We start from the raw sequence: 230686 nt of genomic DNA on the forward strand, positions 1-230686 counted from the left end.
TGGTTATAGACGGTGTAGCCGATAGCTTGAAAGATCCAGTTACCACACTAGAGCTCGCCGAGAAACCCGGCCTGGACTGGATAGCTAGTCGAGGCGTGTGCGGCTTAATGTACACTGTAGAGCGCGGAGTTTCGCCGGAAAGCGATGAAGCGGTAATATCGATTCTCGGCTACAACCCTCACGAGGTCCACACGGGTAGAGGCTTTCTTGAAGCGCTAGGAGCCGGTCTTAGTATAAAAGAGGGTTTCGAGGTTGCGTTCAGGGCTAACTTCGCCACGATAGATCCTACTACGAGGAAGATAATCGATAGAAGGGTTGGCAGAAACCTCTCAACAGAAGAAGCTAAGAAGCTCGCAGAGGCGCTCGACGAGATGAACCTCGGTACGCATGGTGGTTACGTTAGGGTCGTAGCAACTATAGGGCACAGAGCAGTAGTCGTTATTGGCAGCGTGAATAAGAGGCTTTCACCCATGGTAAGTAATAACGACCCTGCTTACGTGAGAAAGGGGCTTGTCAGCTTGGCAGTTGACAAGCCAAAGCTCTTCGTAGAAAGCATAGTACCGCTTGATGATAGTGAGGAAGCCCGGATAACGGCCGAATTAGCGAACTTGTTTTTCGACAACGCCGTTAAGATTCTCGAAAACCATCCAGTCAACGAGGAGAGGGCTCGAAGAGGTCTTCCACCAGCTAATGCAATACTACTTAGAGATGCGGGCGGGAGAGCCCCTAGAGCCACGCCATTGAACACTAAGTATGGTTGCAAGTTCGCGGTTCTGGCTGAAATGCCCGTCGAAATAGGCATCGGTAAAGCTTTCGGGGCAAACATCGTACCACTAGAACCCCCCACCGGTAACTTGAAACTCGATTACGAGAAAAGACTTGACGTGACGCTGAACGCGCTCGAGAAAAACGATATCGTATACGTACACTTGAAAGGCCCCGATGAGCCGGGCCATGACGGGGACCTCGAGTTGAAGAAACGTAGAGTAGAGGAAATCGACAAGTACTTCGTACGGTCGCTCCTAGATTACGCTGATAAGTATGCTGTTCTAGTTACAGCGGACCACGCTACCCCGCCTAGCAAGAGAGCTCATACTGATGATCCTGTACCCGTAGCATTCTACGTGCCGGGTATACAACCCGATGGCGTAATGCGGTTCACAGAGCGGGATTGCTCTAAGGGGCTACTCGGATTAATTGAGCACGGATGGCAGCTCCTACCGCTGGTACTAAACAACTACTTAAGGAAATAGCCTCCATGAGCTCTCCTAAGCCTTTAATCGTGGTACCTCTTCACGTCTCCGGTATATGGGTACCCTACTACGCTGAAAATCCACTGGAAGCTGGAAGTATTGGTGCTGGACTGAACTTATCGCTTTACCTCAATGCCACGTTTCAGCTGGGTCCTTGTAGTATCGTGCTAAATGGAGAAAGCTTGTTTAGTGAGCAGGCGGAGAAAATCTGCAAGAGCGCGGGCGTGAACATCAAAACCACGGCTACTGCACCGCTGACACTGGGACGGGGTTTCGGGGTTTCAGCTGCCATACTCATAGCGCATTCCATTGCAACGCACATCGCTACTAGTAGGCCGCTACTTAGAGCCCTACAAGCAGCGCATGTCCTTGAGGTGGAGTACGGTACGGGTTTGGGTGATGTTATAGCTGAATATACAGGTGGGTTCGCAATACGCTTGAAGCCGGGAGCTCCAGGAATAGGTTTTGCTTACAGGATTATTCTCCGCGAACGGGTGGACCTCGTGGTCATAGAGCTCGGGGAATTGGAGCCGACAAAGGCGATGCTCTCCCGCATGAAGCCGGAAGATTACGGGCTAGGCAAGGTTTTATTGGAAAAAGTAATTGAAAATGAGGATTTAAAAACGTTTTTCGAGTGCTCCAAGAGGTTCACGAGCAAGCTGTTTAATTATACCAGAGTGGGGAGCATAGTTGATGGATTGCCGGGAATCGTTGATTACTACTTGAAGAAGTCAGCCTTAGTAGTGTGGATTGAGAGGGAATACGCATGGGACATCCTAGAAGAGCTGAGGAGACGGGGTATTAAAGCTCTTCACGCAACTATATCGAGTATTGGTGTTACAATTGCACATTCCACCAAATCACCCTAGAAGGGCCAGCTTACTCATCAGAGAAAGACTCGTTGAGTGCTTTAGAAGAAGAATAGTAGTAGAAGAGGGCCTAATAGCACATGGGCGCGGTGAGTGCTTCGACTACCTAATCGGGGAAAAAACACAACCATTCGCTGTAAAGGCGGTAGAAGCCGCTATCGCGTCGCTCATACTGGCGAAGTACCCCGTGATCTCAGTTAACGGCAACACGGCCGCACTTATACCCCGTGAAATCGTTGAACTTGCAAGAGAAGTAAACGCTAAAATAGAGATAAACCTCTTTTACAGGTCGCGTGAAAGGGAAGAAGCAATAGCTATGTGGCTTAGAGAGCACGGCGCCGAAGAAGTGCTCGGCGTAGGCGAAGACGCCTCCGCAACGATACCCGAGTTGTTTAGCGAGAGGAGGCGAGTTAGTCCAAGAGGAATACTAATAGCCGACGTCGTGCTCGTACCGCTAGAAGACGGCGATAGGACTGAAGCATTACGTAAAATGGGTAAAACCGTCATAGCCATAGACTTAAACCCGCTTTCTAGAACTGCCCGTGCCGCCAGCATAACGATAGTTGATAACGTAGTTAGGGCTGTCCCCCTGATGATTGAGAAGGCTAGGGAATTTAAGAGGAAAAAGCGCGAAGAGCTCGAAGAAATAGTTAGTAAATACGATAACAACGCTACACTGCAGGACGCGTTAAAGCACATACTGAATAGGCTCAAGGAGCTCTCGGAATCCAAAATTACATTGAGCTTCCCCCAACTTAACCCCCCACCTCACATAGATTAGATGGGGAATCCCGCGCAATTTCCTATAAACCCGCTACGCGAATCAACGGCTAATACTGTTTTGCACCCCCACCGTACACACTCCATAATACCACATTACTGCACGCTACTCACCAGCTACCATCTCGCCTACCGGCATTTATATTCCCGGACATCGCATTATCCTGTACAAGGGCCCTAATGCTAAGGCTTGGCATCGCGAACGTGTGCATAGAGGTCGAAGCTGGTAACCCGGCAGAACTTTTAAGGGCCTTGGAGTCGAGCTTTACTAGGAGGTATCTGCCTACGGTTAACTTGAATGTGTGTTCTAGTATTGCGGCGAAGGTATACTGGCTCCCTGGAAAGGGTTTTCAGGTTTTATCTGCTACGTTTTCGAGCATGGAACCTGATACGTACGTAGTTCAAGGTGAATACCCGGAGGCTTATGTGAACGAACCACCCGTCTTCTTCCTGGTACAGGTTTTCGCACGTAGCCTCGCAAAGGAGGGCTATATCATGTTAACAGACTCCGTTGCATTAAGACTGAACAACAAGAACGTGCTACTACTAGGCTTTCCCCACACCGGTAAAAGCACGATGTCTTCCATAGCCCTTAGCCTAGGCTATGAGGTGTACTCGACCGAGAACACAGTCGTCAAGGCAAATGATGCAATTTATATAATAACCGGCACACGGGTACTGGTTTTTGATCCCAGAGTGAGAGAGCTCTACGGCGTTACTGTAAAGTCCACTAGTAAGACAAAACACGGCTATGAAGTGGTAGATTTAGATGCATTAATAGGCCATACTCCTCATGACTTACAGGTACCTGTAGACGAGCTGTACGTCATCTACACGTCTTTCAATTCGAGCGGTGTTTCCACGGTACCCGTTAAAGGTAGAAAGATCGACAAACTTCTATGGTATTTCGCTACGAGCCTTATCAAAGGCATGGACTATTACTATCCACAGCCACTAGACATGCCGATGGACAGCGTCGTTGCCAAGACTATTAACGATTTCATGAACACCGCGAGGAGGAGTTATGCTGGTAAATTCTACGAGGTGTTCGGATCGCCACTCGAGGTCTTGAAGGCTATAGCATCCTAGTGTTTACCTAGATTCTCCACGACATAGTCCAAGATAAGTCTTGAAGCTTCGTATTTCAGTAATATACCTTTCTTGACGATGCCCTTCGAATCGATAATCACAGCATCCAAGAACTCCTTACCGAAGCCTCCCAAGTCGGATAAGACGTTGTTCGCTACTAGCAAATCCGCTCCGTATTCTGCTAGTTTTTCACGCGCTTTCTCGGCGAGCTCCTCGCCACTAGCCGTTTCAGCGGCAAATGCGATCAGTAGGCGCGGTCTCCGCACTACCTGCTTAATGACCTTGGGCGTGGTTTCCAGCTCTAACGTTAGTCGCGGCATCATTCTCGAAGAGACCTTTACACTACTGGAGACGGTAGGCCTATAGTCTGCCGGCGCAGCTGCGAACACCCCTACATCAAACTCTAAGTCGCTGGTTAAGCTCTTCACCGTGCTGGCCATTTCTTCGGTAGACTCCGCGTAGATCTTCTTTACGAGGTAAGGCGCCTCCACGGATAGCTGCCCCTGAACAAGCGTTACCTCTGCCCCTCTGCATGCAGCTTCCCTTGCTACGAGCACTCCCATTAACCCGGAACTCGGATTTGTTATTACCCTAACAGGGTCTATACGCTCCCGTGTCGGGCCAGCTGTGACCAGAACTCTCAGCCCTGCTAGGTCTTTGCCCCTGTTCACGAGTGCATCTATGCAGTGCGATAGATCGGCTAGCGGTGGATATTTCGCCTTATCCTCCTCTATGAGAGGTGGGACTATGAATACACCCTGATCTTGGAGCACTTCTACTGCCTTCTTGTACTGAGGTGAGTTCATTAGCCTAATATTCATCGCCGGAACTACGATTACTCTTTTTCCATCTCCAAGCATCGTTACAGCCGTTAGTGGTAAGAGCTCGTCGAGTACGCCATGGGCTATCTTGCTCATTGTATTTAGAGTTGCTGGGGCTATTACCATCGCATCCCCCCACTTGGCTAGGTCGATGTGCTCTGTCTCGCCAGTCATCTCCGTGTAGGGTTTGTTACCTGTCGCCCAGTAGAAGAGATCAGGGCTCATTAGCTTAGTGGAGAACCTGGTCATAACTACCTTCACAGAAGCTCCCATCCTAATGAGCTTTCTTGCCAAGTCAACTGACCTGTATATAGCAGATGACCCCGTCACTCCTAAAACCAACTTCTTACCTTGAAGCGGCTGGTATACTAGGGCACTGATTTCCTCGCTTAGCGAGGCTTTACTGGGGCTCATATTATATCCCTTACTTGAGTTAATTATATAAGGGTTATTTATGAAGGAGACAGACATTTATACGATATTTGGAGAAGCCTTGAAAAGGCTTTCCTCGAAAGCACCTGGTTACAGGGTTCGCAACGCGACTAGGGATGACCTGGATAAGGTAATAGAGGTAAACTTGACCTCGCTTCCCGAGCACTACCCCAGGCAGTTTTTCGAAGAGCTTCTTGAAAGCTGGGGTAAGGCGTTTTATGTAGCAGAGTCACCCGAGGGCGAAGTGGTAGGGTACATTATGACCCGCGTAGAGCTGAAACCGGGTTTCTTCAAGCACTTCTTAGTAAGAAGCGGCCATGTAGTAAGTATAGCTGTGCTGGAAGATTACAGACGCCACGGACTAGGCTACGCTTTAATGGCATATGCCATGAAAAGTATGCACGATGACTACAGGTGCGGTGAAACCTACTTAGAGGTCAGGGTATCGAATACGCCAGCCATAAGCCTCTACGAGAAGCTCGGCTACAAAAAGGTCAAGGTGGAAAAGGGCTATTACCTAGATGGTGAAGATGCGTACGTTATGGCCAGGAGGCTCCCCTGAGAAAAAGAGGTTTTAAAGAACCATAATCTTGTTAAGCATAGTAGGGACGCGTATGCTCATAGAGCTTAAACACGTTGAAGACGTGATGAGCAAGGCTAATGTTGGCCAGAGAGTATGCATACGTGGCTGGATTTACAGGAGAAGCGTTGTCGGTAAAAAAGCGTTTGTAAGAGTACGTGATTCCACGGGAACCATCCAAGTAGTCGCTGATGCCTCTAGACTTGGAGAGCACCTCATAGACGAGTTGAAGGACATCGGGCTGGAAGCCAGTGTGATAACCTGCGGTGTCGTTAAAGAGTCTGAAAGGGCTCCAGGAGGTTATGAGATAGAAGCAGATTACTTCGTGATTACGGGTTACAGTAGGGACTTTCCAATAAAAGGTGGTGAAGGCGTAGACTACCTACTTGATAACAGGCACCTCTGGATAAGGAGCCCGAAGTACGCGAAGATCTTCAAGATAAAACACACTGTTCTCAAAGCTGGCAGAGAGTACTTTATTGGTAACGGGTGGTGGGAGGTCACTCCACCAATCATAACGGCATCAGCTTGTGAAGGGGGTGCAACCCTCTTTCCAGTAGACTATTTCGGCACGCGCGCTTACCTGAGCCAGAGTGCTCAGCTATACCTTGAGGCATTAATATATGTTCTCGAAAAAGTATTTAGTCTCACTCCGAGTTTTAGAGCCGAGAAGTCGAGGACTCGAAGACACCTCGCAGAGTACTGGCACCTCGAGCCTGAGGCTGCCTGGTACCACATGGACGATATGATGCGAGTCGCGGAAGAGCTTGTAGCGTACATTGTGGAAAAGGTACTCGAGGAGAGGAGAAGTGAGCTTGTCGACTTGAGAAGAGATGTTGAAGCCTTAAAGAAGGCTACTCGAATACCCTATCCGAGAATGAAGTACGACGAAGCAATAGAAATCCTTCAGAAGAAGGGCGTAAACATTAGGTGGGGGGATGATCTGGGCGCCGACGAGGAAAAGGTCCTTACCATGGACTTCGATACACCTTTCTTCATAACTCACTTCCCAAAGGAGATTAAGAGCTTTTACATGAAGGTTGATAGGTCGCAGCCCGATGTCGTTTTAGGCTTTGACCTCCTCGCGCCGGAGGGCTATGGGGAGATCATTGGTGGTGGTGAACGCGAAGACGACTACAATACATTGTATAGGAAAATAGTGGAGCAGGGCATGAACCCGGACGACTACAAGTGGTATCTAGATCTCCGTAAATACGGTAGCGTACCTCATAGTGGATTCGGTCTAGGCATTGAGCGGGTAGTGATGTGGATTGCCAGGCTGGACCACATAAGGGAGACCGTGCCGTTCCCCAGGTTCCGCGAAAGGGCTTATCCTTAAGGGTCACCAGCTTGATTGGAGATGAAATATATAAGGAGCTTTTGAAGGCACACCTTCTCGGCACAGAGGATTTCGTGGCGCCGAGGCTTAGGAATACCTCGCTGTTTGAGTTCATTGTAGCGGTAATGTTAAGCCAGAACACCAGCGACAGGAACGCATTGAAGGCCTATACCAACTTAAAGTCCAAGCTAGGCTCAGTGACACCGAGCAGGGTTCTAGAAGTAGGCGTCGAAGAACTAGCTGATCTTATAAGAATTGCGGGCATGCACTATGAAAGGGCCCGTAGAATAAGGGAGTTGGCAGAGGTCTTCCTGAGAAGAGATGTGGATAATGCTATTAGGCTGTACATTGAGCAAGGAGATGTGAATAGCGCGCGGAAGGAGCTCATGGGTCTTTCAGGCGTAGGATACAAAACAGCTGACGTTGTTTTGTTAATGTACTACGGTGTACCGGTATTCCCTGTGGATACGCACATAGCTCGTATAACCAGGAGGCTCGGTTATGCAAAGTCAGGTAACTATGAAGAAATAAGGAAGTTCTGGATGGAAAATACTAGTCCAAACAATTATCTGAAGCTGCACTTGCTACTAATAGCGCATGGACGTAAAACATGTAAAGCCCGTAAACCCAAGTGCTGGGAGTGCCCTATTAATGGCCTCTGCGGCTTCAACAAAGGCATGGGAATTTGACACGCGGAACGCTGTTGAAGAGGATCGCGAGAGAGGTTCTCGGGGAGGAGTATGCGAAGAAGTTATGGAAAAGAGTGGAATTCGTAGGCGACCTGGCCCTTATTAGAGTCCCCATTGGGCTGGACCCAGCGGAACTGAGGCCGATCGCAGAAGAACTCTTGAATAGGTTCTCTTACGTTAAAAGCGTGTGGGCTGCAATACCCGGTATTGAAGGAGAATACAGGCTGAGGAAGTATGTGTGGCTTGCTGGCGAAGCACGTAGTGAAACAGTATACAAAGAGCATGGTTGCTTGTTTAAGGTTGACGTAACTAAGGTCTATGTATCGCCAAGTTTAAACTACGAGCACATGAGGGTGGCTAGACTAGTAAAACCCGGCGAAGTCGTGGTGAACATGTTCGCTGGCGCAGGGCTTTTCAGCATAATCATAGCAAAACACGCTAAGCCCTTTAAGGTATACAGCATCGATATAAATCCCCACGCGTACAACTACATGGTTGAGAACGTAAAACTAAATAAAGTAGACGGGGTAGTCGTGCCGCTTTTAGGAGACGCCAAAGAACTCGTTGAAGGGCGCTTAAAAAACGCGGCGGATAGGGTTTTAATGCCTTACCCGGAATTGGCACTGGAGTATCTGCCTTATGCCCTCAAGGCGCTTAAGTGCAATAAGGGCTGGGTGCACGTATATCTTCACTCTAAGGTAACTAAAGGCGAGAACTGGAAGGATAGATCGTGGAAAACGGTTGAAGAGAGGTTCAAAGAGCTTGGTGTAGACGACTATGAAATAGCATTAGTCCGGAAGATAAGGAACGTGGGTCCAAGAATACACCAAGTAGTTTTAGATGTACTTATTAAGTGACATATTCAAAGTTGTAATGGGGATTACTGTGCTCAAGTCTAGTAGGTTGCTATCACTTGCACTAATAACGCTCTCACTCTCACTCGCACTCCTCATGAACGCGTTCTCAACAAGCTCGGATACGAGTCTTCCACTTACAGAATGTAGTACGATGTACTTCCTTAACGGCATCGTGGTGTATAATTCTACCATAAGCGAGGACTTGTTTCTTGAAACGCCTACAAACATCTCCCTAGTAGAAGGCTTCGAACAAGTGGTTGAGCACATAGCATACTACAACTTGGAGTTTAATGAATCACTAAAAGCATTCACGTTCAAGGTTGAAGCCGGTAGTCCCTTTGAAGGGTTTTTCATCAGCAAGGTACGATTGTGTAGTAAAGAATTCAGCATGATACGATCGTACTTAATGATGGCTATGTATAACCCTAAATATTCTTATCCCAGCTTCCAAGACTCGATCCCCTCAGAGGTGCGGAAAGACTACATAAGTCCCCCTCATCCCAAAGTAATTGAAGTGGTTGTCCCCGCATACGAGGAGTGGTTTCGCGACAAATTCGGCATGGACATTAAAAACGCCAGTTCGCTGGGACTCGCGGTCACGGCCGCGCGGTTCATATACTCCGAGTACATTAACTACACGGCGAGCGAGGTCCCTAGGAGCATAGAAGACGTGATTGAGGCGCGTAAAGGGGACTGCGATGACATGTCTAGAATACTGGTCGAACTGCTCAATTACTATAACATACCGGCCCTCATGGTCAGCGGATATACGTATATAGATGGCTTCGAATATCGTATGCCGGTGGAAAATGTTACATACATCTTTCTGAATAATGGACCTCACGCTTTTACAATGGCTTACATTCCTGGACTAGGGTGGGTCTCCCTAGACTTTCTGGCTGGATCCCTAATATACTATCCATTCATAGTAGAACAATACACTAGGGAAACAGCTACACCTGGTGAAGAGGTAGTCGAAGAGTTTTTCAACCTGCACAGAGCATTAAATGCTACGCAGGTTATTGCAATACTCTCCGAGAAAGCCGTGGAAGATAGAATTGGTTTTCCTGTAACGCCTGAAAACCTTCGTAGGTACTTTAACGGAGTAATTAGTAGCTTATACACCGTTACCACCCCAATCGAAACTACGCAGACACCCACGTATACCACTCCCATCACGTCCGTCAGCACGGTAACTCAGACAGCACACACAACCGATCAACCGCAACCAATAGTTAACAGTACCGCTCCCACAGGCTTCCAATACACAGAAACCGGGAATGTCAGAAATAACTTACTTAGCAAGGCATGGAGTATCGTAGTGATAATTATCATTACCGGGATTACCGTGGCGGTCTGTTACATGGTGATTAGAAGACGTACGTAGTGCTTTACTTCTTGCGCTTCTCTTTTCTCTCCTCTTTGGCGGGTTCTACTTCGTAGCACCTTACACCGATATCTACGAGTTTCCTGAAAAAGTGGTCTAAGAACCTCACATGTCCACCTTTTTGCCCGACGAACGCGCCATAAGCGTCGCTCTCTACCTTAACTGCCAGGTTCGGTCCAGCGAAGTCCACGTCTACTACGTGCTTGTAGATCCAACTTACGGGGTGTATTGCCCTAATGAAGGGCTTAAAGTCAAGTGTTAATTCTACCCCCCTCAGCTTCATTTCAACGTCTTTTTCAATCGCGCCTATTCTCTCACCACCCTTACCGATGAGTCTGCCAAGGTGCCCCTCCTTGACCACTATTAAAGCATCTGGCGAGTGTTCACCCGTAATATTGTATTTCTTCTTCAAGTCCGTTACGTTTACTACCGTTATCAAGTCGGCATCAGGTGCATGTACTCTAGCTGAAGCAAGAACCTGTTTCTCGACTTCATCGACTACGCGGCTCCTCATCTTAGATTCCAATAGTAGCTTTATACCTCTCCTCGCGCCCGGCCTCACGATGTCTTTTAAGCCTAAGTCTATTACCCTAGTGTTTTCCTCTCCTAGTAAAAGCTCTCTTAGCATCGATGCGACATCTTTACTACCAATACTTCGTTGAAAAATGGGATCTCCCGCGATTATCAGCCTGCTATTCCTACCAAGCCTCGTGATTACTTCAATAGCGCTTTCTACCGGTAGGCTTTGCACGTCATCGAGGAATACAATTGAATCATCAAAAGTTCTACCTTTGAGATAATGCGTGTCCGCAAATAATAGCTGTCCCTTATTTGCCAGTTCTTGGACCTTGCTCATATCTAGGAATCCTGACACTATGTCCTCCACGTACGAAGACACTATCCTGTAGTACATGTCACCGAGATCAGCGGCGGTGAGCTCCTTATTGGTGACGACGTCTATCAGCGGCCTCGTAATGATAAATCTCCTGTACTTACTCGAAAGCACCGCGTCTATGCCGTAAAGTATGCTCATTAAGCTCTTGCCGCATCCTGTAGGGCCGAAGAGCCCGATTATCTCATACTTCCTGTCCGCGAGTACCTTGATAACTTCCTCCTGGTTAGGTGACTGGGGTTGAAGTTTCGCGAACACACTTTCACTACTCATATGCCAATCACCTCTAACTCGCGTTACTCGGGTCAAGCGAAAGCCATAACCATGTGTGAAATATGAAGGGGTTTTTATAAAGGTTACCCAGAATCTGTTCACCTCTAATATCGGTTTATCCTGTAAGTTAATGCCGATTCCGAGGAGCACAGGGCTCTAAAGTAATTTCACTAAGACTAAGATACCTCGAAGGGTGCCAATAGGTATACTACCCTGCCGGGACCTATGGAAAACTCTGCCTTAATGGGCATTTTAGTGGCAAACCGAAGCGTCACAACGTCTGAGACCCTTGCAACGTTGAGGATGTTTATGAGCTTCGCCGTGTCGTATACGGCTTCAGCGGGTTCAGACACCTCTAGCGATATTAGTGCCATTGAACCGATAGTAAATTTTACTTCGAGCTTGCCTGTCCCCGTGGATTTAAACACTATCTCTTCTTGTGTGGCCTTTATCTGCGTGCTACCTCCAATGGTTTCAATATCTTCTATGACTTTTTTAAGTGATTGAGCTAGTATTTTGGCGGTAACGGTGAAATTCAATTCCAGCTCGGGGACCTCGGGTACAGCCACGTCTAAGTTTCTGAATTTAAAGATGCGGCTGACAACCCCGCTCGAACCCACAACGAACTTTATGAAATCCCCTTCAGGCTCTATTGCCAGGTTTTCTCCTTTCTTCAGGTGTCTGAGGACTTTCTTTAAACTGTTTATCGAGACGCCTATGCTAAGCGTCTCCGCGATATCGTAATCTGAAAACATATCTCGAGGCATAAGCACATCTACTAGGGATGACTGGTCCACGTCGAGGGCCCTAACTGTAAGCCCGTCCTGTGAGAACACCAGTGCGACTTCTTCGGCGACATTGCCGATCGTTTCGATAACCTCTTTGAAGAGCTTAGCTTCAGGCAAGACAACGCGCGCCATCGAATCACCTTTCTTAAATCTCTCCGTACTAGATTTAAAACCTATACCATAGCTGTCGGGGAACAGAAATGAGGCAATGAAATCACCTAATAATCTTATATAGGAGCTGAACCCCCACTACCACGGTGCTTCAGCTGTTGCTCTCGAAAACCCAGGCGTGATCGGCTACTTGAGGTACTACTGGGTTAGAAACGGTGAAAGAGGATGCAGAAGCTACAACTACAAGGTAGCCACGTTCAGAAGCTCGATCATTGAGAGAATAGCGTGGAAAACACCGCTCTACGGGTTGAAAGCAGTATACGTAGACCCCAGGGGAACAACCAGTTCACGAGAACACGCGGAAACAATGAAGAAACTGAGATTAGATAAGCACACTGCCAGCGCGTACCTAATCGCATCAAGAGCTCTAAGCACCCCAAAGAAACCTACAAAAACCTAAAGAAAAGAAACAGCTACCAAACCCTTCAAATTCACGCCTAGTAGTGTTTCACCCATTACGAGGTTTTAAGACTCTACATAGTTACATTCCATGCCCTTATTCGCGAACTCTGAGTCCCCTCTAGGGCTAAGTATTCCATTAATGCGCTCAGTAGCGTAGATGATGCATTCAGGGCGTTGAAGGCTCTAGCTTGCTATCTTAATAGGCTTTATTTCAAAGTACTCTATTATTTCGTATTTCTCGGCGAGAAAGTGGGGGAGCTCTCTGATGGACAGTAACAGTACTCCATCATGCGCTCTGACCGTGGGAGTTAGTAGAGTTATTACTAGCGGAACTACGTACTTAGCGTTCTTAGCCATCTTATATTTCGACCTAACGAGCAGGTAATGCTTGATCATCTTACTAACCCTCTCGGAGTGCCTTGTCGCCGCCTCCATCAACCTACTTGGAGATCTCGAGGACCAATGCTTGCAATCTACTGCAATGCTAAAACCTGTGGAGGGTTCTACGGCAAAGACATCTATTTCAAACCGTACAGGGCTAGTTATCCTTAATCCGTGAACTACATCATAGCCTGCCTCACTTAATAAGTTTGACGAAAATACCTCGAAGTCTCTCCAGTCAAGTAGCTCACTGACTTTTCTCAGCTCAACGTTCATACTAAGCAACTTTAAAGCTAGAAGGAGAGGATTTGACGCTACTACTTCCTCTCCTTGAATTCTTATGGCATCGGAGTACCTTTCTAGTATATGGGTTACTACTTCGCCGGAGTAACCGGTTAGACTTAGTAGTTCTCCTAAAAGCATTCTCCTGTACTTTAACATCGTGAGCAAGACTCTTGATTCGGCGTTCATTTAACCATTCGACCCATAAAAGTAATTAGTTAATTAGGTATTAAACTAGGAGTGCCTTTAAACACCGATGGTGTTATACGTGGGCAGTGACTTGGTCAACGCCGTTAGGAACGAGTTACTCCGGGAAGAAATCGTGGATTTTACTGTTAGAGAGGACATGAGCGTGTGTGAGCTTATCGAGGGATATGGTCAATCACACGGTTTCATGGCAGGACACGTTTACAGAGCTAGTAAAGTGCTAGCTGAAATGGCACTAGATCATAACACAATACGCATACTCTCGTTTACGGGAAACGTAGTTTCAACCGGGTTGAGAGGCCTGCTTGCGCAGTTAGTACGTGAAGGTTGGTTTCACGCCGTAATAACGACTTGCGGTGCGATAGACCACGACATTGCTAGAGGCACGGGGCACAAGTACTATAAAGGTGACTGGGTATACGATGACGCAATGCTACACTCTATCAGCATACACAGGCTTGGAAACGTGTTGATACCCGCCGAGAATTACGGGGTCGCCGTTGAAAAATTCGCGAGAAGACTCTTTGAGGAGTTGACCAGAGTTAAGAAGAAGTGGGCAGTCAGTGAAGTGCTCCGTGAGGCTGGGAGGAGAATTGCGGATGAAAAAAGCATCTTAAGGGCTGCCTACGAGCGAGGAATACCTATATACGTTCCCGGGATATATGATGGTGCATTCGGTTCCCAGGTTGTTTTCAACCAGGATGTAATGGGTCTAGAACTAGACCTCGTGGCAGACGAGAAGAACATAATTGAGCTGATCGTGACTTCGAAGAAGGCCGGAGCACTAATTGTAGGTGGAGGTATTAGTAAGCACCACACCATATGGTGGGCTCAACTAAAAGACGGTTTAGACTATGCTGTCTACATTACAACAGCCGTTGAATACGACGGTAGTCTGAGCGGCGCGCATCCAAGAGAGGCCATTAGCTGGAGCAAAATAAAGCCGGGCGCTAAGCACGTTGTAGTCTACGGTGATGCGACTGTAGTGCTACCTCTAGTAGTTGCTGGAGCTAAGTGCATGTCGAGGATGGCAAAGTGATCGAAGTACATGTTGGGATAGATGACGTAGACTCTCTTAAAGGTGGGTGCACAACCCACTTTGCCGTTGAAGTATCGTGGAAGCTGAAAAATAAAAACATAAAGTTCACAGATTACCCTAACCTTGTTAGGCTAAACCCCGCTGTACCCTGGAAAACGCGTGGTAATGGTGCGGTTGCCCTTAGATTACTACTAACCTCTGAAAGCGATATTGAAGACGTTTGGGGGTTCTTAACTAATGAGCTTGAAGAATACACTAGGTGCTTTCCCGATCCGAAGCACCAACCAAGCGCTGTACTACACGTAGGCGAGGTGCCGCGTGAATACGTGTGGCTGGCCCAAAAGGCCCTTCACGATATCGTCCCTCTAGACCTTGCTCTCAGGGCAATTAGTAAACACGAGAATACGAGGTACTACTCCATTACCGGTAAGAGAGGCATTATAGGGGCGCTCTCAGCCGTAGGATACACGATGAAAAACACCGATTATACGTTCGAAGTCGTAGCTTACAGGGAGCGCAGCTACTGGGGTAAACCCAGGCTTGTAGACGAGGAGAGCGTCCGCGATATGGATAGGCTGTACTGTAAAGACACCGTCCTGAATTATGACTACGAGTTTAATAGAGTACTGATAACACCGCGGGGGCCCGACCCCGTTCTTTTCGGTGTCCGCGGGGAATCGCCTGAAACTTTGCTGGAGGCTATAAAAGTACTTCGGGTACATGAACCGGTAGAATACGTGGCTATGTTTAGAACAAATCAGCATACTGACAGCCATATATTTCCGGTCAGTAGCATCTGCGATATTAGGCCATACACATGCATTTCCGCCCGTGGAATAGTGAAAAACAAACCTACGAGGGCTATTGGAGGACACGTGTTTTTTAGGCTCTGCGATCAACATTGCTGCGTAGACGTTGCGGTGTACGAGCCTACTAAGCACTTTAGGAACGTAGTAGAGAAGCTTGAAGCAGGTGACGAAGTGGAGGTACTGGGTTGTGTAAGACCCCCGGGACCAGCTCACGATATTACAGTTAACCTTGAGAAAATTAGAGTTATCAAGCTCGTAACGGTTACAATATACGAAAACCCGAGGTGTCCCCATTGCGGTTCTAGGATGGAGAGTGCAGGTAGAAATAAGGGGTTTAAGTGCCGTAAATGTGGGCACCGGGATCCGGGCGCTAAGAAATTCGCTCTTACGGCAAGAAGGGAGCTTGAAGCGGGCTGGTACCAGCCACCTAAGATAGCTTTTAAACACCTCATGAAACCAATTGAAAGGTTCGGCCGCGAGAAGAAGTCCTTTGCGGGGCCAGTTCTGGAAAACTTTATTGTGAAATCCCCGTGAAACCTATTTTACTTACCCGACTCTTAAATGTACCTGGGTGATTTACGTGTCCAGGGCGTCGAAGCGTGCAAGTGCATTACCTACGAATCCTCATAGAATCCTCATATCTAAGGCCCACGAATTAAGAAGACGGGGCGTTAAGGTCTATGATTACACGGCGGGTCAGCCAGGCCTTCCACCAAGTAAAGAAGCACTAGAATACTTCGTAGAAATGCTTAAAAAGGATCCCTTTAAGCATTTCCGATACATGCCTACGCAGGGGTTACAGGAACTTAGAGAGGCCGTTTCACAAGACTTAAAGCGGTACGGAAACGTGGACGTGCCTGCCGACCAGATACTGATAACCGCCGGTGGGGCAGAGGCCCTTATACTTTCAGTATACACGTTATTAGATGAGGGCGACGCCGTTCTCCTGCTAGATCCCTCTTACAGTGTTTACTGGGACCTCACGAAGTTCGCTGGCTTGAAAATAGAGAGTTGTAAGCAAAGGTACGAAACTGGGTTTAACCCTGACCCCGAGTGCATAAAAGAAAAACTAAGTAGTGGAGTGAAAGCCGTGATGTTCGCCAGCCCGGATAACCCCACATCAAGAATTATCGACCATGAAGTTGCAAAAACCCTTGTCGAAGTTGCACGCGAAAAGAAGGCATGGGTGATCTACGATGTTGCTTACAAGCACATAGTGTATGAGGGAGAGCACATATGGATTGAGAGGTTCGATCCAGCGCTTGAGAACACCGTAGTATGCGGCTCTTTCAGCAAAGACATAGCAATACCTGGAGGCAGACTAGGCTATATTTATGGGCCTAAAGACGTGATACCGGACCTCGTTAAGTTGAAGGGGGTCTTCGGTATCGTTGCACCGGTACCAATGCAATGGCTCGCATACTACTATCTTGTAGGAGGCTTCAAGGAAAAATACCTGAGCGAGGTCATTCCAGTATACAAGAGAAGGCGTGATGTAGCCTACGAGTCGTTCAAAAAGCTATTTCCCGAGGCGAGGCTACACAAGCCCGTTGCAAGCATGTACCTCTTCCCTGACGTAACACCGTACCTCGGCAAGCTTAAGTGGAACGATTTGGAGTTCGCCATGCAACTAGCAGAGTCTAAGGGTACCGTGATGTTACCGGGATCAATATTCGGAGAAGCTGGTTCAGGGCACCTTAGAATAACCTTCGTGACAATGAACGAGGAAGACCTGGTCGAGGGATTTGTATTAATGCGTGAGTTCCTCGAGGAAAGGGGGGTCATTTAGCTGGATAAGTTAGCTTTTTTGAACGTGTACCACCCGGCGACCACCGGTAGAAGTATCCACAGCGTAACTGACAGCGCTACTGCCCACGGTTGAACAACGCTTTCGATTACCCTCAAGGCGTCACCGTAAAGGTTTATGTTATAATACCTGGTCACGTAGAATTCTATAAAGTCTTGTACTCCGAATGGCGTGAAATACCTCGTTAGGTACTGTAATTTCATCATTTCCTTGTATACCTCGGGCCCGTACATGTCTTTACTCGTTAGAACCACGAGTACTGAGGCTATTACTGATAGTATAATTGTGAAAAGTATGAATAAGAATATGGCAAAGGCCAAGTACCCTGCACCTCTCGTGATAGTTGATACGAAGTAACACAGGCTGTAGAAAGCTACGAGCGACAGTACTATGCCGCTGTACATCAGTAAGTTCACGTAAGGTTCAATGAACACTTCTAGCAACAGCCATAACGTAGTAATTAGTACGGTGTAAAATATGGTAGATGCCACGACAGCTACTAGAACGCCTGCAACAAACCTCGTGACGTAGAGATCAAATCTGGTTATGGGCCTCGCAACTACGAACTCTAAGGCGCCTTGGCTTCTAGGTTTCGCGATGTAAATGTATACCAAGTATAGCATCACGATAGGGAAAAACCCGTTAAACAGGCTTAACCCCGCTCCGCCGAGCAGAACGTTTATCACTGCAATCGACCTCTGATTGACCCCGACAATTTCGGTCGGGTGGGCTGACACTACAGCGTAGTATTTTACGCCTTTACCCGTTTCACCTATGACGAGCAGATCCACGAATGTAACGTTCCTGTTCCTGAGGCTTGATCCGGCCGCAAACACGCCCTGATCTAAGGTGGCAATTTTCCTGTACCCGGCCCCTTCAATGTCTACCGGTAATACCTGGGAGGCAGGGCCCGAAGAGCCCTGCTCACGCATGTACAGGTCTAATTTTAACTCGGGTTCCGCAGGAACCAGTACCGAGCCCACTACCGTTATGTTAACGCCCTCTCTATATATGGCATTTATTAGTAGAATTCCGTGGCTATAGGGTTCGCGCCCCGGCTCAGGTTCAGTCTCTAGACCCGTTTCCGTTATTTTATGGATCGCGTACGGCATGTACTGGTCGCTTATTACCGCGAAGATGAGCGTTCTGTTTTCTATTCGGCCGATGAACGTGGGCGCAACATTACTAATATAACCGTAAGGTGTGCTTAGCGAGAAACGGCATACGCATTGGTAGCCTACCGGAAGCTCATGCGGTATTGATTCAACCCGCTTCTTCTCCTTGAACTCTCCCCTGAACGCTATTGTTTCTCGGAGGATCTGCCCCTTAGCCGCCTCAACCGGTTCAGTGGCATTGTAACAGTAGATATCAAAGGAGAGAGTGCCACTCATGTCTCTAAGTGCCATGTCGTAAACACGGCCCTCGCTACTTAGGGTCTTGGTGCCCGTATCCACGGTTATCAAGATCACGTACTTTCCCTCAACTAGAGGTGTTGCCCCGAGCGTGGAGGATACTAAGTACGCTAATCCAACACCGCTAACCGTAAACAATACTAGTACGAGTATTACCGAGCGTCTCAGAAGTCCTCGTTTAAAGTCGTATAGTACCGGGCTGAACTTCACTAGCATTTCCCCTCTACCTCTTTTATCAGGTTGAAGAAGAAGTCTTCAAGACTTCTCTCTTCGCGCTTAACCTCATATACCTTTACACCGTGTTTGACCAATTCCGTGGTTATGTCGCCTATATCGCTTGATATGTTTCTTAGAAGTACTTTTTGCCCTCCTATGACGTTTAACTCGCCATACTTCTTCAGCAGCTTCAGGACGCTCTCATCGGTACTACTGAGTACCAGCTCGAGAGCCGAGCCAGCTCTATATTTTATTTCGTCCATAGTATACTCGCCAACGATCCTACCCCTATGTACGAACACCACTCTATCGGCGATACCTTCCACCTCGCTGAGGATGTGTGAGGAGAATAGAACTGCTTTTCCCCTTCTTCTGAACTCCAAAGTTAATTCCCTAAAGAAGGCTATGCCTTTGGGGTCTAGCCCGTTTAAAACCTCGTCGAATACGAAGTTGGGTGGATCGTTGATCATCGATACTGCCAGCGCGAATCTCTTCTTCATGCCCTGCGAATAGGCTGAAAGCTTCATGTTGAGGGATTCCCCGAGCCCGAATTTCTCCAGTAGCTCCTTTCCTAGTTTTAGTGCTTCAGGACGTGATAATCCGTAATAACCGGCAAGGTAAACAAAGTAATCCAGCGCTCTGAACTCCGTTTCAAAAATTGGTAATTCGGGGACCCAGCCTATTCGCCAAGAGGCTTTTTTCTTTTCCCTGGTTATAGATAGCCCGTCTATTAAGACATCGCCACTACTTGGCGGTAACACGCCAACAACTATTCTAATAGTCGTCGTCTTACCGGCACCATTTAACCCGACATAACCAACAACCTCGCTATTGCGCACGGAGAATGACACATCATCTATTGCTTTAAACCTACCGAAAAACCTTGAGACGCCTTGAATTTCAATTGTCAAGTTATAGCACCTTGAGCATATTTTACACCCGCATGCACTTATATATGAATTAAGTAGTGTGACAAGCGGTGTTTCCCATGGTCGAGATAGTGGACTTGACGCTGAGAGATGCTCACCAATCTCTAATAGCAACTAGGCTTAGAACCGAAGACATGATCCCAATATTAGATAAGATCGATCAATCTGGCTTCTACGCCATTGAGATGTGGGGCGGGGCGACGTTCGATGTCATGGTGAGGTTCTTGAAGGAGGACCCGTGGGAAAGGCTGAAGATAGTACGTGAAAGAGTCAGGAGAACTAAGCTATTGATGCTCCTGCGTGGACAGAACCTTGTGGGTTATAGGCACTATCCCGACGACTTGGTGGAGAAGTTCGTGGAACTTTCCTACAATAATGGTATAGACATTTTCAGAATCTTCGACGCGCTAAACGATGTAAGAAACATGAAGACGTCCATTAAAAAGGCGAAATCCCTTGGTGCAGTAGTGCAAGGAACAATAACGTACACCGTGAGCCCTATACACACCATTGAGCACTACTTAAAGGTCGCCGAGGAGTTGGTAGCTCTCGAGGTGGATCACTTGGTCATAAAAGACATGGCGGGCATCTTGGACCCCTATACGTGTTATAACCTAGTAAAGGCCCTCAAAGAGGCCTTTAAGGTGACAGTTGACGTTCATTCACACTTCACTGGAGGATTGGCTGTTGCGAACTACGTCAAGGCCGTTGAAGCCGGCGTAGACATAATCGACACTGCTATTAGCCCACTGGCGTTTGGAACCGGTCACCCGAGTATTCAAACAATGTACTATGCTCTACCCGAAGAGAAAAAACCAAGAGTTAACATGAAGGTTATACGCGAAATAAGCGAATACCTGAATAAAGTGCTATTTACGAAGTACAAGGACTTGCTCGACGTGAAGGTCTTCATGCCCGACCCCAACGTATTAGAGCACCAAATACCTGGCGGAATGATTTCAAACTTCCTCACGCAATTAAAGCAACTAGGTGCTGAGGACAAGTTACCCGAGGTTCTAGAAGAAGTTAAGCGCATACGCGAGGACCTCGGATGGCCTCCGCTAGTAACGCCTACATCGCAAATAGTTGGCGCGCAGGCGGTACTAAATGTTCTTCACGGAAGATACCAAGTCGTAGCGAAGGAGACCTACAACTACGTGAAGGGGTTCTATGGCCGGCCACCAGCCCCTGTAAATGAGGAGGTCGTAAAGCTTGTATTAAAAGGCGAGAAGCCCATTGAAGCTAGACCGGCTGACCTCCTCGAGCCGCTTTATGAAAAATGTAAACGAGAAGTCGTAGAGAAAGGTTTCTACATGAAGGAGGAGGACGTGCTAACGTACTGCTTATTTCCAGACGTGTCGTTAGAGTTCTTCAAGTCACGCGTGCAAATAGCAGTGCCGAGCAGTAAACGTGAAAGGGATCTATGGGATGAGGTGCTGGGCTACTAATAATACCAGCTACTAGTCGCAACAGCTATTTTTAATTGCCTATTACCAGTAAACGGCATCCAGAGATTCTAGGATGCTAGGTGGGGATTTCGGATTAAAAGTACAAAGCGTAATGAATTCGCACCTTACCCTACCTAAGTCCCGACTTCAAACAGTCCACCGCGTAGGCCACTAGTGCCGAGATCTCTATAACATCGAATAGCCTTCTTGCAGAGTCTACTACAAACTTCACAGTATACGCGTCTAGCCGTTCAGCTATGTCACAGTCCTCGAGGAGGTCGGCTACGAGAGAGTCCCTCAGCACTAGTTCTACCCTATACGGCTTATTCAGCGTGAAGGTCTGGACCCTTCCGCTTTTAATTCTTTCACAGGCTTCTTTAATGCCGCCTCGTAGTAGCTGTTCTATTTTCTCGAGGCTGGGGTATACCGCTGCGTATCTCGAAATGCCCCTCTTTAACGGTACGAAAACAACCCAGGGGGTATAGGCTTCTACGTCCCTATTTAAGTGCTCATCACCTGCCAGCAGGGCCACAGGGACCCCCACTTCACCGGCGTAAAGGGAATTTACGAGAAACTCGCTGACCTTAACACCGTTCACCCTTACCTCGGAAAACGCCTTGCCACTAAATGTATGTTCTAGCACTCCGCGCGGTGTTCCGGCCGCTGCGTGATAGCCGATAAAGAACACTGCTGTAAAGTCCTTTGAGAGCCCAGAGATCATGCTGAATGGTCTTGGATACCCCTGCACGATCTGGGCTCTACCATCTAGTTCGAGGTAGTCTATGTTTGTCATCAGGCCATGGCTATCTGCAACGTGTATTTCTTCAAACCCCTGCTTGTAAAGCTCATCCACTACGATGTTCGTTAACTTCGTTGCGATCTTCGATGCCCTCGAAAACTGGCTACTCCAAGGGCTCAGCATAGTTCCGGAGACCACTCCGGGCAGACCTTCCAGGTCCACCGAAACATATGCTCTCATGCAAATCACCACTAAGATATACTGTGTCACGGTAAAATAAGCAAGCGAGTGACTAAAGCTAAAAGCTACTGCTAATTACTATTACCCACGCTTTTCATATCTTACCAGGGTAATACGTATGAGTGAGCTTGAAATAGAGCACGGTAAGATTCTCGCCGCGCGCGAGGCGTGTAAGCTTGTGGAAGGACTTGGAGTGGTTAAGGTGTTAGGGCTGGGGACGGGCTCTACCGTTAGAAAATTCATAGATACGTGTTTACACCTGTTAAGGAACACGAAGCTAGTTGCGTCCTCCTCCGATACAGTGCTTTACGCGAAATCGCTCGGCTTGAACGTGCTAGACCTCTTATCAGTGAATAGTGTTGACGTGTACATAGATGGAGCTGATGAAGTGAGCGGTAAGCTCGATCTAGTTAAAGGTAGAGGGGCTGCCTTGTTCAGGGAGAAGACGATAGCGTATCTTTCCCAAACAAGGATATACGTTGTCGACTACACCAAATACACGGGGCTAGATTACCTCTACGTAAAGCCCATACCCATAGAAGTCGTTCCTGCCGCGCTCAACTACGTATTAAAGACCGTGAGCAGGATGGGGCTCTTCGAGCCCTTAGTTAGGAAATGCGCTGGCAAGGAAGGGCCCGTTATTACTGACAATAACAACTACTTAGTCGACTTAAAGCCATTACAGCCTATAGTAGACCCTAGCAGAGTGCACTACGAACTTAAGAGAGTTCATGGCGTAGTGGAATCAGGAATTTTCCCATCGGAAGAATTAGTAGATGTGGTCGTAGTTGGTTATGCAGATAGAGCGTGCATCCTTAGAAAGGACGCTGGTGATGTTAAAAGCGCTTAAGTGCAGTCACTACCTATTATTAGGTTATTTAGGTATTATAGGTCCGAGGGCCTATGCCGTGAGACGGGTAACGCATGTGCTCTTCGCCACGGCACTGGTATCTGTAAGCGGGCTCTGGGAGGCAGACCTATTTGCTTTTTATACCCTCATAGCTATGCTCTCGTCCATAGTACCAGACGTAGACTTGAAGTATATGCATCGCAAGCTCCTGCACAATCTCTTCGTGCCGACACTGGTAGCGGTATCAATCTACTACTCCTTTATGTGGCTAGGTGTCAACGCATACCACCTAATATTATCATTCACGTCCGGGTGGCTTAGTCACATACTTTTAGACATGATTACCGTTAAAGGAGTTCACCCGTTTTACCCGTTGGTAAACAAGAGGGTCGCTTTAAAAATCTGTAAAAGCGATGGCTTGCTCTGCAACGCGCTATTGTCTGGGGCGTCCTTAATCGTGATCATCTATAGCATCAAGACCCTCGTTACCGGCTAGCTCTTTTCTTCGCTGAAGCTCTAAATGCTAAGAATCCCAGTAACGCCGAGATCGCTATTACTGATACTAGCCCGCTGGCTAAGTACAGCTGTGCGGTGTTCATGAGGTTTTCTGCATTCTTATGTAGTGCCTCTACTTCGAGTAACTTCACCTGGAGAACTTCCCTATCCCCTTCGCAAGTTGCTAGCTTGTTTTGAGTATCGGTTAGAGTGGTGTTGAGCTCGCTGATCGTACTATTTAGAGATGCCACTTGGTTCTTTAAATCACTTACCTGTATACTTAGTTGAAGCATTTCATCGTGCCTTAGTGGTAGTGCGTTGCTGTATGAAAGCAGTATTCCAACGAACTGCGACATCGTTAAGTCTACGCCTGGAAGTTCTACGCTAATGGCCTTCTTGCTTGCGAAGACGACATTCGCTTCTTCCTCATTTACGGCTAAGAATACTGCAAGGTAATTTGGTTTTCTAGGATCCGCCATGGCCGTGAGCATCGAGACCATGAGGTCGTATACATGGGTTTCATAGCCTACGAGAGACTCCTTATTAAGTAACTCCCTCGCAATCGCGATGTGGGGTACATAGAGCATATACGTGGTGCTCCCAGTATCCATTATAGCCCTTGCTAAGTACATTTGCGAGGTTGTTGCCGTGATGTTAAGCCACCATTCAAGTGCTTCGCCTGTTACATCTTTAGCTACGTCCTTGTACCTGGCTATGAGGTACCAATGCGAGGTCACGCCTTCAATTTTACTTATTCCAGGCGAGGTGTAGTTCGCGGTCTTAAGCGCTCCCGGGAAGAACAGCTTAATAGTGTTCTCGCTAATGTTCACCAAGTAAAAAGAAATATAGTACTCCCCTGCCCTACTCTCGGGCTTTGTAACGTTGACTGCACGCGGACCCAAGTACTTACTTGTAGTTACGTTGAACGAGGTTAACGATATATTGAAGTCTTCCAGTGTGACTTCTAATCGCACATCTGTGAGGCTTGTCTTGATAGTCGTGCCCAGCTCCTCCCAGTAGCTGGTACCGTTAATTGGTACTTCTATTATGGCTGGAGCTAAGTGTGACTGCTGAATGCTAAAAACCGGGTTTATCGCCGATGCGTGGTTGTGTGGGTCGACCAGGGGTATGTCCACTAATGTCGCATTACTCCATAAGGCGCGTATTCTCTCCTGATCGGCTTCACTGGTATACAGCAGGATATTCTTTTCCTCGGGTCTCTTCCCGGTCAAAACCCAGTAGAAGTAGTAGTCGGGACTCGCATCTATGTCTAGGTGGAGCTTCACAGTGGTAGAGTTCAATTCATACCTGCTGGTAATGTTGGCTATTTTCTCGGGGTCGGCGTACGGCACGTAGAACACGAATAAGTAACTGTAGCTGCTTTCATGTGCCCCGAGAGCCGGGTTAGCGTGTAAGATCGAGGCCACCAATAGTGTGACCCACAATACAGCTATCGTTTTTTCCAGCAACTTCTTCACCACGCCACCTTCAACTTGGAGTATAAGCCTATGTATATTAATAAGGCGTGTTTAAATAATATGCTCTAAAATATGGGTGCCACTTGAAAATGGCATTTACGCGGCTCACGGGTTCAGAGCTTTTCTTTAGTGTTCTCGATAGATTGGCCAAAGCCGCTCTCACACATAGTAGGGATGCTTTTACCGGCGATCTTCTCGAAATACTTGAAAAAGTGCTGGCTGAACGGCCTGCCTCCATGGCCACGATTAATGCACTCAGAGAGATATCAACGTATTTTCTCGAGAACGGCGTGGACGGGTTGGCCGAGTACATAGGTAAAGTGAGGTCTAATTACGATGCCGCACTATGGAAGTCCGCTGAAGTCGCATCACGTAGAGTTGAGAGCGGCGATAGGATATTCACAAACAGCAATAGTCTAGCCGTTAGGAGGCTCCTCAAGGTGCTACGTGACCAGAACAAGGACATAGCAGTATACGTCTCGGAGTCGAGGCCCGGGAACGAAGGCGTCTTAATAGCAGAGTACGCTGAAAGCCTAGGTTTCAATGTTTATTTAATGGTGGATTCCGCTGTAAGGTTCTTCGTAAAAGACATAGATAAAGTGTTCGTGGGCGCGGAGGCTATTTCCGCTAATGGAGCTGTAGTATCTAAAGTTGGAACAAGCCTGGTAGCCCTAGTGGCCAAGGAGGCGCGGAAACGCGTTTTCGTAGTAGCACCTACTATGAAATTTAGCTACGAGACCATTCACGGCGAACTACTCAAGATCCCTGAAGGTGGGATAGAGCTCATCACCGATATCGAGAAGGATCGCGAGCTTCCTCGAGGCTTTACAGCCAGGGTACCCCTCTACGATGTAACTCCAGCCGAGTACGTGGATGCCGTGGCAACGGAGTACGGTCTCGTGGCCCCTCAGGCTATTCCAATGCTTTTAAGAACTCTATATGGCACCTACCCGCCTACCGTTGCTTCGTTAAATGATGTACTCGTAAGACTTAAAGGCGGATCGTGCTCGAGGTGATTGGAATTGGGAATTCCTTTGAGAACTCTACAAATAGCAGACGATATTAAGACGATGAAAATACGCGGTGCCGGTAAGATCGCCAGGGCCGCTGCCGAGGCCGTTAAGATAGCCGCCATGGAGTATAGCGGCGTTCAACGCCTAGATGAGTTTAAGAAGTACATGATAAACGTCGCGAAGATACTGTTATCCACGAGACCCTCTGCTGTAAGCTTACCTAATGCCTTAACGTACGTTCTTAAAGCGCTACGCGGTGCTGGAGGCTTTTCTGAGGCAAGGGACTCCGTAGTGCTGGCCGCTGATGAGTTCATAAAGAACTCCCTAGAGGCCATTGCAAGAATTAGTGAAATGGGTGCTAGAAGAATTAAAGAGGGCTCGATCATACTGACGCACTGCCACAGCACAGCCGCTGTGGAGGTCATAGCTGGTGCCTATAGGGAAGGTAGGGTTCTTAGAGTTTACAGTACTGAAACGAGGCCTTTTATGCAGGGTAGAATAACGGCTTTACACCTGCTCAAGTACGGGGTTCCGATAGTCCAAATACCGGATAGCGCCGTAAGGTACGTTATGCACGAAGTGGATTACGTCATCGTGGGGGCCGACACCATTACGAGCAACGGAGCGGTGGTGAACAAGATCGGCACTAGCCAGGTAGCACTCGCAGCTAAGGAGGCGAGGGTCAGAGTTTACGTTACGGCGGAGTCTTATAAGTTTTCACCCATGACGCTTGTAGGTGAACCCGTTAAAATAGAATTCAGAAGCCCCGAGGAAATAGTTCCTAAAGAGTGGCTTGAAAAGCACCCTCGGATCAAGGTATTGAATCCCGTATTTGACGTCACGCCACCAGAGTACGTTGATGTTATCGTAACGGAGTACGGAGTCATACCGCCACCAGTAGCTGTACTAATATTAACTGATAAGCTCGGCTGGAAACTTGATAGTATAAGATACTCTGAAGACATTCTTGAAAATGTAGAAAAGCTTGTTGAGTAGGGTACTATGACATCTATTTTTAGGAGGCGGAAAATCAGCCCGGAGGAGATGAGAAGCGAAATTATTAGGCTAATAGATGAAAGCAGGGAGGTTATTTACAAAATTGCGTTTTACTCTCAACCAGAAGTCCAAGAGGTCCTTGAACGGGTATCAAGGCGCTGGGAAGAGTCCGGTTACCAAGGTAGACCCATAGATTACGCCAACGTGGAGGAGTTGGAAATGCTGTACAAGATAGCGCGGAGAATAGTTAGCTATAGCCCAGAAGAGCTATGGAGCATATACGGGCGTGAATACCTACCAACCGCGTGAACTCTATATATATAACTTCGCGGCAGTGTATACTACCTGTGAGGAGTGGTGTATACATGACGTCTCACGAGGACGTGAAGAGAAAGGTTTTAGAGGTCCTTGAAACAGTCATAGACCCGGAAATCGGGATAGACGTGTACAACCTCGGCTTAATATATGATGTCCAAGTCGTGGACGAGAAGCACGTGAAGATCTCAATGGGCCTTACCACGATGTTCTGCCCTCTAGCACCAATAATTCCCTTAATGATAATTGATCAGCTCAAAGAGAGGCTCGGGATAGACGCAGACATAGACCTCGTATATGATCCCCCCTGGACGCCTTTACGCATGACCGATAAGGGTAGAGCAATGTTCAAGGAGAGATTCGGCTACGACATCGTGGAAATGTATTCCCACACCACTAAAACGGAGAGAGAATAGCAACGCGGCTGAACACATAAAGTTTTATTTGCTCCATTCACCGTCCCGTTTCTAGGTAGGGTGTGCGACGTGAGCTGGAGCATATTGACGTTGCTTAGGGAAAACCCCGAGTTACTCAAAGAACACGTCAAGAAGCGTTTCATGGACCCAAACATCGTTGATAGGGCTTATAAGCTGGACGTTGAATGGCGCCGTCTCTTAACAGTTGTACAAGAACTTAGGCATAGGCACAACGTTATTAGTCGAGAAATCCCTAAGCTACCGGAGCCGGAAAGGCAGAAGAGGGTTGAAGAAGCCAAAAAGCTTCTCGAAGAGCTTGGAAAGCTCGAAGAAAGGCTTAAGTACCTAGAAGCCGAGAGGGAAGAGGCGCTATTAAGCCTGCCTAATATAGTCCATGAAAGCGTCCCCATAGGGCCCGACGATTCCTACAACGTGCCGATAAGATTTCACGGCGTGCCCAAGGTTTGGATAGGCTACGTTGAAAACTTTAAACAGCAGACCGAGAAGTACGGATTCAAGGTAGACTACGAGATCATAGAGTGGAGACCTATTGGTCACGCCGATATGTTGGAGAGTGTGCTTAGACTAGGAGATACCCTTAAAGCAGGCGAAGTTTCCGGTAGCCGTTTCTACTACCTCTTCGACGACGTGGTCTTCTTGGACCTGGCCTTGCTGATGTATGCCATAGACTTCTTGACGAGTAAAGGTTACAGGCTGATACTGCCACCATACATGCTACGGCACAAAATAATGATGGGGGTAATAGACTTAAAGACATTTGAAGACGCCATCTACAAGATCGAGGGCGAAGACCTATACCTAATAGCGACCGCCGAGCACTCCCTTGCCGCTCTACACGCATTCGAAGACATTCCCGAAGAAAGACTCCCCTTGAGGTATGCAGGCATTTCACCGTGCTTCAGGAAAGAAGCGGGTGCCGGTTCTAGGGACCTCAAGGGCATATTCAGAGTTCACCAATTCCATAAAGTTGAGCAGTACGTGTACGCTAAGCCCGAAGAAAGCTGGGACCTGATGGAGGAGCTCATATCTAATGCGGAAGAGCTATTCAAGGGGCTTGAACTACCGTACAGAGTTGTGAACATCGCGAGTGGCGATCTCGGCGCTCCAGCTGCCAAGAAATACGACCTAGAAGTCTGGATGCCAGCTCAAGGTCTGTACAGGGAAATGGTTAGTTGCAGTAACACTACTGACTGGCAGAGCTACAGGCTAAGAATAAGGCTCATTAGGAGGAAGGGCATGGTGAAGGAGTACGTCCACACACTTAACAGTACGGCTATAGCAAGCACCAGGACAATAACTGCTTTACTTGAAAACCTTCAGAACGAGGACGGCACCATTAACGTACCCCGAGTCCTTAGGAAGTACCTCGAGGTATTCAGCAAGGCACCGAGAGACTACATACACCCTGTTCAGAAGGAGAAAATTTACAAATAATCCCCATAATATTCGAGCTTACTCGAGAGCCGCCCTTCCCGGCGTTTCTAAGCGACGAGCCACTTTTCGCTGCGACTTTGGAGAGGATGCTTAGGAGATTACTTTTCTAGGTGGAGGCCCAAGTCGTTAGGCTTGAACGTTGCTCTATGAGCCCGTGAAAATAAAAGCTTTAGGCCTTCGAAAAGCCTGACTTCTAAGACTTAGAGCCGGCTCCGCGGCTGGGGCTTAAAAAGATTAAGATCCTATTAGCGTTTTAGCGTTATGGGCCTCTAGAAGGCCCGAGAAGTTGTTTAAGACCCGGTAATTCTCGCGCCGCAGTTGGTAGGAAGGTGTATTAGAGCTGAAACCTCAAGCTTGCTTTACCGACTCAACTGTTCCGGGATACTGATCTCGGGGATGGCTTCCAGAGTAGGGGCTACTGAGGTCTCGTTCACAGGCGGCTTTACCTGTTCTCCCGCCCATGTCAAGCGGTTTTACATGAGCAAAACCTTGATCTCGAGGATTTATTAGGGTTTCCTTGGAATAGATATCCGAAGGTGACATATGTGGCTAGTAGACCATTAACAGCACTCCTGACACTATCACTCTTAGCTCTGGCCATCGTCCCATTAGTGGGGGTAGTAGACGCTGTAGATGAGGCGATACCGGTAAGTAAATGTATGGAGATAGTTGAGAGCGGCTACTACAAGCTTGTGGCAAATCTCTCAGGGCTTTCCGAGAATGAGTGGTTCTGCGTAAAGGTGTCCGCGGATAATGTGATACTCGATGGAGGTGAGTTCTCAATAACTGGAGGTCCAGGCCATGATATCTCAGGTACCGGCATCATGGTCACCGGTAGTAACGTTGTTGTCAAGAACTTCGGTTTGATCAGCGGTTACGCTCTAGGAATTCGCGTAGAGGAGTCAAGCGAAATCACCGTAGCTAGCAACACCGTTTCGGGCGGCAACACAGAGATCCTGATCAGCGTATCGACGAACGTAAGCGTAGTTGACAACACGCTCCTAGGCGCAGAGACCACGGCAATGGAAATAAATGTTGGATACTCAAGCGGGATCACCATAGCTGGTAACATGATCTCGGGTGGCGGAGCAGGAGTGTTCATTGATAAGTCAAGTGGAGTCGTAGTAACCGGTAACACGATCTCGAGGACCTTAGCTGCCGGGATTAGCATGTACGAATCCGTAAACAATATTCTGTCTGAAAACAGGATCTCGGGTGGCGGGATTCACGGCCTGAGGATCGAGTCATCCAACAACAACACAATAGCTAACAACGTAGTTTCAGACGCTGCTATAGGAATCTACATAGGCTCATCTGAGGGTAATCATATATACAACAACCTCTTCAACAACCTGATCAACGCCATGGTGTCTGCCTCATCAAACGCGTGGAACACTACCCTCAAGCGGGGTACAAATATCGTGGGAGGTAACTGGCTCGGAGGTAATGCATGGCTTAATCCGCAGGGAGAAGGGTATTCTCAGACCTGCAGAGACTTAACAGAACCCTATGGAGTATGCGATGAGCCCTACATGATCGGGGAGAACAACGTCGACTACTTACCACTTGCAGTAACATCAACAGCCACGCCCATACCCACATTAACCCCTACAGTAACCATGATAACGCCTACACCTATTACCCTGCCTACATCTATACCCACTTCTACCATCACACTAACGACATCTATTCCTCCGCAAACTCCCACCTCTATCACCATATCCACTCTCCCACCTACCCCCACACCTACTCCCACGCCAACGGCACCTACCGCGACCTTAGCCCCGGCTGAAAAGCCCTCTATACCCGTATTTGAGGTAGTTCTGGGGGTCATGGCGGTAGCCATATTGACGGCGGCGGCTTACATAGTGAAGAGAAGGAAGTGAAGAGGGCTCGGCCGGCTTAAACATTTTTATTAACGCCTTTGGGTCGATACCGAAGAGGAGGCGCTAAGCTACTATCCGGCAAGCCCTAACCACCCTGGAGCGGGTCCGAGCACCTTGAGGGCTGTTTTCTTCTTGATGGGGGCCATGTGCCGTTTGGCTCGACAGCCACTATGAATCCACGCGGGTACCTAGATCTGCGTGGACGAGGTAGAAGTCCCTGGACATAGAATGAACGAAAACGAATATCCAGGGACAAACAGTCTCGGGACCGCCACCAGCTTGATCATCTCAGGGCCCTGCGAACTGCTTTCTCGGAGGTACTGAGTTTAACTGAGCTTAGAGTTTTCTTTTAATCTTTGCATGTTCTTCTTATTACTACATCTATGGTCTCTGCGAAAACATCCCTGCATTGGAGGGGGTGACGACTCTCCTACCCGGCGAAGTAGGGTACACTTTGCCGGTGACTCGGTGGTATCCCTTATTCGGGTTGCTTTACACAAGTCCGTTTCGGTGGCTAGGAGGGCCACAAATGAGTATCCAGTGCTTCGAGGTATTGTAAGGACCGTGTCTTTTAAACTATCTTTACATGAATTTCCTAACGGGATTTCCGTTGAACGTCACCAAGGTAATCGTGGAGGTTCAGCTGGATTTCAGCGATGAAAGCGATAAAGCTCTTAGGGCGCTTTTCAGCATAGCCGAGGAGCTTCTGGACAACTACGGTTTGTGGGTTGAGATAATACCTATACACCTTTGGTTCACGGACCCCCTTGAAGCGGAGGTATCAGACCTCCCCAGGATCTTCATTAACGGAAAGCTTAGATTTATAGGAAGGGCCCCTCGCAGAGGGGAGCTTATCGATGCGATACTAGAGCATGCTGGGCTACCGCCTAAACCAGGTGAGAGCACCTACAGCACTATTCCCACCAAGATAAACTTCGACGGCGGGTTACCCGAGGTCGCCTTAGTTAACGACGATGGAGGTATTAAATAGTTAATAGTTATAAGGGTCTTAGCCATAGAATAATTGGCCGAGCACCCCCACTGCTCGCTAATCTGACATAACGTAGCGGTCCGGCGTACTTTTGATGACTCTAGTAAACGAGCGAGCTTACGAATTCCAGTAAACAGTTAAGCTGATGAGTGGAAAGGTATTGCGGTGTGGAAGGCTGAGCGGTGGTGGTGCAATGAGGCACGTCTCGTCTTAAGCCATGCTGTTGTATATTCGTGTGCTTTAAATACAGAGCCTTCCTCATCGTGCTTCTCGACGTAGGTGTACGTGTAAACGGAGAGGAAGTAGTCGCCTGCACCAGTCTTATCGCTGGCAGCGTAGTAATCCTCTAGTTCATATACTTTGGATCCGTGTTTTGTGACCACCATGACCTTCTTGGGCCTGATCGTCACTAATAGTACACCGCGCAGTTTTTTCGAAATCTTGTGGACGGCGTCGGGAATACTCAGGCCACCTGCCAGCGCAGTGAACTCTTCGAGGTCTGCGTGCACGATGTCGGCGAGCTGGATCGCCAACATGGCATTGTCCGTGTACTCTAAGACAACACTACCACCTGCTAGCTTTCTTAAAAATCCCTGCAAATCCACGGCTAGTAGTGGAGACTTCTGCCTAACAGTTTTGAGCAGGCTCGCATCAACCTCTCCCAGTACCGGGTTTACGATAGAGTAGCCTAGGCTCCCTTGAGAGTTCCAGGAACAGATAGGAGGTGCCTTATCGAGTACGCGTATTCTCCTCCCGGTTCCCGTATACTCTAGTTTAAAGATGTTCATTCTCGTAGAGTACTGCATTTTATTTACGTACTTCGATACCGGGTGTGCTGAGAGTCCTGGACTGTATACCGCGTAAACTTCTACGTCCAGGCCTTTCTCCAAGAGCGGTAAGGCTGAATAATAGGAGCCCCCTCCATAAGCCACGTATACTGTCCCATCGGCTTCTTCAATGTAATCTAATGTTGGATTTCCGTAGATGTAGAAATTCCTCAAGATTCCTCCTCGCTTAGACGATCTACTAGTTTCTCTAGTTTTTTCTTTAACTCACCTAAGTGGTAGTTTTTCAAATGCATGATCAGGTCCTCTACCGAGTAGAAGAAGGAGTTTTCGTACTTGTAGTCACGGGGTACCGGTTCTCCGAGACACTTCGATGCAGCATGTACACATATAGGGCATGCTATTAACCCCGTAATCCTATCTTTACACGTTTTGAACTTTACTCCTTCGCGGTTTACTTCGAACGGCTCCCACTTGGGCTCCCAAGTATAGGCCATCTCGCCTCAGCCGGTTGATCCTTCTTCACCGCTCAGAGGCCTAAAATCTCAGCACCAGCATACTATACTACCCAGGCCACTTAATATAGCTACCGGGACCTCGTGCCTTCACCACAGCCTGCATTCTAAGGCGCTTGAAGCACCCAGTCTCTTACGACCTCGCAGGAGATGAGAAACCACCGTGTGCACTAACCTGTCTTCGAGGTGATGCGGGCTGTTCCCAGTATAGGAGTCTATGAAGCCAGGTGGAATGCAGGAAGGTGAAAAACAAGCAGTAGCATTAACCACTGTGACCCTGCACCGGAGCTTAATATTCACTACTGCTTGCCGTAGCAAAGAACTAAGGAGGTTTCACCACGATGACGCTGTTCCTGAACTCTGCTAAGTTGAAGCTATTAGTGTCTAGTTTAACTACATTATAGCCTTTGACCAGCTTTAAGAACTCGTCTACGGGTTTAAGCGGCAACGTAAGGCCCGTAATCCAGTAGTGTATCGGCATAACATTAACTGGTTTAGTTTTCTCGACGAGGCTCCACGCCTCCTCCGGCTCGATGGTAAATGTTCCACCGACCGGCACCATCAGTAAGTCTACCCCTTTAAGCTTCTCGAGAACGAGCTCTTCCGGTATGTCCCCGATATCTCCCAGGTGCGCTAACCTGGCGCCCTTAACTTCAATGACATAAACGGCGTTTTCACCTCGTCTCCTGCCTTTGGACTTGTCGTGGTAAGACCTCAGGCCTACAACTCTTAGGCTATCTACGAATGTTTCGCCATAATGCATCTTTAATACACGTGTTTTGTCCTTGGAGACAGCGTTCACAGCGTTGTGATCGAAGTGATCATGAGTTACCAGCACCAGGTCCGCTCTGGTGGCCGGTTTTTTCAGACCTATGCTCAAACCATCATGAGGATCAATTACTATTGTGTACCCGTTTACCTGAACAGATACGCATGCATGCCCGTGCCAAGAGATTATCACGCAGGCTACACCTCTACATGTAAAATACCTCCTTGAAGAGTAAAATATGTTTTGTGAGGGTGAAAGGTGTCTACTTGAGCCTCGAAGGCGTCGGTTTACTCGCGGCCATGCTTATAGTGTCATCTCAGTTGGCGGTATACATAGCCCATTCCTTACTCCTATCCGGGTGTCGGAAGAAGCACGTTGAGCCGATAGGTCGTGCTGGTGAGTCGAGGAACGTTTCTTTCATTGTACCTGTCCGTAAGGAACCATTAGAATACGTTGAGAACGCTGTACGATATGTAGGTTCGCTCGGAATACCGGGTTACGAGGTTGTAATCGTGTCGGATGACGACGTGGATGTAAGAGATGAACTCTTCGAGCTCGTTAAGAGGCTTCGAGAAGAGGGCTTGAACGTGTGGATCATGTGGAGGAGTGTGCCCCGGGGATTTAGGACAGGCGCCCTTAACGACGGGTTGTACCTGTCCACAGGAGACTACGTCTATGTACTCGACGTTGACACTAGACCTGAGAGGTGCTTCTTCGACTACGCGATCAGCGTGCTGAAATCGAACCCCGATTGTGTAGCTGTTACGGGGCGCTGGGAACCGCTCAATGCCGATACCAGGGTTAGCGAGGCACTCGCGCTCGGCTTACGGTTTCTCACTAGGGTACTATATAGGGCGAGGAGCTGTGTGGGATTGTTTCCCTACCCGCTTGGGACGGGGACGCTTTACAATGCTAGGCTCTTAAAGGAGCTACTGGGTGGTTGGGATGAGAACAGGATACAAGATGACATGGAGCTGGGGGCCAGGATCATGTACAGCGGGCTCAAAATAAAATACTTAGATGAGTGCGCGATCCGCGTCGAGAACCCTGGAACCTACCGGGGTTTTAGAATACAGCAGTCGAGGTGGGCTTATGGGGCGCTAGATGCAGCTATTGCAAGGTTCAAGTATATTTTCAAGTCCAAGTACCCCCTGCACGTGAAGGTAGAGGCCTTACTCTACTTGCTGCAGTACATTCCGCAGTTTCTGGTGTTCGGAGGCACGCTCATTCTCTCACTAGTCCTCCTTGTAGCGCCAAGGGACTACATGGCCATGATAGTACCACTACTAGCTGTGTGGATCGCCAGTCTACCAGTGTACATCTATTTCATGTTCAAGGAGGGGTTCTGGGAGCGGTCCCTCTGGAAGTTCGCCGTTCTTTCGGGTAGGCTCTCAGCAATATCAACGGCCGTATCACCCTACGTGACTGTGAGCTCTCTCAAAGCCGTGTTTAGGGTTCGAGAAGTGTATAAAAGAACTCCTAAGGGTGTATATCAAAAAACATTCACTTCGCTACGAATACCCTGGGAACTCCTGCTTGGATTACTGTATTGCGGTATTGGTCTTTACGCGCTGATAGAAGGCCTTGTTATCTCGGCCGCTTGGTTGATAATTTCATCGGCAGGTTACCTCTACGTTGTTTATAGGTTTTCACGAGATGTCTTCTACAAGTAGCGTTACACTTTAAACCCATTTAGCAATGACATTATTGTTAAGGAATGCTATCGGCAACCATGCTTACCCAGGTGTATTCAATGAGCTTGCATTACGCTGTTAACGAGCCTGACGAGAAGAGCGTCTTTGGGCTGCTTCGGCCCTATGTTAGTATGTGGTTTAAAGAGAAGTATGCGGAAATGACGCCAGTTCAGCGAAGGACTCTCCCCTTAGTTAAGCAGGGTAAAAACGTACTGGTTTCGAGTCCCACCGGTACGGGTAAAACACTAGCCGTGTTCTTAGGGATCATTGATAACATGCTCGAATACTACGAAAGAAATGGTAACCTACCCGACGCTGTTCACGTAGTATACGTTAGCCCGCTAAGAGCACTTAACAACGATATGCGGAAAAACCTGTACGAGCCTGTTAAGGGCATTGTTAAAGCGGCCCGTGAAATGGGCGTTGACGTGCCGGAGATTAGGGTAGCTGTCAGAACTAGCGATACCAGTTCTTATGAGAAGCAGAAAATGCTGAAGAACCCGCCTCATATTCTGATCACCACACCCGAGAGCCTAGCACTAGCACTCAACGCCCCTAAGTTTAGAGAGCTTTTAAAAAACGTACGCGTAGTCGTCGTAGACGAGATACACGACCTCGCTTCCAGCAAGCGTGGTAGCCACCTAGCACTAAGCATTGAAAGATTAGAAAACCTTGTTGGCAAGCCGTTACAGAGAATAGGGCTCAGCGCCACCATAGCGCCCTTAGAAGAAGTTGCACTTTTCCTCGTAGGCTACGAGGATGGCAGCACTCATAGGAATTGCTATATCGTGGACGCGCGCTTTGATAAGAAAGTAGATATACGCGTAATAGCCCCCGTAGAGGACTTAATACGCACCCCAGCCGACGTAGTTAACGATGCAATATACCGCAAGATAGTAGAACTCGTGCACAAGTACAGAACTACATTAATATTTACAAATACCAGAAGCGCAACTGAAAGAGTGGTATTCAAGTTAAGAAAGCTCATGGAAAAAGAGCGCATACTCGACGTTGACGAGATCGAGGCTCATCACAGTAGTCTAAGTAGGGGTGCTCGGTTAGAGGTCGAAGAAAAGCTAAAGAAAGGCGAACTGAGGGTGGTTGTCAGCTCTACTTCCCTGGAGCTGGGCATCGATGTGGGCTACATAGACCTCGTAGTGTTGTTAAGTAGCCCTAAGAGTGCCACCAGGCTTCTGCAACGAGTTGGTAGATCGGGACACCACGTCTGGGGAGTAAGTAAAGGTAGGGTAATCGTAGTTGACAGAGATGACCTCGTAGAGTGTGCCGTCCTTGCGAGGCTCGCTTGCGAAAGGAAAATAGACAGGATCAGGATACCGAGAAACCCCCTCGATGTCCTTGCGCAACACATCGTGGGTTTAGCCCTCGAGAAGGATTGGAGACTTGAAGACGCGTACAGGCTCGTTAAGAGGGCGTACACTTTCCACGACCTAGATTACAGCGATTTCCTAAGCGTAGCTCGCTACCTTGCAGGGAAGCTCGGAGACTTCTACGAGTATCAGAGGGTTTACGCGAAAATATGGCTAGACGAAGAGAAAGGCGTTTTTGGGAGGAAGAAGACGACGAGGGCTATATACTACCTAAACCTCGGGGTAATACCGGATGAGAGCAAGGTTAGGGTCTTTACAACGGATGGTAGATACGTTGGTGACCTTGAAGAGGGCTTTGTGGAGTACTTGGCACCGGGGGACCTGTTCATCCTGGGTGGGAGGGTTTATGAATTCGTACAGAGCAGAGGGTTTACTGCCGTGGTTAGGAGGGCGGATGGCCAGCGGCCTACCGTACCTACCTGGTTCAGTGAAATGCTACCTTTATCTTTCGACTCCGCCGTAGAAGTCGGCAAGTTCAGAAGAATGGTATCAAAAATGCTCGACGAAGTCGGCGTCGATAATGTAGTGAAGTACCTCGTTAAGAAGTACAAGCTACAGAAACACGCTGCAAAGGCCATTTGCGAGTACATGCTCGAACAGAAACTGTATACCGGTAACATCGTCCCCTCGGATAGGTTAATTCTAGTTGAAGTATTTGACGAGCCGGACAGGAGGAACGTGATCGTGCACTCGCTTTTCGGTAGGAGAGCTAACGATGCGCTGGCAAGGCTTTACGCCTATGTAGTTGGGTCAAAGTTAGGCGTTAACGTAAGAATCACCGTTACAGATAACGGCTTTATGATAACAATGCGCGGTCACCCTGACTTAGACTACGTTGAATTATTCAAAAACATCCCTGTAGAGCGTGCGTGGGACGTGCTCGTAAAGGTTATTAGGCGAACAGACCTCTTAAAGCGTAGGTTCAGACATGTAGCTCTCAGAAGCTTCATGTTACTAAGACGCTATAAGGACGCCGAAAAACCAATGCACAAGCTACAACTTAACGCAGAGGAGTTGTTAAGAGCCGTGGAAGAGATAAGGGATTTCCCCGTGCTGAAGGAGGCTTACAGGGAGATCTTAATGGATTACATGCACGTAGACGAGGCAATAACCGTCCTCGAGGCCGTGCGCAGAGGTGAAATAGAGGTTAAGGGCATTGGGCCGCTGGAGGTGCCGACACCCTTTGCTCACAACATCATAGTACACGGATATACCGATATCGTATTAATGGAAGATATGAGAAGGCTTCTTGCGAGATTGCACGAACTCGTTATTCAAAGGCTAAAGCAGATGAACGCCGTGGAAGCGCCAGGCGCTCCATGGAAAGTGTGAAATAATGCACCGTTCTAGGAACCCGACACCCCCTCCCTTTCTTGCTTAACCTTTTCATCCGTTTTATCACCGGTACGGCTGTATAGGAGTTTTTCAAGAACCTTATCGCTTACGCTAAAAACGGATTTCGCGATAGCTTTTACGTACTCGTCGCTCGGCACAGACTTTGAAAAACCAATCCTGATCGCTAGTGCTTTTTTAAGCGCTTCCTTCTCCTCTCTGCTTCTAACTTCACCTTTAAATATTAGCTCTGCGAGTTTCAGCCCAACAAAAAACTTTGCATAGTTCATGACCGTTCTCTCCTCTTCTGGAAAGGCCTCTAAGACCTTGTACAATACGTTCTTGAATTCTTCTTCGCTTAGGAAACCCAGTGTAAGCTTCGTTAACGGCATTCTGAGCAACCTCGCTATGATATTACTGTCTATGGTTCCCGAGGGCGAGAGTTCTTTCAGCTTTTCACGTGCTTCCTTGAGCTTACCTTCGAGGACGCTGTTTAAGGTACATTCCAGTGCCTCCTCGACGTAGAACACTTTCTCGAAGAGTTCAGGGTACTCCTGATCCAGTTTAAGGCCGTATTTGCCTATTATGTACAGCGTCGCCATCTCCTTGTCGTATATGTCCGGTGGCTGGGCTTTGCCACGTATTGGCTGGAGTTTATGTGCTTGGTAGGCTTTTTTCAGCATCTCCACCGCAATAGACCTATCCACGTTATCGAACGACTTTACCAGCTCGCTTAGTAGAGCTACTGCCACCTGCACTCGTTTTTTGTGAGGCGACTTCATGTCTACCAGCCATTTTCGACAGTTCCAGCCTGATAAGCCGCTTAAGCCTCAGATCTAGGCTTGTTCTACCCGTAAACACCCTGTACTGAAACTTATTTTTGTTAAAAATAAGCTTTATGGCCGAGACATCTATCATGTTTTTCTCTATTTTTAAGTAAACTTCATATTTTAAGGCCTTTTCACGGATTTCACATGAAGACACATACATGCCCTCTTGCTTCAGAAGCTGCACTACTTTTTCAACTAGCAATATTACATCCTGCGGTTTCAGGGTCTCCAAGCATATTTCACCTTTACGTGACCAAGCGCTTCGAGTATTTCGATATACCACCCAGCCAGCTGCCTTATTAATATTTTCTTGGCGTCTTCGCATGTCGCTACAACTCCATAGACCTCTTTGAAGGCTTCCCTGCAGAGCTCGCAGTGCACTAGGCGCCCCACCCTCTCCTCGACGATGCTGATGATCGCCTCAAAGGATAGGGGTTCTAGCTCCACCCTTTTCTCTAGTTCACTTAGTAGTTGTGAAGAGGGTATTAGCTGTGCACAGTTTAGTGCCCTCTCTCTGCATTTCTTCATGTAGGCTAATAGAAGGTCATAGTTTTCGATAAGGCTTCTAGTTGATAAAAAAGGCGTTTCATTGAACATGCCGGTAAACAAGCTTAAAACCCTGTAAGGGATGAGAGCTTTTCTTTTAATTCCCGCCTATGTCGCTCATCAACCGAGTTATAAAGCTTTTTCAGCGCCTCTACAAGGTCGTCTATGATGATCGCTATCACGGTGTCCTTCTCGTAAGGTGCCGCCTGCTCGATCGCCCTCGTTAAGATCTCGTCACTCGGATGTGAGAGTCTCTTAACGTACTTTCTAACGGCTGTAGGGGATATTCCAAGTATTCTCGCGAGCTCCGTTATGCTCCTAGTCGACAACATGAACTCTACTATCTTGTACCTCGCGTCTTTACTGACCCAGTGTACGGGAAAGTCTGTCCCATGTCTGGGCTGTTCACTCATACGAAGCGCACCGGGTTGCTTCTCACTACATATAATTCTTGAGGTTAATAAAGAGTAGCGTAATACCTCCTAATAGTAGGGGTGTTTTATTTGAAACAGCAATTGTTGGTATACAGCGGTCAACTAGAAGTCATCGAGTACCCGGGTGTGGTCGTACATGAAGGAGTCCTCGTGAAGCCTTTATTCATATATGTAGGTGATTTTGAAAAGGCTGTTCTTAGTGGGCATATACCGGTTTCAAGGCCCACTACTCTAGGCGCCGTAGGCGTGGTCAGAATAATAGAGGCTACAGGACCCTTTACGGAGTACACTGGGAAGATATACACCGTGACGCCGTTCGGGGCACGGGGCGTACTCGGAGTCGAGGAAAATGGTCTATTAGCCACGTTTACATCACTACACACATCGTACCTCGACGAGCCGCTATTAAACCCTTCACCGCTAGATGCTATAAGGCCCTTGATTAAGCACTCAGTAGAGCTAGCCCGCTCTTGTGAGGAACCCGTACTCGTTGAAGGTTGCGGGCTCGTGGGCGTGGCCGTGGGCATGGCGCTTAGACGTAGAGAGATTGAACCAGTATTTTACTGCGAAGATGCGAGAAGAAACGCCCTTGGCTATGGATTTACAGTTGCTTCTCACATTAGTGAATTAAACCGTAAGTGGAATGACGTTGTCTTAACGAGCACGAATACGGCATCTAAATACAGGATTTCAAGGGACCTTGACTACAGGAGACTAGTGATATCCAGGCTCTCATTTACATCCTGGATACCAGTTAAAAAAGGTATCTCTAGCTTAGAAGTAAGAGTAGTCGATAAGAGTAACGACGTCCCCACATCTCTAGTAAAGAGTATAGTAGGGGACCTAAGTAGAGGGGTTAAAATATACAATCTAGCTGGCTTAGAGCACTCGATCGGGCTTTTCCCACCAAAGGGCCTAGGAAGCATTATTTCATTGGGAGCTTGAACAAAAAGAGTATTTAATGCGTCGGTCTGGGAAGCAACGCTATCTACGCCTCTTCTACGAGCCTAGCCAGCCGTTTCACGCCTTCGTAGATCTGCTCGTGAGACGGATAGCTGAAGTTTAGCCTCATGCTATTTTCACCGGTTCCATCCACGTGGAAGCTCCCACCCGGGACATAGGCTACTTTGTACTCATCTATTGCTTTTTGTAGCAGTAGTCCGGCATTGAAGCGTTTCTTATATATGTACGTGAACACAAACAACCCCCCTACGGGCTTAGAGTACCATACGTATTCAGGGAAGTACTCTTTAAGAGCATTTAGCATGGTGTCCCGTTTCGCTCGGTAGTGCGGTAAGGCCTTAGTTATTACCTTGTCTACTACTCCACGCTTAATCGCTTCCGCTACAATGAGCTGGGCAAGTGTGGCGCTGTGAAGGTCTACGTACTGCTTAACAAGCTCTATTTTCCTAACTATATCCGCACCCGCTACTACCCACCCTATTCTAAGACCAGGAGCCAGTATCTTACTAACAGTACTCATGTATACTACTCTACCCTCCTTATCCATGCTCTTCAAAGTCGAAGTATCGACCCCTTCTTCAAATACCAGGTAGCCGTAAGGGTCATCTTCTACTATTAGTAGATCGTACCTGGACGCTATTTCGAGTACGTGCTTTTTCCTCTCCTTACTCATCGTAACGCCCGCCGGGTTTTGCGCTATTGGAACCGTGTATATGAACTTCACTCTACTGAGCTCTTCTTTCGGCATTTCCTCCAGTTTTTTCTCCAAGATGTCGGTTTTAAGACCTTTATCATCTAGTGGTACTCCGATGAACCTTGCACCCGCGTTTCTAAAAGCTCCGATGGCCGCTAGGTATGTTGGGTTTTCTGTTATGACAACGTCTCCGGGGTCTACGAAGACCCTAGCTACTAGGTCTAGTGCCGACTGGCTACCGGTGGTGATCACGATGTCTTCCGGGTTGCACGCTATATTCCTCCTCGCCACGAAGCTACAAACCGTTTCTCTAACTTCCGGTACTCCTTTGGTTTCACTGTACTGCAATGCTACGTTACCGTACTTCACTATGACCTCTCTGGCTATCTCTGCAAGCTCTTCTTTGGGAAACAATGCGGGGTCAGGTATGCCGCCGGCAAAGCTTATTACATCCTTTCTCCTACTAATTATAGCCAGTAGTTCTCTTACCTCGGATGCTTTAATACTCGTTGCAAGCCTACTATAGTACTTGGAGTAGTTAACCATACACCTCAACCATTTTTAGTATCCGTATACACAATATATAAGCATTTATACGGGTTGAAGACGTCATGGAGATAAACGTATGTAGAAAGAACGTATCACGAGTTGTAGCCAGGGTAGCGTACATCTATCCAAGCACCTATAAAGCGATGATCTCGGGGCTTTCCGCAGACATCGTGTATGGATTGTTAAACAGGCTCGATGAAGTCTACGTCGAGAGATTCGCCTGTAGTCGCCTCCACGGACCCGAAGACGAACCACGTAGCTTCGAGACTGGTAGCAGACTTAGGGAGTTCTCGTTAATACTAACGAGCATACATTATGAGCCGGATATCGTGAACCTTGCTAGACTGCTACTCTCCGGGGGGATCAGCGTACTAGCGGGGCAGAGAGGAGAGCACGTAGTCATTGCCGGCGGCCCCGCCTGCATGGAAAACCCGATACCGTATAGCGATGTTGTCGACGCGTGTATTGTCGGCGAAGCGGAAGAGACCCTGGAGAAAGTAATCAATCTATGGCTTGAATATGGTGGCTCAAAGAAGAGGTTTCTCGAGGAGCTGGCTAGTTTAAGCTACGTCTACGTACCCGGCCTAAGCAACGGCATTGTCGTAAGGAAATACGCTAGAGACCTCAATACATCGTTTTATCCCATAAAGCAAGTTGAAAACACAGACATAGAGCCCGTGTACGGTCGTGGATTTAAGCTTGAAGTTTCACGGGGATGCATTTTTTGGTGTAGTTTCTGCGTTGAAACGCGCCTATTTCAGCCCTATAGAGAACGGGGCTTAAGCACGTTAAAGGGCATTTTGGAGAGAGGCCTAAACTACTCCCTGGCCGGTAAGAGAGTGGTGATATTTTCACTGGTATTTCCCGCTACACAAACCCATTACAAGCTACTCGAGTACCTGGAGAAAGAGGGCTACATCGCCTCAATACCATCTCTACGTGTATCGCCTTACCTGGAAAAGGCACTTGAATTGATAAGGAGTCTAGGTCAAAGAACGCTCACTCTTGCTCCCGAATCGTTCTCGCCCATAGTTCAATCAGTGTTATTCAAGTATACCGGTTTACTCGAGTACGTGAATAACATCCTGGAAGAAGCCATTAAAATGGGGTTCGACCTAAAGCTGTACTTGATCTACGGGTTCAAGGGCCTCGAAAACACCGACCTCGAAGTTAACTCCGAGCACTTAAACAGGCTTATAAAAACAGCTAAGCAGTTTAAGCGTAGAATGGTGGTTTCTTTCACCCCCCTAATACCCAAGCCACACACGCTCTTCCAGTGGGTTGGGATGCTACCAAGGGATAGGCTCGCCAGTATTCTAAGAGCATACAGAAATAGATTAAAAGGACCAGTTGAAACCAGGGTTTATGATATTGACTGGGCCATCATACAGGCGCAACTAGCCCTCTCTCCGAGGCCTCTTGGCTCGTTTATTGAGCAGTGGGCTAAGTGCGGTGGCGGCCTAGCAGGTTGGAGAAGAGCTATGAGGGATCTCGGAGTTAACTATGAATACGTCTTTACCGGCTACAGCCCAGAGTCCCAGCTACCGTGGGGTTTCATAGCGCTAGGCGATGAGCACGGCGAGGTAGCTAAGTCTCAGTACGTTGTTTACGAAAAATTAGCTAGGAGCCTTTAAGCACGGGTCTAAACGCTACTCCGTAATATATTAATCCGTGCTCGCATTCCTCCCCTACTCTCCTTAGTACGGGTTCCATTAGCATGCCGGCCTTGAGGTCTGTTGATAGCACGTCTGTTAGCGGGGCGAGAATCTTAACTTTCGTGGTGGTAGTTTCCAGGATGCCTAGTATGAGGGGCTTTTTGTCTTCAAACCCGTCCATTACGCTATATATTACCGTCCAGGTGATTAGTCTGGCTTTTTCATCTATTAATTCCACGTCCTCGATGTTCTTGGAGCCACAGTACCTGCACATAGAGGAGGGTGGATAGGCTGCTCTTCCGCAGTCCTTGCAGCGAGTCGCAATTAATCTGTACCTGTGAATCCTGGTTCTCCAGGTTGGGGGTATTGAAATTCTCATCGCGTACACCTATCCTACCCTGTTAATTAGTTTCCGGTATTTAGCGTAAAGAGAGTAACTTATCAATTGCTTTCTCTGCAGGTAGTCGTCTACTGTTGGCGCCCTGTCCCGCCTCTCAAGTACTTTATCCGTCACGATTATGCTGAAGGCGTCGGATCCGGCGCCACTTCCGAACGGTGCTAGTAATATCCTTTGACCCGGCTTAGCGTGCTCCAGCACCCTCGCGAAGCCTATTAGAGCGGATGAGTTGTAGCTATTGCCGATGTAGGGGGTAACAAGGCCGAGAAGTACCTTCTCTCTAGGGAATCCGAGCATCCTGGCCACTCTAAGCGGGAATGATCCATTAGGCTGATGAAATACGGCGTAGTCGAAATCTTCGGGCTTGAGCCCTGCCCTTTCGAAGAGGGCCTTAACTGCACTCACTATGTGTTTAAAGTATGAGGGCTCACCGGTGAAGGCTTCTCCGTGGAGAGGGTACTTCGAACTATCCCTTCTCCAAAAGTCCGGAGTATCGGTGACGTAGGTAGCGCTCGCTTCAAAGTAAGCTACGGACTCCTCGCGGTTACCAATGATCAACGCCGTTGCTGCAGATGATGCTGTAAACTCTAGCACATCTCCCGGATTAGCCTGTGCCGTGTCGCTTCCTACAACGAGTGTGTATTTGACCAGCCCAGATGCAACTACGCCAATGCTAGTTCTGATGGCTTCACTGGCTGCCCTGCACGCGAATTCCCAGTCCGTAGCCATGGTGTGGGGAGTTATGTTCAGTGCCTCGGCTATGATTGTTGCGGAGGGCTTGACGGCATATGGCTTACTCTCCGTCCCAAACCAAACCGCTCCTATTTCCTTGGGGTTTACACCTGCTCTTCTTAAAGCGTTCCTAGCCGCTTCCCATCCCATGGTTACGGCGTCTTCATCCACTCCGGCAACGCTTTTTTCTAGTACGCCCAGTTCTTCTGGCTGTTCAGGGTTAAAGCCCCAAACCTCGGCTATTTCTTTGAGGCTTAGCCTCCATTTTGGTATGTAAACGCCCCAGCCCACTATGCCGGCTTTTTCTTCGGGTAGCATGCGCTACACCTCTTTATTGAAAACAGGGGTAAAGGATAAAAAGCTCTTCTACGTGTGTAGAGTCTCCGGGTGGGTGCGTCCTGTAGTGGTCGAATTAAGGCGCTTGGGGGAGTTTCACGATGGTAGGTTAGTGTACTGGGTGCCTCGCGGAGTACCTGCTTTCGGCTACATGGCATTCGGTGTCGTTGATAGGGCCACAAACGTGCTACAAGCAAGGCCTACAACAATCTGCCCGCAAAACTGCATTTTCTGCAGCGTTGATGCGGGTCTAGCGCCTATCCGTAGGTGGGCTGAATACGTCGTTGACCCTGAGGTGATCGTGGAAGGCGTTAAGAAGGCGGTTGAGGAAAAAGGTTGCAACGTTGAGGTTCTCCTAGACACGGTTGGAGACGTGCTGACCTACCCCCACCTAGTTAACCTGGTTAGAGAGTTAAAGAAACTCAGTGGCGTAAGGTCAGTTGCCCTTGAAACGCATGGACTACTACTATCCAGGAAGCTCATAGACCGGTTAGCCGAAGCCGGGCTTGACAGGATAAATTTGAGCATTGACACGCTAAACCCCGAAAAAGCGAGATACCTCTACGGCACCCCAGTGTACGACGTGAAACGGGTGATCGAGGTTATCGAATACGCCGTGAAGGAGACACCAATAGACCTCCACGTAACGCCGTTATGGCTTCCGGGTATAAATGACGATGATATAGTCGACGTCGTGAACTGGGCTGTCAGGATCGGTGCTGGCAAGAGATGGCCACCCGTCACGGTGCAGAAGTTCGTTAAACACAAATATGGTCGTGGACACGAACTGCGGAGCGTGCCGTGGAGTGAATTCTGGAAATTCCTGGAAAAGCTCGAAGGCGAGCTTGGCTTTAGGCTTAGGTGGACAATGAATGAGTGGAAGATGCACTACGCCAAGAGCATCGGTAAGGTCCTCAAGGAAGGGGAGTTAGTAGAGGTGATGGTTCTTTCCCGAGGTTTATTCAAAGGAGAGTTTTTAGGCATGTACCGGGGAAAAGTGCTGGTTGCGATTACGCCAACTCGGGGGGTTAAACTGTCAACGGGTAAGTACTACTTGGCAGAGGTGGTAAGTAGTAAGTATGGCCTCTACATCGTAAAGGTATTAAACGCTCTATGAATAGAGCTCGCCGCGCATGGCAAGTCTGCGCTTCTTCCTTCTAATAATAAACATGGTAACGAGCCCGTGAGAGGTCAAGGCTAGTCCCGCTAACGATAGGGCGTAGCAGAGCAGGCTTATAGCTATTAACAGATCGGGGTTTTCGATGTGGAATACCCTGATTACTACTAGGAATATTATCAGCCACCCTGAAAAAAGCAGTGCGATCCCTACAAGTAGTTCCAGGTTTTCCTTGGCAACTTTAATGCTCATAAAGCCAACACTTCACTTGTCTACCTTTCACATCAAACATTGGCGGTTCAGTCGTTTTGCACTTCTCCGTCACATACGGACACCGAGGTGATAGCCTACACCCTGGTGGCGGTCTAAGTAGGTTAGGTGGCTCCCCCGGCAGCGTCTTCTTAATAATAAACCTGTTCTGGGGGTCGGGGTCAGGTAGCACGTTAATTAACGCTTCTGTGTAGGGGTGCATGGGTTTGTATATTATGTCCTTGGAGTTTCCGAGTTCTACTATTTGACCCGCATACATTACTGCAACCCTATCCGAGAAGTATTTTGCCGTTGCGAAATCGTGTGTGATGTAAAGTACTGCTGCCTTGTACCTTTCTCTAAGCTCACGGAATAGGGTTAGTATTTCTATTCTAACAGAAGCATCAAGCATCGAGACCGGTTCATCTGCTACTATTAACTTAGGCCTAAGTACTAGCGCCCTGGCTATGGCGACTCTTTGTAGCTGTCCACCGCTTAGCATGTGAGGATACTTGTTAACAAAATCCTCGGGAGGCGTTAATCCCACTTCCTCGAGTATTTCGATAACTCTTCTCCTCTTTTCTTCGGAGGGTACCTTGTGAATCGTCATCGGCTCTTCGATGATCCTCCTTATTGGCATGAACGGCGGCATTGCCCCGTAAGGATCCTGCTGGATGTAACCGACCTGCCTAGAATACCACGATCTAACCAGGCTTGGCTTGAACCCGGTTATGTCTATACCATTAAATATGACCCTGCCACCGGTGATTGGAAGTAACTTCATAACTGCGCGTGCAAAGGTAGACTTGCCGCAACCGCTCTCTCCTACCAAAGCTACAGCTTCGTTTACTTTGACCGTTAATGAAACGCCGTCAACCGCCCTTATATAGCCTACGACTGAAAACAACTTCCTTACTGGGTGGTATATCTTTAGATCATCTGTTTTAAGTAATTCATCCGTCTGGATTTCCTCGGGGAGTTTAGGCTTTTCCACCATATAGCCAGCACCTCACGTAAGAGTCTGTACCTATCTCAATAACGGGTGGTTCCCGTTCGCAAATAGGCATGACGTGTTTGCATCTCGGTCTAAATCTACAACCCTTAGGCGGGTTAATAAGGCTAGGCGGCGTCCCCGGAATAAATGCTACAGGCCTCTCCGTTCTTAGCCTTGGAACGCTTCCCAGTAGGCCTTGGGAATAGGGGTGTGCCGGGTCTACGTAGACTTTTTCGGCAGGGCCGAGTTCTACTATTTGACCCGCGTACATCACTGCGACCTTGTCCGCGAGCTCGCTTGAGGTCGATATGTCGTGGGTAATGAATATGTATGATATCTTCATGGAGTTTCTAATCTCCTTGAGCATGTTGAGTATGTTTGCCTGCGTCATTACGTCTAAAGCTGACGTCGGCTCATCTAGTATTACTATCCGGGGGTTGGTGATGAGGGACATTGCTATTACGACTCTCTGTTTCATGCCCCCACTTAGTTCGAACGGGTATCTCCATAGGAATTCCTCTACAATGCCGACTTTTTTCAGGATCTCCGCTGCCCTCTTCACCGCCTCTTCTTTACTGGTCTTGAAGTGTATTATTAGCGGCTCTATTAAGTGGTCTACAACCTTTATGACAGGGTTGAGGGAGTTCATTGCTGCCTGTGAGACGTAGGAAATCTTTTTCCAGCGTATTTTCTCATCGAATTCCCTGTCGGATAGAGCTATCGTTTCAACGCCTTCGATCTTAATGCTTCCATTATACTCCGCTACGTTTCGGGGCAGGAACCTCATTATAGCTCTTGCAAGTGTTGTTTTCCCGCAGCCGGATTCACCAATTAGTGCTATCGTCTCGCCTTCTTTTAGGGTGAAAGTGGCGTTTTCGACCGCTTTCACGACCCCTATCATTGTTTTATAGTACAACTTCACGTCTTTAACTTCGAGAACCGTGGACATTTCTTGCCACCTCTTCATGCTTTATACTATAGTTGTCTGAGCCTTGGATTAAATACCCTATCTAGCGTGAATCCTATTGAAGCGAAAGCTATTGATAGTAGAAACAGCGCTGCCGATGGTGCGAATATCCAGTGCCACATGCCGCCAATTAAGGCTGCCTTAGCATAGGCCTGGTCCAGTATCTTGCCCCACGTTATTGCCAGCGGATCGGATATTCCAAGTATTGCTAGTGCTGCTTCCAAGAACACGAACGATGGTACAGAGGTCACAATGCTGGGTATTAGCATTGGCAATACCCTTGGAACTAGGTACCTGAATATTATCCTAAAGTTGCCTGCACCATACGCTCTTGCCGCTTCTATGTAAGGCATTTCCCTGAGCTGTAGGAACAGCGCTCTCTGGGACTTTAGCCCGCCACCACCAAGCACCGAGAACAGTATCACCACCCCCAGCAGAGTCCATAGCGTAAACCCGTAGAACAGCATTATCATTATGATCGTTGGAAGGAAGGGCAGTATCATGAATATTTCGTTGACTCTGGAAATAGTCACGTCGATCACAGATCTATACCACGCTGCGAACGCCGCGATCACCATTGTTAGCATCGTTGAAAGGAGCGCTGCAAGTAGGCCAAAGCTCAGGGCGTAGGGTGTACCCCACGCTATTCCCATAAATAGGTCTCTGCCAATGGTGTCCGTTCCGGCGGGCCCAAAGACTGTTCCTTTAAATATAGCCTTTAATTCAACGCTTTCTATGCCGGGGGCTAGCGAGTAATCGTAAACTAGCTTGTAGTTGCCTTTCAGCACTCTGAATTCACCTCTTTCCACTAAGTAATCGTCATCCGCGAATAGGGCTTGTATGTACGTTAAGTTAATGCCTTCTATTGTCACGTTATATATTCTTCTAATAGCCCTTCGGTACTCCACTAAAACCCTGGACTCCTCCCCCGGTGACGGCCTTATGGGTAACGGGTATTCCTCACCTATTGAGATTGTTCCGCTAAATATGGTCATGTTAAACCCATTCGGCTTGACCCACACAACTTTTCTTATTCCAATAGACCTGGTAACATTTTCGACCTCTGCTATTACGGGGATCAGCGACATCACGACGCCGGTTGGTACAACGTCGTAGTCGAAGGGTATAACTACCTCGACCTGCTCTAGTGTTACCCCGCCACTCGTATACCTCGTCCTAGTAATAAACCTTGGGCTAATGCTTCTAGTATCGTAGATTAGGGAACCCTCGATTTCTTTCCTACCGGTGAGCAGCTGTATCCATGCGGGCGGCACGCCTTCGGGGTATTCTCTCCAGGCCTCGGGATTGTTCCACGCGCTAATCGCTTGCTGATACGGCCACGTAACAGCCGCGTATATTGTCAGCCCGATGAAGAAGGCCAGGATCACTAGGCCTATCACGAATGACCTGTAGTGAAGCAGTACTTTAAGCGTTTGAGTCCCCCTTCTTGCTCTCGAGCCGGCCATCTCACTCACCCACCCTTACTCTCGGGTCAACTATGCCGTAAACGATATCTAAGACTAGTACACTTATAGCTAGTAAGTAGGAGTATATCGTTACAATACCAACTATTACCGGCGCGTCAATGAATACCCCTCCACCTATGGCCAGAGCCATCACTGTTCCTAGGCCAGGCCACCTGAATATCCTTTCCGTAATAATAGCGCCCATCCAGGACCCTATGACCATCAATACAAATGTCGTTATTATCGGCGGCAAAGTTGGCCTCAATATGTAACGGCGGAGTAGCGTCGACTCTGGAACGCCCCTCGCCCTAGCGTACTCTACATACTCCTCCGTGGAGAATATTAGGAAGAACGTCCTGTACGAGTACGCACCTATCGGTAAGTTAGCTATTAACCATGCTAGTATTGGTAGTACCATGTGGTACATTACATCTAGTGCTCTTAGGAGCGGGTTTTCGGGCGGATTCTCGCTTATCATACCACCACTCGGAAATATCGGGTACCATATACCTAATAGTAATAGCAGTATCATTCCATAAAACCAACCGGGCATGGAGGATAACGGTGCTAGGCTTATGCCTATTTTGTCCGCTATCGTGCCATATCGCCTCGACAAGAACAGGCCTATGACTATCTGTAGGAGGAATATTATCAGGTTCGCTGTTGTGAATAATAGCACAGTCTGAGGAATCGCTTCGGCGATGATTATTTTAACCTCTTTGGACCTCGTATGGTAACTGTGAATTTGACTTGACGTCCCGAACTCGAACGCTAGTACCCTTCTATAGTGGGTGAACATCCTGACCCATGTAGGCTGATCCAGGTCTATGCCCATGGCTTTTAACTGTATTTTCGCCTCCTCAATGGTGTGCTCATCTATGCAATTGTTAATACATTTCTCCATTTCTAGCGTAGTGTATCCGGGAGGTAGTATTGCACTGCACTTGACCTCACAAGACCGTCTAACTAATTGCGCATACTGAGGATTTATTAGCTGGTTTCTAACCTGCGTTTTAACCTCCTCGAAGACTATTTCATCTAGTTTTCCACCTAGATGTGCGATAAAAACTAGTAGAAAGACCGCAATTAGCAGTGATATCGCAATAGATGCTGTTCTTATGCCTACATACCTGGCAAACCTAATCAGTCCACTCCTTCTGTGGAGGGACACTGGCTGAACACCTCATAATTGAAGGTGCCTTCACTCTTAGGTTATCTCAGGGGGGGTATTTATATAGCTATGACGCTATCATGAGTGCGCGATGGACGTGTTATCAGGCAAAAGGAATGTAATGAGCTAATTTAAAGAAATGGGAAAAATAAAAACTACTATGTAGTGTGCTACTTTGCTATTTCCTCCTAATGAGAGTTACTATGCTAACTACTAGGTTCACAACCACTAGCGCTATTACCGCGTACACTACTGTTGATAGGGCTGCCACATCCCTTCTCGTGATTTCATTCTCTTCGCGTAGCCTCGTTTCAACGCTTCTCAGATCAGATTTAACTCCTGAAATCTCCGCCTGTATTGATGATTTCGCCTCGTCAACGGATCTTTGCGTTGCATTGACTGCTGAGGATATAACGTTCATGGCTGTGCCGACCTGCCCGGTTATCGCGTTCATCGCGTCACTAATAGTCCTGCCTAAGTCTTCAATAGCAGATGCCACAGCTAATCCTAACGTTTTTGTTATCTCCTCCCTCATTCTCGCCATCTGCTCTTCTAACGACTTCTGAACGGTGCGCATTTGTTCTTCTAGGGATCTCTGGACCCTTGTAATCTCCTCGAAGATCTGCTCTGGCGGTATGGTTATGGTGACTGTTTTAGCCTCTATGCTCGGCAAACCTATGATCTTCGATACCGCTATGAACCTTATTTCGGCTACACCAACCGACAGCTTTCCTGTTAGTTCAGGCGTTAGTACAAGCTCCCACAACCCCTCGGCTAGAGGCGTCGCCTTACCACTTAGAATCCCCCCTTCGTGAATTACCACGTATGACACGAACTCCACGAACTCGTTGGGGTAGGGGTTGCCGGCCTTATCGGTCAACTCTAACGTGATCGCGTATTCCCTGCCACGGTATATCGTAGAGGGCACCTCGACGTGAATTACCGGTATTGGCGGTTCTCCTAAGAACTCCCACTTAGCGGCTGATAACGGGTGCTCTCTATTGGCTTTCAGAACTATTGTCTTGGGCGCAGTCGTGAACGACTCTAAGTAAAACGGTCCGTTGGCGACCCATACGTGTTTATACTTGTCATACCATGCTAGCAGGTTCTGCCACCTAGCCTTAGCTTCCGCGGGGGTTAAGTACTTACCCAGTACTTCGGGGTAGGGTACGTAGCTCTTGTCGATATTGCTTCTTAGCTGGTCTATTAGTTGTGATGGCGGAATTAGGAAGTCTGCGCGCGGGACTTTGAGAGCTGTTGCCTTGCTCGTGGTGAACGCGACGATCTTAGCTCTTTCACCCTGCGCGAATAGCTCTACTGTGTGCCATGCTCCGGGCCCTTGGGCGTAGTACGGCCATATCTCGTCAGCTGCATCTGAAGCTATCCATTCGGCGTCCATGTACCACTCCGTGGAATACCACTCTATTATTAGTGGGTTGGTGCTCACTATCTTGATGCCTTTGAATGTTGGGAACCAGGCAGTGAAGCCAGGTATTGCGGCGCTATCGTAGAGGTCACTACCAATGCATACTCTATCGAATGCTATTGTAAACACGTACACCATATCAGCTATACTGAAGGGTGATCCGTCATGCCACTTGAAGACGCCGGTGAATAACCTGTCGTCGTACTCGACGACCACTTTAACTAGTGGTGGCTCGGTGAAGTTGTATGGCACGTTGAATAGTTCTTGTGTTATGTTCGGGTTCTGCTTCGCTTCACCCCAGGTCCATATCTTCTTACCCTTACAGTCGTAGAACAACCATGCATCGTCAGGTACTGTTATTTCGGATACGCGCTGCAGGTCAACCCAATCAAGAGTCTTGGCTACTGGTAGATCCTCGTGCACGTAAACAGTGGCCCTCTTTATCCACTGAGGCCAGGTTAGACCCGAGTACGGGTCGTAGTAGTACGGTATGTCAGCTGTAGCTCTAATGACCGTCATGTCGAATATCCAGTTAGAGCCTCCGATCGGGTTCCAAGGCTCTACTAGTAGCTGAGGTATGGCTATTCTCACCGTTTTGTCCCTATTCTGCTCTTTGGGTATGTCAGTGAACCTTATTGTCCACCCCCACAGCCACGCGCCGGAATATCCACCCGCGAGGTCCGCTGCGAGTACTACGTTGGGTCTCCTAGCCCATGCGGCAATTCTGTGCAGTATGAATATTCTCTGATTTTCAACCGTTACAGAGAGCCATAACGCCTTCTCGAACAGCTCTCTTCTCTCTTCAAGTGTTTTGAACTTATTGTAGTATAGCTTCTCTGCCACCTCGTAGAATTCCGGAGTGTTGATGATCTTCTGCCATAGGGGTTCCGGCCTGCCCAACTTTGAGTAGAAGTACCCAAAAGTTGATCCCTGGTCTCTGCTCACGATCGTCGTGATCCAGCCACCGGTGTATAGGTGGAATGTCCCGTCGTCAGGATCCGCCCTTATCCAGTACGGTGCTAACATAGCGCTCGTACCGTATACTCTCAGAACAGTGAACCCTAACCTCTCTAACTGCGACGCCACGTAATCTCCTATATCTTTTCTAACGTCTTCTGTTCTAATTAGGAATATCAGTACTACCGGCTCACCCTTATAGTACCACCTACCCTCTCTAAGCTCTGCGCCCATTTTCGGCATCTCTTCGAACACTATGTCCCTCGCTTTTGCGAGGTTATATGCTAGTTCCCTTTCAATTGCTAGTATGATGTCTGCGTACCTACCGTAATCTGGGAATGCAGGCGTTATTGAGGTGTACCTGGGTACTGCCAGTCCTTCAGCTATCTTCTCGGCCATGAATTCCCTGCTCATTAAAAAGTGTACAGCGTACCTTATTCTCCGGTTACAGAATGGGTTGAACAGTATTTTTCCCTCTACTTCCGGCCTAGGTAGCTTGCTCGGGTTAGGAAATACAGGTTTGATTATTTCCCCAGTAGTTTCGTTTTGTACACACCTGTAGTTCAGCGTTATTTCGTAATATAGACCATAAGACACCGCGTAAGGTAGCTTAGCTTCTTGTACCCTCCTAAGTATTGTAGCTGAGTCTATATCATCGAAGTGTATGTCGTAGTGTCCTGCGATGAGCTTCTCGACCGCTATGGCTGTGTCCGGTTCTTCGTAGAATCTTACTTCACCAACCCAGGGGCCACTGTAGGGTACCTGTGCATGGACCTCTGAGAGGTTTAGGATCGAGATTAATCCAAGCCCTACTAATAGTAGTAGTACTAGGCTTAGAGCTACTTTCCAACGCATTGGATACACCTAACTGTTTAATATTTATCACGGAAGGGTTTAAAAACACCTCATAGTTTGTGATCAAAGTAAGGAACAGGAACTAACGGTGATTGAACAGAATGGGCACGTACTGGAGCAACTGGTTAGGTACGTTTATTGGATAATAGAGATCGGGAGTGCGGGGGGTGGGATTCGAACCCACGCAGGCCTACGCCACCGGGTCCTCAACCCAGCTCCCCATTGACCCAAGCCCCTGGTTCATCACGTGGAGTTATCGGTTACGTGGAGTCATGGATTACAGATAACCATGTTGTCCAGAAATTCGTAGACTGGTGTGTGGGGAAGGGGACTAGTCTTGAGACGTGCAAGCAGTATGGGGCATACCTTGCCAAGCCGCTTGACTTGAACAATAAGTGGAGTAGGTTGGCCTGGAAAGCGTATTTCAAGTTTATGAATAGAGAAGACCTCTGGAGAGAGATCAAGACGAAGCGGAGCGGCGTGGACCTCTACGTCCCGAGCGATGAAGAGGTCAAGAGAGCTCTTACAGAAGCGTGCTCTGCGAGCGAGGCCCTATGCTGGGTCTACAAACTGCTTATTTACTCTGGCTTGAGGCTCTCAGAGGTCTGCAAACTGCTGAGAGAGCAACAAGAGGATAGGTGGATAAAGGCGGACGGCTTCTACAAGTACCCGCTCTCCTGGCGCAGAGGCAGTAAGCAGGTCTTCTACTGCTACACTCTCGAGAAGCCCCCACTTATTTCAATATCTGACAAGTGGGTTAGCAACTGGGCTGCGAAGAACGGTGTTCTGAACCCGAAGTACATTAGGAAGTGGTTCAGCACGAAGATGCTGCAGCTCGGCGTGAGCGAGGAAATAGTCAACTTCGTCCAGGGCAGAATACCCCAGAGCATCCTGGCTAAGCATTATTTGAAGTTTTCTGTGCTGGCTGATGAAGCATATAAAAAATATTTAGAATATTATTCTAGTTAAGAGTGCGAGCAGTTGAGCCTTAGTGCAACCCATGTGACCACCATTTAGCAATAATCCTTAGATAAGGAGACCCAGGCGAAACTAATGCCGTCTTCGCAGCCTCTGAAGTGTTCTCGCTAAGTATAGACGCCTGAGAATCGTCTTCGACAAGCGTATCTTGCCAGCCTTGTAGAGCTTTATCAGGTCTCTTACTGCTTTATCGCGTATGTCCCCTTTCCTCGTGAATGGGTCGTAACCTAGGAGACGCTTCAGCTTCTTTCTATTCCTCTTAAACCATGTGGTGAGAGCCCCTGGACGCTTAATAGCCTCCCGTATCCAGCTTGACACCTCCACCACCAAGTATAAACTAGCATGAGAGATGTGGAAAGCAGGAAGAGCTTGAAAAGGCTTAGAAAAGCTTAGCTACAGTCCAGGGACAACGGTTAGTATTGCGATTAGCACCATGATTATGTAGAGCGTGGTCAGCACGGTAGCAGTGAGCACGCTGCTTACCGCAAACCACGCGAATGTACCCCACTCGTTTCTCTTCTTGGCGAGAGCTGCGCCTATAAGAATCCACGCTACGGTGTTTAGAGCTACGTGTACTACTGCGTTAACAATATGGGATGATGAGAGCTGGTATGCGTGAACAACAAAAAGCACTAGTGAAACAGGTACTCCATTAATTGACATCAACCCTGCAGCAATACCCGCTACTAACCCCAGGACGCGCTTCACAAGCTTGGACACTCTTCCACCTTAAACACGTTATGAAGGGGGAGAAAAAACTATATTGTTCCCCGCTGAACAGCCTTAACTGATTCAACGTGCACGTACCTTGTTGGAGAACCTATGTCTGCGTAGGCATATCCCACAGCTCTCGCTGCTACACCTACTTCAACGTAGATCGTCCTCGTCGGGGTAGTGACGTTTATCACGACGTATATGGGGGTCGCGTTCACGCGTTCTACGAGTCCCGAGTTGTTCGCGATTACGCTACCGACTGTGATCGCCGTTGAGCTGAGAATGTTCCAGTTACCATCGTAGAGTTTCACGTGTAGCTCGAAGTCTGCGCGGAGCCAGCTGGAAGCACCTAGATAGTATTGCGATGCCCCGCTTACTACTACCGTGTAGTTTCCAGTTGCAGGTAGAATCAGCCTATACCTTGCATACTGGTAGCGGTACGACGATGATGCACAGGATTCTGCCCACGCGCGAATAAACCTTCCATCTGCACTTGTGCTTCCGCCTGAGCGCCCATTCCCAGAACTGTTCCCTCCACCTTCAATGAAGACTCCCTGGGGGAATAGGTACACCGAGGAATCTGTTGCTGTTCTGTACAGCTGTCTGTACAACCTCAGAGCTTGAATAGCCAGAATAGTTGACTCACTGTTTACAATGGTTGGCCACTCACCAGGCATGGGGAGCGCTGGCTTTACGGCTACTTCCCAACTGAAGTCCGATGGAGGGTTGACACCGAACAGCTTCAAAGTCTCCTTTACTGGATACCCCAGAGCGAATAATACAAATGAGAGCTTATCGAACGCTGTTGTCACCATGTCTATAGTCCCCCAGGCGCTCGGCTTCACTATTATCTCCCCGTCGACTATGTCGTAAGCCGCTGGCCACCCACCTCTGTGCATCGCGAGGCCCAGTGCCCCCCATGGCGTGTTCTGCTGGTGTATCCACTGTACTCTCACCAATATGCCAGCGAGCTTGTCCGCTATATCTAGGACATTGTACGTTGCTCCAGCGTATGTTATGGTCTCCTGCCCAGCTACTATGTAGTATCTGACGAGTGCGGCCAGTAGAACGGCGTTCAAGTAAACTGGGTATCCCTCGTAGTTGTAAACGTAGACGCAGTCTCTTGAGAGCGGTGCAAAAATACCGTGGAGTTGAATCGCTAGCGGCAACAAGGGGATACTTTCACACAGGTTTCCGTTGTTGAAGAACACGTAGTCAAGCTCAAGCCTTGCCTTTGATAAGCCGTATCCGTCCCATCCACCTTCGTGAAGCGCTTGTCCAATGAGGCTTGCAGCATTGTCCGCTCTCTGCGTACCGTACTTGTTCAACAAGTGCAGCGCCATCAGGAGCTTTGCGAGAGGTGCTTCTTTCCATCCTCTAACAGCTAGAGAAGCTAATCCAGCACTGTCGAATATGTAGATCCTGCTCTTGTAGGGATATAGGCTTAACTGGCTCGTGAATACCCATGGATGATTGCTGTAACCTGCTCCAAGCCATGTATCAGTTAATCCGTCAAAGAAGTCGTCTGGGTAGTTGTTGCTCCTCCCGAAGACTGGAGCGTAGACGTCGTACGTGAAGTTCAGCGCGTTCATGAAGTTGTGCAGTGGCTGGGAGAACCCCGTGTACCCGAGGTCCTCGAGTAGCCAAGCAGCTATCCTCGTGCTGTGCCTTGCAACGTACCTGTTACTGTAGTGACTGGTGTAGGTGTACCGCTCTATCCATATCTTAGTGTAGCCAGTGTAGATCACATCACCATTAGTAACTCTACCATAATTACCCACGTAGAGTTTTGCACCCGTTACACTACATCTCTCGACAACTATAGTTACACTATCTCTATGCGCGTCAATGTTCGTCACCGTTACCAGTATTACTATATCGTAGGTTAGATCACCATTCACGTTGAAGTAGAGTCTGACTGATATCGAGTTTGATGATACGTTGACTATTTCGTGGTAGTAGTCCCTGTCTCCTGGGTCTAGGAGCCCCCCTGCCATGAAGACTCTTCCATTCCACTCTACTGTGATCGGGATACTTGGGTGGTCTCTTATTACGGCTTTTGACTGATCTATAAATGCGATGCTTCTGATCACGTACTGAACCCCTTCTTCGATAGCGTAGTCGATAAGTGATGATTGCGCAGAGACAGGGTAGACTGTCAGCGGTATCGTTGAGATAGCTACTAGTACTAAGAGAACTTGAGCTATGGATCTCATGCATCACCCTGGGATGATTAAGGAGATCGCAGGTGCTGCTCGTGCGAGGTTATGTTGGCTTAAATAAGCTTCTTAATGAAACGTACTGCGTGCTTCATAATGAATGCAGCAATTAATACGAGCATGATCATTACGACCAAGTTAACCACGGTATTTCTCCGCCTTAGGAGCGCTATGTACTCTTTCGCTGTATCGTATAGTAGCCAGGGATCTCTAGTTTCGTTCGAAAAGCTTGGCTCGATCTGAGTTCTCTCGTGGTATTCGTTCCAGCTTGTAATCATGACTATGCTCACCTTGTCCGCGTTTCTGAGTATCCACTCCCACTGCTTTCTGTAAAGCCCCTGCGAGAGGTCTGGATCCAAGCATACCCCTGGTGTTCTAAAATGAGTATCGCAGTACCGTGGGATTATCGAGACCACGTTATCTCTTCTCACCCTGAGCTCAACGCTGTCTGAGTGTAGTAGGTAGTCAGGCCAGTAGTCCCAGTCCTGATATTTAGCGTTGTCGATATCGTTCCCCACGATCCTTATAGTGAACTCTGGGAAGTCAACGTCTGGTCTATACAATAAACCAATGGGGTTGAACGCGAGAATAAGTGGTTTACCGTGTAGGTGAAAGTAGAGGTCTCCGTAGGGTTCTATGTAGTTCACTCTAATGTATCTGGTAGTGTTCTCCCAAAAACTCCTGTTGTAGAGGGCTGGCTCATTACCTAGGTATGGTTCAACGAAGATAGTGAACTTCAGTCCATAGTCTCTTAGATGCTTAATAACGATCTTTGCTGCTTCGTCCTCGAAGCTTCCTGGACCCCACCAGCTGATCACAATGAAGTCTACTCCTGCATTCTTTAACAGCTTCAGCTGCCATCCTACCACGTGTTCATCCCGCGAGTCGTAGAACCCTATTACAGGTGTCTCAGTAACAGGGGTTACTGGGCTATCGTTCCAGTGTCTACTATCAGACGAGTACCACACGTAGAAGTAAACACCAACCGTAACACTCCTATCTACAGATGTAAACCCCAAAGTGAGAGCGACGAGTGCAACCACGACTACTAGCACTACCAAGTATACGCGCTTCCATGGCACTAGACTACACCAGAAATCATCAATATCGAAATGAGGAGAAAAGGAAAAAGACTAGAAGATCTTACCTATCGACTTGAACACCAGTCTTAGAACCAATAGCGGTACAGCAAGTATGACTACTGTGAAGATCAGCGGTATTATTGAGTATGTTACGTTCGTTATCTCGGTTGGATCAATAACTGTTGCTTTCTCGATGAATATTGTACCAGCTGTGAACGCTGGGTTTGCATCGTCGTTGCTGTGGACTCTCACGTCGTGCACGCGCGTTATCTGCACGGGAAGCTCGGTCTTATGTTCAGCGCTCAACGTATAACCTATCGATAGCACTACTTTATCACTGAAGAGTCCAACGTAGATCTCCGTGCCGTTGCCCCACTTCCCGAGGTATTCTGGTGCCCGATACGAATACCAGATCTCGCCGCCCGTTTTAATGTATATGTGGAAGAGCTCGTAGAGCTGCGGGTCTCTGAATGTCAATGCAACATTGTCCATTGACGCGTTTGCAACGAGATCCTTTAGTGTAATCTTGATCCACACTGGTGGATCAAGATTCAGAACGTACGATCGGTCAGTAGTCGAAGCTGGTATCTCGAGATAGAGAGCATATGCTGGTACGGCGATGGCCACTGCGAGAAAAACAGCAATTGCCGCTAACACAGCTCTCCTCGCTGTCGTCACTGCGTTCACCTCGGCGATGTTTGCTGTTTAGCTGAATCCGCCAAGGATCTTCTCAAGTAGCTTCATGATGTACTTCAAGAAGACCAGTGGAATTGCTATCGAGATCAATGCAATAATGAGCGGTATCATCGATGTTATGAGATTCGTCATTTGCGACGCATCTATCGTTTGACCGAGAGTTGCAGCTGCTACTAGCGCAGCTAGTAGTGGCTCCTTTCTAGTTCTAAGACCCTTCAAACCGAGCATTCTTCTCACCCAAGCTGTAATAACATGTAAATCGACACACGGGATACAAGCTCATTGAAGCTTCAATACTCTTCGCGAGGCTTCAACATATTTATTATAATAGGTGAGCGGATGGGTAAGCCCGTAAACTCGTTAATCACTCTCAGGGCTTATCTTGTCGATAGATCCACGGGCGAAATAGTGGCGTCTAAAGCGTGGAGGAACAGGCTTCCGATCTTACTCCTTGTTAAGCTGTCAAGCTGGCTCTACGCGTTAAGCGATGAATACGATCCACGAACGCATAAACTATTAGTTCACGTTGAATGCGAGAGCGAAGACGATAGGGTGATGTTCTTGAAGTCGAAGTTTAAGCAGTTAAACATAGCTCTACTAGAGGAACCGTTGCAGGTGGTTAGTTAATGGCGTGGTATGAGGATCCAGGTACATTCGTCTTAGTAGTGTTATTTACAGTTGGACTCTGCTATCTTGTCTACAGAATACTCAAGGAGATCTGGGAGAGGTTCTAGATTATCATGTCTACGAGTTTGATCAGCCAGTCAACTAGAGTTCTCCCCGCCTCGTATATCTTCTCCGCGATTTTAATTATCAGCTGAGCGAGGTTCACGAGTATAACGTACTGACGGTAGAAGAAGTCGAAGAGCGGCAGAACACTCATCTGATGCATGCACTTGAAGACAACGCCGAGGAACGCGAGCATGTAGAAGAGCCCAGCGTACGGTATCAAGCTCACAACGACTGAGAACGCGAGATACATATACGAGAACAATGCGCGGAAGATCTGCATCGCAACGGATAGCCAATCGCCTGGCTTCAGTGTAACATTGAACCTTGTGCTCTGGACAATGACATAGTTGCTGTATAAGTCGTAGCCGCGCGCCTCGAGCCAATCCTCCTCTGAAACCTTATCCAGTAACACGTATCCGCTGTAATTTCCGTCTTCATTGACTTGAACCTTCGTAATGAAGTAGTACTCGACTAGTTGCATTCCTCCAGCTGTCATTCCGTAGAGATCAGCGTAGTATATTTCGACCTCACTGTTCGGCTTAAAATTCTCCAATGTGAATGAGACGTTCACCTTGTTATCAGCGATCCTCACGTCTCTTACGATAAACTCAGCCTTTGCTTGGCTCGGCGGAGGCTGCGGTTGTGATGAGTAGTATCCGCATATGGCTTGCCACGCGATATCGTATTCTCCCTGCACCCAGCCTTCTGCGAATATGTGATAGTAGTATGTTACGCTCGGATCGGTGTCGGCACCGTAGCCGAGTAGCTCTAGTCTACCGATGAAGCTATCAGCATCCCGTGGGAGAAGCTGAATGCCCAGTGTATATGTTCCAGGCGTCACGTTTACTGTAAATAGCTGACGTGTAGCAAAATACTCCATTCCGTAGATAGTGAATGTCCTTTCAGCCACGATTTCGTTATCTCTTTGAAGATAAAACTTCACAACTCCGTACGGAGGTGAAGAAGGAGATGGCATTGCTCCGTATCCACTGTAGAACGTGCATAGTGCTTGAAAATCTACGCTGAATTCTATGCGTATGTGATCAGTATGCCAGTACCCCGTTCCATCCTCCGCAACAGATATAAGAGTGCCGCTAGATAGATCGATGCCTGGACCAATGGCGTTCGCACAAACGCGTACAGTTTGCAACAACAAGAACAACAAGATCATTAGCGCAAGAGATACTGGAGCAACACGCTTCAACTCCTCCACCAATAGTATATTTCACTACTTAGTGCTCGAGTCGAGTTAGCTCATTGTAGCTTAAACGCGTCTATTGTAGCTTCATTGATAGTTCACCTTGGTGATATCCCTGGTTCTCAAAGAATTTCTCGAGAGGCTCAGGCAGAGAGAAAAAAACGCTGCGATAAGACCGCGCGTCGTTGCTCTAATACGCTCTGGAGACATAATCGAGCTGAAGAGTGAAGTCTTGGAGCAGAACGATGGTTCTCTCATAGTCGATAAGAAGATGCTCTATAAACTAGAGAAGCCCGAGCCGTATATCTTACGCATGGGTTCGAAGCTCTACAGGCTCTATATACTTGATTCAAATGTAAACGCTTTCTACAGGTTTGAAGATCCGAAACCACCGTCAAACGCAAAGATAAACCCAGTAGTGTTAGATCCTCGGGTGCTCTACGACTATATTGCATCTTCCAGCGTGAGAAAACTGCTAGGCAAGATAACCGTTGGTAAAGGAGAAGCACTATTGTACATGTTTACGGGCATGGTCATAGTGTTCATCATCATCTTCTTCATCCTACCGCTTCTCGGTCATGAAATAATCATAAAATAATCATGATGTGATACAATGAAGAAAAGAAAGGAGAGAGATGAAATAGACAGCGTGGAGAAACCGATAGACTTTGAGCTAGAGGAAGATGATGAGGAGTTCTGGGAGGGTATCGGAGACGATATAACAGCTGCACAGAAAAAAGCGATCGAGCTGTTAGCACGCCCGCGGGGCATAACAAAATACACGTTATCGGAGCTGAGCAGTGGAGAAGTCAAAGCTTTAAGCATGTTGAAAGCACTAGCTGAACTCATTCCAGACCCCGCTCTCATCAACTTCATAAGAAACTACGTCGTACTAAAGAGAAGTCAGAGTCGAAAAGGAGTCAAAGAGCTTATCGCAGTAGCTGGAGGAAGAGCGTGGAGAATACTTCAAAACGTATCCCTATCACGTCTAAGACGTATCCATGAAAGAGAAGACGAGCTCTAGGTGATGCATTATAGAGGGGGATCCCCACATATACATTCAACAACAAGCAGTAAAGCCTCATCGCAACCTCTCAAAGCTAATCATGAATGAAATAAGGAACAACGACTCTACGACGATTGTAGGAATCTACGGGAGACCAGGGGCGGGCAAGTCTACTTACGCTATGAAGGTAGCGTACGACTTCTACGGGTCATGGGATGATGTGTTAAAGCGAACCGTGTTTACACCGTTCGACTTTCACGAGGTTGTCGACAAGCTCGAGAGGAGCAATTCGTGGATACCTGTTCTAATATGGGATGATGCTGGTCCATGGCTTGAGCTCTTGAAGAGAAACAGCTGGCACCCACTTGCCCTAGGGATAAGGGGCTTATTTGAAACCATGCGTCTGCGTATAGGAGCAGTGATCTTGACGATGACAACGGAGAGGAGCCTCCCAAGGAGCATCCTGTACAATGGAAACATATACAAGATAAGGGCTAGAGTTATCAGGAACGGCTCACAGGTGAATGGCAATCCCAAGTCGATTGCTGAAATACAGGTTAGAAAAGAAAAGACGAGCGAGTGGGGTTCTTACTATTGGGATACAAGCGTATTATACGTGGATCACGTGACGCTAAGGCTTCCAGTCTACGATATCTATGAGAGGCTGAGGAGGAAATACATAGAGCTCTACATGAAGTTAGTTGAGAAATCACGTGAGCTGGGTCCAGGAGCACTGCTTGACTATGTGTATAAAGAATGGAAGAAGATGAGGAGAGAATGAAAGCGTTGATCTACATAATGCTTTTGCAGATAGTTGATATTTTAACAATGAAGATAGCTCTCGATCGCGGGGGTATTGAGCTCAACCCGTTATACCACGCCTTTGGCTTGGAGTTGTTTGCTCTTGTGAAGATTGTTGTTTCTTTTATCATCGCATTTATTTACTATTACTCGTCGTCCAGATCGATTAGAGCGAGTGTTCTTGCCGTGTATACCTTTATTATGCTTCACGGCATACTCAGTAATGTCTATACCGCGCTTTTCTAGCACTTTAACAGCTTTCATTTGCAAGTAAACATCATCTGAGCACAACGCGAGATACACGAGTTCATCGTTGCTAAGTATTTGTAAGAGTGCGTTTAAACATGCATTAAACACCGCATCGCTTATATTGTGAAATCTTCTAACAGCTTTCAGCACATCTCTGCGTGTAAGCACGCTAATCACCTTGTTTTGACTTTAAATGACGCATGTAGACATCGATGAATTCATCGCGGATGGATACGTGTCTGCGTGCTTCTGCTATTGTCTTGTCGATGAGCTTCACGAGTTTCCCACCTTCACAATCAATATCGAGGCATTTCTTCACGACAAGCAACGCGAGCAGCGTATCTCTAGTTATACTTGTATATCTCTCAAGCTTGCTCTGCAGGCTCTTTACTTCGTCTTTCAACCGCTTCGTCTCAGTGCTCGCCTCGTTGCTTATGCTCGTTCGCAACCGTTCGATTTCGTTCTTCAGGTCAATGTTTTCACTGACTGTCTTAGCGAGTTCTTCTCTGAGCTTCTCGATCTCCTTCTTCAGTCTAATAATGTTGTCTCTGCTTTTGTCAACACTAACTATTTGCTGATTGATGTTCACGTTTAGAACAATGTTCCTGTTTTCAACCCTGATCCTCGACTGCTTACTGTACTCGAGAACAAGCTGTTCAACAGCGTCCCTGATGAGCTTCTTCTCGTCAGCCCCGAGGCTATCCCAAATTAATTTCACGCGTGGGAGAACGCGGATGCAGAGAACAGCGTAGCGCCTTCTCTCAGCGAACACGCTTCTAATCTCTTCAAGAACATCGTCTTCTACACTAACGCTTGTATTATTAGAAACATTATTATAAAGAGGCCGTGTATACAAACGTTTGTATACATCACCGTTTTTATTAATACTTGTTATACTAGTATCCTCTCTTTTTTCGTTATTAGAATTTGTATAATTTGAATGAGAAGAGTGTTCGGAGGGGGTGCTCACGCGTGCTCACTCTTCTTCATCTTCTTCGTCAATTTCGGTGCAATAGGTTTTGGGGTTTCGTACCACAACGTAGTCGTTCTTCGAGAGAAGTAGCTCTATTCGCTTGTCGTTGCTGAAGTATATCACGACCATGTCGCATGTTACTATGATCTTCTCGAAGTTGCCGAGCAGGTACCTATCGTCGCGGTATATCTCAGTACATTTGACCTCGATGACGGTCATTGTCTCGCACCCTTGTTGAAGAAGTTGAAGAACACGTAGAATCGCTGTGTTGGAACGTATATGACGATTCTCTTTTTCGTCTGGTAGGATGGTACGTATCTTCGCTCGAAGAACCCGTAGATTGCTAGCCTTCGTAGGCTTCTCTGTATTGTTTCAGTCTTGTACGCGGTTTTCGCATGCTTCTTTGCGAACGCTATCAGTGAATCATATGTTATTGAACGCTTGTCGGTGGCGTTCATGTACTCATGCACTAGCGATAATACATTGTAATCTGACGTGGTTAAAGTCATACTAGTCACCGCAGTAGCAATCGTTCTTGTGCAAAGAGCCAATTCTGATGAACATCCCGTGATCGTTACTGTATACCTCCAGTACTAGTCCATCTTTTGATACAATTCTGTAAACTCTCCAACTTTGAGAATATGCGTAGTCGTTTGTTACCTCAGAGTAGATAGCGTTAGCAAGCCAGTAATGCCAATTCACGTCAATTTTCTCGTCGTTTGTGTTTCCGTTATTGTATTCATCTATGTATTTCTTCACTATCTCATGTATTTGAGACAACTTAATCATCACTGGGACCCGACTCAATTATTTCCTTACGTATAATGTCCCTGACGAGTTCAGAGACGGTGTAATACCCGTGACGTTTCATGTATTGTTGTATCTTCTCAAGCCATTTCCGTGGAACAATAGTTGAGACTCGAATGTATTTGGGTTGGGTTTGGGATTGGACCTGGGGCATGTGTCTCACTTATGTTTCATATATGTATCAAAAGTTTTTAAGCTTTTTTTACATGTATGTATCAAATATGTAGCATAAATAATATAATGACTTGTCGAATACTTGTAACTAGGTGTGGTTCATGACTAGATGGGCTTCTGTTAGAATACCAGAGGAGCTGTACAAGCTCATTCAACGAGTCGTAAATGAGGGCAAGCACGGCTACACTTCTGTATCTGATTTTGTTACTGATGCTGTGCGCCAGCGTCTCCGTGAGCTCGGCTATCTCAAATAGAGTAGTTTTCTCATTATAGTATTGGGGCTGGGATTGGAGGCTTTGACGTTTTACATTAAAAAAATCAAGAACAAGCTTTATGTCTACGAGTGGGTGAACGGGGAGGAGAAATACATCGGTCCTCTCGACGAGATCGTCTTAAACTATTTGGCGAGTAAGGCCCAGATAAAAGTTAGCGGTCGCGTGAGCAAACGCGTGCTACGTCAATTAGCTAAATACATCGCCGATAACCTACAGCGAAACCAAGAGTGCGGGGGGTGGGATTCGAACCCACGCAGGCCTACGCCACCGGGTCCTCAACCCGGCCCCTTTGACCTGGCTCGGGCACCCCCGCGTGCTTCACTTATGAGTAATTACCGTAAGTGGTTTTAAACCTGATAGAGGAAGCATTAGCTGTGCGTTTTAACACCTGTTAATCATCTAGCCGGCCTCCTATACAACCGTGAAGCCCCGTTCTTTGAGGCAAGGAAAGCTCAGGGGCCGATAAACGGGTTCCTGAGGTCTGGGTATTTAACCCGTATCACAAGTAATTAAAGGGGGTGATTCCAGCGGTGAGAACCACACCGTGCGGAGAAGGTCGGACCGTGGTGTTTGACCTCTACGGTACACTAGTTGACTGGAAGTACAGCATAAGGTCGTTCATAGAGCTCTATGTTTCCCCGGACGCCGTGGGGAGGTTTTTCACGTGCGATATCAGGGAGATCCTAAACTATAGGCCCTACAAGCAGATACTTAAAAAGTGCCTCCTCGAAGTAGCCGGTAATCACAGTACACTTATGTCGAGCGAGCTCGTTGAGGCCTTTATATTGACCTTTGCAAAATCCCCTCCATTCCCAGACACTGTATACGGGCTCAAGCTGCTAAGAAAGCGTGGATTTAAACTAGCCGTCCTCTCTAATACCGATAGAGACTTAGTTGAGATTACTTTAAACGGCTTCAGAGAACTACTTGACTACGTAATAACGGCAGAAGACGTGAGAGCGTATAAACCATCTCTCGAAGCCTTCTTAAACGCATACAGGCTTCTCGGGGTCTCCACCGACCGGGTGGTGCATGTATCGGCATACCCCCAATACGACTTGGAGCCGGCGAACAAGCTTGGAACAAAGACCGTCCTCGTGGATAGAGGATTAGGGTATAGTTGGCCTATTAAGGTCAAGAACCTACTCGAGCTTCCCCGCGTTCTCGAAGAGTTTACTTAGTCTCAAACACTAATGTGTTCAGCCTAGTGGAGCGCTCTTCGATGAAATGTTTTCTAGCCACTACTCACCTTGGGGGCTTTCAACTTTATCTCCCACTTGTCGAGGGACTGCCTTATGGTTGGTATAGTAGTCCTAGCTTTTTCCACTTCATCCAGGAATATGGAGTGCTCGGAGTACTTTTCGCTGATGCCCATGTCCAGCTCGCGGTAACCCCATGGACTGAACACACCGCTCCTGCCGGTGAACATTTCACTGGTTTGATTAGCTACAACCACGTAAGCCGTGTTCTCGTGAGCTCTGGCCGACGCTAACTTGTCCAGTATCTCTTCCTTTAGGGGTCCCTTAACCCAGCCGGCCTGAACTACGAACACGTTTACGCCGAGTACGGCGTATGACCTGAAGAGCTCCGGGAACCGTAGATCGTAGCACACGGCAAACGCTATTGGAAACCCGTTTAGAGAAACTATCTTACCTAGAGATGTACCGGGCTCGAAGAACTCGGACTCTCGGTATCCGTAAGCATCGAACAAGTGCATTTTACTGTACACCGGTAGTACCTCACCGCGACTGGTAACTAGTACTACGGTGCTCCTCGACTTGGGAGGCACATCCGTTCTCTCTATAAAGTGTACTACGATGCCGGCTCCTAGCTCGTTGGCGAGCCTTATAAAAGTCGCTAGGAACCTACTACTTGTCGCGTACTCCGATAACTCGTACACTTTGAACGGGTCTCTGAGTTGAAGGGGGTTTGTCATGCTGTATTCTGGTAGAACTATGAGGTCTGCTTCCCTGTAATTCCGCTTTACAAGTGAATATGCTTTTTCGGCGTTTTCAGGGGGGTACGCGGTAAACGATGCCTGAACTATACCGATGACTATTCTCGACACGCGGGTCACCCTTAACCATCTGTGAAATCTCTCGTGAATGATTTTTAACCAAAAGTACCGTCACTTAAAATGCTTCACTTCTCGGATAGCCAGCATTCCCAGGTACTCTGTAGTACTTGTGTAGCTTGAAGTCCCTCATTGCTGTCAAGTCAAGATTCCGTAAAGCTTCAATGAATTTCTTAACTTCACCTTTCTTCAATTTATTTCGTAGTACGAGGAAATCAAACTCTTCCCAGGTTACCGGTATGAAGTCAAGGTCGTGGATGTCGGCGACGTATCCTACAGCTACGCCTGCATCCGCTTTACCGTGCTTAATGGCAATCGCCACGGCTGTGTGCGTTTTCACTTCATACGTATAGCCCTTGACAAGCCTCGGCACGCTACTCCACTGGATGCCGTGCTTCTCGGCAATGCTCTTTAAGTTTATGTCCACCAGAGCGCGTATCCCGGATCCTCTAGGTCTATTAACGATTCTTACATCACTTCTTAGGAAGTCTTCAAAGCCCTTAATTTTCTTGGGGTTACCTCTAGCGACAATTATTCCCACTAACCTGTCATACCCTCTTATAATTGTAGCCTCGCGTGTTAAACCGTACTTCTCTAAGAAGGGTACATTATAGGTTCCGCTCTCTGGGTCGAGAAGGTGCGTGGGCGCGATATCGGCCTCACCCCTAGATGTAGCTATCCAGCCACCCACGCTACCCGTATTTAGGATTCTACTAGTGTAAATGAGGCCGCTTCTCACCAGTATGTGTTCAAGTAGTGGATCGTTACTGCCTATGATGGTGAGTCTTCGTAATGGTGCCTTTTCGCTGAATGGGTAGAATGGGACTAGCGTGCCGGCTTCAAAGTAATCCGTGTTTTCGTCTAGTTCGATGAAACCGTCACTATAAGTAATTGCGTATACACTGCCACTACTAAGCGATACTGGGTATGCTGTGTAGCCGTGACTGGATTCTACTAAAATAGATGGAATAAGCCATGTCTTACCAACGCCTTTTCTGATCTTTACCGGGATCCTAACATCGATCCTCGTCTCGACGTACCGTAACCCCGTTAACCTCGTAATGATGGGTTTCACAACGCGGACTAAGATCATGTAGCATGAGAGGGGAAAGCCGGGAAGCCCGAAAAGTAATTTACCCTTATCAGTGGTGGCTATTAGGGTCGGCTTCCCAGGTCTGGATTTAAGTCCGTGCACGATGACCTCTCCCACATCTTCGAAGACCCGGTATACCAGGTCCATCTCGCCTGCACTAGTACCACCACTCGTAAAGACGGCATCATAGTGTTCTAAGTCCTCCTCGATAACGCTTCTAATTACCTTATAGTCATCTGGTAGAATACCGCGGTATGTAGCATCTGCCCCCCATTCCCTTAGGAACGAGGATATGAGTAGGCCGTTCACGTCATATACCTTGCCCTGTTCAAGCGGCTTACCGGGCTCTACTACCTCGTTACCGGTCGAGTACACGGCTATTTTGGGCTTTACGTAAACGGGTACTTCCAGTAGGCCGAACCCCGCTAGTAAGGCTATGTGCTCGTGCCTGAGGAGAGTACCTCGCGGTAGCATAAAGTCTCCCGCAGACACATCACTGCCTGTTGTTGAAATGTTCTCTCCAGGCGCTACGGGTCGGTACACTTTGACTACATCGTCTAGAGCCTCTGTGTACTCTTCCATGACGACCGCGTCGCAGTCCCGCGGAATGACCGCTCCCGTGGAGACCTTAATTGCCCCTTCTTCACAGCTAAAATCCTCTCCTCGTTCACCTGTTTTCAGCTCACCTAGAACTCTAAGTATAACCGGGTTCACCTCGGTCGCATGCATTACCTTATCGCTCTTAACCGCGTAACCGTCAACCTCCGACCTGTCAAATGGGGGGTAATCCACCGATGCGTAGAGGTCTCTCGCGAGAACCCTGAAAAGGGCGTCTTCGAGTCTTACTAGTTCAAGACCTCGGGGCTGGGGGTTCGCCTTCTTGATCACCTTTTCAACGGCCTCGTTGAGTGAAGATAGTTCATGGAAGACTTTAACAGCCATAAATGCCCCTCTAAGCTACTTAATCTGTTTAAGTTGTAATTAAAATACCGGGTGACTGGTCATCCATGCTTATAGATGAATTAGTAAAGTGGGGGCTACCTCTAGAATACGTCAACTTGCTCGGTGAGCGGGGGATACGGGAGCTAAATCCCGTTCAAGTAGAAGCTGTTAAGCGCGGTTTACTGAACGGGGTGAACATGGTCATCTCTGCCCCTACAGCCAGCGGCAAGACTCTAATAGCTGAGATGGTATTGGTTAAGACCGCTGTGAACGGCCTCGTCGGGGTGTACTTAACTCCACTAAGGGCACTTGCAAGTGAAAAGTATGCTGAGTTCTCAGTACTGAACAAAATTGGCGTCAAAGTAGGAATCACCACTGGGGATTACGACCAACCAGCGGAGTATTTAGGAGAGTACGATATTATCGTAGCCACGTATGAGCGTTTCGATAGCTTAATGAGGCTGAAACCTACCTGGCTTAAACGTGTGGGATTAATAGTGATCGACGAAATGCACAATGTGAACGACCCTGAAAGAGGGCCAATAATTGAAATGATCGTGGCGAGGGCGCTTAAGCGGGGAACTAGGATTATAGGCCTATCCGCAACCATAGGTAACCCCGCGGAACTAGCCCGCTGGGTTAAGGGTGAACTAGTAACATCGGCGTGGAGGCCCGTTAAGCTCGTAGAAGGCGTCTTCAATAAGAAGAGGTCCGAAATAGTTTTTGCTGATGGGAGGAAAGAAAGCGTCGAGGAGGACCACGACGAGGCGGTAGTGAACCTTGTTCTCCATAACATTAAACGCAACTACCAAACACTTGTATTCGTTCATAACAGAAAACGTGTCGAGGAGTTAGCTGAAATAACAGCAACCTACATTACCCCGATGGACACACATGGCCTTGAAGCACTGTTAGACGAGCTCGAAAGCGCACCTACTAGGATCGAAAAGGAATTTCTCAGAGAGCTGGGATTTAGGGGCGTAGCATTTCATCATGCGGGTTTATCGCAAGTATCGAGAAGGGTTGTTGAAGAGGCCTTTAGGAAGAGGTTGCTTAAGGTCGTTTACGCCACTCCCACCCTCGCCGCCGGAGTTAACCTTCCCGCACGAAGGGTTTTGATATCAATTAAGAGGTATGATCCCGCTAAGGGCAGAAAAGTAAACATCAGTGTCTCCGAGTATAAGCAAATGGCTGGAAGAGCCGGTAGGCCACAGTTCGACGAAATGGGAGAATCCATCATCGTGGACGCCTCGAACATAGATGAGGGTTTCAAGTACATAACGTCGGAACCCGAACCGGTACAGGGTAGATTGCTAGGTGAAAGAAGTCTTAGAGTACACGTGCTCTCCGCCGTAGCTTCACTCGAGGTAAGTAGTATCGGAGATCTATCTGAGCTTTTCAAGCTAACTTTCTCCGCGTCTACTGGTAAACTCACAAACATAAGCGAGCAGATCGAGGACCTCGTGGACTTCTTAGAGGGCCTCGGCATGGTGGCCAGGAGAGAGCCGGGTGTTGTGCCTACGAGGCTTGGCAGGATTACGGCATACAGTTATCTAGACCCCCTTACTGTAAACATGTTCTTCAGGTATAAAGGCACTGAGTACAGGGACCTTTATATACTGCACTTAGTATCGCTTACACCAGACTTCCTCAAGAGTGGAGTTTACATTCCAGGTAAAGTAATGGCGGCTTACGAGGAGCTCGCGGAGGTGTATGCTAGTAGCGGGTTATTAATGCCCACTACCAGTGAATACTACGATTACGATGACTGGCTACACGGGTTCATATACGCACTCGCACTTCAAGACTGGATCAACGAAAGAAGTGAAGACGAGATCGTGGAGAAATATGCCTTAGGGCCAGGCGACATATACAACTTGAAAGATACCGCGAGCTGGATAACAGGAGCACTTGGAAAGGTAGCAGGTGTAATTGGCGACGTCGTGTATCACAGAAAGCTAACGGCCCTTTCCCAGAGGCTGGACAAAGGGGTTAAGCAGGATGCGCTAGAGCTTGCATCGTTAAAGTATATTGGACGCGTTAGAGCCAGGATACTAATAGAACACGGGATAAAGACCCTCGAAGACCTCGCCAAGACACCTAAGAAGAAGCTGATGAGCCTGCCATCATTTGGGCCTAAGGTAGCCGAAGAGGTGTATAAGCAATTACACGAACTAGGTTATAGTCCTCGATCATAAAGTGGTGAAGAACATGGTCTAACCGATGACTTGTTTTGTAAAAATATAAGCTACCTCCAGCTAAACAGTAACACGACGCATTACACGCCGCCGTAGCTCAGCCTGGTGGAGCGCCGCCCTGGTAAGGCGGAGGTCCCGGGTTCAAATCCCGGCGGCGGCTTGACGGCTTTCCCGGGGGCTGTCTTCCCCCCATTCAGGCTTCACACCATATGAGGTCTCATTACCGGGTTTCTCGGGTCCCGCTAAGCACCGGTAAACTACTTACTTCTGGGCACTCTACGAATTCTAATACCGTTCTCCTCGCAGTAGGATCTAGCTTCATTAGAGACCTCTACTCCGCCACCATAAAGCACTACTATGGGCTTAGCCTTTAAGAGCTTAGCTTTCTCGTGAAGTGCCTTGACCGCGTCCAGCGTAACTGTTCCCTTGTCGAAAACGTCGATCGCGAAAACCCCGCCTTTACGAGCCACTACTTGAATTAGCCCGTATCTCGTTGGGTAGAATACCTTGACGGAAAATCCCGCTTCTATGTATCTACCGGCAATTACCCCTACGGTCCCGTATCTTCTTGCAAGCATCTTACTCGTGTGTTTCTGCCTAGCCGTAGCCATACTCAACACCCCAATTTACGGGGATAACTCCTATGTAAACAATTCCCGTAACCCGGTGACTTATAAACGTAAAAACGTAACTGAAGTGCTCGACGATCCGACAGTACCCGTTGAGTGTGTTACATAAACGTGAAAGGGCCCGGGCCGGGATTTGAACCCGGGACCTCCGGGTACCTGCCCCTTCATCTCGGGGGTCCACAGCCCGGCGCTCTTCCAGGCTGAGCTACCCGGGCCATATTTCAGCTACATGGCCTGGGCTCTTCATAGTATCCGTTCGGGCCCAGACAACCATATTTTACAAGAGGGTATTTAATTATTTTAGTTAATAGTGTCTGCAGGGATAGACGTGGGCTCTTCAAAACCTAGAGAGGTGTATTTGCCAACACATATCATTCAGTGTAATGAAAGGAGCGCGTGTCCATACTACGAGGTAGTGCAGTTTGGCAAGGAGCCCGATGTGGTGTGTATAGCCTACTGTAAAGCCACTAGTAGATACCTAACAAGGTCGTTCGTGAAGAAGTGCATGATGTACTGGGAGGCCTGCCCCTTCAAACACGCTCTCGATTTTCAACCAGCTTAGCGGTCATCAAGCATCCATATACTCTCCCCCGTTGTAAAACATCCTGAAATCAGCGTTTCGAGGGCTTTTTGAGCGGTATAGGCTTTCACGAGATCCGGCCCTGTGCTGTTCTCAATGTAGTTAGGGTTGCATCCACCTCGTACCCCTTAAAGTGCTTGGAGCGTCCTCTCCGCAACTTTAGAAACCGAGCTCTTTCCTCTTTCTGATCAGCTCTACAACGTAGTTCTCAAGCGCGTCTAGTGGACCATAATGTATTGTTATCAGTGTTGTTCTACCCCTATACCCCCTGCCACTAGGATGGGCTGTTATCACCCCTGCTCTAGCTAGGTTTTGTACGTATTCGTACAGCTGGGTGTGCCTGCGTGGTATTTCTCCATAAGATTCACATATCAGCCTGTACTCGTCCTCGACCTCGCCCATTTTCACCTCGCGCCTACCGGTCCTATGAAGCAACCTAATAATGCCTAGTAACACCAAGAGCTCGTGTAGTGTACTGTACCTTACAGCTTCACTCACGTTTACTATGTCTCTTGAAAGGCTGAATATCGCCTTCCTTGCATGCTCGACTGTGACTTTACGCGATCTCTCCCCTTCCGCTATATCGCCAGCTAGTAGAAGTGTTTCAAGCGCGTGTCTAGCATTACCTCCACCGCCTTTTTCGACGCCCTCGTAATTGGCGATGAAGTGTAATACGTCGTCATCATAAGTACCGTCGTACAGCGCCAGTGAGGCCCTATACTTCAGTATGTCAAACAGCTGGTCAGAGGTGTACGGTCTAAGCCTTACGACGTGTCTCAGCAAATACCCTTCCGTAGCTGGGTCCAGGAAGGCGAGTTTGGATGCGTCTGAGGCTATGAATATGAAGTTTACGTGCTTTAAACCTTCGTGAGCGTCGTATATTCTAGCAATGAAGTACACGGCATCGTTTTTAGACATGCTTGCAAAGTAGTGAAACTCGTCAAGGGCCACTATTACGTGGAGGTCCATTTCCTCGAGGTGCAAGAGAAGGGCATCGTGCATTTCCTTCGCTGAAAGACCCCTTGGGGGTAGAGGAATGCTTAATTGCCTGGCAATATCGTGTATCACGTTGTAAAGTGTTCTGTTTCGATGGCAGTTCACGTGAACGTATGCCACGTTATATCCCTTATCTTGAGCCATGCGAACGAATATTCTACCGAAAAGCTTCGAGAGAGCGGTTTTACCCGTTCCCACACCGCCCATTATGAGGACTCTTTGTGAAATACTACCCGGACTTGTAACTAAGTGCCTGAAGTAGGATACAAGGCTCCTTAGTTCCTCTTCTCGATGAGGTAGCCGGTCTGGCAGGTGTTCTGGCATGAGGCTTTCTCTACTCTTGAATATAGTCTGTTTACCTAGCTCTTCTTCGACGATTCTCCACATATCCCTCATGGTGCTACCACCGTACCAAAACTTTCACTCACCTAAATCCTAATGCCCGCCTTAAAAACTGAGCGGCAATCACATGCCCCAATGTAAGTCTTGTTGTCGATGATCTCTACGTAGAGACACACCCTGGTAAGAGGATCGCGAGAGACCTTCATGGTATTCAAGTACTCGGTCACTTTTTTAAAGAGGTCTACGCTAGCTCTTCGAACACCCCTAGACCTCACTTTAAGCTTAATCCTACTGCTTTTCACGACTTTTTCAAGGCATTCCTTGAGCTTAACGGTTTCTGGCGGGTATTCGAGTACACAGTTTACTGGTATGATGTTTTCTACAAAACCGTATTCTCTGTGTGACGCGGCTGCATATGCCTTTTCGGGGGTTAGTGCAGTATATACGAGTAGTACTCCAGGATACTTGGTCCTCTCAACCCTGATATAGGGGTCGCGCGCGAAGATTACGTTGCCAATTTCCTGTTCGCAGAGTTCAACGCTACTGCTTCTACAAGTTACTATAAGTTTCGGTAAGTCGTTCACAACCATTCCCGTAAACTTTATATACTTACTGCACTTAAACACTAGCAGAGCCGTAAAATGTGATCACCGTGGTAATGGGTACAGAGCTGTGCGGCTTTTTTAGGAAAGTAGTTGAAGACTTAGCGTCATTTCTACGCCGCCACTTCGGTTCAGAGGAGTACAGCAGGGTCGTTGGAACAGGCGTTAGTGGAGACCAATCAAGGTACATTGACGTAATTACGGAAGAGCTCGTCGTTGAGAAGGTCAAGAGCGCAGGACTTTCAGCGTGGGTTGTTAGCGAGGAGAAGGGTCGATGGGCTTTGAGCGAAAAGCCTGAACTAGTTCTACTCGTAGACCCCCTTGACGGTAGCTTAAACTACTCCCTGAGAATACCTTTTGCATCAGTATCCCTGGCAGTTTACCCCGGTATTGCAAAGATCACCGAGCCCGTATATGGGGTTGTTTATAACATCTTCACGAGCGACTCTCTTGAGCTCTGTAACGGGAAGGTGTTTCACGACGGAATACAAATAACTGAGTACCTAGGTCGAGGTTTCGAGGTAGTATCCATATACACGGAAGACCCGAAACACCTTGAAATTATTTCGAAGGAGTTTAAAAGGAATAACGTATCCGTTAAGACTAGGACAATGGGTTCTGCATCCTTGGAGGCCGTTTACGCCGCCGTGGGCCTAATTGGGCACTTTGTACACCTAACTGGTAGAATAAGAAACACCGATTTGGCGGTAGCGCTGGCCGTTGCAGATAGGCTGAAAACGAGAGTGTATACTGCTCCACCACTAAGTGAGATTGCCGTGGACCGTGTTCAGGAAATTAAAAAGGTCATAATTGCGTCTAAAAAAAGCCTTATTTGGAAGCTAATAGACGAGCTATAATGATTGCAGGACTTTTTCGAGCCTTTTTGAGAGTACATGGGCACCTTTCTTAGTAACCAAAACAACTTCTTCAACTCTAATCCCATATTTCCCAGGAAAATAGACTCCGGGCTCTACTGTAAACACCATTCCGGGTTCTAAGACGGTATCGCTTTGCCGTCTTAGGTAAGGCGGTTCGTGCACTACGATCCCTATGCCATGTCCGAGGCCATGTATGAACTTCTCTCGTAAACCATAGTTTTCGAGGACCTTTACTGCTGTCTCGTACACTTCACCTGCCCTGATTCCAGGCTTAATGGCGTCTATGGCGGTTTCAAGGGCTTCAACGACCGCTTCTATGCCCCTCCTCTCCTCTCTGCTAGGTCTGCCCCAAAGGATCATCCTGGTAACATCGCTACACCTGCCACCTACCTTGACGCCTACGTCGACTAGGACAAGATCTCTACTGCTCAGGCCTCTATTCCCGGGCAGAGTGTGAGGATATGCGTTGTTCGGCTTAAATGCGATAATGGGGTCGAATGCCGCCCTCTCAACGCCGTGGTCTCTAACGGTCTTTTCAAATACACCTGTAAGTGCCGTCTCCGTCACGCCTTCACGAAGTTCGCTATAAATGGCTAGTATACCCTTTAACGTTACCTTGGTGGCTTCTTTTATGCTCTCTAGTTCCCTGTTAGACTTGATCATCCTAACTTTCCATATGTCGTTTGACACGTCTATGACCTTACCTTCAAGAGTGGCCTGTACGGTTCCCTGTAGGGGGCTCACGTGCGAGATGTCTGCACCGATTTTTTCGACATTCCTGTACCTGGCAATTATGTCTTTCCAATCAAGATCCGCGATAGGTATGTGCGGCGGTTTGAGAGTTCTTGAAACAGCGTACACGTCAACGTGGGGAGGCACCATATCCCTGTACCTCTGGTATTCTAGGAGAGGGACATATAGCGACGCTGTGCCTTGCCTTTTATCGTAGATCATGAGGAGCACGGCGTCCCCGATTGTGGGGACTCCCGTAAAGTACTCAATATTGTCGGGAGCACTTAGAACTAGTACGTCTAATCCTCTGCTTTCAGCGATATCCCGTAAAGCTTCGATCAACACGGTACACCAAGGTTTAATAACACGCTAAGAAATAAAAACAGGTAAACTGAGGTGGAATAGTGAGCGAGAAAAACAACATCAAGTGTCCTAAGGACGGCAACGCGCTCGTGTTGATGTACGAGGCCGAGAAGCTGGGTAACACGGCCAGGGTAATGGTGTACTACAAGTGTCCTGTATGCGGCTACAGAAAAGACGCGGAGAGATTAGAGTTACAGAAAACCGAGCAAGGCATCCTGGTTAAGAAGTTTCTTTACCCTCCTTAGAGCGCCCTTTCCTCCCGCTGACGATCTCGGAGAGAATCGATTCCACAATTTTGCCCTTTCCAGGGGGTACTTTAATTACATAGTGACCAACGTTTAGAGGTTCTGCTACGGCCACTGCATTGTCGTCCACGTCGAGCAGCCTTGAGATCACCTTGTTTATGATGCTGGCAGGTACTTTAACGAAGTCCCATTCGCTTAGCGAACCTGGAGGGCTGTTAACGGAGATCCCCGCTAAGATGTGCCTGGTCAGTCGTTTTTTACCGCCAGATGTCGTAGTTTGTTCTATTTTCTTGGTTATAAGCATCCAAGCTCCACTACGTAACTTCAAGTATATGCGCACCGTGCACACCGGGTGCTAAAGAATATTAGAAAGCAAGCTACTAATAACCCTGGGATGACCTAGCAGGAACGTGCTGACACATGATGTAAGGTGGAGCGACGGGGACCGTTACTAAAAGTGCTTAATAGCTTATCCAAATATTGATAGGCAGGGGGAGCCTCTATGCAGTTCCCCGAAGTAGTGAAAGAAATAGAGAAGATACTGTGGCCGAGGCCCCTCAAGCTGTTCACTGCCGGTCCCGTTGCCTGCTTTCCAGAGGTACTCGAGGTAATGAAGCTCCAAATGCTTAGTCATAGGTCAGCCGAATACCGGGAGCTACATAAGGACACCGTTAAAAGGCTTGCAGATTTCCTTGAAGCAGGGAAAGCAACTGTATTGCTAATACCTTCAAGCGGAACGGGCTTCATGGAGGCGAGTATAAGGAACGCTGTATCCCAGCGAGGAAAGGTACTGGTTACGGTGATTGGGGAGTTCGGTCATAGATACCGGGAAGCCGTCGAGAGAAACGGTAGAACACCAGTTGTACTAGAGAAGCCCCTTGGCAAGCCCGTCTTACCGGAAGAACTTGACGACGCACTCAAGAATAACAAGGAGGTAGAGGCAGTTACAATAACGTACAATGAAACGAGTACAGGCGTCTTAAATCCCCTAAAAGAACTGGCCAAGGTGGCCAAGGAGAGAGATAAGCTGGTATTTGTAGACGCCGTATCCGCGATGGGCGCGGCTGACATCAAAGTAGATAGCTGGAAACTCGACCTCGTCTTCGCTAGTAGCCAAAAGGCTTTTGGGGTACCTCCCGGTCTCGCAATGGCCGCTATAAGCGAAGAGGTATTTGAAAGAGCCAAGAGAATTCCTGAACGCGGCCTATACTTTGACCTACTTGAAATCAAGGAGTTCCTACTATCACAGTGGTCTACCCCGACTACCCCGCCTGTACCGCAAATAGCCGGGCTAAACGCTGCCCTCAGGATCGTTGAAAAGATGGGCGGTAAAGAGGCTTGGCTTAAAATGTATGCTGAAAGAGCCGAGAGAATTAGAAAAGGTGCAATGGAGCTCGGATTAAAGCTGTTCGCCGAGCCGGGCTACTATAGCCCGACAATAACGGTGATTTACAACCCGCCCGGGGTCAGAGGACCAGTAATATACGAGGAAATGAGGAAGAGGGGCATTGAAATAGCTAGGGGGTACGGAGCTGTCAAGGATATAACTTTTAGAATAGGTCACATGGGCTACATAACAGACGAAGATATAAGCATCCTCTTTGAAACACTCAGGGAAGTGTTAATTAGTATTGGCTATAAGCCTCCTAGCTAGGTGGGGCAGTTGGTCAAAGTACTCGTTGCAAGCAGAATTCACAAGAACGGTATAGAGGTCCTCAGAAATAGTGGTGTAGAAGTGATAGTGGCCGAGGAGCCCAGCGAAAGAGAGCTCGTAAACCTAATCAAGGGTGTTCATGGCATAGTCGTGAGGAGCAAGCCGATCGTTACAAGAAAGGTTATAGAAGAAGCTGATCGGCTTCTCGTAATAGCGAGGGCCGGCGTCGGAGTAGACAACATAGATGTGGAGGCTGCTAAGGCTCGTGGCATAGAGGTCATAACAGTGCCGGAGGCTACAACGCAGAGCGTTGCAGAGCTAACAATAGGTTTAATGCTAGCCGTGGCGAGAAAGATAACCCTGTGCGATAGAGAAATACGTAGAGGTGAATGGCCTAAAAAACACGCTATGGGGTTTGAACTAGGCGGCAAAGTACTCGGCATTATAGGTGCAGGTAGAATAGGGTCTACCGTGGCCAAGATCGCGAAGTACGGCTTCGGCATGAAAATACTTTACTATGACATAGTACGAAACCCTAAAATAGAGGAGGAGCTCGGAGCCGAGTTCGTATCATTAGAAGAGCTGCTGAGAACTGCCGACTTCATAAGTGTGCACGTTCCACTAACACCCGAAACAAAGCACCTGATCGGCGAAGATGAGTTGAAATTGATGAAGAAAACAGCAATACTTATTAACACTTCACGTGGCCCCATAGTGGACACGAGTGCGCTCATAAGGGCCCTCGAAGAAGGCTGGATAGCGGGTGCAGGGCTTGATGTATTTGAAGAAGAGCCGCTACCAAAAGACCATGCACTAACCAAACTAGATAACGTAGTATTAACAGCACATGTGGGTGCAAGCACTTGGGAGGCGCAGGAAAGGGCTGGTATAGAAGTCGCCAGAAAAGTGATAGAATTCTTCAAAGCCAAGGGTTTGCTAAACTAGAAGGAGACCCGTGAGCACTCGAAGGGGAAACTTTTTAAAGGGAGGTAGAATCATTGTTAAAGTGGCGGGGCTAAATAGCGGGGTAGGGCAGCCTGGTAGCCCGCGGGAGGCATGGTTACCACCTCTTCGAAGAGGTGGTAACTATCCCGCGAAGCTCATAGGAGGGTGCCGTACCGCTCTCGGGGATACGCGTAAGGGTCCAGCCCGAGGTCGGTGGTTCAAAGCGGGGTGCCCTGAAGGGCACCCCGAGAGAGTCCACCCCCCGCTATCCCGCTGCAAGGCGGGCCCCGCCACTTCCACTCGCTCTTCCTTACCCCTAGCAAATTTCTGGGCGTGTGCTGCCTGAACGCGCAATTGCTACGTTGCGTTGTAAGTTTAGAGCACAGGTTCACTGCACGTTGAACCTCTTTAATGTTTTCATGGACTATGAAATAGAGTTGCTTTAAAGTCGGGTAAGCTCTCTTAAGATAGTTAGGCTTGACTACGCAAAAAGGTGCGTGCCACGTGTCAAGGTTTTGCGGGTGGATAATACGTAAGGCCAAGGTTGGTAAAGTAACTATTTTGGAGATTTGTGGAAATAATACCAAGCCCATAGTGCTCGTGTTGAAAGAGGACCGTGATGGAGAGCTTTACACGCTGGCAGACAAGTTGGATGCGGGCTCGGCCGTGTGCTTTGAGGGTGAGATAGCGCCAGAGCAGAAGAGCAAGCGTGGGGTCGAGTACGTCGCCAGGAAAATCGAGGTCTATGGCAAGCCTGTAGAGCCTCTACCGGTGGACGTGTCAGGTAAGGTACCGACACTTCTCGATACGAGGATAAAGTACAGGTGGTTACTTGCTAGAAACCCAGCTGAAAAAGCCCTATTTAAAATCAGATCCGGCGTAATTAGCGCCGCTAGGGAATACTTCGAAAAGAACGGCTTCGTGGAAGTGCACACACCTAAAATAGTAGCGGCAGGGGCCGAAGGGGGTGCCACGCTGTTCAAGGTACAGTACTTCGAAAAAGAGGCGTTTCTGAGTCAAAGTCCACAGCTATATAAGCAAATGCTAATTGCAAGCTTCGAGAAGATATATGAAATAACACCCTACTTTAGAGCTGAGAAATTCAACACTACGAGACACCTTAACGAGTCCTGGGGCATCGACGCAGAGCAGGGGTTTATTAGTGGGGTGGAAGATGTGATGCAAACACTTGAAAACCTCATAGTCTACATCCTAGACTACATAGCGCGTCATTACGGAGAGGAGCTCGAAGTACTCGGTGCTGAATTACCAAGAGTCACTACGCCGTTTAGGAGGTTAAAGTTCACGGAAGCCGTTGACATTCTAAGAGGCGAGGGCGTAGAAGTAAGCGAGACTGAAGACTTAAGCGATGCCGCCGAGAAAAAGCTCGGCGAGGTAATGATGGAGAAGAAGCACTACCTGTACTTCATTGTGGGCTTTCCGTGGAAATCAACTGCATTTTACTACATGAGAGAAGAAGATGGAATTTACGCTAGAAAATTCGACCTGGATTTCAAGGGGTTAGAACTGGCTAGTGGAGGTCAGCGGGAACATAGGTACGAAAGACTTATCGAGGCGATGAGAGATAAGGGCCTAAACCCCGTGGACTTCGAGTTCTACTTAGAGTCCTTTAAGTATGCCGTACCCCCGCATGGAGGTTTTGGACTGGGGTTGGAAAGGCTACTGATGAAGATGCTCAACCTAGAGAACATAAGGGAGGCGATAATGTTTGTTCGTGACAGGACGAGGCTGGTACCTTAAGAGGTTAATTATTAAAGTGAGGAAACGAAGGAACTATACTGTTTCTTATACTCTAAAGTCCTTGATGCCAAGCCAGCTTATTAACGCCTCGAAGGCCTTAAACTTAGATATCACCTTCGAAGCCGGGGGTCCTGGTTTCTTCATGTAGAACGCGTTTACTTCGTATACCGTACCATAGGCCTCTCTGTCAATGGCTACTCTTCCTAATCTCACAAGGTCTACTAACAGCCCTGCAAGCGCGGGGCTGTCATTTATTCTCCACACGATGTAGAGTTCATCTTTAAACTCACCGAAACTATAATATTCGATTACCATGGATACGAACTTCTTGTCTCCCAGGGGCTCTAGGTAGCCTGTTGGCCTGATGTAGTTTGGCGCCTCGTAACCCAGTATGTCGGCTACAAGAGCACTTTTGGTTTTCTTCTTCATTATGTTTCTCTCCGGGTAATTCAACGCCAGGAAGTCCGTGTTCCCGCCAATGTTAAACTGCGCGATATCAATAACTTTCCTATTTCTCTCGTACATGTGTTCGAGTAGATCCGCCGTTAGCGGGGTAGCTCCCGTTGCCCCGTCGTCTCCAAATATAACGGCTTTACTGGACTTATAGAAGCTGATAAAGGCCATATCATTAGCTATAGGTGAAGGGATAGCGTTTATGAATGCTGCACTCTTGAACTTGGAGGAGTAAAGCGCAGTCATATAAGCATACGTCTGTGAAGCAGTAAGCCCGGCTGTCTTAAATCTTTCGTGTAGCTCATTAACGTCTTCAACGGGTTCAACGGGCTCAGTAGTCATTACGTTTACTATTACATCCACGCCGAGGCTCTTCCACTCATCAATAATCTCCCACGCCGCTACTCCAAGACCTACTAGCTCTTCGCGTCCACGAGCTTTAAATGGTAAGCCCTTGAGGCTGTTGAGGTGTATACCCCTCCTTACAACGAGGTCTTTTAAGGTACCTGGTATGGGTCCGGGACCTTCATAGTATTGCCTGGCGAGCTCGTATACAGTTTTACCTACTTTTGACTCGTCTACGTCGTACGCGACAACGATTTCTACATCATCGTACTTGTATGGAAGCCAGTGCCTTAACGGAATGCCGTAATCGGATATTTCATTGCGTTTTAGCTTCTCCAACCCGACCTCGAAGTGTAGTGCGACGAGGCCCTGACCGACTATTCCAACCCGGATCACGCCTTCCACCCTAAAGCTTAAGTTTAGCAACCAGTTCTTCGAGGAATAACAACGCGGTACGGAATGCTTCTACACCTCTTTCTGTCGGCTGGTACTTTAGGCCTTCACCATCTCTAATCCGTGCTAACAACCCGTCTAACCCCATCCTGTAGATCACGGTGTAAACCGTTACGGCAGGTGGGTCTATTTCAAACCTGTCACGTAGCCTTACTTTGATATCATACGCTCTTAGAGGCCTTTTTTCGTCTAATAGAGCCTTTATTACGTATAACCACAGGTTCTCTATGGTGAGCTTTCTCTGCAACCTAAGTAAAGCTCTTGGAGGCCTTTCCAAAGCTCTCACTACCTTTCTAAAATATTTGTGATCGTGAATATAAACCTTTCCTACTAGGAAGCATGCTCTGAATTTAATAAATGCTCGTTAGTACAATTAGGTAATAATAGAGAGGGAGGAGGCGATATTGCTTGCGGGCTGTTCTGATAGGAGCGCCAGGAGCTGGTAAAGGCGTGTACGCACAGTACTTTAAGGAGAAGTACTGTATTCCGCACATTAGTACAGGTGACATCTTTAGAGAGGAAATAGCGCAAGGTACTGAACTAGGCGCAAAAGTTAGATACTACGTTGAGCGAGGGCTACTTGTCCCGGATGAAATAGTAATAGAAGTCGTAAGGAAACGGCTTAATCAACCTGACGCCATGAGCGGGTTTATGCTGGATGGGTACCCGAGGACACTAAACCAAGCGAGGGCGCTCGACGGGTTTGCCACCATAGACGCAGCAATACACCTCGTGGTATCAGAAGACGTGGCCGTAAAGAGGCTTAGTGGTAGGGTGGTCTGCCCTATATGCGGTAGGATATACAACCTGTACTATGAACCAAAACCCAAGTTCAACGAGGTCTGCGATCACGACGGCGCTAAGCTCGTCAGAAGGAAAGACGACGAACCAGCGGTCGTAAGACAGCGCTATAGAGTGTTTTACGAGACTTTCAAGCCGATCATTGAGTACTACATGAGTGTTGGGAAGCTGATAGAAGTCAATGCTGATAAGCCGCTGGGAGAGGTGCTACCCGTCCTGGAGAGAGTACTTATTGAAACCAGGGTACTAAAATTAAAGCCTTGCAGAGAGACGAGTAGTTCCTTGTAGGGGCTTGTACTAGTGGCCCCGGGTTTCCGAGATCCACGGTTGTCTGTGAGGAGGGGTGTGGAGGAACCGCGGTGAACCGCCTAGACTAAATTACAAAGCCTGGAGCGGAGAACAATTAACTAGGGCCCAAGCATTTAGCGTTGCTTTTTTCTTTAACTTAGCTCTCGAAGTACAGCGGGCATTCGCAAAGCGTGCTATCCATTACACGTTAAAGCATTTCCTCAAGTCCACTATCGTTGAGGGCCTTTCGGATGAGCGTGTGAACTGCTTGCTACTCTGAGAGGAGCTTTGGCGCCGCGTTCACGGATCCGAGCCAGCATCTCTCGCAACTACTGGGTGGTTTGCACTTTAAGTAGTTGTTTTTAAGTGGAATCATGTACCTCTCTGGCAGTATTCCATAGTCCATTGAAACCTCGCTTATATGACCTATTTTTGACTTCAGTGTTTCTACAATGCTTGCAATTTCGTGCTTATCCTTACCGTATACCACCATGAATACCTCATTACTGTTAGCCCTAAACGTTACTATGATCCTGTTGCAGTTTAAGAGGTTGTCTATGAACTGCTCTAGGTTCTGGCTTTTGATCTTGACAGCTGCTACTTCTTTGCCGGCTACCTCTGAAGATATTGTGACGCTGAGGGATAAGAGCTCCTTTGAATAAAGTGTATTGAGCTTTCTCCAGACGTACGTGTAGCTTAAACCTGTTTTAGCGGCGAGTTCTCGGATGCTCATTCTTGGATTGGACGCTAACGTTTCCAGTAACTGCACTAACTTCTCATCACTATGCAATCAAAGTTCACCATGGTAGAGACTTTCATAGCCCTTTTAATAGCTTACGAGTAGCACGTGAGCCGCGAATGACGTGGAGATAAGGGGTTAGTTGGTAATAGGCTATAAGGGGCTGAAATGGGCAAGTGCAAGTCGTGTGGGCGGGTGTCCGTGACGATCAGCGACATTATCGGCGTCTGTGCCAACTGTCTTAGGAAAGGCACTGTTCCCACCAGTGATCTGCATAGGGAATCGCGCAAGAGGTTTGGCTTGTCTACTATTCCTCTAAAGGAGGGCAGTGAAGAGGGGTTAAAGTGTATCGTGTGTGGGAGAGGGTGCTTCGTGGCAATAGGTGGCCGAGGTTATTGTAATTATAGGTTTGAAAGTGAAGGCGCATTGGCGACCTCTACAGGTAGCATCTACGAAGCTGTAGGGATGTACTACTATGATCCGCACCCAACCAACTGCGTTGCCTCCCCCGTGTGCCCGGCAACGACGGGCCTGGGCTACCCCCAATATGCACTTTCACCTAGTGGCGAGCACGGCTACTACAACATCGCTGTGTTCTACGGTGGTTGCAACTTCGACTGCATCTACTGCCAAAACTGGGAATACCGCGAAATGGCCTACAAGGCCAAACCCGCACTGAGCATTGATGTACTGGTCAACGCCGTTAACAAGAGAACAACGTGTGTTTGCTATTTTGGCGGGGACCCTGGACCCTTCGCGCCGCACGCAGTATTTGCGTCTAAGAAGATGGTTGAAAGAGCAAGGTCTATAGGGTTGCCCGTGTTCAGGGTGTGCTGGGAGACGAATGGGCTTTGGAATCCACTAATGCTGGAGGAGGCTACGAAGCTCAGCTTAAACACAGGAGGCATAGTTAAAATAGACTTCAAGGCGTGGAGCCCCGAGGTATATAGGGCTCTCTGCGATGTTGAGGAGAAGCACGTTAATTTAATCAGGGAAAACATTAAGTTGGTGGCCAAGTACGCACCTGCGAGAAAAGAACCACCCCTCCTTGTTGTATCGACACTTCTCGTACCGGGATACCTCGACGAGTATGAAATAGACCAGTTGACGAAGTACATTGCCGGCATAAATACCGAGATACCCTACGTGTTCCTGGGCTTCCACCCAGACTACATGCTAGTAGACCTTCCAGTAACTAGTTGGAACCACGCCGAAAAGGCGGTAAAAATCGCCAAGGAAAACGGCTTGAAACACGTGTATGTCGGAAACGTATTCCTACTTGGACACTCGTACTAGTAATAAGCATGGGAGTGCTGGTAACCGATTGGTAGGCGTAGAGGCCTACCTCGAAGTGTACTTAGCGTGGTAGAGACCTTAAGCCCGCCTATGCGTGATGAAGAGGAAAGATGCTATGCTTTTTTCTTAATGTAGTTTAAGTCCCCTAAATCAAGTCTCCAGCCCAGCGAGCCTAGTATTTCTTGTACATGTTCCACTTTCTCGGATTTGGGTATTGCGATCACGTTCTTGTGGCTTATGATGTAGTTTAATGCCACTTGTATAGGGGTTTTACCGTATTTCGAGGCTACGGATACCAGTACGGGGTTTCTTATGACGGAGCCCCGTTCAAGCGGAGTATACGCTTGTAGTGTGATACCGTTTTGAACACAATACGGTAGGAGCTCTTTTTCAACATAGAGCCTGTTCAGCACACTATAGTGAACCTGGTTTACGACTATCTCGTGTTTACGAGTAGACTGAATGCTTATTCTAAGCTGTGCTAGATCGAAATTACTTACACCAATATACCTCGTTAGTCCACGCTCAGCCAGCACTTCGAAGTTTTGAACCTGCTGCTGAATGCTGATCCTTTCATTGGGCCAGTGTATCAGGAACAGATCGACGTAGGGGATTTCGAGCCTTCTGAGCGAGCCTTCGGCAGCCTTAACTATCTTCTCCTTGTCATCTAATCTATCGGGAAGCATTTTAGTGGTCACGAAAACGGCGTCTCTTCCCACTTCCTTTATAATCTTACCTACGAATTCCTCAGCTCTACCTGCATCATACATTTCAGCCGTATCGATTACATTCACCCCGTGAGTTATCGCATATATGAAGGCGTCGAACGCCTTATCATAGGACCGGATACCGTAGGTTCCGATGCCGATGGCGCATACCTTATCCGAACCTATATATTTGTAATCTGAGAGGTCGTAGAGCTCGAGCATGGCTCTAACCCGTTATTACATTGAAGTATACGGGCTAATACTTGTTTTCAGAGAATTGAGGAGGTTATAATAGGTTTCTCTACAAAGTATGAATGCGGGTATCGGTCTAGGCTGGAAAAATGTACACCGTAAAAAGGGATAAGGCACGTGAAAAAAAGTTTATGGTTCTGACGAACACTGGCATACTGTACTTAAGTGATGGCGAGCCGGGCCCTTCAAAGAGGCATTCCTGCACCGCGTGCCCATTAAAGGCTATTTGCGGGGTACTTTAATGAACCCCATAATACAGCGCGGTGAAAAGGTAAACTTTACTTGTATAAGGTGTGGTAAGTGCTGTAGTAGCGGGCCAAATGTAGCGCTCACGGTACAGGATGTGTGTAAAATAGCGAAGTACATGAACACTTCGTGGAGGGATCTTGCGGGTAAGCACTTTTACGCCGTGATAGCCGATCACATCCCCGTGGCCGTGTTGCGTGGCATAGGAGACAAGTGCATTTTCCTGAAAATACAGGGTGGGCTGGCTACGTGTACTATATACCCGGCTAGACCAATGCGCTGTAGACTCTACCCTTTCATACCGGTGTCCCCCGGCGAGATCGGCAGGCTGGAGATATCAACCAAGTGCCCTGGAGTTAAGAGCGGCGAGCCCGTAGAACCCCCATGGAGCGACTTGGAGGAATATTCTAAGCAGGTTCGAGAACACTACACAAAGCTTTTTGATATGATTTTCAATAGGAACCTCGAACCTCTAAGAGCCTTAGAAGGGCTCCTCAACGATATATGCACCGACACCCGCTGAACTACTCTACGGTTACAACGTGCCTTAGAGGTACGTTGTCTGGAAATACGCGAATATAGTTGTCAACGTGCATCTCTCTACGGGATATTACTAGTCCACCGTGACTGGTCTCAAGCACGCAACTATCATTACTAGTTCTAGCAATATGACGACATACATTTTGTAGAAGGTTGCTTAACCCCTCCCTTAACGCTAACTGGAGCAGTACCCAGTCTCCTAACTGAGCCTTTTCATAGTTCCTACTCAAACCACCTACTGGGGACACGTAGAAGTAGAAGTACTGCTTATTAACAAAATCCAGGGATATCGGTACTACCCGGTTATCTAGGACACCATATACACCTAGCCCGCCATAAAACATTAGCGTGGCCTCCACCCTCTCTAACAGGTCGAGGTCATTAACGTTCCCTGTGAACACCGCGTAACACACTTCAAGCAGATGATCTACCCACTCTTTGCGCGGTATATTTGACACTACCCGGACATCTCCCTCCCTTGATACGAGGATATTGAGCCTTAGATTAGATAAGGGCAGGGCCACGTAACCACGAAGCCCTCCCTGCTCGAATTCGCCTAGTACGAGTGTGAGAGGGCAGCTAATGAGTTCCTTGTAGTGCCACAAGAGTATACCCGCCTCCCTGCTCAAATCCCTACATGTTTTAAGGTAACCTACAAATTATACTCTTCAATGAGGGAGAAATATTGAAACATGGATTCGCCACTACGGCAGTAATTGTACTATTCTGCGTGCTTACTACTTATAGTGGCATTGGCTTAGTATCAGCACAGGTGCAATTCACGGGAATTCATTACCGCGCCATTTACGACCCCCTGGAGAACGAAGGTCTATTAGAAGTAGTAGTGACAATGAACAGTGAGGAGCCTTCATGGCTAAGCATGCCGGTCAACATATTCGGTGAGACTGTACAGCTGAGATTTCAAAACTATAGCTATACCGGTGATATAGTACTTGGAGGTGTGAACTACGCTGAGGATCAGGACCTCGTAGAGGCTTTAACGTATGGTAGAGGAGCGCTTGAACTCTACTTCACCATTAGAGACCTAACCGTAGAAGCGAGCATAGGCGTATTCGAAATATACGTTGATACGACGATACTGGCACCTCTTACCAGGAATGTTACAGTAGAAATAGTGATACCTGGTAAGTATGAGCTTGAAAGCACTACTATTCTGGGGGAAACGAGGCTTTCGGTATCGAAGGAGCAGAAAAGCACTAAGCTGTACATTACGGGAATAGGCGAGCACGTGGTCACACTATACACGTATCTCGAAGAACAGGGGCCCGCCGCTCAGTACTGGCCAACAGGGCTTACGTATATTGCAATCGCGATCACAGTGGGCTCAGCGTCTACCCTACTAGCTTACTACGTACTTAGGAGGAAGAAGGTTAGCGTGATAGTGGAGCGGGTGGATTACGCGGATAACGTAACACGCGCAATACTTAAGGCTTTAAAAGAAGCGGGAGATAGAGGTCTTGTACAATCTGAAATTGTAAGGATAACTGGTCTACCTAAATCGAGCGTCAGTAGGAGAATTAGAAGACTCGAGGAGGAGGGCTTTATTGAGGTTAAGCGCGCCGGAAAGTACAACGTTATACATCTAACTAGCAAGGGGTTAGAGCTTTCCAAGAAGCTCCTAGATAAGGGGGGGTAAATGAACAGTGAAGTCGTACCAATATATGGACTTGGACTTTTCTTCGTAAGGGAGAGCGGTCTCGTGGAGCAGGTGGTTATATTTGATTACTACGATCCTCTTGAAGAGTATAAGGCAATCATGCTGGAGAGGAGAAGGCTCAAGGAGGAGAAGGCCCGCCTAGCTCAAAACATGCAGTACTTCTTAGACCTAGAAGAAGTTAAAATAAATGATAAGCGAACGTATCCAAGAGTGCGGGATGTCGAAATAGGTTTCCGAGGGGACTATAACCATCCCTATATAACCTTCTTCATAACTTTTACTGGCGAGCTCAGAGCGGGCTTAAACATCTATGAAGACTCCTACGAACCCGAAATAGCGGAGTACGACTACAAAGTGTACTGGGTCCTTCCTACAAAGGCGAGGATCGTGAGGGCTGATCTCGGAGTCCTGTACGAAGTCCGGGAAAACGGGAGGATTTTAGAGTTCTCCGTGGAGAAGGGAATGGAGATCCGGGGTTATGAGAGGATAGAGTTTGAACTAAGCCCGTAAGCAGCTTAAAGGGCTTTTAAAGGGCTCATGCAGTTAACTTATAGTAGATGATGTAAGGGGACCTCTAAAGACCCCTGATCAGTGATGTGGGGCCAAAGCGCTGACCACTACCCGGTCCTGTTGATGACTACGCCATCGAGTGAACGATGATCGAGCCTGACAGCGCTGAGGGGCGAGCTCATGCCGGTTAGGTTAAACTACATGTATTATCCATTTGCAGCGTCGCCACGCGATTACCCTAAGCTATTCATTGAAAAACCAAGCATTGTAGTCTTGAGCAGTGACCTTAAAGAAAAGCTACTTCATGTGTTAAAAAGCATCATTGAAAGAGGAGATGTACCCGTTGAAGCCTTCAGCAACCCGGAGGAATGCGTGCTGGTGTATAATGCCCTTCTAGACGTGGCTAAGTTCCTGGGCGAACACAGACTAATTAACAGAATAGCCTTAGCGTATTCTAAATCGGCTTCGAGGAAGCTAGATAGAGAAAAGGATGAAGTATTAGTAGCGGTTGCGAACAAGTTAGAGGTGTATGCCAGGCTAGAACGGATGAGCCCTCCATGCCTTCCCGTAGTTATGAGGCGTGGACGGAGGTCTAGAGTAGGTTTTACTCCCCATATGTTTACGATGCCCGTGGCCGAGTATCTGAACATTGTTTCTCGTAGATTAGTACACGATCCCGCATACTTGCTCGTGAACAACATTGTAAACGAGGGTTACGTGTTCTTGAACAGGCAGAAGTTCAAGCGAATCCTGGAAGAGCTAATCTTCCAAGCCGTTGTAAGGCAGATCGATCTTCAAGTGCCCCCTGTTACGGAAGAGTTCAAAAAACTGATCGAAGAGGTAAAGCCGCTTATAGCAGGTTTATACAATCACATCCACGGGAAACGGGCTATTCCAAGCTACGATGTAGATGTACCCAGGGAAGTCGTAGAAGGCCTTTTTCCGCCTTGCATTAGGAGGATCGTTGACATAATTGATAGTGGAGGTAACCCGAGTCACTTCGAAAGATTTAACTTAGCTGCATTCCTCGGAAGTGTAGGATTAGACGTAGACGGTATATTAGAATACTTTAAGAGAACGGCTGATTTTAACGAAAGAGTAGCGAGGTACCAAGTGGAACATATCCTAGGTCTAAGGGGTGGCAAGAAAAAGTATAAGCCATATAATTGTGACCGAATGAAGGCGACTGGCATGTGCCCCGTTAATGAGCATTGTCCTGGAGGTAAAAACCCTCTAGCTGTATATAAGCACAACCTCAAGGAGGCAAGGAAAACTAGTAGCAAGAGTACGTGAGCCGCCGGCGGGATTTGAACCCGCGTCCACCGGCTACCTTAACGGACCTAAGTGAACTCCGCTTACAAGGCCGGCGCTCCACCAGGCTGAGCTACGGCGGCTTCGGGTATTACTATAAGGAGGAGGGGTTTAAATCGCTGCCCCCGGATACGGGCGGTATTAAGACAATGATGTCACCGTCTTTTAAGGTTGTTGAAAGGCCTTGGAGCGGGGTCTTAGAGTTATGAAGTACTATGACTTCTGACTTCCCTCGTAGCACTTCTTCGAGCACCTTTGAAACTCCTTGCTTAGTCTTAGCGAGTTTTTCGAGTAGACCGGCTATTGTAGTATTTTCCGGGATTTCTACGAGTTCTTCGCTAGTACCGGCTTTTTGGGCGAGCCATAATAGGTACTTAACGTGGACTTTCAAGGCGCGCTTCCCGATTCTTTGTTTTTCTCTCTAATTCTAGCGCTTTCAAACAATTGCTTCCAATCCTCCTCCTTTAAGTTTCTATATCTTTCAACCAAAATACCTCTTTTCTCGCGATTCTTCATGAAGTAGTAAACAGTATAGCTACATATGGGTTCAATCAGCCAGTTATTTCTTTGTGCAAGATTAATGGCATAATCTACCAGCTGAGTTGCTATTCCCCTGCCCCTGAACTCAGAGGGGGTGTAGGTCTCGATCAATTTCATTACGTTGCCTTCAACCTGGTACTTCAAGTAAGCTTTACTTCCGCTTGGCAGTACTGCGTAGATGACTTGGCTGGTGTGTTTAATTACGTATCCATCTCCGTGCACTTCTCACACCTACTATGTATCCATGTAGCTTTAAATAAAAAATTTAAATAATTAACCGTGCATCATATATAGTGCGAGGAGTAATGACGATGATTACTGGAATTGTTCTGCTAGCACTACTGGTTCTTTCTAGCGCCTTCCCAATTCCAGTAGCTAGCAATCAGGCGAGCTTTACTATACAGGCCGTTTACGCGGGAACACTAATGCTTGATCTATCGGGACCCCTCTATGTAAGTTGGTTTTTAGGAGACCTCAGCGCCTATTGCGATGGGAAGGTAGATTCCGTGTCCTTAAGTGTTAGGTACGATTTAAACATTACCTTCGAACTCGTGCCCGGTGAAGGCATAACCAGCATATTGGGAGTAAACCTACTCGTCGAATCCTTGCAAGTAACGCCGGAGTGCGTCAGGGAGAAGGTAAACAGCGCATTCTCCGATTTCACCGTCAGTGAGAACAACGATATACCCCTACAACCTGAACTATGGAATAGCACGCTGACCCTGAAGGCACCGAGAAAAACAGGTGTCATAGTCGGTGTTGTGAGGCTTGACGTAGACCTTATTCACGTATCGAATCTTACCACCGAGGAAGGGATTTCTACGTCGGAATACACGAGGTACGATCTATACTACGAGCCTTTAACCGGCCTACCAGTCCACTATGTCGTGACACGTGTAAAGTCCTCGATTAATGGGCGCATCATCTATGTTTCATATACTCTACTTGATAGCGATCTAGAGGTCTTTAGGAGTATTCGGAGAAAGGTATTCGAGATAGCCGTTTCAAGCCCTAATGGCAACAGCACGGTTACCCTGATATTATTGTACCTACCCGAAGACCATGGAGGGCAGGCCGATCTAGACCCTTACATCGTGTCGGAGAACAATACCATCAAGGTGTCTTTTGCAACACCGCAGCTGTGCTTTATGCAATTAGGAGTGTTACTAGAAGAGGTTAGCGCCAATGTACCCCTTCAGGCCTACACAATCCCTGGAGGAGTCATTTACTACACCCCTAAGACGCTGAAGTGTAGTAGTATACAAGTATTTATCCCTGTAAAGCATGTTGCCGGGTTGAAAGAGCAAGTTGACTTCCCCGAAAAGGGATTACCCCCTCAAATGCCCTTGGAGGCACCTAGCGACTTACTAGTATCGGTGCCTATTGTAGCGCTTATCCTAGTGGCTGTTTACCAGCTTAGCGTAAGGATATCAGATCGGCTGGTGAAGGGGGAAGAATAAAATAATTACCGCTTCACATAATTTAATTCTAGATAAGGTGCTAGAGGAGTAGCCGTTATGCCCAAAGGCGGTTTAAGCATGATACCCGCAGTAAGTACCAATGGAGATTTACTAACTGTATTTAAACCCGTAGAAGAAACCCTCAGCAGCTACAACTCCAAAATACTGATGCCGATCAACCTTTTCAATAGAGGAAGTAGGAGGGTCAGTTACGCCATCTTAGAGCTCCTGGTAGAGTCGAGAAGGCCTGTTCCCGAGTGGAGATTGAAGCTCGATAACATAAGCATAACTAGACAATTCAAGCCAGCGTACTCGATAATGGCCGACGACGGCGAACGCGGAATGCACAAGTTCATCTACGACGTAACGAGCATACTAAATGCCCACGAAATAGTAGACAAGGAGTGGGTTAACATTCTCATCAAGTATGAAGGGGGAAACCCCTTCGCCGTCAAGTACATACTCCTAGACGCAATATACGAAGACCAAGACGCATACACCACATACAAACATTCATCGGGGTTAATGCTACTCGAGAACAGCGAAAAGGTCAGTTTCGCCACCAGAGAGTTTTGCGGTAAACCCGCTGTTCTAAGGCTAATTGCTTACACACCTAAACATGTTAAAGTTGAAATAACCGCAAACAACTACAAAACCGCCGCCCAAATCCCCCAGGAACGCGTAGAGGAATACACGTTAACCCTCGATAGAGGTACGGAATTCGTAGAGGTGGGGCCAAGCCCCGAAAAGTCTTCACCCTTGGTCATTTCCAGTTTAACGGTTTACAGTAGTGTGGTTAAGCAACCATTACTTGAGCTGTGCGGTGTAGATCACTCACTAGAAGGAAACAAGCTTAAATTCAAATTGCAGATCTGTAACAAAGGCGAGTCTCCGCCGGACAAGCTAATAGTGTCCTTGATGAAAAGGGGCAACGTACTGTGCTCTCTACAGGATTCTCGGGTAAATATTCCACCAGGTAGTACATTAGAGCGCGTAATTGAAGTACCGGGTAGCCGGCTCGATGAAATTAACATTAGGCTAGTGTGGTTTAAGTTGACAAGGAGGTGGGTGAGGGACGAGGTTGTCAAGTTAAGGTAACTTAAAGCGTTCAGATGTACTTCAAGTTAATACCTACTTCTTTCGAAAAGCCCTCCACGAGTAACCGGTGCTCGTACCTCGTACTCTTCTTCTCTACGACGACGCCATCAATGCGTTCACGGGTTCTTTTGATCATTGCGTATAATAGCTCTATGTCCAGGTAATTCAGTGCGTGTTTCGATGCTATGTGCCCATAGCATAAATTCTCTCTAAGAGATACCTCGGTATGTTTTCTCGGGTAATGCCCTCCTCCAATGCCAATAACAGGTGTACAGTGTATTGAAGGCGGGTAGGCTGATATAAGGGACTTCACGGCCTCTCCTACCACCGCGTGATTCACAGGATCAGCCCACTCGTTAATACTACTACCAATTTCAACGAAGAATACAGGTTTTGCTAGACTTGTGGGACCGTGATGCGTTGCCTCGTAGCTAACCTCATACTCATCTCTTCGTTTAAAGTCTAGCGATAGGCTGTTCAGCGATCTAAGTATAAACCACTCGGCGCTCGGAAAGGCTATGCCTAGCTCGCGGGGGCGCCCTCCATGAGATGTATCACTAGAGAAGTTCCCCGTAGCGTGAACGGTATAGCTTCTTACCCCAGCTTCGCTGGAGTGGCGTGACAGTACTATATAGAAGTCAATATCGCTCGGTAGCCTACTCTCTAGGAAGTCGAAGTATATTACATCTTCGTTAAAGCCCGCGAGCACGATGAGGTCTCCTTCTAAACACGCTTCCGAACATCTACAGACGCTCGACTTGCGTAGTTTAAGCTCTTTGACAAGGTACTCTGCTATGCCCTTTCCTGCAGGATCCCTAACGCTATATGCTAGCCCTATCACGGCCTAACCCCCTTCTTGCCCTAAAGAGAAGGGCTTTCAGCTATAAACCTAAACGCTGCTTCTGACATGTTGATTAGAGTGGTGCTAGGTTAATATGCGAATTAACCTCGCGAAGTGGAAGTCGAGAAAGGAGTACATGTGGAGGCGTATCTGGGAAGACCTGGAGATAGGTTACCTTGACAGGGACCTATTACCACTTTTAGTACTCGTAAATACCGATAGCGAACTCTATACGACGAGCAGTTGTAGTGGGAGAATAGTCGTCATGGACTCGGATTACCCTTGGTCAAGAGATGAAACGGGGATCGTGTTCAAAGCGCATATACCTGTAAAGCCCGAGGAGCTCGTGTTCGTGTACAGATTCGAACCTCACAAGCGAATATGGATAAACGTGACGGGCCCCATAGTACACATCTATTCCTCAACCATGAAAAAAGCCACACAAATACTCGAGGTAGCCAGGAAATCCGGTTTTAAACATAGTGGGATAATGCACTTAAGTAAGGCACGGGGCGTTTTCTTAGAGCTCGTGACGGGGATATTTGTGTCGCAACTCGTTAGAACGAGGGATAGAGTGTTTATTAAGTACGAGGACCTTGAAGCATTCATTAAGCTGCTTAACGCAGCACTTCTCGAAGGAAAGAAGAGGTTACAGAGGCTGTATGAAGGGTTTTTAAAGGTCCTCCCAGAAGAGGTTGATGAAGCGGTAAAGAAAGATCTCGACGCCCACCAGCTTCTTGCCGGTAAAACTCCCATTGAAATATTTCATGAAATGTGTAAAGAAGGAGGTGCTGAGTGTATGTGAACTTTATTAGGACCGGGGCTCTAAGTGGTCGTGTGAATGGTGTGATGCGGTTATGCTGGGTAGCGAACATATAAGCATAGATGAGTTTAAAAAAGTGGATCTTAGAGTGGGCCTCGTAAAGTCGGCGGAACGCGTGACGGGGAGCGATAGGCTGATCAGGCTATCTGTGGACCTAGGTGATCTGGGCGAAAGGCAGGTAATTGTGGGGCTGGCTAAGTGGTATCCCCCAGAGCATTTTATCGGTAAGTATGTGGTTATAGTCGCGAATTTAAAGCCAAAAAGAATAATGGGGTTAGAAAGCCAAGGCATGCTACTTGCTACAGATACGGACCCGCCGGTCATAATAACTGCTGAGAGGCCTGTTAAGCCTGGATCGCGACTTGTCTAACTACCTCCCGCTGTTTAGCTTTTTTATCTAAATACTCTTTGTACCACAACATCTTGCCAAGGGCGTTTATGGCCCTTTCAGGAGACGGGTAGGCGGGTATGTTATGCCTATTTAGATACTGCATCGCCTCGTAGGTGTCAGCCCCGCCAACAAACGATGTCACCGTTGTCTTCTCCACGTGGTTTGCTTCGTAAAATTCTACGATAGCCTTAGCGAGCTCCCTCGGCTCCAGTATAGCCGTTCTACAGTAAAGAACCACGATATTGTCTATTTCCGGCGATTCCACGGCCACTTTGAGAGCCTTAACGTAGTTATCTATCCCAGCCTGCCCCGTCAAGTCAACGGGGTTTTTAGGGCTTCCAAACCACGGCATTGCTTCTTTGAAGGCCTCGATGAGCTCTGAGCTCGGTTCAACGAGCTTTACACCACTCAATTCCGCCGCATCGGTAGCTAGCACTCCTACTCCACCGCCGTTTGTTATTATGATAGTGTTTTCTCCGCGTGGTAATGGCTGCTGCGCGAATGCCCGCGCGATATCGAACATCTCTTCAACGGTGTAGGCCCTAATAACTCCCGCTTGCTTGAATGCTGCGTCATATAAGATGTCGCTCCCTGCGAGGCTTCCCGTGTGGCTTGCCACGGCTTTCATGCCCTTACTGGTCCTACCCGCCTTGATCACAATTACCGGCTTCTTCTCCGTTACCTTGGACATTTTTTTAACGAATTCCTGACCTTTGCCCGGTCTAATGCCCTCTAAGTATATTGCTATGACCCGTGTGTGGGGGTCATCCGCTAAGAGCTCTGAGAGCTCGACTGCATCTATATCCGCCATGTTCCCTATACTGAACAGGGCTGATAAACCAATCTCGTTCATTATCGTCCAGCCCATTAGGGCTATTCCAAGGGCCCCACTCTGCGATATGAACGCTATATTTCCTTTTTGTATTTCGAGCGGGCCGAAAGTCGCGTTAACGTTGCTCGGCGTGTATGCGTAGCCAAAGATGTTGGGGCCCAGAATCCTAGTACCGTATTCCTCGGCGATCTTGACTATCCTCTCTTCCAGTTCAACGTTGCCTACCTCCGCAAAGCCAGACGTTATAACAACAGCTACTTTAATACCCTTCTTTCCGCATTCTTCAATGGCTTTCGGTACTTCCGGCGCTGGAATAGTAACTACTGCTACGTCTATCTCCTCGGGCACGCTGAGAACGCTAGGATATGCTTTCACCCCCAGTATTTCACTTGCGTGCGGGTTTATCGGGTATATCTTGCCTTTAAATCCGTATTCAATGATGTTTTTCAAGATAACGTAGCCTATTTTGCCAGGACTTCTACTGGCACCTATTACGGCTATGCTTTTTGGTTCAAGCAAAGCCCTAAGCAACTTTGCCCCGACACAAGTTAAATCAAGAAAAGCTTATAAAGGGTTGCTACGCCATCCCTTCTCTAGTGGGATTCATTGCCCACGAAGATACGTGCAGGCCGTGTAAATTTACGGCACGTACATTGTGGTAGAACTCTTCACCGAGTTCGAGCAGACCCATATATCCCAGTGCAATACTACCCGGTGAAAACACGTTACCCGCTCTACAGGGTTTTCTGCAAGAACCCGTGATGACTAGGCGCGGTTTAAGTAACTCAATGAAGCTATCTACAGTGTCCACCTTAGGGTTACAGCATCCATATTTAAAGCCAGGTAAACTTGAAATCACGATATCCGCTTTTTCTCCTTTAATGTTAACGCAACCGCTCAGCCCGATCCCATAGATCGATACACCCTCGATTTCAAGGCTTTTACATTCAATAAAACCATCGACACTGCTCAGAGCAGCTACAGTGGCTGCATTATCATATCTACCGAGTACGCCGAGCACCCTGGCACCGCATACTTCATGGATCCACTTCACGATAGTTGGGGAAATGACGTCGCCGAGCAGGATCAAGGCGTTCGCGCCGTGGTACTTTAAAGCATAGCAGAGCAGTCGCGATAACGGTTTTGAACCGTACAGGCCATAAACTAGCAGTAACCTCAGCTTGAGATCACCCGTAATACCTCATAAACCCCTTATACTCGTACGTTCCAAGTATCATTCGACACGTTTCAAGGTGATTACTACACTGCACCAACCCCTCTGCTTCGAACCGACCACCCTCGTAGAGTCCCGTCATGTAGACCGCTTCATAGCTCAGTAGGCGTTCTATGTCATACGGTATTCTAGTTAACGACTCAACGAGCCTATAAGAGAGTATACTTGCCTGAGCTGGGTAGTTAAGCGCCATGGGCCCTCCGTAAGCGTCGAGCACGATCCTGGCCACACCAATACTTCTAAACGCTGGCATTAGCATCACGTTTCTGTAGACACCATCATTATACATGAAGGAGTACTCCTTACCTCGGAAAACACCCCGACGCCAGTTACGGTAAAATTTCAGTATATCTCTAGGTGAGAGCCCTGTACTCAGAGCGGCGTTTTTAGCCCACATATTTAGCTTCTCGCCATTGAATGCCATGTACGTGTGCTTGTTACTAGCCAAGTACTCGACAACGTGAATGGACTCTCTTAGTCCGTACACTACGAGGTCGAGGTCGCTGTAGTGAGGGTTGTGAATTCCCGGAAGTAGGGATCCCGTAATGCCGGGTAAGACGCCGGTACTGACAGAAACATCTAATAACACCTCGACCGCTGTGCTTTCGAGACCATCCGACGCTTTGCGTAAAGCTTCCATGGATCTTTTGAGGGGGTCTAGCAGTCCGTCCACTTGTGTCAGCGGAATGCAAGGTACGTGAGAATCGAAAAATGGTACGTACGTGGACCAGGACGTATGTTCACGCACAGTATTAGCTCCGTAGGTCTTAACGAGCCTTTCGTAGAAAACTCCACCTCTACCACTCCACTGCGTCGGCCTGCCGGATGGCCTATACTTTACATAGCCCACTATGCAGTAGTCTACGTGCCAATTACCTGTAACAACAGCTAACGATCCATCACGTAGTAGAACGTAGTAGTGGTCAAGTGGCTTGATGCTTGAATACACCGGGATACCCTTAACGCTACATGGGCTCTGGTTCTGGGAGCTCACTTAGTTGCTCGAGGACGTAGTTCCTGATGTCTTCGAGCTTGGGTAGCTCAACAAGCAGTTTGCCGTTTTCCATGTACTTCTTTAGTAGTGGTTCGTAGTCTTCCGCTACTTTTACCGGTGCATCTAGCAATGTTACCACATCGTTCAATCCCGGTCTTTTTCTGTAAACTTGCTTAGCTCCCGGCAACTTACCCCTCTTAGTGATGGGTCTCCATCCGTTGTCTTCGAAGACCTCTACTATGTCGGCGCTAATGTCGATGCTGGGGGGCATGGCAATGCTCGTTCCCACCCCGAACGCGTCTACTATATCCCTCAGTTCTACGATTTCTTTCTCATCGATCCCCCCACTGACGACTATTTTTACATGCTTATACCCGTGAATGTCCAGCGTCCAGCGCACTTCTTCGACTATTTGCCTCATGTTCCCACGCCTACTGCTAGGGGTATCTAGCCTAACGCCGTAAAGCCTACTACCGAGCGCTTGGGCGGCCATTAGCGCTTCTAACCTCTCGTCGTAGAAGGTATCTACGAGCATTATTCTCGGTACGTCTTCCTCGATGACCTCGTCGAAGGCCTTCCAGGCAGTAACCGTGTCGCCAAGGGCTATTATGAGTGCGTGGGGCATTGTGCCCTGAGGCTTTAAGCCGAGGTACTTGGTGCTAGCAACGCCCGATACCGCATCTACTCCGCCAATGTACGCTGCCCTATCAACCATCGGTGATATTGCAGGGTGTAGTGCACGCAGCCCGAAGAACAGTACTGTTCTGTTTCCAGCAAGCTTCTTTATTCTCGCGGCCTTGGTAGCTATGCTACTGTAATGGCGTAGTATGCCGAGTAGTGGTGTCTCGTATACTGCGAAGTCATCGAGATAGCCTTCCACGATCATCAGAGGTTCCCCCGCTCTAAATATAGTGCCTTCGGGAACGGCGTAAACGGTTACTGGTTTATCCTTGAGTAGGTATAGCGCCTCTTCAAGGCCCGCGAACACTGCCCATTCGTGGCGTGAAGGAAGCTTCATCACGTGAAATTCCATTCTGACCTTCTTCCTAATACCTTTTGTTCTCAGAATTTTAGTGGTCCTGACGAAGTATATGTCTGTGACAACGCCGTTAAGGATGTCCTCTTCCGTCGCAATGTAGAATTTCATGCTCATTCACCCATTACAACTACGCAAACCTCTCTACCAGGTCTTGGACCATCCATTTCGAGGAAGAAGATGTTCTGCCACGTGCCCCTCAACAAGCGCCCGTTAACAACGGGAAACACCCTTTCAGCACCGAAAAATGCTGACCCTATATGTGCGTGCGCGTTATCGTCGACAGTATTATGCTTCCACTTCGGACTACCGGGTTCCGTTAATTCCTTGACTTTGTTTAGTATATCGCTAATGAGCCCTGGTTCCCGCTCATTCACTATGATCGCGGCAGTTGCATGCGGCGCGAACACGAGCACCAGTCCATTCGATACACCGGAATTCCTCACAACCTCCTCGACCATGCCCGTAATATCAACTAACTGAAACCTTTCACTAGTTTTAACTTTCAATACCTGCGTGTAGACCTTTACCAAGTCGTAACGCACCACTTCTCCTCCAAGAATAGTACAGTGAGGCAGGCAAATTAAAAACGTAGAATAGAAAACATTATTAGTAGGTTTAGGTAATCAGTCTACACGGATGTGGTGACTCTAGATGGGAGAAGATGAGTACTGGTGGCGTAAGAGGAGACGGGTGAGAGACGAGTTTGATGAGCTATTTGAAAGGATGCTTGAGGATATGGAAAGGTTCATTAGGGACATCGAAAGGAGATTTATCGGTGAATTAAGCCCCGAGAGAACGAGGGAAAGGGAGTACGAGAAATACGAGTATGGTCCTTACGTGTACGGATTTAGCGTAACTATAGGCCCTGATGGTAGGCCCATAATTAAGGAGTTTGGCAACGTTAGGAGAATACGCGGTAGACCAACGATAATGGAGGAAAGGGAACCGCTGGTTGACGTGTTCGAATCCGATAACGAAGTAACAGTTATAGCGGAAATGCCGGGTGTTGAGAAGGAAAAGATCGAAATAAAGGTCGCAGAGGACAATAAAACACTGATTATAAGCGCGAGTAATGAGAAGAGGAAGTATTATAAAGAAGTCGAGTTACCGAGCAAAGTAGAGCCTTCATCTGCGAAGGCCACATATAAGAATGGTGTTTTAGAGGTTAGATTAAAAAAGCTCGGTAAAGAAGAAAGTAAAGGCACGAAGATAAAGGTCGAGTAGTCCTTAGCCCCTAGCCCCTTTACGGAGGTCTTTTACGGCCGGGAGGTGCGTGTTTTTGATCATAGGTGTTATCAGTGATAGCCATGACAATTTACATGCACTCAAACTGGTACTACGAAGACTATTAGAACATCGCGTTGAGCTGGTAGTGCATCTCGGAGATATCATTAGCCCGTTTACAGTTAAACTCATGAAGGAGGTTCTCGGGGATATTAAGGTAATGGCAGTAAAGGGTAACAATGACGGGGATCTTTACCAGCTGTTAGCCCTCTTTACGCAGTACGGTTGGGTATTCAAGGTGGAGCCCGGTACTGTAGAGCTTCGTGGAAAAACTGTGTTACTTCTCCATGGGTATGGAAACGTCAATGAAACCGTATCTTTCGTAAACGCTCTTACCAGGTCTTTAAAGGTTGACATGGTGCTCTACGGACATACCCACAAGGTCTCCGTGGAAAAAATCGATGGAAAGCTCGTTTTAAACCCAGGTGAGGTCTGCGGTTATCTATCGGGAAGCGCGTCCTATGCAATAGTAGACCTCAAGTCCCTTAAAGCGGAAATAGCCTTTCTAGAGAAAGAGTGGTAACATGGAGAAGCCCAAAAGTGCGAGTAGGCCCGAAACGGAAAGAGGACTACAGTACCATTTAATGGTTAAACCAGGGGATGTCAGTAGATACGTGCTATTACCAGGTGATCCCGAGAGGGTGCCGCTGATAGCGAAGTTTTGGGATAAATACTGGCACGTGGCGTCACACCGCGAATTTGTCACCTATAGCGGGTACTACAAGGAGGTGTTTATATCGGCTACTAGCACCGGTATTGGAGCGCCTTCCACCGCTATAGCGATAGAGGAGCTTGCTAGAGTCGGCGCAGAAGTCTTTATAAGGACGGGGACGACGGGCGCACTCAGGAGAGGTATTAAAATCGGCGATCTAGTGATATCAAGCGGAGCAGTCAGGCTAGAAGGCACCAGCAAGCACTATATAATGCCAGAATATCCGGCAGTAGCCAGTTACGATGTCCTGCTGGCATTAGTTGAGGCGGCTGAAACCCTCGGTGTCAGGTATCACGTGGGGTTGACAGCCAGTAGCGATAGCTTTTACGTAGGCCAAGAAAGGCCGGGCTTTAACGATTACTTGCCTCCCTTCCAGAGGGGCTTACTAGAGCATCTTAGAAGTGCCAATGTTTTAAACCTCGAGATGGAGGCGTCTACAATATTCGTGCTATCCAACATATACAATCTGCGTGCAGGAGCGGTGTGCGCTGTCATAGCTAACCGGGAAACCGAGGAATTCGTTCCGGGGGCAGGAGTAGAAGACGCTATTAAGGTAGCTAATGAGGCCGTGAGGATCCTTGCGGGCTGGGATGAAGAGTTACGTAAGCAAGGTAAGAAGTACCTCTCTCCGAGCATCATAAAGGAGGTCTCTAGGCAGTAAAGGCATGAACGGCAAGAATTATACCCACGTAGCCGTGGGCAATCTCAATGTTGACATAGCCATATATGTAGACCGCGTGCCGGCTCCCGGAGAAGTACTCACTGCGTTAGGCGTTGACATGAGGCCCGGCGGAGCCGCTACGAACTATGCCGTGGCAGTGGCTCAATACGGGCACAAGGTCTACCTCGTAGCCTCAACATCTAATAGCGAGTACGTAAAAACAACACTTACTACCCTGAAAGAGTTAGGTGTTAACATTGATAAGATAAAACTAGTTGACGAATTTCCCGGACTAGTTGTTATAATAGTCCAGGCAGGCGGCGAGAGGACTATGATAAAATATCCCGGAGCGAATAGAGAGCTCTCAGCCGATGACGTTTCCCACGATCTCCTCGAGAACGCGCACTTAGTACACATGGCGTCAATCAGCCCAGACCTGGCCGCCGATATAGGTAAAAAGTGCACTCGGAGAGCCGTTCTGGTAACCTACGACCCCGGGATTTACGCGGATGCTTTAAGAAACGCTATACCGACATTGATAGAAAACATCGACGTGCTCTTCCTCAATGAAAGGGAGTTAATGCACATCGCAAAGCACGCTAAGGTGGACGTTCTGTTTAAGCACGGTCTTTCAACACTAGTAGTGAAAATGGGTCAGCGAGGTGCAACTGTTTTACTACCGAGCGGTACATGTTACCATGGAGTGGCGCAACCGATCAAAAGGCCCGTAGATTCCACGGGAGCAGGAGACGCGTTTAACGCGTTTTTCAACGCTAAATACCTTGAATCCAAAAACCTCTCGCTAGCACTTGCTTACGGCGTAGCGGCAGGGGCTTTAAAGGTTGGTTTTCGCGGGAGCTTCCTACGCCTAGATCATAAGCTATTTAAACTACAACTAAAAAAAGTAGTGGTTGAGAAACCGGCTGAGTGCCCGGCTGAATTCAATTAAACGGTAAATATCAATGCACACCTATAGTTGCTATAATAGGCTTTTCGAGCTCTTAATGGACGGTAAGCCCGCTTGTGATTATAGAACCGTGCACGAGAGTGAAGGTAAACTTAGAATTACAGGCAAAGCCGTACAGGAAATTTGCGGCGTAGATACAATGGTAATCAACACCGATAAAGTCGTCCTGGCTATTCCGTTCATATTCGCAGATGAAGAGACCGTAGAGCTCTTTACGAAGTACATGGAAGCGTTGAGAAAGGCTCACGCATTAAACCTACCGGTAATAGTGGTACTCGATGACTGCGATCCCCGGTTAGTGGCGTGCATTGGCGCTTTGCGCGAGGCGTTAAAACTAGTAGCACCGCAGACAGCCTTCATAGTTGCAACATCTGCTACTTTACTAATAGCGTACGCCGAGTCCACGAAGACCTACGTTCACGCGGAGAGTAATGAAGACAAGTACTTTGAGTATCAGCAAGCCCTTGAAAAGGTCGCACACTATCTGAACATACTCGTAAAGCTATTACCAACGAGCAGGGATGGGGAGGTGCTTTTAGACGTTGTCCGGGAATCCATAAGAGGCGTCGTTAACGTCAAGGAGACATTTAACCAGGTAGTAAGCGAGATTCTTGGCTTCCAATTAAAGTTCACTGAGATATATTCAATTAAAGGTGAGCTGGTGGAGTGCCCCGGAAACCTACTCGTAGTAGCCAAGGCGCTCCAACAACGTATCGAAGCCGAAGGGAAACGGGCGTATATTCTCGTCCCAAGGCAGGTAAAGGCTCTTCTAAAGAATTATCTGCCCGAAGAATTTTTAGTCGGGGTTTAACCAAGTGCCCTAAGGAAAATACCTGCATCATATATGTTTTCGTAAACTTGCCTTCTACCATCCCACTTGGCGAACCCTATCACCTCCATGTCACTAGAGTCTATGACAGCGTATAACCCCAGCTCTGGGGGCATTATTTCAACTACGCTTTGCGGTAAGATGTCGTTACCGTACAAGAAGGCCCTTACGCCCTTCTCGGCGACAACTATGGCCGCTTTCATGCCGTGCTTTTCGTAGATCTCTCTGATAAGGCATAATGATGGCGTGAGCGTGTTCTTGGCATAAAGCGCAATCCACGAGTCTTCGTAAAGTACGAACAACTTAGACGGTGAATACCGCGTACCATATATTATGCAAAGATCTCTGCCTAGACAAGTGTACCGTAATCCGCTTGTGATGTATTCCTCCGGGTTTACGCCATAGAGCTCCCTCAATGTGTTTCTGAGCCTCTCCACTACTCTACCCGGAACAACGCCTACTTTAAACTTAGCTACCTTTTTCTCAGAAGGCATATAGTGTACCCGAATAATCCATGTACGTGAGGCCAGAGCCTGATGCAGTTTTCCAACTCCCGTGCAAACTTCAGGTTCCGGTACTCTGTTAGTCCCTTAGAATAGCTTAGTAATTTAGGAAAGGGTTCCGAGATCTCAACGTCATTTCTATGCTTCAGAATGGTGTCTACGACATATTCGTTTTCCTCCGGCGCGATGCTACAAGTAACGTACGCTATCATACCGCCCCGCTCGGCTAGGTCTAGTACGCTGTGAAGTAGCTCTATTTCCCTAGCGACCATTACTGCTAAGTCTAGTATGCTTGTCCTCGATTTCCGTCCAGGGTCCACGGAAACCCGTCCTTCGCCGCTACAGGGTGCATCGAGAATTATTCTACCGAATCTGCGGTTAAGTCTGTGTTTGAGTTTACGTGCATCGCTCCATGTGATTATGACATTATCAAGCTTCATCCTCATAAAGTGCCCCATTAATGCCTTCAACCTATACAACACTAGGTCATTAGCGTAGATGGTTCCGCCTCTTTTCTTCAGGATCTGCGCTATGTACGTGGCTTTTCCCCCGGGAGCTGCACAGGCATCCAGCACATCTCCCTGGTAATCGTGCAACAACAGCAATACCGGGAGGAGGCTTGAAGCATCGCGGTGAACGTAATAGTATCCCTTGAGGTACTCGTGAGTCGCGCCTATGCTCGGTGAAGCAGGGTGTTCGCATACCCAGAACGATTCGGGCGACCACGGTATTTCGACTAGCTTGAATCCAAGTCGTTCGAGCCTGTGCTTAAGGCTTTGAGGCTCTATGAGCAACGTGTTTGTTCTAACTACCGGCTTGACGGGCTTTTCAAACGCGCTCAATAACTTGAGCGTGTCCTCGTACCCCAGCATGTCTATGTACCGCTGTACCATGTAGGGTAAGTAACCGTATTCGAGTGCGAGGTTCCGTGCTTCCTTAGAGGGCTCTACGAAGATTTGCCGGTAGATCTCAGATACCTCTACTTTCACTTAGAGCCTCTCCTCTAGTATCCTCTTCATCAACCTAGCATTATTGAGCATCCAGTGATTGTTGTTGAAGAAAACGTACACCTTACGTGGTGACAACTCTGCAATCCTTTTCGCGATATCCAGTAACTCATCTCTACTGTAGTCGTAACCGTACCAGACCTCTCTACCATGCATTCTGAGGTATATGATGTCCTTGACTGAGACGATCCATGAGGCTATAGGGGCATCTATTGACACGGTTACCACACCGTTTTCTCTACTCCAGTCCTCTACTTCCTTGTTAAAACAAGAAGAGTGCCTGAACTCCACGGCCATCCTAGTGCTCAACCCTGTCTTATCCTTAAACTCGACAATCTTGCTGAGGTTCTCTTCTTTGCACGAGTAATTAGGTGGCAACTGAAATAGGTAGAAGTCCACTAAGCCGTTCATAGCCTTGAATAGGTCATGGAACTTAAACCATATCTCAAGGGCTCTTTCCCTGAACTTCCTTATATGGGTAATAGACCTGTGAACTTTAATACTCCATCTAAGCTTCTGCCCCTTAACCGACCAGCTTTTAACCTGGTTTCTGAACGGAAATCTGTAGAAACTAGCATTCAACTCTACCGCGTTCAACCCGCTTTCCTCTACGTACCAGTCAAGAGACGCTCCCTCGTTCCAGTCATACAGCCAACCCGATGTACCCACATATATGTCGTACTTCATCGAGCGGGCACGCCTATAACGCTGATATGCCTCCATTGATAATTTAATACGCTACACGAACTTAAATCTAGCCGGAGGAGCCTTGGTGGTTTCTGGCTACGTCTAGTGGGTGTATGCCGTTGAAGCTATTCGGAACAGCGGGTATTAGGATGCGGTATCCTGGCGAGCTGGACCCCTTATTAATGCTGAAAATAGGCAATGCCGTGGGTAGGCTTGGATTATCGAGTAAGGCTCATGTAGTTTGCGATACGAGGACAACCAGCCCCGTACTCGCGCTCTCCTTTGGGGCGGGCTTAATGTCGGCGGGTGTAGATGTTGCGTTTGTAGGTGTAGCACCTACGCCCGTCGCCGCCTTCTCAGCTCGCAAGGAGAAGTCTATTGGTGTAAGCATTACGGCAAGCCACAACCCACCAGAATATAATGGTGTAAAGCTATACGATCCCGAAGGTTTTGAGTTTACGAGAACTTTGGAAGAGAGGATAGAAAGCCTCGTTAAAAGCACTAGCTACGAAGAATGGAGTAGGGCTGGCAACTTCGTGGAGGCCTCCAGCATTCTCAAGGAGTACACTAATAGCCTGTTGGAATTCACCGGTACGCCGAGGCCTAAGTGGACTCCAAGAGTGGTAATAGACTGCGCTAACGGTGCAGCATATAGCATTGTTCCCAGCGTAGTGCGTAGCCTTGGCGCCGTACCCGTAACTCTTAACTGTAACCCAGATGGGTTCTTTATGTTTAGACAGCCTGAACCACGTAAAGATGTTTTAGAACGATTTTTACCTCTGTACAGCGCCGTTGAATCCGCCGTCATTTTCAGCCATGACGGTGATGCGGACAGGGTGGCTGTTCTAGATCCCGTAAAGGGTTTTATCAGGCAGGATAGGGTCCTAGCCTTCTTTGCAAAAAAGATCTTAGAGAAAAGGAGAGGGCACGTCGTCGTAAGCATAGACACCGGGTTCGTCGTAGACGAGGTGGTTTACAAGCTCGGAGGTACCGTTGAGAGGTATGTTCTTGGCAAAACGCATGAGAGGGTAAAGGAGCTTGGTTTAAGCTATGTGGTCATGGCCGGTGAGCCCTGGAAGCTCATTCACACGTCATGGGGGCCGTGGGTGGACGGCGTTCTTCAAGTCGCGCTAATAACTAAAATAGTGCTCGAAACCGGTAAGCCGTTTTCAAGGGTACTTGATGAAGAGGGCATACCCGAATACCCGTGGGATCGCCGTAGCTACCTTATAGAGTCGGTAGAAGTGAGGGATGGTGTCTACATGGACATTGTAGAAGACCTAAAAGGCGCCCTCGGGGAGCCCCTTAAGGTTATCAGTATTGATGGGTCTAGATTTGAGTACGAAGACGGCTCATGGGTACTCGTGCGTAAGAGTGGTACAGAGCCCAAGATTCGAATATATGCAGAAGCACGTAGCAGGGAGAGACTGGCCGAGATCGTCAACAAGGTCGAGGGCATTGTGGTCAAAGCAGTTAAAAGAAGAGGAAGTAAGGTGGTAGAAGTAACTATAGGTTAGTATATCAGGGCTTAAACGGAGACACTAATGGAGGAGTGGTTGAAATGGCTATTTACAGGCCATCAAAAAGTAAGAAGAAGGCAATTGAAGACGTGTTAAGAGACCTGGATCCCGCTACACGTGAACTCGCAAGAACAGTGCTCGAAAATATCCTCAGGGAGGAGGCATTAGAGGTCAGCGTGGAGGAGTTACGTAAGTACGTTGAGAGCATCAAGAAGAAGCAATTAACACAGTAAAGTTGCTAAAAAGCACTTTTAAGGGAGTATTGGTAATAATATAGTTCCCGCACACGAGGGATTTTTGTGGGATACAGCGTTCAAAGAACATTTAAGCTTAAAGCGGTAGATGTCGAGTTCACGCAACCGCTAGCAATACTACATGAGGATGACGCCGGGGAGCTAGGCATTAAACCCGGTAATATAGTGCTCATTACTGCCGGCGGAACGCACCACTCAGTGGTAGTGGTGACGACAAGAACGGCTGTTCAGCGCGGAGAGTGCGCGGTAGCGCGTAGCCTACTGAGCGTACTCAGGGTTTCTGAAGGAGAAGTTATTGGCATAAAGCCCTTAGGCTTACCACAAAGTTTTAACGCGTTAAAGAAGAGAATGAGAGGTGAAAAGCTTACAGAAGGAGAGTTCGTTGCCTTGATCAGGGACGTTGTCGGTGGTGTTTACGGCGAGGCCGAAATAGCCGCGTTTCTCCTTAGTCAGCTCTATAACCCGTTAAGCAACGGTGAACTAGCATATCTAGTGAAGGCGATGGTTGAGACGGGGGTTAAAGTAAGGTTCGAAGAAACAGTGTACGATATACATAGCATTGGCGGCGTACCAGGTAACAGCAAAGTAGCGCTCTTAGCTGTACCGATAGTTGCTGCTACAGGGCTCTTAATACCGAAGACCAGTAGCCGCGCCATTACTAGCCCGGCGGGAACGGCCGATACCATGGAAGTTCTCGCGCGCGTGGACCTGGCAGTTGACGAGATCGTGGAGATAGCTCGTAAAGTTAAAGGCCTAATTGCGTGGGGGGGAAGGCTGGGCCTCGCACCAGCGGATGACATCTTTGTGAACATTGAGCGGAAACTTGCAATCGATCCCGAGCAGCAAATGGTGGCTAGTATACTCTCAAAGAAGCTTGCCATGGGTGTGGAAAAGCTGGTTATAGATGTACCCGTTGGCCGTGGAGCTAAAGTACAAGAGCTAAAAGAGGCGGAATCCCTCGCCTCGCTGTTCATCAAGCAGTCCGGGTTACTTGGCGTCGTGGTGAAGGTCGCTATCACGTATGGTGGACAGCCTATAGGCATGTCCGTGGGGCCCGCGCTCGAAGCGAGGGAAGCTTTAAGAGCACACATAGATAAACGAGGTAGTAAGAGCCTTATTGACAAAGCGATTATGCTCGCTGGGCTTGTCTTAGAACTGTCAGGCAAAGCGCAGGTCGGCATCGGCGCGGACGTTGCCAGGGAGGTATTTCTCGAGGGCAAGGCATATGAGAAGTTCAAGCAGATAATCGAAGCGCAAGGAGGAAACCCCAATATAAAGCCCGACGAAATACCTGTGGGAAGGTATAATTATACCCTCAAGTCGCCAATAGAAGGGGCAGTAACACACATAGACAATGCGGCCGTCACGATCATTGCGAGAGCGTGTGGAGCGCCTTACGACAAAGGTGCTGGAATAGAGTTTCATGCAAAGATCGGTTACCGGGTTAATAGGGGGGACCCTCTCTTAACGCTTTACAGTAACAGTGAGTCAAGACTCGATGAAGCGGTCTCGCTTCTAAGGGAGTACCAGCCCATACTTGTTGAAGGGATGCTCGTAAAGACCCTCCCCTAGCGTTTCAAATAAGGCCAAGTACGTCTCCACGTTGCTAGCCACCAGAGCCAGCGGTAAAACGTGAGCTTCTAAGCAAACCACGGGTAGACAGTACTACTTTTTACCCTGATGCGCAATTTACTCACAAAGTGTGGTGTCAGGGCTTGAACAAGGCTTACGATGTAGTGGTCGTAGGGGCGGGTGTCGCTGGGTTATATGCTTCCCTCCGGTTGGCATCGATGGGGTGGAACGTTGCACTAGTTGAAAGTAAGCCCACCAACGCTATAGGCAGTAAAGTTTGCGGAGATGCCCTGGGAGTACACCACTTAAACGAGCTAGATTTAACCGTGCCTGAAGCCGTGATAGATCATAAGTACCGGGGCGTGAAGCTCTATAGTCCAAGTAAGAACTACAGCATCATTGTACCGGGGGAGGGAGTTAGTTTAAATAGGTTAAAGTTCGGGCAATGGCTTTTAAAGCAAGCACTCGATAATGGAGTGGAGCTTCTCGACCGACACGTTGCCTTCGACGTGGTCTTAAAAGAAAACCGTGTAAAGGGTATCAAGGTTAAGAAAGTAGATAGTGAGGTATTAGAACTCGAGGCGAAGCTATTCATAGATGCCTCGGGATACAGGCCAGCCATTAGGAGTAAGCTACCGAGAGAATGGCCGATCTCGGAAAGGCCCTACGTATCCGATTACAATATCGCTTACCGCGAAATAGTGGAGGTGGAGGGGCGTATCATAGACGAGAATACCGCGAATTACGCGTTAATATACCTCGACGTGGAGGCCGCTCCTGGAGGGTATTGGTGGCTTTTCCCAAAGACACCCACGGGTACGGTAGTTAACGTGGGGCTTGGAGTTGTCAATAGCGGAGAATACAATCCCAAGATACAATATAGTAAGCACGTAAAGCCCTTACTTAAAGGACGGACACTTCACGCCGGCGGAGGCGTGGTCCCTACCAGGAGGCCTTTATCCACGCTCATTTGGAGAAACGTCGCGGTTGTGGGGGATGCGGCATATGCCGTTAATCCCGTCCATGGCGGTGGTATAGGTTCTTCTATGCTATCGGCGCACATCGTGTCCAAGTACGCGAGTTCAGCCCTCGAGGTCGGTGAAATCGGCGAAGACACGATGTGGCAGGCGAATGTAGACTACATGTACGCGTACGGGGCTAAACAGGCTAGTTTAGATGTGCTTAGAATGTATATGCAGAAGTTAAGTAATAATGACTACGAGTGGATCATGGAGAACAAGATAGTTGATGGGAGCTCAGTATATGACTTAGGCGTTAAGGGAGACCTGGTGGAGAGAGTAGCGCACTCCATCTCAGTGCTCATAAAACTGCTTGGAAGGCCCAGCCTGCTAAATCAATTGAGGCTTGTAAAGAGCTATATGGGTAAGGCACGCGAACTCTATAGTACACTGTATCCCAGAAATCCAAAAGACTTGAGGCGATGGATACCGCTGGTAGAGGGGCTATTCGAGGAGTACGTAAACGTAATTGGGTATAATAGGGGTAGCCTCGTAAAATGGTAACTTTCTGCTCCGGAGTAGACCTTGCAGCTAAGGAGAGCAAACCTAGCGGTGTCTCGGTAATATCTGTAAACGAAGACGGGCGCATGGAGCTTGTATTCGTAGGTAGGGTGAGGAGAGATGAAGAAATAATAAAGCTACTAGTAGATTACCAGGTAAAGGCCGTCGCCCTGGATTCCCCCTTATCCCTGCCCACAAGTGGCTTTTACAGAGAACTAGATCTCGAGCTCAAGAAAAGGGGTTTCAATGTTTTGCCACCGGCTTGGGAGGCTATGAAGAAACTAACGTTGAGGGCAGTGAAGCTCGCAACTCTTCTCCGGGCTCTTAGAGTAGAGGTCCTTGAAACGCACCCTTCTAGTTGTGTGAAATCTAGTCAATGCCGTTCTTTCGATTCCCTTATGAAGGCGCTGGGCTTAACGGTGCCTGGAACACTAGGCAAGGATGAAAGGGACTCAGTCATTGCGGCAGTCGCGTGCGTTTTTTACCAGCTTGGAAAGGGCTTTTTAATAAGCGCAAGCGAAGGCTTCATAGTTTTATTGCCGAGGATCTGCCGCGAGTAGGTTCTGCCTTAGCACTCTACTCACTAATTCGCTAATGTAATTTAGTAGGATCTTTTCGTGAATTCTCGAGAAGAATTTAACCCACCACGGTATCGAAATCTTCGCGCCGGAAGCATATACGTGCCCACCTCCGCCCAGTCTCAGCGCGATTTCACGTACATTAACTCCCCTGCTTCTAAAGCTCAGCTTTCCGTCACCAGATGCCAGTATAGCCATGTCTGCCGAACGCCTACCTAACAGGTAGGCTGCAAGGAAGCTGTTTTCGACCTTTTCGCTGCTACTAGCAACCACTATTTTCAATCCGTTTATGCTTTTCTCAACCAAGTTTAGCGTACTCGAAAACACTTCAAGCTCTCTTTCAACGTGCTCCACTACCTTTTCTTCAAATTCGGGAGCCCAGTACCTACCAGACACGAATAAGTTCAATACCCGCCGCCTCCAAGAATCCTTATCCCGCCGCCTTACAAGCCTTATGTAGTAAGGCCCTAGCCAATGGTCAAACCTCCACAAGTCGCCTGCGCAAATGCCATCCACCAGTTCCCTGACATAGTCCTCATCTACACTACTGCGCATCGGTTTAGTGTAATTGGCGACGACACCTACTGTGCAGGTCGATTCATCAATGTACAGCTTAACGCCAATGCTTTCTAGGTCGTGGATCCATGTATTTGCCCACAAGTGGTGGTCGTACCAGGAAACATCTATGTTATGTTTTCTAAGAAGGGAAAGATACTCTAAGACGTCCCTGTATACTGAAGGATTTATCCCGAGGTCGAGAATTACTACTTTCTCGTAGTAAGCGGATGCTACTTTGTCTAGTGCCCTGTGCAGTAGGAACGGCTCGGTGAAAAATACCCTGTACTCAGAGATACCCGTCAAGTACAGGTAAAGAGCGGCTGCGCCGATGCCATCTACATCCGTGTGCGCTACAATTGCTTGTACCATCCCGACCACTTAAATGTCTTTCAATGAGCTATTAGCATCTAAGCCTAAAAATGTCGACGATGGCGTGAAATACTGCTTTATAAACCCCTTGTCCCTGATCTAACACAGGGGATCTCCGTGAGCGAGGTTAAAACCGTTAAAGAAAAGCTATTGGAGTTCTTAAAGCAGCAAAGTAAGCCGTTAATGCCTAAAGAGATAGCCAAGCTAACCGGCCTAAACTACAACACGGTAAGAGCGAGACTTCACGATCTTAGAAAAGAGGGCTTAGTTGAGAGAGTAAAGGAGGGCTGGCTCGCGAAGAAATGAGTTCTATGTTTAAATTAATAGATCTAGACTCCTTTTTCGTTATTTAAATGTCCTCACCGTAATTACCCCCTAACACAGTCCCATATTTCGAGGGATTCTCGGAATATAACCGTTTAGAAGGGCACGGTGATAATCGTGGAGAGTTACGGTGTGACACTTACTTGGAAAATGATCAGCGATCCGCTTTACGGGTACGTATACTTTAACACGGAGATCGAAGAGTCAATAATAAATAGCATGCTACTACAGCGGTTGAGGTACATCATGCAATTACAGACAGCGCACTTTGTGTATCCGGGTGCTGTTCACACCAGGTTTCAACATAGTATTGGCACGATGCATATAGCTGGGTTAATGGCGGAAGATATGGTTTCGAAAATAATGTCGCTATACGGGCAGGAAGCTCTAGAAGGATACTCGCCCTTAACACTAGTAGAGGCATCCAGGCTTGCCGGTTTATTGCACGACGTAGGTCACGCTGCCTTTAGCCACGCTTTTGAGCACGAGATTCTATGGAAAAAGAACCTGCCGAGAGAGGTTTCAAACCACGAGAGGATAGGGTTATATCTGGTTAGGCAGCTTCTCGAGGAGGAACTCGACAAGGCGGAGAAACTACTACCTGGGCTGAAAAACGCGCTCTTCTCTCTGCTCGGAGTCGACGAGCCAAAGGGCGTTCTCAGACCCTTCAAGTGGATCGTGAAGGAAGGTTACTACCCTGCCGACGTCTTGGACTTCTTGAGAAGAGACAGCTATTATGCTGGGACCGTGGAATACGGATCAATACTGTATGAGCGTTTATACAAAAACACCTACCCGCTAATGAATGGAAGCACGGTAGCGCTTGTGCTCGACAGAACGGCTCTCGGCGAGTTCAAGCGGTACATGTACGCCAAGGCTAACATGTACGAACACGTGTATTACCACAGCGTGTGCAGGTCTTTCGACAAAATACTTTACGAGCTCCTCAACATATTAGAAGATGAAATGAACTTCACTAAAAGGGTGCTCTCGATAATAGGTAACAACCCGGAGGACTACTTAGAGCTAACGGATGCTCTCCTTTACACGATAATGATGCAGAAAGCTCTACGCGATGATACGAGAGTAGGATACCTGTGCCGTAAGATGCTCATAGAGAGGAAGCCCGAGTGGAAGCGCGTGGGTAGGGAGGTCTCAGTATCGGCGAGCAAAGGGCCTGAGAGCCTGGAAAAAGCGCTCATGCTGATCCTAGACTCCGAGTACAGGGACAAGGTAGTGAAAGTTATAGAAGAGCACCTGGAAGATCGTTTAAGGTCCAGGAGCATAGAGGGAAGTGAAATATGGGTTGATGTACTAGATATAACGCCCTTACCAAAAACCCTCATTTACCCCGGGGGCGAAGTACCCAGGAAGATGTTAACGCTCTACGTCGGCAAGAAGATAGGTAAGAACGTCGTTGTATCGGAAGACATAGGTGTTCTATTAGAAGAATTACCTTTGGAAGTGGTATTTAGAGTGTATACGCTGAGGAGTAGATATAGCGCGGAGCTGGAGCCCTTGGTGACATCGCTGCTAATGGAGGCCGTGAGCAGCTCCCTAGGCATAGACATAAACGCTACCAAGAGGGTCTTTGAAAACATATATATGAGCTACGTAAATAGAGACTACTCGAAGTATAGGTTAACTTTATAGATAGGGAGGTTGCTTCTTGCCCAAGGTAATAGTATACGTTAAGCCCAAATTCGAAGAGTACGAGGTAAAGGTCTATACCTACGATGCCGACGGCAAGCTCGTTGATGAAAGGGTTTTTTCGAGCGTGAAGCAGGTAGTTATAAGAAGCCCCGAAACGAGACTAAGTAAGCAGCTCTTCCACGAATACGTAGCCCTCATAGTAGATGCAGAAAAGCCTAGAATAGAGGTCAGGAAAGAAGGGGTCCTTTACATACACGGATAGGCATGTGGGTGCATTCCATTGCTCCACGAAGTCGGGGGCTTTAGAGTAGAGCGCTCGGTTAGTAGGAGTGGGAAGCACTTGCTATATAGTACGGTGTTCGTCTACAAGAAGAATGTGGGGCTAGTACCTTACACGAAGTGTGTTATCTCCGAGCAGAAGGCTGAGCCGTTATACGCGAAAGGCGATGCGAAGGTTGTTAATTTAAAGACGGAACATGGAGATCTAGTAGTGCACGTCGTCCTCGTCAAGAACCCCATGAATAGAGTTAAAGGCTACATATCGGTGTACAACTACCGCGGGGAGCTACTATACCGTGCAAAGTACTTAAATGGCTTTATCGTGAAGAGTAAAGGTAACTCCATATATGCGTGGGTTGTTAGGCTTTTTCTAGAGGTGGCAAAAATACCTGTTACAGGTACTAAATTGGGTGATGAGAAATAAGCGAATACACGCTCTTGGCCGAGAACATGATTAAGGCGTTTAAGAGGTTCGGGTGCTTCGTGTTCGAGGCCAAGGAACTGGAAAGAGTTAAAGACCTGGTCGTGAAGGCCGAGATCAGCAAGCACGTTGAAGTTAGACTCGTCGACGAAAGGTATCCTTACATATATGCCGTAGTGGTGTCAAGGAAAAATATCGACAAAGAGTGCTTATCGAGAATAGAATCGATGCTTTCGCGCGGCGAGCTACCTCACAATGAGTACAAACGATATAAGAGAGAGCTACTCGAACAGTGTATTCTCAGTATGGAGAAAGAGCGGGTTAAAGAGGTCATATCCGTTCTCGAGAAATACGTTGCAAAGATATCGGGGGGTGTAACATAGAGTGCTCGCGTGTGACTATAACCTATCTCATCCAGAATCCTCGAGAAGATAGTTACGGCTAGGGGTGTCGGAAAGTGCCGGGTATGGAGAGGTGTTTAGTTATTGCCAGGTTCCAGCCATTCCATTATGGACACCTTTACGCAATCGAACACTGTTTGTCAATGTTCAACGAAGTAGTCATTATCGTTGGCATGGCTAGTCAAAGCCATACGCCTGAAAACCCGTTTACAGCCGGCGAGCGCATAGAAATGATTAGAAGGGCCCTTAAATGGAGATCTCACGACCTTTCAAGGATAGTAACCGTTACGTTACCCACGCTAGAAGTCAGTAAAGTAGCTATACATTACATAAAGCTCTACAGCCCGGAGTTCAGCGCTGTGGTGACCCTAAACCCCATTGTTAGGACAATATTTACGGAGGAAGGCTATAAGGTCTTAGAGCCCCCTCCCCACAACAGGGAACTCTATAGGGGGTCTGTAATAAGGCGGCTGATGGCTCGTGGGGATAATAAGTGGAGAGAGATGGTGCCACCACCGGTAGCGAGCTACATTGACGAGATAAATGGAGTCGAAAGGGTTAAGATGCTGTACCGCGAGAGGCTACCAGGCTACTATGCAACAACATAACCTGGTGTTTTAATGCAGTTTACCGATAATTTACCAGTCTTTGTTTGTGATATGTGCGGTTCCTGTTGCAGAATGTCACCTATTTCTGTACTACCGCACGAGGTGATAGTTTTAGAAGAGCTTGCAGAAAACCTAGGAGTAGAAGTACGCTTCGTACACGGATATGTGGTTTACGAAGCCGTTAATGACGTTAACCTCGCATTCAGCTACGTAATGCAACTAATTAGCGACAAATGCCCGTTCCTTAGGGAGAACAAGTGTAGCATACACTACATTTACAAACCATATATATGTAGAAGTTTCCCTTACATTCCTAGGCACGTCAAGTACAGTATCGACGACGTCAATAGATACATAATGGCGTCAGCCGACTACGGTTTGAGCTTGGCGTGCCATGTAGTTAAAAAGGATCGCGAAGTACTTGAAAAACATGCATACTCACCTAATATACTAACGCACTACTTGAAAGGGGAGCGCGCGGCAGCTATAGAGGCCGAGAACGCGAGAGCGATACTGCTACTAGCACTCTCCAAGCTCTGGAGGGACGGATTAGTAGACATAAAGACTAGTAAACCCGGAGCCCTAGCGATTAACCTGTACGAGTTCCTGAGAAGATTTTACCCGGACTTACCCAGTGTTCTAGGAATGGATAAAGTTGCAGTGAGGATGAGAAAGTGGTTCAAAGCCTATTAAACCTAGAAAAAAGCCTCTTCATAAAGTTAGAAATATTGAGAATAATGAGTAGTAGGGAAAGCGTTGATCTATCGGAGCTGGCAGGCGAACTGGGCCTCTATGAGTGGGAACTGGTTGAGTTGGTGAACGAGCTCAAGAACAACTACATGATCGTCCAAGATAAAAGCCGCGTGCTGTGGTTCGCGGGAGATAACCCGTCTAGAATAAAGCCCTGGGGCTGGAACTACTCTTACAAGCTCATAACGGGCTCTACAATGATTAGGGCGAAGTATAGCCCGGTGTGGAGCATAATTGTATCGGAGTGGCAGTATGGGGGGTACGGGAGGCATGGGAGGACGTGGATAAGTAATTTAGGGGGCCTCTGGATGACGTTAAAACTGGAAGTATCACCGCGCACAGCGCAAATACTGCCCATGATCGTGCCAATCGTGATCTGCCGTTTTCTCCAGGAGAAATTAGGAGTTAAAGCCAGAATTAAGTGGCCTAATGACATCATAGTTCGAAATAGAAAGCTTTCGGGGTTTCTAATAGAGGGAGAAGTACTGCTGAGTAAGGTAATCGCATACCTGGGCATAGGCATTAATGTAAACAACGAGCCACCCCTTGAAACGGCAACGAGCTTAAAGTATATCTTAAACAAACTCGTGCCCCGAAACAGCATCATAGCGTACATAGCAGGCACTTTAAACAAGGTCGAAGGACTGGGGGAGTATACTCAGAAAGTGCAGATGGAGTACCTCGAGCTCTTAGAAACCCTTGGTTTAAGGGTTAAAGTAGTGACGCGTAGTGGAACGTACATCGGCATAGCTAAAAGTGTTACCGAGAACGGTGACCTACTTGTTGAAACTGGTAGCGGTTCGTACAGGTTCAGTAGTGGAGAGGTACTCGAATTGAGGCATATAGAATAGTGTAACCTACGCGTATAGGGCCCCAAGGACTCAGACATATATGGTTCTCTTGGAAGGGCCTCCTGTACTGCGAAGTCTTGGAGAGGCTACTAGTGTAGGCTGGGCTTGTTCATGCATTAAAGAGCTCTTTGAGGAGTTAATCACTAATAGTAGGGTAGTGCGGATTGGCTGAAGGATACAAAGACCAGCTTACACTCGACCTGAATAGATACCTTGAGGGGAAGTATCCTAGATCGGGGGCGAGCGTAATCTACGAGAAGGTAGAGGAAACCGAGGAGCCTGAACCCGGTCCAAGTATTTATGAAATAGGACTACAAGAGCAACTAATAAAGGTTCTAGAAAAACGAGGTATTCAGCGGCTCTACAGATTCCAGTATGATGCTTATAGGCACATCTTGGATGGAGATAACGTTGTAATAGTAGCCGGTACTGGTACGGGAAAGACAGAGGCGTTCTTCATACCCCTCGCTAAAAGGATTCTCGAGGAAAGGGCCCAAAATCCACGTGTACTCTTGCTATACCCGACCAAGGCGCTTGCGAGAGATCAGGTAAAGAGATTTATGGAGTACAGCATTTACGGTAAGCTCGGCGTGAACATATATGACGGGGATACTCCGGTTAGCGCTAGGCGCAGAGTAGCTAGTAGTCCGCCTCCAATACTCGTTTCAAACCCTGATATGCTTCACGTGGGGTTAATTTATAGCCCCCACATAGGAAGATTCATTAGAACAGCTGATGTTTTTGTGTTCGACGAGCTTCATGTTTACGAAGGTGTTTTGGGGTCGCACCTGCACCACCTAGTTCACAGAATAAAGCTCACAAGAAACAAGAGTGCACAGTTCTTGGCTTCCTCGGCAACAATTGGTAATCCACGTGAACTGGCAGAGAGCATTTTTGAAGAGAAATTTGAGGAAGTCAAGGGTAGCCCGGCGAGAAAGGGCACTGCAGTGCATATTCTGATTTCAACTGGTCACACGAGTAGATGGAACGTGGTGTCCTCGGTAGTGAAGTTCCTTGCCAACAACGAATTGAGATTCCTAGTTTTTGTTGATAGTCAACAGCTGGCGGAGGTCCTGGCCAGCATAATTGAGTCGAGGTATGACGTGAATGTAGCTGTTCATCGTGCCGGCCTACCCCCTGACGTGAGAAAGGACATTGAGAGTAAATTGAGAGAAGGGGTACTACAGGGCGTAGTAGCAACGCCGACCCTGGAACTAGGAATAGACATTGGAGCCCTAGACGCCGTTCTAATGGCGGCTCCGCCTCCTTCATACGCTAAATACCTACAAAGAGCTGGACGTGCTGGTAGGAGGAGAAAAGGCTACGTAATAACTGTTCTCGGGGAGGACCCCATAGATTTCTACTACGTCACAAAGCCCTCGACATTCTTCGACCAGGAGTTAACCCCTAGCGTTATAGAGCCCCTTAACGAAGAAGTAATAAAGCTACACGTCGTTTCATATACTTTACAAGCCGGGAAAGTGCACGTATCAAGGATTCCACTAGAGTGGAGAAAGGTGCTGGAAAACCTCGTGCAGGATCGCTTAGTTAAGAGAGTTGGGCCATACATTATTCCGGTATATAGAACGGGGCGCGCTTACGTGGCCGAGAAAGGGGGTATAAGAGCGCATGGAGAAGTCATCGAGGTAGTTGACTTGAATGGAGACCGGGTTATTGCCACTCGGGAATTACCGATAGGGGTTTTAGAGCTCCATCCCGGCGCAATATACTTTTACATGAAAAGGCCTTACGAGGTGGTAAAGCTCGATATTACGAACAAAAGGGCGTATGTAAGAGAGGCTACTAGCGGGATGGAAGTCTACACTAGGCCCCTCTACACTGTCAACGTGATGGACTACGATATAATTGACGAGAAGGCAAGTAATCTTGGTGTGCTCTCGTATGCTAAGGTACTGCAAGAAGTAATCGTTAGTGGTTACGTTGTTAAGAATGTTTACAGCGGTGAAACATACGTCTCGGAAACTCTCAGCGAGCCCGTGACGTATAGGTACGTCACACGGGCGACGTTAATCAAGATCCCGCCCCCCGAAGACCTCGATGAGCGTGGCCTAGCAGAGGCGTTCCACGCAATAGAACACGCCTTAATATCAGCGTCGAGGATAGCATGCGGAACCGGGCTGACCGATCTCGGCGGTATAAGCTATTCGAGCGGGGACATTGTCATATACGATACAGCTATAGGCGGTTCCGGGGCCGCGAAACTACTCTACGCAAAGTTCGAAAGAGCGGTAGAAGTGGTTTACGAGCTGATGAGCAGATGCCCATGCGAAGATGGATGTCCAAGGTGCATATATAGCCCATACTGTGGGAACAACAATAAGGTGCTATCGAAGAAGAAGGCCATACATGTACTCCACGAGGTGCTTTCTGGAAGGGCCGTAGCGGAGGCAGGGCCTCTCATAGAAAGAGCTGGTAGGCCTCTAGCATAGCTGACCAAGGCGCTACCCGTAAAGTAAATTAATTTGCTTTTTCCTAGAGCTTGTTTTAGGGCTGTCCATGGATACTGAGGGAATGACAGTACTCGTTACCGGTGGCGCAGGTTTCATAGGTAGCCACCTGGTTGACAAGCTCGTTGGACTGGGCTTGAAAGTAAAGGTCATTGACAACCTCACTTCGGGACGGCTGGATAACATTAAGAAACACATCGAAGAAGGGTTAATAGAGTTCGTAGAAGGCGACTTAAAACGCCCAGAGATGATAAAGAAGGTGGTGAGAGGTACCGACGTTGTATTTCATTTCGCTGCAAACCCCGAGGTCAAGGTCAGTACGATAAATCCCGAGGTTCATTTTAACGAAAACATCGTCGCGACGTTCAACCTACTCGAGGCCGTAAGGCTTGAAAACGTCAAGACAATAGTGTTCGCGTCGTCGAGTAGCGTGTACGGTGAACCCCCAGAGATACCTGTCAATGAAGATGCGCCAGTGAAGCCTGTTTCCGTTTACGGGGCCAGTAAGGCTGCCTGTGAAAACCTGTTACACGCTTACAGCAAGCTGTATGGTTTAAATGTAATAGCTCTCAGATACGCGAACATCGTTGGTCCGAGGCTGAGGCACGGGGTGATCTACGACCTGCTCGTAAAGCTGTTCAGGGACAGAGAGGTACTCGAAGTACTTGGCGATGGAACGCAGGTGAGGAGTTACCTCCACGTGAAGGATGCCGTTGAGGCGACTATACTCACCTGGCTTAAATCCGGCAGGGGCTTTAGCGTTTACAATGTAGGTAACGTTGACTGGATTTCAGTGAAAGACATTGTAGAGATACTACTGGCGAGGCTCGGCTTAAAGGACATAAAAGTCGTGTACAAGCCAGTACTCCACGGAATCGGCTGGCCCGGCGATGTCAAGAGAATAGCACTAGATGTATCTAGACTTCTCACACTCGGTTGGAAGCCTACTATGAGCTCCAAGGAAGCTGTTTACAGCACTGTTGAAAGCCTCTTAGAGGAGCTTCAACTGCGCTTTTAAGAGGCACTTAACCTAGTGTTAGCGTTAAAGTATTTTAACGCTACCACTCCTGATTCTCTAATAACAGGGTGCATTGTAAAGTTGGTTCCCGGCGTCAAAGCGTTGATCTTGGCCGGTGGCGTCGGTTCGCGGTTTCACCCCTATACCGAGATCATTCCTAAACCCATGTTCCCCATCGGTAAGACGGAGAAACCCGTTCTAGAGCTCATCGTACGTTGGCTTAAACGTCATGGGTTAAAGGACTTCGTCTTTCTCGTAGACTACAAGTGGAAATACATATACAACTACTTCGAAGACGGATCAAGGTTTGGTGTAAGAGTAGCGTATTCGCTAGATGAGCAAGAGGGCTACAAGAACACTGGCGGGGCTATTTTAAAAGCCTATAGAACAGGGCTTGCGAGCTCGCGTGGGCTCATATGGTATGGCGATATATTAGCGCCATTAAACGTTAAAGAGCTGCTGGACTACCATGCAGATAAGAGAGCGGACCTCACCCTCGTCATTGCTAAGAGGTACCGCGTACCCGTTGGCGTGGTGGAACTGGACAACAGCTATAGAGTTAAAACCATGTCGGAAAAACCGGAGCTAGACATTTCCGTAACGATTGGAATAGCCGTAGTAGAAGAACATGTATTCAAGTCGGAAGTCGAAGAAGAACTCGGCAGGAACTTCGACTTCATGGGCGACTTCGTGCCTTGGTTAATAAACAAGGGGTACAGCGTATACGCCTATATCTACACCGGGACCTGGTACGATGTAGGGAGCTTGGAGAGGTACAAGAAACTCGATATTAAAAACCTGTCTGTACTCGAGGAATCAATATAGTCAATAAGTCTTTAACGCTATTCCCAGCTCATCAGCTACACTTTCGAGTTCACTTATCGCTAAGGGTATCGTAATGACCGAGGTAATTAGTACTTTTAGCTTCCCCAAACCTTAGGAAAAACTGTTTACTATGGAGTTTCGAGGTGGCCTCTATTTCGGCCTCCTTTACTTTAACATCAAGTGGCGTTTCAACAACCCGTTCCTCGACATCGTAGTCCGTTATCTCAAGCCCTAGTATACGGCCAGGCCTGATAAGACCTTCTAACCGCTACTGGGAAACTAGGTCTAATATTTGTCGTATAGCAGTTCTCTGTAAATATTCCTATCTGGAAGAACCGGTGCAAACGATGCAACTACGTTTTCAACGTGCTTTTTATGTACACCGTTTACGACATGGTATTCTGAGATCGCCGTCTTCAGGGTAGACGTAGCTATACCCGTTATGGAGGAATAGTACTCGAGCATCTCATCAGGCTTCCTTTTATACTCTTCAAGCGCGACTACTAGTGATCTTCTAATAGTATCTAGCAAGTCTTCGGTAACGGTATTTAAAGTAGCAAGTGTACAGCAAAACTCGATACCGAGGTCTTTATGAGTTAAGATGGTACTATAACCCAGTTTTGAGAGCTCTAGGTATACAGGGTGCCAGGTAACAACGTATCCTCCTCTCTTCGCAGCATGCATTAGTTGCGAGGGGTTTTTGTAGTAGTGCGTATTTGAGGCCTCTATGATGCCCATTTTTAAAGCTAAATAGCGTGCGTAGTCCATCGTGCTGATCATACTCGAATATATGGTTTCACTACCCGGCTTGTGAAGTACTCTAAAACCTCCCTTAACGCCGCCACCGACCACCTTGTAGGTTCTGTAAGCTGGGTAGAGATATAGCTGACCTACGAACGGCGAAAAGGCCATGTCCACTAGCCCCTCTGCGAGTTGCCGCGTTGCTTCAAAACTATCCTTGAACACTTTAACATCAACACTAATGTTGTTTCTTAGCAAGCCCTTAACGAAGAACCCTAAAAAGAGGTACTCACTCGAGTACACTATCCCCAGCTTGAGCTCCCTCGCCTTTGCCCTCTCAATTGCACCTCGGAATGCTCCTGGCATGATGTGAACTATATTGACCCGCCCCACAGAGACTCTCTGTATTAAGCCTTCCTTCTCAAGCTCTCTTAGAACCTCTGAAACCCTGCTTTTAGATACTTTGAGTGACCTGTGAATGTAAGATTGGGGAATGTATTTACCTTCAAACTCCGAGAGCAGTTCAATAACTCGTTCTCGCACGCGTGATTTCATGTTTTACCCGTGCAACAAGTAGTACACGGTCTTCCCTATAGTTTTAGCTCCTTAAATGTTTTTAACCCCCAGTTATATAGTTACCGGTGAAATCGAACACGTGTTCGGTGATCATGGTGAGGTGGGTGTACGTGCTCGTGCAGATCGCGTTGATACTAGCGTGCTATGTTATCCCCTACACGTTGCTTAGACACGCAAAAGACCTGTCACTTTACCTGTTCTGGGCCGTTGCAACATCAATTTCAATACTCTTAGCGATAATTAAACTGCATACTAGTAGATCAGGTGATGTAAGATGAGGCTAGAATTCATTATAGTGCTCGTGACATACGTTTCCATGGGGACGATCATAGCCCTTCTTTCGAGAAGATACGGCATTAGAACTCTTCGAGACTACTACGTTGCCGGAGGCATGCTTAAAGGACTTATAGCAGCCGGAACCTATGCCGCGACGACTTACAGCGCCTTTATGATGGTCGGTTTAGTGGGTTTAACCTACGCGACGGGCGTGTGTGCTTTAGGCTTCGAGTTGCTATACCTTGCTGCCACAGTGTTCCTCCTATCTACGGCTGGCTACGAGATCTGGAGAATCAGTAAGCAACGGAACTGGATCACGCCGGCTCAAATGCTCGGCGACCTTTACGGCTCTAGACTGACATCACTAACAGCCGCAGCAGTGTACCTTTTCGCCATGATCCCCTACCTAGCCGCCCAAGTGCAGGGATTGAGAACGGTGTTCAGGTATGGTGGTTTTAGTGAAGACGTCGCTCTCACGATCTCGGCTACAATCACCTATGCGTGGATCGTTATAGCCGGCGTGTGGAGTGTTGCCCTGACAGACCTATACCAAGGAATACTATCCCTTACCAGCGGGATCGTATACCTCATATGGGCAGTCCTGTATCTCGTGCCTTTTCTCGGGCTAGATCACGGCACGGTGTTCAAGCTACTCGGCGAGAACGGGTACCTGGGGGTAACAGACTTCTGGAAGGTTCACGTATTCCTCGCGTACACTATTCCGTGGATTTTCTTCGCCATTACAAACCCCCAGGTGGTCGTGAGGCTCTACATGCCTAGAGATGAAAAGTCGTACAAGAGAATGGTAATGCTGTTCTCGCTATACGGTTTCCTATACACCATCGTTGTTGTTACCGTGGGACTCGTTGCGGCCGGAATAGCGCTGACAGGTAGAATGCCCGCGAACTTGAAGTGGGATGAGGTGACGCCACTATTGCTCGGCTACATGTACCCTCTGCTAGGGTCCTTAGTAGCGGTCTCGATAATCGCGGCCGCGATATCAACCGCTAATAGCATTGTACTAGCTGTATCCAGTAGCATTACAAGAGACCTTTTATCCACGGAGAAGCTCATAGTGGCGAGGCTAATTGATGCCTTTCTAGTCTTAGCCGCTACCGTCATAGCTGCCCAGAACGTCGGGTTTATCGTTGAGATGTCCGTGTTAACGTCCGTAATCTTACTACCCTTAGCACCGGTAACATTGCTCGGCATTTACAGGAGCAGGCTTATAGGTGGAGCTACAAGGACGTCATGCACGCTATCAATGGCTACGGGCGTGTTGATGAGCACAGTATACTCCATTCTACACGGGCCTAGAAAGGCCCTTACACAGCCATTCTATGGACTGCCTCTACCCCTCTGGACTCTCTTGATTTCAACGGGCATACTACTAATAGGCCACTTAATAGACATTTTAACTAAGCGTTAGTAGCATAAGCACATAGAGATTTCGCTTTTACGAAAGTTTAAAAACCTTTTTAATGAAGACTGGGAGAACGAGTAATTAGTGGTGATGCTCATTAACGGAAAAGCGTCTGAAGCCGTTGTGGCCGCACCTCGAATAGAGCTCAAAGTGCACGGAATTTACAGGCACGCGTGCCCCAATTGTGGAGGGCCCATTAGTGATTTGAGGCTCCTCTACAAGGCTCCCTGCGAGAGGTGCTTGCCCGAAGACCGGTTTAATAGGGTAATTAGCGAGGTTAGCGGTGAAGCCAATAGGTTAGAGCTATTGAAGAAGTACCGGGAACTCTTAACAGTTGAAGGTAACATCAAGAAGCTGGTCGATGAGGAGGCAGAGCTAAATGAGTTCGAAGAGTTCTTTAAGAGCGCTACCAGGGGTTTTAAAATGTGGAGCGCTCAAAGGATGTGGGCTAAGAGGCTATTACGAAGGGAATCCTTTTGCATAATTGCACCAACGGGAACAGGTAAAACCGTCTTTTCACTCGTGGCTACACTATATAGGGCCCTTAAAGTTAAAGGGAAGAACAGGAAATGCTACTTAGCATTCCCTACAACACCCTTACTCCTACAGGCATGGAGTAAGCTACTTAAGTTTGCTGAGAACATCGGAGTTAAGGTTTGTACACAGGACGACTGGCATAGCGACTGCCTCAGAGTAATATGTATCCATGGAAGGCTGAGTAAGAGGGAGAGGGAATTCTACGACGAGAGATTGAGGAACGAGGACTACGACATCTTGCTAACCACAAGTGCTTACATGCATAGGCATGGAGACGTTATACCTAAGGGGGTCTACGACCTGGTAGTGATGGACGATGTAGATGCTGTACTGAGAAGCGGTAAGGCAGTACAGAGGTTGCTCAACGTGCTCGGTTTAAGTGATGATGCCGTAAATAAGGGGCTTGAACTAGTAAAACTTAAAGCTAGAATGGGCATTCTACCCCCCCAGGAGGCCGAGAAGACGAGAGCTCTCATAGAAGGCCTCGAAAGAGAATTAGAAGAGGCTAGAAGGGCGGTAAGTGATACTGTATTGATAGTTAACAGCGCTACTGGTAAACCACGCGGTGCCTATTCCAAGCTATTCCGCGTGTTTCTAAACTTCGAAGCAGGCGCTAGGCCGGAGGCCATTAGGAACATAGTAGATACATACGTAATACCGCCTCGTGATAAAGTCGAAGAGGTATTAATAGACATTTTAAGGAAGCTCCGTGGAGGCGTCCTCGTATTCGTCACCGTGGATAAGGGCATCGAGTACGCAGAGTACCTCGCAGCGAGGCTTAGGGAGCACGGTCTACGCGCAGAGGCTTTTCACTCGAAGAAGCAGGTAGGACTAGTGGAAAGGTTCGCGGCGGGCGAGATAGACGTGATGATCAGCGTTGCAACGTATTATGGGGTTATGGTGCGCGGAATAGACCTACCCGAGAGAGTGAAGTACACCATATTCGTTGGTGTCCCAAGGCACAAGTTCAGCACGAAGCTTGAGGCCGTGCCACCGGCAGATCTTCTCAGGTTGCTCGTAATAGCGAGAGAGGCCCTTGAAGGCAGAGAAAGGGAGGAAGCAGATGTTCTCATCGGCCGGATTGCGAGGAGATTAAGAACAATGAGCCAGGGTGCTTTAGCCGTTTTAAGAGAAAAGCTCCTCCAAGCCTTGCAGGGAAAAGAAGGGGGGGAAATGCCAATACTCAAAGACCTGCTACGGGCATACGAGATTATTAAAAACAATTTGAATAAACCGGGTTTCTTGAACAAGCTTAGTAGACTAGGAGATGTGGCGTTAATTAGCGAAAACTCAGAAGTGTTCATCTTAGTACCCGATGTTGCAACGTACATTCAAGCAAGTGGTAGATGCTCGAGACTTTATCCAGGTGGCATCACGAAAGGGCTATCGGTAATAATTGTAGACGACGAAAGGCTCTTAAATGGATTGATTAAGAGGCTACGCTGGATCTTTGAGGGCTTTAAAATTTCAAAGTTGGAAGAGATTGATCTTGAAAGGCTTATCGAGGAGATCGAGGAAGAACGCGAATTCGTGAAGAAGGTCCTGAGTGGTGAAGTACAAGCTGAAAAACAGCTCGAACTCGTTAAAACTGCTTTACTGGTGGTTGAATCGCCTAATAAAGCTCGCACCATAGCGAGCTTCTTTGGAAAGCCCAGTATCAGGGTGATCGGCGAAGGCATTAAGGCGTACGAAGTGACAATCGGCAATTATATACTTGATATTGTTGCGAGTGGAGGACACGTATACGACCTGGTGGTAGACCAGGTATTGCCGGAAGCGCGTGGCTTCAGGCAACTATATGGCGTATTGGTGTCAAATAACGAAGACGAATTCATTCCCGTATACACCGATATAAAGAAGTGCGTGGATGGGCACCAATTCACCGAGGAAACACTAACGTGTCCTCGATGCGGGCGCCTAGCTGGTAGGAAACTCAATGTAATAGATGCCCTTAGAAAAATAGCCAGCGAGGTGGACGTAGTGTTCATTGGGACGGATCCCGATGCTGAAGGCGAGAAGATCGCGTGGGATCTCAAGGTGCTCTTAGAGCCGTACTCGGAAAGGGTATGGAGAGTCGAGTTTCACGAAGTAACGCGGAGAGCCGTCATCAACGCGATACTTAACCCCAGAGAGTTCGACCACCGGCTCGTGGAAGCCCAGATCGTGAGAAGGGTGGAAGATAGATGGCTTGGGTTTTCTCTCTCAGAGATAGTCCAGAAATATGCGTGGAAAGTATATTGCATAAAGTATTTATGTGGCAAGCACGTGGAAGACCTCCAAAACTGCTTTAGACCTAATAGAAACCTAAGTGCAGGTAGAGTTCAGACCCCTGTTTTAGAGTACGTGATAGAAGAGTACAGAAAACACAAGGATCCAGCGTTCTTCAGCTACGTAGTCAGAGCGTGCCTCGAGGGAGACCGTAGACTTCGAGTAACGTTAAGCCACGAAGACGTGAAGAAGCTCGGTTTGCTAGATCGCGACGGCAGGCTGATCGGGTTCGGCAAGAAGGGCAAGGTAACGAGGCAACTGCTAGCGTTAGTAACGGTAGATGTCCTCGAGGAACGTGAAAACGAGGTCATGCCTCCTCCGCCCTTCACGACTGATACGTTGCTCGAAGAAGCGTCCAGGTTACTGGGCTTTTCCACAACCAAGACCATGGAGCTCGCACAAGAACTTTTCGAAATGGGCTTCATAACGTACCACAGAACGGATAGTACTCGAATAAGCGATGCAGGAATAGATGTCGCGAGGCAGTACCTCGAAGAGAGGTACGGACCTGCGAGGTTACTGGAGGTCTTTAAGCCTAGGACGTGGAGCACGAGCGGGGCACACGAGGCGATAAGACCTACTAGGCCTATCGATGCCGATCACCTCGCCGAGCTTTTAAGGGAAGGTGCCATTATCACTGTGACCAGGGTGACAAGAGATCACCTTAAGCTCTACGATTTAATTTTTAGAAGGTTCATTGCGAGCCAGATGAAGCCCGCGAAAGTGCTTAAACAAAAATTAAAAGTGGAGTTACAAGTAAACGGTAACAAGATCGACGTTGAGAAAGACGTGATAGTGGGTATCTTGGATAAAGGCTACTCGGAAATCTACGAGAATATTCAAATAGAATTGGACCGGTTTGGTGGTGAAGGGGGCAAGATAACCGGCTTTATCGAGGACGTCAAGAGGCAGAAATACCCGTTACCGAGGTTTCACGATGTAATAAGGTGGATGAAGACGTGCGGCATTGGCAGGCCTAGTACTTATGCCAAAATAATTCAAACGCTCATAGACAGGAAATACGTCGCTGTCTCCAGGGTACGGAAAGCGTTTATCGTTAAGCGTCGGGGGAAAGAAGTGTTTGAGTTCCTCAAAGAATTGTACGGAGACCTCGTCAGCGTCAATAAAACAAGTGAGCTCGAAAGAGACATGGACCTGATCGAGAGAGGCGAGGTCAGCTATCAGCAGGTGTTAGCTAAGATATACAGGGAAGTTACTGAGCGTATCATTGGTAGAGAAGCAGACGCACAAGAACACGTAAAGAAGGAGCTGAAAAAATTCGTAAAAGAGCTCGAAGAAGGGGCTCACCCGTTACCGAGGGAATGCGTTGAAGGGCTTCTGCCGTGGATATCACCATAGGCGGGTTCAAAGTCATAAAGCTCTACGAAGAGGTGCCCGGTTGGAGACTGGGCGTAGTCCACATGCCGATCATCAAGGCAGCTTTCTCAATGAACATCGACAGCATAAGGCACGTAATACGCTATGCCGGCAAGATCGGCGTTAAGACCCTTGTACTACCGCCATTTATGCCTTACGGGGTGATCCCTAGAACTCTGAACGACGTATCGGCCATAAATGCCATTAGCGTCAACAAGAAGAACCCCTACATCAGGATACTCAGGCGTCTATCCCGCCTAAACCTCCTCTCACTCGTATCCCCGCACGTTTTAGAAAAGTCCCGCATTGGGCCTTCTATCTCAAACATATTCATCGACGGAGAGACAGGTACCTGTAGGTTCTTCTCGAGAAAAATAGCTCTTTCTGCGAAAGAGCTGGAGCTGGGTATAAGACCTGGTAGTAAGCTGGATATCATAAGCGACAACTACTTACGTTACACTGTGCTACTAGAAGAGGATCTTTTAATGCCAGAGCTCGCGAGGTTCCTGGCATTTACAGGCGTTGATGTGATTATCACCTCTACGTGTAACGGTGTACTAGAAGGCATGGGGCTGGTGGATCTGCTCCGCTCGCTCCAGGTGTTCGTATTAGCTCCCATAGTACACGTTGGTTCAGTCGTAGGAGGGGTATCAAGTAGGTTTGTAAGCACGTCGACCCTCATAGCCGTGCCTAACGGTGAACTGTTCGAATACAGCGGTAATGAGGGCGGGGCCATAATAACTATTCCGCTTAAAACACTCAAAGAGTCTAGAAAAACCAGTGGTGCTGACAGGTTCGCACTTGCTTTAAAAATATTAGCCAGGTACTTGAGAAATATAAATGTCACGGAGACGAAGATGCCGGTAAGGACTGGAAGCGTGATGCCACTTGACCGATGAAAAGGTCATATTGCTTAAAACGGGGAGTTTTGGGGATCTCGTAAGGCTCGCCGCCTCAACCATCATACCACACCAGGTCATGACTTACCTGATAAAATTCAAGCACAGGGATAAAGTAATAATCGGGTTGCTGGGAGTATTCAGAGACTACTACAAATATTATGGATTACCGATATTCTACTATTATTCTTTCGACTCCAATGACCCTGTAGCAGTAGATGCGAACTACATTGTTATATATACCGGTGAAGACAGGTACGAACTATCGAAAAACCCGAAGCCTGGAATATCGATTCCGATAGTAACGCTAGCGGAAAAACCAGCATTTATTCCAGATGAGATATCGTAGAAGCACAGTATGGCCACTACCGTGGCCTTAAAATAATCCTCACGTCCATGACCTGCCAGTACTCTACCTCCTGGTCTGGCGTTATCCTGCTACGTATCGTCTCGTCTATGGCATCTTTTGCTATTTCAAAGACCTCGAATGTCTCCACGTCCATTACTTGAACCTTATCACCAAGATCGGCTATTACCCTTCCAACCCTCTTCTCCACCATGGGGACTTCGACCTGCGTGTCTACGGGCGCTACTAGGACTTTTTTAGATTTCGAGATGAGGCTCACGGCGATCACAGTAGCCTTGGCACTTCCGTGTTTACCCGTTTTAGCTCTCGATATTTCAATTATTTTACAGGGTTCTCCGTCTATTACTACAAAGCTCCCTACCTTTAGGTTACCTAGCGTTTCATACGTCTTGCTCAAACAGTTCACCTTTCTTGAAATACCGTTTAGGCTTTAATAAGCTGTAACATAACCTTAAGTGGTTTCGCTAATAACCCTCGCCACGATGAACCTATTGTAGTCAACAAGCACTTTGATGTAACCGGTCAGCTTTGCATCGGTGGACTTATCTCCGGTGTCCACTAAAAGGGCATTTACATCGCGGATCTTCCTCTCCGTGGATACCACTATGATGTCCTCCTTATTTATCATTGAAAGGACTCGTGGGGATATTTGCTGGTTCCCCCTACCAAACAGAAACCCCTGACCTCCAATTGGGGTAACAACCAACTTAACCTTGCCATACCGTTCAATTACGTCTAGCAGGTCTTTTTCCCACGCATCTTTTACTAGCAGTTCGCGGTTCAGCACCACGTCAACGCCCAGTAGTGTGCAGTCCAAGCCTAACTTTCTACATACCGCCTTGACGGTGGAACCGGGTCCGAGTATGTAAGGGGTATTAGGTTCCATGGTCTCTACGATGTATTCTGCAATTGCCTCCTTGGCTAACTCCTCCTCCGTGCCGGAGTACAGCGTTTTCGGTGCTTGCACTAGATTTTCATAGCTCGGCACGAGCAGATAGCCAAACAGCCTAACTACGAGCCTGTCTTCCCTGAACGCCTCCTCGTCCACATCGAGAACTTCCCTCTCTACGAGCACGGTCATGCCTTTCAAAAACAAATCCAGTAGCCTGGCGGCTACGATGGGACTTACTGCGAACACCGAGCTGTACATCTTCACGCCGCTTGGTACGCCTATTACCGGTAATGAGGTGCTTACTGATTCGCATATGTCGCGTGCCGTGCCGTCGCCACCTACAAAGACCAGTATGTCTACGGAGCTCCTCATCTTGGTAGCGGCCTTTATGGTATCTTCTCTACGTGTAATCTCCTTCCGCTCACCAATGACTTCTACTAACTTGGCACTGTGTTTACTTGCCTTAACGGCGTCTTCGCCCATTACACCGGCTACACTCACTATTTCAAAGTCCTCGGAGTTGATACCGTTGAGGAACATCAGTGCACGTTGAGGTGCGACAGGCTTAGCACCGCGCTCTAGGGCCTTAAAGTAAGCTTCTCCATCAGTACCCTTAAGCCCTACGGAACCCCCCATTCCGGCTATCGGGTTAACTATGAAGCCCACTCGCTTGGAGGTCAAACTGCTCGCCACCATTTACAGGCTGGCTATTTTCGTTAGCTTCTCGGGCTTAAGCCTGTAAATGCCCTCTTCGAGCGCGTACACGCTACCAGACATGTCTCCGGGCAGATATTCCTTTATCGTTATGGAACCAGCGAAAACTGCCCCGTCACCGCTGTACGCTACTATGGTGTAGTACTCCTTCAAATTATCGTCACGAGGTTCGCGGAGCCAGTGAGTCAGGTACAGGTAAGGGGAGTCTTTGAAGAGCACGAGTAGTACCGTATTGAGGGCGCTACCGCTTAAGACGTAGTTCTTGGCCTCGCTGTATGCCTCTACGACGCAGGTATCAACGTTTTCTCCCCCTTCCGCGCATGTAAGGACGTAATCCATTACGTAGTGGCCGAGTAGTTCCGAGTCTACGCGGATCCAGGGATACACCCCTAGCTTCTCGGCGAGTGCTCTTTTATCTGCACCCCCGTTGTGTACGAACCACGCCGCGCCGTTATCGGTTAACCTCATGAATGGATGCACGTAGTCTATGCCGTAAGGCTCTTTCGCGGATGCTTTACGTGCATGGAGTACGAGGTAGAGCGGCTGGTATTCGCTGATCTTCTTCGAGAAGAGGCTGATCACCCTCCTCGAAGACTCGTAGTATATTGGCTCTAGTGACTTGTGGTGAGCTACAACGGGTTGTTCCTTCAAAAGCCCCGCCGCGACGAGCCCCCACCCGTCGTCATGCGACTTGTGCTTGCCTCTACTGACCCGCTCCAGGTATGGGTCGTATTCGTTGCTTAGTACGAACGAGTTCAACACCACATCAAGGAGGTCTTTGTTGGTTTTGGACAGTGCTAGTATCCTACACATATTAAGCCCCTTTACCCGTAATGACTTAGCAGGGTATTTAAGAACCGGCTGCTCTGCGTAAATGAAACCAGATGATGAGGGATCCGAACTCCGAGTGGACGATGAAGAGCTCTGTAGGCTGAAGAGCGTCGTGTCAAGTTAAATTGCCCCTGGCTACAGTACACGGCTACTCTGAGCAACTAAGAGATAAAGCACACTTCAACACTGTGCTGATTGGGGCAAGCGACGAGCATGGAAGTGTAATTGTAATTTAAGAACGTTATGGATGGGGCTCATTTAAATTAATTCTAGTCCCTTTCTAAACGCTAGTAGCGAGGGCTTAATAGCGCGCTTCGATATGACTAACCCTATAGCCTCTTCAACGTTGCTCGTTTTCAAAATCCCCGACATCTTTATAAACGCACCAAGAACCACCATGTTTAAGGCCCTCGGATTTCCCGATTCAACTGCTGTTTTTCTAGCTGGTACTATTAGCGCTCCGGGTGCCAAGGACTTTAACCTTTGAATTACGTCATCTCGGCTACTCTCCGGGGTGTTGAAGCTCACTGAGTACGGTGGCCTATACTCGTTAGCCGCGATGAGCTTCCCGCCGGGTTTGAGGTAGTGGATGTTCCGCAACGTCTCGTAGAGTTCTAGGCCGAGTAAGTAGTCCGCGTCTCCTGGGCTAAATATTGGCGAGTAAACCTCTTCACCTATCCTCACATAGCTGACGACGCTCCCATACCTTTGAGCCATTCCGAGAGTTTCCCCCGTTCTAACCTGTAACCCCTCCAGCGTTGCCGCCACCGCTAGAACCCTGGCGAGGGTTAAACCGCCCTGGCCACCAACAGAGGCTATGAGTATATTCGTGATTTTCATTCCACCACCTTCACCGGCTTAATCGCTTTAAATGCACAGAACCTGGCGCAAATTCCGCAGCCGTTACAATCCTCTTCGATTATCACGGCCTTACCAGCTTCCATGAATATGGCAGGGCAACCCGTAGATGCCAAGCACGCTTTACACCCTCTGCACAGATCTTTTTCAACGTAGTACCTGAGAGCGGCGCCCTGCGTTCTAACTTCTAGTAGCGCGCACGGATGCCTAGCTATGACAACGTTTACACCCGGCTTCGATAGCATGTCTTCGAGGATGCCGATCATCTCGTCGAAGTTGTATGGATCTACTACGACCACGTTATCTGGCCCGATGGCCCTCACTACATCTTCTATTGGAATGGACTTCACCTCTCTTCCAGTCTCGCTCACTTTCCACGCGGGAGTGGATTGGTGGCCGGTCATCGCGACTACGCCGTTGTCGAGTATGAGGACTAGTAAGTTAACCTTCTTGTTTACCGCTTCAATTAATGACGGTATTCCAGCGTGGTAAAACGTAGAATCCCCAATAACCGCTACGACAGGCTCTTTGAAGCCGGCGATTTTTATACCTGCAGCCATTGATATGCTCGCTCCCATACTGTGCTCTGTCCACAACATGTCTATGGGAGGATATACCGAAAGGGCGTAGCAACCTATGTCGCCTATTATGGGGACGTCACTGAGTTTTAACCTCCTCCTAGAAATCGCGATCTTTAGCGCTAAGAATGAGAATCTGTGGGGGCACCCAGGGCATAGAGGCGGGGGCCTTGGAGGCACCTGTACTTGGGGTAGTTCGGTGGCCTTTGCGTGTACTCCAAGAGCTCTCTCGACGATATGCTTATTCAGCTCACCTTCCAGCGGCGTGTGGCCTGTGAGCTTCCCCCTCACTGGGGCATTCAAGCCCATTTCAAAGAGTAGCGCCTTCAAGCCTTCTTCGAGGTAGGGATCCAGCTCCTCGACCACTATTATCTCCTTGCACCCGGCTAGCGTCTTCGTTAAGAACCTTGCAGGAAGCGGATATAAAAGGCCTAGCTTAACGATTCTCGCGTTTAAACCACGTTCTACTGCAATCTCCTTCACGTAGTTATACGCTACACCCTCCGTAACCACACAGACATCGCCGGATCCCTCGACCTTGTTTAGGTCGTACTTTTCCGCCGCTATCTCCACGCGCGCCAGCTGGTCGTCAAGCCATTTATGCCTTTCAAGGTTCCACTTCATGCCGGCTCTCACAAACCTGGGAGGGTTTTTTGTGAACCTGGGCTCCCGGTTCAGCCTCCTCACCTCGCCGAGCACTACGTCTCCCACAGCGTGGTTTACCCTCGTGGTAGTCCTCAGTATTACAGGTAAGCTCAACTCTTCGCTTAGATCAAAGGCTATCTTGGTATAGTCCTTGGCCTCCTGGGGGCTTGATGGCGAGATCATCGGTAACTTAGCCAATTTCGCGTACCACCTACTGTCCTGCTCGGTTTGCGTGGTGTGGGGTCCCGGATCGTCGGCGACCAGTACTACGAGGCCGCCGTCCACGCCGGAGTATGCCGCGGAAAGAACAGGATCTGACGCCACGTTTAGGCCCGGTGCTTTCATGGTTGCCATAGCTCGTAGCCCGGTAATTGCAACCCCATAAGCTACCTCGAATGCAACGCGCTCGTTTACTGCCCACTCTACGTACATGTCAACAAGGTGACTACTGTACCTTTGAAGAGCCATTATAACTTCGCTAGAAGGCGTACCGGGGTACCCGGTAACAACCTTCGTGCCCGCTTCTATGATACCACGCGCAATGGCCTCGTTACCCATTAGGGCGAGCCTGGTTCCCGGGGGCGCCAGGAGGCTCATTTAGTGAGCACCACTAGCCTATATATGGGCTAAACCTAAAAACGGTATTTCACGCTATTACGCACTACCGGCTACCCTTAGATGCCTCAGACTGCTTAGCCTCCTCTTCAAGCTTCTTCAACTCTTCCTCGATCTCCCTTTCTATTTCTTCAATAGGTTTGGGCGGAGGTGTCGTGGCAAGCGTGTAACCAATCCACCCCAGTATGCCGAAAACGGCGACTACTGCAACTATGAGAGTTAACTTCGTTAACCAGACCCAGAAATCGCCAAAGAGCATTAACCACGCGTACGCGACGATCACGACTATGGATATTGCTACGAGCAGCCACCCTATCAGCTGATCTCTACTCATAAATGACATTCACCTGTGTTCAAGGAAACTCTGAGAACACATGGGCGTAATAAACTTTATAAATGAACGTTTACTAACCGAGCTCGGCAACGATCTCTGCGTTAACGATCCTCGCCTTACCCCCGGTAGGTTCAACGAGCTGTGTTCCACAAACCTTGCACTTTCCGGGAAAGGTAGCGTGGTCGAAGACTACATTTTCAGCACCGCAGTTTTTGCAGACTACCTTGTAGAACCTGCTCTTGGGCATTGGTATAAGTAGCTTTCTCTTCTTCACTATTTAGCCACCTCCACGAGCTCGGCCTTCTTCAGCCTAATGCCTCTTCTGTGCACTATGTAACTGCACTTATTGCATTTAAGTTTTAAGACGACTTTCTTGGTTGTCTTTGCAAACCTCTTCTGCTCGGGCTTTCTCTTGGATCCGTAACCCCTCTTTTTCCTCTCGTACCTTCTCTCACCTTCGGCAATGCCCCTCCTCTTACCGTGCTTGTATATCGTTACTGAGTGCTCTGTGTGTGCTCGACATCTCGGGCAGTAGGTCACTATAACTTTGGGGTATTTCGCCACGGTAAACACCTGCATATAGCGCTACTGCACTAGTTTAAGCTAGAGTTTTGAGTGTTTTAAACCTAACGCGTAAGCAACCACGTTTGTTAAAACGTGGAGGGCGAGGATCAAGAGTAGCGTTGTGACCACATAAAGAGGCCTTAACACGACGTCCCCGATGCCCAGTAAGTAGTAATACGCCGTTACAGCAAGCGCGAAATCCCACTGGTCGAGTAGGGGCGCGGGATCTCCGGGTTTGATGCTAAGTCTTCGCTTAATAAACGCCCCTAGGAGGTCTCCTAGAAGAGCAGAGAAGCCAGCACCTAGGGCTAACAACGGGGTTAGGGGCTCGCCTAAGAACGCTCCTATGCAGGAGCCGGCAATATAAGCCCCGATGACGCCCAGGAGCAGCCCTTCCCACGTCTTGTTTTTCCCAAAAATGGGCTTATTGTCGACGAAGAGCTTGCCTCCGTCAATTGGCTTGGTCCCTCCAATCAGGACGGGGAAGGCGTTTGCGATCATTGGGGGTAGGTAGTACCTCAGTACCCACAGTAAGTAGTCTTCGGGTTCAATCAAGCCATTCGACACCAGTTTCCGTTATTTTGAAGGAAAGTTTATTAAAGCTCGCTGGAACGGGGGTTTTCGCGGGCTTAATGTACCTTCTACCGGCTTCTTCGGTGAAGACCCCTATGACGGTGTCGAAGTAGTAATCCATGATCCTCGATCCGGATGCCTCTAAGTCCCCCCTCTCCCCCACTCTAACCTGTGCGGTGGCGAAGAGCTTTCCCCTGTGCCCCGCTACCGCTTCAAGCAGCAAGCTGATGATAAAAACCTGCTTTGTGAGAGCGCTTTCTCTAAGCGCCTCTACGCGGAATAGTGCATTTATACTATCGACGAAAACGAAGACCGGTCTTAGCAGGTATGTTGCGATGGCTAGTCTTAAGAGGGTATCCATGTCGTATGCTTCGGCGAACAGCGCTTTCTCGTACTTTTCCGGGTTTTTTGCAACTCTCTCGTAGTGGAGGGTCTCTTCAGTTGATATGTAAACGCAGTCGTGAAACCTACACACGTTGCTGGCAATGGCTAATAAGAGGGTGGTTTTGCCAGCGCCTGCAGGGCCGTAGAAAAGTACCGCCGTCGAGGGCTCGATCACGCCGTCTAGTAACCTGTGACCACTGTACACGTCGTATATAAGCTATCACCAAGACAATCTAATAATGACGAGGAGCTTATAGCTAGAAGCAACGGTCGGTGCGTTTTGCAAAGGAGATTACTAGTACTGGCAGTATACGATCCGAAGTGGTTCATGCAGGCCATAAAACTGGCTAAACGACGCGGTATCGCGTTCAGCTATTACTACCCGGGAGAAGACCTGCCTCGGGGGAGCGTTGTCTATACAGATTTTGAGTACATTTTAGGGGAACTTGAGGGTAGGAAGGACTTGTTGATAATATACGATCCGCAGAGAAGCTGTAAAAAGCTGGAAGAGGCCATACTAGCGTCCATGTACAGTAGTGGTTATAGAAGCGTGATCGTCGGCGTAGATCCCGGTGATGTACTCAGCTACGTCATTCTCGGAGACGACTACCTCCTGCTTTACGGTGAAGGCGGGTTAAAAGACCTTGACGAGGACTTTAACTACGTACTGAGCTGCGTTCCGCACGATGAGATCAGGGTTAAGGTCGGCACGGGTCACAAGTGCGGCGAAGTTGTAGAGTACATTAAGAAGAAGTACGTTAACATCCCACTAGAGCTAGTTGACGAGACGAGCACATCTCCGAGTAGAAGTAGGATAGACGAAGTAGTTCACTCTGCAAGGAGATTACGCGGCCTCAAACCCTTCAGGCACAAAGACATATATGCAGCCTATAGGATAGCGCTGAGTAAGGGCGTAGAGGTGCTGTAGTAGAAATGCCCATCCTGAAACTAGCGAAGGATGAGGCGGTTAAGCTGTACGGTCCAATGTCTGTAGTGGTCAGAAACGGCTGTATAGATGTCCAGGGAAAGCTCGCCTGCACCGGTGAGAAATTCATTATACACAAGGCTAGGAACTACGTCGCAGAGGCCGTGGACAGCTGCGAACTCGAGGTCGCGATGATCAACGATTCGCAGATACAGACGCTGGATTCCTCCGACCCCTACCGAGTGAAGAAAAACATCGCGCGGGAGATCGCGAAACGCGGATTTAATCGCGTAGTGGTAGTGGGTTGCGTAGACTGCGGTAAGACCTCCTTTACCACTGTGCTTTACAACACTCTATTAGCGTGCGGGCGCAAACCCGTAGTTATTGACGGGGACGTAGGGCAGGCGGACATAGGTCCCCCGGGATTCGTGTCGGCGGGCTACTCCGAGAAGCCCGTGTACTGGATTAACGAGTTAAGGCCCCTAATTATGAGGTTTATAGGTGACATAAAGCCCCAGGGCTACACGCAGATCATTGTAAACGAGATTGTGAGACTAGTCGAGGTAGCTGAGGGGGAAGGCTTCGACAGCGTAGTGGTGGATACTGATGGCTGGGTAAGAGACGAGCACGGAATACTGCACAAAAATACGCTGGTAGAGGCCTTGAAACCGGACGCGGTGGTGGTTCTCGGTGAAGAACTGGGTGGCTACTTCACGCGTTTTAGGAAGCTAGGAATCGCTGTCTACGAGGTTCAAGCCCCAGTATATAGGAAAGTAAGAAGTCGCGAGGAACGGAGAGTACTGAGAAGCCTAAGATACCGCGAGTTCCTTGAAGGCGCCCAGGTGGTAAGGGTAAAAATGGACAACGTTCTGATCGAGGGTTGTAGTGTGTTCCACGGCCTAGAGGTAGACACGTCTAGTGTGTCGAACTTCATAGAAGGCAGGGTAGTCTACGCCTCCAAGCTACCCGGCGTCCTCAACGTCTATGGCATAGTTAAGAGCTACCAAGGCGATGAGCTAAAGAAGCTGGGCTACGAGAAAGTCCGAGTATACAATCAAGGCTTTGAGAAGGGCTTGTACTGCGCAGTCGGTTCGTTGAACGGCCCCGAATACCCCTGCTTAGTTGAGAAATTCGACTTTGAATCTCGCGAGGTGGTTTTAAGAACAAGGTATACAGGTAAAATAGACGTGTTGAGGCTGTCTAGAATGAAGCTCACCCCTGAGTATTTAGAGGAGTATCTCGAGGTGTAGGCATTGGAGCTGGAGTACCTCAAAAAAACAGCATCACGGATGGGCAAGCGCGTAATTGAGCATGGCCTCATAGAGCGCGAATACGATGTTACCAGGATTAGTTATATGAACAGAGATGCCCTGGTTTTCTTTAAGGTCAAGGAGCTGGAAGATGTAGTGTTATTTTCTAATCTCCTGTCAACGCGTAAGGACATTATTTCACTCCTAGGCGTTAATAGCCTGGAAGAAGCGTATCTGGCGGTCGAAAGGGCTCAGCAAACTCCTACATCACTCGAACAGGTGAACTTCAAGGACTACTTCGATGAGGTTGAAGTAGACCTTTCGAGGCTACCATTTTTAAAGTTTTACAGGGAAGACGGGGGTTACTATTTAACCAGTTCAGTGTACATAGTGTGCCACGAATCTACGTGTAATGCGAGTTATCACAGAACGATGTACTTATCCAAAAATAGAGTAGTTCTAAGAGTAGTACCGCGGCATTTATACCACATCATCTCGAAGTTTTTCGAGGAAGGTAGGGACGCACCAGTAGCGCTGGTCCTCGGGCTCGACCCCTACCACGAAATGGCAGCTGCCACGAGCCCTCCACTAGGTATTTTCGAGGTAGGGGTTGGTGCATCCCTAGGTGGTGAACGAAAGGTTGCTAGAACTCCAAAATACGGTATTCCCGTACCCGCGAACGCGAGCATTGTTATCGAAGGAGTCATCCCCAGAGGCGAGAGGGCCCTTGAAGGCCCCTTCGTAGACATGTTAATGCTGGTGGACGGGGCCCGTGAGCAACCAATCTTCATCGCGGAGAGCATGTACCTGTCGAGAAGGCGCCCTCTGCTGGTTCACGCGATCGTGCCGGGCCTCTGGGAACACCAGCTATTCATGGGATTTCCCCGAGAAGCGCACATGTACATAGAACTAAAGCGAGTATTACCGTGCGTTAAGGCTGTCAGGTTGACGGAAGGGGGATCCATGTGGTTGCATGGAGTCGTGTCTATTAGCAAGGAGTGCTCGGAGGGTGATGCGAAGTTAGCCGCGCTTGTTGCGATCTCCGGGCACCCGAGTATTAAGCACTTAGTTATAGTGGACGATGACATTGATGTGGATGACTTGGAAGACGTTGAATGGGCGATAGCTACTAGGGTTAAAGGCGGAAGCGACGTACTCGTCTTGAGAGATGTGCGGGGAAGTACTCTTGAGCCTAGAAGCAGGGAGGGCGTTGGGGACAAGGTAGTGGTAGTAGCTATAACACCCAGAAACGAGCCCTACGACAAGTATAGGCGCGCGGAGATACCGTAATGTACCTCACCGAAGAGCAGGAGAGAATACTACAAGGCGAGTACGGGTGGGCTGCCGCCAAGGCGCTAGAGCTTATAGTTAAGGTGGGCGATGCTGTCGGTGCTCGAGAACTCGTCGAGATAAAGCACGCCCACGTATCAGGAATATCGTACTCTAACATCGGCAAGTACGGGCTAGAGTTCATACGGGACTTCTACGGGAAAGGGGGCAGGGCGAAGGTGTACACAACAATAAACCCGGGTTGCTTAGACTACTCCGGGCTGTCTAGAATTGTAGAGAACAGGTACGTGGAGGAGCAGCGCAAAATAGACGAGGCTCTGATCGGGATGGGGTTCAAACCCGTGCTCACCTGCATTCCATATTACTACAGACCCCCTACAGCGGGCGAGCACCTGGCATGGGGGGAAAGCAGCGCCGTAATATATGCCAACTCCTTTTTCGGAGCCTACACTAATAGGGAAGGCGGCCCAGTAGCGCTTGCTGCATCCATAGTCGGGTACACGTACAAGGCCGGGCTACACCTAGACGAGAACAGAGTTGCCAGGGTAAAGGTAGAGGTGCCTGTGAAATTACTACACCTACCGGCTGGAGCTCTAGGCCTGTGGATTGGAGAGTTCGTTAATGAAGTGCCTTACGTCGTCGGGCTCAAGAACATTGATATCAGTGAGCTTAAAGCGCTCCTAGCTTCCATGGCTTCCACCGGGAGTCACGCACTCGCGGTGTTAGAGGGTATTACGCCACGTAACACATACCGCCTCGAGCTGGAAGACAGGGTTACAGTAGAGGAAGACCTGCTAGAAAATTACCTAGGCGATGACTTATCGGGCGACGACAAAGTATTAGGCTACATTGGCTGTCCGCATGTACACCCGGTGGAGCTACTCGTAGTAATTAAATTACTGGGAAAGTACGGTCGCCCTAAAAGAGGAAAGCTACTAGTTACGGTTCCACGAGAGTACGTGTCCAAGTTCCGGGGTATCATTTACGAGCTTAAAGCACGTGGCGTTGATGTGGCTGCAGGTACCTGTCCCGTCGTTTCACGCCTTCGTGAGAGGTTTGACGCAGTGGTCACTAATAGCGGTAAAGCAGCGTTTTACATTAAGAAAGTATACGGTGTTAGGGTAAGGCTCGCTAAGCTAGAGGGGGTCGTAAAGTATGTATGCGGGAGTAAGGGTTAGGGTAAAGCCGATCATCCCGGGGGAGTGTAAAGGCAGTCTTTTAATACTAGATCGTCACATAAGCTTTTTCGGCGAAGTGGACCCCGAAACGGGATGTTTGAAGGAGGGAGATATAGACATCTGCATTGACGGCAAAGTACTCGCTTTTAGGGGTAGCCGGGGTAGCACAGTCGGCCCATACGTCCTTTACGCCTTGAAGAAAAATGCGAAGGCGCCGTTGTGCATGCTAGTTGAAGAGGTGGAGCCCATGCTCGTAGCCGGGTGCGTTCTCGGGGATATACCGCTATATGTCGTTGAACCTTTTTCGGTGCTTTCTGGGATTCCTGATGGAGCGCACGTAGAAGTCAGGGAGGGGGAGCTCTATGTACGCTGGTAGTGGACTATTCGTAGTACTAGAGGGTATTGATGGCTCCGGTAAGACGACGGTAGCTAGCATGCTAGTGGAAAAGCTCAGTAAATTGGGCTATAGCGTTGCCTACACGTACGAACCAACGGACTCCGAGGTGGTTACCTTAATGAAGACGAAGTACAGGGATCTCCGTGACCCCTACATAGATGCACTGACGTTTGCACTAGACAGGCTACTACACGTCAAGATCACGATAAAACCTCTTTTAGAGAAGGGCTACGTAGTAGTCTCGGACAGGTACTTCTACAGTAGCGCTGCGTACCAGTCAGCGTGCGGTGCACCGTTAGAATGGGTATTGGAGGTCAATGCATGGGCGTTGAAGCCGGATATCGCCGTTTACCTCGACGTAGAGCCCGAGCTAGCATTGAAAAGGAAGCTCGGCTCTTCTTCCCGCTTCCCGGAGTTCGAGGAGGTGCTACTCTTACGGAGGGTTCGCGAGGCGTACTTGGAGCTCGTCAAGCGCGGTCTACTAATTAAAGTTGACGCTTCCAGGAGCGTAGAAGAGGTCTACAGCGACGTTGAAGGCGCCGTTCTAGGAGCGTTAAGATCAAGGGCTACTTCTTGGTAGCGTGTTTTAGCCTCTGAATGCGTTCAAGCACCTCTAGCCACCTGATCAACTCCGCCGGGTCTACGTCAGAGTTACCGGTCAACGTTTCGATTGTTTTAAGGGCGTGAACCTCCAAGCGCTCCAGTACATTAGCTAGGTATGTCCTAGCGTAGACTTCCCTGACCTCCTCATCCGTTTTCACGACGTGAACCCTGCCGTGAACTGGGCACACTATCTCGCCGCTCTTAAGCTTAAATAACGGTAAGTTGCAGCCCTCCACGGGGCATATCTCGGCCAGCATCACCGCGCCGGACTTCAGGAGCTCTGCCATTATTTTCGCCGGATCCCTGCTTAGCCCCATAAACAGACACCTGAAAACATATAAGCCAAGCTACTCTTCCTTCTAAACAAGAAGACTGTGTATACGTATTTATAAAGAGTAACAGGAGGTGGGGTTCTTGAGTAGGATTATAGATAATGAAGCGCGGATTAAGAGCGCGATTTACATGCTTGTAACTATAATTAACGATACGGCCGTGCCCAGAAACATTAGGCGGGCGGCAACGGAGGCGCTCAATTACCTGCGCGATGAAAGGCATTCACCGGGCGTTAGAGCTGCTAACGCCATTAGTGCGCTGGACCAGGTTAGCCAAGACCCCAACATGCCGCTGAGCGCGAGAACGAAGATCTGGCAGATAATAGCGCTCTTAGAGACCATAAAGGATTGAAGCCGCTTAGTGGCCGTGCTTAACTCCTCGAGCTAGGTAGATCCCTGCATGGTAAGTGTGAGGGTAAGGGGGATTTACGCGACCGCCATTTCGAAGATACTGCTTGAGAGCGGCTTCAAGCTCGTAGAAGCGAGCGAGAAGGTTAGAGAGAGGCTTGGAATTGATCTTGACGCTGCACCATGTGATGTTACGGTAAAAGACTGCGAGAACGTAGACGAGCTTCTCGTTGTAGGGTTTCCAGGAGAGGCAGGGCTCGTCTACAAGGTGTTATTAGATAGCTTAAAGTACGTGTTTAGGTGGGAGTCGCCTGTAGAGTTGCACGCTGTTTACGTTGGTAGAGTTACCAGCAAGCAAGGAGAACTATGCGTAGTCGACATCGGTGGAACTCACGGTTCTCTGTACCCATGTAAAGAAGAAGTTGGTAGTAAAGTAGTAGTGGGCGTGAAAAAGCCCCCGTTAAAGCCCCAAGAACGGCTTATCTTGACGAGGAACTTCAGGATTGTTGGTAAGTATATTGCCCTAGTGCACGGAGAGCCCAGAATCTCCTTTTCCGAGCACATACGCGACTCAAGTGTAAGGGCGAGGCTCTCGGTGATCGCGGCGTCGAAGCTCGCGGGTAGTGGTTTAGGAATACATTTTAGAAGTAGCTCTAAGTACGCTGATAGCAGGTCCATCGCTAGCGAAGTAGACGTGCTCCTAGAAGAGTACAGGAACCTGTTAAAGCGCGCAGAAGAAGCGCGCGAGCCCGCGAAGCTTAGAGACGGCGAGTTCATAGCTATATTAGGGCTTACGAGCCTGGCTAAGCAGCTACTTGACGGGTATAGGAGACAAGTTACGTACACGATTGACATGCACCACAGCTTAAAGTCCATGGGATTAAGCGACTTGGTGGACTTCGCCGAGCACCTACTCATGCACAGTAGTGGGGGCAGGGGCGAGGGTACAGGTGCCGGCGTAGCTACTTACATCGTCAAGAGCCTGCTAGAAACAGGTACGGTAGAATTCCTCCATGTAAGGCCTACTGGCGAGGTAATAAGGCTCCAGCCGGGCAGGGTCGTAAACGCCAGGGTCGAAAGCAACAAGCTAGTCATGGTGGTGGAAAGGACCATCAAGTCGGAGGGAACATACGACGGGCTGAATGTCGAGAGAAGGCCCGGTGACGTGGACTACGTCGTGGTGGATACCGGTAAACCCGTGCTTTCCCACAACTACCATAGGGCTGGTAGCTGGCTGGGATCGTACATAAACATAAATACGCCCCCAGAAGTAGCGCCCGGGGTGGTTAAGTACCATGACCTGCTAATAGACGTCGTAATACACCCTTCGGGAGAAACCAGGCTAGTTGACGTGGAGGAACTTGAAAGGCTACGTGAACAGGGAGCGGTAACGGACGCGTTATACCTGTACGCTAAAAGAGCTGTCGAAGACGTGCTCGCAAACCCCTACGGCTACGTTTATAACCCGTCGAGGAATCTAGAGAAATAGGTGCGGGGGTGCCCGAGCTTGGTCAAAGGGGTCGGGCTTAGGACCCGATGGCGTAGGCCTGCGTGGGTTCGAATCCCACCCCCCGCACTCGCATACCCTTATTTTCCCTAGGGCTACTTCCTATAACTTTGGTGGTCTAATTGAAGCTCTACGAGTATGAAGCCAAGGAAATAGCCTCTAAATACGGAATCCCGGTACCGCGAGGTAAGATCGCTAAAACACCCGATGAAGTTGCATACATTGCAAGGGAGCTCGGACCTGTAGTGATTAAGGCACAAGTACTTGTTGGTGGACGGGGGCTCGCTGGTGGCGTTAAGGCCGCGTCAACCCCCGAAGAGGCCTTTAGGATCGCCAGCTCGCTACTAAGCTCGAGTATACGCGGCGAGAAGGTAAACGCCTTGTTAGTTGAAGAGAAGGTCTGCATTGCGAGAGAGCTCTACCTGTCCCTAACGGTAGACCGTACCGCTAGGAAGCCCGTGTACCTTGTCTCCGAAATAGGTGGCGTGGAGATAGAAGAGCTCGCGAAAAAGTACCCGGAGAAAATGCACAGAATATACGTTGACCCCGAAATAGGCTACACGGATTACATGAGCCGCGACGCCCTCGTAGCCTTGAACCTGCCCTGGAGCGCCCTAGGAGAGCTCTCACCGCTCATGAAGTCCATGTACAGGATAATGCTCGACTACGACGCCGAGCTGGTGGAGTTTAATCCACTCGCATACACGTGTGAAGGTAAGCTCGTGGCGCTGGACGCCAAGATCATCATAGACGACAACAGCCTCTACAAGCACCCCGAGCTACAGAGGCTCCATGGAAGGGACCTATCAGACTACGAGAAGAAGGCTAAAGACCTTGGCTTCAGTTACGTAGAGTTAGACGGCGATATAGGCGTTATTAGCAACGGTGCGGGTTTAACGATGGCCACGATGGATTCGATACTGTATTATGGTGGTAAGCCGGCAAACTTTCTAGACATTGGCGGTGGCGCTTCAAGGGATCGAGTTAAGGAAGCCGTAAAGCTCATGCTAACCCACCCGAGATCAAAGGTCTTGCTGATAAACATCTTCGGTGGAATAACGCGCTGCGATGAGGTGGCCGCGGGCATCGTAGAGGCTTTAAGAGAAGTTGGCGTTTCCAAGCCCATAGTCGTGAGAATGCTCGGTACTAACGAGGAGGAAGGCAGGCGTATATTGAGAGAACACGGTATAGATGCTTACTTTGAAATGGATGACGCCGTTAAAGCCGTCGTGGAGCGCTCCAGGAGGTGACCTCCATGGGAATACTCGTTAACTCGAAAACACGGGCCATAGTGCAAGGTATAACGGGGAGGGAGGGGAGCTTTCACACCAAGTTGATGCTAGAGTACGGGACTAAAATAGTAGCCGGGACCTCGCCGGGTAAGGGAGGAAGCTACGTCCACGGTGTACCGGTGTACAACACCGTCTACGAAGCTGTGAGGGAGCAGGGCCCAGTGGATGCGTCAGTAGTATTTGTTCCGGCCAGGTTCGCGCCGGACGCCGTGTACGAGGCCGTGGACAACGGGCTGAAGCTCGTAGTAGTAATAACAGAAGGGGTATCCCTACACGAAGAAGTGAGGTTTGTGAATTACGCTAAGAAGCGTGGTGTCATAATCGTCGGCCCTAACACGCCGGGCTTAATGACGGTTGGCGAGTGTAAACTCGGCATAATGCCTGCACACGTGTTTTCCAGTGGACGTATAGGCCTCGTATCGAGAAGCGGTACACTAACATACGAGATCGCGAGGGAGCTCGGGAAGGCCGGGCATGGGATCTCAACGGTCATAGGCCTCGGAGGAGACCCGGTGACGGGTCTAGACTTCATAGAGGTTTCGGAGATGTTCCTCCAAGACCCGGAAACGGATGCTGTAGTGCTAATTGGGGAAATAGGAGGTGATGCCGAGGAGAGGTTCGCAAAGTACTATGGCGGACTTTCTTCGAAGAAGCCCGTAGTAGCGTACATTGCCGGTAAGACCGCGCCACCGGGTAAGAGAATGGGTCATGCAGGCGCAATAATATCGATGGGTATGGGAGACTACAAGTCCAAGAAGGACTCCTTAGAGAGGGCGGGGGTACCAGTAGCCGAGACCCCTTCGCAGGTACCTTTATTACTCGCCGGCCTCTTGAAGAAGTAGTAAAGTTTTTTACTTCACACAGCACTATAACAGCTTGGCGTAGTGCCGTGAAGGGGTTTTACATGAGTGTGCTCGAGAAGGTAGGGCCCGGCGAAAAGGCTCCCGAAGAGGTCAACGTGCTGATCGAAATACCCGTTGGTAGCGGCGTTAAGTACGAAGTCGACAAGGAAACCGGTGTGCTCTTCGTTGACAGGGTGCTTTACACGTCGATGGTGTACCCCTTTAACTACGGCTTCATACCAGGCACGTTAGAGGAAGACGGTGACCCCGTGGACGTGCTTGTTGTTTCCTACGATCCACTAATACCCGGCTCTGTGATAAGGGTTAAGCCAGTGGGAGTCTTGGAGACCGAGGACGAGAAGGGCTTTGACGCGAAGGTCGTAGCTGTGCCGGCCGATAAGATCGACCCGAGATTCCAGAACATAAAGGACGTCGCGGACCTCCCAGAAGCCATTAAGGAGAGGATCGAGCACTTCTTCGCGCACTATAAAGAACTGGAAAGGGGAAAGTGGGTCAGGGTACTGGGCTGGAAAGACAGAGGCGCGGCCTTAGAGAAGATTAGGAAAGCCATTGAAAGGTATAGGAAAGGCAAGGAGTAGTAGAGGGTAGGTGATGCGGCCCGAAGAGGCGGCAACTACCAGGGAGAGGATTGTTGAGATTTTAAGGAGGAGTAGTAGACCGCTCACAGTTGATGAGATAGCGAGGGAGCTCGGTACCGATATAGCGGCCGAAGACGTGTACGAGCACCTAGTGCACGCCGCGAGATCACTACGTGCCAGGAGCGGTGGGCGGGAAATATTAGTGATGGAGCCTCCTTACTGCAAGAAGTGCGGTTACGTGTTCAAAAACCTGAATAGGCCTAGAAAACCCAGTAGGTGTCCTCGCTGCAAAGGCGAGTGGGTGGCAGCCCCTAGGTTTACCATTGTCAGGAGAGGCTAGTAAACTGCTAGGAGCTTTTTAATTTCTCTCTTAAACTCCTCAGGGTCCCTGAGCAGCAGTTCTAACAGTTCCCTCGGATCTTTATGCCCTCTCGTCAGAGCGGTGACAGGCTTTAAGAAGGCCTCTAACATGATCAGGCTTGCCACCTCGGAGTTGGAGTAGATTTTCTGTATTACCTCGAAAACAAACTCCGGCTTCGTAATAAACGCTTCGAGTAAGCTCGATTTCAGTTTCAGCTTACAGTGCAGCTCTAGCAGTTCAAGTAGCCCGGGAAACTTGTTCTTTGCGTGCAACTTAATGTAGTCTACTACGCTCCCCGCCGCATCTACTGTACTAGTTAGCATTAACACGAGCTCACCTCTTCTCGATCACCGTTAAAACCCCGCCGCGAGTCTTGTACCACGTTAATGCGAAAAGTGCGAGCGAGAGCGCCGTTAGGTACGCGATCGACACCTCTGCAGGTACACCTTCGCTTAAGCCTATGCCCAGCCTGAGTAAGCAGACAATGTGCGTTACGGGGTTAGCAACTAAAATCTCTCTTAGTGGTTTGGTTAGCCCGAAGAGCCTGTAGTATAGTGGCGTGGCGACGATGACGAGCATCATTAGGGACATGAGTACGGGTTCTAATTTGTACCTGCTCCGAACGCTGAGCCCGAGAATTAGTGCCGTGAATGAGAAGATCGTCGTGGAGTACAGTAGTCCTAGCGCCATGTACGCTCCGTGTACGCTACCCGCGATGAGCACGAGTGTTACTACTCCGAGAACTACTGGTGTGGAGCTGAAAATCAACTGCGAGATGACGTTTGATGCTAGAAGCACTCTCAGCGAAACGGGTAAGGTGGCATAGAGCTCTAGCGCCTGCTCTTCAAACATGTTTGCTATGGATATAGCCGTCGGGTACACCAGCGCGGAGAACGACGTCATTACCAGGAAGCCAGTTAAGCCGGTTGCCAGTGACTCGGGGTTACCACCTGAAAACATCACTACTACGACGAGGTACGTGAAGGGCAGTACAACCGTGACCATTACGAGAGTCATCCAGAAAAGCCTGTACATCTTGAGCGTGAAGGACACGGACTTTAACAGGGTGGAGAGCTTCAAGGCTGTACACCCCTGATGTAGGACTCTAAGAGGGTCTCTATCGAGGGGTATTCGAGGTATATTTTAACGTCGTCCCTGAGTTCTCCGTTGAAGGCCAAGTTTTCGAGGTCTACTAGTGCGTCTAGTAAGGACCTGTACCTAGCAACTACAAGCCCCTCGTTGACAGCTATAACGCTTCTTTTCAGCAGCTGGGCCACCTTGTCAGCATACTTCGTCATCAACCTCACTTCTGCACCACCTTCTACTTTTTCGAGGGTTGAGAAGTGGTTCACTACCCTCCCGTAGACCATCAAGTACACCCTGTCGCATAGCCTCTTCACCTCTTCGAGGTCATGGCTTACCAGTAGTATGGTCTTCCCCCTGCTCTTTTCGTGTGCAAGTATGTCCCAAACCAATCTCTTCTTGAATATGTCGATGAAGCTCGTAGGCTCGTCTAGTATTAAGAGCTCGCTGTTCTTTATGAGTGAAAGCGCTAGTAGCAGTAGCTTTCTCTGACCCACGGACAGCTGGTAGCCCATTTTATCCCTAACGCCCCACAAGCCTAGGGATTGTAGTACTTCATGTACCCTAGTGTACGGTGTGCCGGATAGATCCGCGATGAACTTAGCCACTTCTATGACCTTGTGCGAAGGGTACACTAGTGGTAGTTGCGGCGTGTATGAAACCTCCTTCCTGATGACGTCTTGTTTTTCAACGGGGTTAGAGCCTAAAACTGTGATCTTACCGCTCGTCGGTTTAAGCACACCGATAACTTGCCTGACTAGCGTTGTTTTGCCGGCACCGTTGGGCCCCATGAGGCAGACGGCTTCACCTCTATAGACCTCCACCGACACGTTGACATTAGCCTTAATGCCGTTAGGATAGATCTTCGTAACCTTTTCCGCGGCCACTACGAGGTCACTCACCGGGCTCCACCAGCTCCCTGTACTTCGATACCGCGTAGGCGCGTAGGAGCCTCTCAAGGTGCTCTTCGCCGTAAAGTACTTTGAGGCACGTGGGCACGTTTTTCGACTTCAAGTAGATGCAACCACCGTAGCACATGGGCGCGTACTTGCAGTTCTTGGTGCACGGGGGATCGTAGACTACTGGGTGGAACTTCTCCGGCGATACCACAATGGTTTTTTCATCCACTATCCTGCCTATAGGTGTCCCGTACATGTACGCTGGACATAGGTAGACGTTTAGCTTTTCATCCACCGCGTACCCGTTTACGTACTTGCATATGCACGGGCCTTTAACGAAGACCTTGGAGATCTTGAATCCTCTTTCAACCGCGTACTCTAGTACTTCCACTATTTTCCTCGATACGCTCATATAGTACTCGTGGTAGTTCTTCGACGTCTTGAACGGCGTGTAGTTAGCGACCTGCTCGGGGTGTACAGGTGACAGGTCCACGGCTACGACCTTTTTTTGTAACCCCAAGTCTGCTAGGAAGTCCACTAGCTCGCGTGCCCTCTCGATATTGTGTTCATCGACGTTAACCCTTATGCCGATGCTCTTGTGGTGCTTATCTACGAAGGCGAGTGTGTTGTCCACTATCGTGCTGAATGATCCGCGGCCGTTCTTGAAAGGTCTTCGACCATCATGAACCTCCTTTACGCCGTCTACGGTTACTTGTATCGTATTAACCGCTGTAACTACCTCTTCCACGTCTTTGCTGTAAATAGTGCCGTTAGTTATTACTGCGAGCTCCTTCTTAATACCGTACTCGGAAGCGAGCCTCTCTACGTCTTTAACCACTTTCTTCGCCATTGAGGTATTTAGTAGCGGTTCACCACCGTAAAGTGCTATGGCTATGAAGTCTGTTCCCCCTTTAACCCTCCTCTCGAGTAGGCCGTGTAGACTGTGCCACTCTCTCTCTGAAAGATCGTAACCATCCATGCTGGGTCTTAGAGATTGGTAGCAGTATATGCAGGCGAGGTTGCAGCGGCTCGTGAGGCCTAGGAAGAGCGAAATGGCCTTTTTAGTGAATCTGAGTTCGCGTGATAGACGGTGATGTACCTCGTCTTCGAGGATGCCATCGTCTAGAATGACGTTAACCGAGAGAAGTTGCCTGTAAATTTCAGTGTCTGAAAGGAGGGGCCTTAAATCACCCCGCTTAATGGCGAGGCCTACTTCCCTATCAACTAAAAGGAGGGAACCGTGAAAGGTGTTGTAAACGAGGTCGAAGGAGGAGTTGAAGGGAAAAACCAAGTTGAACTTGGACAGCTTGACCACTATAGATTACCCTAATTACCCTAGTCTGGCGCTATGATGAGGCCTCCGCAAACGAGCGAGCAGTACGGACCACAGAAGTTGGGCTCTCTCACATTTATTTTACTCTTCTCGAGGACTATAATGCGTGTTTTAACCTTCATTTTCACCCCCACTACCTACTGTGGTATGCGGCCTTATAAACGTTTCGAGTATTTCCGAATAACCAAAACTACTAATTTATAAAGCCCTAATTAGCTATCGAAGTCATTAGTAAGATACTGGGGGGAGTTGTGAGCGGCGATCCGGTGGGTGAGTACAGTAAGCGCGTATTCATAGGAACACATGGTTTGTTTACCAGGGGGCTTGCCACGTTGGAGAATCCCACGAGAAAGGCGATAGTGTACTTGCTGGCAATGCGCGGGCCTCTCACGCTTAAGGAGCTCTCAGAAGAGCTGAATTTAGCACCTTCAACGGTTCACGAGCACCTCAGGAGGTTAAAGGAAATCGGTTTCATCGAAGAGGCATCGGAGCACCCCAAGAAGTTTAAAGTCGAAATTTACTATAGGTTAACGCTACCATACATATTGTTCAGCGAGCTGTCCTCTCTGAGGGAACGCTTATCTACGCAGATAGATGTCCTTAAAAAGCACGTAGCTGGCCTAATCGACGAAATAGGGGGTATTCTAGCAGAGAGATCTGAGCTCAAGTGCCTGGAGACCGTGCCGGAACATCTCAGGAAAAAGGTGCTACGTAACCTCTCACTGGCGTTGGTAGTACAGGCCTCAGTCATTATTCTAAGGGAGCTCGCTGGGGAGTCTTTTGTTTACGCTTTAATCAACGACTTGGAGGACTAGCAGCGAGCTGTTCTACTGCTTAATCACCTGCATCACGTTCTGCGCTTTTACCCGCTTCACGTTCCCCGCCTTTAGTCCGTGCGCTATTAGTGCCAGCGCTATCGTCGCGTCAACGTGCACCATCTTCTTCTTCGCTAGTGGTGATACCTTGCCCCAGCTCACCGCCTCTTCTAGTGTTGCCCCGCTTAAACCACCCCATTGCGGCATATCCGTTGTGAATTGCACTATGTACTCGAATCCCTTATAGTAGTCTTGTACTCTGTCCTCGTACTCCGCTATTAGCGTCTGTGCTACCGTTACGAGGTTGACGTAGTCCTTGGGTACGCCTCCACCAACGTATATCGCGGACAGCTTCTTACTGCGTCTTCCGATCTCCACTAGCTGGTGGAAGTCCTTCACCATGTCCAGCACTACTCTCTTGCCCTTCCTGTACGCTAGTAGAAGCGCCATGCCGTAAGCGCTATCTACGAGCGCCGGCGAGAATACAGGTACCTCCGCCCTGTACGCTGCGGCCACTATGCTGTCAACGCCCTTTTCAGTGAGGTACTTGCCGAACTCGTGAAGGAACTCAGCCGTCGAGTACACGCCGTCTGGTAGTGTCTCCACGAAGTCCTTTATCAGCAGCTCCATTCTCCTGTAGTCCACTTCGCTCGCGACTGTGTCGTAGAATCGGTCATACTTGAGTTTTAACAGCATCTCATCATCTATGCATGGGTGTACTTTGTAGTACTTGAAGCCCATCGCTTCGTACACGTCTTCGCTTATGATAGCGCCCGTGGACACTACCACGTCTACGTACCTTTCCTCGATGAGCCACCTGATGATCTTCCACATTCCGGCCGTGCTCATCGAACCTGCTAATCCGAGGAAAATTGTGCTGTCGGGGTCTTTGAACATCTCTATTAGTACCTTGTAGGCTTCACCGAGAGCGCGCCCTTGAAAAGAACAGTTAGACATCTCTAGTAGTAGCTCGTGCACGCTCCGATCCTTCACTTCGAGGGCCCTTACTACGCCATATGCGAAGTGGGGCATTTCACCTCTCAAGGTTAACACCCTTGTTAACTAGGAGAGCTGGGTATTTAAAGTGGAGTGCTAGGGAGTGCCGCCGCCGGGATTTGAACCCGGGGCAACCGGATCTCTCCTAGGCCGACTCCGCACGCACTCGTAAGCCCGTATGAGTCCGGCGCTCTGCCAGGCTGAGCTACGGCGGCGCCCCCATTCTATGTATAATGAGTTTCCTTATAAATGCTGTCATCTACGGGGCGCCGCGAACTCCGCTATTACTAGCCCCCTCGTGAACTCCACTCTTCCAATCTGCGTGTCGAGCCCCTCTAGGATACCCCTTATGAACTCCGCCAGGTAGGCCGTGTCCTCTTCGTTAAGTGCTGGCGATACGCAGCGTAGCTTATAGAAGTCTCCCCCATCGCTGACCTCCACCTCGCTCAGATCCCACCTGGATACTTCAAGGAGTGCCTTGAGGGTCTTGACGGGGCTTCCCGACGTTTCCCGTAGGTACATTCCATAGGCCTTACCGGCCTCGCGCCACCTCTTTAGCTTTTCTTCCCGCGTAGTACACGTGTAGCTCTCGAAGCACTCCAGTACCGGTTTGGGCGTGAAAACCCCTCCAAGGGCCTTGAGGTACTTGAACGCCTTCAGCGTTTCCAGCGCTTCTTCGAAGCTGTAACCCAGCTCGTTTACTTTTAGAAAGTGGCTTATAGAGTACTCTACTAGCTTGCTGATGGGTGTACCGCTTCTCCTGGCTACTTCGATGAGCCTGTCTACGAGGCTTTTGGGAACGTATACTAGCTTCTTTTCCTCCCTCTCACCGCTCACTTTACCACCTTCTTCTCGAAGACGACCTTAACGACGCCAGCCGCTTCAACCGTTCCCGCAAAGGAGTACTCGAACTCTTCAAGAGCTCCTTTAAGCATCTCCACCACCAGCTTCGCGAGGTTGCCCGTTAGCTCGGGCCCTGCGATGACCAGGTCTAGGTGGTTATCGCTAACGTGCACTAATACCTCGCCAAGCCAGCTGAAGGCGCTTTCGAGGTCTTTTACTAGCGTGTTTAAGGGGTCTTTCACGTCGAGACTCCTGTAGTACTTGCCTAGTCTCGCACCTACGCTAAGCCACCTGCCCGCGTGGCTTTCAGCACCTTTCTCGTACACTTCCCTCACGGCGTGGTCCCAGAGCTCTCTGGGTACCAGTACGTATCCTGCCCGGCGCACTCTGTCGTAGAAGAGTAGTTTTTCGAGCACGCTTTGAATGTTCACGCCCAGTTCTTCGAGCTTAATGTACGATTCAAAGACGTCGTTTACTAGGCTGTAGAGGCTCGTGCCCTTTTCATTGGCAATGGCCATTAACCGGTCCACTAGATCGCGCCTAGCAAAAAGCGACTTCCTCTCGTTGATGACCGGCAAGTAAAGCACCCAGGTATTAGTAGTAGTGATCTAGTATATAAGCGTGTTAGGGTAGCGCAGGCCATTTTATTCAGCTAGTTTTAGGTAAGTGCAAGGAGCTAGGAGTATGTGTATTTTAAAAAGAGAGAAGAAAAAGTACGTGGTTTGTCTTCAAGGCCTACCCGGCTATTTTCCTGCGTACCGTTATTACCGTAAACGCCGCTAGCGCCGCCGAGATTATCGAGAACACTACTGCAACCCATATGGCAGCTGATAGTCCCGGTAGAGTGCCCGTTGCATCTTTAACCGCCGACACGTCGCCCTTCACAGCCGCTACGTCTGTTTGTATGGTCGGTACTCTGCCCTTGACGTCGCTCACGTCGGCCTTGATCGTGCCAACGTCGGTCTTAATGGTTGCCACGTTGCCGTCAATCCTCTCCACCACGCCCGTAAGCTCTCCCACAGCTGTCTGTATTTTTGCAACCCCGTCCTTGATGTCCGTTACAACGGGCTTAATTGCCGACACGTCAGCCTTGATATCGCCTACCGCGGTCTTGATCGTTACGACGTCGCCGCTTATGCTCGTTATTGTCGGCTTAATGGCCGATAAGTCCGCCTTAATGTCTCCCACATCAGTCTTGATGGTCGCTATAGTGCCGTTAATAGCTGTTAACACAGCGTTACCTGACTCAACAAGGCTTCTAATGGTGGTGACGCTCGCTTCAACCGCGCCAACTCTCGTTAGTAGGGTTGCCACGTTACCTCTAATTTCAGTTATCACGGGTTCCAGCGCGGTGATTCTGGCTCTGATGTCACCTACAGTTGTCTTTATCTCGGCCACGTCGCCTTTAATAGCTGTTAACACAGCGTTACCTGACTCAATTAAGTTCTTGATGTCATCTACCTTAGCTTCGATCGTGCCGATCTTCGTTAGTAGAGTTGCCACGTTACCTCTAATTTCAGTTATCACGGGTTCTAGAGCTGATAGTTTAGCCTTGATCTCGCCTACGTCGCTCTTAACCACTACGAGGTCGCCGATTATCGTGTCGACTTTTCCGGCTAGTACGTCTATTTTGAGTACGCTTTCACATATGGTGTCCCCAGTACATACTACTCTGAAGGTTATGTAGTCGCGGAGTACCCTGTTACCAACACCCGTTGCCGGCGCCGTGTTTTCGTAAAGTGCAACGGCGTGCACTCCTGGCCTGAAGCCGGCTGCAAATAGGGTTATGCTGATACGCCCGCACGAATCACACCTGAGGTCTGGGAACAGTAGCTGGTTGTCAACGGCAAACGTGTAAGTCGTGTCATCGTCTAAGCCCGTACCCGTAACGGATACTGCCCTACCATCACCTGGGAACTCCGCGGGAGTGACCGCTAGTTTCGGCAGTACCCTGAAGTACGCGTAGGATATCGTTGGAGTGCCTGTGCAGTTCCAGTAATTGGCGCATGCCACTATGAGGCGCAGTCCACCGGCATCAAAGGGTACAGTGAAGGTCACCGTTACATTGAACCGGCCGTCCGGCCCCGTTGTGCCGTTAGCTACATTAACATAAAGCCCAGACACATACGCATATCCTGGTATTGAAGTTGTCGGCTTTCCAACAATGCCCGGTGTGAGGGGACACTCGTATTCCCACCATATACCAACGAGTGTGTTTGCCGGGAACCCGTACACTCTAACCTCTACTGTGTCGCCTATCCTGCCGGAGGTCGGTATTACTATCATCGTCGGATTCACGTATATGTTAAACGTGTAGTACACTCCGGCGTTTTCGGCCCTAACAGTGTGTATTCCTACCGATAGCTCGGGTACCGTTAGTGTCGCGTTAAAGAACCCTGTGGCATTTACGGTGGCTTCGCCTATTAGGGTAGTACCGATGTAGAACTTCACCTTGTCAGCCGGGTTCCACCAGGAGCCAGCTACGACGATTGTATCAAATACGTACACGTTCACAGTTAGTGACGCATTACCGGAGCCCTGCATTAGGCTTACAAATCGTTGCGCTACATGGCCGTAAGTCACTGACCTCAGCTCCACGAAGGTCCTCGCGTACTCTCTGTAAGAGACAGTGCCGACAGTGCCCCAGGCGGATATGTTGTAGAGGACGGTGATATCCAGATCAGCGTAGGGAACACTGGTGTTAGTGCCCACCCAGTTCATTAGCAGGTCTATTACTCTGAACGTGTAAGTGAACCTGCCCTGCGCGTCAGTCCACACCTGGCCTACTAGTACATTTGTCACGTTTTCGGGAGGTATACCAGTTGCCCCCGTGTACGTTACACCGGTATACGTTATGTTTACTAGCGCGTTTGGCCTTAGAGCTACACCTCTAATAGTCACTAACGCGCCGCCAGGACCTGACCTGGGCGTTATGTCTATGGAGCCCAGTATGTCTACCGTTTGCTGCGTTACGGCTACGGCGGTTGCAGTGCCATCAAACACCTTGATATACCTGTACTCTACTGTGATGTCGAAGGGTATTGGGCCTACCACTACAACTGCGTTCTGGTACGTTGCGCCTGCAACGGGGTCTGTGAGCGGCCCTGTCACGATGCCTATGTGGAACATTCCTTCACCGCCCTTGAGTACGGGGTTTCTAATAGTCTTGTTTGCTAGTGGCGAGAACAGCTCGGTCAGGTAAAACGGCCTAGCATACATGATGTCGTCTGGGCTTAGTGCTGAGTAACCGTCTTTACTGATGTAGAGGTCGAACTGCGCGCCGTCGAATGACACGAAGCGTTGCTCTGTGGGTTGATATAGGTCTAAGACGAACACTATTGTGAAGTACCAGTAGTAGCCCGTAGCGGGTGTGGGGACGTCTACACCGTCTACCTTTTCAACGAACATCTCTCCGGCTCTGACCGACACGTTAGAGCTTGCGATTATTATTTGATCACAAGATTGTATTACTCCAGTGCTGGGATCGGGCAGGCAGTGGAGTGCCGCTAACCTGGGGTTTCCTCGTGCAGCGTACACTACTGGCATGTTTACTAGTAGCGGTGTTACGGCTACGAGCAGTGAGAGGGCTACGAGCACTAGTAGGGGTATTGAGGTTACCTTATGGAATACTTCCCTATTCATGGATACACCTCACTCGAAAAATACGTATAGCGAGCTTGGTATTTAAACCCCATGTCTACACCTTCTTGGCACACTCCTAGATCTGTATACAATGGGCGACCCGGCGGCTGCCTCCAGTAGCGCAGAGGAGTTGGAGGAACAGTGGGGTTTAAAAAAGCTTGGTGACGTGTAGGCTTTCCTACCACACGGTTAGCGGCAGGTATAGCGGTATGCTATACCACTCAAAGTACACTCTCGCCGTCCCTCCATCAATCCAGCCGACAGTTGTTACCGGCATTTTCATCAGCGCTTCTAGCGGTACTATGTACGCGCCTTTCGGCGCCGTGTCAGTAGGCTTCACTACCACCCTAACGTCTAGTACCGTACTAGTTACGCTCACGACTTCGGTGTAAACTACCAGCCCGTATTTGAGCAGGTCGGGTATATAGTAGGTTCCCGTATCCGTGTATACCATTCCCGTGTTAGTCGCGTTCAGTACTGCTGGTAGTAGGTCTTTGACCTGCGTTCTAATACTTAGTAATAACTCGTACCCTTTAACGGCGGCGTTATAGCCTGCTGTAATCCTCGTAACCACGGGTATTAGTTCCACTGTGAATGGCTCAGCGTAGTCTACTCCGCGGAACTGTATATTCCTCACGACAACCCTGTAAACGCCTGGAGTGAGAGCCGGTGACACCACCATCGATAAGCCGGGTTCAACGCTGTCCCAGAACCTAGTCGGGTTGTAGCTACCCCCGCCACGCGGGTCTCTCGAGAGCTCCGCGGCTAGCTGCACGCTGTTAACCGTGTACTCGTATACCCTTAGGGTGGCCGGGTCCACCATGTAGTAGGTGTAGGGGCCGTACACGTGCACGTCCACGTTGCTGGCGTACTCGGGCTTGTCGTACACGGGCCAGGTTACCCTCACGCCAAGGGCCCATGGGTCTCTGAGTGCGGGGTGTACTATGACCTTGAACACCCTCCAATCGCCTGATTCGTACCTCCACGTGTAGTCGAATGCCCCTCTCAAGTAAGTGTTCTTCCTGGGCGTGTTCTCCGTGTAGGGCTTAATGGCGTATATCCTTTCCTCTCTGAGCTCCACGGGCACGAAGAACGATACTGGTACCAGTGCACGGAAACCTTTCGCGGCCTCCTCCACCACTACGTAGCCGCTGTAGAACCCTGGGTTTGCGGGCGCCCTGACAATGAGGTTGACTACTGCCTTCTCACCCTTGCCAACCAGTACTCTCGAGGGCGTCGCGTAGACCTCTGCCCAGGGCTTGTACTGGTACCCTACGACCCTTGCCTTGACGGGTATTAATCCCCTATACGTGGCACCTGATACTCCCAGCCTCACGACGAGGTATCTCGGTAGCGTGGTGGGCTCTACGCCCATGTACGCCCTAACCAGGTGCTCGATCTCGCTGATCTGCCCTTCAAGGTCGCCCATTTGCACCCTGAGGGCGTTTCCTCCGAGTATATTGTAGTATATTCTGGCGGTTTCGAGCCATGAAAACCTGCCATCAGCACCGACGTCGATCCAGTACGCTAGTTCGAGTATGCTCGACGAGATCGTGTTATTGTACGCCCCGGTTCTACCGCCCGCTTCGAAGTACTCGAAGGGGTATATCACCTCTATTTCGAAGTAGTCGTACTTCTTCAATGCTTCGGCGTCTACGACCATGTGCCCGTACACCGTTGCGGCTGTGACGTTTAGTGTGATGCTGTCACCGCTACACGAGGTTATGACAGCCGGCTCAACTACGCCTTTAACCAGGTCACAGAAGCTCCTCGTCTCCACAGCCTCCAGCCTAGTGGAGTACACCTTGTAGTCGCCGGCACCTTCGATCGTGATAGTCCTTGTAACGGCCCTGGCGGCTACTTCGGGTATGAATACTTTTGGCTCAAACCACTCCCCGGACGGAATCTCACCATACGTTACTGAACTGTAAGTGCCAGAGAGCTCTGAGAGCAGGTCTTTTAGCAAGTCCCTCGAGTACACCCTGGGGTATGACGGGTCTAGTACGGCGGTCACGGCCTTGTACGCGTTCACGAAGCCCGCTCCTTGTGATAGCTCGTCAAAGCCCATGTCGTGGGCATTGTTCATCAACACTGTTTTCAGTAGGTATGGCGGTATCCTCGAACCGTACTTGGACTTGTAAGCCGATACTACTAGTGCGCCGACACCGGCGGCCATGGGCGTGGCTTGGCTGGTACCACTGAACAGCGCGTGTACCAGCCTCCCGTTAAGTGTCCTGTAGCCGAGTGCCTGCCACGTTCTACCCGTAGCCCAGGCAAACGCGCCGACGGCGACCACGTCCGGCTTAACCACGCCGAGCTCTGTTGGGCCGCGGTTGCTCCAGCTTATGACCTGCCTGCTTGAACCGGGCCACGCGTAGCCGTAGATCGGCCTATATGTGAACTCCGTGGCCGCGCCAACGCTTATTGATAGTGAAGATGCTGCTGGCGAGGCTATGGTACCGTAGCCCGGTCCACCGTTACCCACGGCTATGAAGTGAGCCGTGCCCGTTACCAGCGTTGTGTAGTCGAAGAGCAGGCTCTCGGGGTCCATTCCGCTGTTCCAGCCCCACAGAGCCCAGCCGCTAATTCCATAGGAGTTACTGGTTATGTCTACTTGGTGCTGCCCAGTGTAGGTCCATTTCCAGGACCAGCCCTCGAAGGCTATCCACGGGTTTGTTAGTAGCGCTGGCCACAGGTACGTGGAGCCCGTACCGTAGGGGGTCGCGATGTCGAACCCCGTGAAGAAGTACACTGAGACAGCTACCGTGCCGAAGTACAGCGCTGGCGAGGCCGCGATCTTCGTTGCGGGTGCTTGGCCCGACATGCTCCTAACACCGTACCCTGTCTCTGCATAGTAGTCTCTACCGGCCGCTGTGGTAGCGCAGAAGGTCCCGTGGCTGTGGTAGTCGTACTCTATTACGACGTAGTCTCCGTAGGGGTCTAGTCCAGGCCACACGAGTGCTACTGTTTCACCACTCCAAGTTTCAAGTGAAAGCAGCGTGTACGTGCTGATACCGTAGAGTGGCGGTAACGGCGTGACGTGCTCTTTCAAGGCACCCGTCTTTTCGAGTATTATGCCGAAGGCAGCATCGTACACGTAACCTGCTAGCGTGCCAACAGAGTAGTCGTAGAGCCCGTCCCCGTTGAGGTCCCTTGCAACGACTTCGTTACCGTACTTAATGGGTGTTTCGTCAGCGAATGAGAAATCGGGTGATCGGCCCACGTCTCCCGGTATGCTTACACTGCAGGGTGCTGGCTCGAGGGCCCATCTCAACAGGTATAGTGCAGTAGAGGTGTCAGCGTACAGCGTGTCGTAGTACCCGTCCCCGTTACTGTCGACGACTATTACCGGTACGGTGTAGTATATCGTGGCGATGGCCGTGGACACGTACTGCATCATTAAACCGAACCTTACCACGCCACTACTAGGTATGCTTCCAATGTACCACTTGTTACCTTCAGGGAAGGGTAACCAGCCCGTGAATGCTCTGCAACCGGATACGCTGACGTACAGGCCGGCGGTCCATTTGAATACGTAGTACGGCGGATAGAACAGGTAGAGCTGTGCAGGGTCTACTACTATGTACCCGTCTCCCGTGGGCATCGCCTTGACCGGCGTTAGTACTAGTCCTAGGCTACTAACGTCAAATACCAGTGGTAGCCCGTACTCGTCCCTAGCTATCGCGTCTAGCCCTAACCCGGGTGAAGCGTAATCCACGCCGGTATCGATGATGGCTAATTTTACGTCCTCGCCCCTAACACCGTACTGCGTCCACACATCTATCGCCCCGGTTATGTTAACGGTGTAGTGGTAGCTTCCCGTACCACCGCTCCCTACTTGCAACACCTCGCCCAGTAGCTGGTCGGTTCCGAGCACCTCATCCGCCATTCTCTGCTCCCTATTGATCAAGGCGTCTAGCCTGGTGTCGGGTAGTATGGCTAAGACCCCCGGCGTGCGCGCCAGCTCGTCCAGCTGATCCCTCGTTATCGCCGCGATGACGACGTCGTACACGTGGGTGGGTAGCGCCGCGACGAGACCTAATACCTTGCCCTTTAAGGCGGTTAAGGGAGTGCTCTTATCAACAACAATAATTACCTGCCCTACCTTGACGCCTTCTACCAGGTTAAATACATCTCTGCTAGGCTTAGTGAACGATAAGAGCGCGGGGTCTTCTACGTATGCACCGTGGTTCCAGTAGTTCTCGTCAAGGAGTGCGGGGCTCACGTAAGCTCTACTGTACCTCGGAGCTAGCTCCGAGCCGGTACTTCCCGCCAGGGCCATTGAAGGTGTTAAGGGAACTAGTAGGAGTGATGTTAGAACTAGAACTAACACGTACTTAGGTACTCTGTTGAACGCTCTATAGCTCATTACAGGCACCCCTGTTTATGAGAAAGCATAGAAGAAGTTAATAAGTCTTAACAAGTTTTCGTGTTCACTAAAGCTACCCTCACTGTAGTCCGAGATCGCGTACTGTTCCGTTCTCGCGGATTGTTCCAGGCCTTTCGGTGCCTTCGGGGCGGTTAAATAGGCGCTTATAGCGCGCAGTTGCCCGTGCCCACTAGCTAGGTCCCGTTAGCGCACTCACCAGATCTCGCGTTTCCGGGATCCACGATCACCCGCGGGGAGGTGACCCGGGGAAACCGCGATGAGCCTCCCAGTAAACGTAGAGGAGCTCAGAGCGGGAAAGGCGTTCCAGTCGCCGCGCTAAACACGGTCGGTTACTCGCGGATATGCGACCCTTAGTTGCTCGATACGCTTATTCTCACTGTGAGCGAGCCCGTTAAAGCCTCTACACCCACCACTACGTAGGCTTCTTCCATGGCAAGCTCTCTAAGGCTTATAGTTGCAGAGTATACTTCATTCCAGTTACTTGCCATTATTGGAGCGTCCCTTAATCTCAGCCTGAGAATCCACGGCATTACATAGCGTTCAGGGTACCACACTGTGGCCCAGTAAGTGCTCCCCAGGGAGTAGAACTGCCCCGTGGTTGGTATGGTAGCCGGGTCAACGTAAGTCACCGGGAAGTGTAGCAGGTAGCTGGATTCGTAGACGTACATCACGGGAGTGAAGGCTACGGTAGAGCTGGCTACTACGCTAATGTTCACCTTGATGCTTAAGACGTCCACGCCGCGGACCCTAATGACCCTGTAGACCTGCAAGTACGCGCCGTTAGAGAGCACTTCGATGCTGTCCCCCATCACGGTGTAGTTCACCGATACACCGCACCCGTTAAAAGCACCGCTCACTCTGCTGTAAGTGAGCACCGATGGAATGCAGTACACTGGGTCGGAGTACGCGTACGTAACCCGGCGGAAGAGGCCTACATTAGGAGATTGCGTGAAGAGCTCTATGCCTGGACCCTCGATGAGCGCGTTCACGGAGCTGGAGTTGCCTACGAAGACCTTAAAGCCAACGGGCAACACCGCCCACACACCTTCACCGCTATCGCCGCTTGGAAGCCTCAGGTATCGTAGTAGCTCGGGGTCCACGTAAACCTTGTTCCTTATGGTTTCGGGGGCGCGTGATAGGTTCGGGTCTAGCCTAGGCACGTAGTAGTAGGCTATACCGTTCTTGGACAATACCACTATGCTCACCGGCTCGGAGAACGCTGGTAACTCGACTTCGTAGGCACTCGTTATGAGCATGTCTAGGCGCTCGCAGTGAACTGGGTTATTCAGCGCGTCTTTAACCACGATCTCGGTGACGTGGACTGGGAGGTAGGGCTGTATTACCAGCTTGAAAGAGCTCTCGTTCACATAACGCAGCGAAAGAACGGGCGGGTATATTACGTAGTAGAACCTCTCAAGACCACTGTTCAACTGGCTATTCACGCCCTCCACCGAGTTAGTCATCCAAGCGCAAAAGCCCATGATCAAGCCCACTACCACCATTAACGCTAAGTAAGCACCTACAATGGACTCTACACCGTGCATGGAGCACGCCCACCAGCAACTAGGAGCGGTTTACAAGGAGGAGAGCCTGGTGAAACTACTCTAACTACCCGTACCGTTGAAGGTGAAGATCTGCCTCAAGCCAGCGTATAGCACCAGGTAAGCGCGCGGATGCTGCTCAGGCTTGAAAAGCAGTGCTCACTACTCGTTAAAAGAGCTCCAGGTCGCTATTCCCGTTTCAGCATTTCTCTCAGTCTTTCACGTAGGCTGCTCGGATCGGTCATGAACACCTCGACCAGGGAGTCTACCGCTTCCGAATTCTCGTCTCCTAGTATGAGTGAAAGGTACATTTTTGCAATGAGTTCCACGGTCTGTAGCGACCCGTAAACCCTAATTAAAAGGGCTTTAAAGGCTTCGGGGTTGTCTAGTAACAAGGCTATGCAATCACTATTGTTAAACTTCATGCAGTATAGGTCAAGGGTATAAGCTAGTCCTGGACTTTTAGCATTAATACGGTTCTTAAGCTGCTTGGAGAAGGTTTCATAGAGTGCTTGAAAGACCAAGTCGGTGAAAGTCAGCTTCTTCACGCTTTTCTCGGATCCGTATAGAAGTGAAAGTAAGATTATGTTTCTGGTAAACTCCTCGCTCACGGCCTCTCCACTCTTCATCTCTAAAAACTGGATCATCGCTGACAGCTTGGGCATGTTCTTCGGGCCAATGCTCTTTTGCAAGATACTCTTGATCTCCTCCTTGGAGAGGGCCTTAACTAGCTCTTTGAATAGGGCAATTCTTCCGTGAACGTCTTCGTTTAAAGGCTCCTCTAGAGTGATAGGTGGTTGAAGTGGGTTGGGGTCTTTGCTTCTTGCGGCTTTTCTGATATCAGTGAACTTCACTATCCACCTCACCACAGGCAATTATGTACTTGAACACCCTGGCAATCTTACCCACCTAATCATTGGTAGTGGAAGAAGCGCTTTCCCCATAAATTGGCAAATACCAGTGTTCCTTAATAAGTTTAATCGTACTCGGTATAGTATGTAGCGGTAGTGCCGATCTCTCCGCGCCTAGGAGGTAAAGTTTCTCCTGAGGCGCCTCCATGGAAGCCGGCTGACCTTCCTGCCCGCTACTGTGCCGGGCTCGTAGCGGTTGATTGGATGCTCTGGTTGATCGCGAGGTTTTTACGCCGTTTCAGCTATCGCCTTTTCTTTTTCCTTAATCTTCCTGTACATCTCTATCGAGGATACCAAGTCCGCTATGTCATCAATCTTTACGAGTCCTTTCTCTATCGCGAGCTTCAACGTCTCTATAGCCATGTCTATTTTCTCTTCAATCTTTTTCTTTACAATGCTAACAGTCGGCTGGGACTTACCGAGCATTTTAGCCGCTACGGTGACGTTGTTGTACCTAAGCAGTACATCTAGAACTTTAACCTCCTCCTCCGTAAGGAGCGTTCTTCCAAACTTTTTCTTCCTCGTAAAGCTCACCCCCTTCCAGCGAGATACCTTTCTATATAATTGTAAATATTTAAAACAACTTATATGTCTTTCTGCGCGTTTTCTGCGCTGTAAGCATAACTGGGCGAGGAGAAGCTATATCTCGCGCCATTTGACGGTAGCTCCAACTTCTGGAGACTCAACACGTTTCCGTAGCTTCTCTGTAACCCGTTCTAGCCGGGAAGAAGGGTGTTTATTCAGGTAGTTCACGCACTACTTGCATTACTTAATAGATATTACAGTTCTCGTCTATGGAGCGGTGCCGATCCCCAGCTATTACCTCCCAAAGGAGCTCACATAAACTTAAAGTCACCCCCGAGTCCTTAGTAGCGTTAAAGCTTCTTGACCTTTAAAGGTATGAAAAGATATATCTGAGTAAAGCCTTATTAATACTTAAGGGTGACTTCTGTGGGCGAGGAGGTAGTATTTGTCCGAAGAGCCTCGGGCCTAGTTAGAGAGCTAGGCTGGTACGATGTAGCTATATGGGCTTTAGCGACGCCAGCTGCATCGGGTATGACATATTATGCCGTAAAGATTCTGGGTGACCCCTCAGCCTATGGAGGTAACATAGCGTTATCCTTCTTCATTGCGGGGTTGATGTTCCTCCCACCCATGATAGGCTTCATAATGATCGCGGCGTCTTTTCCAAGGTCCAGTAGCCTGTACGTCGTCGCTTCAAGAACCCTTCACCCAGTGTTTGGGTTCCTACCGTTCTGGTACTTCATAATAGGTGGAGGTGCAGCACTGTGTTCCGGTTTCCTACTATTCATTGGAATTAAAGCTATGAGTGGGCCCCTAGCCGTTGCAGGACTCATTTCCGGTAGTAAGGACCTTATCAACATGGCGGAAGCGTTAATAAACCCGACAAACCAGATGATCGTCGCGATCGTCCTCGTACTCGTGATCTGGGCAATCAACTACACCGGTATGAGGGTAATTAAGTGGGTTATGAGGATACTTACTACTATACCGTTAACGGTCACCCTGATAGGCCTTATAGCACTACTTTTCGTAGGCCCTAACGGCGGCCTTTCGAGGTTCGACGCCGTGTACGGTCCCGGCGCGTCGGGCAGGGTCATGGAGGTGGCTTTTAAGAGCCCTGTGGCAGAAGCCCATGGAGTATCAGTTCTGCAACCAAATGATCTGTTAACTGGAACCTACAACATGCTACTATGGACTCTATGGGCTTGGACGGGCTTAGAGGTGTTAACTTTCGTGGGCAGCGAGGTCAAGGATCCTTCCAAGAGCTACGTAAAGGGCTACATAGCCGGGTTTATAGCGGTGATGGCTCTCTACGTGGCTAATGCGTTAATACTGCCATGGGTTTACAACTATGATTTCCTGGCTGCCTACTCCTACATGAAGTCCGAGTACGAAGACGTTTTGAGAAGCGTTTTAGGCGGCAAGTTAACGCCGGATCCTTCAGTTCCATTCTATTTAAGCATAGCGGCTGGTCACCCCGCGCTAGCAGTAATCATCGGCTTAGCTTACTTCCTGTGGTATGTTAACACCGTCATACCTATATGGGTAGCCGGCGTTAGAGGATTCTTCTCAATGGCATTCGATAGAGCTTTACCTGAAAAGCTCTCCGAAGTCTCCTCGAGGTGGGCTGCTCCAACCTGGGCTAACCACGTAGTGGCCGTACTTGCGGCCTTTGGCGCTGTTATGACTCTGCTAGAAAACATGGGATTCGCCGCGGCTACTGCGTTAATATCATTCATGGACTTCAGCTGCTTAATGTTCGTCTGGCCGGTGGGCCTGGCGCTTCTACTACTACCGTGGTGGAGGCCAGAGCTGTTCGAGAAAATGGTGTTCCCGTCGAAAGTAGCGGCCGCTATTATAGGGGCCTTGACGTTCGCCGTGGGCTGGTTCTTCATGATCATGACGTCTTACCCAGACCCCTTAATAGTGCTCGTGAACATTCTCGTTGGCTTAATAGGCCTACTGATTTACACCTACCAGTGTGCTAGGAATAGGGCCAAGGGCATAGACCCGGCCAAAATATACACACAGATACCCCCGGCTTAGCTTCCATACCTTTTTAGCCTTTTCATTACATTTATTACCCGATTTGACCGAATCCATCGCGGTGGTATTTTGCGACTCAGAATATTCTTTTCAGCCGATGTGCACGGATCATCACATGTATGGAGAAAATGGATCCGCGTAGTAGAAGTCTACGCTATTAACGTACTAATCTTGTCCGGCGACCTAACCGGCAAGGTTCTTATTCCAATAACTAAGAGGGCCGGTGGAGTTTACACGGCAAGGTATTTTGGGAGGGTTTGGGAGCTTAGAAGCGAGGAGGAAGTCAAAAGGTTCGAAGAAAGGCTTGAAGGTGCTGGAGCCTATTACATTAGGGTTGATGAAAGGGAATTAGAGGATCTGAAGAACAACCCTGATAGGGTAAATAAAATTTTTATTGAAAAAATGACCGAGAGGCTAAGAACATGGCTTGATTTGCTGGTCGAGAAGGTAGACACTAGTAAAGTGGCTACTATCGTAATGCCCGGAAACGACGATGAGCCCGCCATAGATGACGTGATCGTGGAATACAGCGACAGGGGCGTAATATACCCGGTCGGCAAGGTCGTGGAGCTGGAGGGCGTAGAGATGATCTCGTGCCCCTACGCGAACCCGACACCCTGGAACACTCCCAGAGAGCTGAAAGAACAGGAACTGGAGAAGTACCTCGAAAAGCAGATCTCGAGGGTCAAGGCAACCTCGAGGTCGATATTTAACATACACCCTCCACCGTATAACACCCACCTAGACCTAGCGCCGAAGCTCGGAAAGGACCTCAAGCCCATTACAATAGCCGGTAGCGTTCAATACGAACACGTAGGGAGTAAGGCCGTTAGGAAAGTCATCGAGAAATATCAGCCCATAGTGGGGCTACATGGACACATACACGAGTCATCCGGAGTGGATAAGATAGGTAAAACCGTAGTAGTGAACCCGGGTAGTGAGTACAGCGAGGGGGTTTTAAGGGGCTATATAGTGGAGATCGAGAACACCAGGTTAATCAATTACTGGAGAGTTGAAGGTTAAATACATGAGCTCTCCTAAAAGAGTGGGGCTTCCGCCGGCCGCCTTCATCGACGAGGTGATCAGCATTGTTAACCGGGCTAGGGATAAGGGCGTAGTTTTAAGGGTACTGGGGGCCACGGCGGTGTACATACACACAATGGATAGACCTGGTAGCATAAAGATATATCAGTATTTGAAGAGGTTTAAAGACGGTGAAATACTCTTCACGGACCTGGACTTAATCGGGTACAGCAAACAGAGAAGTAGCATAATAAGCCTCTTCGAGAAGGAGCTGGGGTTTAAGGTAGACCCGTACATAAAGGCGCTTTTTGGCGCTAGGAGGCTAGTGTACTATCACCCTCAAAATCTCTACAGCGTTGACGTGTTTTTCGACAAGCTCGAATTCAGTCATGACATCGTCTTCGGTAACAAGCCGGGTAAGGGAAGGCTAGAACTAGATTACCCCACAATAAGCCTCGCAGACCTCTTACTCGAAAAGCTGCAAATACACAAAATAAACAGGAAAGACCTCGTCGACTTGGCAGTCCTGCTTCACGGGCACTGGCTGTGCAAGGAGCGTGGCGAAAGGGATAGAGACTGCATAGACGACGACTACGTAGCAAGCGTTCTAGCTAGTGATTGGGGCTTCTGGTACGATGCTGTATTGAACCTGAACAAACTAGCTAGTTTCGTATCAGCTGAGCTTTCAATCGTAGACGCTAATGCCTCGAAAACTGTCCAGGACAGAATACGCGCTCTGATGGACTCGATAGAAAAGAAGCCGAAGAGCAAGGAATGGATTAAGAGGTCGAAGATAGGGACCTCAAAGCCTTGGTATAGAGAAGTAGAGGAAATCGAGCGTTAATTCAGAAGGTAATCGGGTTTTAAACTACACAGTAGTATTCTGAGCAAACAAGTTCGCCTTGGTGTGTACACTAAGCAATCCGAGAAGCCTTGCAAGTAGCACGGGCTGTAAGTACTCGATTTACTTGCCAAGTGTTCATGGACCTAGCACTTGCACGGATCGGCGTAACGGCGGAACATGCCAGCGAACTATTTTTGCTGTTTACAGTAACCTGGCACCCTCGTATCTGGGTTTCATGGGTTTTATTAGCTACTTTATAAATCTCCTAAATTGTATGAAGCATGAGGGACCGGGCGAGAGGGCTCCTTGAGCAGGCACCAGTGCAGGTATTGATGTCGATGCAGACATACAGTTGTTGCGGGCTGAAACGGGGGTTATCGGAAGTTACAGCAATTGCTATCTTAGTTGGTATTGTCCTAGTCTTATCGTTATCTTTCCTGGTGTTCATGCAAGGTAGCTTCATTTCCGTGCAAGACCTGCATACCCTTCAAAGACTGGTCTTAACCGAGAAGCTGAATACCGTGGTTAGGCTCATAGATTCTTCGGAAGACCGCGCAGTTTTCCTCTTTAGAAGGCTAGATACAGGTGACAGGGTAGCTTTCTTCGTGTACAATGAATCGGGGTACGTAGAGTGCTCCGGCATAGTTGCGAGTATTAACGGAGGCGAGATCGCGGATACCCACCTGCACAGAGTCGAAGACGTCATGGTCGTATCAGAAAACGATGTTTACAGCTTCAAGTACTACGCCAGGAGTGCGGGGTACCCAGATACCGGCAACGTACACGTGTGTACTTTAAAAATTACTAAGAACGCGCTCGTGACACTAACGGGCATCACAACAGAGAGGTTTTCAATATTCGTTGTGGTGTACGTAAATGACGTACCGTACTTGGTTAACGTCTACGAGTATGCCCGCTAGCAGATTGATTAAATTTACTAAATTTATTAACCTGGTAAACGTAATGGATAAACAGTAGGTGTAGTTGTCTTGGTTTTAAGGTTTATTAACCTGGTAAACGTAATGGATAAACAGTAGGTGTAGTTGTCTTGGTTTTAAGGTTTATTAACCTGGTAAACGTAATGGATAAACAGTAGGTGTAGTTGTCTTGGTTTTAAGGGGGGAGAGCGCGTTACTGACTGCTATTATATTTATTGGCGTTGCCCTCGTTATAGGAGTTGCCATGCTGAGCTACTTCACATCTATTGCTACCTACTACAGGGATCAAGTAGACCTATCTAGCCACCTGCAGAGCGAAGCTTCAAACGTATTCGTAAACATCATTTCATACGATACCGCATCATCATCGCTTTGGTTCCTGCTCAAAAGAACTGATGGATCGAGAAGCAGCTTCTTCGTTATTGTAGATATGGGTTCTGAGTACTCGAACTGCTCAAACATATACGTCTCCAACCCTTACCACGATCAAGATGGCATTCTCTGCAACTCCAATAACGACTGCGTCCAGGCTACTCCCGTGTATCGCGGACCCATGAACGGGGTGTATGTTCCGTGGGAAGGTGTAATAGTCGACTTCTCCTCGTATGCGAAGACAGCGGGGTACACTTTATCCGATACTGTTTACGTGTGCAGGCTCAGCAATGTGTGCGAGTTCTCCGGTTCGCAGGGGCTCTGCTCCGAGAACACTATAGTTAAGATACAGTTACCTAGCTATGCTGGCGTGATCAGGTTATACACTGTCGCGATCTACAGTAACAAACCATACATTGTAGGCATCTACGAGGTGACGGTTTCTTGAAAGGTCAAGGAAGCATCATTGTGGCGGTTGTCTTCCTCTCAATAATAATGGTGTCCGTTGCACCGCTAGTTTTGCACATATACGGCACAGCAACTAACATGGCATCCGCACCCGATGCCCCCGTATACAGGTTTCTCACTCTACAAGCTAAAATGATAAGCAGGGAAATTGTGGCGTTCTATAACGCTACGGACTCCACCCTGCTATTGGTAAATCGGGGGGGAGCGGGTATAAAGGTAGAACGGGTAGTGATATACGCTGACTGCGACGGTCGGGGCGTCTACATAGACCCCGGAGTTAAAGATCTAGACATGCCTTCAGGGCTCGAGATAACAATGCAGATACCTCTTCCTACGCAATCGGTCTGCGGAAACCTGAAAACGAATACGTTATACCTCATAACATCAGAGGGGTTAGTAATAAGTAGCACGGTCATAACATACGAAGACATAGAGATGCTATCGAGGCAGGAATCGCAGACTACTACAATAGTCCGGACGACCCTGCCCTCCGCCGTGATGGCCCTACCGTTTAAGGTGGGTCCAGGGGATAACACGAGTGACTTGTACTCTCTTCTGGGTGGTAAGGGATTTGAGGTATGCACACTAGACAGCATGGAGAACCCGACGAAGGTCGTCTCTTGTGCAAGCCTTGAAGGGGGCATGAAAGGAGGTGCCGGTACGGGTTACGTATGGAGCCTACGGAGAGTATACGTGAACACTAACATAAACATAAGTAACGTCATTAGAAACCTCTGGATAGGCTACGACCCGCGGAATGTTTCGAGGTACAACATAGTGATAACAGCGGATAGCGCGACACTGGCCACGCCTTCATACAGTACATCTTCTCCTGTCAGGATAAAGATATACGGCTTCGTGCCGGTAACGCCCCAGGGCATTCTCAGACTTGGCGGGACCTGGATGAGTGCACCAGACCAGGACATAGCAAAGTACACTTTCGTGAACGCCGCGTTGGTTTTAAACGGTACGGCTGAAAGAGTTGAAATATATGAAAGGACCAGTGGCAACGAGACGGATTACAACCCGTACATAATGTTCATAAACACCGATAGAAGCCGGGGATTCGCCGGAATACTCTTCACGACGATAGATAGAGCGTGGGGATTTTACTCTTCCAGGAACGAGCACGTGGATACCCTGCTTGATTACTCCATAAAATCCCTAGTCCTAGTGTACAAAGACTACTCATTGTCCAATATCAAGTACTCCAGCGTCACTATAGCGGTTAACTATAGGTTTCACGACAATGAGGGTAGCGATGCCCAGGGAACTTCAGTTGACAAGCCTATAATGCTCGTCGGCCTCGTTGACGCGAGCGGCGTTATTTACAGCTATAGAAGCTTCACGTTCAGGGAGCTAACGAGGTATGAGGACACATACCCTCCAACCGCACAGGCGCAGAGCAGCATGATCTTCATACCCCTACCACCCGCTGAGCAGGGAGAAAAAGTGTACTACGTGTTCATAGCGATCCAGGACCCCTACCACTATAACGGCTACCTCGACGACCTCGACTTAACACTTTACATAGAGTCGTTGGTGATCGTTCCAGTTACGAGGTGATGCCCGTGGCAGTGAAACACGGCGTAAAAGGAGTGGTCGAGGCCGTTGCGGCAATACTGGCCTTTGCTTTAATATCGGCGTCACTAATGTTCATTCTGCTGTACTTTTATTCAACAACTTACCAGCAGGTAGCACCTATACCAGGCGGCTACGCGGGCGAGAACCTGGTACTGTTCATGGTGAAGGACCATGATGGTAACATGGCGTTGAGCGTTAAGAATGTTGGCTCGGTCGTAACGCAAATAGATTACGTACTGGCATTTAATAGCGATTACTTGGACAAGGCCGTCATTAGCTTGGAGAGCACTGCAGTGTGCACTGCTAACCAACGTATAATCGCTCCTGGACGCGTAGCTAATGTGACTTGCACCGGTAATTACCTACCTATAGCTGTAGTTACCAGTAACGGAAGGGTTTTCTCGGTAGATCCGCAGCTTCACGCGATCTCGTTGAGGCGAGTTATCGGCATACACTTAGAGACGGTGTACGGGGGTATCAACATCACGACTACATCGCAGATACTAGCCTACCTAGAGGACAGCACGCTACTACGTAGCGGCGCGATTAATACATCCCTACTACTGACCCCCGTGGTAAACTACACGGACACAGAAATATATGTTGAAGGAGAATTAAACGCCTCGCTAGTAATTATCGGGAAGAACCCTCTGAACAATAGAACAAACATGCTCATAATAGGCAACGGAACAGCGGGATCCTACATTGCAGTAATCACGAGAGAAAACCGTATTTCCTTGTCCACGGTAGTGCGGTACAGGCTGAAAATAGAGAACTTTACGGGAGACGTGAATTTTGAGGTAGGTATACATGCATGCTATGTGAATGAAAACAAGGCGTGCAAGGTTGTTTTCGGGGGTGTTGCTAGTAGGGTTACACTGTATGGTGCTAATGTAAATGCTTCGGGGGTCGTTGGCCTAGACCCTTACGTATTCGTAGGGGACATCAACAATAATGGTAACGTTGAAGCGATACTCGTCACCCAGGACTTTGGAGTAGGTAACAGCACCACGATAAACGACCGCTTAGGCCCCCTCCACTACCTAGATGCGACCGCGGAGCCCATTAGACTGGTCTTCACTAACGTGCCCATAGACAGTGGAGCCTACTCTTCAGCCATTCTCAGCGTTAGAATGTTCTTCTGGGATAACTCACTCGACGATATAAGCGATAACGACAACAGAATACTCATAAGGGTTGGCTTGTACGACAATGTAAGCAAGTCTTTTGTATACGCTACCTCTCTTAGTTATTACGAGCTCTGCAGGTACAGGCACGTGAAACCATTCTCCATATCGTACATAGCCAAAGACTTCGCGATATTCATACCGAAAACGGGAAGCACATACTACGTGGCGGTAGAGCTCCTGGACCCCTTCTACGCGGATGGCACGAAGAACGATGCAGATATAATAGTGGGCATAGAGTATATAGGCATAGGACTGGCTACGAGGTGATCCTTTGTCCCACGGGAGGGGGTCCAAGGGCATTTCAACCGTAATCGCCTCTTTCCTACTATCCATGGTCATCCTAGTCGTGTTTACCTACGTGTTCCTAAGCATAGTTGCTTCTACTCAAAGCGGCTCTCTAGCCCTCAAGAACGTTATAAGGTATTCTCATAAACACGAGATCGCCCAACTTATAGCTAACAAGTCAGTGGATAGGACGTACCTCCTCAACATCGGGGCAAGCGACATAGCTGTGGACAAGGTCGTCGTGAGGACTTCTGACGGGTTCATCGAAGTCAGGGATTTCCTAGATGTATGTAGTGGTTCAAATACCATAAGGGCACAGGAGGAAGCTGAGTGTAGCGTGGAGTACGATTACATAGCGGTAATAACGGTGGAAGGAGTCGTCATTTACCCGCAAGTTCCGAAGCCGGTTATAGAAACCCTCATTCAGTATTCTAGCACAACGTACATGGTGTCGTTGGTATTTAACATTACAAACCCCGAGGAGCTATCCAGCCTATTCGATGTCAGCGATTACCTCGTGGACAAGCCATACACGCGTGTACAGTATGTTAGAGGGGTGAAATCGGATAAGTTACTGCTACTACCCCCTGGGCAGGAAAGCGAGTTCTACAACGCTACGCTTGAAGCAGATAACATACCTTTCGGAGTCGTCGTTGTAGGGTACGATCCCAGCTGGATCAGGGAGAAGAGCGCTAATCCTGCAGTGGAATCTCAACCCAGATTCATCATAATGATCGCGGGGCCCGGCTTCACGGGCTCGGACTCGGTACGCATCAATAACAGAAACTATCCGCTGAGCGGAAACGGCTTTAGAATAGTGATCCGGAACTACACGGGAGTAATAGAAATAAGGCAAGTTAGGCAAACGGGTAATTGGCAGGAGATCGGGACAATAGCGTGTAGTTCAACTATACCGGGCTACTGTCCTAGCAACTACCTGCCTGCCATAGGTGCGTGGTATTACGGTTCAACTGATAGAGGCCTCAACTTGAGGCTGTACTTGAACGGCTTTGCGACGTATATAGCTAGGTTCATGAGAATAGCCTCTGGAAACGCGCCAACCGGTGAGACAAACTACTACCCCTTCCTCTTTACCGGGGATATTGACGGCAATGGATTGGTTGACTTGATATTCATAACTGAGGATGCTTACTACGGTGATAAGAACAGAATCAACGACATGTACGGTAGTGATGATTTAAGCGATTGGAGCACCGAGCCCCTGGTCATAAAGCTGTTGCAGGTGGGCAGAGCGCTGGGATATGAAGAGGGCTATGTAGATGGGGGCAGGTTCGCGGGCTTGGCACTATACATAAACCTCTTCTTCCACGACAACTCTCACCCCGATGAAACGCAACTCGAAGACATCGACAGAACAGATTGGGTACTCAGAATTCTGCTCATTGACGAGTACGGTAATGAGTACGTTGTTAGGGAATACAGGTACCAGGAAATATGCAACTACCATAAAACGCGTGTAACTAGCTTCGGAAAGGACAACTACTTTGTAAAGATATCCCAGTCAATATACATCCCCATACCTTCAGCTGGAAAGTACTGGGTTGCAATAGCGCTTCAAGACCCCTATGGAACGGGTAGAACAAACGATGCAGACGTAACGATAGGTATAGAATTTATAGGAGTACTTCCCTTCATCAGGTAGCTACGTATTTTCCCCTTCATTTTAGATTACTTCCCACACAGATGATTACGGCCTATTACGCCGAGATCCCTGGACAGGCTGTAGGAAACTATATGCTCAAACTATATGCTCCTCTGTTTCAACACGACGTACGTTGCGGCAACGAGTTCACCTCTATGATCGGGCTTTACCGTGCGGTGGACGATGAGAGTGGCGTTGGGGTGCTTTTAGGCTTGCATGCTTGGTTGTGGTTATTCCAAGAGGGGTCTAAGCGGCTTACATGTATTCTTAAACGGAACCTTGACTACAAGCTACCCAGCGACATCGCCGGCAACGTGATCCTGGTAAGTGAGATCACGGGCATGTTACGTCACTCCACCACTAAGAGCCCCCGGACAAGTACTGCGATCTCTAAGTAGCTTAGCCGGGTGAAAGAATCGCTGATCCCACTGAAAGCGAGGGCGAGGAGTCCTAATCATGCCGAGTAGCCTAGTACTTGCTTTCAATGGAACTAGGAGGCCCGGTCCCTGGAACCGGATCTCGGAGACATAGTCGCATGTAACGACCTTCTACAAGTTGCAACGGCTCTTCGTCCTTGCTTTTCTCGTAGACTTTACCTATTTTTGGCAAGTTCACCTAAAGGCTCCGTAGCGCTGTGGTAACGTAACAGATGGGCTGAGTTCGGACCTTTAACGATGTGGGCTCAGATCAGCTGCTGACGTGCAATTCATGGTTATGAAGGGTGTGCTGTAGGTTTCCGAGCCTAGCGGCCTAAGCGTTGTGTGGGTTAGATTGCATTATTTTCACATTTCAGTATGTAGCTTAGTCTGTAGAATTGCATGGCCATATTCTCTGCAGCCATTTCTACGGGAACGGATCCAGCAGTTCTCTCGATTTCACAAGCTCGTTATAACTCTACGGTAAAGTCTGGATAGCAGTTACTTCGTGTGCTATCAGCGTTATCGTGTTGTTTTCCTCCTCTTCTATTGTGGTGACCTCAGTATTTCATGGTGTGCGACATGTAGAGGAGAGTGCGGCGGCCGGGATTTGAACCCGGGATCTCCGGCTTGGGGGGCCGGCGTCCTAGTCCAGGCTAGACGACCGCCGCACCTGTAATGGGATTATTGCATGGGGACCTTATTTAGTCTTTTCTTGCAGGCTTCTCGGAGGTGTTACCGGTACGTATGTTGGCGATCTCCTGCCACCACTGTATAGTTTCAGCAGACCTAGCTTTACCGCTTCTCTTAGTACTTTCCTCGCATCGCTTACTTTTATGCCGAGCGATTGTGCGAGGGTATAAGGTGTGTAGTACCTTACGTTGCCTTTTTCCACCTCACTCTTCACATGTCTAACGAGGTCTTCAATATCGATTGTTGTGCGTAGTAAGAGCTCCTCGCTAATTTCAATTCTCTCTTCCACTTTCTTTTCCGCGCGCTTAGGTCTAGGCTTAGCTGTAGACATGCATTAAGCACCGCCACTGCCTCTACTATCATCGGGCAAGGGGCTTTAAAAGCTCACTTAATGAGGTTTCTAAGGTAGACCTTGTACGCGAACGCAACCGCCAGCGTAGCCCAGGCGAGCAGGCCCCCAACGTTGAACACGATGTCTATTGAAGAGTAGTAGCCGAAACCATACCTGTAAATGTTCGCGGCCATCGTTATGGGCGAGTAGTAGACTATGGGGGATGCAGCTCCCAGCCTAGCCCTAATGGCCCTCTCGGGGTAGAAGACATTTGACACGAAGAAGAACGTGAAGTAGACAAGCGACCTTATCGCGGCCTGTAAGTTGAAATCACGCGTAAGGGTAGAGAGCGTTATCGATAGGCTTGACATCGTTGTGGCGAGGAGCACTGTTGTCACCAGCACGAGGACCCACTTCTCGGGTCCGGGCAGCCCCATCAACAGCACGGCCAGTACTAGGAAGCCCGCTTGATAGAGGAATCCCCGTAAAACGCCACCTAGAACCCTACCGGCCACCAGGGAACCACGGGTAACAGGTAGAGAAACCAAGTAGTGGGTTACTTCGCGCCTTAGCTCCACGCCTACCTCCCTTCCAATGCTAAACGCCGATATGAATATGGAGAGGCACAGTATGCCCGGAGTGATGAACCTTATGTAATCCGGTATCTGTGCCGGGTCTACTATCCCCCTGAATATGACTGCGAACACGACTAAGTCGGCAATGTTCATCGCCACTTGGCCGGCAAGCCAGAAGACGTTTCTCCAGAAGCGTTCCAGGTCTCTCTCAGCTACTAGTATAGCGGCTCTGAGCAGCTCTCTCACTTCCACCCACCCGCTTCGAGCTTCTTTTCGTAGTACTCTATAGCGAGCACGAGCAGCCCCATCGCAAGGCCTACGAGGTATACCAACGAGGGGAGGAGCCCATACCTTACCACTAAGTAGTACTCAGGGAAGGCCATTACCCGGAAGAAGTCCGCGAGGTGCGATATGGGGTTTAGTAACGCCACGGCATAGTAGGGCTCTATGCCGGCGGCCTCCACTACTGGTAGCGGGTAGAACACCGTGCTCAACCTCACGAGGAGGGCATCTATGGCGCCCATTAAGATGTCCGTCAAGTCAGTTGATTTGAGCGTGAATACTACGAGTAGGACGAAGCACACAACTCCGGCGGAAAACACCATTGCCGCCCCAACGGAGATTAGCACCGTGAGCGCGTTCTTAACACCGAGCACGGCGTAAACTAGAAGCATCATCGGTAGCGTGAACAAGAGTGCGGAGAGGCTACTACCCACTACTCTTCCCACAGCGAAAACACCCCGTTTAACCGGTAGTGAAAGGTGGTATTCCACCACACCATCGTCAAACTCGTCCGCGATAATGTAACCCCTCGAAATGCCGGTTGAGTAGAGCAGTGCGGTATATACTCCTAGCAGGTAGAAATGATAGTAGTCTACTCCGCCCACGAGCTCCTTCACGCTTGTGCTCACTATCGCGGAGATCGCCCTCGCAAATACCAGTACCTGTACCGTGAACCAGGCGATTCTCATCGCTAAAAACACCCTCTGGTTTTTAAGCTTCATCAAGTCCCAGCTGGCGACTACAATTACGTCCCGGAGGTCCCTGAACACTCGCTACACCTCCTCCCTTAGCCTGGCACCGGTTATGTAAGTGAATACGTCGTCAAGAGTGGGCTCTTTGACCATGACCTTCAAAACCCTAATGCTACTCCTCCTGAGCAGATCCAATACGTCGATTACCTTTTCCTCCGCCTTTTCCACGAATATTTTCAAAGACCCTTCACCTACTTCCACCTTTCCGTAGTTGACGAGGCTGCTCACCACGCTAGTTGGTAGGATACCATCATAGTGCACTTCTATGACGTCTCCGCTGGGAATGGAGTCCTTCAACTCACCTACAGTGCCGAGCGCTCTAAGCTTGCCTTTGTATACTATTGCGACTCTTTCACAAACCCTCTCAGCTTCGAACATATCATTGGTTGCAATGATAACCGTCGTGCCCTCCTTCTTGAGCTCTCTGATTACACTCCACAATGCGTGTTTGGAAAGAACATCAACTTGCGCCGTGGGCTCGTCCAATATTGCGACCTTGGGTTTCTGGATTAGCACCTTAGCGAGCTCTACCTTTTTCCGCGTACCACCACTTAGCTGGTAGAACTGCTTATTGCGGTGTTCCCAAAGGCTTAAAAGCTCCATTACTTCACGTACTACTCGCTTGGCTTCACTACCAGAGTAGCCCACTACGCGTGCATGCCACATCAAGAGGTCATGGGCTTTGTCGATCCACATAGCCTTGGGTTCCTGAAAAGCTATTCCCACTAATCTCCTGACGACGTAGTCTTCCTTGGTAACGCTATGCCCGTACACGTATACGTCTCCGCTCGTCGGCTTATACACGGTTGCAATGGTGAGGAGCGTTGTAGTCTTACCAGACCCATTCGGTCCCAGCAACCCGAATACCTCGTTATCATATATGTCCAGGCTCAAGTTATCCACTGCTACGAAGTTACCAAACTTCTTAGTTAAATTAACAACTTCCACAGCCTTTGGCTTCAAGTCCCCCGCCCTCAGATAAGCTTTTAAAGTTCGCCTATTCTAATAAACCTGGGCTGAGATACTTGTATGAGTACGCGGAGCTAGTAGTGCTTATTGGCGCCCCGCTGTACTTGGTTGCTGTCGTCCTCTACACTATTAGGCTCGTAAAGGGACCCACTATACCGGACATGGTACTTGCCGTAGACTGCCTATCCTACGACTTAGCAGTATTTCTAATGGCTCTTTCACTGTACTACAGAACGCCGTTCTTAGTTACCCCGCCTCTAATGCTCGCTTTGTGGGTTTACCTACTCGACGTATACGTGTCTAAGTACCTTATATCGAAAGAGGTGGGCGCGTGATCGGGCCGGTGATCTTCTGGATCGGGTCAGCGCTGTTCATCGTTGGCGGGGTCTTCGACATACTCGCCGCTATAGGCATGTTGAGGTTTCCCAACTTCTACGTTAGGCTACATGCCGCAACCATAGGGGCAATATACGGGGCCGTACTGCCCTTAATTGGGATAGCGTTAATGGCGCTAGGCCTTCCCGAACTCCCGGGACACCTTACCATAGCGGGGGCGTCTTTCATAACGGCGGTAGTACTGCTCGTAGTAGCACCTGTCGGGAGCCACGTGCTCGCACATGCAGCCCGTAGATCGCGTAGCGTGCAGTGGAAACCACTAGTAGATGCTATTGAAGAGGAGGAGGGCGCGTGATCCTAACACTACTAATGATGGTAGTATCTTCGCTACTGAGCTTGGTCTTCGTCTACATGGCCGTCACGGAACAAGACTTGCTTAAAGCTGTTGCGTTTTCCGCCGGTCAGAGTATATGTTACGCAATATTGTTGCAAGCCATGGCGGCCACGGACATCGTAATGACCTATGTAGCGGTCTCGGTAGGCCTGTACTCCGCGCTACTCGTGTTCGTATTGAGTAAAACCGAAAGGTTCGAGGAGATAGGGAGATGACTAAGAGAACTCTAATACTACTGGCACTTCTCGTCGCGTCGATCATATCACCGCTCGTCGTCGTGAATTTTACCCCTATAGACATTCCGCGAGCGATGAGAGAGCTCGGTAGATACTATGTCGTGAACACCATCAGAGACACTGCAAGCCCGGAGGCTGTGGCTGCTGTTGTATGGGATTATAGGGGACTAGACACCGTATACGAAACCGTAGTGCTATACTTGGCCATTGTAGGCGGTTTAGCTGTATTTAGACTAAGTAAAGCACCGAGCATGCAGGTTGTGATCGGCTTAACCGTGCTGTCCCGGACGGCTACTAAGATAATCATCCTGCTAATATCCTCCATTTCGGCTGCAATAGTACTTCACGGGCACTTAACGCCCGGTGGAGGCTTTCCGGGGGGTTCGGCGCTTGCCGTGACGTCGATGCTCATCGTCCCCGTATTCTCAGTGCACAGCATTATCGAGAGGGGGATAACATCAACTAGGCTCATTGCTATAAGAGGTCTTGCACTGACTGCTCTCGGGCTAGTCGCGTTGCTACCTGTATTTAGAGGCCTTGAGCTAGTCACTAACCAGAGGTTCTATCCGGCGCGAGTAGGCTTTATCACCGTTAGTGGAAGCATTTCACTTTACAACCTCTTCGAGTTTTTTGCCGTAGCATCAGGCTTCACTGCCGTGGCACTTTACCTCTCCATACCCGAGGAGTGGTACAAGGAACGGTTCAGCGAGCATGGTGGGTGAGATGCTCGAGAAGTATACATATGTTCTAGTGGTGTTCGTCCTCGCATTGAACGCCCTGATCTCCATTTACGGTATAGTCTACAGGAGGAGTCTTGTCAAGAAGTTAATAGCATTAACGATCCTCTCCGATACGGTGTTCATTTCGATAATACTAGTAGGCTTCACGCTCACTCACCCGCTAGTACCGCCAGTATATACGAGCATGGAAGCTCCTGAGACAGAGTTCCTTGTAAAGCACGCTTCAGACCCCCTACCTCAAGCGCTGGTACTAACAGGCATAGTAATAGGGCTCGCAGTTAATGCCCTGATAGCCTTCGGCATCATACAGGCCTACAGGTTGTCAGGAACGACAGATGCGAGGAAACTCATAAAACCACTGGTAGAGGAGGTGAGCGAGTAGTGTTCAGGCACATTGTTACGGCCTTGTTGGTTTTCATCGTTTACGTGTTATTTGTCGGCTCTCTATCAGTGTATACTGCCTTAACGGGCATGATTGTGGCCGCGATTCTCAGTACCCTGTTCGCAAGGTACATCATTACGAACGAGCATAAAGCTATGGATATACGTAGACTTTTCTACATGGTCTACTACTTTTTCAAGTACATGTCCATTATTGAGATGCGTGCACACCTAGACGTCGTGAAGAGGATATTCACAATGGACATAAAACCTGGAATAGTGAGGGTTCCTGTTAGAGTAAGTTCTAGGTACGCTAGGTTACTCGTAATGGGCTCTATAACCAACACTCCCGGCACCGTCGTGGTCGATGAGAAGGGAGGCTATTTCTACGTTAACTGGATAAACACCATCACTGACGATCCGGAGGTGGCTAGAAAGTACATCAGCGAAGAATTCGAACACTATGCTTACAAGATCTTTGAATGAGGTGGCCTCATGACTGGTAACCTGATCGGGCTTCTACCATTCATACCAGTATTTGCGGCGTTTTTACTCCCATTGATCTACATGGCGTCGAAGAAAAGGCTTGTAGTAATGTACTACACCGTGATAGCGGTTACCATAGTATTGGTGCTCAGCGTGCTCGTGGCTATTGAAGCTTACAGGGCAAACAACCCTCTCGTGTTCATGGCTGGTGGGTGGCCAGCACCGATTGGAATAATCTACACTGTAGACCGCTTCACGGCCGCGCTGGGAGTGGTCTCGACCGTAGTCATCGCCGCCATAGCACTATACAGTGTAAGCTACATCGTAGACGACGGCTATCCCTGGTACTCCATTCTGCTACTAGGTGTTACATCCGGAATTCTCGGCGTTACGTATACCGGAGACATGTTCAACTTATTTGTAATGCTCGAGGTCACGGGCATATCAGCTTACTCCCTCGTCATGTACTACAGGCACAGGGCACTGTCTATTGTCGCGGGGCTTAAGTACGCTTTCATAGGATCTCTCGGCACAACGTTATACTTGCTGGCGATGGGGCTAGTTTACAGCTTCTATGGGACGCTGAACTTCGTTGACTTTTCGCTCAGGTTGGTGGTACAACCGGATTTCATGCACGCATTAGCCTACGGAATTATCATGGTACTGGCGCTCTGGGCCTTTAGTATAAAGAGCGGCGTATTCCCAAACCACTTCTGGCTACCGGACGCGCACCCCGCAGCCCCTACACCGATATCGGCGCTACTGAGCGGCCTCGTGGTGAACGTTGGTGTCATTGGGCTTTACAAGTTTGTCTACATTGCCTCCTGGAACACGCCAGTAGATCCCTTAAATTCTGCCAGGAGGCTGGTTTTACTGGTAACGGTAGTTATGGGTGCTCTTTCAGCTCTATTCGGTGCTTTATTGATGGGCATTCAAAGAGACGTGAAGAGGCTTATAGCGTACTCGACGGTAATGAACCTTGGGTTCTTGTTCATGGGCATTGGTTGCGGCACGAGTCGCGGCCTTCAAGCCACGCTGTACTATATAGCAGCACACTCGCTAGCCAAGGCAACGCTATTCCTCAGCGTAGGCGTGTTAATAAAAGCTACCGGCACTAGAGAGCTTGAAAAGCTCTCAGGACTCGGGCTTAAATACCCCATCGCGGGAACGGCGTTAGCGGTGTCAACCCTCGCGCTCGCGGGCATACCGCCACTTCCAGGATTTCTCGCAAAGCTCCTCCTTTACGAGGCCTTATTCGAGTACAATGTGATCCTGTCAATGATGATGGTCATCGCGAGCGCGATCGGTTTACTGTCTTACATGAAGTTGTTCTACACAATACTCCTAGGTGTGCCTGTAGTTAAGATCGTTAAGATCGACATGAAGGCTGCCTACGTGTCCCTAGTGGTGCTTACACTACTAGTTACCGCGTTCGGAGTTGCATTTCTATTCTCGCCTCAACTACTGCAGGACCTGTTTAAGAGGGCTGCAGACCAGGTGTCAGTAGGCATTGAGAGCTACATCGAGTACGTTAATGCCACTCTAACGAGGCCGTGAAGAAGCTAGTTTACTAGAACTATTTCGACGACATCACCGTCTTTCAGCTTAAGCTCTTTTCTCAAGTTAATGTGTGAGATCACCTCAACTACCTCACACCCGTACATAGTTACAGCTGGCTTTACGAGTAAAACGGGTATGCCCATTAAGTAACCAGGACACGCATATGCAGCTCCTAAACCTGGCTTAGGTGGAGGTATAACCACCAACTTACTCCTATCCACGAGCTCGTAAAAGCAACGATCTAGGAGGACGTTAAGGGTGCCCGGATAAGGGCACGAGGAGAGAATGCGTGATAGTTGCTCGTTGTAGAGCTTAACGTAGTGTGCGCCTTCACCGGTACCCGAGAACACCTTACCTCGTAAAACCCCGCACATACAGGGTCATCGAAGCCCACTTGATTCGGGGAGGGACCTGAGGAGGTTATGGTAAAAACTTTATAAAATCCATTCATTTACTTTAACTCCACGACCTTTTCGAGAACTGGTATTACAAAGTCGAGTTTAAGCTTCTGTAGGGTTTCTCTTCTCGGCACTCCCCGCTCATCCCATCCGCGAGCTTCATAATATGCGTCTAGCATTCTATTGAACTTCTCGAAGTCCAGTTTATAACCGGTATATGGGCCCTTCGTTAGTGGGTGCTTAAACCATCTTAACGGTGGGTAGTCCATTTCCCTACTCCAATTACCGTGCTCTCTTATCCAGTACGCCCTGATCAACGTGTATATCCTACTGGCAGCTACTCTGATCTCTTCGAGCGTCCACGTAACGCCCGTTACCGCTGAAAGGAACCTCGGGTAGTAATCAAGGTCTAGTCCGACCTCTACCCACGGTAATCTACATGTGGTCAATGACTCGAACATACCTCCCCTAATATCTTGCAGGTACACCACTCTTTCAACCTTTTCCTTCGTGTAACCTAACCTGTCTGTTCTCACCTCGTAGCTTATAACCCAGCAGTCTTTGTGATGAGCACCTATAGGCGAGGTCCCGTAAGCCAACGCCATCGCTGGTGCTACGTGGCAGTCGTATGCTGAGACTTCTAGGCCCTTGACGTGCATCGCGAACTCCTCCGCTTCTTCACCGAGGCTTTTGGCCATTCTCATCACGCCATCTGCTAGGAACGCTCCCAAGCCGCGCCTATGAGCTATCTCCACGACGAGCCTCTTGATCTCCCTATGGTCCCCCCACTCGAGCTTCTCCTCAACGAGGTTTCTCTCACTAGCCTCCATGTAGAAGCCTAGCACGTTGCCGAGGCTTATCGTATCCACGCCTACTAGGTCGGCCAACTTGTTTATCTCAGCTACACGCCTCAAGTCCTGTAAGAGAATGTTGCTTCCCAGCATTGCGACGTTCTCGTAATCCAGTTCGCTCTCCTCGCCGGCTATGTCTAGCACCACGTTACCGCATTGCATGTTACAGTAAGGGCAACCGCGCCTCACCACCTTGAGCTTCTCCATCAGGTCTCCGCTAATGGTCTCGTAGTATTCCCAGACACCCTCCCTGAAGTTCATTGTAGGTAAGCAGCTATTTTGCTGGCTCCACACGATAGTAGCCATTGTGCCCTGCCTTATCCAGAAGTCGTAGTTTTCGCTCTTCAATATCTTTCTATAGGCTTCTTCGGCAACTTTTCTAAGTTCCTCCTTGCTAGCAATAGGTGGTTCTCGAGTACCCTTAACAACTATTGCCTTCAGCTTTTTGCTACCCATGACAGCGCCCATTCCCGGCCTACCAGCGCTCCTACCCCGCTGGCACACTACCGTGGCGTACCTGACCAGGTTCTCGCCACCAGGCCCTATGAGTAGGGTACCTACATTTTTGCCGCACTCTTTTAAGAGTTTATCTTCGGCTGTAAAGGTGTCGAGGTTCCACAAATGCTCGGCATCTCTGAACTCAACATTGCCATCTTCGATGTAGAGGTACCCAGGCCTCTTAAGAGCACCCGTTATCACGAGTGCGTCGTAACCCGTTCTTCTCAGATGGTAGCTTGCCATGCCCCCAACATTACCATCGCCATAACCACCTGTTAATGGGCTCTTTGAAGCTACCTGTAGCTTACCACTACTAGGTAATGTTAACGCTGTGAGCGGCCCCGTAGCTATAACTAGGTGATTGTATGGCGAGTACGGATCTACGCCGACGGGGTTTAAGTCCCAGAGCAACCTTACAGCCAGACCTCTACCACCGATATAATCGGCGTAGTAGGAGGCGTTGATCACCATTTCTCTGACCTTCTTAGTCGTGAGGTCTATGTAGAGTACTCTACCCCACCAGCCATGCAAGAACAACCACCCATTCTGTAGTAAGGAAGGGTTCAGCTCTTATATATAAAATATAAGTTCGCTTTTATATAACATAAATTCTTAAGTAGTTCTCTTATTATTGAGTTTATGTAAGTTGATGTCATCGCTTCATTTTTGTTCCCCTGCATTCCGCTCGGGTTTTCATCGGGCTTGAGGGTGACCCCAGGCACCCCATATCTTGAGTATCTTAGAAATAAGTTAATGCACGCGATCACGTCTCTATCTCCTGTGAAACCACATCTACTGCAACTCAGTACTCTACTACCGTTATCTTTTAACTTGCTTCCACATCTCGGACAAGTTGATGATGTTTTCCTCGGATTAACAAACTCAACCACTAATCTTCTCTCAAGTGCCTTGTATCCTATGGTGAACTGTAGTTTTTAATACCATAGGGATAATTTTTGTTGAATAAGCTACCACCGTTGACTCTGCTTCCCAGATTGTTCAAGTCCTCTAAGACTACAATAGCTCTATATCTACTGGCTGTTTCAGCGACCCTATCATCAATCCTGTGAGCGTAATCACACACAATATTCCTTAATTCTTTCACCGTGCTTCCTGATAGCTCTTCTAACTCCCTTGATGAACCCTCATGATTTAGAGTATCTCTTCTGTATTCTCTCGATTCATATTCTATGCGTTAGTATCTTCCTGAGAGGTGTCTTGTACCGCTTCAGCTTCAACAACTCCCACCTGGTGCGAAAACAGCTAGAGTAACGTTATCAAAAAATTAACATCAATAGTTGCAATAGTTCTAGTTTTCCTCGGTTTAACTATTTGCCCGAAGTATACTGATACATAAACCTTGTCTTCAACTACCTTCACAGCTATTTCGTAGCTACTCCAATCTCTATACTTCTCTTTAATAGTTTAGCTTAACCTCTCTACCATTATATATGCAACTTCAGAACCAGCACTCTGCTGTCGAGGTCCAGCTTGTAGTCGTATCTATCCTAGCTGTTAACCTCCTTAGAACTGGTTTCTTTCCACCGTTCCGCTTACTAGATTTAACAACTGCTTTAGCATAGACGTAGATTTGCTTCACATGGTGTGCTCTAAAACCGTACCTCTTAAGTTCTGAGTAGAACATTCTGTGTAGAGTTGTTATCGAGGGTATTTCGTTTAAACTCCCCAACCTGTTTACCGCTAGTTGAACTGCATCACGGTAGAGCTTCAGGAACTCAATTAATGCACCGTGGTCATTGCTACTCTCGGGGAGAGCCCTTATCTTGAGGATTTCAACAAGCTCCCCCTCCCTCACCAAGTAGCTCACCATACCTAGAATTATAAAGAAGGTTTTATAATCTCTTCTCTCCAGTATCCGTATAGGTGGATATATATGGCTAGAGTTGAAATCATCAAGTGTAGCGTTATAAAGTAGCGGTATAAACCTAATGAAAACCAAAACAGTTGCACTAGGCGTACAATTTGCCGGTGGCAAATTTAAAAGTTTAGTCATAGTAATATTGCAAGAGAGGGCCCGTAGCTCAGCTTGGTGGAGCGCCCGGCTGATAACCGGGAGGTCCGGGGTTCAAATCCCCGCGGGCCCATACACCCTAGCCGCTATCCAAGTCCCTACTTGCTGCTTTCTTTAGAATCTCATTTACTTTTACGATGGGGATTGCAAGGTTCTCGCCGAACTCGTAGAAGACATCTCCACCAATGAACACTATGTCGGGTTGCTGAGATCTCGAGAGTAAAGTGAACATGTGCCTCGTGGTTTTTATTGGAATGGCTTTTAGGGAGTTCTTCAGATCGTAGACTATGATGTCCGATAAGGCGCCTTTTTCGACGAAGCCGCTATCAGCGCCGCTTACACGGTAAAGATCTGTGAGGATCTTGTAGGATGCTTCGGGATTGCTGACCTCCCTGTAAACCTCTTCAATGGCCGTGGTGATGTTACCGTATCCCCGCGCATCCACCAGTATGCATGAGCCCTTAATGTTACCTGGTTTACAGACCAGTGAATCGTACTCCCCTAGTCTCCGGTCATCGTAGTATAACCAGCTCCCGTCAACTTCGAGTAAGAGTGTGAAGGGGCCTCTACTAGGTACCGTACCCCTCTCTGCAATGATACCTATTCTAACGCTGTTCTCTCGTGCAACATCCACGGCGATTTCAGGGTGCCTGGTGTGTGCTACGGGAAGGGTCACCCCACTCATATAAGCGTTTACAACGCCTACTTTAGTGAGCTTTCTAAGCTCTTCTCTCGTAAATACCGAGAGGTCTAAGTCGTTCACACCCCTTACAACGTACTCAACGAGATCTACTAGTAAGCTATAGCCGTGAACAACCACGGCGTCGCCTTCGAAATCGTATACTAGTTCTGCGAGCTCATATTCAGGCTCTGGCTCGCCCTCACGGGCGTCCTCGATCCTAGACCCATGCATGAACACATACCCGTACTTGAAACCGTTACCCGCGAGAAACCAGACATTCTTAAGTAAACTCTTAGTAGCTACTCCGCTAGACATGCTTCACTCCTCTCTAGCATTACCTAGAAGGTGGGGTTCTTAATTAACTACGCCCTCATCTAGAGCCAGTGCATCACCCTTTACTCAGCATATCCGCTGATAATCATCGGTCAGCACTAGCCGGGTCTTTCCATGAACGGTCATCACCCATCAGGCCGCCCGTCGTTTCCATCCCCGGCCATTATTAGTTATTGCCTGCGGAGTAATATATACCCTGTAGGTGAGGGTGGTTGAGAAGGATAATCGCGCTCATAACGGATTACGGGTACAAGGATCCCTACGTAGGGGTCATGAAAGCCGTTATAAAGTCCATTAACCCCGAAGCAGAGATAATCGACGTCACCCACGGCATTGAAAGGCACAACATCCTCGAAGCTGCGCTAACGCTCACCGTATCGGCGAAGTACTTCCCACCGAGTACGATATTCGTGGTCGTCGTGGACCCTGGCGTTGGAAGTGGTAGGAGAGCTGTTCTAATAGAGACTAGCAACTACGTGCTCGTAGGCCCGGATAATGGCTGCCTCACAGTACTGAGCGAGAGGGATGGCGTGAAACGGGTTTTTGACATATCGAACTCTAAATACAGGCTTTCCCAGGTATCCCATACATTTCATGGCAGGGACATATTTGCACCGATTGCAGCGTGGGTTAGTAAAGGCATACCGCTAGAAGACATAGGCGTGGAGGTAGAATACGACGAGCTGGTCAAGATCGGTGTTGACAAGCCACAAATAGATGTAGAAAGGAGGGTAATCGAAGGAGCAGTAATTTACATAGATGTGTTCGGGAACGTGATGACCAACATCACAGAGGGGGATCTCGGCGCATTTAAACCCAGCCACGGGTCCAAGCTAGTGCTAGTAATCAACAACAAAAGCTACTCATGCACGTATGAAGCCAGTTTTAGCAGAGTACCCGTAGGCGAACTCGCATGCTACATTAATTCTTGGGGTTACTTCGAGGTAGCGGTGAATATGGGAAACGCCGCTAAGCTCTTAAATGTAACCCCTAACAAACCCGTAGCCGTGAGATTCTAGTAGTTGTTTATGTCCACTCGCCGGGTTTTCCTGGCTATTAAACTAGCCCAGTACTCGAACCAAGGTCACCGAGGCTGCTCAAGTGGCTAAAAGACATCGAAACCAAAATCCAAAGAACAGTTGCTGCATGAAGGTGCATTTTCGTGAATTTAATAAGTTTACAATGTTATGCATGAAATTTATATACCTCCAGCACATCTACTAGTATATGAACTCGCTTCAACCGGGTATTTTAAATGATACTGGTCATTAGGAACCTAGTGAAGTACTTCGATTCACGGAAAGTGCTTGATGACGTTTCGTGGACCGTGGAGACGCCTGGTGTATACAGCTTACTTGGCCCTAACGGAGCGGGTAAAACCACTCTACTTGGCATAGTAAGCGGAGTGGTGAACTTCGATAAAGGAGAGGTACGCGTTAAGGGTTTACCGCCCGGGGACCCAGTTGCGCGGAGAGCAATTGGTTACTGCCCTCAGGAGCCCGGCTTAATAGATAGCATATCAGGGTACGATAACGCGCTATTCTATGGCAGGCTATATGGCTTGACCACGAACGAGATCATCAGCAGGACGAGGAACATGGCTGAATTGTTAGGTCTGAGAGATGCGGATCTGAGGATGAAGGCCGGAAAGTATAGTGGTGGCATGAAAAAGAAGCTGGCACTAGTGGTATCATTACTCCACGACCCTGAAGTGCTGATATTGGATGAGCCTACGACAGGGCTGGATCCCGGTGTCCGCCGAAACGTATGGGACTTAGTACTCAAGCTTAGAGAAGAAGGTAGAACAGTGATTCTGGCAACGCACTACATGGACGAGGCAGACAGGCTATCCGACCGAGTGGCGATAATTGACCGCGGAAAGATACTCGCGGAAGGAAAGCCCGAGGAACTCAAGGAGAAGTACGGACCTCCCTCTGTCGTGGAGCTAGTCTTTGACAGTGAAGTGCACAGTGCGGCGACACGCATCATTGAGAAGTACACCATTAAACACTACATTGAAGGAAAAACAGCCAGGTTGCACCTAGACGAGCCCGATAAGCACCTCCCAGCACTAATGGGCGAGCTCTTCTCCAACGGGTATCACGTAGTAGAATTTAAGCTCACCAAACCCACCCTGGAAGACGTTTTCTTAAAACTGACCGGCAGGGGGTTGAGGGAATGACGTGGATCAAGCAGGTCTATGCGTTCATCGTACGCGACCTTAAAATCGTTGTAGCCGATAAGGTGACGTTATTCTGGCTCTTAGCGTGGCCCATACTCTGGATCATACTAGTAGCATACATATTCGTACCTCCAGGAGCTACATCACCCGTAAAACTCGCCGTGGGAGTGGTAAACTATGATACTGAAGTAGAGGGGCTAAACTTCACGAGCGCCCACTTCGTGGAGATAATGTCAAAGGTAAGGTACGGAGGGGAGCAGATCTTCAATGTGAAGAACTACAGTGATGAAGCTTCACTAATTAGCGACTTGAGGAGTGGCAAGCTAGACGCGGGGATAGTGATCCCCGCGAACTTCTCGTTGAATCTAACAGTTGGCACTGCTAGAATGGAGGTTTTCATCGGCGCCAGGGATCCTTACTCAGCCTCCATCAGCTACAGCGTAATTAGTGGCTTTCTAAACGAGTTCTCGCATAGAGTAGGCTTAATTAAAGCCAACGTTACGCTATTCTATTTCGAGGAGTCATTGAAGTACATCAATCAAAGCTACGTCCTGCCGGGTACGACCCTCTCAGAGTTCGTGGAGATTATTAGGGCATATATCTACGGCATAGCATCGCCGCTGAATGTTACGTACGAAGAGGTTAAGCCCGAGGCGCTCGCCACCAGGGCTAATATCATTGGCTGGTATACCATCGGGGCAATCGGCATGATGTTCCTTTACATGGGCTTTTCGCGAGGAGCCACAGCCGTTTACGAGGAGAAAGCTTATGGCACGCTTAGAAGAATATTGGCGTCGCCCATAACGCCGCGCGTGCTGGTCACAGCGCTGATGCTGTCAAACATGGTTATTTTACTCGTATCAGCCCCCCTAATACTGCTAGCGGGAGTATACATCGCTGGTGCGAACATATCGTTCAACCCCACTAACCCCGCTCACTGGCTCATACCGCTACTCCTCATTGTGGTAGCCTACATGAGCATTGGAATAGGGCTTGTTCTCTCACTATTTACCAAAACATTGAGAGGCGGAGCTAGCCTTGGCACTGTACTCGGATTAGTACTGTCGTTCACGGCAGGGATATGGTTTCCGAGGACGTGGATGCCTTCGTGGCTGCGATTAGTGGCCGACTACTTCCCCCCCACATGGGTTATTGACACCATTAGGAACATTGTGATATACGGTGCTGGTCTCAACGACGTGTGGATAGACCTGGCCAAGATACTGCTTGCGCTAATAACCGTTATTCACGTGAATATAGCTGTTTATAAAGTAAAGATAAGAAGCGTAATTACAAGTTATTGAGAGTACTGAGGAAAACATTCGACCCATCAACGATCATGTAGGTGATGGGCTCAGAACTCAAGACCGTCATCACTCTGCAGCCAACCCGAGCGCTCATCACTAGTTACTTGACCTCTGTTAAAAATAGGCTTGGCGGGCTTATCAAGCTTACCGCTCCGTAGTATAGTATTACGTTCTCCTCTGTTGCTCCGGCACGTAGTATGGGCAGAGCTTCCTATAAACGCAATAAGTGCACTCCCAGCTGTAACGTGGATGGTAACAATCTTCAACGAGGCCCCTGGCTTCTAGTTCCAGGTCAATGGGCTTTCTAGTCACGGAGTATTCTACTACCTTGTCCGGTGTTATGTACACTAAGATTCCCTGCTCAAACCCGGTAAGCTCTAGGTATATGTTTAACTGCTTGATGTGGTGTTCCTTTGGAATGCCCATTGAGGATCTCGCTGTCTTCACTTCTATTACAACCCCACCAGCCCTGTCAATGGCGTCTACTCTCCCCTTAATGGTGTACACCTTGTCATCTAACCTAATGGTCCTGGAGACCTCCACTTCAACCTCGATACCCTTTTCCTTGAATAGTGTTTCCATGCCCCAGTGAGCTATGCTACCTAGCGCTACAACAGGCTCGAACGTTAACGTTAGCTCCGGGTAGTGCTTCCTCATGTGGAACTTGTGCGTGCATAGTACTAGGTCTGTTACGTAGATTACGTACGGGCTTCTGGCCTCTTCAAGCTTGCTGAGCTGCTCGCTCACAATCTTCTCATACATTAGTTTGACCACGATGTTACTAGATCTGTACAAGCTCGTCCAGCCCCTAGTACTCTTACGCGGTGAAGTGGTCAATAAGCTTTTATGGACTGTTCGTCTCAAATGCTTAGTCTACTCGACTCTAGGTCGGCATTTACCGGTTTCGAGGCATATTTCAAGGTACGTCTTATCGATAGTGCTGATAGCGGTGTTCCTTTCGATTTTCCCAAGTAGGTCGTTTAGCTTAGTGACATCCTCCATCCTATCCAGCTCAACTTCCAGGAAGAACCCTACACCGAACAGTGTATCTAGTGTAGCCTTCATTCGGGGGGCTTTGTAAAGCTCACGCATCTTAGCAAACTCGGCTATAGGCTTAAATCCGAGCTTCTCCACGATGCTTCTTAGAGTAGTCCACGCTAATTCGTCAACGACTATTTCCAGCTCTGTTCTAATTTTAAGCCCGGTGATACCACGTTCCCTAGGGCCTTTATACGATACTGCATAGTGCGAGCTAGCATTGCATTTTCTTGTCCTAAACCTCAACGCTTCATCGGTTTTAACAAAGTCTCTGCAAGGATGCGCATAGTATATGTCTACCTCTAGGCAGGTATCTTCGTACTCGAAGCCATGCGAAGTTAAGACTCTTCTCGCTACCTCGGGATCGCGTATAGCTAGCTTAACCTCCAGCTCCTTTTCCTCGTGCATGCTTACACCTAGGTTGACGCCCCAGAAAACCTTTCCAGTGTTTTAGTAGCTATTTCAAGGGCCTTTCTGTACAGCGAGGGCGGGGTTGACGTGTGGTGCTCGTAAGTCTGCTCTATTCCGCGTAAACCGTGAACGAATGCCACTATGCCTCTTTGCAACCCGGCCCCGTAACCGCCTTCAAGCACTATGAGGGTTGGAGCTTTCAACCTTCTTATGAGCCTTCCAAGACTGTAAAAGGAGGTTTCCGTTAACCTGAGGTCTGCCAGCCCATCGTCTTCGAACGCGTCGAAACCAGCTGACACGACCAGCGCATCTGGCGAGTACTTTTCAAACAGATCTGAGACCATGGGTAAAATGCTCATGAAGAGGTCGTCGCCGCCTGCGGGAGGTAACACGATGTTTAACTTGAACCCGTACCCCTCGCCTTCACCTAGTTCTTCCGGGTACCCGGTGTGCGGGTATAGTGTACTAGGGTCCTGGTGGAAGTCAACTTGCAAAATCCGTTCCTTATAAAGTAGCTCCATCGTGCCGTTTCCATGGTGTGCATCGAAATCCAGTACCGCGATCTTACTAAAACCCCTGTCTTTAAACCCCTCTACTGCGGCTACTGCGTTATTCATGAGGCAGAAGCCCTGCGTGGGTGCACCCAGTGCTTTACCCCTCTTACCTGCATGGTGTCCTGGTGGACGAGAAATCATGAAAACAGCGTCTTCATCACTCGCATACCTGTATGCAAGGTATAGTGTTGCGAGCGCGAGTTTTAAGCTATCCTTGGTAATGTACGTGTCTTCGTCTATTGTCGCGCTGGCGCTCCGAGAAAGCGTTATTAAGCGCTCCACGTAGTCCTTGGCGTGCACCCTACACGCAATTCTAAAACCTTCTTTGAAATCCACCTGTTCACCACTTACATCGCTGAATTCTACACCAAAAGATGTCAGCGCTCTCCGTATTCTTACGACGCGGTTCGGGTTTTCCGGGTGCTCGAACCCCGGTTTATGCATGTACGTCGACTCTCTTACAATTAGCACCTTCACGGAAAGCACCTTAAGATGTGTAAAAGAGCGCCTGGTATAGCGTTCCAACCAGGTTTTTCTTGTCGATATCTTTCGGAACCCTCACTATTGCCAGGTTCGGGTGACCGGCTATGTCCAAGGCAATGCCTTCAGCGAGCAGGTACTTAGCAACACGATAGGCCCTTCCGCCCGGTGCCTTGATGATTAGCAATGCGTAGCCCCTATTAGTGCTGGCTAGCATAGCCACGGGGGCTTTAAGTATTAGTGATAGCTTTGATGCGAGCGCGGTTGCACCCCGTTTTTTCCAGGCATGACGTGCATCTACAAACCGAAGGTCTCCAACTTTGACGGCTGTCACCGCGAGCCCCATTGCGATCTCCGTGACCTCCTTGTCCCTCTCCTCAATTATCTTCTTCACGGTGCTCCAAGTCGACTCATTTAACGGCATTGGTGAAGGCGTGGGGTCTGCGAGCCAGTTTATAGTCTTCAACCACAGCTCCTCGTTTCTAACCGCCGTTAGCGCCTTGGAAATCATTTTTGCGAGCTCGAACAGCTTCATTAACCTCTCGGGTATCCGCTTACCCGCATCCATGTACTTTATTACCTCTACGAACTCGCGTAGCTTTGCATGTACGCTTACACCGTGCCTCACGATCTCCTCGTACAGGAGAGTAGAGGTTGGTTTCTTGTAATCAACTATGACCTCGTCGAATACGTTTTTCAACTCGCTGGCTTTCTGAACGCTCGCGATGTGGTGGTCTATGAACACTGCCCGTGAAGTCCCGAAGTGTGCTTTAAGGAGTTTAGTTATGTTCCCAAGCACTTCGCTATAGGGTATATCCAGGAAGAACACGGCCTCGTAGCCTCCTTTAATCTGCGAAAGTATGTACTTTATTTTATCTGGGTCTACGGGGATTTTTTCGAGGACCGCGCTGCCCTCTAACGGGTACCTCTTAGCGTGTTCCTGGCTATACGCTAAAAGCGCCACTGCCACCACGCCATCCGCATCCCAGTCTCCTAGTACGAGTACTCGTTTCTCCTCCAAGGTGTAAGCACCTCTAGGGCCAGCCTAGTCAGTTATGTAAAACTGTTTTAGGTGTAATAACTATTCGAGGGTAAAATTTTGAAGTACATCGCCGACATAGTTGAAGAGCTAAGGCGCGGCGTCTCAAAAGGACTTAGGATTACCAAGGAAGACGTAGCTAGTAAGCCGGTTGAGCTCTTAGACGAGGCCCCCGAGAGGCAGGTAGAGGTGCTTGAAGGGCCCCTGGTAAAGGGCCTTGAAGTAATGCACCGTAAACCCGTATCGGATGTCTTCGCGCTTGACAGCGGTTCGAGGGTCATCGAAACCCCATACGTGTTCATAGCCGTAGGTGCCGGGAGCGTTTTCAGCAGGTTCAGCGGGAGGGGCATTGACGTCCCGCACACGGCATCCATACTGGGGCTTGAAGAGCCTCTTTGTAAACACATAGTCGTCGTACCCGAAGTAGAGCTCGGAGAAGGCGATGCGAGTGCTTTAAAAAGCCTGCCAGGAGTGCTCTCCAGCAATCCCATTGGGGTACCGTATACGAGCGAGTACAATAAACACCTCATACTAGTAGAACTTAGGCTAGCGGTGGAGAATTGCATTCTCAGCTTGTTTCACGAATCCAGACATTGCGAACCCGGTACAGTCGTGTTCGTTGACGGACCTCTCATCTACCCTCTACACGTTTCGGGGGAGATCGGGGTCCCAGGTAAAGATAGGGCAAGGATGTACCTAGAGGGCCTTCGCGAATTAAATATGCTGAGGGTTAGGACGTTAACAAAACTGGTGGAGAAAGGCATCGTGGTTATAGGTATCGTGAAAAGGCTTCTAAGAAGCTATTACCTGTCCAGCCTAGACCCGGCTAGACTATCTTTGAGCAAGGTTAACGATGAAGTGTACGTCTTAACCTTACTAGCAGGTAGGGGCTACGCGTCCGATAAACCGCTCCTCATAGGACCTGTAAAGGTAAAGCACGACGTGGAGAAGATGAATAGAATCGTGTGGTACGTTGTCATGCCCAGGCGGTTATACCCCTTAGCAAGCGGTCTAGGTAACCACGTCGTGTACCGCGTTGAAATACCTGAAAACAAATCATACACTAGCGAAGAGGCGCTGAACCACGTCTTCTACGACAGCGTTTACACCGGTTCACTACTACCTTTAAGCCTACTCGCGGTGGACCGTAGAGTTAAGAAAATCACCAGTTCCATAGTTACATACCTGCTCTACATGACGGGCCTTCCAGAGGAATCAACGGGTCAGTATATAAGCATTTTATGAAAAATCTACAGGAAGGAGGGTTCAACTCCTTGAACTCGCACAGTATACTTAAATCGCTCGAAGACAGGCTCCAAACAGCTATAAAAATAGCGAGTAGTCTCGGCGAAATAGTCGGTTACGTTTCAAGGACAAGCCCCTCGTACATAGACGAGGAGGGGGGTTACGTAGTATTTGACGTGGACCCGGTTATGTACTTCCAGAATTTCCTTTCACTAGCGCAGGCTGGAAGCGTTCTTGGAGTGGTCGACATCAAGTCCCTTGACATGGTTAGCTTAAAGGTAATAGGTGTTGAGAGGAAAGACATACTTGCCGAGCTAGACCTGCCAGACATGTACTTACCAATGCCACACGCAGAGGCTTCAGGACTTTTGACGAAAACGCGCATTAAAGCCAAACCACTACTAGCATATAACCTAGAGAAGGGTGAAGTGATCGCAGCAAACTACGTCATCGAGCCGCAGAGCCCCGTGGTGCTGCTTAAGGACCCCAACATAATACAGAAGATCATGGGGTTGCCCTCGGAGGGTGTATTCCTAGGCTATGCCACGGTAGGTGATACCCCTGCGTTCGGCGGCAACGCCCTCCTTTTCCTACCTCTTAAAGCACTATATCAGCATGTACTGGTCCTTGGCACTACTGGTAGCGGTAAGACAACTCTACTTAAAAACATGATCGCGTCTATGTACTGCGGTTATAAATTGAACAATGAAAAGGTAAGTGTCGTCGTGTTCGATCCCAACAAAGACTACGTTACAATGCCCTTAAAGCCCTTGTGGAGCCCCGTAATAGGCATTTCCGAGGAAGAGCTTGAGCTGGCTAGGAAGGTGCGTAGCAGTGTAAAAGGTGTTCAGGGGGTAATCGTGCTACTTCCTATAACCAGAAACGTAGTTGAAGAACAGGGGGAAAAAGCCGAGAACTGGGCGCGGGTGCTCAAATCTATTTCAGAGGATTACTTAAACAGCGTACTCGGGCCAGTCACTAGCAGGTTTGAGTGGAACTACGAGGTGAAGGAGCTAGAAGTAGCCGAGGAGCCTACTTCACAAGGAATATTGAGGTTCGTAAGATCAAAAGTACTGGTAAACTACGGCACTGAAGTCGACGAAATAGAATACTACATTATTCCCTACGCTCTCAGGTTCGCAGATTTCACTCCGCGCGAATTAATAGCGCTTAACCCCTACTTTACGCGGCAAGCCAAAGACGCATTGCAAAGAGTCCTCCACGCCCTTACCGCGAAGAACGCGCACCTCGAAACCATATACGATCTTTACGAGGCGCTGAAGGAGGCTAGGTTCAGGATGGATGAGAGGCAAAGCAGGCAGAGGGGCATAGTACTGGACCCCAATAGAGAGTACGTTGTTGAAATAGTCCGTGACTTAGCAATACATAAAAGCACGTTGGAAAACATGATCAGGCAGGTCGCCGCGATAATAGACACTGGGATATTCGACGTCTACGTTAGGGGCCACGGAGAAAGCAAGTATCTTCACGAACCACCAGTAGGAGGTATGCTCGAAAAGCACTTTGAGGTCTTTAAAGGCTACCCCATAGTAGTGGACTTGGAGTACCTCCAAGTACACTCGCGAGCAGACCCTGAGAAGACGATTAGCATAGTTGCGTTCAGAATACTCAATAAGATCTTCGAATGGAAGCTTTTACAAAGTAGACTTAAACTCGAAACTCGGCCGGTGTTCATGTTCATAGACGAAGCACACAGATTCTTCCCGAGTAGAGGGGGAGGAGTAGAAGAGTACTTGGAGAACGTCTCGGGCATGATAGATAGAATTGCAAGGCTCGGCAGGGCTAGAAAACTTGGCCTCGTATTCAGTACCCATAGTCCAAAAGATGTGCACGACATCATATTGCAGTTGACGAATACAAAGATCATCTTGAGAACCGATAAAACGCATCTCGCGAGCTTAGACCTGCCTAGTGAGTATAGGGACTTCATAACGCGGGTTAGCGATAGGGTTGGAGTTATTAAGAGCCACGTACTCAGGCTAGGATACGCGTTGTTTAAAACACCCCTACCATTAGTAGGGCATTATGACTTGTCGGCACTAACGTGAACTTTCAGGGCTTTCCAAGTATACAGAAATCTCTGCAAAACTGTAATCCCAGTGAGTATAGTGAAAGCAACGTAAGAGTAGTAAGCTACATCCCTGTAGAAATCTATTAAAAGCGCCGATACAGCAAGCGCTAGCACTCTCTCAGCTCTTTCCATAAGTCCCACGCCAGCAAGCTGCATTCCCAGACTTTCACCCCTAGCCCTCGCGTAGCTGATAAGGTACGAGAAGACTAGAAACAGCACCACGACGTAGACGTTGATACCTAGTTCGATGAAGGAGAGTGCGAACAGGGCTTCACAGATCCTGTCGATAAACGAGTCTAGGAAGGCACCGCGCCTCGATGCCGTTCCCTTCAACCTCGCTAAAGCCCCGTCTAAGGAGTCTATGAAGCCCGAGAGGAGAACTACTAGTGAAAGCGCGAGCCCGGACCCGTACACTAAGACCGTGAAAAAGCCCAGCAACGCCACTATGAGAGAAATCACTGTAAGCTCATCGGGCGAGAACCCTAGCTTTGATGCATAAAGAGCTACGGTGTTAATGGATCCTTCTACCCTATTCCGCAACCTGTTCAACAATGCAGTTACCACCACATACTTCTTTACACATCCTTAGCATCACTAGCGCGTCCTGCTCTAGTACAGGGCTTTCACTTATTATAACGGCATCCACGCCGTTTTCGCAGAGAGTTGAACACACGTGCACGAAGTCGGGTCCATAGCCCTCTTCCGAAAGAGTGTGGTGCTCTCTCTCGCCGCCTTTACCGTATCCTATCTTTGAGAAGTGCACGTGAAGTGGTTTGAGCGCCCACGAGCCTAGCCTCTTCTCGATCAACTCTATGACTTTGAGAACGTCTTCTTTGGACACTATGAACTTACCGCCGCTCCTGGCATATATGTGGGCGAAGTCTACTACTGGTCTAACTCCTTCTAGGTTTTCCGAGATTTCCACAACTTCATTCAGGTCTCCTACCTGGCTCGTCTTACCGGTTGTTTCAGGCCCGAGCCAGACCTCCTTGGCCCCTACTTGAACTCGATATTCTATGACGCTTTCAAGGCTCTCCTTGACCTTGAAAAGGGCGTCTCTTTTCGAAAGGGCGTCTTTGTAGTAACCTGGGTGAAATACGACTACATACGCATTCATCCAGTACGCGGCTTCCACCGATTCGTTTAACCTCTTTATGCTAGCCTCCACGACGTCCCTCTTACCCGCTAAGTTTATGAAGTAGGGTGCGTGTAGGCTTAGCCTCACCCCGTTCGCTCTCGCCTCCGCACCAAGTGCTCTCGCCTTATCCTCTCTTATGTTCACTCCCCTCACAGCTTCATACTCCATGGCATTTAAGCCCATTTCCCTTAAGAAAGCCGGCGCGCGGAGGATGTTTGCGGATTTTAGCGTAATGGGCTTACCCGCTGGGCCGAACCAGTAATGGGGCATGTAAATCCCTGAATATATAGTAGACCTGTTACCTTAATAATTCATGGCGAGCGAAGTTGGAGAAACCCAAGCCTATAGAAGAGAAGGAGCTCTTTCGAGGTTTAAGGTTCAATGTAGTACGTAGAAAATACGCTAAACAGGACGGCGTGTTTGAAAGGGACGTGGTTATTTTTCCCGAGGCTGTGGTAGTCCTACCCCTAATTACACGCGATGAAATACTGCTAATTAGGCAGTTTAGAGCTACTCTAAACGACTTCGTAGTTGAAGCCCCCGCAGGCGTTGTCGACGAAGGAGAATCCCCCGAAGAGACCGCCAAGAGAGAGCTCGTGGAAGAGACGGGCTACTATCCAGGAAAACTCGTAAAGCTGGGGTCGTACGCACCGACACCCGGTTACAGTACAGAGATTTTACACTTCTACTACGCCGAAGATCTCAAGTACGTGGGAGCCCGGCCAGAAAGATACGAAGTCATAGAGCCAATGAGAGTTCCGCTTAAAACGGCGTACGAAATGGTTTTAAGCAACGAGGTCAAGGATATGAAAACCGCCCTCATAATACTTCTATACTCGTGGAGAAGGGGGTACAGTTGAGTATTGATCCAGGAGTTCTTAAACGCCTGCTTTACTTGAAGATAGTGGCCGAAGGGAATGCAGGCTGGGCATTTAGAGAACTAATAGACTACATAGTTGAAATGCTTGAAGAGAGGCTCGCGTTAATACTGAATGAAGCAGTAGAGCTCTACGGGTTGGAGACATCGATACTCGATAAAGATGGGTGCGAAGTGTTTCCCGAAGAAAAGCTCTGTAAGGATATCTTAGTCGTTGGCGTTTACGAGAAGGACACGGAAAACCCACTCATCTACGCCGGCTACTTAATCCTACGTAGCGAAAACACCCTAGAAGTGAAGTTCGTTAAGGCCATCGACGCCGCTACGAAGGAGCCTATTTAAACCCAGCCGGTTGCATTCAATACCGGAATACAAATAATGTAAATAGTAGCTGATCTCCATACGTAGAACCCGGAAAAGCTACAGGCGTTTTACCCAGCTTGACCGGGTGTAGCAACCTCCTTCGCTGAAAGTATTGCTTTGATTTTAATGGATCTCACTTTCTCCTCCCTCTCGATCTCGTCGAATTTCATCGTTAAGTACCTTATCGTGTTCGTCAGCCTCGGTATGAGGATCTTCTCTATCATCTGAACCCTCCTCCTAAGCCTAGAGACCTCGCGGCCTATTAGGTAAAGGGACTTCTCGTATTCCGCCAGCTCGATCATTACTTTAATCAAATCATCTTTCTTTAACTGAATGCCCGCAGCTTCAGGGGGTAGCATTACACTTGGTTTCGAGACCTCCTCCACCTCGATCAACGGCACCACTACCCCCATGACAGTTCTCGTCCCGAATAGGACATTGTTAGGCCGGATGGTTGATGCCGAAGCCAGTAATGCCTCCTTTCCGTAGAGTCCTAGTACTCTGTAGTACTGCGGGTATACCTCCGCGAGTATGTTGTTTAATCTCTGCCTTAGCTCTAAGGCGCGTTTCAATGTTATGTAAAGTTCCTGCACTAGTAGGGTCATCCTGTCCTTTAAGATTCTGTGAAGTCTTCTCGTGAGCGCTAGCCTTCTCCTAAGCCTAATAAGCTCTATCTTCGTTACTCTAGGTAACTTAATTGCCTCGGTACTCATCTCACTTAAACCTGTTTAGATCTATATCTTGGATGATACTTCCGTAAAGTATCCGGCGTTATCTGTTTGAGTTCCTCTTCTGGCAGTATTGCTAGTAGCTCCCAACCTATGTCGAGAGTCTCCTCGACTGTTCTTCTTTCATATTCATGCTGATTAATGAACCTCCTTTCAAACTGGTCCGCGAATTCGAGGTACTTCTTGTCTCTGGGTGTTAGAGACTCCATACCAACTATAGCAGATAGTTCTCTAAGGTACTGGCCTTCCGCGTACGCGGCGTAAAGCTGCGCGAACACTTCTCTATGGTCTTCTCTCGTCTTCCCCCGCCCAATACCCTCTTTCATAAGCCTTGATAACGACAAGAAGACGTCTACGGGCGGATATACCCCCTTCCTCCACATATCCCTAGATAGTACTATCTGGCCCTCCGTTATGTAGCCCGTTAAGTCTGGTATTGGGTGCGTTATGTCGTCGTCCGGCATTGTTAGTATTGGCATTATCGTCATGCTGCCCATCTTGCCCATCACTCTGCCAGCTCTCTCGTACATTGTGGCTAGGTCCGTGTACATGTAGCCTGGATACCCGCGCCTACCTGGGACCTCCTCTCTGGCAGCTGATATTTCTCTTAATCCTTCACAGTAGTTGGTCATGTCGGTTAGTATTGTCAGTACATGCATGTTGTATCTCCATGCAAGAAACTCGGCAGCTGTAAGCGCCACTCTCGGTAGGGCGAGCTTCTCTACAGTTGGTGCTGAAGCAGGCGCTATGAACGCTATTGTCCTGTCTAGAGCCCCCATAGACTTGAGCTCCGTTAAGAAGTAGTACGCTTCCTCGTACGTGACGCCAATAGCTCCGAAGACGACGACGAACTTTTCCTCCACCCCCTTAACTGCTGCCTGCCTAACAATTTGCATTGCTATCCTGTTGTGTGGAAGCCCTGAGCCACTAAAAATTGGGAGTTTCTGACCTCTTACCAGGGTCAGCAAGCCGTCTATAACCGATATGCCCGTTTCTATGAATTCCGAAGGCGGGATTCTTAGCGCGGGGTTTAAGGGCTCTCCGTGAATGTCAAGGTACTCTTCGGGTACTATAGATGGCCCGCCGTCTATGGGCTTTCCAAGGCCGTCAAATATCCTTCCAAGCATGTCAGTTGAGACTCCGAGCCTTAGGACTTCTCCGCGCAGTCTAACGACTGTTTTTCCCGGTGAAATGCCCGCGGAGGAGCCGAATATTTGAACGATGGCGATGTCCTTGCTAACGTCTATTATTTGCCCCAGCCTCGTATCCCCTTCTACTTCCAGCTCCACTATCTCGCCGTACTTAGCTCCTTTTAAGGCTTTTACGAAAACCAGCGAACCCCTAACGCTTAGGATTTCCCTAGTAGACTTTGTGATTAGGTGGAGAGAAGACATACGTCTATCACCTCAGGAGCTCTGAAAACTCCGTCTCTATGGTATCCACGACCTCTCTGAATACCCTTTCCCTGAGTTCATCGAGCGTGTAGTACTTCATTCTCGCGATCATGGTCCTGCACTTGAATTCCCTTATCCTCGCTACGGGTACACCCCTCGATACCGCTTCTTTGGCTTTGTTATAGAACAATATTATCGCCTTCATTATCAGGTGGCCTTTTTCCGGTGGCGAATACGCATCCGTGGGCACATAGGCGCTTTGCTGCAGGAAGTCTTCTTTGATCATCCTCGCGACTTCGAGCACCAGCTTATCGTCTTCGGGCAGCGCCTCTGGGCCAACTATCCTAACTATATCGCTCAACTCTGCCTCTCTCTGAAGAATCTTCATGGCGATTTCTCTGAAGACCTCCCATTCGCCGTTCGTAAGCTTGTTCCACCATTCCCTGACGTACGGCACGTAGAGGCTGTAACTTAGAAGCCAGTTTACTGCGGGGAAGTGCCTTCTAGTTGCGAGGGAGTAGTCTAGGGCGTAGAAGCTTTGCACGTACCTTACAGTGCTTCTAACAACGGGCTCGCTGAAGTCCCCTCCGGGCGGGGATATGGCGCCTATTAATGTCAAGCTCCCAACCCTCTCGGGTCTACCGATTGCGATGACCCTGCCGGCTCTTTCGTAGAATTCAGCGAGCCTGGAGGACAAGTATGCAGGGAACCCCTCCTCGCCGGGCATCTCCTCCATTCTACCGCTAATTTCCCTCATCGCCTCGGCCCACCTACTAGTGGAGTCCGCAACCATTATGACGTTGTAGCCCATGTCCCTGAAGTATTCTCCTATAGTGATCCCGAGGAAGACGCTCGTCTCTCTGGCAGCAACGGGCATGTTACTAGTGTTAGCGATAAAAACGGACCTTTCCATCATCGGCCTATTCCTCCTTGGGTCCATGAGCTTGAGGAAGCTCGTAAGAGCGTCGCTCATCTCATTACCTCTTTCACCGCAGCCCACAAATATTGCAATATCTGCATGACTCCACTTAGTGATTTCTTGTAGTGCAACGGTCTTACCAGTGCCAAAACCCCCCGGAACAGCCGCCTTACCTCCCTTAGATAGTGGGAACATGTAGTCTATGACTCTAAGACCCACTATTAGGGGTTCCCCGGGGTCTAGTTTGGACTTGAAGGGTCTAGATATCCTTATTGGCCAAACTTGGTAAAGCTTGACCTCGTACGTGGTACCCTCCTTCTCGACAATGGCCACCACGTCTTCAACGGTGTAATCACCGTCACTCGCTATCCACTTCAAGTTTCCGGAAACACCTGGAGGTATCATAACTCTGTGCACCACTACCGGCGTTTCCTCGACGTAGCCCACTATGTCGCCGCCTTCAACCTTCTCTCCGGGGCTCAGGTCTCTTTCTCTCCTGAAATACCACTTCTTGTTCCTATCCAGTGCAGGTATTTTGAGCCCTCTTCTGATAAAGATGCTTTTCGTCGCTTCTCCAATCACTTTTTCGGGTCTTTGAAGGCCATCGTATATCGATCCTATGAGGCCTGGACCGAGCTCCGCTGAGAGGAGTTTACCTGTGGCGATGACTTTTTCGCCGGGAGTAAGGCCTGTCGTGTCTTCGTAGACTTGGATATAGGTCTTGTCCCCTCTAATAGCGATGACCTCGCCGATAAGCCCTTCTTCGCCAACGTAGACAACCTCGTACATCATTGGTTTAAGGCCCTCGGCTACGACTAAAGGCCCCGCGACTCTATATATCCTTCCGAGCGCTTCCACTACTGTCACCTCGCTTGATTATTGAGCTGCCCTCAGTCAATCTCCAATTAATTAGGTCAAGCCGTATAAAAGTTTTGAGATTCCATTATTGAACCTCACAGATGTACTTCAAACCCAATAAACCTTCTAACTAGGTCCCTGTAGACCTCTATGGGATTCTTTTTTAGATCTTCCACGCTATCCGGTAAGGTAATTAATACTGGGTATAGCCTAGAATGAACGTCTTCGAGCACGTCGCTTGGAGCCCCCTCAACGAGCCGTTTTTGTATCAGTATGATGCCAACATTCTCGGACATGATTATTCTTTTAAAGACTTCAAGGACTTCAGCTTCATTGTAGACTTCAACCACATCCTCGATGCCTAGGATCCTTATCAACGGTGCAAGATCGGGCTTTACGATCGCGACGATCCTTTTCCCGGATACCCTAAACTGTGAGAGCACGATCCCCCCCTATGTACTTGTGTAGCGCTAAGTACCTAATGAAAGGAACTTCGTAGTATTTGTGTACAAGTAGATAGGTAAGTCTATCTATAAGCGAGTGGGGTGTATATAGGAGGTGCTTCAATAACTCATATACGGCCTTTAATTCGTGTACGGTCAATAACGTTGGATCCTCCTTGACGTGTTTTTCTAACTTTTCTGCGACTTCGACAGCTATTTGAATGTACTTAGACGGAGTATTCACTCTCTTGGCAAAATCTTTCAGCTCAACATCGCACATCTCCTTCAGTAACCTGGAGTTTACAACGTACCTGTAAAACCTCAGTAGGGAAAACACGTAGAACACTCTACGGCTGTTCTCCACGGGTTCCAGCCTAGCGACACTGCTAAGTATGTCTACAACCCTCTCAAGATATACTTTGATAAGGCACCTCACAGTGTCAAGCACGCTCTGCCCCCCGCTTACACCTAGACAGCTTATATATGGAGAGAATTCCTTGGGTGGCTTTTTCGCGTGTATTAGGTACTCTACTAAAGGCGCTAAACACCCCATAAAGTATTTTAACTCCAACTTGCGCCTTTCAGCTGAAAGGGCTACTGAGGCTATTTTATCTAAGTCGAATATCTCTATGAAGCGTTTCACATAGCTATTGTATGGCAACGGCATGAAGCTCTCTAGTTCGCTAAACAAGCTACGGTAGAAGTTGTACACTACGTCTTCGGCGTCACCTAGAGTCTTGGTCTGCAAAAGCACGGAGTAAGCCGGTTTAACAATGCCCCTAGATATGGCTGTTTGTATGTCAGCCGGTTCGCTGGATTTTACAATATCTGAAAGTAGGGCCAGATTAGGCGACTTGGCTATTAGTACCGAGACATGCCCATAGGCTCCTTCTCTCGTAAGTTTAAAGCTCATAAGCCGAATACCTCTCTACTAATCTCGCTGAGGGACGCCTTAATGATCTTCTTCAGTCTCGCTTCGTAGCTATTGTCTACAATCACGCTTCCATCAAGTGAAGAGGCTATTACACCCCCCGAGATGTTTAGTTCCCTAATATCGATGCGTATGCCGAGCTCCGTGGAAATAACGCCTGCAACTTTCCTAGCTGTTTCTAGGTCCGCTCCTGACACATATACCACGATTTCACTGCCCGCGCCGAGATCTTCTAGCAGTGCCCTGACGGCCTCTTTCATGAGGCTTGAGAGCGATCGTTCCCGCTGTTGCGGGTTTAATCTATCTAAGTATTCCCTCACAGAGCTCTCAAGCATTTTTAGCATATTGCTTTTAGCTTCGGCTATAAGCATCCGGGCCTTTAAACGGGCTTCTGCGATTCTAGCTTCGTAATTCACTTCCTTGACAACCTTTTCCTTTTCCTTGACTATTTCCTGCTGCTTTAACCTGTATGCTTCGTCAACGATTCTCCTTGCCTCCTCTTCGGCACTATGGATTATCTTTCTTGCTTCTTCCTCTGCCTTGCCCAAGATAGCTCTTCTCAGCTCTGACGACATCGTATATGCGCCTTGTACACGCGTTACACCAGTGCATGGAGGCAATCTGTTAGATAAATGAAACACTAAACCGCTAGTAGCATTGAAGATATTAGGAAGCCGAAGGCAAGCCCTAGTATGCCGAACAGCTCTTCGTACGCGGCCAGCACTATCGTGGATGGAAACAGTTTACCCCCTGTTTTGATTAGCTGTGCTACACCATCAGCGCAAACTTCACCTTGTTTCAACGCAGATCCGAACTCCGCTAGCCCGACGAAGATACTCAGCCCCAACAAGCCCATTGCTACGTGTAGCGGCACGTTACCATGCATTTCTACATAGGTTTTAAGCATCGAGTATACTAGGAATAGGTAGCCGAGGCCGTATACCATCGTTTGCGTAGCTGGTAAGAACGCTAGCGCGTATACCCTGGCTACCATTTTCGGATCTTCAGAGATTACCGAGAGGCCTACCGATGCTGCTTTTTGTATGCCTAGGGTTGTTCCCATTACTGCTAGGCCTTCAGCTATGGGCGGACCCAGGTAAGCTATTGCTGTACCTATGTCAAAAGCCATAATTTTTCACCCAGTATGAAGCATTTAGAGAGAAGTTTTAAGCTTTTATCATTGTGAGAACAGTATACATCACGTCCTTTTATGGCCACTTATGGTAAGCCTTGAGGGCACGTATGCCCTTAACGTTTTTAACCTCCTGTTCATACCTTCATAGAACTTCGACGATATTTCAAGTATACATAACCTTAGCGAATGCACGAATGGGCTTATAGGCGTTAACGCGAAGGCGAAGAAGTGTAATCCGATCGCAGCTAAAACCCCTAACCCGATATTCATAATTACTGCTCCTTCAATCATACAGTTGAAAATGTATGCAAGTATCGCGCTGCCTAGTGCGATGCCAGCTATTCTTATAAATGAGAATACATCTCCTAGGATCCCCACGATGTCAAACAGCCATAAAAGCACCCCTAAAGGCCCCGTAATCTTTATTCTACTTAGTACGAGCACGATTATTGCGGCAATGAGAAGCGTTTTTATTATATTGTAGTTGCTCTCAACAAAGTCTATTCTTGCGATCATCCTATTGGTGTACATTATGTGCAGTATCATAAGCGTGCCCAGCACCATTATCATGATAATTGAGAGCTCGAAGAGTGCTCCGTAAACGTCACGGAGTTTTTTGATGTTCTTCACTAATGCCAATACGTGGGATAGAAAGATCCATACCCACCCCATTACCAGGCTTAGAACAATCAACTGCGTGGCGTCCATGGTATTTATTAGTTGCTGAGGCAACGGGATATACTTACCTAAGAGTTCGCCGAAAAAGCTTTTAGACAGTATTCCCATCACTATGCCGCTGAATCCCCCTATGTAGAGCATTTTCTGCAGCTTTTTAACACCTTCCGAGTTGGGGTCTTCAACAAGTAGTGGAAGCACGTACTTCGCAGCTATTAAGAGCCCTAAGGAGTAGCCTACGTCAGCCATCATCAGCCCGTAGAAGATCACGAATGCATACGTAATGAGAGGTGTGGGATCCCAGTCGGTCTTTGCAGGCGCTCCATTCATTTCCGTTATTAGCTCAAAGGGCCTGAACAACTTGAGGTTACTGAATTCCGCTGGTGGTTCAGCCGCCTCTTCGAACACTACCTGAACAGGATACTTTTCCGCCAGGTCTTCGACTAGTTTTCTCCTAGATCCCGGTACCCACCCTATTATCATGGCGACGAAGTGGGATTTCACGGCTTCGTATAGGGTTTTCACCTTTTCGTACTCCAAGTCGAGGATTACCTTCAGCAACGCTATGTCTTCTAAGCCGTTCTTGATAATGTCCTTTTTTCTGGACACTACTTCCACTAACTTGTTTTTACAATTCGTTAAATCTTCACCGACCTTTTCCATAACCTCCTTTAAACTACGTGATCCGTATCTCCCTACGATCTCTAACCGCTCTACTCCTTTTGGTAAGAATTCTATAACCCTGTTGTAGTCTCGCTTAGTGAGGACTAAGCTTGCTAGCGCCTTCTCGCCCTTCGAAACTAGCGCTATCGTGTACAGAGCCTTCTCTTGTAACTGCGTTATTTGCTCGGGAGAGCCCTGAAAGGTCTCTACGACTATTTCGCTACCGCTATATCTCAGGAACGAGGTATCTGCTTCCGGCTGCTTACCTAAAACCTCAGCTATCAGCGACCTGAACAGCTCTAACTGCTCGATCTCGCCCTTCAATAAAATGGCTAGCTCGTTTAACCCCTTCACTTCTTTAGCCAGCGTGTTAAGCTTCTCTACGAGCTTTCTAACGAGTTCTTTAAATTCACTTGGTTGGGGGACGTACTTGATTCCAACGGTGACTTCTTCTTCTAACTGTAGTGTAAGTTCTTCGTAGAGCTTTCTCCCGTTCTCTAAGAGGCTGTAGTATTCGGCGATCTCCTCGATTTCCTTCCTGTACGCTTCTGGCCTCTCGGGCGTTATGACCTCAAGAACATCAAGTTCAAGTAGCTTCGTTGAAACAGCGTCTAAGTAGTTGTGGGGAGCAATAATGTACGTCTTTACCGCGAAGTCCGGCTCTGATAGAAACAGCTTCTTGGCTTCAACCATAAAGTTCCCTTCACTCTACTTCTACACCTGCAACTGTAGAAGCGATCTTTTTAGCTAGGACGTTAATTTTCCTAGAGCTACTAAGCCTTATTAAAGCGGCCTCTGTCTCAGCCTCGCTGATGATTTTCTCAACTTCTTTCTTCAACCTTTCTTCGAGCTCTATTCTGTAGCTTTCAAGGTCCTTCAGGTAGCTCTTGTCTTCTAAAATCTCCCTAGCTCTAGCTTTTGCATCCTCGATTATTTTTTGAGCTTTTTTCTTCGCTTCTTCAATGATCTTCAGAGCTTCAGCTTCTATGCTTTCAATAACACTACTCATAGCGTTACCCTATTACCTGCTACCTGTCATAGTACCTAGTAGCAGGTTAGCGTTAAAAACTTTATCCCGTACACGGGTCGATTACAGTTACTTAGGCCTTCTCAGTTTAAAGCGTATTATAATGAATTATTGCAGAGGGCGCCATGGAGCTTACCGTAATATCGGATGATAAGATAGGCAGGAAAGGGCTCGTCGCGAAGCACTCGCTTTCAATCCTCGTTGTGAGAAACCTAGAATCCTATTTATTTGGAATGGGTATCGATCCCGGCGTGTTGGAGCACAATTCCAAGGAACTGGGCATTGGTCTAGACACTGTAGACTACGTGGTAGTATCGCACGAGCACACACCTCACTACGGAGGCTACCGCTACATTTCCGCGGAAGCTCCATTTACAGATGTGTTCATACCCTACGGAGCCTCAGAGTCCCTCGGTAGGCTTTTCGCGCGGAATGGTCTCAAACCCAGAGAGGTAAGAGCGTGGACCCAGCTAAGCGAAGGAGTTTACCTGTCTAAGCCCTTTTATGGACCGCCATATGAACACTTCATGGTGTTTGAACATGGGAAAGGATTAGTGGTTCTTTCCGGGTGCATGCATCCGGGGGTGACAGCGTTGTCCAGCATATCCGAGTTCCTCCGCAAAGGGATATACGCTATCGTTGGTGGATTTCACTTAGCAAACGCGCCCAGCACCATAGTGGAGTCTTACACTAAGTACTTAATAGACGTGGTTAAGCCGAGACTAGTTATTCCACTACACTGTAGCGGCAACGAGTTCGTCAATAAGCTCAGGGAAACGGGATTAGTGGAGGTCGCAGAACTCTCTACGGGTGATGAATTCAGAATGTAGTGATGCCCCTCGTCGTTGAGGAAAACTAGACTTGTTCGTTGTACATCATCAGAGCCCACTAGTGCGAATAAGCTCTTACTGCAACGAGCGTAGAGGACCTCATAGCATCGTTCGGCTCGAGGAATGTTTACAAAGGACTGAGCGAGTAGCTATCGGTTGGTGGAGTATCTACGGAGTCTAGGTCCGCTACAATGGCTATTTGAAATATAGTTGAAAACCTGTACCTTAACTCATACAGCTGAGGTTTATAGAGAAAGAGCTTCTTGGGCTTGCCTTCTGGGAGATGTTCTAATCCTAAAATGCGCCTAATGACCGTGGCTTCGAGCTCGTTTTCTACGAAACCCGTTAGGGTGTCCATGTCCGCTCTAACATGTATGATGATGGGGAGGAAGATCTGCTGAGCCTCCTCATCCCTCACGTGCTCTCTAAGCTTTTTAAGTTCACTGCGTCTAAACACGTGAACGGACCCGTCCCTGCAGACAACATGAGGCACTATTTCACTTAGAAGTTGTGCGAGACTTTTCCTAGTTACCGGTAGGTGTTTGTTTGCGATCCTTAATTCCGCTTGGAACATTTTTTCAACGACATCAATCAAAATGCCCCCTATATAGACACTGGTAATACAGCTTTAAATTCGGTACTTAATTTTCACTACCATGTACTGCGCTTTGCGAGCGTAGAGAGGCCTAGGTATAAAGATTAGTAGACCCGTCGACAAGAAGGATTTCTAGGTGGTAGTTAAGAGGTTGCCATAAATTGAGTAGTGCAGTAGTGCTGTTCACTGGTGGAAAGGATTCCGTTTATGCCTTGCACCGCGCAGTTAAGGAAGGCTTAGAGGTAAGGGCACTTGCTACGGTTACACCTCACTATAAGTACTCGATGCTATACCATCAACCGAACTACTTAAGTCTACTAGCGCAGGCACAGGCGCTTTCAACACCCCTTGAAACCATCGGGCTCTATAACCCGGAGTACGAGGTTGAGGCCTTAAAGCACCTACTTGGCAGAGTTAAGAAGAAGTATGGCGTTGGTACCATAGTAACGGGGAGCGTTAAAAGCCGGTTCCAGCTCAGGGTGTTCAACGAGGTTGCCAACCGGCTTGGTTTAAAGATCTACGCGCCTTGTTGGGGTATTAGTGAACTAGAGTACATGAAAGAGCTCCTCGGCAGTGGCATCGAGTTCATGGTTATCTCCATAACGTCCATGGGTATACCGCATTACTTGCTAGGTAAGGTATTTGACATTAACGATCTGGAAAAGCTAATGAAGCTCGCCGAGAAATACGGGTTCAATATCTCTTTTGAAGGTGGTGAAGCAGAAACCCTCGCTGTAAACGCCCCTTTATTTAAGTACAGGCTCGTCATCTATGGGAAAAGAGTCGTCGTATCCGAGTTCGAAGGTTACTTCCAAGTGGAAAAAGTTGTTCTTGCCAAAAAGTAGCATATTAGTGCTTTCCTCGCTCTTACATTTATGCTGAAGACTGCTTCATGTAGTATACTTTGAGCGTCTCAGCTAAATGCTCTGGCTTTGTATACCACTTATCGTACTTGTACACTTGGTTCTCGATTCTGACTACTACGTGGTCTTTTTCATCCCTTATCCTTACTTCTGGGAACCCTTCTCTCGCAATGCTCAGCTCTAATGGCGAGATATCGTGGAACCTTACACCAGGTACTTTGCCTACGAGCTGTACTTTGAGTTGCTTTAAGTACTCGCTCATGGTACCATCCATTAAGCGTGTTTTAATAAGTCTTGCTACCCCTTAAATTCCTTTAAGAGCGCTCAAGAACACCATTGCGGTTTACGCGAATCTGTAGCGCGTACTAAGTCGCAGGCTATTACGCCAGGCCCCTCTAGTACGTTATTCCCAGAAGAGCTAGCCTATCTGCTTTTCCACCACTACATGTTGTATAATTCGAAGTGCTTGACAGCGTTATAGGGGATTCCACTATCTCCCCTAGTACGTCTTTACCGAAGGCTTTTTCCAACTCATCTGCATCCTTTTTACTCCCATCCCATGGGGCTATTATGAGCCCCTTAAATTCCCTGAGCGGCTGGTTACAGTTCTCTGCTATATATGTAAACCTCTTCAAGTGCTCTAGTGCCCTTTGCCTTAGGCTATCGTTTATTTCTCTCCATACTAGGTGTAAGGTGTTTAATAGTTCCTCGACCTTAACGGTGATCTTCGGACCTCCATCCCTTCTAGCTACTGTAACGGTGTTGGTCTCCACCTCTCTAGAACCGATTTCGAGACGCGTTGGCACTCCCTTCATTTCCCAGAAATAGTACTTCCACCCAGGTGTATGTTCGGGGTCTTTATCTAAGAACACCCTGACATTCCTGCTCTCAAGATAACCCCTTATCTTTTCAGCGTAACCTAGCACTTCATTGTCATCCGGTTTAGCGATAGGCACTATAACAACTTGTATGGGCGCGATTTCAGGCGGGAAAAAGAGTCCGACGCTATCTCCGTGTACGGCGATCACGGCGCCGAGAACCCTCTCGCTGACACCGTAACACGTCTGGTAGACGTACTTAGTGCTACCGTCCGTATCCATAAACTTTATATCAAATGCCTTGGCGAAGCGCTGTCCCAGGTTAATTACACTACCTAGTTCTAGCCCCTTACCGTCAGGCATCACGGTTATGAAGTCATAGTTGTACTCTGCACCTGCAAAGGTGTCCCACGGCGGCGTCTTGACTATGAAGTAAGGTAAGAGTAGCCTGTCAAAGAACTCCTTGTAGATGCTTGTTGCTTCCCCAATCTGCTTCTCAGCCTCTTCCATAGTTGCGTGCGCCGTGTGGGCCTCTATGAACCCCATAATTTCCCTAACTCTCAGTATTGGGTGCGTCATTTTCGTTTCATAACGGAAAATGTTTACTGCTTGGTACATCTTCAGTGGTAGATCCTTGCGCCCTCTGATCCAAAGGCTCCACATGTAGTACATCACGGTTTCACTTGTAGGCCTTATGAAGAACCTTTCACTAAACTTCTTCGTGCCTGTACCCTCCACTGAAAAGCTTTCTCCACCAAACCCTTCTAAAAAGTCCTTCTCCTTCGCGAAAATGGATTCGGGTATTAAAGCCGGAAAGTATGCTTCCTGGTGACCGGTCTTTTCAAGTAGCTCGATAAGTATTCTTTGAGTAAACCTAAGCGCCTTTAACCCGTAGGGCCGCCAAACAATCATGCCTTTAACGGGGTACCTTATATCGACTATATCTGCTTCCCTCAGAACGGCGTGATACCACTCATCAAATTTCTCGTACTTGTCTATTCCGATCGCTTTCTTCGCCAAGTTCAATACACCTCGCTATTTGAAGCATGCAAATCGCTTTACTGATTTCATTATCTACAACGGTCTTTAAACTTTTAACTAAGTACTCCACGTACAAATTCGAGAAAGTTTCTTTGAACCCGTGCATTAGCCTTAGAAACCTATAACCCTGCCCGTCACCCACCAGCACTTCACCATTACACGTGGAAGTGATCTCCTCGAGAACGCTCAGCGTGCTTCGGGATAACCCAGCAAAGAGGGATGAGTGTACGTATACTCTAAAAGGACGGGTACAGGCTAGTTCTACCAGGGAGTACGCTGACCTGGTTGTGATCCTCAAGCCGTTAATCACGCCGTGAAACCTAGCGATATCGGTTAACCGCGTAACTTCCTTGCGTAGTTCTAGTCCTTGTTCGTCGACGGCATTTAAGATACGCCTCCACGTGAGCCTGATCCAGTCTTCGGAGGGTTTCACGTTCTTCAGTAGCATTGAAATCACGTTATTTGCTTTCACCAGTACTCCTTGCTTTTCCTGGTTATAACCAAGACCGTGAGTGGAATTGCGGTATAGTAGTGAATTCGGGGTCATCAATGTGAGTGCTGGAATCCCCATTTCCATGTAGGGGTGGCTTTCCAGGAGGAAGTGGTTGTAATTGACCGGTACATGCAGATCTTCAACATACTTGCTCAATATGGGATGCGCAGCAACTACGAGTTCTCCGTTAGATTGAAGCGGTCCTAGCGCGATCGCGTACAGCACTCGTTCAAGCACCCCTTTGCCTTTAAGCACTCTGAGTAAGTATCTCTCCCCCCACGTGTAGTGGTACTCGGTGAGGTCGAGGTCTCCCACCTCTCTCGCTGTGTACGAGATCATCGTTACGTTCACCGGAAGCTCCTGCCCCTTTAATTGCTTCGCCATTGAAAGTAGCATGTTCGTGGAGGTCATTTCAATGCCACCTATTATCGTGTCATGGTGAGATGTTATGTGGACTTCCAGCTCACTGTTGCCGTTTACGCCCGCCACAACCACTCGAGCTGTACCTCTCGCAATATTGGACTCCGCCTCTACATCCACGTAACTTGTAGAAATGAGCTTCGCCACTTCGAGGTCAACGCACAGGACCGGAACGCTCGGAGGCGTTGTAGGCAAGTAAGTGTAGCCGGGCGTGCCTAGTGCTACATCTGCCTTCAAAAGCCCACTTCTGGGGGTCACCAAGGCCACCGCAACGGGATTCTTCCTGCTGAGCAGGTAGACCGCTAACCTGAGCTCTTCATTTCTTCCAGGGTAGTTTATGAGAACGAATTTCCCCTCAATATTGGCTTCCAGCAACCCGTTGAGATCCCCGGACACTACGTTACCAGGCCTAACGCTCAACTTCGCAGGAGGGCTGTAAGGTAGTAGCACGCACGGTAACTCTTTACCATCCGCGATGACGGTGCATCTCCAGTTCCACGCATAGACCGGGACATCCACCACACTGACGTAGTCTGCAATACTGCGTAACGTACTTACAATGTGTTCAACGGCGCGTTTCTCAGCGCCGCTACCAGGCAGTATACTTTGTAATTGCAAACCGCCATCCCCCTTCTACTACTTGGCTTATATAAGCTGATTAACCGTTAAGTACACTGATGTCACGGTCTGTAATTCGTCACTAGAAACGTGGGGTTCCGGTTCTATGGCTAAACTGGTGGAGTTCGATAAGGTAAAGGACTTGGAAAATTTCATAAGGAAGCTTGGCGAAGCCGGTTACGTAGTCGAGCGCGGACCCCACGCTGTTTTGGAGGACCATAGCGAGATCACGACGTTGAAGGTGTACATGAACGGTAGAATGGTCGCGTACGTTGTCGCCCATTACATTACCCAGTACTACAGGGCCGTCGTGAGCGAGAGCTACAGTGATGATCAGGCATTTCTGAGTAAGCTATTCGAGATAAAGTACTCTGGGGAGAGGTGGAGCATCCCCGTTAACCCGGTTTACATAATCGTGTTCGAGGAGGGGCTAATGAGCACGCTAGAAAAATACGAAGACCTGTACCCCGTTCAGGATGGTGAAGGCCTGGTAGAGGCCTATAGGTCTAAGAACCCTAACTACAAGGTTATACCTAGAATCGTCGTGGCGAGACTTGTGAACCTCTCGTAGCTCAGCCCACTGTTACGCCTTCAATGCGCTCTCCCACCGCTTTTCCGCAGTACGGGCAGAATAGCGCGTCTAGCTGTATAGGCCTATTACACGCGGGGCAGGGTTTTGACCTGGTTATTGAGCCCCCGATTTTCTCCTCGTACTCACGCTTAATGTCATCTATGGTTATGTGAAGGTAGACTTGCGTAGTCCTAATGTCGCTGTGCCCTAGTAGCCTCTGGAGACTGGCTAGGCTCATGCCTCGCCTGATAGCTATAGTGGCAAAGGTGTGCCTAAGTACGTGCGGCCTAGTCTTAGAGGGGTCTACGCCTGCCCTCTTCGCCAGCCTTTTCAGCTTCTTGTAGAGTGCACTGTAGGATATCTTAAACAACCTGTCTCCAGGCTGGAGCCCGTTAAGTTTGATCCACGCACCTAGATATTCGAATACCTCGAGAGGGGCTGTTACGAGCCGTTCTTTACCGTACTTAGCTGACCGTACTCTTATGATCTGCTTACCGAGGTCTACATCCTCGACCTTTAGGTTGAGCAACTCTCTACTCCGAAGGCCCGTTGTCACGAGAAGGCTAACTATTAACTTGTCCACCGGCTTGCTGGCCGCGGCAAGCAATGCACCGACTTCCTCCTCGCTTAGGGCATCTACGCGGGCTGGCAACTTCTTAGTACCCAGCACTCTTATCCGCAAACCAAGCCACTTGAAAAACCTTCTCAACAGTACACTGTAATAGTGGAGCGTTACCTGCCACTTGTACTTATCACTAGTCTTAGCTCCTGTGAACCCGTTAGCTAGCCTTTCATTCCTCCACGCGATGACGTCTCTCACGGTGACCTCTCGGAGGGGTTTATTACGTGTAAAGGACATGAAATCCCTTATCGCGGCCATGTACGATTTAATGGTCTCTCTGGATGCGCCAGCAGCCCGTAAAGTGGACTCGAACTCCTTCAGTATGTCCTCATTACTTAGTTCCAGTACGCCGTCCGGCGCCTCGCCTAGATCGAGTTTCGGCACTAATGCCCCTTCGAGTAAATTGCTCATGTGGTTGCTTTAAAAGAGCGAAGCTTAAAGCATGGACTAAAAAGCTTTGTTTAGAGGAGTGACTGCATTTTCTCGCGGATAAGTAGTTCCGCCTGATCTCTTGGTAACTCCACGGGGGTGACTTTCTCTAGTTCTCCCACAACCCTGCTCGGCTCCTCGGCGAACATTCCAACTCTACCTCGGGACCTCGCGGTGTACCTTCTAGATACACCGCCGTAAACGACGATCGCGTCGATTAGCACCTCATCACCACTAGGAGATATTGTAACTATACCTATGGACTGCCCTTCTCTACTCGTCAGCTTTACGAGCACGCCTCCATCTATTGTTTCGCCTATCACATCCGCCGAACCCACAATGTCTGAGAGCTTTACGAGCCCCGGTTGAATGGCTGGTGGAGGAGGTATCGGTGGGGGCCCAATAGCTTCTTCGGCTTTTTCCTCCGGTACTTCGAAGGCCTTTACAGCTTCCTCTACCGCTTTGGGGGCTAATCTAAACGTCTCTAGTATGTGGCTAAGCCTGTTCCTCACAATGTCGTAAACAGCTCTCGTAACCTGCTCATCAGGCACCCTCTTAAAGGCCTCTACCCGTAGCGAGTTGTAATCCCACACAATCCTCCTATTGTGCGGATCTAGCGAATAGTTTATTCTCACCCTGACCACGTCACCCTTATCAATCTTCAGCTCGTTGACGAGAATATTGAATAAAACCACGTTTAGTTCAGCTGAGGCACGCGCGATCTCCTTAGTGAACTCCTTGTCCTGTTTAACGACATCTCTCAGCTGAGCAAACAGCGTTCTCCTGATCTTGCCGGAGTACGCTCCCGCTATTACTAGCCCACTACTCAGCTCTTTCGCCTCGGCTTGAGGATCCGCGCCCAAGAATTTTTCACCAATACTAACAGTAGTTAAGCCCATCTATATAAAGTTGCAAAACGCCAAGTAGCGACGTAGGTGGTAATGGTAACGCCCACGGGGAGCGGAATTAAATGCTATAAGATAAATGATAAAATAGAACTTAACAATCATGTCTACTGGGAGGGCGGTTTTTGTGAAACGTGAAGTCATGTACTCCGGTATCGTTATTAGTTTCGAGTATGATGATCGCGGAGAGCTACTGCTGTACATGTATGGCGAGGTAGAAGGGGAGGAAAGGTATTTTTACGTCAAGCCGGGGAGTGAGGAGGCGGAGAATTTCTTAAAGCTGGGTGTTGGGCAGAGCATTAAAGGTAAGGGTACAGTTATCTCGAAAGATCCACTCATAGTTTCCAGTTACTAGCGTGGTGGAGATCGTGAAACTCCTTCTAAAGCCTCCTAGAATAAAAGTTTTAGAAGCGGCCGGAGCTATAGGCGACGGTCGCATACTGATAGTTTCGAATAGCAAAGCCATCGTGAGATCCAGCATGGGTGACCGCGAGTACAAGGTAGTCCTGGTCCCCGGAGACTCCGGGGCGTATAGAGTTTATAGTAACGATAATGGAACTATTCACAGGGGGTACGTGGGATATCCAGTACTTGCATTCATGATGAAAACGGGGATTCTCCCAGTGGACAACGACGTGGTCAGGGCCATGACCAACATTCCGTGGAAAGAGCTCAATGAGAGGTACCAAAAGTACTCTATAGTTGAGAGCATCGTGATATCGAGAGCTGAGAAATTAGGCGTGTCTAGGAACATCATAGACGACTACATCAACATAGTTTTCAAAAAACTCGGGCTAATGAAAGTGTATTTTGACGAATCACTAGCCTACACCTAACGTCACCTTGCCCTTAACAACTTTGAGGTAACCTCTTCTAGCTAGCGCGATCAGGATCATTCTCGCACGGTTTTTATCCACACCTAGCTCTTTTGAAACCACCAAAACAGCGTCTTTTACCCTCATTTCGCCGTAGGTTACCAGGGCGTTCTTCAAGGCGTCGTACGCTTTACCGTAAATACCTGGCGGGGATCCCACTACCCTAATGCGGCCTAGCTCCAGCACGATCCTGGCACTTATGCTCCTCTCGTAGCACGTTAACGCGTACTCACTAGTTCCCGGTATGCGGTTCAAGTGATACTTCACATAATCGCCCAGCCTACGTACCCCAAAGTACCTGGTAAAGACCACTACGTTCATTGCTTTGCAATGCGTTAACCCGCGAAGGCTTCTCGGCATGTACGCTACCACCAGGGCACTTGCATCGATACACGCGTTCTCGAGGTCACTCGTGACCGTAATTCTCTCGATCAGCTCTAACGGTGCGTAACGTTCGAGGTACCCGCGCTCATCCACGACTAAGACCCTTAAGCCGCGGTTAAGGGCTATTGAAATTAGAGTAAACGCGAATTTAAGCATGGCGTTTAAACTACGCGATATTATAATGCTTTTTTCGCATAAAACCTGCTCTAATATGTCCACCGTCTCTGGCATGAATGCCCCTCAACGGCAGTCTAACTAATAATGCATGTAGAGTAGTTAATTAGATTGGGGTGTGGGCGTGTTAGACGCGTACCTCAAGTGGACCGTGCAAGTAAAGCAGGCGATCGCTCTTTGGGGGGCATATACCGTGAAGGGGGCGTTCGACGAAGTGGTTGTAGCCGGTATGGGTGGTAGTGGAATCGTTGGCGACTACTTACAGGTACTCTCAACGGCGAGCGGCACTATACCCGTTTACGTCGTCAAGTCGCACACCGTTCCAGGCTTTATTGACAGGGGTACCTTATTTATCGCAGTAAGCTATAGTGGCGACACACTCGAAACCGTTCTCGCACTTAGGCATGCCCTTAGAAAACGCGTAACAGCTATAACGGTCTCGAGCGGTGGCGCGCTTCGAGAGGAAGCTCTAAAAAACAACTTGCTTCACATACCGCTACCCCAAGGCCTCCTACCTCGAGTGTCACTGCCCGCAATGCTCTACAGCGTTCTTGGAGTACTCGATGCCAGCGGCTACCCCGTGGTCCCGAAAGGTGAGGCAAGTGCCAGCGTAGAGTTCTTGGAGGAGTACATGGATGAGTGTGTGGAGGTGTCGGAAAACCTGGCTAACTGGCTCTTCGTAGACGTTGTCCTCGGGTCAAGGTTACCGGTTATAGCGTCTCACAGCCCATTAGAGGCACTCGCTATTAGAGGTAAAAACGAGTTTAACGAGAACAGCAAGCTCGTAGTTAAAGTAGACGTGGCCCCGGAGTGGATGCACAACGACATTGTAGGCTACGAGAAGCCGGTTTACAGGAAATACGGGGTACTGGAAATCGTAGATCCCGAGAACACCGTTGGGGTGAAACTCGTAAACTTCATGGAGAGGGTCTACTCGGAAAACAACGCCGTTTACTTTAGGCTCGAACTACGCGGTAGGAACATGCTAGAAAAGCTAATGTATGGAAGCCTGATTCTAGGACTTGCAAGTGTAAAGCTGGCAGAAAGGCGTTTACTTGATCCGGCCGAGACGAAAAGCATATTGCTGTACAAGAGGTCCGTAAGGGAGATCTTCTCCGAATAGTGTTTTACGACATCAGTATTAAAACCCTCGATACGAAAGAAGATTACTGGACTAAGGGGCCGTCGTCTAGCCTGGCTAGGATGCGGGGCTTGGGCCCCCGTGACCCGGGGTTCAAATCCCCGCGGCCCCATTGTAAGGTGTTGAGCTCGCCTTCCCATCCCGGTTGAGGACTTTGCAATCCGCCCTCTCATGCAGGTTAGAGGGATAAAAGAATTTGCGCGAGGTTTAAACTCTAACCGAAGTGAAGACTATTCTGGCCACTAGGTAACCTTCATCTACATGGTATTCAACACTACTTATTTTAGCTTCAACTCCGAGGCCTTTAAGTATATAAATGAGGTCTTCGACCCAGTCGATCACACCGCACGTTAGGCAAAAGGAGCCTTCAAACCTCACGATAGCCTCGTTGTCCTCGACTTTTTCTAGACGGCATTGAGCTTCCGCTCCTCTATACCTATTGTACGCCTCTATCGCATCAATTAGTAGTTCTTCGAGGTCCTGCCCACTCATTGCACCACCTACGCAACACGCAAGTACCCCGTTCTCATTTAATGTAAACGGCGTTAAAGCCTCTGCTTAGAATGCTTTAAGTGCCTTATTTACACCTATGGAGAACAGCCGGTACTGGTAGTTAATAGAATTGAGAGACCGCCGAGCGCTGGCTTTCGGTGTTAGTGCTTAATAGTGATGCCCCACCATTAAGTACTTGCCTCGACACCTGGTAGTCCGTGAAGGGCTTCGCGGATACTTAACTCGAATTGCATTCTAGGCGTACACGGATGTTCAAGTAGGTAAATGGCGATACTTAAATTACCACGCAAACTACATTATTACTGGGGTGTAGTTAGATGGATCAGGAGATTCTAGAGGCGTTGAATAAGCAGTTAAACCAGGAGCTCAGGAACGCGTACTTTTACCTGGCAATGGCGGCCCACTTCGATCACGCATCACTGAGCGGTTTCGCTCATTACTTCAAAGTACAGGCCCGTGAAGAGCTGGAACACGCCATGAAGATCTACGAGTATGTAAATGCGAGGGGAGCACGCGTAGAGTTACAAGACGTGACGGTAGCGAAAAAGGAGTGGAACAGCGTCTCAGAGGCGGTCAGGGACTTCTACGAGGCGGAGAGAGCGAACACACAAAGAATATGGAACCTGGTGGACTTAGCTAGGAGGCATGGAGATAAGGCAACGGAGGCGTTCTTGCAGTGGTTTGTGAATGAGCAGGTTGAGGAGGAGGAGCAAGCACTCGATCTGCTGAACAAGGTTGAAATGATCAAAGACAACGTTGCCGCATTACTAGCACTAGATAAGGTCTTATCCGAGAGGAAATGAGACTACTAGAGTTCAAGTGCTTTTTAGCCCCTTTTCATACCCCAAAGGCGCTCCATAAAGCTAACCGTAGTAGGCGTCTAGCACAAGCATTAGTATAAGCCCCACCATTAAACCCGCAGTAAACCGTATTTCTCTCCCCTCTTCATGGGTTTCTGGTATAATTTCGTGGCTTACAACATACATCATTGCCCCGGCAGCAAACGATAACATGTATGGAAGAAGTCCTCTGAAAGTGGTGACTAGCATTGCAGCGCCCGCTGCCGCTACCGGCTCTACGACTCCGCTAAGCATTACTAGGACTATAGCCTGCTTGAGGTCTCTTTTAAGAGAAATTAAGGGAAGGACTGTGGCTAGCCCTTCGGGCATGTTCTGTATGCCTATAGCTATGGCGAGTAAAACACCGCCCCTAGTAGACTCAACCATGGCTGCTCCTACGGCTGCGCCTTCGGGAATGTTATGAATTATCATTGCAAACGCGATGAGCCAGGCTACTTTTAGCTTCCTTTTAAGCTTCTCGGGGCCCTCATACCCCCTGGTCACGTGTTCGTGCGGCAATAGGCTGTTTACGATGTGAACGACCAACGCACCTACGAGGAAGCCGGCTGTAGCTGGGATCACTCCTCCTACCTCTAAAGCAGGCATCAGCAAGGAAGTAAAGGAAGCCGAGATCATGGTGCCCGCCGCAAAGCCCATACCATATGCTAGTGTTTTCTCGCGTACTCCAATCCCCACAAGGGCTGGGAGCGCGCCGCCGACTGTGAGTAGGAAGCCTATACACGCCGCTAAAAACGCTTGAACTACTAGCGAGGTCGTTATCTCCTGAATGCCCGCGACGAGTAGGTCTACCGGGCCCAATAGTAGCTGCCACCTACTGACCGGGAGATACCTGCTTAAGAACAAAATAAAAATGGGGTGCGTTCATGATGCTGGTTGCTAGCCACCTGGCGCCCCGTGCCAGGGGCTCTCCTTCCAGATCATTTGCCATAGTAGCTCTTCTGTAAGGGTTTCAGCCTCGGCTATATTGCCCTTAATGCTTAGTAGTAGCTTGTGATGCCTAGTCTCATCGTCTACTATCGCTGAGACCAGCAACTTTATCCTGGGGTCTCCACTTGATGATAGAATGTCCTTAGCCTTTTCAAGCATTTTCATCTCCGTTTCTATGTGCTTGCCCATTACTTCGGCAATTTCACCATACTCCTTTTCGCTAATGAATGGCTGCGTTTTTATTATTAGCTCTGTCATAGCTTTATACATCAATGCGTGCTTTTCAGAGTCCTTGGCGATGCTTTCGAGCAGGGCCCTCAGTGCGGGGTGTTTGATCGATTGAGCCAGCTTTTCAAGTTCCCTGGCGTACGTCTCTTCGAGCTGTGCGAGTTCGAGCAGTTCTCTAATGTCCACTTCGCACAACCTCCATTACGACTATCCCGTCGGGATTTCTAACCCTCACAGCCATCGTTGACCAGAGCCTAAATGCGTGGTAACCATCTTCTGGGCCGAGATAATCCACCTCGGCATCACCCCCATAGACAACATCTAGCACATCTGGCGTAGCCGAGATGACTAATGCCTTATCCTCCGGCACACCGCCGAAGACTACAACCTCGTCTACGAGCATCTTAATCCTTTCGAGATCCGTTACGCCGGTTTTCTCGCTAACGGCAAGTAGCTTGACGTAACGCGCTTGATTAATAATTAGCATGTAGGGTCGCCTGAAACCGCGTACTACGAGCTCTGACACCGCTTTAGCGATGTCCACTACGGATGCGCCTGGATCATCCCACGTACCTAGTGGTAGCCTTATCTTGCCTTCTCTCAGCAGAGTCTCAGTTACAGCCCTGTCCTCTTCGGTTGCTAGGCTTAGGGCAGCGCCAATGGCACCCGGCATCTCGATGTGCTGCCCTGTCTTAGCCGAGTAGTCTACTGCTCGCTGGGAGATTATAAATCGGTGGCTTATCTCGCAGAGTGGGATGATCGCTCTCTCGAGTTTTTCACCGGCACGCTCCACTGAAACGGAGTCCGCGCCTCGTCCAATCAAGGTTGTAGGTAGCTTCTTAGTTAATACTCTCGCGGAGCCCGTTAGCTTCTTAACCTCGCGCACAACAGTCTCTTCAAAACCACCGTTTCTACTAGGGCTATTCGCTGTCGAGCCGTTTCCAGGACCAGGTGCCTTTACTCCTGCCAGCTCTTTGACTTCTTCCTCGCCCTTCCTTAACTCCTCTACCTGCTCGGGATCGAGGTGTTTAAGTAAAGCTAAGAATTCACCAACGTGCGTTTTCTCCTCGCGAGCTATGTCCTCAAAAACCTTCTTAAACCTCTCATCGTCTACCGCCCTAGATAGCTGAAGGTAGAGGTTGATGGCGTCTAGCTCCGCGATGATTGAAAGCCTTAAGGCTTCCGCAACCTCTTCCCTAGAGAGCTTTTTACCGGGAACCAGGTCCAGGGGGTTCTTGGACATCAAGGCCGTTCACCAGCATTCGTGGAGGTGTGCCTCTTTAACCCCACTTGCCTTTTTTCAAGTGGGCTTCTAGCTCGGCCATGATCTTCTGAATGGCCACCGTGGCGAATTCCTTCTCCTCGCCCGCGATCTTCACGCATGCTGGGTCTAAGTTATCCTGGGCTATTTCCTCGGCCACGTTAAGTAGTTCCCTAAGAAGCGTCAAGGCCTTCATGTGAAGATAGTTTGATCTCCTGGACCTCGTGATGAGTTCCGCTTCTTTTTCTGAAAGTTGCTTGAATTGCTCCTTGGGGGCGCCGCACTTGGGGCATTTATCCGGTGGTTGTGGACCTTCAAAGACGTATCCACAAATCTGGCATTTCCAGAAAGGCACGTCATTTCACCTCAAAGATTATATAATACGGGGCACTTTAAAAACTTAACTGTTTAAAACGCGAACACGCTGTGATCATTTGTAAATTCTTAGCTTACTGTTAGCTATTCACGTTAGGTTGGCCTGTTTATAAACCCACGAAAACCAGCACAGGGGCGTTCTTTATATTAGGCGCATTACTAGTGTCCCAGGGAGCACCTCCGTCTCTGGCGCCTCAAGCAACTTCAGTCTCTACTGGTTTGTAGTGCTTGATGAATGTAGCGGAAGCGTTCATAAGTGCTACTGTATAGATCGGTGTGTGAAGACTACTCGATGGGGGTGAGAGCCCCGTAGAAGAGGTGTGGGCTCTCCTCGAGAACAGACCAAGGTGCGGAGTGTCAGGGGTCGCCCCGAACGCCTTTAAGGGTGATGCAACCCCGAGACCGATGCAGGGGAACAAAAACGAGGCGAGGAAATCAACCCGTATGAACTAGCATTAGAGCTGAACCCCTCTCGAAGTAGCACTCCACTATGAGAAGAGGTACCCATCCTGCTACCCCGAGGTGATACGAGAAGAAAGTGAATAAAGTAGCTTAGATACGAAGCTAGTGAAGCTGGACGGGCAAGACTACATGCTTGGTGGAAATTTTATTAGGAGATCCGCTTTATTTCGGATCTGTGGTCTAGGTGAGTACATGAAGAAACCTAGCAAAATGCCGCTAGGGGTTTTATTGGCTGCCCTGGTCTTCGTAGTCTTTGCCGTTACCGTTATTCTGGTTTTACCATCGCCACCTACCCCCGCTGGGGTCCGTGTTGAGGGGAAAGGCTTTGAGAGATACAGTGATTTTCTCGTTTATACAGCGGATATCTATGTAGGTGGAGAAGATGCTGGGACTATCTACGTTCGCATACCCCTTTACTACGGGACACGCCTACCACTTCTTATCTCCATTTCACACATCGACGACTCTACAATTAAGAGTTTGAGAATAGAGTTCGAGCCGCCACGAGAAGTGTCCCTGGAATTAGCTTGGCTACATACTACCATGAAATACCCTGTGAGGTACTATCAGGACGGCTGGAAAATCGTGTGGGAGTGTGATAGCATGGACATGCCCGCCACGTTGACCCTCGAGTTCGTACCACTCCACCCCAGGCCAGACTACTTCATGAGAACTACGATAACCCTGACTATGAACCTCAGCTACAAGGGCACTATTACCAGCGTTACCCATGTTGTACCGATTAGATATTAGTGGCGTGCAGGCCCTGATCCTGGATGGTAATGGGTTTCGAGGTCAGAGCCTCTAACTCGTATTCCCTAGGAAGTTACGAGAGTCGTTGCGGAACTCTCACGCCCTAAAGGATAATGATATTATTAAATCCCGGTACCTAGCTCGTTCTAAGTTACAACTAGGTGAGAATATGGGTGCTCATTCGGTAACGCGTAAAGTATCCGTTTCCGCGAAAATGCAAGCCTCGTAGAGCCTATGAATCCGCGGAGAGTACCGCCTTCTGGGAAATGCCTTTAACCGAAAGGAGCTGGTTGAAGGTACTTTACTCTCCGCTGTGTTCTGTGAGCTTCTTACTACGCAGACAGTAATGTTTCTATGAGTAACCATAGCCCTATGCAAACCAGTATCGTTGACGCGAGCACTTTCATCTTGCACCACGGCACCCCTTTACCAATGATCTTGGCGATGATTATTCCGAGGGCGTTAGCCATCGCGTAGCCTACGATGCCGCCTATCAACACGTAATGCGGGTACCCCGTAGCCAGTGTGACCGTAAATACCGTGAGCTGGGTTTTGTCACCCATTTCAGCGAGCACGACGGCGAGGAAGTATGGTGCCAGCCCTTTACGGAGCTCTCCGGGCTCCTCGCCGTCTCCGACGAGCATCCAAGCCCCTACGCCGATGAACAGGGCAGCTGCAATCACGTTGACCAGGAACCTGCTGATCACGTATCTCAGGGTCCACGCAACCATGACCGCTACGGTATTGGCTACCGTAAAGGCTAACGTAGAGAGTATTAAAATGACCGCGAAGCGCCTAGTTCGCATGGCTAGAGCTGCAGTGGAGATCATGGTCTTGTCGCCGAGTTCGGCTAGGAACACTGCCCCCGTCGTACTGCTGATCACGGTAATTGCCTGCATAGGGTCCACACCACGCACCCGTACTGTATATAGTTCTCGGGTTTTAAAGTAGTGGAGCGCTGAGTACCGTAGTAACGGATCAGGGCGTGGTGCGCTGTCCGCATACACGCTAAGAGCTAAAGTGCTCTAATGCCTCTAGGTAATGGGCCAGTCCACGCGAACCCGCATAAGTGATCTCAAGCCGCTTTGCGGGTTGCTGAAACCTGTCGGTAACAAAAAGTTATTAACTGAGCGAGGCCATATCATTACCGTGCATACCGCGGCTACCTGGACCTCGGTGTGCGTTTCATGGAAGCTGCGTTCACAACTGGGAACAGAGAGCTTGACGGGCTACTCGGAGGAATCCCTTCACGTTACATGCTCCTCGTCGTCGGCCACCCGGGATCGGGTAAGACGACTCTTGCTTCGCAAATATGCTACGCGAACACGCGTAAGGGCTACAAGTGCCTCTACGTGACGTTCTACGAGGAGAAGGATAAGCTGTACAGGCACATGAACATGCTTGGAATAAGACTTGCCGAGGCGGAGCGTAACGGGCTACTGACATACGCTAAGTTACCTGTCGCGGGTACGGATGAGATCCTAAACGCACTTACAGGGCTTATAAGCAGGGATAGCTACAAGGTCGTGGTAATAGATTCTGTGAACCCCGTTCTCGAATTAATTGAGAGAAAGAGGGCTCAGCGGGCCGTGCTACTAAATTTCTTCTACCAGTTAACGGGAATAATTGACGGGTTGCTGGTAATCGTGGCTGAGGTACCCTTGGGTAGGGAAGCGGTTGATCTAGGCGCAGTGGAGTTCGTTGCAGACGCTATATTCTACCTCAAGCACAGAATAGAGCGAGGGTTGGTGTCGCGCGTACTTGAAATAAGAAAGGTCCGGGAAGCACGCATCACTGTTGTGGAGTTACCGTTCACTATTGGTGAGGCAAAGGGTGTAAAGGTGTTCGTACCACCGAGGCCCGAAAGGCCTCTTACGACGCTGAGGGAGAGGCTAAAAGCCCTTAGAATATCCGAGAAGTTAACCGGGTACCTGTATAGAGGTGATATAGTCACCCACAGCTCGCCACCGCACATCCGTTCACCCCTAATTTACATACCTATCGTGGACATCGCCGTGGAAAACGACATGAAGGTTCTAATA

At 48.7% G+C, this 230686-nt stretch carries 244 protein-coding genes, 11 tRNA genes and 1 pseudogene (2 of these 256 cut by a window edge); 129 read left to right on the forward strand and 127 right to left on the reverse strand.

The genetic code is table 11. The features are described 5' to 3' along the window. The 4 genes from QXU03_00815 to QXU03_00830 all read left to right on the forward strand — a co-directional run. Nucleotides 1–1253, forward strand: partial view of an alkaline phosphatase family protein gene (locus QXU03_00815; protein ID MEM2170292.1) — the 3' portion only. The gene continues 46 nt to the left of window position 1, outside the view; the window shows 1253 of its 1299 coding nt (coding positions 47–1299); the start codon falls outside the window, past its left edge; the stop codon is at nt 1251–1253. Nucleotides 1254–1258: 5 nt separating this feature from the next. Continuing rightward, entirely contained in the window at nt 1259–2122 is an 864-nt protein-coding gene (locus tag QXU03_00820) for a kinase (GenBank protein MEM2170293.1), read from the forward strand. Next, complete coding sequence (locus tag QXU03_00825; GenBank protein ID MEM2170294.1) at nt 2097–2903, forward strand: 4-phosphopantoate--beta-alanine ligase; 807 nt, start codon at nt 2097–2099, stop codon at nt 2901–2903. Before QXU03_00820 ends, QXU03_00825 begins: the two co-directional genes overlap by 26 nt. Nucleotides 2904–3082: 179 nt before the next feature. After that, nucleotides 3083–3991 carry a hypothetical protein gene (locus tag QXU03_00830; GenBank protein MEM2170295.1) on the forward strand — a complete coding sequence of 303 codons (909 nt, stop codon included), beginning with the start codon at nt 3083–3085 and terminating at the stop codon, nt 3989–3991. On the opposite strand, the gene coaBC is transcribed toward QXU03_00830, so the two are convergent. Then, entirely contained in the window at nt 3988–5226 is a 1239-nt protein-coding gene (coaBC, locus tag QXU03_00835; protein ID MEM2170296.1) for a bifunctional phosphopantothenoylcysteine decarboxylase/phosphopantothenate--cysteine ligase CoaBC, read from the reverse strand. The genes QXU03_00830 and coaBC overlap by 4 nt on opposite strands. Before the next feature lie 40 nt (nt 5227–5266). On the opposite strand from coaBC, the gene rimI reads away from it, so the two are divergent. Genes rimI through QXU03_00860 form a run of 5 tightly spaced genes read left to right on the forward strand, consistent with a single transcriptional unit; the run spans nt 5267 to nt 10096 of the window. Then, nucleotides 5267–5806, forward strand: coding sequence for a ribosomal protein S18-alanine N-acetyltransferase (rimI, locus tag QXU03_00840; protein MEM2170297.1), 540 nt, complete (start codon nt 5267–5269; stop codon nt 5804–5806). A gap of 58 nt (nt 5807–5864) precedes the next feature. Next, the gene (gene asnS / locus QXU03_00845; protein ID MEM2170298.1) at nt 5865–7163 is read left to right on the forward strand and encodes an asparagine--tRNA ligase; all 1299 of its coding nucleotides are present in this window, start codon (nt 5865–5867) and stop codon (nt 7161–7163) included. 11 nt (nt 7164–7174) lie between these two features. After that, nucleotides 7175–7852, forward strand: a complete 678-nt coding sequence (gene nth, locus QXU03_00850) for an endonuclease III (GenBank protein MEM2170299.1) — start codon at nt 7175–7177, stop codon at nt 7850–7852. Next, nucleotides 7849–8709 (forward strand): class I SAM-dependent methyltransferase family protein, encoded by an 861-nt coding sequence (locus tag QXU03_00855; protein MEM2170300.1) that lies wholly within the window; start codon nt 7849–7851, stop codon nt 8707–8709. The genes nth and QXU03_00855 overlap by 4 nt, the downstream gene beginning before the upstream one ends. Nucleotides 8710–8737: 28 nt before the next feature. Continuing rightward, on the forward strand, nt 8738–10096 hold the full coding sequence (locus QXU03_00860) for a transglutaminase-like domain-containing protein (protein MEM2170301.1): 1359 nt from the start codon (nt 8738–8740) through the stop codon (nt 10094–10096). Between the two features lie 4 nt (nt 10097–10100). Here the strand turns inward: QXU03_00860 and QXU03_00865 are convergent, their stop codons facing one another. Continuing rightward, nucleotides 10101–11261, reverse strand: coding sequence for a PhoH family protein (locus QXU03_00865; GenBank protein ID MEM2170302.1), 1161 nt, complete (start codon nt 11259–11261; stop codon nt 10101–10103). Nucleotides 11262–11437: 176 nt separating this feature from the next. Beyond that, the gene (locus QXU03_00870) at nt 11438–12181 is read right to left on the reverse strand and encodes a DNA polymerase sliding clamp (protein ID MEM2170303.1); all 744 of its coding nucleotides are present in this window, start codon (nt 12179–12181) and stop codon (nt 11438–11440) included. A 157-nt stretch (nt 12182–12338) separates the two neighbouring features. Between QXU03_00870 and QXU03_00875 the strand changes: the two genes are divergently transcribed. Beyond that, complete coding sequence (locus tag QXU03_00875) at nt 12339–12620, forward strand: hypothetical protein (protein ID MEM2170304.1); 282 nt, start codon at nt 12339–12341, stop codon at nt 12618–12620. A gap of 185 nt (nt 12621–12805) precedes the next feature. Here QXU03_00875 and QXU03_00880 read toward each other — a convergent pair whose 3' ends face one another. Next, entirely contained in the window at nt 12806–13474 is a 669-nt protein-coding gene (locus tag QXU03_00880) for a hypothetical protein (protein ID MEM2170305.1), read from the reverse strand. A 79-nt stretch (nt 13475–13553) separates the two neighbouring features. Here QXU03_00880 and QXU03_00885 point away from each other — a divergent pair, with 79 nt between their 5' ends. From QXU03_00885 to QXU03_00895, 3 genes are read left to right on the forward strand one after another with little or no spacing between them, the layout of a single operon-like run. Then, the gene (locus tag QXU03_00885; protein MEM2170306.1) at nt 13554–14531 is read left to right on the forward strand and encodes a deoxyhypusine synthase; all 978 of its coding nucleotides are present in this window, start codon (nt 13554–13556) and stop codon (nt 14529–14531) included. Beyond that, nucleotides 14507–15874 (forward strand): tRNA(Ile)(2)-agmatinylcytidine synthase, encoded by a 1368-nt coding sequence (locus tag QXU03_00890; protein ID MEM2170307.1) that lies wholly within the window; start codon nt 14507–14509, stop codon nt 15872–15874. Before QXU03_00885 ends, QXU03_00890 begins: the two co-directional genes overlap by 25 nt. Before the next feature lie 46 nt (nt 15875–15920). Then, nucleotides 15921–17129: a pyridoxal phosphate-dependent aminotransferase gene (locus QXU03_00895; protein ID MEM2170308.1), complete on the forward strand. Its 1209-nt coding sequence runs from the start codon at nt 15921–15923 to the stop codon at nt 17127–17129. On the opposite strand, the gene QXU03_00900 is transcribed toward QXU03_00895, so the two are convergent. Both QXU03_00900 and QXU03_00905 read right to left on the reverse strand, forming a co-directional pair. Continuing rightward, the gene (locus QXU03_00900; protein MEM2170309.1) at nt 17126–18775 is read right to left on the reverse strand and encodes an ABC transporter permease subunit; all 1650 of its coding nucleotides are present in this window, start codon (nt 18773–18775) and stop codon (nt 17126–17128) included. The genes QXU03_00895 and QXU03_00900 overlap by 4 nt on opposite strands. Beyond that, complete coding sequence (locus QXU03_00905; GenBank protein MEM2170310.1) at nt 18769–19686, reverse strand: ABC transporter ATP-binding protein; 918 nt, start codon at nt 19684–19686, stop codon at nt 18769–18771. Before QXU03_00905 ends, QXU03_00900 begins: the two co-directional genes overlap by 7 nt. Nucleotides 19687–19763: 77 nt before the next feature. Here QXU03_00905 and QXU03_00910 point away from each other — a divergent pair, with 77 nt between their 5' ends. After that, entirely contained in the window at nt 19764–21152 is a 1389-nt protein-coding gene (locus tag QXU03_00910) for a pyruvate carboxylase subunit B (GenBank protein ID MEM2170311.1), read from the forward strand. Between the two features lie 130 nt (nt 21153–21282). On the opposite strand, the gene QXU03_00915 is transcribed toward QXU03_00910, so the two are convergent. After that, nucleotides 21283–22131 carry a M55 family metallopeptidase gene (locus QXU03_00915; protein MEM2170312.1) on the reverse strand — a complete coding sequence of 283 codons (849 nt, stop codon included), beginning with the start codon at nt 22129–22131 and terminating at the stop codon, nt 21283–21285. 118 nt (nt 22132–22249) lie between these two features. On the opposite strand from QXU03_00915, the gene rpiA reads away from it, so the two are divergent. Both rpiA and QXU03_00925 read left to right on the forward strand, forming a co-directional pair. Then, nucleotides 22250–22981 (forward strand): ribose 5-phosphate isomerase A, encoded by a 732-nt coding sequence (gene rpiA / locus QXU03_00920; GenBank protein ID MEM2170313.1) that lies wholly within the window; start codon nt 22250–22252, stop codon nt 22979–22981. 58 nt (nt 22982–23039) lie between these two features. Further along, nucleotides 23040–23477 carry a metal-dependent hydrolase gene (locus QXU03_00925; protein MEM2170314.1) on the forward strand — a complete coding sequence of 146 codons (438 nt, stop codon included), beginning with the start codon at nt 23040–23042 and terminating at the stop codon, nt 23475–23477. Here the strand turns inward: QXU03_00925 and QXU03_00930 are convergent. Then, a complete protein-coding gene (locus tag QXU03_00930; protein MEM2170315.1) occupies nt 23467–24957 on the reverse strand; it encodes a hypothetical protein in 1491 nt (496 codons plus the stop codon). The genes QXU03_00925 and QXU03_00930 overlap by 11 nt on opposite strands. Before the next feature lie 86 nt (nt 24958–25043). On the opposite strand from QXU03_00930, the gene QXU03_00935 reads away from it, so the two are divergent. From QXU03_00935 to QXU03_00965, 7 genes are all read left to right on the forward strand, one after another. Continuing rightward, nucleotides 25044–25970 (forward strand): initiation factor 2B, encoded by a 927-nt coding sequence (locus QXU03_00935; protein ID MEM2170316.1) that lies wholly within the window; start codon nt 25044–25046, stop codon nt 25968–25970. A gap of 6 nt (nt 25971–25976) precedes the next feature. Continuing rightward, nucleotides 25977–26963, forward strand: coding sequence for a ribose 1,5-bisphosphate isomerase (locus tag QXU03_00940; GenBank protein MEM2170317.1), 987 nt, complete (start codon nt 25977–25979; stop codon nt 26961–26963). 48 nt (nt 26964–27011) lie between these two features. Next, nucleotides 27012–27272 carry a hypothetical protein gene (locus QXU03_00945; GenBank protein MEM2170318.1) on the forward strand — a complete coding sequence of 87 codons (261 nt, stop codon included), beginning with the start codon at nt 27012–27014 and terminating at the stop codon, nt 27270–27272. A 56-nt stretch (nt 27273–27328) separates the two neighbouring features. Further along, nucleotides 27329–27694, forward strand: coding sequence for a metal-sulfur cluster assembly factor (locus tag QXU03_00950; protein ID MEM2170319.1), 366 nt, complete (start codon nt 27329–27331; stop codon nt 27692–27694). Between the two features lie 69 nt (nt 27695–27763). Next, on the forward strand, nt 27764–29149 hold the full coding sequence (gene serS, locus QXU03_00955) for a serine--tRNA ligase (protein MEM2170320.1): 1386 nt from the start codon (nt 27764–27766) through the stop codon (nt 29147–29149). Nucleotides 29150–29694: 545 nt separating this feature from the next. Then, the gene (locus QXU03_00960) at nt 29695–31035 is read left to right on the forward strand and encodes a NosD domain-containing protein (GenBank protein MEM2170321.1); all 1341 of its coding nucleotides are present in this window, start codon (nt 29695–29697) and stop codon (nt 31033–31035) included. Between the two features lie 586 nt (nt 31036–31621). Continuing rightward, nucleotides 31622–32026, forward strand: a complete 405-nt coding sequence (locus QXU03_00965) for a hypothetical protein (protein ID MEM2170322.1) — start codon at nt 31622–31624, stop codon at nt 32024–32026. Between the two features lie 137 nt (nt 32027–32163). On the opposite strand, the gene QXU03_00970 is transcribed toward QXU03_00965, so the two are convergent. The 3 genes from QXU03_00970 to QXU03_00980 form a co-directional block, all read right to left on the reverse strand. Continuing rightward, complete coding sequence (locus QXU03_00970; GenBank protein MEM2170323.1) at nt 32164–33027, reverse strand: PfkB family carbohydrate kinase; 864 nt, start codon at nt 33025–33027, stop codon at nt 32164–32166. Beyond that, complete coding sequence (locus QXU03_00975; protein MEM2170324.1) at nt 33024–33308, reverse strand: hypothetical protein; 285 nt, start codon at nt 33306–33308, stop codon at nt 33024–33026. Before QXU03_00975 ends, QXU03_00970 begins: the two co-directional genes overlap by 4 nt. A gap of 340 nt (nt 33309–33648) precedes the next feature. After that, nucleotides 33649–34287 (reverse strand): MBL fold metallo-hydrolase, encoded by a 639-nt coding sequence (locus QXU03_00980; GenBank protein ID MEM2170325.1) that lies wholly within the window; start codon nt 34285–34287, stop codon nt 33649–33651. Nucleotides 34288–34361: 74 nt separating this feature from the next. Here QXU03_00980 and QXU03_00985 point away from each other — a divergent pair, with 74 nt between their 5' ends. Both QXU03_00985 and QXU03_00990 read left to right on the forward strand, forming a co-directional pair. After that, nucleotides 34362–35768: a glycosyltransferase family 2 protein gene (locus QXU03_00985; GenBank protein ID MEM2170326.1), complete on the forward strand. Its 1407-nt coding sequence runs from the start codon at nt 34362–34364 to the stop codon at nt 35766–35768. An 80-nt stretch (nt 35769–35848) separates the two neighbouring features. Further along, a complete protein-coding gene (locus tag QXU03_00990; protein ID MEM2170327.1) occupies nt 35849–38509 on the forward strand; it encodes an ATP-dependent helicase in 2661 nt (886 codons plus the stop codon). Nucleotides 38510–38523: 14 nt separating this feature from the next. Here QXU03_00990 and QXU03_00995 read toward each other — a convergent pair whose 3' ends face one another. The 4 genes from QXU03_00995 to QXU03_01010 are packed head-to-tail and all read right to left on the reverse strand — an operon-like array spanning nt 38524 to nt 40298. Beyond that, a complete protein-coding gene (locus QXU03_00995) occupies nt 38524–39291 on the reverse strand; it encodes a DUF2192 domain-containing protein (protein ID MEM2170328.1) in 768 nt (255 codons plus the stop codon). Beyond that, nucleotides 39218–39571 carry a hypothetical protein gene (locus QXU03_01000; protein MEM2170329.1) on the reverse strand — a complete coding sequence of 118 codons (354 nt, stop codon included), beginning with the start codon at nt 39569–39571 and terminating at the stop codon, nt 39218–39220. Before QXU03_01000 ends, QXU03_00995 begins: the two co-directional genes overlap by 74 nt. Next, nucleotides 39559–39948 carry a hypothetical protein gene (locus QXU03_01005; GenBank protein ID MEM2170330.1) on the reverse strand — a complete coding sequence of 130 codons (390 nt, stop codon included), beginning with the start codon at nt 39946–39948 and terminating at the stop codon, nt 39559–39561. Before QXU03_01005 ends, QXU03_01000 begins: the two co-directional genes overlap by 13 nt. 2 nt (nt 39949–39950) lie before the next feature. Then, the gene (locus QXU03_01010) at nt 39951–40298 is read right to left on the reverse strand and encodes a helix-turn-helix domain-containing protein (GenBank protein MEM2170331.1); all 348 of its coding nucleotides are present in this window, start codon (nt 40296–40298) and stop codon (nt 39951–39953) included. Nucleotides 40299–40388: 90 nt separating this feature from the next. Between QXU03_01010 and QXU03_01015 the strand changes: the two genes are divergently transcribed. Further along, the gene (locus tag QXU03_01015; protein MEM2170332.1) at nt 40389–41264 is read left to right on the forward strand and encodes a hypothetical protein; all 876 of its coding nucleotides are present in this window, start codon (nt 40389–40391) and stop codon (nt 41262–41264) included. A 43-nt stretch (nt 41265–41307) separates the two neighbouring features. Here the strand turns inward: QXU03_01015 and QXU03_01020 are convergent, their stop codons facing one another. Further along, nucleotides 41308–42522, reverse strand: a complete 1215-nt coding sequence (locus tag QXU03_01020) for a PLP-dependent aminotransferase family protein (protein MEM2170333.1) — start codon at nt 42520–42522, stop codon at nt 41308–41310. A gap of 65 nt (nt 42523–42587) precedes the next feature. Here QXU03_01020 and QXU03_01025 point away from each other — a divergent pair, with 65 nt between their 5' ends. Beyond that, nucleotides 42588–44159, forward strand: coding sequence for a radical SAM protein (locus tag QXU03_01025; GenBank protein MEM2170334.1), 1572 nt, complete (start codon nt 42588–42590; stop codon nt 44157–44159). Here QXU03_01025 and QXU03_01030 read toward each other — a convergent pair. Together QXU03_01030 and QXU03_01035 are read right to left on the reverse strand one after the other, a co-directional pair. Continuing rightward, a complete protein-coding gene (locus QXU03_01030; protein ID MEM2170335.1) occupies nt 44146–44559 on the reverse strand; it encodes a Zn-ribbon domain-containing OB-fold protein in 414 nt (137 codons plus the stop codon). The two genes, QXU03_01025 and QXU03_01030, sit on opposite strands and share 14 nt — an antisense overlap. Before the next feature lie 9 nt (nt 44560–44568). Further along, nucleotides 44569–45627 carry a hydroxymethylglutaryl-CoA synthase gene (locus QXU03_01035; protein MEM2170336.1) on the reverse strand — a complete coding sequence of 353 codons (1059 nt, stop codon included), beginning with the start codon at nt 45625–45627 and terminating at the stop codon, nt 44569–44571. Between the two features lie 16 nt (nt 45628–45643). Here QXU03_01035 and QXU03_01040 point away from each other — a divergent pair, with 16 nt between their 5' ends. After that, the gene (locus QXU03_01040; protein ID MEM2170337.1) at nt 45644–46762 is read left to right on the forward strand and encodes a radical SAM protein; all 1119 of its coding nucleotides are present in this window, start codon (nt 45644–45646) and stop codon (nt 46760–46762) included. Here the strand turns inward: QXU03_01040 and QXU03_01045 are convergent. The 7 genes from QXU03_01045 to QXU03_01075 form a co-directional block, all read right to left on the reverse strand. Then, the gene (locus tag QXU03_01045; protein ID MEM2170338.1) at nt 46757–47014 is read right to left on the reverse strand and encodes a hypothetical protein; all 258 of its coding nucleotides are present in this window, start codon (nt 47012–47014) and stop codon (nt 46757–46759) included. The two genes, QXU03_01040 and QXU03_01045, sit on opposite strands and share 6 nt — an antisense overlap. Continuing rightward, the gene (locus QXU03_01050; protein ID MEM2170339.1) at nt 47004–48008 is read right to left on the reverse strand and encodes an ABC transporter ATP-binding protein; all 1005 of its coding nucleotides are present in this window, start codon (nt 48006–48008) and stop codon (nt 47004–47006) included. Before QXU03_01050 ends, QXU03_01045 begins: the two co-directional genes overlap by 11 nt. Continuing rightward, nucleotides 47992–48954 (reverse strand): ABC transporter ATP-binding protein, encoded by a 963-nt coding sequence (locus QXU03_01055; protein MEM2170340.1) that lies wholly within the window; start codon nt 48952–48954, stop codon nt 47992–47994. The genes QXU03_01050 and QXU03_01055 overlap by 17 nt, the downstream gene beginning before the upstream one ends. A 26-nt stretch (nt 48955–48980) precedes the next feature. Beyond that, complete coding sequence (locus tag QXU03_01060; GenBank protein ID MEM2170341.1) at nt 48981–50438, reverse strand: ABC transporter permease; 1458 nt, start codon at nt 50436–50438, stop codon at nt 48981–48983. A gap of 1 nt (nt 50439) precedes the next feature. Further along, nucleotides 50440–51609, reverse strand: a complete 1170-nt coding sequence (locus QXU03_01065) for an ABC transporter permease (protein MEM2170342.1) — start codon at nt 51607–51609, stop codon at nt 50440–50442. A gap of 178 nt (nt 51610–51787) precedes the next feature. Next, nucleotides 51788–54847: an ABC transporter substrate-binding protein gene (locus tag QXU03_01070; protein ID MEM2170343.1), complete on the reverse strand. Its 3060-nt coding sequence runs from the start codon at nt 54845–54847 to the stop codon at nt 51788–51790. Between the two features lie 161 nt (nt 54848–55008). Continuing rightward, nucleotides 55009–55081 (reverse strand) — tRNA-OTHER (locus QXU03_01075). Between the two features lie 30 nt (nt 55082–55111). Between QXU03_01075 and QXU03_01080 the strand changes: the two genes are divergently transcribed. Further along, nucleotides 55112–55816 (forward strand): integrase, encoded by a 705-nt coding sequence (locus QXU03_01080; GenBank protein MEM2170344.1) that lies wholly within the window; start codon nt 55112–55114, stop codon nt 55814–55816. Nucleotides 55817–55897: 81 nt separating this feature from the next. On the opposite strand, the gene QXU03_01085 is transcribed toward QXU03_01080, so the two are convergent. The 6 genes from QXU03_01085 to QXU03_01110 form a co-directional block, all read right to left on the reverse strand. Next, entirely contained in the window at nt 55898–56155 is a 258-nt protein-coding gene (locus QXU03_01085; protein MEM2170345.1) for a hypothetical protein, read from the reverse strand. Nucleotides 56156–56218: 63 nt separating this feature from the next. Then, complete coding sequence (locus QXU03_01090; GenBank protein MEM2170346.1) at nt 56219–56545, reverse strand: hypothetical protein; 327 nt, start codon at nt 56543–56545, stop codon at nt 56219–56221. Nucleotides 56546–56583: 38 nt separating this feature from the next. Next, nucleotides 56584–58755, reverse strand: coding sequence for a hypothetical protein (locus QXU03_01095; protein ID MEM2170347.1), 2172 nt, complete (start codon nt 58753–58755; stop codon nt 56584–56586). Nucleotides 58756–58814: 59 nt separating this feature from the next. Next, nucleotides 58815–59840 (reverse strand): hypothetical protein, encoded by a 1026-nt coding sequence (locus tag QXU03_01100; protein MEM2170348.1) that lies wholly within the window; start codon nt 59838–59840, stop codon nt 58815–58817. A gap of 51 nt (nt 59841–59891) precedes the next feature. Further along, a complete protein-coding gene (locus QXU03_01105) occupies nt 59892–60518 on the reverse strand; it encodes a hypothetical protein (GenBank protein MEM2170349.1) in 627 nt (208 codons plus the stop codon). Nucleotides 60519–60545: 27 nt separating this feature from the next. Then, nucleotides 60546–60764, reverse strand: coding sequence for a hypothetical protein (locus tag QXU03_01110; GenBank protein MEM2170350.1), 219 nt, complete (start codon nt 60762–60764; stop codon nt 60546–60548). 111 nt (nt 60765–60875) lie between these two features. Between QXU03_01110 and QXU03_01115 the strand changes: the two genes are divergently transcribed. Beyond that, nucleotides 60876–61163, forward strand: coding sequence for a hypothetical protein (locus QXU03_01115; GenBank protein ID MEM2170351.1), 288 nt, complete (start codon nt 60876–60878; stop codon nt 61161–61163). A 103-nt stretch (nt 61164–61266) separates the two neighbouring features. On the opposite strand, the gene QXU03_01120 is transcribed toward QXU03_01115, so the two are convergent. Beyond that, nucleotides 61267–62472, reverse strand: a complete 1206-nt coding sequence (locus tag QXU03_01120) for a hypothetical protein (protein ID MEM2170352.1) — start codon at nt 62470–62472, stop codon at nt 61267–61269. 97 nt (nt 62473–62569) lie between these two features. On the opposite strand from QXU03_01120, the gene QXU03_01125 reads away from it, so the two are divergent. The 4 genes from QXU03_01125 (at nt 62570) to QXU03_01140 (ending at nt 64519) form a co-directional block, all read left to right on the forward strand. Then, entirely contained in the window at nt 62570–63064 is a 495-nt protein-coding gene (locus QXU03_01125; protein ID MEM2170353.1) for a hypothetical protein, read from the forward strand. Nucleotides 63065–63079: 15 nt separating this feature from the next. After that, entirely contained in the window at nt 63080–63490 is a 411-nt protein-coding gene (locus tag QXU03_01130; protein MEM2170354.1) for a hypothetical protein, read from the forward strand. An 82-nt stretch (nt 63491–63572) separates the two neighbouring features. After that, nucleotides 63573–64253, forward strand: coding sequence for a hypothetical protein (locus tag QXU03_01135; GenBank protein ID MEM2170355.1), 681 nt, complete (start codon nt 63573–63575; stop codon nt 64251–64253). Further along, entirely contained in the window at nt 64229–64519 is a 291-nt protein-coding gene (locus QXU03_01140; protein MEM2170356.1) for a DUF5658 family protein, read from the forward strand. The genes QXU03_01135 and QXU03_01140 overlap by 25 nt, the downstream gene beginning before the upstream one ends. A 172-nt stretch (nt 64520–64691) precedes the next feature. Here QXU03_01140 and QXU03_01145 read toward each other — a convergent pair whose 3' ends face one another. The 5 genes from QXU03_01145 to QXU03_01165 all read right to left on the reverse strand — a co-directional run bounded on the left by QXU03_01145 (nt 64692) and on the right by QXU03_01165 (nt 67064). Further along, complete coding sequence (locus QXU03_01145; GenBank protein ID MEM2170357.1) at nt 64692–65378, reverse strand: hypothetical protein; 687 nt, start codon at nt 65376–65378, stop codon at nt 64692–64694. A gap of 120 nt (nt 65379–65498) precedes the next feature. Next, complete coding sequence (locus QXU03_01150; protein ID MEM2170358.1) at nt 65499–65714, reverse strand: hypothetical protein; 216 nt, start codon at nt 65712–65714, stop codon at nt 65499–65501. Then, on the reverse strand, nt 65711–66004 hold the full coding sequence (locus QXU03_01155; protein MEM2170359.1) for a hypothetical protein: 294 nt from the start codon (nt 66002–66004) through the stop codon (nt 65711–65713). Before QXU03_01155 ends, QXU03_01150 begins: the two co-directional genes overlap by 4 nt. 1 nt (nt 66005) lies before the next feature. Next, nucleotides 66006–66284, reverse strand: coding sequence for a hypothetical protein (locus QXU03_01160; GenBank protein MEM2170360.1), 279 nt, complete (start codon nt 66282–66284; stop codon nt 66006–66008). 695 nt (nt 66285–66979) lie between these two features. Next, a tRNA-Leu gene (locus tag QXU03_01165) sits at nt 66980–67064 on the reverse strand. A gap of 217 nt (nt 67065–67281) precedes the next feature. Between QXU03_01165 and QXU03_01170 the strand changes: the two genes are divergently transcribed. Continuing rightward, entirely contained in the window at nt 67282–67932 is a 651-nt protein-coding gene (locus QXU03_01170; GenBank protein MEM2170361.1) for an HAD hydrolase-like protein, read from the forward strand. 53 nt (nt 67933–67985) lie between these two features. Here the strand turns inward: QXU03_01170 and QXU03_01175 are convergent, their stop codons facing one another. Together QXU03_01175 and QXU03_01180 are read right to left on the reverse strand one after the other, a co-directional pair. Continuing rightward, entirely contained in the window at nt 67986–68819 is an 834-nt protein-coding gene (locus tag QXU03_01175; GenBank protein MEM2170362.1) for a nitrilase-related carbon-nitrogen hydrolase, read from the reverse strand. 64 nt (nt 68820–68883) lie between these two features. Further along, complete coding sequence (locus QXU03_01180; GenBank protein MEM2170363.1) at nt 68884–70860, reverse strand: molybdopterin biosynthesis protein; 1977 nt, start codon at nt 70858–70860, stop codon at nt 68884–68886. A gap of 65 nt (nt 70861–70925) precedes the next feature. Between QXU03_01180 and QXU03_01185 the strand changes: the two genes are divergently transcribed. Both QXU03_01185 and QXU03_01190 read left to right on the forward strand, forming a co-directional pair. Next, the gene (locus tag QXU03_01185) at nt 70926–73058 is read left to right on the forward strand and encodes a DEAD/DEAH box helicase (protein ID MEM2170364.1); all 2133 of its coding nucleotides are present in this window, start codon (nt 70926–70928) and stop codon (nt 73056–73058) included. A gap of 86 nt (nt 73059–73144) precedes the next feature. Beyond that, nucleotides 73145–73218 (forward strand) — tRNA-Thr (locus QXU03_01190). Between the two features lie 97 nt (nt 73219–73315). Here QXU03_01190 and QXU03_01195 read toward each other — a convergent pair. After that, nucleotides 73316–73669, reverse strand: coding sequence for a hypothetical protein (locus tag QXU03_01195; GenBank protein ID MEM2170365.1), 354 nt, complete (start codon nt 73667–73669; stop codon nt 73316–73318). Between the two features lie 136 nt (nt 73670–73805). Further along, nucleotides 73806–73902: transfer RNA gene (locus tag QXU03_01200), tRNA-His, on the reverse strand. 95 nt (nt 73903–73997) lie between these two features. On the opposite strand from QXU03_01200, the gene QXU03_01205 reads away from it, so the two are divergent. Next, a complete protein-coding gene (locus tag QXU03_01205) occupies nt 73998–74249 on the forward strand; it encodes a hypothetical protein (GenBank protein MEM2170366.1) in 252 nt (83 codons plus the stop codon). Between the two features lie 177 nt (nt 74250–74426). Here the strand turns inward: QXU03_01205 and QXU03_01210 are convergent, their stop codons facing one another. After that, a complete protein-coding gene (locus tag QXU03_01210) occupies nt 74427–75659 on the reverse strand; it encodes an ORC1-type DNA replication protein (protein MEM2170367.1) in 1233 nt (410 codons plus the stop codon). 32 nt (nt 75660–75691) lie between these two features. Further along, nucleotides 75692–76195 (reverse strand): hypothetical protein, encoded by a 504-nt coding sequence (locus QXU03_01215; protein ID MEM2170368.1) that lies wholly within the window; start codon nt 76193–76195, stop codon nt 75692–75694. Between the two features lie 53 nt (nt 76196–76248). On the opposite strand from QXU03_01215, the gene QXU03_01220 reads away from it, so the two are divergent. Next, nucleotides 76249–77064: an inositol monophosphatase family protein gene (locus tag QXU03_01220; GenBank protein ID MEM2170369.1), complete on the forward strand. Its 816-nt coding sequence runs from the start codon at nt 76249–76251 to the stop codon at nt 77062–77064. Here QXU03_01220 and QXU03_01225 read toward each other — a convergent pair. Continuing rightward, on the reverse strand, nt 77059–78159 hold the full coding sequence (locus QXU03_01225; GenBank protein MEM2170370.1) for a Xaa-Pro peptidase family protein: 1101 nt from the start codon (nt 78157–78159) through the stop codon (nt 77059–77061). The two genes, QXU03_01220 and QXU03_01225, sit on opposite strands and share 6 nt — an antisense overlap. 62 nt (nt 78160–78221) lie before the next feature. Between QXU03_01225 and QXU03_01230 the strand changes: the two genes are divergently transcribed. Further along, nucleotides 78222–78425: a hypothetical protein gene (locus QXU03_01230; protein ID MEM2170371.1), complete on the forward strand. Its 204-nt coding sequence runs from the start codon at nt 78222–78224 to the stop codon at nt 78423–78425. On the opposite strand, the gene QXU03_01235 is transcribed toward QXU03_01230, so the two are convergent. Further along, complete coding sequence (locus QXU03_01235; GenBank protein ID MEM2170372.1) at nt 78400–78753, reverse strand: hypothetical protein; 354 nt, start codon at nt 78751–78753, stop codon at nt 78400–78402. The two genes, QXU03_01230 and QXU03_01235, sit on opposite strands and share 26 nt — an antisense overlap. Nucleotides 78754–78927: 174 nt before the next feature. Here QXU03_01235 and QXU03_01240 point away from each other — a divergent pair, with 174 nt between their 5' ends. The 4 genes from QXU03_01240 to aspS all read left to right on the forward strand — a co-directional run bounded on the left by QXU03_01240 (nt 78928) and on the right by aspS (nt 82785). After that, a complete protein-coding gene (locus tag QXU03_01240; protein ID MEM2170373.1) occupies nt 78928–80079 on the forward strand; it encodes an alanine--glyoxylate aminotransferase family protein in 1152 nt (383 codons plus the stop codon). A 9-nt stretch (nt 80080–80088) separates the two neighbouring features. Beyond that, on the forward strand, nt 80089–81024 hold the full coding sequence (locus QXU03_01245) for a hydroxyacid dehydrogenase (GenBank protein ID MEM2170374.1): 936 nt from the start codon (nt 80089–80091) through the stop codon (nt 81022–81024). A 76-nt stretch (nt 81025–81100) separates the two neighbouring features. Continuing rightward, a tRNA-OTHER gene (locus QXU03_01250) sits at nt 81101–81292 on the forward strand. 236 nt (nt 81293–81528) lie between these two features. After that, the gene (aspS, locus tag QXU03_01255) at nt 81529–82785 is read left to right on the forward strand and encodes an aspartate--tRNA(Asn) ligase (protein MEM2170375.1); all 1257 of its coding nucleotides are present in this window, start codon (nt 81529–81531) and stop codon (nt 82783–82785) included. A gap of 45 nt (nt 82786–82830) precedes the next feature. Here the strand turns inward: aspS and QXU03_01260 are convergent, their stop codons facing one another. Further along, complete coding sequence (locus tag QXU03_01260; protein MEM2170376.1) at nt 82831–83979, reverse strand: myo-inositol-1-phosphate synthase; 1149 nt, start codon at nt 83977–83979, stop codon at nt 82831–82833. A gap of 10 nt (nt 83980–83989) precedes the next feature. Beyond that, complete coding sequence (locus QXU03_01265; protein ID MEM2170377.1) at nt 83990–84322, reverse strand: PadR family transcriptional regulator; 333 nt, start codon at nt 84320–84322, stop codon at nt 83990–83992. 122 nt (nt 84323–84444) lie between these two features. Between QXU03_01265 and QXU03_01270 the strand changes: the two genes are divergently transcribed. Then, a complete protein-coding gene (locus QXU03_01270) occupies nt 84445–85125 on the forward strand; it encodes a nucleoside monophosphate kinase (GenBank protein MEM2170378.1) in 681 nt (226 codons plus the stop codon). A 271-nt stretch (nt 85126–85396) separates the two neighbouring features. On the opposite strand, the gene QXU03_01275 is transcribed toward QXU03_01270, so the two are convergent. Further along, nucleotides 85397–85915 (reverse strand): winged helix-turn-helix transcriptional regulator, encoded by a 519-nt coding sequence (locus tag QXU03_01275; GenBank protein MEM2170379.1) that lies wholly within the window; start codon nt 85913–85915, stop codon nt 85397–85399. A gap of 117 nt (nt 85916–86032) precedes the next feature. Between QXU03_01275 and QXU03_01280 the strand changes: the two genes are divergently transcribed. After that, nucleotides 86033–87160, forward strand: coding sequence for a radical SAM protein (locus QXU03_01280; protein MEM2170380.1), 1128 nt, complete (start codon nt 86033–86035; stop codon nt 87158–87160). A gap of 113 nt (nt 87161–87273) precedes the next feature. On the opposite strand, the gene QXU03_01285 is transcribed toward QXU03_01280, so the two are convergent. Next, nucleotides 87274–88089 carry an aldo/keto reductase gene (locus QXU03_01285; protein MEM2170381.1) on the reverse strand — a complete coding sequence of 272 codons (816 nt, stop codon included), beginning with the start codon at nt 88087–88089 and terminating at the stop codon, nt 87274–87276. 119 nt (nt 88090–88208) lie between these two features. Between QXU03_01285 and QXU03_01290 the strand changes: the two genes are divergently transcribed. Then, nucleotides 88209–88361, forward strand: a complete 153-nt coding sequence (locus tag QXU03_01290) for a hypothetical protein (GenBank protein ID MEM2170382.1) — start codon at nt 88209–88211, stop codon at nt 88359–88361. Beyond that, nucleotides 88361–88888 (forward strand): YkgJ family cysteine cluster protein, encoded by a 528-nt coding sequence (locus tag QXU03_01295; protein MEM2170383.1) that lies wholly within the window; start codon nt 88361–88363, stop codon nt 88886–88888. The genes QXU03_01290 and QXU03_01295 overlap by 1 nt, the downstream gene beginning before the upstream one ends. A 1-nt stretch (nt 88889) precedes the next feature. On the opposite strand, the gene QXU03_01300 is transcribed toward QXU03_01295, so the two are convergent. After that, the gene (locus tag QXU03_01300) at nt 88890–89534 is read right to left on the reverse strand and encodes a hypothetical protein (protein ID MEM2170384.1); all 645 of its coding nucleotides are present in this window, start codon (nt 89532–89534) and stop codon (nt 88890–88892) included. A gap of 56 nt (nt 89535–89590) precedes the next feature. Between QXU03_01300 and QXU03_01305 the strand changes: the two genes are divergently transcribed. The 3 genes from QXU03_01305 (at nt 89591) to QXU03_01315 (ending at nt 92386) form a co-directional block, all read left to right on the forward strand. Next, on the forward strand, nt 89591–90562 hold the full coding sequence (locus tag QXU03_01305) for a winged helix-turn-helix transcriptional regulator (protein MEM2170385.1): 972 nt from the start codon (nt 89591–89593) through the stop codon (nt 90560–90562). After that, the gene (locus QXU03_01310; protein MEM2170386.1) at nt 90563–91093 is read left to right on the forward strand and encodes a hypothetical protein; all 531 of its coding nucleotides are present in this window, start codon (nt 90563–90565) and stop codon (nt 91091–91093) included. Nucleotides 91094–91273: 180 nt separating this feature from the next. After that, on the forward strand, nt 91274–92386 hold the full coding sequence (locus QXU03_01315) for a DNA primase (GenBank protein ID MEM2170387.1): 1113 nt from the start codon (nt 91274–91276) through the stop codon (nt 92384–92386). On the opposite strand, the gene QXU03_01320 is transcribed toward QXU03_01315, so the two are convergent. From QXU03_01320 to QXU03_01330, 3 genes are all read right to left on the reverse strand, one after another. Further along, a tRNA-Thr gene (locus QXU03_01320) sits at nt 92386–92487 on the reverse strand. The genes QXU03_01315 and QXU03_01320 overlap by 1 nt on opposite strands. Nucleotides 92488–92498: 11 nt before the next feature. After that, nucleotides 92499–92795, reverse strand: coding sequence for a MoaD/ThiS family protein (locus tag QXU03_01325; protein MEM2170388.1), 297 nt, complete (start codon nt 92793–92795; stop codon nt 92499–92501). Then, on the reverse strand, nt 92792–93166 hold the full coding sequence (locus tag QXU03_01330; protein ID MEM2170389.1) for a GNAT family N-acetyltransferase: 375 nt from the start codon (nt 93164–93166) through the stop codon (nt 92792–92794). Before QXU03_01330 ends, QXU03_01325 begins: the two co-directional genes overlap by 4 nt. Nucleotides 93167–93255: 89 nt before the next feature. On the opposite strand from QXU03_01330, the gene QXU03_01335 reads away from it, so the two are divergent. After that, the gene (locus QXU03_01335) at nt 93256–94404 is read left to right on the forward strand and encodes a hypothetical protein (GenBank protein MEM2170390.1); all 1149 of its coding nucleotides are present in this window, start codon (nt 93256–93258) and stop codon (nt 94402–94404) included. Between the two features lie 57 nt (nt 94405–94461). After that, on the forward strand, nt 94462–95502 hold the full coding sequence (locus QXU03_01340) for a hypothetical protein (protein MEM2170391.1): 1041 nt from the start codon (nt 94462–94464) through the stop codon (nt 95500–95502). A 10-nt stretch (nt 95503–95512) separates the two neighbouring features. Here the strand turns inward: QXU03_01340 and QXU03_01345 are convergent, their stop codons facing one another. Then, nucleotides 95513–96343 carry a D-aminoacyl-tRNA deacylase gene (locus tag QXU03_01345; protein MEM2170392.1) on the reverse strand — a complete coding sequence of 277 codons (831 nt, stop codon included), beginning with the start codon at nt 96341–96343 and terminating at the stop codon, nt 95513–95515. Between the two features lie 94 nt (nt 96344–96437). Between QXU03_01345 and QXU03_01350 the strand changes: the two genes are divergently transcribed. Both QXU03_01350 and metG read left to right on the forward strand, forming a co-directional pair. After that, entirely contained in the window at nt 96438–97148 is a 711-nt protein-coding gene (locus QXU03_01350; GenBank protein ID MEM2170393.1) for a hypothetical protein, read from the forward strand. A gap of 52 nt (nt 97149–97200) precedes the next feature. After that, a complete protein-coding gene (metG, locus tag QXU03_01355; GenBank protein MEM2170394.1) occupies nt 97201–97536 on the forward strand; it encodes a methionine--tRNA ligase subunit beta in 336 nt (111 codons plus the stop codon). On the opposite strand, the gene QXU03_01360 is transcribed toward metG, so the two are convergent. From QXU03_01360 to QXU03_01380, 5 genes are all read right to left on the reverse strand, one after another. After that, nucleotides 97511–98920, reverse strand: a complete 1410-nt coding sequence (locus tag QXU03_01360; protein ID MEM2170395.1) for a CoA-binding protein — start codon at nt 98918–98920, stop codon at nt 97511–97513. The genes metG and QXU03_01360 overlap by 26 nt on opposite strands. Before the next feature lie 46 nt (nt 98921–98966). Continuing rightward, the gene (locus QXU03_01365; protein MEM2170396.1) at nt 98967–99479 is read right to left on the reverse strand and encodes a hypothetical protein; all 513 of its coding nucleotides are present in this window, start codon (nt 99477–99479) and stop codon (nt 98967–98969) included. Nucleotides 99480–99576: 97 nt separating this feature from the next. Continuing rightward, nucleotides 99577–100572: a hypothetical protein gene (locus tag QXU03_01370; protein MEM2170397.1), complete on the reverse strand. Its 996-nt coding sequence runs from the start codon at nt 100570–100572 to the stop codon at nt 99577–99579. 16 nt (nt 100573–100588) lie between these two features. Continuing rightward, nucleotides 100589–101764, reverse strand: coding sequence for a nicotinate phosphoribosyltransferase (locus QXU03_01375; GenBank protein MEM2170398.1), 1176 nt, complete (start codon nt 101762–101764; stop codon nt 100589–100591). A gap of 2 nt (nt 101765–101766) precedes the next feature. Continuing rightward, nucleotides 101767–102198: a secondary thiamine-phosphate synthase enzyme YjbQ gene (locus tag QXU03_01380; GenBank protein MEM2170399.1), complete on the reverse strand. Its 432-nt coding sequence runs from the start codon at nt 102196–102198 to the stop codon at nt 101767–101769. A 109-nt stretch (nt 102199–102307) separates the two neighbouring features. Between QXU03_01380 and hsp20 the strand changes: the two genes are divergently transcribed. The 5 genes from hsp20 to QXU03_01405 are packed head-to-tail and all read left to right on the forward strand — an operon-like array spanning nt 102308 to nt 106091. After that, nucleotides 102308–102880 carry an archaeal heat shock protein Hsp20 gene (hsp20, locus tag QXU03_01385; protein MEM2170400.1) on the forward strand — a complete coding sequence of 191 codons (573 nt, stop codon included), beginning with the start codon at nt 102308–102310 and terminating at the stop codon, nt 102878–102880. A gap of 55 nt (nt 102881–102935) precedes the next feature. Continuing rightward, nucleotides 102936–103463 (forward strand): metallophosphoesterase, encoded by a 528-nt coding sequence (locus tag QXU03_01390; GenBank protein MEM2170401.1) that lies wholly within the window; start codon nt 102936–102938, stop codon nt 103461–103463. A 1-nt stretch (nt 103464) separates the two neighbouring features. Beyond that, nucleotides 103465–104313 (forward strand): uridine phosphorylase, encoded by an 849-nt coding sequence (gene udp, locus QXU03_01395; protein MEM2170402.1) that lies wholly within the window; start codon nt 103465–103467, stop codon nt 104311–104313. Between the two features lie 4 nt (nt 104314–104317). Further along, nucleotides 104318–105262 (forward strand): PfkB family carbohydrate kinase, encoded by a 945-nt coding sequence (locus QXU03_01400; GenBank protein MEM2170403.1) that lies wholly within the window; start codon nt 104318–104320, stop codon nt 105260–105262. Nucleotides 105263–105317: 55 nt separating this feature from the next. Beyond that, entirely contained in the window at nt 105318–106091 is a 774-nt protein-coding gene (locus QXU03_01405) for a hypothetical protein (GenBank protein MEM2170404.1), read from the forward strand. Here the strand turns inward: QXU03_01405 and QXU03_01410 are convergent. Genes QXU03_01410 through QXU03_01420 form a run of 3 tightly spaced genes read right to left on the reverse strand, consistent with a single transcriptional unit; the run spans nt 106088 to nt 108306 of the window. After that, nucleotides 106088–106603, reverse strand: a complete 516-nt coding sequence (locus QXU03_01410) for a hypothetical protein (protein ID MEM2170405.1) — start codon at nt 106601–106603, stop codon at nt 106088–106090. The genes QXU03_01405 and QXU03_01410 overlap by 4 nt on opposite strands. Then, the gene (locus QXU03_01415; GenBank protein ID MEM2170406.1) at nt 106582–107601 is read right to left on the reverse strand and encodes an RsmB/NOP family class I SAM-dependent RNA methyltransferase; all 1020 of its coding nucleotides are present in this window, start codon (nt 107599–107601) and stop codon (nt 106582–106584) included. Before QXU03_01415 ends, QXU03_01410 begins: the two co-directional genes overlap by 22 nt. Continuing rightward, the gene (locus QXU03_01420) at nt 107602–108306 is read right to left on the reverse strand and encodes a DUF72 domain-containing protein (GenBank protein ID MEM2170407.1); all 705 of its coding nucleotides are present in this window, start codon (nt 108304–108306) and stop codon (nt 107602–107604) included. Between the two features lie 113 nt (nt 108307–108419). Here QXU03_01420 and QXU03_01425 point away from each other — a divergent pair, with 113 nt between their 5' ends. From QXU03_01425 to QXU03_01445, 5 genes are all read left to right on the forward strand, one after another. Beyond that, complete coding sequence (locus QXU03_01425) at nt 108420–109823, forward strand: phosphoglucomutase (GenBank protein MEM2170408.1); 1404 nt, start codon at nt 108420–108422, stop codon at nt 109821–109823. Between the two features lie 44 nt (nt 109824–109867). Next, nucleotides 109868–110059 carry a hypothetical protein gene (locus tag QXU03_01430; protein MEM2170409.1) on the forward strand — a complete coding sequence of 64 codons (192 nt, stop codon included), beginning with the start codon at nt 109868–109870 and terminating at the stop codon, nt 110057–110059. Between the two features lie 66 nt (nt 110060–110125). After that, complete coding sequence (locus QXU03_01435) at nt 110126–111652, forward strand: AMP phosphorylase (protein ID MEM2170410.1); 1527 nt, start codon at nt 110126–110128, stop codon at nt 111650–111652. 143 nt (nt 111653–111795) lie between these two features. Further along, the gene (locus QXU03_01440; GenBank protein ID MEM2170411.1) at nt 111796–113175 is read left to right on the forward strand and encodes an NAD(P)/FAD-dependent oxidoreductase; all 1380 of its coding nucleotides are present in this window, start codon (nt 111796–111798) and stop codon (nt 113173–113175) included. Further along, nucleotides 113169–113732 (forward strand): DUF429 domain-containing protein, encoded by a 564-nt coding sequence (locus QXU03_01445; GenBank protein ID MEM2170412.1) that lies wholly within the window; start codon nt 113169–113171, stop codon nt 113730–113732. The genes QXU03_01440 and QXU03_01445 overlap by 7 nt, the downstream gene beginning before the upstream one ends. Here the strand turns inward: QXU03_01445 and QXU03_01450 are convergent. Beyond that, the gene (locus QXU03_01450) at nt 113706–114677 is read right to left on the reverse strand and encodes a DHHA1 domain-containing protein (GenBank protein MEM2170413.1); all 972 of its coding nucleotides are present in this window, start codon (nt 114675–114677) and stop codon (nt 113706–113708) included. The two genes, QXU03_01445 and QXU03_01450, sit on opposite strands and share 27 nt — an antisense overlap. A gap of 117 nt (nt 114678–114794) precedes the next feature. On the opposite strand from QXU03_01450, the gene QXU03_01455 reads away from it, so the two are divergent. The 11 genes from QXU03_01455 (at nt 114795) to QXU03_01505 (ending at nt 124275) form a co-directional block, all read left to right on the forward strand. Further along, entirely contained in the window at nt 114795–114983 is a 189-nt protein-coding gene (locus QXU03_01455; GenBank protein ID MEM2170414.1) for a helix-turn-helix domain-containing protein, read from the forward strand. 135 nt (nt 114984–115118) lie between these two features. Beyond that, the gene (locus tag QXU03_01460) at nt 115119–116654 is read left to right on the forward strand and encodes an HD domain-containing protein (GenBank protein MEM2170415.1); all 1536 of its coding nucleotides are present in this window, start codon (nt 115119–115121) and stop codon (nt 116652–116654) included. Nucleotides 116655–116670: 16 nt separating this feature from the next. Then, nucleotides 116671–116916: a hypothetical protein gene (locus tag QXU03_01465; GenBank protein ID MEM2170416.1), complete on the forward strand. Its 246-nt coding sequence runs from the start codon at nt 116671–116673 to the stop codon at nt 116914–116916. Nucleotides 116917–116934: 18 nt separating this feature from the next. Next, nucleotides 116935–117357, forward strand: coding sequence for a hypothetical protein (locus QXU03_01470; protein ID MEM2170417.1), 423 nt, complete (start codon nt 116935–116937; stop codon nt 117355–117357). A 14-nt stretch (nt 117358–117371) separates the two neighbouring features. Continuing rightward, nucleotides 117372–117737: a hypothetical protein gene (locus QXU03_01475; GenBank protein MEM2170418.1), complete on the forward strand. Its 366-nt coding sequence runs from the start codon at nt 117372–117374 to the stop codon at nt 117735–117737. A gap of 83 nt (nt 117738–117820) precedes the next feature. Further along, nucleotides 117821–118363 (forward strand): nicotinamide-nucleotide adenylyltransferase, encoded by a 543-nt coding sequence (locus QXU03_01480; GenBank protein ID MEM2170419.1) that lies wholly within the window; start codon nt 117821–117823, stop codon nt 118361–118363. Nucleotides 118364–118414: 51 nt separating this feature from the next. Then, on the forward strand, nt 118415–119056 hold the full coding sequence (locus tag QXU03_01485) for a YkgJ family cysteine cluster protein (GenBank protein ID MEM2170420.1): 642 nt from the start codon (nt 118415–118417) through the stop codon (nt 119054–119056). Beyond that, complete coding sequence (locus QXU03_01490) at nt 119038–119964, forward strand: biotin--[acetyl-CoA-carboxylase] ligase (GenBank protein ID MEM2170421.1); 927 nt, start codon at nt 119038–119040, stop codon at nt 119962–119964. The genes QXU03_01485 and QXU03_01490 overlap by 19 nt, the downstream gene beginning before the upstream one ends. 164 nt (nt 119965–120128) lie before the next feature. After that, entirely contained in the window at nt 120129–122414 is a 2286-nt protein-coding gene (locus QXU03_01495) for a DEAD/DEAH box helicase (GenBank protein MEM2170422.1), read from the forward strand. A 67-nt stretch (nt 122415–122481) separates the two neighbouring features. Further along, nucleotides 122482–123450 carry an SDR family NAD(P)-dependent oxidoreductase gene (locus QXU03_01500; protein ID MEM2170423.1) on the forward strand — a complete coding sequence of 323 codons (969 nt, stop codon included), beginning with the start codon at nt 122482–122484 and terminating at the stop codon, nt 123448–123450. Between the two features lie 81 nt (nt 123451–123531). After that, complete coding sequence (locus QXU03_01505) at nt 123532–124275, forward strand: nucleotidyltransferase family protein (protein ID MEM2170424.1); 744 nt, start codon at nt 123532–123534, stop codon at nt 124273–124275. Between the two features lie 285 nt (nt 124276–124560). On the opposite strand, the gene QXU03_01510 is transcribed toward QXU03_01505, so the two are convergent. After that, nucleotides 124561–125571, reverse strand: a complete 1011-nt coding sequence (locus tag QXU03_01510) for a transcriptional regulator (protein ID MEM2170425.1) — start codon at nt 125569–125571, stop codon at nt 124561–124563. An 86-nt stretch (nt 125572–125657) separates the two neighbouring features. On the opposite strand from QXU03_01510, the gene QXU03_01515 reads away from it, so the two are divergent. The 5 genes from QXU03_01515 to QXU03_01535 all read left to right on the forward strand — a co-directional run bounded on the left by QXU03_01515 (nt 125658) and on the right by QXU03_01535 (nt 132721). Beyond that, entirely contained in the window at nt 125658–125870 is a 213-nt protein-coding gene (locus QXU03_01515) for a hypothetical protein (protein MEM2170426.1), read from the forward strand. Then, entirely contained in the window at nt 125867–127297 is a 1431-nt protein-coding gene (locus tag QXU03_01520) for a sodium:solute symporter family protein (protein ID MEM2170427.1), read from the forward strand. The genes QXU03_01515 and QXU03_01520 overlap by 4 nt, the downstream gene beginning before the upstream one ends. Nucleotides 127298–127381: 84 nt before the next feature. Further along, complete coding sequence (gene rgy, locus QXU03_01525) at nt 127382–131455, forward strand: reverse gyrase (protein MEM2170428.1); 4074 nt, start codon at nt 127382–127384, stop codon at nt 131453–131455. Further along, nucleotides 131440–132372, forward strand: a complete 933-nt coding sequence (locus QXU03_01530) for a hypothetical protein (protein MEM2170429.1) — start codon at nt 131440–131442, stop codon at nt 132370–132372. The genes rgy and QXU03_01530 overlap by 16 nt, the downstream gene beginning before the upstream one ends. Then, a complete protein-coding gene (locus tag QXU03_01535) occupies nt 132362–132721 on the forward strand; it encodes a hypothetical protein (protein ID MEM2170430.1) in 360 nt (119 codons plus the stop codon). The genes QXU03_01530 and QXU03_01535 overlap by 11 nt, the downstream gene beginning before the upstream one ends. A 16-nt stretch (nt 132722–132737) precedes the next feature. Here the strand turns inward: QXU03_01535 and QXU03_01540 are convergent, their stop codons facing one another. The 10 genes from QXU03_01540 to QXU03_01585 all read right to left on the reverse strand — a co-directional run bounded on the left by QXU03_01540 (nt 132738) and on the right by QXU03_01585 (nt 139932). Continuing rightward, nucleotides 132738–133136, reverse strand: coding sequence for a translation initiation factor IF-5A (locus QXU03_01540; protein MEM2170431.1), 399 nt, complete (start codon nt 133134–133136; stop codon nt 132738–132740). Nucleotides 133137–133190: 54 nt separating this feature from the next. Continuing rightward, nucleotides 133191–134312 (reverse strand): ATP-NAD kinase family protein, encoded by a 1122-nt coding sequence (locus QXU03_01545; protein ID MEM2170432.1) that lies wholly within the window; start codon nt 134310–134312, stop codon nt 133191–133193. A 15-nt stretch (nt 134313–134327) separates the two neighbouring features. Beyond that, nucleotides 134328–135158 carry a hypothetical protein gene (locus QXU03_01550; GenBank protein ID MEM2170433.1) on the reverse strand — a complete coding sequence of 277 codons (831 nt, stop codon included), beginning with the start codon at nt 135156–135158 and terminating at the stop codon, nt 134328–134330. 276 nt (nt 135159–135434) lie between these two features. Beyond that, nucleotides 135435–136016, reverse strand: coding sequence for an indolepyruvate oxidoreductase subunit beta (locus QXU03_01555; GenBank protein MEM2170434.1), 582 nt, complete (start codon nt 136014–136016; stop codon nt 135435–135437). Then, the gene (iorA, locus tag QXU03_01560) at nt 136013–137854 is read right to left on the reverse strand and encodes an indolepyruvate ferredoxin oxidoreductase subunit alpha (GenBank protein MEM2170435.1); all 1842 of its coding nucleotides are present in this window, start codon (nt 137852–137854) and stop codon (nt 136013–136015) included. Before iorA ends, QXU03_01555 begins: the two co-directional genes overlap by 4 nt. Before the next feature lie 64 nt (nt 137855–137918). Continuing rightward, complete coding sequence (locus tag QXU03_01565; GenBank protein ID MEM2170436.1) at nt 137919–138206, reverse strand: transcriptional regulator; 288 nt, start codon at nt 138204–138206, stop codon at nt 137919–137921. 73 nt (nt 138207–138279) lie between these two features. Then, nucleotides 138280–138480, reverse strand: a complete 201-nt coding sequence (locus QXU03_01570) for a 30S ribosomal protein S27e (protein ID MEM2170437.1) — start codon at nt 138478–138480, stop codon at nt 138280–138282. Next, the gene (locus QXU03_01575; GenBank protein MEM2170438.1) at nt 138480–138770 is read right to left on the reverse strand and encodes a 50S ribosomal protein L44e; all 291 of its coding nucleotides are present in this window, start codon (nt 138768–138770) and stop codon (nt 138480–138482) included. Before QXU03_01575 ends, QXU03_01570 begins: the two co-directional genes overlap by 1 nt. Before the next feature lie 39 nt (nt 138771–138809). Continuing rightward, nucleotides 138810–139337 (reverse strand): CDP-archaeol synthase, encoded by a 528-nt coding sequence (locus tag QXU03_01580; GenBank protein MEM2170439.1) that lies wholly within the window; start codon nt 139335–139337, stop codon nt 138810–138812. Next, nucleotides 139318–139932, reverse strand: a complete 615-nt coding sequence (locus tag QXU03_01585; GenBank protein MEM2170440.1) for an AAA family ATPase — start codon at nt 139930–139932, stop codon at nt 139318–139320. Before QXU03_01585 ends, QXU03_01580 begins: the two co-directional genes overlap by 20 nt. Between QXU03_01585 and QXU03_01590 the strand changes: the two genes are divergently transcribed. From QXU03_01590 to tmk, 6 genes are read left to right on the forward strand one after another with little or no spacing between them, the layout of a single operon-like run. Beyond that, on the forward strand, nt 139918–140655 hold the full coding sequence (locus QXU03_01590) for a hypothetical protein (protein ID MEM2170441.1): 738 nt from the start codon (nt 139918–139920) through the stop codon (nt 140653–140655). The genes QXU03_01585 and QXU03_01590 overlap by 15 nt on opposite strands. Before the next feature lie 5 nt (nt 140656–140660). Next, complete coding sequence (locus QXU03_01595) at nt 140661–141902, forward strand: Clp1/GlmU family protein (protein MEM2170442.1); 1242 nt, start codon at nt 140661–140663, stop codon at nt 141900–141902. A 3-nt stretch (nt 141903–141905) separates the two neighbouring features. Next, nucleotides 141906–143192, forward strand: a complete 1287-nt coding sequence (locus tag QXU03_01600; protein MEM2170443.1) for a UbiD family decarboxylase — start codon at nt 141906–141908, stop codon at nt 143190–143192. After that, a complete protein-coding gene (locus tag QXU03_01605; GenBank protein MEM2170444.1) occupies nt 143192–144370 on the forward strand; it encodes an aconitase X catalytic domain-containing protein in 1179 nt (392 codons plus the stop codon). The genes QXU03_01600 and QXU03_01605 overlap by 1 nt, the downstream gene beginning before the upstream one ends. Continuing rightward, nucleotides 144348–144746 (forward strand): DUF126 domain-containing protein, encoded by a 399-nt coding sequence (locus QXU03_01610; GenBank protein ID MEM2170445.1) that lies wholly within the window; start codon nt 144348–144350, stop codon nt 144744–144746. The genes QXU03_01605 and QXU03_01610 overlap by 23 nt, the downstream gene beginning before the upstream one ends. Continuing rightward, nucleotides 144733–145347: a dTMP kinase gene (gene tmk / locus QXU03_01615; GenBank protein ID MEM2170446.1), complete on the forward strand. Its 615-nt coding sequence runs from the start codon at nt 144733–144735 to the stop codon at nt 145345–145347. Before QXU03_01610 ends, tmk begins: the two co-directional genes overlap by 14 nt. Here tmk and QXU03_01620 read toward each other — a convergent pair. Further along, the gene (locus QXU03_01620; protein MEM2170447.1) at nt 145334–145687 is read right to left on the reverse strand and encodes an Sjogren's syndrome/scleroderma autoantigen 1 family protein; all 354 of its coding nucleotides are present in this window, start codon (nt 145685–145687) and stop codon (nt 145334–145336) included. The two genes, tmk and QXU03_01620, sit on opposite strands and share 14 nt — an antisense overlap. A 97-nt stretch (nt 145688–145784) precedes the next feature. Here QXU03_01620 and QXU03_01625 point away from each other — a divergent pair, with 97 nt between their 5' ends. The 7 genes from QXU03_01625 (at nt 145785) to QXU03_01655 (ending at nt 150630) form a co-directional block, all read left to right on the forward strand. Continuing rightward, a complete protein-coding gene (locus QXU03_01625) occupies nt 145785–146054 on the forward strand; it encodes a UPF0147 family protein (protein ID MEM2170448.1) in 270 nt (89 codons plus the stop codon). A 48-nt stretch (nt 146055–146102) separates the two neighbouring features. Continuing rightward, complete coding sequence (locus QXU03_01630) at nt 146103–147539, forward strand: DUF402 domain-containing protein (GenBank protein MEM2170449.1); 1437 nt, start codon at nt 146103–146105, stop codon at nt 147537–147539. A 2-nt stretch (nt 147540–147541) separates the two neighbouring features. Then, nucleotides 147542–147626: transfer RNA gene (locus tag QXU03_01635), tRNA-Leu, on the forward strand. A gap of 53 nt (nt 147627–147679) precedes the next feature. After that, nucleotides 147680–148807 carry an ADP-forming succinate--CoA ligase subunit beta gene (gene sucC / locus QXU03_01640; GenBank protein ID MEM2170450.1) on the forward strand — a complete coding sequence of 376 codons (1128 nt, stop codon included), beginning with the start codon at nt 147680–147682 and terminating at the stop codon, nt 148805–148807. Nucleotides 148808–148812: 5 nt separating this feature from the next. Further along, a complete protein-coding gene (gene sucD, locus QXU03_01645) occupies nt 148813–149691 on the forward strand; it encodes a succinate--CoA ligase subunit alpha (protein MEM2170451.1) in 879 nt (292 codons plus the stop codon). Nucleotides 149692–149753: 62 nt separating this feature from the next. After that, nucleotides 149754–150290 carry an inorganic diphosphatase gene (gene ppa / locus QXU03_01650; GenBank protein MEM2170452.1) on the forward strand — a complete coding sequence of 179 codons (537 nt, stop codon included), beginning with the start codon at nt 149754–149756 and terminating at the stop codon, nt 150288–150290. A gap of 13 nt (nt 150291–150303) precedes the next feature. Further along, nucleotides 150304–150630: a transcriptional regulator gene (locus QXU03_01655; GenBank protein MEM2170453.1), complete on the forward strand. Its 327-nt coding sequence runs from the start codon at nt 150304–150306 to the stop codon at nt 150628–150630. On the opposite strand, the gene QXU03_01660 is transcribed toward QXU03_01655, so the two are convergent. Genes QXU03_01660 through QXU03_01675 form a run of 4 tightly spaced genes read right to left on the reverse strand, consistent with a single transcriptional unit; the run spans nt 150627 to nt 153948 of the window. Beyond that, nucleotides 150627–150980: a hypothetical protein gene (locus tag QXU03_01660; protein ID MEM2170454.1), complete on the reverse strand. Its 354-nt coding sequence runs from the start codon at nt 150978–150980 to the stop codon at nt 150627–150629. The genes QXU03_01655 and QXU03_01660 overlap by 4 nt on opposite strands. A gap of 4 nt (nt 150981–150984) precedes the next feature. Next, nucleotides 150985–151731 carry a hypothetical protein gene (locus QXU03_01665; protein MEM2170455.1) on the reverse strand — a complete coding sequence of 249 codons (747 nt, stop codon included), beginning with the start codon at nt 151729–151731 and terminating at the stop codon, nt 150985–150987. After that, nucleotides 151728–152636: an ABC transporter ATP-binding protein gene (locus QXU03_01670; GenBank protein ID MEM2170456.1), complete on the reverse strand. Its 909-nt coding sequence runs from the start codon at nt 152634–152636 to the stop codon at nt 151728–151730. The genes QXU03_01665 and QXU03_01670 overlap by 4 nt, the downstream gene beginning before the upstream one ends. Further along, on the reverse strand, nt 152629–153948 hold the full coding sequence (locus QXU03_01675; protein MEM2170457.1) for a radical SAM protein: 1320 nt from the start codon (nt 153946–153948) through the stop codon (nt 152629–152631). The genes QXU03_01670 and QXU03_01675 overlap by 8 nt, the downstream gene beginning before the upstream one ends. Nucleotides 153949–154217: 269 nt before the next feature. Here QXU03_01675 and QXU03_01680 point away from each other — a divergent pair, with 269 nt between their 5' ends. Continuing rightward, entirely contained in the window at nt 154218–154781 is a 564-nt protein-coding gene (locus tag QXU03_01680; GenBank protein MEM2170458.1) for a winged helix-turn-helix domain-containing protein, read from the forward strand. Between the two features lie 12 nt (nt 154782–154793). Here QXU03_01680 and QXU03_01685 read toward each other — a convergent pair whose 3' ends face one another. From QXU03_01685 to QXU03_01725, 9 genes are all read right to left on the reverse strand, one after another. Beyond that, complete coding sequence (locus QXU03_01685; protein ID MEM2170459.1) at nt 154794–155813, reverse strand: deoxyhypusine synthase; 1020 nt, start codon at nt 155811–155813, stop codon at nt 154794–154796. A gap of 68 nt (nt 155814–155881) precedes the next feature. Next, nucleotides 155882–155992: transfer RNA gene (locus QXU03_01690), tRNA-Met, on the reverse strand. 40 nt (nt 155993–156032) lie between these two features. Next, nucleotides 156033–156614, reverse strand: a complete 582-nt coding sequence (locus tag QXU03_01695) for a hypothetical protein (protein MEM2170460.1) — start codon at nt 156612–156614, stop codon at nt 156033–156035. Continuing rightward, nucleotides 156611–157207, reverse strand: a complete 597-nt coding sequence (locus QXU03_01700; protein MEM2170461.1) for a hypothetical protein — start codon at nt 157205–157207, stop codon at nt 156611–156613. Before QXU03_01700 ends, QXU03_01695 begins: the two co-directional genes overlap by 4 nt. Nucleotides 157208–157355: 148 nt before the next feature. Then, on the reverse strand, nt 157356–160262 hold the full coding sequence (locus tag QXU03_01705) for a hypothetical protein (GenBank protein ID MEM2170462.1): 2907 nt from the start codon (nt 160260–160262) through the stop codon (nt 157356–157358). A gap of 178 nt (nt 160263–160440) precedes the next feature. After that, nucleotides 160441–164631: a S8 family serine peptidase gene (locus QXU03_01710; GenBank protein ID MEM2170463.1), complete on the reverse strand. Its 4191-nt coding sequence runs from the start codon at nt 164629–164631 to the stop codon at nt 160441–160443. 371 nt (nt 164632–165002) lie between these two features. Continuing rightward, nucleotides 165003–166196, reverse strand: a complete 1194-nt coding sequence (locus QXU03_01715; GenBank protein MEM2170464.1) for a hypothetical protein — start codon at nt 166194–166196, stop codon at nt 165003–165005. A gap of 185 nt (nt 166197–166381) precedes the next feature. Next, on the reverse strand, nt 166382–167068 hold the full coding sequence (locus QXU03_01720) for a hypothetical protein (protein ID MEM2170465.1): 687 nt from the start codon (nt 167066–167068) through the stop codon (nt 166382–166384). Nucleotides 167069–167332: 264 nt separating this feature from the next. Beyond that, nucleotides 167333–167638: a hypothetical protein gene (locus tag QXU03_01725; GenBank protein MEM2170466.1), complete on the reverse strand. Its 306-nt coding sequence runs from the start codon at nt 167636–167638 to the stop codon at nt 167333–167335. A 417-nt stretch (nt 167639–168055) separates the two neighbouring features. On the opposite strand from QXU03_01725, the gene QXU03_01730 reads away from it, so the two are divergent. From QXU03_01730 to QXU03_01770, 9 genes are all read left to right on the forward strand, one after another. Continuing rightward, entirely contained in the window at nt 168056–169675 is a 1620-nt protein-coding gene (locus QXU03_01730; GenBank protein ID MEM2170467.1) for an APC family permease, read from the forward strand. A gap of 69 nt (nt 169676–169744) precedes the next feature. Beyond that, nucleotides 169745–170698, forward strand: a complete 954-nt coding sequence (locus QXU03_01735) for a metallophosphoesterase (GenBank protein ID MEM2170468.1) — start codon at nt 169745–169747, stop codon at nt 170696–170698. Nucleotides 170699–170702: 4 nt separating this feature from the next. After that, nucleotides 170703–171542, forward strand: coding sequence for a hypothetical protein (locus QXU03_01740; protein ID MEM2170469.1), 840 nt, complete (start codon nt 170703–170705; stop codon nt 171540–171542). Nucleotides 171543–171823: 281 nt separating this feature from the next. Beyond that, nucleotides 171824–172462, forward strand: coding sequence for a hypothetical protein (locus QXU03_01745; protein ID MEM2170470.1), 639 nt, complete (start codon nt 171824–171826; stop codon nt 172460–172462). A 187-nt stretch (nt 172463–172649) separates the two neighbouring features. Further along, a complete protein-coding gene (locus QXU03_01750; GenBank protein ID MEM2170471.1) occupies nt 172650–173300 on the forward strand; it encodes a hypothetical protein in 651 nt (216 codons plus the stop codon). Further along, nucleotides 173297–174886 carry a hypothetical protein gene (locus QXU03_01755; GenBank protein MEM2170472.1) on the forward strand — a complete coding sequence of 530 codons (1590 nt, stop codon included), beginning with the start codon at nt 173297–173299 and terminating at the stop codon, nt 174884–174886. The genes QXU03_01750 and QXU03_01755 overlap by 4 nt, the downstream gene beginning before the upstream one ends. Nucleotides 174887–174891: 5 nt before the next feature. Next, complete coding sequence (locus QXU03_01760; protein ID MEM2170473.1) at nt 174892–176361, forward strand: hypothetical protein; 1470 nt, start codon at nt 174892–174894, stop codon at nt 176359–176361. Nucleotides 176362–176365: 4 nt separating this feature from the next. Beyond that, the gene (locus QXU03_01765; GenBank protein ID MEM2170474.1) at nt 176366–178042 is read left to right on the forward strand and encodes a hypothetical protein; all 1677 of its coding nucleotides are present in this window, start codon (nt 176366–176368) and stop codon (nt 178040–178042) included. A 212-nt stretch (nt 178043–178254) separates the two neighbouring features. Next, nucleotides 178255–178440 (forward strand): hypothetical protein, encoded by a 186-nt coding sequence (locus QXU03_01770; protein MEM2170475.1) that lies wholly within the window; start codon nt 178255–178257, stop codon nt 178438–178440. Between the two features lie 70 nt (nt 178441–178510). On the opposite strand, the gene QXU03_01775 is transcribed toward QXU03_01770, so the two are convergent. The 6 genes from QXU03_01775 to QXU03_01800 form a co-directional block, all read right to left on the reverse strand. Next, nucleotides 178511–178657, reverse strand: a complete 147-nt coding sequence (locus tag QXU03_01775) for a hypothetical protein (GenBank protein ID MEM2170476.1) — start codon at nt 178655–178657, stop codon at nt 178511–178513. Between the two features lie 396 nt (nt 178658–179053). After that, nucleotides 179054–179129: transfer RNA gene (locus tag QXU03_01780), tRNA-Gly, on the reverse strand. 29 nt (nt 179130–179158) lie between these two features. Then, nucleotides 179159–179482 carry a 30S ribosomal protein S25e gene (locus QXU03_01785; GenBank protein ID MEM2170477.1) on the reverse strand — a complete coding sequence of 108 codons (324 nt, stop codon included), beginning with the start codon at nt 179480–179482 and terminating at the stop codon, nt 179159–179161. 53 nt (nt 179483–179535) lie between these two features. Continuing rightward, nucleotides 179536–180303, reverse strand: a complete 768-nt coding sequence (locus QXU03_01790) for an ABC transporter permease (protein ID MEM2170478.1) — start codon at nt 180301–180303, stop codon at nt 179536–179538. Beyond that, nucleotides 180300–181109 carry an ABC transporter permease gene (locus tag QXU03_01795; GenBank protein ID MEM2170479.1) on the reverse strand — a complete coding sequence of 270 codons (810 nt, stop codon included), beginning with the start codon at nt 181107–181109 and terminating at the stop codon, nt 180300–180302. Before QXU03_01795 ends, QXU03_01790 begins: the two co-directional genes overlap by 4 nt. Nucleotides 181110–181112: 3 nt before the next feature. Further along, a complete protein-coding gene (locus QXU03_01800; protein MEM2170480.1) occupies nt 181113–182054 on the reverse strand; it encodes an ABC transporter ATP-binding protein in 942 nt (313 codons plus the stop codon). Between the two features lie 62 nt (nt 182055–182116). Between QXU03_01800 and QXU03_01805 the strand changes: the two genes are divergently transcribed. From QXU03_01805 to QXU03_01835, 7 genes are read left to right on the forward strand one after another with little or no spacing between them, the layout of a single operon-like run. Then, nucleotides 182117–182395: a monovalent cation/H+ antiporter complex subunit F gene (locus tag QXU03_01805; GenBank protein ID MEM2170481.1), complete on the forward strand. Its 279-nt coding sequence runs from the start codon at nt 182117–182119 to the stop codon at nt 182393–182395. Next, the gene (mnhG, locus tag QXU03_01810) at nt 182392–182751 is read left to right on the forward strand and encodes a monovalent cation/H(+) antiporter subunit G (GenBank protein ID MEM2170482.1); all 360 of its coding nucleotides are present in this window, start codon (nt 182392–182394) and stop codon (nt 182749–182751) included. Before QXU03_01805 ends, mnhG begins: the two co-directional genes overlap by 4 nt. Further along, nucleotides 182748–183005 (forward strand): hydrogenase subunit MbhD domain-containing protein, encoded by a 258-nt coding sequence (locus tag QXU03_01815; GenBank protein MEM2170483.1) that lies wholly within the window; start codon nt 182748–182750, stop codon nt 183003–183005. The genes mnhG and QXU03_01815 overlap by 4 nt, the downstream gene beginning before the upstream one ends. Further along, nucleotides 183002–183748: an MnhB domain-containing protein gene (locus QXU03_01820; GenBank protein MEM2170484.1), complete on the forward strand. Its 747-nt coding sequence runs from the start codon at nt 183002–183004 to the stop codon at nt 183746–183748. The genes QXU03_01815 and QXU03_01820 overlap by 4 nt, the downstream gene beginning before the upstream one ends. Continuing rightward, a complete protein-coding gene (locus QXU03_01825; GenBank protein MEM2170485.1) occupies nt 183738–184148 on the forward strand; it encodes a sodium:proton antiporter in 411 nt (136 codons plus the stop codon). Before QXU03_01820 ends, QXU03_01825 begins: the two co-directional genes overlap by 11 nt. After that, the gene (locus QXU03_01830; protein ID MEM2170486.1) at nt 184148–184633 is read left to right on the forward strand and encodes a Na+/H+ antiporter subunit E; all 486 of its coding nucleotides are present in this window, start codon (nt 184148–184150) and stop codon (nt 184631–184633) included. The genes QXU03_01825 and QXU03_01830 overlap by 1 nt, the downstream gene beginning before the upstream one ends. A gap of 9 nt (nt 184634–184642) precedes the next feature. Continuing rightward, on the forward strand, nt 184643–186190 hold the full coding sequence (locus QXU03_01835; GenBank protein ID MEM2170487.1) for a proton-conducting transporter membrane subunit: 1548 nt from the start codon (nt 184643–184645) through the stop codon (nt 186188–186190). Nucleotides 186191–186195: 5 nt separating this feature from the next. On the opposite strand, the gene QXU03_01840 is transcribed toward QXU03_01835, so the two are convergent. The 4 genes and pseudogenes from QXU03_01840 to QXU03_01855 form a co-directional block, all read right to left on the reverse strand. Next, a complete protein-coding gene (locus tag QXU03_01840) occupies nt 186196–186567 on the reverse strand; it encodes a DUF120 domain-containing protein (GenBank protein MEM2170488.1) in 372 nt (123 codons plus the stop codon). 77 nt (nt 186568–186644) lie between these two features. Next, nucleotides 186645–188471 (reverse strand): aldehyde ferredoxin oxidoreductase family protein, encoded by a 1827-nt coding sequence (locus QXU03_01845; protein ID MEM2170489.1) that lies wholly within the window; start codon nt 188469–188471, stop codon nt 186645–186647. Nucleotides 188472–188503: 32 nt separating this feature from the next. Then, nucleotides 188504–188863: pseudogene (locus tag QXU03_01850) on the reverse strand (transposase). A gap of 536 nt (nt 188864–189399) precedes the next feature. Next, nucleotides 189400–189759 (reverse strand): hypothetical protein, encoded by a 360-nt coding sequence (locus tag QXU03_01855; GenBank protein MEM2170490.1) that lies wholly within the window; start codon nt 189757–189759, stop codon nt 189400–189402. Nucleotides 189760–189971: 212 nt separating this feature from the next. Here QXU03_01855 and QXU03_01860 point away from each other — a divergent pair. After that, nucleotides 189972–190045 (forward strand) — tRNA-Ile (locus QXU03_01860). A 6-nt stretch (nt 190046–190051) separates the two neighbouring features. Here QXU03_01860 and QXU03_01865 read toward each other — a convergent pair. Beyond that, nucleotides 190052–190969: a hypothetical protein gene (locus QXU03_01865; GenBank protein ID MEM2170491.1), complete on the reverse strand. Its 918-nt coding sequence runs from the start codon at nt 190967–190969 to the stop codon at nt 190052–190054. A gap of 230 nt (nt 190970–191199) precedes the next feature. On the opposite strand from QXU03_01865, the gene QXU03_01870 reads away from it, so the two are divergent. From QXU03_01870 to QXU03_01880, 3 genes are all read left to right on the forward strand, one after another. Beyond that, entirely contained in the window at nt 191200–192006 is an 807-nt protein-coding gene (locus QXU03_01870) for an S-adenosyl-l-methionine hydroxide adenosyltransferase family protein (GenBank protein ID MEM2170492.1), read from the forward strand. A gap of 236 nt (nt 192007–192242) precedes the next feature. Beyond that, nucleotides 192243–193169: an ABC transporter ATP-binding protein gene (locus QXU03_01875; protein MEM2170493.1), complete on the forward strand. Its 927-nt coding sequence runs from the start codon at nt 192243–192245 to the stop codon at nt 193167–193169. Beyond that, nucleotides 193166–194473, forward strand: a complete 1308-nt coding sequence (locus tag QXU03_01880; GenBank protein ID MEM2170494.1) for an ABC transporter permease — start codon at nt 193166–193168, stop codon at nt 194471–194473. The genes QXU03_01875 and QXU03_01880 overlap by 4 nt, the downstream gene beginning before the upstream one ends. 168 nt (nt 194474–194641) lie before the next feature. Here QXU03_01880 and cas4 read toward each other — a convergent pair whose 3' ends face one another. From cas4 to QXU03_01900, 4 genes are all read right to left on the reverse strand, one after another. Beyond that, nucleotides 194642–195271, reverse strand: a complete 630-nt coding sequence (gene cas4, locus QXU03_01885) for a CRISPR-associated protein Cas4 (protein MEM2170495.1) — start codon at nt 195269–195271, stop codon at nt 194642–194644. Between the two features lie 78 nt (nt 195272–195349). Beyond that, nucleotides 195350–195922 carry a class IV adenylate cyclase gene (gene cyaB / locus QXU03_01890; protein MEM2170496.1) on the reverse strand — a complete coding sequence of 191 codons (573 nt, stop codon included), beginning with the start codon at nt 195920–195922 and terminating at the stop codon, nt 195350–195352. Between the two features lie 8 nt (nt 195923–195930). Then, nucleotides 195931–196956 carry a histone deacetylase family protein gene (locus tag QXU03_01895; GenBank protein MEM2170497.1) on the reverse strand — a complete coding sequence of 342 codons (1026 nt, stop codon included), beginning with the start codon at nt 196954–196956 and terminating at the stop codon, nt 195931–195933. Between the two features lie 10 nt (nt 196957–196966). Then, nucleotides 196967–197980, reverse strand: a complete 1014-nt coding sequence (locus QXU03_01900) for a phosphoesterase (protein ID MEM2170498.1) — start codon at nt 197978–197980, stop codon at nt 196967–196969. A gap of 78 nt (nt 197981–198058) precedes the next feature. Here QXU03_01900 and QXU03_01905 point away from each other — a divergent pair, with 78 nt between their 5' ends. Together QXU03_01905 and QXU03_01910 are read left to right on the forward strand one after the other, a co-directional pair. After that, a complete protein-coding gene (locus QXU03_01905) occupies nt 198059–199243 on the forward strand; it encodes a DNA double-strand break repair nuclease NurA (protein MEM2170499.1) in 1185 nt (394 codons plus the stop codon). Between the two features lie 29 nt (nt 199244–199272). After that, nucleotides 199273–201312 carry a DUF87 domain-containing protein gene (locus tag QXU03_01910; GenBank protein ID MEM2170500.1) on the forward strand — a complete coding sequence of 680 codons (2040 nt, stop codon included), beginning with the start codon at nt 199273–199275 and terminating at the stop codon, nt 201310–201312. On the opposite strand, the gene QXU03_01915 is transcribed toward QXU03_01910, so the two are convergent. Both QXU03_01915 and QXU03_01920 read right to left on the reverse strand, forming a co-directional pair. Then, nucleotides 201288–201884 (reverse strand): CDP-alcohol phosphatidyltransferase family protein, encoded by a 597-nt coding sequence (locus QXU03_01915; GenBank protein MEM2170501.1) that lies wholly within the window; start codon nt 201882–201884, stop codon nt 201288–201290. The genes QXU03_01910 and QXU03_01915 overlap by 25 nt on opposite strands. Next, complete coding sequence (locus QXU03_01920) at nt 201865–202743, reverse strand: TIM barrel protein (GenBank protein MEM2170502.1); 879 nt, start codon at nt 202741–202743, stop codon at nt 201865–201867. The genes QXU03_01915 and QXU03_01920 overlap by 20 nt, the downstream gene beginning before the upstream one ends. Nucleotides 202744–202799: 56 nt before the next feature. Here QXU03_01920 and QXU03_01925 point away from each other — a divergent pair, with 56 nt between their 5' ends. Together QXU03_01925 and QXU03_01930 are read left to right on the forward strand one after the other, a co-directional pair. After that, nucleotides 202800–203333: an NUDIX hydrolase gene (locus tag QXU03_01925; GenBank protein ID MEM2170503.1), complete on the forward strand. Its 534-nt coding sequence runs from the start codon at nt 202800–202802 to the stop codon at nt 203331–203333. Beyond that, nucleotides 203312–203692 (forward strand): hypothetical protein, encoded by a 381-nt coding sequence (locus QXU03_01930; protein MEM2170504.1) that lies wholly within the window; start codon nt 203312–203314, stop codon nt 203690–203692. Before QXU03_01925 ends, QXU03_01930 begins: the two co-directional genes overlap by 22 nt. An 89-nt stretch (nt 203693–203781) precedes the next feature. Here QXU03_01930 and QXU03_01935 read toward each other — a convergent pair whose 3' ends face one another. The 9 genes from QXU03_01935 to QXU03_01975 all read right to left on the reverse strand — a co-directional run bounded on the left by QXU03_01935 (nt 203782) and on the right by QXU03_01975 (nt 212468). Beyond that, nucleotides 203782–204426 (reverse strand): V-type ATP synthase subunit D, encoded by a 645-nt coding sequence (locus QXU03_01935; protein MEM2170505.1) that lies wholly within the window; start codon nt 204424–204426, stop codon nt 203782–203784. Between the two features lie 5 nt (nt 204427–204431). Further along, entirely contained in the window at nt 204432–205835 is a 1404-nt protein-coding gene (locus QXU03_01940; protein MEM2170506.1) for a V-type ATP synthase subunit B, read from the reverse strand. Nucleotides 205836–205842: 7 nt separating this feature from the next. Then, nucleotides 205843–207612 carry a V-type ATP synthase subunit A gene (locus QXU03_01945; protein ID MEM2170507.1) on the reverse strand — a complete coding sequence of 590 codons (1770 nt, stop codon included), beginning with the start codon at nt 207610–207612 and terminating at the stop codon, nt 205843–205845. Between the two features lie 95 nt (nt 207613–207707). After that, on the reverse strand, nt 207708–208055 hold the full coding sequence (locus QXU03_01950; protein MEM2170508.1) for a V-type ATP synthase subunit F: 348 nt from the start codon (nt 208053–208055) through the stop codon (nt 207708–207710). Further along, nucleotides 208039–208968 (reverse strand): hypothetical protein, encoded by a 930-nt coding sequence (locus QXU03_01955; GenBank protein MEM2170509.1) that lies wholly within the window; start codon nt 208966–208968, stop codon nt 208039–208041. The genes QXU03_01950 and QXU03_01955 overlap by 17 nt, the downstream gene beginning before the upstream one ends. Continuing rightward, nucleotides 208965–209561, reverse strand: coding sequence for a V-type ATP synthase subunit E (locus QXU03_01960; protein MEM2170510.1), 597 nt, complete (start codon nt 209559–209561; stop codon nt 208965–208967). Before QXU03_01960 ends, QXU03_01955 begins: the two co-directional genes overlap by 4 nt. Before the next feature lie 65 nt (nt 209562–209626). Then, complete coding sequence (locus tag QXU03_01965) at nt 209627–210115, reverse strand: ATPase (protein ID MEM2170511.1); 489 nt, start codon at nt 210113–210115, stop codon at nt 209627–209629. 69 nt (nt 210116–210184) lie between these two features. Further along, nucleotides 210185–212152, reverse strand: coding sequence for a hypothetical protein (locus QXU03_01970; GenBank protein ID MEM2170512.1), 1968 nt, complete (start codon nt 212150–212152; stop codon nt 210185–210187). A gap of 10 nt (nt 212153–212162) precedes the next feature. Further along, on the reverse strand, nt 212163–212468 hold the full coding sequence (locus QXU03_01975; GenBank protein MEM2170513.1) for a hypothetical protein: 306 nt from the start codon (nt 212466–212468) through the stop codon (nt 212163–212165). 143 nt (nt 212469–212611) lie between these two features. Here QXU03_01975 and QXU03_01980 point away from each other — a divergent pair, with 143 nt between their 5' ends. Beyond that, nucleotides 212612–213316, forward strand: coding sequence for an MBL fold metallo-hydrolase (locus tag QXU03_01980; protein MEM2170514.1), 705 nt, complete (start codon nt 212612–212614; stop codon nt 213314–213316). Nucleotides 213317–213443: 127 nt separating this feature from the next. Here QXU03_01980 and QXU03_01985 read toward each other — a convergent pair whose 3' ends face one another. After that, entirely contained in the window at nt 213444–213911 is a 468-nt protein-coding gene (locus QXU03_01985) for a DUF61 family protein (protein MEM2170515.1), read from the reverse strand. Between the two features lie 161 nt (nt 213912–214072). Here QXU03_01985 and QXU03_01990 point away from each other — a divergent pair, with 161 nt between their 5' ends. After that, entirely contained in the window at nt 214073–214756 is a 684-nt protein-coding gene (locus tag QXU03_01990) for a diphthine--ammonia ligase (GenBank protein ID MEM2170516.1), read from the forward strand. 28 nt (nt 214757–214784) lie between these two features. On the opposite strand, the gene QXU03_01995 is transcribed toward QXU03_01990, so the two are convergent. The 3 genes from QXU03_01995 to QXU03_02005 all read right to left on the reverse strand — a co-directional run bounded on the left by QXU03_01995 (nt 214785) and on the right by QXU03_02005 (nt 218164). Next, nucleotides 214785–215048, reverse strand: a complete 264-nt coding sequence (locus QXU03_01995; protein MEM2170517.1) for a hypothetical protein — start codon at nt 215046–215048, stop codon at nt 214785–214787. A 121-nt stretch (nt 215049–215169) separates the two neighbouring features. After that, nucleotides 215170–216612 carry a proline--tRNA ligase gene (gene proS / locus QXU03_02000; GenBank protein ID MEM2170518.1) on the reverse strand — a complete coding sequence of 481 codons (1443 nt, stop codon included), beginning with the start codon at nt 216610–216612 and terminating at the stop codon, nt 215170–215172. Then, entirely contained in the window at nt 216569–218164 is a 1596-nt protein-coding gene (locus QXU03_02005; protein ID MEM2170519.1) for a hypothetical protein, read from the reverse strand. Before QXU03_02005 ends, proS begins: the two co-directional genes overlap by 44 nt. 106 nt (nt 218165–218270) lie before the next feature. Between QXU03_02005 and QXU03_02010 the strand changes: the two genes are divergently transcribed. Next, nucleotides 218271–218735: a hypothetical protein gene (locus QXU03_02010; GenBank protein MEM2170520.1), complete on the forward strand. Its 465-nt coding sequence runs from the start codon at nt 218271–218273 to the stop codon at nt 218733–218735. A gap of 1 nt (nt 218736) precedes the next feature. On the opposite strand, the gene QXU03_02015 is transcribed toward QXU03_02010, so the two are convergent. Together QXU03_02015 and QXU03_02020 are read right to left on the reverse strand one after the other, a co-directional pair. Beyond that, entirely contained in the window at nt 218737–219768 is a 1032-nt protein-coding gene (locus QXU03_02015) for a tyrosine-type recombinase/integrase (protein MEM2170521.1), read from the reverse strand. A 50-nt stretch (nt 219769–219818) separates the two neighbouring features. Continuing rightward, nucleotides 219819–220649 (reverse strand): DUF2258 domain-containing protein, encoded by an 831-nt coding sequence (locus QXU03_02020; protein ID MEM2170522.1) that lies wholly within the window; start codon nt 220647–220649, stop codon nt 219819–219821. Between the two features lie 145 nt (nt 220650–220794). Here QXU03_02020 and QXU03_02025 point away from each other — a divergent pair, with 145 nt between their 5' ends. Together QXU03_02025 and QXU03_02030 are read left to right on the forward strand one after the other, a co-directional pair. Continuing rightward, the gene (locus QXU03_02025) at nt 220795–221046 is read left to right on the forward strand and encodes a hypothetical protein (protein ID MEM2170523.1); all 252 of its coding nucleotides are present in this window, start codon (nt 220795–220797) and stop codon (nt 221044–221046) included. A 13-nt stretch (nt 221047–221059) separates the two neighbouring features. Then, a complete protein-coding gene (locus tag QXU03_02030) occupies nt 221060–221527 on the forward strand; it encodes a hypothetical protein (GenBank protein ID MEM2170524.1) in 468 nt (155 codons plus the stop codon). On the opposite strand, the gene QXU03_02035 is transcribed toward QXU03_02030, so the two are convergent. Beyond that, the gene (locus tag QXU03_02035; protein ID MEM2170525.1) at nt 221513–222181 is read right to left on the reverse strand and encodes a hypothetical protein; all 669 of its coding nucleotides are present in this window, start codon (nt 222179–222181) and stop codon (nt 221513–221515) included. The two genes, QXU03_02030 and QXU03_02035, sit on opposite strands and share 15 nt — an antisense overlap. Nucleotides 222182–222242: 61 nt before the next feature. On the opposite strand from QXU03_02035, the gene QXU03_02040 reads away from it, so the two are divergent. Beyond that, on the forward strand, nt 222243–223247 hold the full coding sequence (locus QXU03_02040) for an SIS domain-containing protein (GenBank protein ID MEM2170526.1): 1005 nt from the start codon (nt 222243–222245) through the stop codon (nt 223245–223247). Nucleotides 223248–223302: 55 nt separating this feature from the next. Further along, nucleotides 223303–223377: transfer RNA gene (locus tag QXU03_02045), tRNA-Pro, on the forward strand. Between the two features lie 95 nt (nt 223378–223472). Here the strand turns inward: QXU03_02045 and QXU03_02050 are convergent. After that, entirely contained in the window at nt 223473–223757 is a 285-nt protein-coding gene (locus tag QXU03_02050) for a hypothetical protein (GenBank protein ID MEM2170527.1), read from the reverse strand. A 338-nt stretch (nt 223758–224095) separates the two neighbouring features. On the opposite strand from QXU03_02050, the gene QXU03_02055 reads away from it, so the two are divergent. Then, a complete protein-coding gene (locus tag QXU03_02055; GenBank protein ID MEM2170528.1) occupies nt 224096–224581 on the forward strand; it encodes a ferritin in 486 nt (161 codons plus the stop codon). Nucleotides 224582–224641: 60 nt separating this feature from the next. Here QXU03_02055 and QXU03_02060 read toward each other — a convergent pair whose 3' ends face one another. The 4 genes from QXU03_02060 to QXU03_02075 all read right to left on the reverse strand — a co-directional run bounded on the left by QXU03_02060 (nt 224642) and on the right by QXU03_02075 (nt 227409). After that, nucleotides 224642–225436, reverse strand: coding sequence for a ZIP family metal transporter (locus tag QXU03_02060; protein ID MEM2170529.1), 795 nt, complete (start codon nt 225434–225436; stop codon nt 224642–224644). A gap of 78 nt (nt 225437–225514) precedes the next feature. Next, nucleotides 225515–225979, reverse strand: coding sequence for a ferritin-like domain-containing protein (locus QXU03_02065; GenBank protein MEM2170530.1), 465 nt, complete (start codon nt 225977–225979; stop codon nt 225515–225517). After that, on the reverse strand, nt 225969–227036 hold the full coding sequence (locus QXU03_02070; GenBank protein MEM2170531.1) for a family 1 encapsulin nanocompartment shell protein: 1068 nt from the start codon (nt 227034–227036) through the stop codon (nt 225969–225971). Before QXU03_02070 ends, QXU03_02065 begins: the two co-directional genes overlap by 11 nt. A gap of 37 nt (nt 227037–227073) precedes the next feature. Continuing rightward, nucleotides 227074–227409 (reverse strand): rubredoxin, encoded by a 336-nt coding sequence (locus QXU03_02075; GenBank protein MEM2170532.1) that lies wholly within the window; start codon nt 227407–227409, stop codon nt 227074–227076. A 674-nt stretch (nt 227410–228083) separates the two neighbouring features. Between QXU03_02075 and QXU03_02080 the strand changes: the two genes are divergently transcribed. Then, nucleotides 228084–228644: a hypothetical protein gene (locus tag QXU03_02080; protein ID MEM2170533.1), complete on the forward strand. Its 561-nt coding sequence runs from the start codon at nt 228084–228086 to the stop codon at nt 228642–228644. Between the two features lie 332 nt (nt 228645–228976). On the opposite strand, the gene QXU03_02085 is transcribed toward QXU03_02080, so the two are convergent. Then, nucleotides 228977–229561, reverse strand: coding sequence for a TMEM165/GDT1 family protein (locus QXU03_02085; protein ID MEM2170534.1), 585 nt, complete (start codon nt 229559–229561; stop codon nt 228977–228979). A gap of 270 nt (nt 229562–229831) precedes the next feature. On the opposite strand from QXU03_02085, the gene QXU03_02090 reads away from it, so the two are divergent. Then, on the forward strand, nt 229832–230686 hold the 5' portion of the coding sequence (locus tag QXU03_02090; GenBank protein MEM2170535.1) for an ATPase domain-containing protein. The gene runs 564 nt beyond the window's last position; only the first 855 of its 1419 coding nucleotides appear in the window; the start codon lies at nt 229832–229834; its stop codon lies beyond the right edge, outside the window.

The organism is Desulfurococcaceae archaeon (assembly GCA_038845865.1).
Classification (GTDB): domain Archaea; phylum Thermoproteota; class Thermoprotei_A; order Sulfolobales; family Desulfurococcaceae; genus UBA285.

Excerpts from the sequence above, each read along its gene's own strand:
- QXU03_01595 (MEM2170442.1), top strand. The coding sequence starts at position 140,661 with ATGCCCATCCTGAAACTAGCGAAGGATGAGGCGGTTAAGCTGTACGGT.
- QXU03_00915 (MEM2170312.1), bottom strand. The coding sequence starts at position 22,131 with ATGAGAGCATATGTTTCGGTGGACCTGGAAGGTCTGCCCGGAGTGGTC.
- QXU03_01980 (MEM2170514.1), top strand. The coding sequence starts at position 212,612 with ATGGAGCTTACCGTAATATCGGATGATAAGATAGGCAGGAAAGGGCTC.
- QXU03_01140 (MEM2170356.1), top strand. The coding sequence starts at position 64,229 with ATGGAAGAAGATGAGGAGAGAATGAAAGCGTTGATCTACATAATGCTT.
- QXU03_01450 (MEM2170413.1), bottom strand. The coding sequence starts at position 114,677 with ATGGTACAAGCAATTGTAGCGCACACGGATGTAGATGGCATCGGCGCA.
- QXU03_01135 (MEM2170355.1), top strand. The coding sequence starts at position 63,573 with ATGAATGAAATAAGGAACAACGACTCTACGACGATTGTAGGAATCTAC.
- QXU03_01150 (MEM2170358.1), bottom strand. The coding sequence starts at position 65,714 with ATGACCGTCATCGAGGTCAAATGTACTGAGATATACCGCGACGATAGG.
- sucD (MEM2170451.1), top strand. The coding sequence starts at position 148,813 with ATGGGAATACTCGTTAACTCGAAAACACGGGCCATAGTGCAAGGTATA.
- QXU03_01215 (MEM2170368.1), bottom strand. The coding sequence starts at position 76,195 with ATGGTTGTGAACGACTTACCGAAACTTATAGTAACTTGTAGAAGCAGT.
- QXU03_01630 (MEM2170449.1), top strand. The coding sequence starts at position 146,103 with ATGGTAAGTGTGAGGGTAAGGGGGATTTACGCGACCGCCATTTCGAAG.
- QXU03_00900 (MEM2170309.1), bottom strand. The coding sequence starts at position 18,775 with ATGCTAGTGAAGTTCAGCCCGGTACTATACGACTTTAAACGAGGACTT.
- QXU03_01510 (MEM2170425.1), bottom strand. The coding sequence starts at position 125,571 with ATGAAATCACGCGTGCGAGAACGAGTTATTGAACTGCTCTCGGAGTTT.
- QXU03_01965 (MEM2170511.1), bottom strand. The coding sequence starts at position 210,115 with ATGGCTTTTGACATAGGTACAGCAATAGCTTACCTGGGTCCGCCCATA.
- QXU03_01685 (MEM2170459.1), bottom strand. The coding sequence starts at position 155,813 with ATGCCCCACTTCGCATATGGCGTAGTAAGGGCCCTCGAAGTGAAGGAT.
- QXU03_01480 (MEM2170419.1), top strand. The coding sequence starts at position 117,821 with ATGGAGAGGTGTTTAGTTATTGCCAGGTTCCAGCCATTCCATTATGGA.
- QXU03_00950 (MEM2170319.1), top strand. The coding sequence starts at position 27,329 with ATGACGTCTCACGAGGACGTGAAGAGAAAGGTTTTAGAGGTCCTTGAA.
- QXU03_01605 (MEM2170444.1), top strand. The coding sequence starts at position 143,192 with ATGTACCTCACCGAAGAGCAGGAGAGAATACTACAAGGCGAGTACGGG.
- QXU03_00880 (MEM2170305.1), bottom strand. The coding sequence starts at position 13,474 with ATGAACGCCGAATCAAGAGTCTTGCTCACGATGTTAAAGTACAGGAGA.
- cyaB (MEM2170496.1), bottom strand. The coding sequence starts at position 195,922 with ATGCACGAGGAAAAGGAGCTGGAGGTTAAGCTAGCTATACGCGATCCC.
- QXU03_01185 (MEM2170364.1), top strand. The coding sequence starts at position 70,926 with ATGCTTATAGATGAATTAGTAAAGTGGGGGCTACCTCTAGAATACGTC.
- QXU03_02025 (MEM2170523.1), top strand. The coding sequence starts at position 220,795 with ATGTCTACTGGGAGGGCGGTTTTTGTGAAACGTGAAGTCATGTACTCC.
- QXU03_02035 (MEM2170525.1), bottom strand. The coding sequence starts at position 222,181 with ATGCCAGAGACGGTGGACATATTAGAGCAGGTTTTATGCGAAAAAAGC.
- QXU03_01210 (MEM2170367.1), bottom strand. The coding sequence starts at position 75,659 with ATGAGGGATATGTGGAGAATCGTCGAAGAAGAGCTAGGTAAACAGACT.
- QXU03_01715 (MEM2170464.1), bottom strand. The coding sequence starts at position 166,196 with ATGCACGGTGTAGAGTCCATTGTAGGTGCTTACTTAGCGTTAATGGTG.
- QXU03_02070 (MEM2170531.1), bottom strand. The coding sequence starts at position 227,036 with ATGTCCAAGAACCCCCTGGACCTGGTTCCCGGTAAAAAGCTCTCTAGG.
- QXU03_01555 (MEM2170434.1), bottom strand. The coding sequence starts at position 136,016 with ATGAAAATCACGAATATACTCATAGCCTCTGTTGGTGGCCAGGGCGGT.
- QXU03_01115 (MEM2170351.1), top strand. The coding sequence starts at position 60,876 with ATGGGTAAGCCCGTAAACTCGTTAATCACTCTCAGGGCTTATCTTGTC.
- QXU03_00935 (MEM2170316.1), top strand. The coding sequence starts at position 25,044 with ATGGCATTTACGCGGCTCACGGGTTCAGAGCTTTTCTTTAGTGTTCTC.
- QXU03_01405 (MEM2170404.1), top strand. The coding sequence starts at position 105,318 with ATGGACGGTAAGCCCGCTTGTGATTATAGAACCGTGCACGAGAGTGAA.
- QXU03_01055 (MEM2170340.1), bottom strand. The coding sequence starts at position 48,954 with ATGTCCACGGTTCTCGAAGTTAAAGACGTGAAGTTGTACTATAAAACA.
- QXU03_01295 (MEM2170383.1), top strand. The coding sequence starts at position 88,361 with ATGAACCCCATAATACAGCGCGGTGAAAAGGTAAACTTTACTTGTATA.
- QXU03_01970 (MEM2170512.1), bottom strand. The coding sequence starts at position 212,152 with ATGGTTGAAGCCAAGAAGCTGTTTCTATCAGAGCCGGACTTCGCGGTA.
- QXU03_01020 (MEM2170333.1), bottom strand. The coding sequence starts at position 42,522 with ATGGTTAACTACTCCAAGTACTATAGTAGGCTTGCAACGAGTATTAAA.
- QXU03_01865 (MEM2170491.1), bottom strand. The coding sequence starts at position 190,969 with ATGTCTAGCGGAGTAGCTACTAAGAGTTTACTTAAGAATGTCTGGTTT.
- QXU03_00830 (MEM2170295.1), top strand. The coding sequence starts at position 3,083 with ATGCTAAGGCTTGGCATCGCGAACGTGTGCATAGAGGTCGAAGCTGGT.
- udp (MEM2170402.1), top strand. The coding sequence starts at position 103,465 with ATGGAGAAGCCCAAAAGTGCGAGTAGGCCCGAAACGGAAAGAGGACTA.
- QXU03_01425 (MEM2170408.1), top strand. The coding sequence starts at position 108,420 with ATGCCGTTGAAGCTATTCGGAACAGCGGGTATTAGGATGCGGTATCCT.
- QXU03_01500 (MEM2170423.1), top strand. The coding sequence starts at position 122,482 with ATGGATACTGAGGGAATGACAGTACTCGTTACCGGTGGCGCAGGTTTC.
- QXU03_01290 (MEM2170382.1), top strand. The coding sequence starts at position 88,209 with ATGTACACCGTAAAAAGGGATAAGGCACGTGAAAAAAAGTTTATGGTT.
- coaBC (MEM2170296.1), bottom strand. The coding sequence starts at position 5,226 with ATGAGCCCCAGTAAAGCCTCGCTAAGCGAGGAAATCAGTGCCCTAGTA.
- QXU03_02055 (MEM2170528.1), top strand. The coding sequence starts at position 224,096 with ATGGATCAGGAGATTCTAGAGGCGTTGAATAAGCAGTTAAACCAGGAG.
- QXU03_01940 (MEM2170506.1), bottom strand. The coding sequence starts at position 205,835 with ATGTCTTCTCTCCACCTAATCACAAAGTCTACTAGGGAAATCCTAAGC.
- QXU03_01610 (MEM2170445.1), top strand. The coding sequence starts at position 144,348 with ATGTATGCGGGAGTAAGGGTTAGGGTAAAGCCGATCATCCCGGGGGAG.
- QXU03_01975 (MEM2170513.1), bottom strand. The coding sequence starts at position 212,468 with ATGAGTAGTGTTATTGAAAGCATAGAAGCTGAAGCTCTGAAGATCATT.
- QXU03_01710 (MEM2170463.1), bottom strand. The coding sequence starts at position 164,631 with ATGAGCTATAGAGCGTTCAACAGAGTACCTAAGTACGTGTTAGTTCTA.
- QXU03_01880 (MEM2170494.1), top strand. The coding sequence starts at position 193,166 with ATGACGTGGATCAAGCAGGTCTATGCGTTCATCGTACGCGACCTTAAA.
- metG (MEM2170394.1), top strand. The coding sequence starts at position 97,201 with ATGCTGGGTAGCGAACATATAAGCATAGATGAGTTTAAAAAAGTGGAT.
- QXU03_01030 (MEM2170335.1), bottom strand. The coding sequence starts at position 44,559 with ATGAGAATTTCAATACCCCCAACCTGGAGAACCAGGATTCACAGGTAC.
- iorA (MEM2170435.1), bottom strand. The coding sequence starts at position 137,854 with ATGAGCCTCCTGGCGCCCCCGGGAACCAGGCTCGCCCTAATGGGTAAC.
- hsp20 (MEM2170400.1), top strand. The coding sequence starts at position 102,308 with ATGGGAGAAGATGAGTACTGGTGGCGTAAGAGGAGACGGGTGAGAGAC.
- QXU03_01350 (MEM2170393.1), top strand. The coding sequence starts at position 96,438 with ATGCGAATTAACCTCGCGAAGTGGAAGTCGAGAAAGGAGTACATGTGG.
- QXU03_01410 (MEM2170405.1), bottom strand. The coding sequence starts at position 106,603 with ATGCCTTCTGAGAAAAAGGTAGCTAAGTTTAAAGTAGGCGTTGTTCCG.
- QXU03_01705 (MEM2170462.1), bottom strand. The coding sequence starts at position 160,262 with ATGAATAGGGAAGTATTCCATAAGGTAACCTCAATACCCCTACTAGTG.
- QXU03_01520 (MEM2170427.1), top strand. The coding sequence starts at position 125,867 with ATGAGGCTAGAATTCATTATAGTGCTCGTGACATACGTTTCCATGGGG.
- QXU03_02080 (MEM2170533.1), top strand. The coding sequence starts at position 228,084 with ATGAAGAAACCTAGCAAAATGCCGCTAGGGGTTTTATTGGCTGCCCTG.
- QXU03_01160 (MEM2170360.1), bottom strand. The coding sequence starts at position 66,284 with ATGATTAAGTTGTCTCAAATACATGAGATAGTGAAGAAATACATAGAT.
- QXU03_01155 (MEM2170359.1), bottom strand. The coding sequence starts at position 66,004 with ATGACTTTAACCACGTCAGATTACAATGTATTATCGCTAGTGCATGAG.
- QXU03_01955 (MEM2170509.1), bottom strand. The coding sequence starts at position 208,968 with ATGAGCTTTAAACTTACGAGAGAAGGAGCCTATGGGCATGTCTCGGTA.
- QXU03_00945 (MEM2170318.1), top strand. The coding sequence starts at position 27,012 with ATGAGAAGCGAAATTATTAGGCTAATAGATGAAAGCAGGGAGGTTATT.
- QXU03_01095 (MEM2170347.1), bottom strand. The coding sequence starts at position 58,755 with ATGAGATCCATAGCTCAAGTTCTCTTAGTACTAGTAGCTATCTCAACG.
- QXU03_01180 (MEM2170363.1), bottom strand. The coding sequence starts at position 70,860 with ATGGCTGTTAAAGTCTTCCATGAACTATCTTCACTCAACGAGGCCGTT.
- rpiA (MEM2170313.1), top strand. The coding sequence starts at position 22,250 with ATGAGTGAGCTTGAAATAGAGCACGGTAAGATTCTCGCCGCGCGCGAG.
- QXU03_01375 (MEM2170398.1), bottom strand. The coding sequence starts at position 101,764 with ATGAAATTCTACATTGCGACGGAAGAGGACATCCTTAACGGCGTTGTC.
- QXU03_01445 (MEM2170412.1), top strand. The coding sequence starts at position 113,169 with ATGGTAACTTTCTGCTCCGGAGTAGACCTTGCAGCTAAGGAGAGCAAA.
- QXU03_01825 (MEM2170485.1), top strand. The coding sequence starts at position 183,738 with ATGGTGGGTGAGATGCTCGAGAAGTATACATATGTTCTAGTGGTGTTC.
- rimI (MEM2170297.1), top strand. The coding sequence starts at position 5,267 with ATGAAGGAGACAGACATTTATACGATATTTGGAGAAGCCTTGAAAAGG.
- QXU03_01960 (MEM2170510.1), bottom strand. The coding sequence starts at position 209,561 with ATGTCGTCAGAGCTGAGAAGAGCTATCTTGGGCAAGGCAGAGGAAGAA.
- QXU03_01820 (MEM2170484.1), top strand. The coding sequence starts at position 183,002 with ATGACTAAGAGAACTCTAATACTACTGGCACTTCTCGTCGCGTCGATC.
- QXU03_01335 (MEM2170390.1), top strand. The coding sequence starts at position 93,256 with ATGATTACTGGAATTGTTCTGCTAGCACTACTGGTTCTTTCTAGCGCC.
- QXU03_01745 (MEM2170470.1), top strand. The coding sequence starts at position 171,824 with ATGAGGGACCGGGCGAGAGGGCTCCTTGAGCAGGCACCAGTGCAGGTA.
- QXU03_01655 (MEM2170453.1), top strand. The coding sequence starts at position 150,304 with ATGCGGCCCGAAGAGGCGGCAACTACCAGGGAGAGGATTGTTGAGATT.
- QXU03_01785 (MEM2170477.1), bottom strand. The coding sequence starts at position 179,482 with ATGTCTACAGCTAAGCCTAGACCTAAGCGCGCGGAAAAGAAAGTGGAA.
- QXU03_01485 (MEM2170420.1), top strand. The coding sequence starts at position 118,415 with ATGTGCGGTTCCTGTTGCAGAATGTCACCTATTTCTGTACTACCGCAC.
- QXU03_01025 (MEM2170334.1), top strand. The coding sequence starts at position 42,588 with ATGGAGATAAACGTATGTAGAAAGAACGTATCACGAGTTGTAGCCAGG.
- QXU03_01550 (MEM2170433.1), bottom strand. The coding sequence starts at position 135,158 with ATGTGTAGGATACTAGCACTGTCCAAAACCAACAAAGACCTCCTTGAT.
- QXU03_01060 (MEM2170341.1), bottom strand. The coding sequence starts at position 50,438 with ATGGCCGGCTCGAGAGCAAGAAGGGGGACTCAAACGCTTAAAGTACTG.
- QXU03_01935 (MEM2170505.1), bottom strand. The coding sequence starts at position 204,426 with ATGAGTACCGAGGCAATTAAGTTACCTAGAGTAACGAAGATAGAGCTT.
- QXU03_01045 (MEM2170338.1), bottom strand. The coding sequence starts at position 47,014 with ATGAGCATTAAAGTTGCCAAGGAAAACCTGGAACTACTTGTAGGGATC.
- QXU03_01995 (MEM2170517.1), bottom strand. The coding sequence starts at position 215,048 with ATGGATGGTACCATGAGCGAGTACTTAAAGCAACTCAAAGTACAGCTC.
- QXU03_00990 (MEM2170327.1), top strand. The coding sequence starts at position 35,849 with ATGAGCTTGCATTACGCTGTTAACGAGCCTGACGAGAAGAGCGTCTTT.
- QXU03_00820 (MEM2170293.1), top strand. The coding sequence starts at position 1,259 with ATGAGCTCTCCTAAGCCTTTAATCGTGGTACCTCTTCACGTCTCCGGT.
- QXU03_01050 (MEM2170339.1), bottom strand. The coding sequence starts at position 48,008 with ATGGTGGAAAAGCCTAAACTCCCCGAGGAAATCCAGACGGATGAATTA.
- QXU03_01620 (MEM2170447.1), bottom strand. The coding sequence starts at position 145,687 with ATGGGGCTAAGCAGGGATCCGGCGAAAATAATGGCAGAGCTCCTGAAG.
- QXU03_02010 (MEM2170520.1), top strand. The coding sequence starts at position 218,271 with ATGGCTAAACTGGTGGAGTTCGATAAGGTAAAGGACTTGGAAAATTTC.
- QXU03_00910 (MEM2170311.1), top strand. The coding sequence starts at position 19,764 with ATGGTCGAGATAGTGGACTTGACGCTGAGAGATGCTCACCAATCTCTA.
- QXU03_01565 (MEM2170436.1), bottom strand. The coding sequence starts at position 138,206 with ATGAGTAGAGATCAGCTGATAGGGTGGCTGCTCGTAGCAATATCCATA.
- QXU03_01920 (MEM2170502.1), bottom strand. The coding sequence starts at position 202,743 with ATGCCCCATTACTGGTTCGGCCCAGCGGGTAAGCCCATTACGCTAAAA.
- QXU03_01740 (MEM2170469.1), top strand. The coding sequence starts at position 170,703 with ATGAGCTCTCCTAAAAGAGTGGGGCTTCCGCCGGCCGCCTTCATCGAC.
- QXU03_01130 (MEM2170354.1), top strand. The coding sequence starts at position 63,080 with ATGAAGAAAAGAAAGGAGAGAGATGAAATAGACAGCGTGGAGAAACCG.
- QXU03_00995 (MEM2170328.1), bottom strand. The coding sequence starts at position 39,291 with ATGAAGTCGCCTCACAAAAAACGAGTGCAGGTGGCAGTAGCTCTACTA.
- QXU03_01835 (MEM2170487.1), top strand. The coding sequence starts at position 184,643 with ATGACTGGTAACCTGATCGGGCTTCTACCATTCATACCAGTATTTGCG.
- QXU03_00965 (MEM2170322.1), top strand. The coding sequence starts at position 31,622 with ATGAATTTCCTAACGGGATTTCCGTTGAACGTCACCAAGGTAATCGTG.
- QXU03_01070 (MEM2170343.1), bottom strand. The coding sequence starts at position 54,847 with ATGCGTTGGAAAGTAGCTCTAAGCCTAGTACTACTACTATTAGTAGGG.
- QXU03_01875 (MEM2170493.1), top strand. The coding sequence starts at position 192,243 with ATGATACTGGTCATTAGGAACCTAGTGAAGTACTTCGATTCACGGAAA.
- QXU03_01400 (MEM2170403.1), top strand. The coding sequence starts at position 104,318 with ATGAACGGCAAGAATTATACCCACGTAGCCGTGGGCAATCTCAATGTT.
- QXU03_01280 (MEM2170380.1), top strand. The coding sequence starts at position 86,033 with ATGGGCAAGTGCAAGTCGTGTGGGCGGGTGTCCGTGACGATCAGCGAC.
- QXU03_02050 (MEM2170527.1), bottom strand. The coding sequence starts at position 223,757 with ATGAGTGGGCAGGACCTCGAAGAACTACTAATTGATGCGATAGAGGCG.
- QXU03_01240 (MEM2170373.1), top strand. The coding sequence starts at position 78,928 with ATGCAGTTCCCCGAAGTAGTGAAAGAAATAGAGAAGATACTGTGGCCG.
- QXU03_00870 (MEM2170303.1), bottom strand. The coding sequence starts at position 12,181 with ATGGCGCGCGTTGTCTTGCCTGAAGCTAAGCTCTTCAAAGAGGTTATC.
- tmk (MEM2170446.1), top strand. The coding sequence starts at position 144,733 with ATGTACGCTGGTAGTGGACTATTCGTAGTACTAGAGGGTATTGATGGC.
- QXU03_01010 (MEM2170331.1), bottom strand. The coding sequence starts at position 40,298 with ATGAGTGAACAGCCCAGACATGGGACAGACTTTCCCGTACACTGGGTC.
- QXU03_01420 (MEM2170407.1), bottom strand. The coding sequence starts at position 108,306 with ATGAAGTACGACATATATGTGGGTACATCGGGTTGGCTGTATGACTGG.
- QXU03_00975 (MEM2170324.1), bottom strand. The coding sequence starts at position 33,308 with ATGGCCTATACTTGGGAGCCCAAGTGGGAGCCGTTCGAAGTAAACCGC.
- QXU03_01315 (MEM2170387.1), top strand. The coding sequence starts at position 91,274 with ATGCCGGTTAGGTTAAACTACATGTATTATCCATTTGCAGCGTCGCCA.
- ppa (MEM2170452.1), top strand. The coding sequence starts at position 149,754 with ATGAGTGTGCTCGAGAAGGTAGGGCCCGGCGAAAAGGCTCCCGAAGAG.
- QXU03_01195 (MEM2170365.1), bottom strand. The coding sequence starts at position 73,669 with ATGGCTACGGCTAGGCAGAAACACACGAGTAAGATGCTTGCAAGAAGA.
- QXU03_01310 (MEM2170386.1), top strand. The coding sequence starts at position 90,563 with ATGAACAGTGAAGTCGTACCAATATATGGACTTGGACTTTTCTTCGTA.
- QXU03_01430 (MEM2170409.1), top strand. The coding sequence starts at position 109,868 with ATGGCTATTTACAGGCCATCAAAAAGTAAGAAGAAGGCAATTGAAGAC.
- QXU03_01840 (MEM2170488.1), bottom strand. The coding sequence starts at position 186,567 with ATGTGCGGGGTTTTACGAGGTAAGGTGTTCTCGGGTACCGGTGAAGGC.
- QXU03_01110 (MEM2170350.1), bottom strand. The coding sequence starts at position 60,764 with ATGCTCGGTTTGAAGGGTCTTAGAACTAGAAAGGAGCCACTACTAGCT.
- QXU03_01035 (MEM2170336.1), bottom strand. The coding sequence starts at position 45,627 with ATGCTACCCGAAGAAAAAGCCGGCATAGTGGGCTGGGGCGTTTACATA.
- rgy (MEM2170428.1), top strand. The coding sequence starts at position 127,382 with ATGCTCATTAACGGAAAAGCGTCTGAAGCCGTTGTGGCCGCACCTCGA.
- QXU03_00865 (MEM2170302.1), bottom strand. The coding sequence starts at position 11,261 with ATGAGTAGTGAAAGTGTGTTCGCGAAACTTCAACCCCAGTCACCTAAC.
- QXU03_01285 (MEM2170381.1), bottom strand. The coding sequence starts at position 88,089 with ATGCTCGAGCTCTACGACCTCTCAGATTACAAATATATAGGTTCGGAT.
- QXU03_01340 (MEM2170391.1), top strand. The coding sequence starts at position 94,462 with ATGCCCAAAGGCGGTTTAAGCATGATACCCGCAGTAAGTACCAATGGA.
- QXU03_02015 (MEM2170521.1), bottom strand. The coding sequence starts at position 219,768 with ATGAGCAATTTACTCGAAGGGGCATTAGTGCCGAAACTCGATCTAGGC.